Annotated in this window: 179 protein-coding genes, 1 pseudogene and 1 riboswitch (1 of these 181 running past the window's edge); of the genes and pseudogenes, 101 read left to right on the top strand and 79 right to left on the bottom strand. The window is 72.2% G+C overall.

The window, feature by feature from the left end:
* Positions 1 to 1653, top strand: the 3' portion of a protein-coding gene (gene uvrA / locus JK361_RS16815) for an excinuclease ABC subunit UvrA (protein WP_201818517.1). It extends 1374 nt beyond the left edge of the window; the window shows 1653 of its 3027 coding nt (coding positions 1375-3027); its start codon lies off the left edge, out of view; its stop codon occupies positions 1651 to 1653.
* Positions 1654 to 1990: 337 nt separating this feature from the next.
* Here the strand turns inward: uvrA and JK361_RS16820 are convergent, their stop codons facing one another.
* Positions 1991 to 2911, bottom strand: coding sequence for a carbohydrate kinase family protein (locus JK361_RS16820; RefSeq protein WP_201818519.1), 921 nt, complete (start codon positions 2909 to 2911; stop codon positions 1991 to 1993).
* On the bottom strand, positions 2908 to 4035 hold the full coding sequence (locus tag JK361_RS16825) for a LacI family DNA-binding transcriptional regulator (protein ID WP_201818521.1): 1128 nt from the start codon (positions 4033 to 4035) through the stop codon (positions 2908 to 2910). The genes JK361_RS16820 and JK361_RS16825 overlap by 4 nt, the downstream gene beginning before the upstream one ends.
* Before the next feature lie 491 nt (positions 4036 to 4526).
* Here JK361_RS16825 and JK361_RS16830 point away from each other — a divergent pair, with 491 nt between their 5' ends.
* Positions 4527 to 4949, top strand: coding sequence for a Rieske (2Fe-2S) protein (locus JK361_RS16830; RefSeq protein WP_201818523.1), 423 nt, complete (start codon positions 4527 to 4529; stop codon positions 4947 to 4949).
* A gap of 79 nt (positions 4950 to 5028) precedes the next feature.
* On the opposite strand, the gene JK361_RS16835 is transcribed toward JK361_RS16830, so the two are convergent.
* On the bottom strand, positions 5029 to 5976 hold the full coding sequence (locus tag JK361_RS16835; protein WP_201818525.1) for a hypothetical protein: 948 nt from the start codon (positions 5974 to 5976) through the stop codon (positions 5029 to 5031).
* Positions 5977 to 6541: 565 nt separating this feature from the next.
* On the opposite strand from JK361_RS16835, the gene uvrC reads away from it, so the two are divergent.
* The 13 genes from uvrC (at position 6542) to JK361_RS16900 (ending at position 23269) form a co-directional block, all read left to right on the top strand.
* Positions 6542 to 8743 carry an excinuclease ABC subunit UvrC gene (gene uvrC, locus JK361_RS16840; protein ID WP_201818527.1) on the top strand — a complete coding sequence of 734 codons (2202 nt, stop codon included), beginning with the start codon at positions 6542 to 6544 and terminating at the stop codon, positions 8741 to 8743.
* Positions 8740 to 9762 carry an RNase adapter RapZ gene (gene rapZ / locus JK361_RS16845; protein ID WP_201818529.1) on the top strand — a complete coding sequence of 341 codons (1023 nt, stop codon included), beginning with the start codon at positions 8740 to 8742 and terminating at the stop codon, positions 9760 to 9762. The genes uvrC and rapZ overlap by 4 nt, the downstream gene beginning before the upstream one ends.
* Positions 9759 to 10826, top strand: coding sequence for a gluconeogenesis factor YvcK family protein (locus JK361_RS16850; protein WP_201818538.1), 1068 nt, complete (start codon positions 9759 to 9761; stop codon positions 10824 to 10826). The genes rapZ and JK361_RS16850 overlap by 4 nt, the downstream gene beginning before the upstream one ends.
* Positions 10817 to 11806: a DNA-binding protein WhiA gene (whiA, locus tag JK361_RS16855; protein ID WP_201818545.1), complete on the top strand. Its 990-nt coding sequence runs from the start codon at positions 10817 to 10819 to the stop codon at positions 11804 to 11806. The genes JK361_RS16850 and whiA overlap by 10 nt, the downstream gene beginning before the upstream one ends.
* A 152-nt stretch (positions 11807 to 11958) precedes the next feature.
* Positions 11959 to 14913 (top strand): M14 family metallopeptidase, encoded by a 2955-nt coding sequence (locus JK361_RS16860; protein WP_201818553.1) that lies wholly within the window; start codon positions 11959 to 11961, stop codon positions 14911 to 14913.
* A 298-nt stretch (positions 14914 to 15211) separates the two neighbouring features.
* Complete coding sequence (gene gap / locus JK361_RS16865) at positions 15212 to 16219, top strand: type I glyceraldehyde-3-phosphate dehydrogenase (RefSeq protein ID WP_201818562.1); 1008 nt, start codon at positions 15212 to 15214, stop codon at positions 16217 to 16219.
* A gap of 135 nt (positions 16220 to 16354) precedes the next feature.
* Positions 16355 to 17566 carry a phosphoglycerate kinase gene (locus JK361_RS16870; protein ID WP_201818564.1) on the top strand — a complete coding sequence of 404 codons (1212 nt, stop codon included), beginning with the start codon at positions 16355 to 16357 and terminating at the stop codon, positions 17564 to 17566.
* A 41-nt stretch (positions 17567 to 17607) separates the two neighbouring features.
* On the top strand, positions 17608 to 18363 hold the full coding sequence (tpiA, locus tag JK361_RS16875) for a triose-phosphate isomerase (RefSeq protein ID WP_201818903.1): 756 nt from the start codon (positions 17608 to 17610) through the stop codon (positions 18361 to 18363).
* 108 nt (positions 18364 to 18471) lie between these two features.
* Entirely contained in the window at positions 18472 to 18708 is a 237-nt protein-coding gene (gene secG / locus JK361_RS16880; RefSeq protein ID WP_201818565.1) for a preprotein translocase subunit SecG, read from the top strand.
* A gap of 234 nt (positions 18709 to 18942) precedes the next feature.
* A complete protein-coding gene (locus JK361_RS16885; protein WP_003976875.1) occupies positions 18943 to 19278 on the top strand; it encodes an RNA polymerase-binding protein RbpA in 336 nt (111 codons plus the stop codon).
* Between the two features lie 122 nt (positions 19279 to 19400).
* A complete protein-coding gene (locus tag JK361_RS16890) occupies positions 19401 to 20669 on the top strand; it encodes an MFS transporter (RefSeq protein WP_201818567.1) in 1269 nt (422 codons plus the stop codon).
* A 56-nt stretch (positions 20670 to 20725) separates the two neighbouring features.
* Positions 20726 to 22378, top strand: coding sequence for a glucose-6-phosphate isomerase (pgi, locus tag JK361_RS16895; RefSeq protein ID WP_201818569.1), 1653 nt, complete (start codon positions 20726 to 20728; stop codon positions 22376 to 22378).
* Positions 22379 to 22468: 90 nt separating this feature from the next.
* Positions 22469 to 23269: a DsbA family protein gene (locus JK361_RS16900; protein ID WP_236053064.1), complete on the top strand. Its 801-nt coding sequence runs from the start codon at positions 22469 to 22471 to the stop codon at positions 23267 to 23269.
* 284 nt (positions 23270 to 23553) lie between these two features.
* On the opposite strand, the gene JK361_RS16905 is transcribed toward JK361_RS16900, so the two are convergent.
* The 3 genes from JK361_RS16905 to JK361_RS16915 are packed head-to-tail and all read right to left on the bottom strand — an operon-like array spanning position 23554 to position 27160.
* Entirely contained in the window at positions 23554 to 25839 is a 2286-nt protein-coding gene (locus JK361_RS16905) for an FtsX-like permease family protein (protein ID WP_201818907.1), read from the bottom strand.
* Between the two features lie 20 nt (positions 25840 to 25859).
* Positions 25860 to 26657, bottom strand: a complete 798-nt coding sequence (locus JK361_RS16910; protein WP_236053065.1) for an ABC transporter ATP-binding protein — start codon at positions 26655 to 26657, stop codon at positions 25860 to 25862.
* Positions 26654 to 27160 carry a PadR family transcriptional regulator gene (locus JK361_RS16915; RefSeq protein WP_201818570.1) on the bottom strand — a complete coding sequence of 169 codons (507 nt, stop codon included), beginning with the start codon at positions 27158 to 27160 and terminating at the stop codon, positions 26654 to 26656. The genes JK361_RS16910 and JK361_RS16915 overlap by 4 nt, the downstream gene beginning before the upstream one ends.
* Before the next feature lie 123 nt (positions 27161 to 27283).
* Here JK361_RS16915 and JK361_RS16920 point away from each other — a divergent pair, with 123 nt between their 5' ends.
* The 5 genes from JK361_RS16920 (at position 27284) to JK361_RS16940 (ending at position 33904) form a co-directional block, all read left to right on the top strand.
* Positions 27284 to 28555, top strand: coding sequence for an ABC transporter substrate-binding protein (locus tag JK361_RS16920; protein WP_201818572.1), 1272 nt, complete (start codon positions 27284 to 27286; stop codon positions 28553 to 28555).
* A 169-nt stretch (positions 28556 to 28724) separates the two neighbouring features.
* Positions 28725 to 30332: a glycoside hydrolase family 13 protein gene (locus JK361_RS16925; protein WP_201818574.1), complete on the top strand. Its 1608-nt coding sequence runs from the start codon at positions 28725 to 28727 to the stop codon at positions 30330 to 30332.
* A 32-nt stretch (positions 30333 to 30364) separates the two neighbouring features.
* Entirely contained in the window at positions 30365 to 31690 is a 1326-nt protein-coding gene (locus tag JK361_RS16930; RefSeq protein WP_201818575.1) for an ABC transporter substrate-binding protein, read from the top strand.
* 11 nt (positions 31691 to 31701) lie between these two features.
* Complete coding sequence (locus JK361_RS16935; protein ID WP_201818577.1) at positions 31702 to 33054, top strand: ABC transporter permease subunit; 1353 nt, start codon at positions 31702 to 31704, stop codon at positions 33052 to 33054.
* 10 nt (positions 33055 to 33064) lie between these two features.
* Positions 33065 to 33904 (top strand): carbohydrate ABC transporter permease, encoded by an 840-nt coding sequence (locus JK361_RS16940; RefSeq protein ID WP_201818579.1) that lies wholly within the window; start codon positions 33065 to 33067, stop codon positions 33902 to 33904.
* A 60-nt stretch (positions 33905 to 33964) separates the two neighbouring features.
* On the opposite strand, the gene JK361_RS16945 is transcribed toward JK361_RS16940, so the two are convergent.
* The 6 genes from JK361_RS16945 to tkt form a co-directional block, all read right to left on the bottom strand.
* Positions 33965 to 34468 carry a lamin tail domain-containing protein gene (locus JK361_RS16945; protein ID WP_201818581.1) on the bottom strand — a complete coding sequence of 168 codons (504 nt, stop codon included), beginning with the start codon at positions 34466 to 34468 and terminating at the stop codon, positions 33965 to 33967.
* 188 nt (positions 34469 to 34656) lie between these two features.
* Complete coding sequence (pgl, locus tag JK361_RS16950) at positions 34657 to 35439, bottom strand: 6-phosphogluconolactonase (RefSeq protein ID WP_201818583.1); 783 nt, start codon at positions 35437 to 35439, stop codon at positions 34657 to 34659.
* Positions 35436 to 36554 carry a glucose-6-phosphate dehydrogenase assembly protein OpcA gene (gene opcA, locus JK361_RS16955; RefSeq protein ID WP_201818585.1) on the bottom strand — a complete coding sequence of 373 codons (1119 nt, stop codon included), beginning with the start codon at positions 36552 to 36554 and terminating at the stop codon, positions 35436 to 35438. The genes pgl and opcA overlap by 4 nt, the downstream gene beginning before the upstream one ends.
* Positions 36551 to 38089, bottom strand: coding sequence for a glucose-6-phosphate dehydrogenase (gene zwf, locus JK361_RS16960; RefSeq protein ID WP_201818586.1), 1539 nt, complete (start codon positions 38087 to 38089; stop codon positions 36551 to 36553). The genes opcA and zwf overlap by 4 nt, the downstream gene beginning before the upstream one ends.
* 1 nt (position 38090) lies before the next feature.
* Positions 38091 to 39209 (bottom strand): transaldolase, encoded by a 1119-nt coding sequence (gene tal / locus JK361_RS16965; protein ID WP_201818588.1) that lies wholly within the window; start codon positions 39207 to 39209, stop codon positions 38091 to 38093.
* A gap of 32 nt (positions 39210 to 39241) precedes the next feature.
* Positions 39242 to 41329 (bottom strand): transketolase, encoded by a 2088-nt coding sequence (gene tkt / locus JK361_RS16970; RefSeq protein WP_201818590.1) that lies wholly within the window; start codon positions 41327 to 41329, stop codon positions 39242 to 39244.
* A 543-nt stretch (positions 41330 to 41872) separates the two neighbouring features.
* Between tkt and JK361_RS16975 the strand changes: the two genes are divergently transcribed.
* The 4 genes from JK361_RS16975 (at position 41873) to JK361_RS16990 (ending at position 45355) form a co-directional block, all read left to right on the top strand.
* Positions 41873 to 42859 (top strand): heme o synthase, encoded by a 987-nt coding sequence (locus tag JK361_RS16975; protein WP_372448720.1) that lies wholly within the window; start codon positions 41873 to 41875, stop codon positions 42857 to 42859.
* Between the two features lie 69 nt (positions 42860 to 42928).
* On the top strand, positions 42929 to 43249 hold the full coding sequence (locus JK361_RS16980; RefSeq protein WP_201818592.1) for a hypothetical protein: 321 nt from the start codon (positions 42929 to 42931) through the stop codon (positions 43247 to 43249).
* 237 nt (positions 43250 to 43486) lie between these two features.
* Positions 43487 to 44593, top strand: coding sequence for an amidohydrolase family protein (locus JK361_RS16985; protein WP_201818594.1), 1107 nt, complete (start codon positions 43487 to 43489; stop codon positions 44591 to 44593).
* An 18-nt stretch (positions 44594 to 44611) separates the two neighbouring features.
* The gene (locus tag JK361_RS16990) at positions 44612 to 45355 is read left to right on the top strand and encodes a nucleotidyltransferase domain-containing protein (RefSeq protein WP_201818595.1); all 744 of its coding nucleotides are present in this window, start codon (positions 44612 to 44614) and stop codon (positions 45353 to 45355) included.
* A 1-nt stretch (position 45356) separates the two neighbouring features.
* On the opposite strand, the gene JK361_RS16995 is transcribed toward JK361_RS16990, so the two are convergent.
* The 4 genes from JK361_RS16995 to JK361_RS17010 form a co-directional block, all read right to left on the bottom strand.
* The gene (locus tag JK361_RS16995; RefSeq protein WP_201818597.1) at positions 45357 to 46367 is read right to left on the bottom strand and encodes a COX15/CtaA family protein; all 1011 of its coding nucleotides are present in this window, start codon (positions 46365 to 46367) and stop codon (positions 45357 to 45359) included.
* A 266-nt stretch (positions 46368 to 46633) separates the two neighbouring features.
* Positions 46634 to 47350 carry an ABC transporter permease gene (locus JK361_RS17000; protein WP_236053151.1) on the bottom strand — a complete coding sequence of 239 codons (717 nt, stop codon included), beginning with the start codon at positions 47348 to 47350 and terminating at the stop codon, positions 46634 to 46636.
* A 142-nt stretch (positions 47351 to 47492) separates the two neighbouring features.
* Positions 47493 to 48470, bottom strand: a complete 978-nt coding sequence (locus tag JK361_RS17005) for an ABC transporter ATP-binding protein (RefSeq protein WP_236053067.1) — start codon at positions 48468 to 48470, stop codon at positions 47493 to 47495.
* 11 nt (positions 48471 to 48481) lie between these two features.
* Entirely contained in the window at positions 48482 to 49318 is an 837-nt protein-coding gene (locus JK361_RS17010; protein ID WP_201818601.1) for an AAC(3) family N-acetyltransferase, read from the bottom strand.
* Between the two features lie 184 nt (positions 49319 to 49502).
* Between JK361_RS17010 and JK361_RS17015 the strand changes: the two genes are divergently transcribed.
* The 11 genes from JK361_RS17015 to dapD all read left to right on the top strand — a co-directional run bounded on the left by JK361_RS17015 (position 49503) and on the right by dapD (position 58195).
* Positions 49503 to 50237 (top strand): helix-turn-helix transcriptional regulator, encoded by a 735-nt coding sequence (locus JK361_RS17015; protein WP_201818604.1) that lies wholly within the window; start codon positions 49503 to 49505, stop codon positions 50235 to 50237.
* Positions 50234 to 51655: a Fe-S cluster assembly protein SufB gene (sufB, locus tag JK361_RS17020; protein WP_201818606.1), complete on the top strand. Its 1422-nt coding sequence runs from the start codon at positions 50234 to 50236 to the stop codon at positions 51653 to 51655. The genes JK361_RS17015 and sufB overlap by 4 nt, the downstream gene beginning before the upstream one ends.
* Before the next feature lie 55 nt (positions 51656 to 51710).
* Positions 51711 to 52931: a Fe-S cluster assembly protein SufD gene (sufD, locus tag JK361_RS17025; protein WP_201818608.1), complete on the top strand. Its 1221-nt coding sequence runs from the start codon at positions 51711 to 51713 to the stop codon at positions 52929 to 52931.
* Positions 52928 to 53251, top strand: coding sequence for a non-heme iron oxygenase ferredoxin subunit (locus JK361_RS17030; RefSeq protein ID WP_201818610.1), 324 nt, complete (start codon positions 52928 to 52930; stop codon positions 53249 to 53251). Before sufD ends, JK361_RS17030 begins: the two co-directional genes overlap by 4 nt.
* A gap of 7 nt (positions 53252 to 53258) precedes the next feature.
* Positions 53259 to 54023, top strand: a complete 765-nt coding sequence (sufC, locus tag JK361_RS17035; protein WP_201818611.1) for a Fe-S cluster assembly ATPase SufC — start codon at positions 53259 to 53261, stop codon at positions 54021 to 54023.
* Positions 54020 to 55276, top strand: a complete 1257-nt coding sequence (locus JK361_RS17040) for a cysteine desulfurase (protein ID WP_201818613.1) — start codon at positions 54020 to 54022, stop codon at positions 55274 to 55276. Before sufC ends, JK361_RS17040 begins: the two co-directional genes overlap by 4 nt.
* Before the next feature lie 99 nt (positions 55277 to 55375).
* Positions 55376 to 55843, top strand: coding sequence for a Fe-S cluster assembly sulfur transfer protein SufU (gene sufU / locus JK361_RS17045; protein ID WP_201818615.1), 468 nt, complete (start codon positions 55376 to 55378; stop codon positions 55841 to 55843).
* Positions 55840 to 56172, top strand: a complete 333-nt coding sequence (locus JK361_RS17050) for a metal-sulfur cluster assembly factor (protein ID WP_201818617.1) — start codon at positions 55840 to 55842, stop codon at positions 56170 to 56172. The genes sufU and JK361_RS17050 overlap by 4 nt, the downstream gene beginning before the upstream one ends.
* A gap of 115 nt (positions 56173 to 56287) precedes the next feature.
* Entirely contained in the window at positions 56288 to 56611 is a 324-nt protein-coding gene (locus JK361_RS17055; RefSeq protein ID WP_201818619.1) for a DMT family transporter, read from the top strand.
* A complete protein-coding gene (locus tag JK361_RS17060; protein ID WP_201818621.1) occupies positions 56611 to 57144 on the top strand; it encodes a TetR/AcrR family transcriptional regulator in 534 nt (177 codons plus the stop codon). Before JK361_RS17055 ends, JK361_RS17060 begins: the two co-directional genes overlap by 1 nt.
* 64 nt (positions 57145 to 57208) lie before the next feature.
* Complete coding sequence (dapD, locus tag JK361_RS17065) at positions 57209 to 58195, top strand: 2,3,4,5-tetrahydropyridine-2,6-dicarboxylate N-succinyltransferase (RefSeq protein WP_201818623.1); 987 nt, start codon at positions 57209 to 57211, stop codon at positions 58193 to 58195.
* Between the two features lie 49 nt (positions 58196 to 58244).
* Here the strand turns inward: dapD and JK361_RS17070 are convergent, their stop codons facing one another.
* Together JK361_RS17070 and dapA are read right to left on the bottom strand one after the other, a co-directional pair.
* On the bottom strand, positions 58245 to 58748 hold the full coding sequence (locus tag JK361_RS17070; RefSeq protein WP_201818625.1) for an HAD domain-containing protein: 504 nt from the start codon (positions 58746 to 58748) through the stop codon (positions 58245 to 58247).
* Between the two features lie 228 nt (positions 58749 to 58976).
* Positions 58977 to 59876, bottom strand: coding sequence for a 4-hydroxy-tetrahydrodipicolinate synthase (dapA, locus tag JK361_RS17075; protein WP_201818627.1), 900 nt, complete (start codon positions 59874 to 59876; stop codon positions 58977 to 58979).
* Positions 59877 to 60044: 168 nt separating this feature from the next.
* On the opposite strand from dapA, the gene JK361_RS17080 reads away from it, so the two are divergent.
* From JK361_RS17080 to JK361_RS17095, 4 genes are read left to right on the top strand one after another with little or no spacing between them, the layout of a single operon-like run.
* Positions 60045 to 60185: a hypothetical protein gene (locus JK361_RS17080; RefSeq protein WP_201818629.1), complete on the top strand. Its 141-nt coding sequence runs from the start codon at positions 60045 to 60047 to the stop codon at positions 60183 to 60185.
* On the top strand, positions 60182 to 60868 hold the full coding sequence (locus JK361_RS17085; protein WP_201818631.1) for a hypothetical protein: 687 nt from the start codon (positions 60182 to 60184) through the stop codon (positions 60866 to 60868). Before JK361_RS17080 ends, JK361_RS17085 begins: the two co-directional genes overlap by 4 nt.
* A 59-nt stretch (positions 60869 to 60927) precedes the next feature.
* A complete protein-coding gene (locus JK361_RS17090; protein ID WP_201818915.1) occupies positions 60928 to 61371 on the top strand; it encodes a phage holin family protein in 444 nt (147 codons plus the stop codon).
* A complete protein-coding gene (locus tag JK361_RS17095) occupies positions 61368 to 61934 on the top strand; it encodes a DUF3618 domain-containing protein (RefSeq protein ID WP_201818632.1) in 567 nt (188 codons plus the stop codon). Before JK361_RS17090 ends, JK361_RS17095 begins: the two co-directional genes overlap by 4 nt.
* A gap of 146 nt (positions 61935 to 62080) precedes the next feature.
* Here JK361_RS17095 and JK361_RS17100 read toward each other — a convergent pair whose 3' ends face one another.
* Positions 62081 to 63907, bottom strand: a complete 1827-nt coding sequence (locus JK361_RS17100; RefSeq protein ID WP_201818640.1) for a DUF8508 domain-containing protein — start codon at positions 63905 to 63907, stop codon at positions 62081 to 62083.
* Positions 63908 to 64174: 267 nt separating this feature from the next.
* On the opposite strand from JK361_RS17100, the gene JK361_RS17105 reads away from it, so the two are divergent.
* The 3 genes from JK361_RS17105 to JK361_RS17115 all read left to right on the top strand — a co-directional run bounded on the left by JK361_RS17105 (position 64175) and on the right by JK361_RS17115 (position 69324).
* Positions 64175 to 65602: a hypothetical protein gene (locus JK361_RS17105; RefSeq protein ID WP_201818642.1), complete on the top strand. Its 1428-nt coding sequence runs from the start codon at positions 64175 to 64177 to the stop codon at positions 65600 to 65602.
* Positions 65603 to 65779: 177 nt separating this feature from the next.
* Entirely contained in the window at positions 65780 to 67231 is a 1452-nt protein-coding gene (locus JK361_RS17110; RefSeq protein ID WP_201818643.1) for an alkaline phosphatase PhoX, read from the top strand.
* Between the two features lie 497 nt (positions 67232 to 67728).
* Positions 67729 to 69324 (top strand): TROVE domain-containing protein, encoded by a 1596-nt coding sequence (locus JK361_RS17115; protein WP_201818645.1) that lies wholly within the window; start codon positions 67729 to 67731, stop codon positions 69322 to 69324.
* Between the two features lie 152 nt (positions 69325 to 69476).
* On the opposite strand, the gene JK361_RS17120 is transcribed toward JK361_RS17115, so the two are convergent.
* A complete protein-coding gene (locus JK361_RS17120; protein WP_201818917.1) occupies positions 69477 to 70967 on the bottom strand; it encodes an MFS transporter in 1491 nt (496 codons plus the stop codon).
* A gap of 111 nt (positions 70968 to 71078) precedes the next feature.
* Here JK361_RS17120 and JK361_RS17125 point away from each other — a divergent pair, with 111 nt between their 5' ends.
* The gene (locus JK361_RS17125; protein WP_201818647.1) at positions 71079 to 71648 is read left to right on the top strand and encodes a TetR/AcrR family transcriptional regulator; all 570 of its coding nucleotides are present in this window, start codon (positions 71079 to 71081) and stop codon (positions 71646 to 71648) included.
* A gap of 225 nt (positions 71649 to 71873) precedes the next feature.
* On the opposite strand, the gene JK361_RS17130 is transcribed toward JK361_RS17125, so the two are convergent.
* The 7 genes from JK361_RS17130 to JK361_RS17160 all read right to left on the bottom strand — a co-directional run bounded on the left by JK361_RS17130 (position 71874) and on the right by JK361_RS17160 (position 79416).
* Positions 71874 to 73040 carry a TerD family protein gene (locus JK361_RS17130; RefSeq protein ID WP_201818650.1) on the bottom strand — a complete coding sequence of 389 codons (1167 nt, stop codon included), beginning with the start codon at positions 73038 to 73040 and terminating at the stop codon, positions 71874 to 71876.
* A 252-nt stretch (positions 73041 to 73292) separates the two neighbouring features.
* The gene (locus JK361_RS17135) at positions 73293 to 74282 is read right to left on the bottom strand and encodes a zinc-dependent alcohol dehydrogenase family protein (protein WP_201818651.1); all 990 of its coding nucleotides are present in this window, start codon (positions 74280 to 74282) and stop codon (positions 73293 to 73295) included.
* Complete coding sequence (locus JK361_RS17140) at positions 74279 to 75124, bottom strand: carbohydrate ABC transporter permease (RefSeq protein ID WP_201818653.1); 846 nt, start codon at positions 75122 to 75124, stop codon at positions 74279 to 74281. The genes JK361_RS17135 and JK361_RS17140 overlap by 4 nt, the downstream gene beginning before the upstream one ends.
* Positions 75121 to 76056, bottom strand: a complete 936-nt coding sequence (locus JK361_RS17145; protein ID WP_201818655.1) for a carbohydrate ABC transporter permease — start codon at positions 76054 to 76056, stop codon at positions 75121 to 75123. The genes JK361_RS17140 and JK361_RS17145 overlap by 4 nt, the downstream gene beginning before the upstream one ends.
* Positions 76053 to 77423: an ABC transporter substrate-binding protein gene (locus JK361_RS17150; RefSeq protein ID WP_201818658.1), complete on the bottom strand. Its 1371-nt coding sequence runs from the start codon at positions 77421 to 77423 to the stop codon at positions 76053 to 76055. Before JK361_RS17150 ends, JK361_RS17145 begins: the two co-directional genes overlap by 4 nt.
* A gap of 107 nt (positions 77424 to 77530) precedes the next feature.
* Complete coding sequence (locus JK361_RS17155) at positions 77531 to 78301, bottom strand: DeoR/GlpR family DNA-binding transcription regulator (protein WP_201818659.1); 771 nt, start codon at positions 78299 to 78301, stop codon at positions 77531 to 77533.
* 305 nt (positions 78302 to 78606) lie between these two features.
* A complete protein-coding gene (locus tag JK361_RS17160) occupies positions 78607 to 79416 on the bottom strand; it encodes an NAD-dependent epimerase/dehydratase family protein (protein ID WP_201818662.1) in 810 nt (269 codons plus the stop codon).
* Positions 79417 to 79646: 230 nt separating this feature from the next.
* On the opposite strand from JK361_RS17160, the gene JK361_RS17165 reads away from it, so the two are divergent.
* Together JK361_RS17165 and JK361_RS17170 are read left to right on the top strand one after the other, a co-directional pair.
* Positions 79647 to 80588, top strand: a complete 942-nt coding sequence (locus tag JK361_RS17165) for a 5-dehydro-4-deoxyglucarate dehydratase (protein ID WP_201818664.1) — start codon at positions 79647 to 79649, stop codon at positions 80586 to 80588.
* Between the two features lie 60 nt (positions 80589 to 80648).
* Complete coding sequence (locus JK361_RS17170) at positions 80649 to 81812, top strand: hypothetical protein (RefSeq protein WP_201818666.1); 1164 nt, start codon at positions 80649 to 80651, stop codon at positions 81810 to 81812.
* Here JK361_RS17170 and JK361_RS17175 read toward each other — a convergent pair.
* On the bottom strand, positions 81749 to 82972 hold the full coding sequence (locus tag JK361_RS17175; protein WP_201818668.1) for an MFS transporter: 1224 nt from the start codon (positions 82970 to 82972) through the stop codon (positions 81749 to 81751). The two genes, JK361_RS17170 and JK361_RS17175, sit on opposite strands and share 64 nt — an antisense overlap.
* 654 nt (positions 82973 to 83626) lie before the next feature.
* On the opposite strand from JK361_RS17175, the gene JK361_RS17180 reads away from it, so the two are divergent.
* The 7 genes from JK361_RS17180 to JK361_RS17210 all read left to right on the top strand — a co-directional run bounded on the left by JK361_RS17180 (position 83627) and on the right by JK361_RS17210 (position 89593).
* A complete protein-coding gene (locus JK361_RS17180) occupies positions 83627 to 83932 on the top strand; it encodes a hypothetical protein (protein ID WP_201818670.1) in 306 nt (101 codons plus the stop codon).
* Complete coding sequence (locus tag JK361_RS17185; protein WP_307787264.1) at positions 83929 to 84189, top strand: hypothetical protein; 261 nt, start codon at positions 83929 to 83931, stop codon at positions 84187 to 84189. Before JK361_RS17180 ends, JK361_RS17185 begins: the two co-directional genes overlap by 4 nt.
* Positions 84190 to 84263: 74 nt before the next feature.
* On the top strand, positions 84264 to 85025 hold the full coding sequence (locus JK361_RS17190) for an MBL fold metallo-hydrolase (RefSeq protein WP_201818672.1): 762 nt from the start codon (positions 84264 to 84266) through the stop codon (positions 85023 to 85025).
* Positions 85026 to 85154: 129 nt separating this feature from the next.
* Positions 85155 to 85811 carry a GntR family transcriptional regulator gene (locus JK361_RS17195; RefSeq protein ID WP_201818674.1) on the top strand — a complete coding sequence of 219 codons (657 nt, stop codon included), beginning with the start codon at positions 85155 to 85157 and terminating at the stop codon, positions 85809 to 85811.
* Positions 85808 to 86719: a dihydrodipicolinate synthase family protein gene (locus tag JK361_RS17200; RefSeq protein WP_201818675.1), complete on the top strand. Its 912-nt coding sequence runs from the start codon at positions 85808 to 85810 to the stop codon at positions 86717 to 86719. Before JK361_RS17195 ends, JK361_RS17200 begins: the two co-directional genes overlap by 4 nt.
* A complete protein-coding gene (gene araD / locus JK361_RS17205) occupies positions 86707 to 88437 on the top strand; it encodes an L-arabinonate dehydratase (RefSeq protein WP_201818677.1) in 1731 nt (576 codons plus the stop codon). The genes JK361_RS17200 and araD overlap by 13 nt, the downstream gene beginning before the upstream one ends.
* Positions 88438 to 88795: 358 nt before the next feature.
* A complete protein-coding gene (locus tag JK361_RS17210) occupies positions 88796 to 89593 on the top strand; it encodes an HAD family acid phosphatase (protein ID WP_201818679.1) in 798 nt (265 codons plus the stop codon).
* A 228-nt stretch (positions 89594 to 89821) separates the two neighbouring features.
* Here JK361_RS17210 and JK361_RS17215 read toward each other — a convergent pair whose 3' ends face one another.
* The 5 genes from JK361_RS17215 to JK361_RS17235 all read right to left on the bottom strand — a co-directional run bounded on the left by JK361_RS17215 (position 89822) and on the right by JK361_RS17235 (position 94941).
* Positions 89822 to 91276: a peptidoglycan D,D-transpeptidase FtsI family protein gene (locus JK361_RS17215; RefSeq protein WP_201818681.1), complete on the bottom strand. Its 1455-nt coding sequence runs from the start codon at positions 91274 to 91276 to the stop codon at positions 89822 to 89824.
* Positions 91277 to 91329: 53 nt separating this feature from the next.
* Complete coding sequence (locus JK361_RS17220) at positions 91330 to 91989, bottom strand: response regulator transcription factor (RefSeq protein WP_201818683.1); 660 nt, start codon at positions 91987 to 91989, stop codon at positions 91330 to 91332.
* A gap of 197 nt (positions 91990 to 92186) precedes the next feature.
* Positions 92187 to 93431, bottom strand: a complete 1245-nt coding sequence (locus tag JK361_RS17225; RefSeq protein WP_201818685.1) for a sensor histidine kinase — start codon at positions 93429 to 93431, stop codon at positions 92187 to 92189.
* 209 nt (positions 93432 to 93640) lie between these two features.
* On the bottom strand, positions 93641 to 94141 hold the full coding sequence (locus JK361_RS17230) for a GNAT family N-acetyltransferase (RefSeq protein WP_201818687.1): 501 nt from the start codon (positions 94139 to 94141) through the stop codon (positions 93641 to 93643).
* A gap of 26 nt (positions 94142 to 94167) precedes the next feature.
* Complete coding sequence (locus tag JK361_RS17235) at positions 94168 to 94941, bottom strand: IclR family transcriptional regulator (protein WP_201818689.1); 774 nt, start codon at positions 94939 to 94941, stop codon at positions 94168 to 94170.
* A 150-nt stretch (positions 94942 to 95091) separates the two neighbouring features.
* On the opposite strand from JK361_RS17235, the gene JK361_RS17240 reads away from it, so the two are divergent.
* A complete protein-coding gene (locus JK361_RS17240; protein ID WP_201818691.1) occupies positions 95092 to 96621 on the top strand; it encodes an aldehyde dehydrogenase (NADP(+)) in 1530 nt (509 codons plus the stop codon).
* A 159-nt stretch (positions 96622 to 96780) separates the two neighbouring features.
* On the opposite strand, the gene JK361_RS17245 is transcribed toward JK361_RS17240, so the two are convergent.
* On the bottom strand, positions 96781 to 98157 hold the full coding sequence (locus tag JK361_RS17245) for an MFS transporter (RefSeq protein WP_201818693.1): 1377 nt from the start codon (positions 98155 to 98157) through the stop codon (positions 96781 to 96783).
* A 50-nt stretch (positions 98158 to 98207) separates the two neighbouring features.
* Between JK361_RS17245 and JK361_RS17250 the strand changes: the two genes are divergently transcribed.
* The 4 genes from JK361_RS17250 (at position 98208) to JK361_RS17265 (ending at position 101662) form a co-directional block, all read left to right on the top strand.
* Positions 98208 to 99206, top strand: coding sequence for a GlxA family transcriptional regulator (locus tag JK361_RS17250; protein ID WP_236053071.1), 999 nt, complete (start codon positions 98208 to 98210; stop codon positions 99204 to 99206).
* The gene (locus JK361_RS17255; RefSeq protein WP_201818695.1) at positions 99203 to 99712 is read left to right on the top strand and encodes a GNAT family N-acetyltransferase; all 510 of its coding nucleotides are present in this window, start codon (positions 99203 to 99205) and stop codon (positions 99710 to 99712) included. The genes JK361_RS17250 and JK361_RS17255 overlap by 4 nt, the downstream gene beginning before the upstream one ends.
* Positions 99713 to 99785: 73 nt before the next feature.
* Positions 99786 to 100505, top strand: coding sequence for a DsbA family oxidoreductase (locus tag JK361_RS17260; protein ID WP_201818697.1), 720 nt, complete (start codon positions 99786 to 99788; stop codon positions 100503 to 100505).
* Positions 100506 to 100600: 95 nt separating this feature from the next.
* Positions 100601 to 101662: an aminotransferase class V-fold PLP-dependent enzyme gene (locus JK361_RS17265; RefSeq protein WP_201818699.1), complete on the top strand. Its 1062-nt coding sequence runs from the start codon at positions 100601 to 100603 to the stop codon at positions 101660 to 101662.
* 98 nt (positions 101663 to 101760) lie between these two features.
* Here the strand turns inward: JK361_RS17265 and thpD are convergent, their stop codons facing one another.
* The 5 genes from thpD to JK361_RS17290 all read right to left on the bottom strand — a co-directional run bounded on the left by thpD (position 101761) and on the right by JK361_RS17290 (position 106362).
* The gene (thpD, locus tag JK361_RS17270) at positions 101761 to 102648 is read right to left on the bottom strand and encodes an ectoine hydroxylase (protein ID WP_201818701.1); all 888 of its coding nucleotides are present in this window, start codon (positions 102646 to 102648) and stop codon (positions 101761 to 101763) included.
* A 5-nt stretch (positions 102649 to 102653) separates the two neighbouring features.
* On the bottom strand, positions 102654 to 103058 hold the full coding sequence (locus JK361_RS17275) for an ectoine synthase (protein ID WP_201818703.1): 405 nt from the start codon (positions 103056 to 103058) through the stop codon (positions 102654 to 102656).
* A 32-nt stretch (positions 103059 to 103090) separates the two neighbouring features.
* Positions 103091 to 104362 (bottom strand): diaminobutyrate--2-oxoglutarate transaminase, encoded by a 1272-nt coding sequence (gene ectB, locus JK361_RS17280; protein ID WP_201818705.1) that lies wholly within the window; start codon positions 104360 to 104362, stop codon positions 103091 to 103093.
* A 13-nt stretch (positions 104363 to 104375) separates the two neighbouring features.
* Positions 104376 to 104894 (bottom strand): diaminobutyrate acetyltransferase, encoded by a 519-nt coding sequence (ectA, locus tag JK361_RS17285; protein WP_201818707.1) that lies wholly within the window; start codon positions 104892 to 104894, stop codon positions 104376 to 104378.
* Between the two features lie 346 nt (positions 104895 to 105240).
* Entirely contained in the window at positions 105241 to 106362 is a 1122-nt protein-coding gene (locus tag JK361_RS17290) for a pyridoxal-phosphate-dependent aminotransferase family protein (protein ID WP_201818708.1), read from the bottom strand.
* 138 nt (positions 106363 to 106500) lie between these two features.
* Here JK361_RS17290 and JK361_RS17295 point away from each other — a divergent pair, with 138 nt between their 5' ends.
* The 5 genes from JK361_RS17295 (at position 106501) to JK361_RS17315 (ending at position 111192) form a co-directional block, all read left to right on the top strand.
* Positions 106501 to 107349, top strand: coding sequence for a transporter substrate-binding domain-containing protein (locus JK361_RS17295; protein WP_201818710.1), 849 nt, complete (start codon positions 106501 to 106503; stop codon positions 107347 to 107349).
* Positions 107346 to 108179 carry an amino acid ABC transporter permease gene (locus JK361_RS17300; protein ID WP_201818712.1) on the top strand — a complete coding sequence of 278 codons (834 nt, stop codon included), beginning with the start codon at positions 107346 to 107348 and terminating at the stop codon, positions 108177 to 108179. The genes JK361_RS17295 and JK361_RS17300 overlap by 4 nt, the downstream gene beginning before the upstream one ends.
* Positions 108176 to 108970: an amino acid ABC transporter ATP-binding protein gene (locus JK361_RS17305; RefSeq protein ID WP_201818714.1), complete on the top strand. Its 795-nt coding sequence runs from the start codon at positions 108176 to 108178 to the stop codon at positions 108968 to 108970. The genes JK361_RS17300 and JK361_RS17305 overlap by 4 nt, the downstream gene beginning before the upstream one ends.
* Positions 108971 to 109057: 87 nt before the next feature.
* The gene (locus JK361_RS17310; RefSeq protein ID WP_201818721.1) at positions 109058 to 110149 is read left to right on the top strand and encodes an amidohydrolase family protein; all 1092 of its coding nucleotides are present in this window, start codon (positions 109058 to 109060) and stop codon (positions 110147 to 110149) included.
* Between the two features lie 134 nt (positions 110150 to 110283).
* Positions 110284 to 111192 carry an SCO1860 family LAETG-anchored protein gene (locus JK361_RS17315; RefSeq protein ID WP_201818723.1) on the top strand — a complete coding sequence of 303 codons (909 nt, stop codon included), beginning with the start codon at positions 110284 to 110286 and terminating at the stop codon, positions 111190 to 111192.
* Between the two features lie 354 nt (positions 111193 to 111546).
* Here the strand turns inward: JK361_RS17315 and cobC are convergent, their stop codons facing one another.
* The 6 genes from cobC to cobM are packed head-to-tail and all read right to left on the bottom strand — an operon-like array spanning position 111547 to position 117873.
* Positions 111547 to 112641: an Rv2231c family histidinol phosphate aminotransferase CobC gene (gene cobC / locus JK361_RS17320; protein WP_201818725.1), complete on the bottom strand. Its 1095-nt coding sequence runs from the start codon at positions 112639 to 112641 to the stop codon at positions 111547 to 111549.
* Complete coding sequence (locus JK361_RS17325; RefSeq protein WP_201818727.1) at positions 112631 to 113548, bottom strand: sirohydrochlorin chelatase; 918 nt, start codon at positions 113546 to 113548, stop codon at positions 112631 to 112633. The genes cobC and JK361_RS17325 overlap by 11 nt, the downstream gene beginning before the upstream one ends.
* The gene (locus JK361_RS17330; protein WP_201818729.1) at positions 113545 to 114141 is read right to left on the bottom strand and encodes a precorrin-8X methylmutase; all 597 of its coding nucleotides are present in this window, start codon (positions 114139 to 114141) and stop codon (positions 113545 to 113547) included. The genes JK361_RS17325 and JK361_RS17330 overlap by 4 nt, the downstream gene beginning before the upstream one ends.
* Positions 114138 to 115829, bottom strand: a complete 1692-nt coding sequence (gene cobJ / locus JK361_RS17335; RefSeq protein WP_201818731.1) for a precorrin-3B C(17)-methyltransferase — start codon at positions 115827 to 115829, stop codon at positions 114138 to 114140. Before cobJ ends, JK361_RS17330 begins: the two co-directional genes overlap by 4 nt.
* Positions 115826 to 117058, bottom strand: a complete 1233-nt coding sequence (gene cbiE / locus JK361_RS17340) for a precorrin-6y C5,15-methyltransferase (decarboxylating) subunit CbiE (RefSeq protein ID WP_201818733.1) — start codon at positions 117056 to 117058, stop codon at positions 115826 to 115828. Before cbiE ends, cobJ begins: the two co-directional genes overlap by 4 nt.
* Positions 117055 to 117873, bottom strand: coding sequence for a precorrin-4 C(11)-methyltransferase (gene cobM, locus JK361_RS17345; protein ID WP_201818736.1), 819 nt, complete (start codon positions 117871 to 117873; stop codon positions 117055 to 117057). Before cobM ends, cbiE begins: the two co-directional genes overlap by 4 nt.
* Positions 117874 to 117964: 91 nt before the next feature.
* Between cobM and JK361_RS17350 the strand changes: the two genes are divergently transcribed.
* Complete coding sequence (locus JK361_RS17350; RefSeq protein WP_201818743.1) at positions 117965 to 118696, top strand: ZIP family metal transporter; 732 nt, start codon at positions 117965 to 117967, stop codon at positions 118694 to 118696.
* 14 nt (positions 118697 to 118710) lie between these two features.
* Here JK361_RS17350 and cobI read toward each other — a convergent pair whose 3' ends face one another.
* The 10 genes from cobI to JK361_RS17400 form a co-directional block, all read right to left on the bottom strand.
* A complete protein-coding gene (gene cobI / locus JK361_RS17355; protein ID WP_201818745.1) occupies positions 118711 to 119460 on the bottom strand; it encodes a precorrin-2 C(20)-methyltransferase in 750 nt (249 codons plus the stop codon).
* The gene (locus tag JK361_RS17360) at positions 119457 to 120962 is read right to left on the bottom strand and encodes a cobyrinic acid a,c-diamide synthase CobB (RefSeq protein ID WP_201818747.1); all 1506 of its coding nucleotides are present in this window, start codon (positions 120960 to 120962) and stop codon (positions 119457 to 119459) included. The genes cobI and JK361_RS17360 overlap by 4 nt, the downstream gene beginning before the upstream one ends.
* Positions 120962 to 121561, bottom strand: a complete 600-nt coding sequence (cobO, locus tag JK361_RS17365; RefSeq protein WP_201818749.1) for a cob(I)yrinic acid a,c-diamide adenosyltransferase — start codon at positions 121559 to 121561, stop codon at positions 120962 to 120964. The genes JK361_RS17360 and cobO overlap by 1 nt, the downstream gene beginning before the upstream one ends.
* On the bottom strand, positions 121561 to 123558 hold the full coding sequence (locus tag JK361_RS17370; RefSeq protein ID WP_201818750.1) for a putative cobaltochelatase: 1998 nt from the start codon (positions 123556 to 123558) through the stop codon (positions 121561 to 121563). Before JK361_RS17370 ends, cobO begins: the two co-directional genes overlap by 1 nt.
* Complete coding sequence (cobN, locus tag JK361_RS17375) at positions 123555 to 127220, bottom strand: cobaltochelatase subunit CobN (protein ID WP_201818752.1); 3666 nt, start codon at positions 127218 to 127220, stop codon at positions 123555 to 123557. The genes JK361_RS17370 and cobN overlap by 4 nt, the downstream gene beginning before the upstream one ends.
* Positions 127217 to 128725 (bottom strand): cobyric acid synthase, encoded by a 1509-nt coding sequence (locus tag JK361_RS17380; RefSeq protein ID WP_201818754.1) that lies wholly within the window; start codon positions 128723 to 128725, stop codon positions 127217 to 127219. Before JK361_RS17380 ends, cobN begins: the two co-directional genes overlap by 4 nt.
* Positions 128722 to 129666, bottom strand: coding sequence for a cobalamin biosynthesis protein (locus JK361_RS17385; protein ID WP_201818756.1), 945 nt, complete (start codon positions 129664 to 129666; stop codon positions 128722 to 128724). The genes JK361_RS17380 and JK361_RS17385 overlap by 4 nt, the downstream gene beginning before the upstream one ends.
* 99 nt (positions 129667 to 129765) lie before the next feature.
* Positions 129766 to 129906, bottom strand: a riboswitch (cobalamin riboswitch).
* A 170-nt stretch (positions 129907 to 130076) separates the two neighbouring features.
* On the bottom strand, positions 130077 to 130304 hold the full coding sequence (locus JK361_RS17390) for a hypothetical protein (RefSeq protein WP_201818759.1): 228 nt from the start codon (positions 130302 to 130304) through the stop codon (positions 130077 to 130079).
* Positions 130305 to 130337: 33 nt separating this feature from the next.
* Positions 130338 to 131582 carry an inorganic phosphate transporter gene (locus JK361_RS17395; protein ID WP_201818761.1) on the bottom strand — a complete coding sequence of 415 codons (1245 nt, stop codon included), beginning with the start codon at positions 131580 to 131582 and terminating at the stop codon, positions 130338 to 130340.
* A 143-nt stretch (positions 131583 to 131725) separates the two neighbouring features.
* Positions 131726 to 132394, bottom strand: coding sequence for a lysozyme (locus tag JK361_RS17400; RefSeq protein ID WP_236053159.1), 669 nt, complete (start codon positions 132392 to 132394; stop codon positions 131726 to 131728).
* A gap of 546 nt (positions 132395 to 132940) precedes the next feature.
* On the opposite strand from JK361_RS17400, the gene JK361_RS17405 reads away from it, so the two are divergent.
* The 3 genes from JK361_RS17405 to JK361_RS17415 all read left to right on the top strand — a co-directional run bounded on the left by JK361_RS17405 (position 132941) and on the right by JK361_RS17415 (position 136605).
* Positions 132941 to 133630 carry a class II aldolase/adducin family protein gene (locus JK361_RS17405; RefSeq protein ID WP_201818763.1) on the top strand — a complete coding sequence of 230 codons (690 nt, stop codon included), beginning with the start codon at positions 132941 to 132943 and terminating at the stop codon, positions 133628 to 133630.
* Between the two features lie 259 nt (positions 133631 to 133889).
* Positions 133890 to 135017, top strand: a complete 1128-nt coding sequence (locus JK361_RS17410; RefSeq protein ID WP_201818765.1) for an alpha/beta hydrolase — start codon at positions 133890 to 133892, stop codon at positions 135015 to 135017.
* A gap of 172 nt (positions 135018 to 135189) precedes the next feature.
* Positions 135190 to 136605, top strand: a complete 1416-nt coding sequence (locus JK361_RS17415; RefSeq protein ID WP_201818766.1) for a hypothetical protein — start codon at positions 135190 to 135192, stop codon at positions 136603 to 136605.
* Positions 136606 to 136621: 16 nt separating this feature from the next.
* On the opposite strand, the gene JK361_RS17420 is transcribed toward JK361_RS17415, so the two are convergent.
* On the bottom strand, positions 136622 to 137038 hold the full coding sequence (locus JK361_RS17420; RefSeq protein WP_236053073.1) for a VOC family protein: 417 nt from the start codon (positions 137036 to 137038) through the stop codon (positions 136622 to 136624).
* A 419-nt stretch (positions 137039 to 137457) separates the two neighbouring features.
* Here JK361_RS17420 and JK361_RS17425 point away from each other — a divergent pair, with 419 nt between their 5' ends.
* The 4 genes from JK361_RS17425 (at position 137458) to JK361_RS17440 (ending at position 141480) form a co-directional block, all read left to right on the top strand.
* Positions 137458 to 138300 (top strand): hypothetical protein, encoded by an 843-nt coding sequence (locus JK361_RS17425; RefSeq protein WP_307787265.1) that lies wholly within the window; start codon positions 137458 to 137460, stop codon positions 138298 to 138300.
* A 92-nt stretch (positions 138301 to 138392) separates the two neighbouring features.
* Entirely contained in the window at positions 138393 to 139991 is a 1599-nt protein-coding gene (locus JK361_RS17430; RefSeq protein ID WP_201818770.1) for an ABC-F family ATP-binding cassette domain-containing protein, read from the top strand.
* A gap of 335 nt (positions 139992 to 140326) precedes the next feature.
* Complete coding sequence (locus JK361_RS17435) at positions 140327 to 140548, top strand: helix-turn-helix domain-containing protein (RefSeq protein ID WP_010355597.1); 222 nt, start codon at positions 140327 to 140329, stop codon at positions 140546 to 140548.
* 128 nt (positions 140549 to 140676) lie between these two features.
* Positions 140677 to 141480 carry an enoyl-CoA hydratase/isomerase family protein gene (locus JK361_RS17440; RefSeq protein WP_201818772.1) on the top strand — a complete coding sequence of 268 codons (804 nt, stop codon included), beginning with the start codon at positions 140677 to 140679 and terminating at the stop codon, positions 141478 to 141480.
* Positions 141481 to 141704: 224 nt separating this feature from the next.
* On the opposite strand, the gene JK361_RS17445 is transcribed toward JK361_RS17440, so the two are convergent.
* The gene (locus JK361_RS17445; RefSeq protein ID WP_201818773.1) at positions 141705 to 142430 is read right to left on the bottom strand and encodes a nucleopolyhedrovirus P10 family protein; all 726 of its coding nucleotides are present in this window, start codon (positions 142428 to 142430) and stop codon (positions 141705 to 141707) included.
* Positions 142431 to 142513: 83 nt separating this feature from the next.
* On the opposite strand from JK361_RS17445, the gene JK361_RS17450 reads away from it, so the two are divergent.
* From JK361_RS17450 to amaP, 5 genes are read left to right on the top strand one after another with little or no spacing between them, the layout of a single operon-like run.
* Positions 142514 to 142984: an Asp23/Gls24 family envelope stress response protein gene (locus tag JK361_RS17450; protein ID WP_201818775.1), complete on the top strand. Its 471-nt coding sequence runs from the start codon at positions 142514 to 142516 to the stop codon at positions 142982 to 142984.
* 50 nt (positions 142985 to 143034) lie between these two features.
* The gene (locus JK361_RS17455) at positions 143035 to 143229 is read left to right on the top strand and encodes a hypothetical protein (RefSeq protein ID WP_201818777.1); all 195 of its coding nucleotides are present in this window, start codon (positions 143035 to 143037) and stop codon (positions 143227 to 143229) included.
* Entirely contained in the window at positions 143226 to 143597 is a 372-nt protein-coding gene (locus JK361_RS17460) for an Asp23/Gls24 family envelope stress response protein (protein WP_201818779.1), read from the top strand. Before JK361_RS17455 ends, JK361_RS17460 begins: the two co-directional genes overlap by 4 nt.
* Positions 143594 to 144202 carry a DUF6286 domain-containing protein gene (locus JK361_RS17465; RefSeq protein ID WP_201818781.1) on the top strand — a complete coding sequence of 203 codons (609 nt, stop codon included), beginning with the start codon at positions 143594 to 143596 and terminating at the stop codon, positions 144200 to 144202. The genes JK361_RS17460 and JK361_RS17465 overlap by 4 nt, the downstream gene beginning before the upstream one ends.
* On the top strand, positions 144199 to 144786 hold the full coding sequence (gene amaP, locus JK361_RS17470) for an alkaline shock response membrane anchor protein AmaP (protein ID WP_201818783.1): 588 nt from the start codon (positions 144199 to 144201) through the stop codon (positions 144784 to 144786). Before JK361_RS17465 ends, amaP begins: the two co-directional genes overlap by 4 nt.
* 290 nt (positions 144787 to 145076) lie before the next feature.
* Here the strand turns inward: amaP and JK361_RS17475 are convergent, their stop codons facing one another.
* The 6 genes from JK361_RS17475 to JK361_RS17500 form a co-directional block, all read right to left on the bottom strand.
* Positions 145077 to 145832, bottom strand: a complete 756-nt coding sequence (locus JK361_RS17475; protein ID WP_201818785.1) for an SDR family oxidoreductase — start codon at positions 145830 to 145832, stop codon at positions 145077 to 145079.
* Between the two features lie 4 nt (positions 145833 to 145836).
* Positions 145837 to 147621, bottom strand: coding sequence for a glycoside hydrolase family 15 protein (locus tag JK361_RS17480; protein WP_201818787.1), 1785 nt, complete (start codon positions 147619 to 147621; stop codon positions 145837 to 145839).
* A gap of 80 nt (positions 147622 to 147701) precedes the next feature.
* Positions 147702 to 148499, bottom strand: a complete 798-nt coding sequence (locus JK361_RS17485; protein WP_201818789.1) for an SURF1 family cytochrome oxidase biogenesis protein — start codon at positions 148497 to 148499, stop codon at positions 147702 to 147704.
* 49 nt (positions 148500 to 148548) lie between these two features.
* Positions 148549 to 148782 (bottom strand): metallothionein, encoded by a 234-nt coding sequence (locus tag JK361_RS17490; protein ID WP_201818791.1) that lies wholly within the window; start codon positions 148780 to 148782, stop codon positions 148549 to 148551.
* Between the two features lie 169 nt (positions 148783 to 148951).
* The gene (locus tag JK361_RS17495) at positions 148952 to 149935 is read right to left on the bottom strand and encodes a DEDDh family exonuclease (RefSeq protein ID WP_201818793.1); all 984 of its coding nucleotides are present in this window, start codon (positions 149933 to 149935) and stop codon (positions 148952 to 148954) included.
* A 297-nt stretch (positions 149936 to 150232) separates the two neighbouring features.
* Positions 150233 to 150868, bottom strand: a complete 636-nt coding sequence (locus JK361_RS17500; RefSeq protein WP_201818794.1) for a TetR/AcrR family transcriptional regulator — start codon at positions 150866 to 150868, stop codon at positions 150233 to 150235.
* A gap of 101 nt (positions 150869 to 150969) precedes the next feature.
* On the opposite strand from JK361_RS17500, the gene JK361_RS17505 reads away from it, so the two are divergent.
* The 6 genes from JK361_RS17505 to JK361_RS17530 all read left to right on the top strand — a co-directional run bounded on the left by JK361_RS17505 (position 150970) and on the right by JK361_RS17530 (position 157408).
* The gene (locus JK361_RS17505; protein ID WP_201818797.1) at positions 150970 to 151773 is read left to right on the top strand and encodes an acetoacetate decarboxylase family protein; all 804 of its coding nucleotides are present in this window, start codon (positions 150970 to 150972) and stop codon (positions 151771 to 151773) included.
* 83 nt (positions 151774 to 151856) lie between these two features.
* Positions 151857 to 152741, top strand: coding sequence for an SDR family NAD(P)-dependent oxidoreductase (locus JK361_RS17510; RefSeq protein WP_201818799.1), 885 nt, complete (start codon positions 151857 to 151859; stop codon positions 152739 to 152741).
* Between the two features lie 25 nt (positions 152742 to 152766).
* Positions 152767 to 154080, top strand: a complete 1314-nt coding sequence (locus JK361_RS17515) for an amidohydrolase family protein (RefSeq protein WP_201818801.1) — start codon at positions 152767 to 152769, stop codon at positions 154078 to 154080.
* Positions 154077 to 155306: an amidohydrolase family protein gene (locus JK361_RS17520; protein WP_201818803.1), complete on the top strand. Its 1230-nt coding sequence runs from the start codon at positions 154077 to 154079 to the stop codon at positions 155304 to 155306. The genes JK361_RS17515 and JK361_RS17520 overlap by 4 nt, the downstream gene beginning before the upstream one ends.
* Before the next feature lie 90 nt (positions 155307 to 155396).
* Positions 155397 to 156107, top strand: a complete 711-nt coding sequence (locus JK361_RS17525; RefSeq protein ID WP_201818804.1) for a VIT1/CCC1 transporter family protein — start codon at positions 155397 to 155399, stop codon at positions 156105 to 156107.
* A gap of 254 nt (positions 156108 to 156361) precedes the next feature.
* Positions 156362 to 157408 (top strand): zinc-dependent alcohol dehydrogenase family protein, encoded by a 1047-nt coding sequence (locus JK361_RS17530; RefSeq protein WP_201818806.1) that lies wholly within the window; start codon positions 156362 to 156364, stop codon positions 157406 to 157408.
* A 6-nt stretch (positions 157409 to 157414) separates the two neighbouring features.
* On the opposite strand, the gene JK361_RS17535 is transcribed toward JK361_RS17530, so the two are convergent.
* Together JK361_RS17535 and JK361_RS17540 are read right to left on the bottom strand one after the other, a co-directional pair.
* The gene (locus JK361_RS17535) at positions 157415 to 158791 is read right to left on the bottom strand and encodes a CoA transferase (RefSeq protein WP_201818807.1); all 1377 of its coding nucleotides are present in this window, start codon (positions 158789 to 158791) and stop codon (positions 157415 to 157417) included.
* A 68-nt stretch (positions 158792 to 158859) separates the two neighbouring features.
* Entirely contained in the window at positions 158860 to 160386 is a 1527-nt protein-coding gene (locus JK361_RS17540; protein ID WP_201818809.1) for a S8 family serine peptidase, read from the bottom strand.
* Positions 160387 to 160671: 285 nt separating this feature from the next.
* On the opposite strand from JK361_RS17540, the gene JK361_RS17545 reads away from it, so the two are divergent.
* The 3 genes from JK361_RS17545 (at position 160672) to moaA (ending at position 163811) form a co-directional block, all read left to right on the top strand.
* Entirely contained in the window at positions 160672 to 161028 is a 357-nt protein-coding gene (locus JK361_RS17545) for a DUF485 domain-containing protein (protein WP_201818811.1), read from the top strand.
* On the top strand, positions 161025 to 162650 hold the full coding sequence (locus tag JK361_RS17550; RefSeq protein WP_201818813.1) for a monocarboxylic acid transporter: 1626 nt from the start codon (positions 161025 to 161027) through the stop codon (positions 162648 to 162650). The genes JK361_RS17545 and JK361_RS17550 overlap by 4 nt, the downstream gene beginning before the upstream one ends.
* 171 nt (positions 162651 to 162821) lie before the next feature.
* On the top strand, positions 162822 to 163811 hold the full coding sequence (gene moaA / locus JK361_RS17555) for a GTP 3',8-cyclase MoaA (protein WP_222997482.1): 990 nt from the start codon (positions 162822 to 162824) through the stop codon (positions 163809 to 163811).
* A 44-nt stretch (positions 163812 to 163855) separates the two neighbouring features.
* Here moaA and JK361_RS17560 read toward each other — a convergent pair whose 3' ends face one another.
* Both JK361_RS17560 and JK361_RS17565 read right to left on the bottom strand, forming a co-directional pair.
* On the bottom strand, positions 163856 to 164074 hold the full coding sequence (locus tag JK361_RS17560) for a hypothetical protein (RefSeq protein WP_201818817.1): 219 nt from the start codon (positions 164072 to 164074) through the stop codon (positions 163856 to 163858).
* Between the two features lie 225 nt (positions 164075 to 164299).
* Positions 164300 to 164704, bottom strand: coding sequence for a DUF3099 domain-containing protein (locus tag JK361_RS17565; RefSeq protein WP_201818819.1), 405 nt, complete (start codon positions 164702 to 164704; stop codon positions 164300 to 164302).
* Positions 164705 to 164946: 242 nt separating this feature from the next.
* Between JK361_RS17565 and JK361_RS17570 the strand changes: the two genes are divergently transcribed.
* Positions 164947 to 165228: a GlsB/YeaQ/YmgE family stress response membrane protein gene (locus JK361_RS17570; RefSeq protein WP_201818821.1), complete on the top strand. Its 282-nt coding sequence runs from the start codon at positions 164947 to 164949 to the stop codon at positions 165226 to 165228.
* Between the two features lie 150 nt (positions 165229 to 165378).
* On the opposite strand, the gene tyrS is transcribed toward JK361_RS17570, so the two are convergent.
* The 3 genes from tyrS to JK361_RS17585 are packed head-to-tail and all read right to left on the bottom strand — an operon-like array spanning position 165379 to position 169627.
* The gene (tyrS, locus tag JK361_RS17575; RefSeq protein ID WP_201818823.1) at positions 165379 to 166647 is read right to left on the bottom strand and encodes a tyrosine--tRNA ligase; all 1269 of its coding nucleotides are present in this window, start codon (positions 166645 to 166647) and stop codon (positions 165379 to 165381) included.
* Between the two features lie 56 nt (positions 166648 to 166703).
* Positions 166704 to 168107, bottom strand: a complete 1404-nt coding sequence (locus JK361_RS17580) for a TldD/PmbA family protein (protein ID WP_201818825.1) — start codon at positions 168105 to 168107, stop codon at positions 166704 to 166706.
* A complete protein-coding gene (locus JK361_RS17585; protein ID WP_201818827.1) occupies positions 168104 to 169627 on the bottom strand; it encodes a TldD/PmbA family protein in 1524 nt (507 codons plus the stop codon). The genes JK361_RS17580 and JK361_RS17585 overlap by 4 nt, the downstream gene beginning before the upstream one ends.
* Before the next feature lie 239 nt (positions 169628 to 169866).
* Here JK361_RS17585 and fabG point away from each other — a divergent pair, with 239 nt between their 5' ends.
* The 3 genes from fabG (at position 169867) to JK361_RS17600 (ending at position 171962) form a co-directional block, all read left to right on the top strand.
* Positions 169867 to 170571 (top strand): 3-oxoacyl-[acyl-carrier-protein] reductase, encoded by a 705-nt coding sequence (fabG, locus tag JK361_RS17590; RefSeq protein WP_201818829.1) that lies wholly within the window; start codon positions 169867 to 169869, stop codon positions 170569 to 170571.
* Positions 170572 to 170576: 5 nt separating this feature from the next.
* On the top strand, positions 170577 to 171344 hold the full coding sequence (gene fabI, locus JK361_RS17595) for an enoyl-ACP reductase FabI (RefSeq protein ID WP_201818831.1): 768 nt from the start codon (positions 170577 to 170579) through the stop codon (positions 171342 to 171344).
* Positions 171345 to 171611: 267 nt separating this feature from the next.
* Positions 171612 to 171962 (top strand): hypothetical protein, encoded by a 351-nt coding sequence (locus JK361_RS17600; protein WP_201818833.1) that lies wholly within the window; start codon positions 171612 to 171614, stop codon positions 171960 to 171962.
* Here the strand turns inward: JK361_RS17600 and JK361_RS17605 are convergent.
* A complete protein-coding gene (locus tag JK361_RS17605; protein WP_201818835.1) occupies positions 171940 to 172632 on the bottom strand; it encodes a FadR/GntR family transcriptional regulator in 693 nt (230 codons plus the stop codon). The genes JK361_RS17600 and JK361_RS17605 overlap by 23 nt on opposite strands.
* A 90-nt stretch (positions 172633 to 172722) precedes the next feature.
* On the opposite strand from JK361_RS17605, the gene JK361_RS17610 reads away from it, so the two are divergent.
* The 4 genes from JK361_RS17610 (at position 172723) to JK361_RS17620 (ending at position 175263) form a co-directional block, all read left to right on the top strand.
* Positions 172723 to 174051 (top strand): CynX/NimT family MFS transporter, encoded by a 1329-nt coding sequence (locus JK361_RS17610; RefSeq protein WP_201818837.1) that lies wholly within the window; start codon positions 172723 to 172725, stop codon positions 174049 to 174051.
* 57 nt (positions 174052 to 174108) lie between these two features.
* Positions 174109 to 174228, top strand: a complete 120-nt coding sequence (locus tag JK361_RS42060; protein WP_251092796.1) for an SGM_5486 family transporter-associated protein — start codon at positions 174109 to 174111, stop codon at positions 174226 to 174228.
* 231 nt (positions 174229 to 174459) lie between these two features.
* A complete protein-coding gene (locus tag JK361_RS17615; RefSeq protein ID WP_201818839.1) occupies positions 174460 to 174666 on the top strand; it encodes a hypothetical protein in 207 nt (68 codons plus the stop codon).
* A 78-nt stretch (positions 174667 to 174744) separates the two neighbouring features.
* Complete coding sequence (locus JK361_RS17620) at positions 174745 to 175263, top strand: SixA phosphatase family protein (protein ID WP_201818841.1); 519 nt, start codon at positions 174745 to 174747, stop codon at positions 175261 to 175263.
* Between the two features lie 126 nt (positions 175264 to 175389).
* On the opposite strand, the gene serB is transcribed toward JK361_RS17620, so the two are convergent.
* Both serB and JK361_RS17630 read right to left on the bottom strand, forming a co-directional pair.
* Positions 175390 to 176613, bottom strand: coding sequence for a phosphoserine phosphatase SerB (serB, locus tag JK361_RS17625; protein ID WP_201818843.1), 1224 nt, complete (start codon positions 176611 to 176613; stop codon positions 175390 to 175392).
* Positions 176614 to 177015: 402 nt separating this feature from the next.
* Positions 177016 to 178971: a streptophobe family protein gene (locus tag JK361_RS17630; protein WP_201818844.1), complete on the bottom strand. Its 1956-nt coding sequence runs from the start codon at positions 178969 to 178971 to the stop codon at positions 177016 to 177018.
* A gap of 241 nt (positions 178972 to 179212) precedes the next feature.
* Here JK361_RS17630 and JK361_RS17635 point away from each other — a divergent pair, with 241 nt between their 5' ends.
* The gene (locus JK361_RS17635; protein ID WP_201818851.1) at positions 179213 to 181777 is read left to right on the top strand and encodes an ABC transporter ATP-binding protein/permease; all 2565 of its coding nucleotides are present in this window, start codon (positions 179213 to 179215) and stop codon (positions 181775 to 181777) included.
* Between the two features lie 88 nt (positions 181778 to 181865).
* Here the strand turns inward: JK361_RS17635 and JK361_RS17640 are convergent, their stop codons facing one another.
* Positions 181866 to 182612 (bottom strand): transglycosylase SLT domain-containing protein, encoded by a 747-nt coding sequence (locus JK361_RS17640; RefSeq protein ID WP_201818858.1) that lies wholly within the window; start codon positions 182610 to 182612, stop codon positions 181866 to 181868.
* Positions 182613 to 182911: 299 nt separating this feature from the next.
* Positions 182912 to 183037: pseudogene (locus tag JK361_RS41275) on the bottom strand (S-adenosylmethionine:tRNA ribosyltransferase-isomerase); the annotation flags it as partial.
* A gap of 119 nt (positions 183038 to 183156) precedes the next feature.
* Here JK361_RS41275 and JK361_RS17645 point away from each other — a divergent pair.
* The 4 genes from JK361_RS17645 (at position 183157) to JK361_RS17660 (ending at position 185775) form a co-directional block, all read left to right on the top strand.
* On the top strand, positions 183157 to 184302 hold the full coding sequence (locus tag JK361_RS17645; RefSeq protein ID WP_201818860.1) for a GAF domain-containing sensor histidine kinase: 1146 nt from the start codon (positions 183157 to 183159) through the stop codon (positions 184300 to 184302).
* Positions 184295 to 184936 (top strand): response regulator, encoded by a 642-nt coding sequence (locus JK361_RS17650; RefSeq protein WP_201818862.1) that lies wholly within the window; start codon positions 184295 to 184297, stop codon positions 184934 to 184936. Before JK361_RS17645 ends, JK361_RS17650 begins: the two co-directional genes overlap by 8 nt.
* A 169-nt stretch (positions 184937 to 185105) precedes the next feature.
* On the top strand, positions 185106 to 185351 hold the full coding sequence (locus tag JK361_RS17655) for a chaplin (RefSeq protein WP_201818927.1): 246 nt from the start codon (positions 185106 to 185108) through the stop codon (positions 185349 to 185351).
* Between the two features lie 184 nt (positions 185352 to 185535).
* Positions 185536 to 185775 (top strand): chaplin, encoded by a 240-nt coding sequence (locus JK361_RS17660; RefSeq protein WP_201818864.1) that lies wholly within the window; start codon positions 185536 to 185538, stop codon positions 185773 to 185775.
* 87 nt (positions 185776 to 185862) lie between these two features.
* Here the strand turns inward: JK361_RS17660 and JK361_RS17665 are convergent, their stop codons facing one another.
* Positions 185863 to 186651, bottom strand: a complete 789-nt coding sequence (locus JK361_RS17665; protein WP_201818866.1) for an Rv1486c family protein — start codon at positions 186649 to 186651, stop codon at positions 185863 to 185865.
* Between the two features lie 151 nt (positions 186652 to 186802).
* Here JK361_RS17665 and JK361_RS17670 point away from each other — a divergent pair, with 151 nt between their 5' ends.
* The 3 genes from JK361_RS17670 to JK361_RS17680 all read left to right on the top strand — a co-directional run bounded on the left by JK361_RS17670 (position 186803) and on the right by JK361_RS17680 (position 189162).
* Positions 186803 to 187600, top strand: coding sequence for an ABC transporter ATP-binding protein (locus JK361_RS17670; protein WP_201818868.1), 798 nt, complete (start codon positions 186803 to 186805; stop codon positions 187598 to 187600).
* Positions 187601 to 187660: 60 nt separating this feature from the next.
* Positions 187661 to 188092 (top strand): NfeD family protein, encoded by a 432-nt coding sequence (locus tag JK361_RS17675; protein ID WP_201818870.1) that lies wholly within the window; start codon positions 187661 to 187663, stop codon positions 188090 to 188092.
* 122 nt (positions 188093 to 188214) lie between these two features.
* Positions 188215 to 189162 (top strand): SPFH domain-containing protein, encoded by a 948-nt coding sequence (locus JK361_RS17680; RefSeq protein ID WP_201818872.1) that lies wholly within the window; start codon positions 188215 to 188217, stop codon positions 189160 to 189162.
* A gap of 120 nt (positions 189163 to 189282) precedes the next feature.
* Here the strand turns inward: JK361_RS17680 and JK361_RS17685 are convergent, their stop codons facing one another.
* The 3 genes from JK361_RS17685 to JK361_RS17695 form a co-directional block, all read right to left on the bottom strand.
* Positions 189283 to 189789 (bottom strand): HNH endonuclease, encoded by a 507-nt coding sequence (locus tag JK361_RS17685; RefSeq protein WP_201818874.1) that lies wholly within the window; start codon positions 189787 to 189789, stop codon positions 189283 to 189285.
* A gap of 168 nt (positions 189790 to 189957) precedes the next feature.
* Complete coding sequence (locus JK361_RS17690; RefSeq protein ID WP_201818876.1) at positions 189958 to 190497, bottom strand: YbhB/YbcL family Raf kinase inhibitor-like protein; 540 nt, start codon at positions 190495 to 190497, stop codon at positions 189958 to 189960.
* Positions 190498 to 190540: 43 nt separating this feature from the next.
* Complete coding sequence (locus tag JK361_RS17695; protein ID WP_184972246.1) at positions 190541 to 191323, bottom strand: sporulation protein; 783 nt, start codon at positions 191321 to 191323, stop codon at positions 190541 to 190543.
* A gap of 100 nt (positions 191324 to 191423) precedes the next feature.
* Here JK361_RS17695 and JK361_RS17700 point away from each other — a divergent pair, with 100 nt between their 5' ends.
* The gene (locus tag JK361_RS17700) at positions 191424 to 192074 is read left to right on the top strand and encodes a DNA-3-methyladenine glycosylase (RefSeq protein WP_201818878.1); all 651 of its coding nucleotides are present in this window, start codon (positions 191424 to 191426) and stop codon (positions 192072 to 192074) included.
* Positions 192075 to 192398 lie beyond the last annotated feature (324 nt).

A 192398-nucleotide genomic window follows, 5' to 3' on the forward strand; every position in this document is an offset into this window, starting at 1 on the left:
AAGATCGCCGAGCGGGTCCTGAAGGAGGTCAACGAGCGGCTGCGCTTCCTGGTCGACGTCGGCCTGGACTACCTCTCGCTCAACCGCGCGGCCGGCACTCTCTCCGGCGGCGAGGCTCAGCGCATCCGTCTGGCCACCCAGATCGGCTCCGGTCTCGTCGGCGTCCTGTACGTCCTGGACGAGCCGTCCATCGGTCTGCACCAGCGGGACAACCACCGACTGATCGAGACCCTGGTGCGCCTGCGCGACATGGGCAACACGCTCATCGTCGTGGAGCACGACGAGGACACGATCAAGGTCGCCGACTGGATCGTGGACATCGGCCCCGGGGCCGGCGAGCACGGCGGCAAGGTCGTCCACAGCGGTTCCGTGAAGGAACTGCTCGACAACGCAGAGTCGCAGACCGGCGCGTACCTCTCGGGGCGCAAGTCGATCCCGCTCCCGGACATACGGCGTCCGCGCGACCTGTCCCGGCAGCTCACCGTGCACGGCGCCCGCGAGAACAACCTCCAGGACATCGACGTGTCCTTCCCGCTGGGTGTGTTCACGGCCGTCACCGGCGTCTCCGGGTCCGGTAAGTCGACCCTGGTCAACGACATCCTGTACACGCATCTCGCCCGTGAGCTGAACGGCGCGCGGAGCGTCCCCGGCCGGCACACGCGCGTCGACGGCGACGACCTGGTCGACAAGGTCGTGCACGTCGACCAGTCACCGATCGGCCGTACCCCGCGGTCCAACCCGGCGACGTACACCGGTGTCTTCGACCACATCCGCAAGCTGTTCGCCGAGACCACCGAGGCGAAGGTGCGGGGCTACCTGCCCGGCCGCTTCTCCTTCAACGTCAAGGGCGGCCGCTGCGAGAACTGCGCGGGCGACGGCACCATCAAGATCGAGATGAACTTCCTCCCGGACGTCTACGTCCCGTGCGAGGTCTGCCACGGCGCCCGGTACAACCGGGAGACCCTGGAGGTCCACTACAAGGGCAAGTCCATCGCCGAGGTGCTGAACATGCCGATCGAGGAGGCCATGCACTTCTTCGAGGCGGTCCCGGCGATCTCGCGGCACCTGAAGACGCTGAACGACGTCGGTCTCGGTTACGTCCGCCTCGGCCAGTCCGCCACCACCCTCTCCGGTGGTGAGGCGCAGCGCGTCAAGCTCGCCAGCGAGCTGCAGAAGCGGTCCACCGGACGCACGGTCTACGTCCTGGACGAGCCGACCACCGGTCTGCACTTCGAGGACATCAGCAAGCTGCTCAAGGTGCTCGGCGGGCTTGTCGACAAGGGCAACACGGTCATCGTCATCGAGCACAACCTCGATGTGATCAAGACCGCCGACTGGATCGTCGACATGGGCCCGGAAGGCGGCGCCGGCGGTGGCCTGGTGGTCGCCGAGGGCACGCCGGAGGAGGTCGCCGGGGTGCCGGCGAGCCACACCGGCAAGTTCCTGCGGGAGATCCTCGGCGCCGACCGCATCAGCGACGCCGAGCCGGTGAAGGCACCGCGCGGTGGCACGACCCGGAAGACGGCCGCGGCCAAGTCCCCGACGAAGAAGACGGTGACGGCCAAGGCCAACAACACCGCGACCAAGAAGGCCGCCACGGCCGCGAAGAAGGCGACGCCCGCGAAGAAGACCACGCGGACCCGCACGGCCTGAGCCGGTCGGCGCCCGGCCTGAGCCAGTTCGCGCACGGCCCGGGACGGCCGGCGCCCGGCCCGAGAGGGACGGAGCACGGCCTTCAGCCGGTCGGCGCGTGGCCCGAGGCTTGCGTGCGGCCGCTGCGCCGGTCGGCCCGGAGGGCGGTGAGAACGACCGCCGTCCTCCGCCGTCCGCCCTCCGCCTGACACCACATCAAGATTTCGGCGCCCCGCGGGAACTCCCCGCGGGGCGCCGCTCGTTCCACCATCAGCCGATCCGGTCCAGCGGTCCGACAGGTCCCCGCACACCGCAGGCCCGGCCGTACCTTGTCAACAGCACAGGGAAGCCAGACCGTTCACAGCCCCGCCGGCTCACCCAGCTCCGCCGCGTAGGGCGGCTCCGCCCCCGCCCGCGAACAGGTGACCGCCGCCGCCCGTGCCGCGAAGCGCAGCAGCCGTGTCCAGCCCTCCGTCCCGAGGGCGGCGAGTGCTTCCGGAGACAGCGCGTCCCCTGCGGCCAGCCCGTGCAGCAAGGCCGCGTTCACGGTGTCACCGGCGCCGATGGTGTCCACGACATCGACCTTCTCACCCGGCACGGAATGCTCCCCGCCGTCCCGGGTGAACACGGTCAGACCGTCGCCGCCCCGCGTGACCACCACGGCCGCCGGTCCCGCGGCCAGCCAGTCGCGGGGGGTGCCGCCGAGCCACGCGGCATCCTCCGCGGACAGCTTCAGCAGCGTCACCGAGGGCAGCCAGCTCCGGAACCGCTCCCGATAGGCGTCCGCGTCCGGGATAAGTCCCGCCCGGACATTGGGGTCGAGCGCGGTGAACAACCCCTGCCCGGCAGCGGTACGCATCAGCTCCTCATAGGCGCTCGCCCCCGGTTCCAGGACGAGCGAGCAGGTACCGAAGGACACCGCGCGCGTACCGGCGGGGAGCGCGGCGGGCGCGGTGAACAGGCGGTCGGCGGTGCCGTCGACATAGAAGGAGTAGGCGGCCGAGCCGGCGGCGTCGACCGTGGCCACGGCGAGAGTCGTCGGCTCCGGCCCCCGCTGCACGCCGGACACGTCGACCCCGGCCCGCCGCAGCCCGTCGAGCAGGGCCTCACCGAAGGCGTCGTCCGACGTCCGGGAGCAGAAGGCGGTGGGGGAGCCGAGCCTGCCGAGGGCCACGGCGGTGTTGTACGGGCCGCCGCCGAGCGCCGGCTTCAGGTCCGCCAGGGCACCCGGGCCCTGCGGTACCAGGTCGATCAGTGCCTCACCGGCGACGACGATCACGAGACGGTTCCCTTCTCGGACAGCGTGGATGATGCGGGGCTCCCGGCCCCTTCGGCGCGGCCCGGCTCCTCCGGGCAGCCGCAGGACGTCCGGTGGACGAACGTGCAGGGCAGCCGGACCGTCCGGGCGGGCCGGTCCGGCTCGGCCAGCCGGTCCAGGAGCAACCGGACGGCTTGAGCGCCCAGCTCCCGGCTGGGCTGGGCGATGGCGGTAAGCCGGGGCGAGAACAGGTCGGCCCAGGCGAAGTCGTCGAAGCAGCACAGGGCGAGGTCGTCCGGTACGGACCGGCCCTGCCGGCGCAGCGCGCGCAGGGCGCCGATGGTCATCGCGTTGTTGGCGGTGACGAATGCCGTGGGCGGATCGGGCAGGCCGAGCAGTGCGGCCGTGGCCCGCTCGGCGCCCTCCGACTCGGAGTTGCCGGAGACGAGCAGGCGGGCGTCGTACTCCAGACCGGCGGCGGCGAGGCCGTCACGGTATCCCCGGACACGTTCACCGGTGGTGCTGAGGCCGGGCAGGCCGGCGATCAGCCCGATCCGGCGGTGCCTCCGCCCGGCGAGGTGGGTGACGAGCCGGGCCGTCGGGGCGGCGCTCTCGGCACAGACCTGGTCGAAGCGCGGCGCGCCCGATACCGCGGCGGCCCCCGTGTCGGCTGGCGGGAGGTCCTCCGCCGTGCCCGTGTCGATGAGCCGGTCGAGGAAGACCGTCGGCACCCCATGGCGGCGCAGGTAGCCGACGAGGTCGTGCGGGTCCGCGGACGGGGCGATGATCATGCCGTCCACCCGGCGTTCGTGGAGGAGCTGCACCACCTTGCGCTCGTGCCGGGGATCGTCGTGCGGATCCGCGATGAGCAGGCTGTAGCCGGCTTCCAGGGCGGCGGTCTCGACGCCCTGGAGGATCTCCGTGAAGTACGGGTTGCTGATGGCCGAGACCGCGAGCCCGATGGAGCGGGTGCGTGAGGTCACCAGGGAGCGGGCCAGGGTGTTGGGGGTGTAGCCGAGGGCGTCGATGGCGTCGAGCACGGCCTGACGGGTGTGCGGGAGTACCGGGCGGGTGCCGTTGAGGACGTGGGAGACGGTCGCCACGGAGACTCCGGCACTACGGGCGACATCCGCCATGGTGGCCATCGTGTCCCCTTCCCTGGGCCGACGGGCGGGCCCCTCTGCTGACGGGCCGGTCCCTGGGTTGACGAGCCGGTCCCTGGGTTGACGAGCCGGCCCCCAAGCCGACGGGTCGACGCGGAGGAGACCCGCCGCGACCGCCGATCCGCCCGATTCGGCCAGGCGCTCGTTCCCGGGCGACCAGTCCTGGGCCACGGCTGCCTTCCGGCCGGACGCTATCCCATGACCCCGCCCCGCGTAAACGCTTGCGCAAGCGTTTACGTCGACCGGACCGCCACCTCGGGCCTCCCGTTCACCCCAGGGGTCCCGGAGCCGGCTTCGGCGCCACCCCAGGACGCCACGCGCCTCCGCCCGCGCGGCCCCCGCCGCCGCTCGGTCAGGACTCGTGCGGTACCCGGGGCTTTCGGTCGGCACCGCCCCGTCCCGCCCCGCCCCGAGACCGGTTCCTCTGTCCCGGTATCGTCGCTCCGCACACCCCTTGACCAGTGGAGTCCCAGATGCCCACCCGCCCCTGCGCGAGCCGCCGTACCGTCCTTCGAGGGGCCGCCGCGGCCCCGGTCGCCGGGCTCGGCCTGGCCGCATGCGCGGCCCCGGACGGGAGCGCCGCGGCCGCGCCGACCGCGCCCGTCGAACTCGGCGAGGAGACCGAGGTCGCGAAGGGCGGGGCGCAGCTCTACCGGGATCACAACGTGGTCGTCAGCCGTGACCAGGACGGCACGCTGAAGGCGTACAGCACGATCTGCACGCACGCCGGGTGCCCGATCAACAAGCTGGAGGGGACGACCCTGATCTGCCCCTGCCACGGCAGCCGGTTCGACGCGGTGACGGGCAAGGTGGTCCAGGAACCGGCCACCGAGCCCCTGACCGAGCTGTCGGTGAAGGCCGCGAACGGCAGGATCGTCGCCGGTCCGGCTGACTGACCGGGAGAACCACACGACCCGGCGGCCGCGCCGGACGCGCCCGTCGAACGCGCTCAGCGGGCCGGCAGCGGCATTCCGCTCACTCCCAGTCCCAGGCGATCCCCACGATGCCCGGCCGGATCCGCGGCTCGACCAGATGGGCACAGTGGTGGGGGCCGGTCACGGACAGATCCTGCCGGCCGCTGCGCGGGGCCGCCGTCGAGTGCTGCGCGAAACGGTGGCAGCGCACGGGCAGCGCGGCCGTGTCGAAACGCACCTGGAGCGCGTACTGGCCGCCGGGGAAGCCGAAGCGGCGGAGACACTCGCGGGACGTCCCCGCGGTGCCGTCCTCGATGCCGTACCGGAAGAGGAAGGTGTCGCCGGAACGCAGCCGGGTGCCGAAGAGCAGCTCGGCCACCAGGACGCCGGTGTCCTGGTCCCAGCGCAGGCGGCCGGTGCGGCAGTTCTCCAGGGCGTGCACGGTGATGCGGCGCGGGTCGCAGCCCGGGTCCCCGTGGTGGACGGCGACGAAGCGGTCGACGCCGTCGCGGTGGGCCCGCACGATGTGGTGGGCCTCGCGGCTCGACAGTTCGCGCCGGGCACCGATCCGGACGCATTCGTGGTGCCCCAGGGTGTGCATCCCGCCGTCCAGGGACCAGCCGAGATCGGTGGTGAGGCGGTCCAGAACGTCGGAGGCCTCGATCAGGGAGCGGTAGGAGCGGCCCGCCGGGCGGCCGGCCGTCGTCCGTCCGTCGGCCTCCGCGAGCAGCCGGATCAGCGACTCGTCCGGCAGCTGGAGGATCTCCTCCAGTGCCCGTACGGCGCGCAGCGACTCGGGGCGCTGCGGGCGGCGGGCGCCCTGCTGCCAGTAACTCAGGCTGGTGACACCCACCTTGACCCCATGGCGCGACAGATGGTGCTGCACGCGCTGGAGCGGCAGTCCGCGTGCGGCGATCGCGGCGCGCAGCGCCACGTGGAAGGGGCCGCCCCGCAGGGCCGTGTCCAGTTCCGCGGTGGGGACGTCCGCGTGCTCTGTGGCATGCCGCATGCCGGGAGGCCTTTCTGTGAGGTGTCGCTACGGCTGGTCAGACCGCCTGTGCGGGTATGCGAGACCACCCCCGTGGGCGCTGCGGACACCCGTGGCCGGGCACGCCGCGCCCGCACACATCGTGTGCACGGCCCCGAGTTCCCCCGCATTGAAGCGTGTTGACCAGAACCCGACAACACCTCGTGCCCGGTCGGTCCGGCCGACTGGCCGGACCCAGCCGTTCGACGGCCGGTGGACGGGGCCGGCGCGGGCCGCCGGGTGCCTCATCCTGGGCCGCGCGGCGAGACGGCGGCAGTCGGTGTGTCCCCGGCATGGCCGGAACCCTGCCGCCGGACGTGCCCGGGCGTCCCGGACAGCCGGGGCAGCGGACCGGGGGGAGGGCGGGCCGGTGGACCGGGAGGGGCGCACGGCCGGACCCGCGGGAAGCGCGCCGTCGGCCCCGGCGCGCCGTCGGCCCCGGTACGCGGTCGGCCCTGGTACGCCGTCGGCCCCGGCGCCGCCGTCCGGTGCGGGCGTTGTCCACAGGCCCGACGCGGTGTCGGTGCTCGCCAGTAGGGTGTGAGACATGGCCGACCCCTCCAGCTACCGCCCCAGGCCGGGTGAGATCCCGGACTCTCCGGGGGTGTACAGGTTCCGTGACGAGCACCGCCGGGTGATCTACGTCGGAAAGGCGAAGAGCCTGCGCCAGCGCCTGGCGAACTACTTCCAGGACCTGGCGAACCTGCACCCGCGCACCCGGACGATGGTGACCACAGCAGCGTCCGTGGAGTGGACGGTGGTGTCCACGGAGGTGGAGGCGCTTCAGCTGGAGTACTCCTGGATCAAGGAGTACGACCCCCGGTTCAACGTCAAGTACCGCGACGACAAGAGCTACCCCTACCTCGCGGTCACGATGAACGAGCAGTTCCCGCGGGTGCAGGTGATGCGCGGTCACAAGAAGAAGGGCGTCCGTTATTTCGGGCCCTACGGACACGCGTGGGCCATCCGGGACACCGTCGACCTGCTGCTGCGGGTGTTCCCGGTGCGCACCTGCTCGGCCGGCGTCTTCAAGAACGCCGCCCGCACCGGCCGCCCCTGCCTGCTCGGCTACATCGGCAAGTGCTCCGCGCCCTGTGTCGGCCGGATCACCCCCGAGGACCACGAGGAGCTGGCCGAGGAGTTCTGCGACTTCATGGCCGGCCGCACCGGCGCCTACCTCCGCCGTCTGGAGAAACAGATGATGGAGGCGGCCGAGGAGATGGAGTACGAGCGGGCCGCCCGCCTGCGCGACGACATCGGGGCCCTGAAGAAGGCCATGGAGAAGAGCGCGGTCGTCCTCGCCGACGCGACCGACGCCGACCTCATCGCCGTCGCCGAGGACGAGCTGGAGGCGGCCGTGCAGATCTTCCATGTGCGCGGCGGCCGGGTCCGCGGTCAGCGCGGCTGGGTGACCGACAAGGTCGAGGAGATCACCACCGGCGCCCTGGTCGAGCACGCCCTGCAGCAGCTGTACGGCGAGGAGAGCGGGGACGCGGTCCCCAAGGAGGTGCTGGTCCCGGCCCTCCCCGACCCGGTCGAGCCGGTCCAGGACTGGCTGACCGGCCGGCGCGGGGCGAACGTGTCGCTGCGCATCCCGCAGCGCGGCGACAAGAAGGCGCTCATGGAGACCGTGCAGCGCAACGCCCTCCAGGCCCTCGCGCTGCACAAGACCAAGCGCGCCTCCGACCTGACCACGCGCTCGCGCGCGCTGGAGGAGATCGCCGAGGCCCTCGACCTGGACAGCGCGCCGCTGCGGATCGAGTGCTACGACATCTCGCATCTCCAGGGCGACGACGTGGTGGCCTCCATGGTCGTCTTCGAGGACGGGCTGCAGCGCAAGAGCGAGTACCGCCGCTTCCAGATCAAGGGCTTCGCCGGCCAGGACGACGTCCGCTCGATGCACGAAGTGATCACCCGCCGCTTCAGGCGCTACCTCGCCGAGAAGGAGAGGACGGGTGAGTGGACCGACGGCTCGGACGCCGAAAGCGCTCTCGCCGACGGCCCCGGCGGCCCTGACGGCCTCGGCGGCCCCGGCGGTCCGGGTGCCCAGGGCGCTCTCGCCGGCGGCCCCGACGGCTCCGGCACCGAGCGGGCCCTCGCCGACGGCGACGGCGCGCTCACCGGCACGGACGTGATCACCGACTCCCTCAAGGACGACGACGGCCGCCCCAGGAAGTTCGCCTACCCGCCCCAGCTGGTGGTGGTCGACGGCGGCCGGCCGCAGGTCGCGGCAGCCCGGCGCGCCCTGGACGAGCTGGGCATCGACGACATCGCCGTCTGCGGCCTCGCCAAGCGCCTGGAGGAGGTCTGGGTGCCCGGCGAGGACGACCCGGTGGTCCTGCCCCGCACCAGCGAGGGCCTCTACCTGCTCCAGCGCGTCCGTGACGAGGCCCACCGCTTCGCGATCACCTACCAGCGCACCAAGCGTGCCAAGCGCTTCCGCGCGGGTCCGCTGGACGACGTCCCCGGCCTCGGCGAGACCCGCAAACAGGCGCTCATCAAGCATTTCGGCTCGGTGAAGAAGCTGCGGTCCGCCACAATCGAGCAGATCCAGGAAGTGCCCGGGATAGGCCGCAAGACGGCCGAGACCATCGCCGTGGCCCTCGCCCAGGCGGCCCCGGCCGCACCGGCCGTGAACACGGCCACCGGAGAGATCATTGAAGACGAGGGACCCGGTACGACGGGCGGTTCCTCGGGGGAGTCCGTGACCGCGGGCGCCCCGGACGAACGACGGGGGCAGGAGACATGACCGAGCACGACGAACACCCCACAGCACAGCGAGATCAGGCACACAGCGGCACGGGCGACGATGTCGTCCGGCAGGACACCGACGCCGGCCGGGACACCGGCCAGGACAACGGAGCACAGGTGAGTACGGGCAGCGAGACAGCCGGGGTCCCCGAGGCGGCCATCCCCGAGTTGGTGATCATCTCCGGCATGTCCGGAGCAGGCCGGTCCACGGCCGCGAAGTGTCTGGAGGACCTCGGCTGGTTCGTCGTGGACAACCTCCCGCCCGCCCTCATCCCCACCATGGTGGAGCTGGGCGCCCGCTCCCAGGGCAACGTGGCGCGGATCGCGGTCGTCGTGGACGTGCGCGGCCGGCGCTTCTTCGACAACCTGCGCGAGTCCCTCGCCGACCTGGACACCCGGGGCGTCACCCGGCGGATCGTCTTCCTGGAGTCCTCCGACGAGGCCCTGGTGCGCCGCTTCGAGTCGGTGCGCCGCCCGCACCCGCTCCAGGGGGACGGGCGCATCGTCGACGGCATCGCCGCCGAGCGGGAGCTGCTGCGCGAGCTGCGCGGCGACGCCGACCTGGTGATCGACACCTCCAGCCTCAACGTGCACGAGCTGCGCGCCAAGATGGACGCCCAGTTCGCCGGTGAGGAGGAGCCCGAGCTGCGGGCCACCGTGATGTCCTTCGGCTTCAAGTACGGCCTCCCGGTCGACGCCGACCTGGTCGCGGACATGCGGTTCCTGCCCAACCCGCACTGGGTCCCGGAGCTGCGCCCTTACACCGGCCTCAACGAGGAGGTCGCCGGCTACGTCTTCAACCAGCCCGGCGCGAAGGACTTCCTCGACCGGTACGCCGAACTCCTCCGGCTGATCGCGGCCGGCTATCGGCGCGAGGGCAAGCGGTATGTGACCATCGCCATCGGCTGTACCGGCGGCAAGCACCGCTCGGTCGCGATGTCGGAGAAGCTCGCCGCGCGCCTCGCGGCCGAGGGTGTGGAGACGGTGGTCGTGCACCGGGACATGGGACGGGAATGACGGAACGTACACCGCGGCTGAGCAGGCTGCGCCGGATGGTGCCGGACACGCGTGCCGGCCGCCCGGTCGAGGCTCGCGGGGCCCGGCCCCGCCGGCGCGGCGCCCAGCCCAAGGTGGTCGCGCTCGGCGGCGGCATGGGTCTGTCCGCGTCGCTCGCCGCGCTGCGCCGGATCACCGGCGATCTCACCGCCGTCGTCACCGTGGCCGACGACGGCGGCTCCAGCGGCCGGCTCCGGGACGAGCTGGGCGTGCTGCCGCCCGGCGACCTGCGCAAGGCGCTGGCCGCGCTGTGCGGCGACGACGACTGGGGCCAGACCTGGGCCCGCGTCATCCAGCACCGCTTCCAGTCCCAGGGCGATCTGCACGAGCACGCGGTCGGCAACCTGCTGATCGTCGCCCTGTGGGAGCAGCTCGGCGACCATGTGCAGGCCCTGGACCTGGTCGGCAAGCTGCTCGGCGCGCACGGCCGCGTGCTGCCCATGTCCGCCGTGCCGCTCGAGTTGCAGGCCCTGGTCAAGGGGCACGACCCGGAGCGTCCGGACGACGTGGACACGGTGCGCGGGCAGGCGACCGTCGCCCTGACGCCGGGTGAGGTGCAGTCGGTGCACCTCGTGCCCAACGACCCGCCCGCCGTGCCCGAAGCGGTGGCGGCGGTCCTGGACGCGGACTGGGTGGTGCTGGGCCCCGGCTCCTGGTTCTCCTCGGTCATTCCGCACCTGCTCGTCCCCGAGCTGCTGGACGCTCTCACGCAGACCAAGGCGCGCCGTGTGCTCTCCTTGAACCTGGCTCCGCAGCCGGGAGAAACCGAGGGGTTCTCCCCGCAGCGTCATTTGGAGGTTTTGGGGCGACACGCCCCTAAACTCGCCCTGGACGTGGTGCTGGCCGACGAGGCCGCCGTGCCCGACCGCGACTCGCTCACCGAGGCCGCCAAGCGGCTGGGAGCCGCGGTCGAGCTGGCGCCCGTGGCCCGGACCGACGGATCACCCCGGCACGATCCGGAACTGTTGGCCGCCGCGTACGACCGTATTTTTCGGATGCATGGAAGGATCGGCCCATGGCGATGACGGCAGCGGTGAAGGACGAGATCTCCCGGCTCCCCGTCACCCGGACCTGCTGCAGGAAGGCGGAGGTTTCCGCCATCCTGCGGTTCGCCGGCGGCCTCCACCTGGTGAGCGGGCGCATCGTGATCGAGGCGGAGCTGGACACCGCGATGGCGGCACGCCGGCTCAAGCGGGACATCCTGGAGATCTTCGGCCACAGCTCCGAGCTGATCGTGATGGCGCCGGGCGGACTGCGCCGCGGCTCGCGGTATGTCGTACGGGTCGTCGCGGGCGGCGACCAGCTGGCCCGGCAGACTGGCCTCGTGGACGGCCGGGGCCGTCCGATCCGCGGCCTGCCCCCGCAGGTGGTCTCCGGGGCCACCTGTGACGCGGAGGCCGCCTGGCGTGGCGCCTTCCTGGCGCACGGCTCGCTGACCGAGCCCGGCCGCTCCTCCTCCCTGGAGGTGACCTGCCCGGGCCCCGAGGCGGCGCTCGCGCTGGTCGGTGCCGCCCGCAGGCTGTCGATCGCCGCGAAGGCGCGCGAGGTGCGCGGCGTGGACCGGGTGGTCGTCCGGGACGGCGACGCGATCGGCGCCCTGCTCACCCGGCTGGGCGCGCACGAGTCCGTGCTGGCCTGGGAGGAGCGCCGGATGCGCCGCGAGGTGCGGGCCACGGCCAACCGGCTCGCCAACTTCGACGACGCCAACCTGCGCCGCTCGGCCCGCGCCGCCGTGGCCGCCGGCGCCCGCGTCCAGCGTGCCCTGGAGATCCTGGGCGACGAGGTTCCCGAGCACCTCGCCGCCGCCGGCCGGCTGCGCATGGAGCACAAGCAGGCGTCCCTGGAGGAGCTGGGTGCGCTCGCCGACCCGCCGCTGACGAAGGACGCGGTCGCGGGCCGGATCCGCCGCCTGCTGGCGATGGCCGACAAGCGAGCCGCCGATCTGGGCATCCCGGGTACGGAGGCGAACCTCGGCGAGGAGCTGGCGGACAACCTGGCGGGCTGACCCGACGCCCCGTCAACTCACCGGTGCCGGCCCCCGTTCGGGTGGTCGGCACCGGCATGTGCGTGTCCGTGCGGCGCTCTTGACTCGATCATCGTGTGACATGAGCCTGGCAGCCTGTTCGCCGCTGTGGCGGACCACCTCCAGGGGGGTTCATGAGACACAGAGCGAGATCGATCCTCGCTGTCGGCGCGCTCCTGCTCGGCGGAGCGAGCCTCGCACCCACAGCCCAGGCACAGAACGGAGACCGGGCGAAGTCCGACCCGGACGAGGTCAAGGTCTTCCGTGCCGATGTCACCCAGAAGCAGATTCCCCTGCTGCTCAAGGCCGGTCAGGACGGCCATGAACTCGGTGAGCGGCTGGCCGGGGGCGGCCGGGCCGCGGTCGAGGTCTACCTCACCGACAAGCAGGCGTCGCAGCTGCGCAAGCAGGGCGTCGGCCTCATCGAACACACCCTCTCGGCCAAGGCGCGGAACCGGGTCGCGGACGCCGCCCAGGGCGTGTTCCGCCCGTACAGCGGAAGCGGCGGGCTCAAGGAGGAGATCCTCCGCACCGCCCGGGCCAACCCGGGTCTCACCAAGGTCGAGTCCATCGGCAGAACCATCAAGGGCCAGGACATCCTCGCGCTCAAACTGACCAGGAACGCGAAGAAGTCGAAGGACGGGTCCAAGCCGTCCGTGCTCTACATGTCCAACCAGCACGCGCGGGAGTGGATCACGCCGGAGATGACCCGGCGTCTGATGCACTACTACCTGGACCACTACAAGACCGACAAGCGCGTCAAGAAGCTCGTCGACTCGACCGAGCTGTGGTTCGTCCTGTCGGCCAACCCCGACGGCTACGACTACACCTTCCAGGACCCCGGCAACCGCCTGTGGCGAAAGAACCTGCGGGACGTCAACGGCGACGGCGTCATCAGCACGGGCGACGGCGTCGACCTCAACCGCAACTTCGCCTACAAGTGGGGTTACGACGACGAGGGTTCGTCCCCCAACCCCACCAGCCAGACCTACCGCGGCGCGAGCCCCGCGTCCGAGCCCGAGACCCGGGCCGTGGACGGCTTCGAGAAGCGCATCGGGTTCAGGTACGCGATCAACTACCACTCCGCCGCCGAACTCCTCCTCTACGGCGTCGGCTGGCAGGTGGCCACCCCGACCCCGGACGACGTCCTCTACAAGGCACTCGCCGGCACCCCGGACAAGCCCGCCATCCCCGGCTACCACTCGCAGCTCTCCTCGGAGCTGTACACCACCAACGGCGAGGCGGACGGGCACGCGTCGAACGTCAACGGCCTGGCGATGTTCACCCCTGAGATGTCGACCTGCCGGACCGCTTCGAGCGTCGACCCGAACGACGCCTGGAAGCCCGAGGACTGCCAGTCGGAGTTCAACTTCCCCGACGACGAGAAGCTGATCCGGCAGGAGTTCGAGAAGAACATCCCGTTCGCGATCTCCGTCGCCGAGACCGCCGCGCATCCCGACAGGCCGGCCTCCGCGGTCGGGCTGGGCGCCGCCGACTTCACCCCGGCCGCGTTCTCCACGTCGTACTCCCGCGGCGCCGACCAGGAGGTCTCCGTCGTCGTCCGCAAGGCGGTCCGGGACAAGGAGCTGAAGTACCGCGTCAACGGCGGCCGTACGCTCGACCGGGCGCTGAGGCACTGGAAGGGCGGACAGACCTACGGCGGCGAGGACGACCTGTACTTCGACGAGTACCGCGCGAAGGTGCAGGACGGCCGGCCGGGCGACAAGGTCGAGGTGTGGTTCACCGGCGAGACCAGGGCCGGCAAGAAGGTCTCCAGCTCCCACTTCACCTACACCGTCGCGAAGCGGTCGAAGGCCGACACCCTCGTGGTCGCCGAGGAGGGCGCGGCCGCCACGCAGGCACGGACGTACGCGGACGCGCTGAAGGCGGCCGGCCACCGGGCGCTCGTGTGGGACGTGGCCACCCAGGGCGTGCCGGACGCGCTCGGTGTGCTCGGGCACTTCCGGACGGTCGTGCACTACTCGGGAACGAAGGGCCCGGCCAACCCCACCCAGCTGCAACTGCGCGCCTACCTCAACGAGGGCGGCCGGCTGATCGAGGCCGGTGAGCTGGCCGGCGGCAGCGTCGACCTCGGCGACGGCACCCCGTCGGACGACTTCAGCCAGTACTACCTGGGCGCCTACAGCCGTACCTCGACCAAGGGGGCCACCGGCTTCAGCGGCTCCGGCGCGCTCGACGGCGTCACCGGTGCCCTCGGGGACGCCCCCGGCAACCCGCTCGACAAGGCCGGCACCTACGGCGTCACCTCCGACGAGCTGCCGGCCGCCACCTATCCGCAGTTCAAGAGCGCGGGCGCGGGCGCGTTCGCCGGGACCGTCAATCCGTACGGGCCGTACGCCGGCGCCTCCATGGCCGCCGCCGTGCACACCGACGATGCCTACAAGCGCCTCACCCGCACCATCGACCTCACCGGTGTCACCGCGGCCGACAGACCGGCCCTGAGCACCCGGCTGCTGTGGGACACCGAGCCCGGCTACGACCACGCGGTGATCGAGGCGCACGTCGTGGGCGCGGACGACTGGACGACCCTGCCGGAGGCCGGAGGCGCCACGCGGGCGACCGTGCCGGCCGAGTGCGGGGCCGGGTTCCTGATCGGTGAGCACCCGTGGCTGAAGCACTACCTGACGCTCGCCGGCAACGCCTGCACCGCGACCGGCACCACCGGAGCCTGGAACAGCCTCACGGGCAGCTCCGGCGGCTGGCAGCAGGTGAGCTTCGACCTGAGCGCGTACGCCGGGAAGTCCGTCGAGGTCTCGATCGGTTATGTCACCGACCCCGGCAGCGGCGGGCACGGCGTCCTCGCCGACGACGCCTCGCTGCTCGTCGGCGGCGCGGCGAAGGAGACCGAGGGCTTCGAGTCGTCCCTGGGTCCCTGGAAGGCGGCCGGACCGCCCGAGGGCAGCCCGGCGGTCCTGAAGGACTGGACGCGCACCGGGACCCTGTTCCGTACTTATGGGGCGGTCGCCACGGACGACACCGTGCTGCTCGGTTTCGGTCTCGAACAGGTGCCGTCGGCGGCCGATCGGGCGGCTTTGTTGAGGAAGGCGTTCGACGCACTCGACAGGTGAGCGGAACCCCCTCTCAGGGGTGCACGAACGGGGTATTCCTCAAGTGAGCCGACCCGCTCACGAACGAGTGAAAAAGGTGCCAAGAGTGCCCGGCATTCCATGACAAGTACGGATGAATTCACTGCCGTTCCGAGGTGGTCCGTACCCCTACTGGCGGGTACGGACTGCCTGCCCGTGTATGCGGCATCTCGATGTCACTCAGGGGCCCTCGGAGAGGTAGGGTCGGTGGTGGTCGGGGACATCCCAAACAGAGCTCGCCGGCACCGCATGGCCGGCGTACCAACGAGGAGATCGGTTCGTGACGATCCGCGTAGGCATCAACGGCTTCGGCCGCATCGGTCGTAACTACTTCCGCGCGCTGCTGGAGCAGGGGGCGGACATCGAGGTTGTGGCTGTCAACGACCTGGGTGACACGGCGACCACCGCTCACCTGCTCAAGTACGACACGATCCTGGGCCGCCTCAAGCAGGAGGTCTCCCACACCGCCGACACCATCACCGTCGACGGTCACACCATCAAGGTGCTCTCCGAGCGCAACCCGGCCGACATCCCGTGGGGCGAGCTGGGTGTCGACATCGTCATCGAGTCCACCGGCATCTTCACGAAGAAGGAGGACGCCGCCAAGCACATCGCCGGCGGCGCCAAGAAGGTCCTCATCTCGGCTCCGGCCAAGGACGAGGACATCACCATCGTGATGGGCGTCAACCAGGACAAGTACGACCCGGCGAACCACCACGTCATCTCCAACGCCTCCTGCACCACCAACTGTGTGGCGCCGATGGCCAAGGTCCTCGACGAGAACTTCGGCATCGTCAAGGGCCTGATGACCACGGTGCACGCGTACACGAACGACCAGCGCATCCTGGACTTCCCGCACAAGGACCTGCGCCGCGCCCGTGCCGCCGCCGAGAACATCATCCCGACCACGACGGGTGCCGCGAAGGCCACCGCCCTGGTCCTGCCGCAGCTCAAGGGCAAGCTGGACGGCATCGCCATGCGCGTCCCGGTCCCGACCGGCTCGGTCACCGACCTCGTCGTCGAACTCGGCCGCGAGGTCACCAAGGAAGAGGTCAACGCCGCCTTCCAGAAGGCCGCCGAGGGCGAGCTGAAGGGGCTCCTCGACTACACCGAGGACCAGATCGTCTCCTCCGACATCGTCAACGCCCCGGCGTCCTGCACCTTCGACTCCTCCCTGACCATGGTCCAGGAGGGCAAGAACGTGAAGGTCATCGGCTGGTACGACAACGAGTGGGGCTACTCCAACCGCCTCGTGGACCTCACGGTCTTCGTCGGCGGTCAGCTCTGATCGCACACAGCGGGACCATGAAGTGAGAGCAGGGCCCGGGCAGCGCACGGCCGCGCTGTCCGGGCCCTGTCCCACGTACTGACCACGTCCTCTTACGATCAGGTGCACCACGAGCCCTCCTTTGGAGTCCACTCAATGAAGACGATCGACGAACTTCTCGCCGGCGGCGTGAGCGGCAAGCGGGTATTCGTCCGCGCCGACCTCAACGTTCCGCTGGACGACGGGACGATCACCGACGACGGCCGCATCCGCGCCGTCCTGCCCACCGTCAAGGCCCTCGCGGACGCGGGCGCCAAGGTGGTCGTCGCCTCGCACCTGGGCCGCCCCAAGGGCGCCCCGGACCCCGCCTTTTCCCTTGCTCCGGCAGCCTCCCGCCTGGGTGAACTCCTCGGCTCCGCCGTGGCCTTCGCGACCGACACCGTCGGGCAGTCCGCCCAGGACACGGTCGCCGGCCTCGCGGACGGACAGGTGGCCGTCCTGGAGAACCTGCGCTTCAACCCCGGCGAGACCGCCAAGGACGACGCCGAGCGCGGTGCCTTCGCCGACCGGCTGGCCGCCCTCGCCGACGTCTACGTCGGTGACGGCTTCGGCGCGGTCCACCGCAAGCACGCCTCCGTCTACGACCTCCCGGCCCGGCTGCCGCACTACGCCGGCCACCTCATCGCCACCGAGGTCGGCGTCCTGAAGAAGCTCACCGAGGACGTCAAGCGCCCCTACGTCGTCGCGCTCGGCGGCGCCAAGGTCTCCGACAAGCTCGCCGTCATCGACGAGCTGCTGGCCAAGGCCGACCGCCTCCTCATCGGCGGCGGCATGGCGTACACCTTCCTCAAGGCCAAGGGCCACGAGGTCGGCATCTCCCTCCTCCAGGAGGACCAGATCCCGGCCGTCACCGAGTACATGGAGCGCGCGGAGAAGAACGGCGTCGAGCTGGTCCTCCCCGTCGACGTCCTCGTCTCGCCGGAGTTCCCGGACCTGAAGACGAAGGCGCCGGCCAACCCCACGACGGTCGACTCGGACAAGATCCCCGCCGACCAGGAGGGCCTGGACATCGGCCCGAAGACCCGGGAGCTCTACGCCTCGAAGCTCGCCGACGCCGCGACCGTCTTCTGGAACGGTCCCATGGGCGTCTTCGAGCACCCCGACTACGCCGAGGGCACCAAGGCGGTCGCCCAGGCCCTCGTCGACTCGAACGGCTTCACCGTCGTCGGCGGCGGTGACTCCGCCGCGGCCGTGCGTACGCTCGGCTTCGACGAAAACGCATTCGGCCACATCTCGACCGGCGGCGGCGCCTCCCTCGAATACCTCGAGGGCAAGACGCTCCCCGGCCTCGCCGCACTGGAGGACTGACCTCAATGGCTTCTACTGATCTTTCCGGGCGCACGCCGCTGATGGCGGGCAACTGGAAGATGAACCTCAACCACCTCGAGGCCATCGCCCACGTCCAGAAGCTCGCCTTCGCCCTGGCCGACAAGGACTACGAGGCCGTCGAGGTCGCCGTCCTGCCGCCCTTCACCGACCTGCGTTCCGTGCAGACGCTGGTCGACGGCGACAAGCTCAAGATCAAGTACGGTGCCCAGGACATCTCGCAGCACGACTCCGGTGCCTACACCGGCGAGATCTCCGGCCCGATGCTGTCCAAGCTGAAGTGCACCTACGTGGTGATCGGCCACTCCGAGCGCCGGCAGTACCACGCCGAGACCGACGAGCTGGTCAATGCCAAGGTCAAGGCCGCCTACAAGCACGGCCTCACCCCGATCCTGTGCGTCGGCGAGGAACTGGACGTCCGCGAGGCGGGCAACCACGTCACCCACACCCTCGCCCAGGTCGAGGGCGGTCTGAAGGACCTCCCGGCCGAGCAGGCCGAGACCGTCGTGATCGCCTACGAGCCCGTCTGGGCCATCGGCACCGGCAAGGTCTGCGGTGCCGAGGACGCCCAGGAGGTCTGCGCCGCCATCCGCGCCAAGCTCGCCGAGCTGTACTCGCAGGACGTGGCCGACAAGATCCGCATCCAGTACGGCGGCTCCGTGAAGTCGGGCAACGTCGCCGAGATCATGGCCCAGGCCGACATCGACGGCGCCCTGGTCGGCGGTGCCTCGCTGGACGCCGACGAGTTCGTCAAGATCGTGCGTTTCCGCGATCAGTAGGACGAGCTGTGAGTAGGCGGTAGCGGCGATACGTCGTACCCTTGCGGGGGCGCAGCCGAGGTGCTGTGCCCCCGTCGTCCATCCGAATCCGAGGAAGTTGGTCCAGCCGTGGTTTTGGGGTTCTCGATCGCCCTGATCGTCTTCAGCCTGCTGCTGATGCTGCTGGTGCTGATGCACAAGGGGAAGGGCGGCGGCCTCTCCGACATGTTCGGTGGCGGCATGCAGTCCTCCGTCGGCGGCTCCTCGGTCGCCGAGCGCAACCTCGACCGGATCACGATCGTGGTCGGTCTGCTGTGGTTCGCGTCCATCATTGTCCTCGGCATCCTGATGAAGACGAACAACTGACGCACGTACGGTGCAAACGGGGCGTACGTCCCGCACAACCCGTATATTCCGCACGTAAAGCCCCGTGTTCGGTACGCGCTCCTGAGCGCGGCCTATCATGGGGCTTGCGTCTTGGTGTGGGGTCCGGTAACTCCAATCACTGGACGCGCGTTGGGCCTTACGTAGACTGAGGCGCTCGCGGCGAAGCGAAACGCCGACTCGCTTCGCGGCACCATCACGCAGGGAGTTACGACCGTGGCAAGTGGCAACGCGATCCGAGGAAGCCGGGTCGGGGCGGGGCCGATGGGCGAGGCCGAGCGCGGCGAGTCCGCGCCGCGTCTGCGCATCTCCTTCTGGTGCTCCAACGGGCACGAGACGCAGCCGAGCTTCGCCAGCGACGCGCAGGTCCCCGAAACCTGGGACTGCCCGCGCTGCGGCTTCCCGGCCGGCCAGGACCGGGACAACCCGCCGGACCCGCCGCGCACCGAGCCGTACAAGACGCACCTCGCGTATGTACGGGAGCGGCGCAGCGACGCGGACGGCGAGGCGATCCTCGCCGAGGCGCTCGCCAAACTGCGGGGCGAGATCTAGGAGTTTCACCGGCCGGGTGCCCGCGGGCGCCCGGCCGGAGCCGTATCCGCCACTCGGCGCCGACCGATTGTCAGTGGTGCCCTCTACGGTTCTCGTGAAGGCGTGAACCGCGAGGGGGAGTTGTGACGGCGGTCGAGGCGGCGGACGGGCATGCGCCCGCGTGGCGCGGGGGCTTCGGGCGGCTGTGGAGCGCCGCCGTGCTCTCCAGCTTCGGTGACGCACTGCGAGGGGCGGCGCTGCCGCTGCTCGCCGTCTCGCTGACGGACCGGCCCCTGCTCATCGCCGCCGTGACCGCCTGCGGCTATCTGCCCTGGATCGTCTTCGGGCTGCTCGGCGGAGCGGTCGCCGACCGTGTCGACCAGCGGCGCGCGATGTGGACGGTGGATGCGGTACGAGCGCTGCTCGTCGCCGCTTTCGCGGCCGCCGTGGCCCTCGGCCACGCCTCGATCACGCTGCTGGTTCTGCTGGCCTTCACGCTGACCGCGCTGGAGACCCTCTTCGACAACGCAGCCACGGCCCTGCTGCCCGCCCTGGTCGGCCCCGGGGCCCTCGGCAGTGCGAACGCCCGCCTCATGACGGGGCAGCGGGTGGCGGGCGGTCTGCTCGGCGCGCCGGTGGTGCCGCTGCTGCTCGCCGCCGGAACCGCCGCGCCGTTCGCGGCCGACGCGGCCACGTTCCTGCTGGCCTCCGCCCTGGTCGCCTCCCTGCGCGCCGGCGCACCCGAGCGTGAGCCGAGACCCGCGGGCAGCACCCTGCGCCGGGAGATCGCCGACGGATTGCGCACCCTGTGGCGCGACGGCGCCCTGCGCGGCCTGTGCGCCGCCACCGCCCTGTGCAACACCGGTGTCGGTGCCCTGGTCGCCACCCTGGTGGTCCTGATCACCGGCCCGCTGCACGGGGACACCGCGGGCTACGCGGCGGCGACCACCGCCTACGCCCTCGGCAGCCTGGCCGGAGCCGCGGTGAACCGCCGGCTCGCCGCCCGCCTGGGCCGGATGCGGGCCGTCCTGCTCGCCGGAACGGTGCAGATCGGCGCCCTCGTCGTCATGGGGACCGTGCGCAGTCTCGTCGCCCTGGTGGCCGCCATGGCCGTGTTCGGCGTCATGGGCATGGTGTGGAACGTCAACACCACGACCCTGATGCAGCAGCGCACCCCCGCCGGGATGGTGGGCCGGGTGGCCGCCGCGTTCCGCACCCTCGCGGTCGCCGGAGCACCCGTGGGCGCGTTGCTGGGCGGTGCCGCGGCCACGGCCTGGGGCGCCGGCAGCCCGCCCCTGCTGGCCGCCGTCTTCTTCGTCCTGTCCGTCACCGCGTTGATACCGGTGCGCAGGCCCGACGTACCAGTTGTCGCCCGTGAGGACAGCGCCTCCACCGCCCGTCCCGCGTGCTGATCAATTAGGTTGGGACCCGCAGCGGGACAGGTACCGAAAGAAGGCTGAATTCGGATATGAACGCAGACGGCCGTACCAGGCTCAACCAGACGCCCGAATGGACCGCGCTCGCCAAGCACCGCGAGGAACTGGCGGACGCGCGGCTGAGAGAGCTGTTCGCCGCCGACCCCGCGCGCGGCACCGGGTACACGCTCCGGGTCGGCGACCTGTACATCGACTACTCGAAGCACCTGGTCACCGACGAGACGCTGCGCCTGCTGCGCGAGCTGGCCGCCGCGACGGACGTCTTCGGCCTCAGGGACGCCATGTTCCGCGGCGAGAAGATCAACGTCACCGAGAACCGGGCCGTGCTGCACACCGCCCTGCGTGCCCCGCGGGACGCGGTGATCGAGGTCGACGGCGAGAACGTGGTCCCGGCCGTGCACGCCGTGCTCGACAAGATGAGCGACTTCGCCGGCCGTGTCCGCTCCGGCGCCTGGACCGGCCACACCGGCAGGCGCATCCGGAACGTCGTCAACATCGGCATCGGCGGCTCCGACCTGGGCCCCGCGATGGCCTACGAGGTGCTGCGCAGCTTCACCGACCGCGACCTCACGGTCCGCTTCGTCTCCAACGTGGACGGTGCCGACCTGCACGAGGCGACCCGGGACCTGGACCCGGCGGAGACGCTGTTCATCATCGCCTCCAAGACCTTCACCACCATCGAGACCATCACCAACGCAACCTCCGCGCGCAAGTGGCTGCTGGCCGCGCTCGCCGACGAGAAGGCGGTGGCCAGGCACTTCGTGGCGCTGTCGACGAACACCGAGAAGGTCTCCGAGTTCGGTATCGACCCGGACAACATGTTCGAGTTCTGGGACTGGGTCGGCGGCCGGTACTCGTACGACTCCGCGATCGGCCTGTCCCTGATGATCGCCATCGGCCCGGACCGCTTCCGCGAGATGCTCGACGGCTTCCGGCTGATCGACGACCACTTCCGCACCGCGCCCGCCGAGTCCAACGCTCCGCTGCTGCTGGGCCTGCTGGGCATCTGGTACGGCAACTTCCACGACGCCCAGTCGCACGCCGTACTGCCCTACAGCCACTACCTCTCCAGGTTCACCGCCTACCTCCAGCAGCTGGACATGGAGTCCAACGGCAAGTACGTCGCCCGCGACGGCAAGCGGGTCGACTGGCAGACCGGACCGGTGGTGTGGGGCACGCCCGGCACCAACGGCCAGCACGCCTACTACCAGTTGATCCACCAGGGCACCAAGCTGATCCCGGCGGACTTCATCGGCTTCGCCGAACCGGTGGCCGAGCTGAGCGGGGAACTCAAGGCCCAGCACGACCTGCTGATGGCCAACTTCTTCGCCCAGACCCAGGCGCTCGCCTTCGGCAAGACGGCGGATGAGGTCCGCGCGGAGGGCGTGCCCGAGGAACTGGTGCCGCACAAGACCTTCCAGGGCGACCGGCCGACCACGACGATCCTCGCCCGTGAGCTGACCCCGTCCGTGCTGGGCCAGCTGGTCGCCCTCTACGAGCACAAGGTGTTCGTGCAGGGCGCGGTGTGGAACATCGACTCCTTCGACCAGTGGGGCGTGGAACTGGGCAAGGTCCTCGCCAAGCGGGTGGAGCCCGCGCTCACCGAGGGCGCCGAGGTGCCCGGCCTGGACGCGTCGACCAAGGCGCTGGTCGCCGAGTACCGGAAGCTGCGCGGCCGCGGCTGAACCGGGGGCCGGGCCGCCGTGGCGATCTTTCCCGGTGCGCTTTTCGTGGCCGTCCCCTAGGGTTCCGGTGATCCAGGGGAGGAAGCACGCATGATGCGCAGGGGGTTCGCCGCGGCGGTCGCGGTGGCCGTGGTGGGGGTGTCGGGGACGGGCTGCGGCGGCAGGGACCACGCGCCGTACCCCGGACCCGGCGGCGGGCACGGCCGTCCCACGGCCACGGCGCGGGCCGTGAAGGAGTACGCCGGGACGTACGAGGTGCCGGAGCGGCTCGCGGCGGACGGGACGACCATCGTGGTCGGCGACTCCGAGGCTCCGGTGACCGTGCGCCTGTACGAGGATCCGCGGTGCCCGGTGTGCGAGGAGTTCGAGATCAGCGGAGGTGCACCCCAGCTGCGCCTGGCCTCGGTCCGTCGTGAGGTGAAGATCGAGTACACCCTCGCCTCCTTCCTGGACGGCCGGCTGGGCGGCTCCGGGTCCAGGAAGGCGGTCAACGCCCTGCGGGCCGCGTTGGACGCCGGCAGGTTCGCCGAGTACCACGACGTGCTCTACGCCCATCAGCCCGAGGAGAGCGTTGACGGATTCACCGACGCCCGGCTGCTCGAGCTGGCCGGGCGGGTCGAGGGGCTGCGCGGGCCGGCCTTCGACTCGGCCGTCAAGACCATGAAGTACCGCTCGTTCGTGAGCGCGGCCCAGAAGGTGTACGAGCGCGCGGGCGGGGCGAAGGAGCCGAACGGGCCGGGCACGCCGACGGCGGAGATCAACGAGGTACGCATTCCGGCCGAGTACAACGGCGTGCTGTTCGACGGAGACGTCTTCGGTCGCCTGCTGACCGAGATCCGGCAGGCCCCGGACACCTGGAACGACAAGGTCTTCGCCAGGCGCGGCGCCTGACCCCCGCCCGCGGCACGGTTACGCGGCACGGCGCCCCCGGCACCGGCGTTCGCGGCTCGGCGGCCGAGGCGGTGGCTTCCGTCGGGCACGGCCGTCCGCCGAGCCCGGCGGCACGCCTTCGCTCGCAGCCGGCCGCGTTCGCTCCCGGACGACCCCGCTCGCTCTCGGACGACCGCGCTCGCTCTCAGCCGACCGCGTTCGCTCCCGGACGACCCCGCTCGCTCCCGGACGACCCCGCTCGCTCTCGGACGACCGCGCTCGCTCGCAGCCGGCCGCGTTCGCTCTCAGGCCACCGCGCTCAGCGTGTCCGCGAGGCGGCGGCGGGCCGTCCGGGCCGCGGGCAGTGCGGCCAGTGCCGCCGCTCCCAGGACGGCGGCCGAGCCGAGCAGGAGCAGCAGGCCGGGGGAGGGGGACTGGGCGATCCCGGCACCGATGCCGCTGGAACCGCCCTGGGCGTCGATCAGCCGCCGGGCCAGCGGCAGTCCCAGTGCCGTGCCGGCGACGACGGCCGCCAGGGTCGTGCAACTCGTCGCCGTGACGGTGATCGCGGTGATCTGGCGTGGGGACATGCCGATCGCCCTGAGCGCCAGCACGTCCTGTTCGCCCTCCCGGACGCTGCCGCCGATGGCGGTGAGCAGCTCGACCAGCCCGATCAGGGCCAGGACGGCGATCAGCCCGGCCACGACACCGCGCAGCGGGGACAGCCCGTCGGCGGGGTTGGCCACGGGATGCACCTCCAGGTGCCCCTGGCCGGCCGAGGTGAGCGCGGCGGCCACCCGCTGCGGGTCGGTGCCGGGGCGCAGCCGCAGCTCGTAGAAGGCGGGGGACAGCTCCGGGTCGTTCTCGCGGAGGGTGTCCAGGGAGGTGGTCACGACCCGGCCGGCGTTGCGCGGTTCGAGGCCGCGGCCCACGATGTGCAGGATCTGCGGCCGGTCGCCCACCGTCATCCGGACCCAGTCGCCGACGCGCGCGTGCAGCAGGTCGAGCAGCCCCTGGCCGGCCACCGCCTCGTCCGGTCCGTGCGCGGCGCGGCCCTCGGCGAGGGCGTAGGGGTAGGGCTCGGTGCGGGTGCCGACGCCGCGCAGGGCGATGGTGCCGGTCTGGCCGGGGACCAGCGCGGCCACCTCGACCCCCGGATAGGCGGCGGTCACCCGGGAGTCGCGGCCGAGCACGGACCGTACGCCGGACGCGTCCAGGGCACCGTCCGAGCGGGCCGTCAGCGACGTCGGCAGCCCCACCCGCTCGGGACTGCTGTGGAAGCGGTCGATCGTGGTCCACGCGCTGAGCGCCACCACGATCAGCAGCAGCGGCAGCGTCAGCCGGGCCACGGTGGCCAGTGACCGGCCGCGCCCCGCGAACGCCTTGTGGCAGCCGAGGACCAGCGCGGCCGGCAGCCGCAGCCCGAGCGCCTGCCGGGCCGCTCCGGTCAGCCGCCCGCCGGCCGACCCGGACGTGCGGCGCGGCACCGGGACCGGTGGCACCCGTCCGGCACGCCAGGCCGCGAGCCCCGTGGTCAGGCCGATGAACAGCACCGCGCCCGCGGGCACCGCGACGACCGCCAGGGTGTGCCCGGGCAGCCCCTGCCACACCCCCACCGCGTCCCCGAGCCGCCCCGGGACCCGGCTGCCCAGCCCCTCCGTGAGGGCGGCCGCGGCGACGGCGCCGAGCAGGGCGTACGCCAGGTGCTGGAGCAGGAAGACCCGTACGACCTGGCCGGGCGTGAAGCCGATCGCCTTCAGTACGGACAGGTCCCGCAGATGCCCGCGGATCCGGGTGGCGATGGCCCCGTGCACGGCGAACCCCGCGGCGACCAGGGCCGCCAGCCCGAACAGCCCGAGGACCTGCCCCAGCAGCCGGTTGTCGCCCTGTGCCTCGGCGCGCGCCTGCTGCCAGGTGGAGACCTCGCCGACCGCGCCCGCGCCGAGCACGGTGACGGCGCGCTGCACCGCGTAGTCCGTGTCGGCCGGATCATCGAGCCGCAGCCCGATGACCTGGCCGGCCGGGGCGCGCACCGCGGACGGCAGCGCCCACACCAGCCCCGGCTGGTCGCCCGGGCGGTACGGGGGTTCGGCGCTGCCCGCGATGCCCTCGACGGTGAGGGTGCGGGCCGTGCCGGGCAGGGTCAGGGTGTCGCCGGGTTCGGCCAGCAGGGCCCGGGCCAGGCTGCCCTCCAGCACCACGCCGTCCGGCGCCGCCGGCTCCAGCCAGTGCCCCGCGGTGAGCAGGGGCCGGCCCACGGAAGGCAGGCTCGGGGTGGCGCGCAGCTCCACGGAGGCGCGGGTGCCGCGGACGGCGACGGTGGCGGACTCGGTCCGGTAGGGGCCGGCGACGGCGGAGACACCGTCCAGCCGGGCCAGTTCGCGGGCGTCGGCGGACGGCGCGGTGTGCAGCCAGACATGGGCGCCGCGCGCCTCGGCGAAGGTCCGCTGCCAGGGGTTGGTGGCGTACCCGAACAGGGCGGTGGCGAGCAGCAGGGAGGCGACGATGCCCGCGGTCGCCAGCACCAGGAACAGCGCCTCGCCGCGGTGGGCGCGCAGATCGGAGTGCGCCCAGCGCAGGGTGGCTCGCATGTCCCTGAGATCCAGCACGGTCAGTCCCTCAGCTCCAGCACGCCGGAGATCCCGCCGCGGCGGGACGGCGGTGTGCCGTCCAGGGCCGCGTCGTCGGCTATGCGGCCGTCGAAGAAGCTGATCACGCGGTCGGCGGCGCTGGCCAGCCGGGCGTCGTGCGTGACGAGCACGATGCTCTGCCCGCGCCGGTGGAAGCGGGACAGCAGCCGCATCACCTCGCGGGTTCCCTTGCTGTCCAGGCTGCCGGCGGGCTCGTCGGCGAGGAGCAGCGGCGGATGGTTGACCAGGGCCCGGGCGAGGGCGACCCGCTGCTGCTCGCCACCGGACAGCTCGCCCGGCATGCTGCGCTCCTTGCCCTCCAGGCCCAGCTCGGCGAGGAGCGCCTCGCGCTCGGCGCGCGCCTTCTTCGGCGGGACGCCGGCCAGCAGGGCGGGCAGCTCGACGTTGTCGGCGACCGACAGGTTCGACACCAGGTTGAAGAACTGGAAGACGATCCCGATGGCCTTGCGCCGCTCCACCGCCCAGCGGGCCTCGCTGAAGGAGTCCGTGCACCGGCCGGCGAGCCAGACACTGCCTTCGTCCGGCCGCTGGAGCCCGCCCAGCAGATGCAGCAGGGTCGACTTGCCGGCACCGGACGGCCCCGTGATCGCCACGAACTCGCCGCGGGCCACGCTCAGGTCGACCCCGCGGACCGCGTGGGCGGGCGCGCCCTCGCCGCGGTGGGTCTTCACCAGGCCCTCGGCCCGCAGCACCGGGGTGGTCTCGGTCCGCAGAACCGGAATGCTCTCGGCCCGCCGGGCCGGAGTGTCCTCGCTCATTCCAGTTCCTCCTGGCACCGCTCCAGCCAGTCGAGGTCGGCCTGCAGATGCAGCATGGCGCCCTCGATCAGCAGCTGGGCGATTCGGTTGTCCCGGTTCTCGGCCGCGGCCAGTTTCGACAGGTTGCGCATGGTGTTGAGGTACTGGCGGCGCTGCCGGTTGATGAGGGTGATCGGGTCGGCGAGGCCGCTTCGCGGGGCGAGGGCGAGCTTCATGAAGAACTCGTCCCGTACCCGCGGCTCGTCCTCGGTGTCCTCGAACCAGACGCTCAGCGCCTCACGCCCGGCTTCGGTGAGGTGGTAGACCTTCTTGTTGGGCCGGCTGGACTGCTCGACGTCCTCGCCCTCGATCAGCCCGGATTTCTCCAGGCGGCTCAGGGTGACGTAGATCTGGCCGACGTTGGGCTGAGGGTACGCGGCGCCCAGCAGTTGCTCAAGGTCCTGCTTCAGCTCGTAGCCGTGGGCCGGGCCGCGGGCGAGGAGTGCCAGGAGGGGCAGGCGCACTCGTGCTGTCCTCCTGTCTGCTCCATGTGCTCCAGGCCCTAGTATCGCGCATACCTAACGGGTATACATGGCCTCTGTCCCCGGGCGAGGGTGCCCGTGGTGCCGGTGTACAAGGAGGAACCTATGCGGTGGATGCACACCGCCGGTAGGGGCCTTCTCGTTCTCGTCGTGATCATGACCGGGTACGTCACCTCGGGCGCCCGCGCCGACGGGGGCCCGCCCGGCGGTCGCGGCCCGCTCACCCTGGCCACCGCAGGCGACCTCACCGGCTATCTCGGGCCGCTGCTGAAGGGCTGGAACCGCACGCACCCGGGTGAGAAGGTGACCCTGGTCGAGCTGCCGGACTCCGCCGACGAGACGCACGCGCAGATGACGACCGACCTGCGCGGCGGCGACCGGGGCCGGTTCGACGTGCTGAACATCGACGTCGACTGGACCTCCGAGTTCGCTGCGGCCGGCTGGATCCGCCCGCTGCCCCGCGACCGCTTCCCGCTGGACAGCTTCCTGCCGCCGGTCGTGGACACCGCGACGTACGACGGACGGCTGTACGCGGTCCCGTACGTCACGAACGCCGGACTTCTCCTGTACCGCAAGGACGTCCTCGCCAAGGAGGGCGTGCCCCCGCCGCGCACCTGGGCCGAGCTGGAGCGCGACGCGAAGACGATCGCGCCGAAGTACGGACTGGACGGCTACGCGGGCCAGTTCCTGCCCTACGAGGGGCTCACCGTGAACGCGGCCGAGGCCGTGTACTCGGCGGGCGGCACCGTCCTCGGGGGCGAGGGCAGACGGGTCACCGTCGACTCGGCCGCCGCCCGCGAGGGCATCGGTTTCCTCGCCCGCGGCCTCCGCGAGGGCTGGATCCCGAAGCGGGCGCTGACGTACAAGGAGGAGGAGTCCAAGCAGTCCTTCCAGGACGGCAGGCTGCTCTTCCTGCGGAACTGGCCCTACGCCTACGCCGTCGCCGCGGAGAAGGGCACGAAGGTCGCCGGGCGGATCGGCGCCGTACCGCTGCCCGGCCCCGACGGACCGGGGACGAGCGTCCTCGGCGGCTCCAACCTCGCCGTCAACTCCCACGCCCGGCATCCCGACTCCGCCGCGCGGCTCATCGCGTACCTCACCAGCGCGCCCGTCCAGCGGCAGGTGCTCATGCGGGGCGCGCTGCCGCCCGTGCGCGCCGCGCTCTACGAGGACCCCGCACTGGTGCGGCGGTTCCCGTATCTGCCGACCCTGCGCACCGCCGTCCTCACCGCCCGCCCGCGTCCCAAGAGCCCGCACTACGACCAGGTCAGCCTGGCCGTGCAGGCGGTCGTGCAGGACGCGCTCACCGGGCGGCAGACGCCGGGGCAGGCCGTGCGCCGGCTGGCGCGCGAACTCGACGCCATCGCTCGCGGCTAGTTACCTGTTAAGTAACGCCCCCATCACGACTGCGTTCGCCTTGCGGTGATTTGCCCAGGTTTGAGCCTCGGACTGGTCGGTAGCTTGCGTTCACTTCGTTGACACCTTGGCGCGCCGCCTACCTAACATGCATGCATAACAGCCCCCCTTCAGAGACAGGTCCACTGGGTTGAACAGGCATCATTGGTGGCGGGACGCGGTGATCTACCAGGTCTACGTCCGCAGCTTCCTCGACAGCACCGGCGACGGCATCGGCGACCTGGCCGGCGTCCGGGCCGGACTGCCGTACCTGAAGAAGCTCGGCGTCGACGGCATCTGGCTGAGCCCCTTCTACCCGTCGCCGCAGCACGACCACGGCTACGACGTGGCCGACTACCGCGACGTGGACCCGGTCTTCGGCGACCTCGCCGAGTTCGACCTGCTGATGTCGGCGGCCCGCCGGCTCGGCATCAAGGTGCTGCTCGACATCGTCCCCAACCACTGCTCCAGCGAGCACCCGTGGTTCCGCGAGGCCCTCGCCGCCGAGCCCGGCAGCCCGGCCCGCGCCCGCTTCCACTTCGCCGACGGCCGTGGCCCCGACGGCAGCGAGCCGCCCAACAACTGGCACGCCATGTTCGGCGGACCGGCCTGGACCCGGGTCGACGACGGCCAGTGGTACCTGCACATGTTCACGCCCGAGCAGCCCGACTGGAACTGGCGCGACCCCGAGATCCCCGACGAGTTCGACCGCGTCCTGCGGTTCTGGCTCGACCGGGGCGTGGACGGCTTCCGCATCGACGTCGCCGCCGGCCTGTACAAGCACCCCGAACTGCCCGACTCCGACGACCCGGAGGCCGACGCCCGCACCCGCGACTCGGTCAACCCGCTCGCCTGGAACCAGCCCGAGGTGCACGAGGTGTGGCGCCGCTGGCGCTCCACATGCGAGGAGTACCGCGCCCGCGACGGCCGCGAACGCCTGCTCGTCGGCGAGGTCTCCGTGCCCACCGCCCGCGAGCACGCCCTGTACGTCCGCCCCGACGAACTCCACCAGGCCTTCTTCTTCGACCTGCTCGGCGCCCCCTGGGACGCCGACGCCTTCCGCAAGGTCATCTCCGAGGCCATGCAGGACATCGCCGGCACCGGCTCCACGGTCACCTGGGTCCTCAACAACCACGACCAGGTCCGCACCGTCACCCGCTACGGCGAACCCGCCACCGAGGGCAGCGGACTCGGCGCCGCCCGCGCCCGCGCGGCCGCCCTGCTGATGCTGGCCCTGCCCGGCGCCGCCTACATCTACCAGGGCGAGGAACTGGGCCTGCCCGAGGTCGTCGACCTGCCCGACGACGTCCTCACCGACCCGATCTTCCACCGCACCGGCAGCCGCGCCCGCATCCGCGACGGCTGCCGGGTGCCCCTTCCGTGGTCCGGGCAGGCGTCGCCGTTCGGCTTCACCTCCGGCGCGGAGGGTGCCAAGCCCTGGCTGCCGCAGCCGGAGTACTTCGCCGAGTACGCCACCGACCGCGCCCTCGCCGACACCCGCTCCTTCTGGCACCTGTACCGCGACGGCCTGCAACTCCGGGCGTCCCTGCCCCAGCTGGGCGAGGGCACGCTCGAGTGGCTGGACGCCCCGCCCGGCGTCCTCGCCTTCACCCGCGGCGACGGCCTGGTCTGCGCCGTCAACTTCGGCACGGCCAACGCCCCCGCGCCGGTCTCCGGCACCCCCCTGCTCTCCAGCGGTCCCTGCCCGCCCGGCGTCCTGCCCGGCGCCACGGCGGCCTGGTGGCTCAACGAGATCTGATCATCCGTCCCCCAAGGAAAGGTCCGTCGACGATGATGCGACGACACACGACCCTGCTCACCGGCTGCACCGCTCTCGCGCTCGCCCTCGGCGCCACCGCCTGCGGCGGCGATCCGGTCTCCGCGGGCGGTGGCGACAAGGAACTCGGCGGCCAGACCGTCACCGTGGCCGGCGTCTGGTCCGGCAGCGAGCAGAAGAACTTCCAGAAGGTGCTGGACGCCTTCAGCGAGAAGACCGGAGCCAAGACCCAGTTCGTCTCCACCGGCGACAACGTCTCCACCGTCGTCGGCAGCAAGATCGAGGGCGGCAACGCGCCCGACGTCGTGATGGTCCCGCAGGTCGGCGTGCTCCAGCAGTTCGCGAAGAAGGGCTGGCTCAGGCCGCTGTCCCCGACCGCGCAGCAGACGATCACCGCCGGCTACGCACCGGTGTGGAAGAAGTACGGCAGCGTCGACGGCACCCTCTACGGCCTGTACTTCAAGGCCGCCCACAAGTCGACGGTCTGGTACAGCCCCGAGGCGCTCACCCAGGCCGGCGTCAAGCCGCCGAAGACGTACGACGAGCTGCTGAAGGCCGGGCACACCGTCTCCGACTCCGGTCTCGCCGCCTTCTCGGTCGGCGGACAGGACGGCTGGACCCTCACCGACTGGTTCGAGAACGTCTACCTCTCCCAGGCCGGCCCCGAGAAGTACGACGCCCTCGCCGCCCACAAGCTGAAGTGGACCGACCCGACCGTGGTCAAGGCGCTCACCACGCTCGGCAAGCTGTTCAAGGACAAGCAGCTCGTCGCGGGCGGCCAGAAGGAGGCCCTCAACACCGACTTCCCGGGCTCGGTGGAGAAGGTCTTCGGGCCCAAGCCGGAGGCGGGCATGGTCTACGAGGGCGACTTCGTCGCCGGCGTCGCCCACGACCAGTACGGCAAGTCCATCGGCAAGGACGCCGACTTCTTCCCCTTCCCCGCGGTCGAAGGCGGCAACGCCCCGGTCGTCAGCGGCGGTGACGCGGCCGTCGTCCTCAAGGACGGCAAGAACGCCAAGGCCGGCATGAAGCTCCTGGAGTACCTGGCCACCCCCGAGGCCGCGGCCGTGTGGGCGAAGGCGGGCGGCTTCCTGTCCCCGAACAAGAAGCTCGACCTCGCCTCGTACGGCGACGACGTCACCCGGGCCACCGCCGAGTCCCTGGTCGGCGCGGGCGACTCGGTCCGGTTCGACATGTCCGACCAGGCGCCGGCGGCCTTCGGCGGCACCAAGGGCGCCGGCGAGTGGAAGCTGCTCCAGGACTTCCTGCGCGACCCGTCGGACCCGAAGGGCACCGCGGCGAAGCTGGAGTCGGCGGCGGCCAAGGCCTACCAGGACTGAGCGACAGCACCATGACCGCCACCACACTCGAGAAACGGCAGGCGGGCCCGCGTGCCGCCGGCCCGGCGCCCGTGCGCCGCGGCCGGCGGCGCGGCCGGCTGATCGCCCTGCTCTTCGTCTTCCCCGCCCTGCTCCTGCTCGGCGCACTCGTCGTCTACCCGGTGCTGTTCTCCGTCGGCCGCAGCTTCTTCGACGCCTCCGGCACCCGGTTCGTCGGCGGCGACAACTACGCCGAGATGTTCCGCGACCCCGCCACGCTGAAGGCCATCCGCAACACCACCATCTGGGTGGTCGTCGCCCCCGCCCTGCTCACCGGCCTCGGCCTGATCCTCGCCGTCCTGGTGGAGAAGGTCCGCTGGGCGACGGCCTTCAAGCTGCTCCTCTTCATGCCGATGGCGGTGTCCTTCCTCGCCGCCGGCATCATCTTCCGGCTCGCCTACGACGAGGACCCGGACAAGGGCGTCCTGAACGCGGCCGTCGTCTCCGTCCACGACGCCTTCAAGGGCACGTCGACGTACCCCACCGCCCGCGGGCGCACCGGACTGCTCACGCAGGACCGGGACGGCTCGTACCGCACCACCGCCTCGGCGGGGGACTCGGTCACGCTCCCGATGGTCGGCGTCCTGCCGGGGGACCTGCCCCGCGACGCCTCGCCCGCCCGCACGGCGGCCGCACGCAAGGCCGGGCCCGGCGAACTGCGCGGTGTCGTCTACCTGGACTTCACCCCCGGCGGCGGAGGCGAGCAGGGCAAGGTCGACCCGAAGGAGAGCGGCCTGCCCGGGATGAAGGTCGAGGCGGAGCGCGACGGGAAGACCGTCGCGAGCGCGACCACCGCCGCCGACGGCTCCTTCCGCTTCGCCGGGCTGACGGCGGGCCCGTACACGGTGAAGCTCCCGGAGTCGAACTTCGCCCCGCCCTACCAGGGCGTCTCCTGGCTCGGCCCGGCCCTCGTCACCCCGGCGATCATCGGCGCGTACCTGTGGATCTGGACGGGCTTCGCGATGGTCCTGATCGGCGCGGGACTGTCGGCGCTGCCCCGCGACGCCCTGGAGGCGGCCCGGATGGACGGGGCGAACGAGTGGCAGATCTTCCGGCGGATCACCGTACCGCTGCTCGCGCCCGTACTCACCGTGGTCTTCGTGACCCTCGTGATCAACGTGATGAAGGTCTTCGACCTCGTCTACATCATCGCGCCCGGACCGGTACAGGAAGACGCGACCGTCCTCGCGACCCAGATGTGGCTCGTGTCCTTCGGCGGCGGCAACGACCAGGGACTCGGCAGCGCCCTCGGCGTCCTGCTCCTGCTCCTGGTGATCCCCGCGATGGTCTTCAACGTCCGCCGCTTCCGCAACAGCCAACGATGAGGAGTCAGCGATGAACGCCCTGCGGCGCTCTCTGGGCAACGGTCTCGTCCAGGCCGTCCTCGTGGTCATCGGCCTGGTCTGGCTCACCCCGCTGGCCGGACTGTTCCTGTCCTCCCTGCGCTCGTCCCAGGACAACGCGAAGGGCGGCTGGTGGACGGCGCTGTCCGGCCCCGGCCAGCTGTCCTTCGACAACTACTCGGCCCTGCTGAAGAACGCGGGCATGACCCAGGCCTTCTGGAACACCGTGCTGATCTCGGTGCCGGCGACCACGCTGGTCGTCGTCATCGCGGCCCTCGCCGGATACGCCTTCGCCTGGCTGGACTTCCCGCTGCGCGAGCCCCTCTTCCTGCTGGTGGTCGCCCTGCTGGTGGTGCCGGTCCAGATCGGCCTGCTGCCGGTGGCCAAACTCTTCGGCGCGCTGGGCCTGTTCGGCACGATCCCCGGCGTCGTCCTCTTCCACGTCGCCTACGGACTGCCCTTCGCCGTCTTCCTCCTGCGCAACTACTTCGCCGAGATGCCGAAGGAGATGCTGGAGGCGGCCCGGATGGACGGCGGCAGCGAGTGGCGCATCTTCACCCGGCTGGTCCTGCCGGTGGGCCGCCCGGCGATCGCCTCGCTCGCCATCTTCCAGTTCCTGTGGGTCTGGAACGACATGCTGGTCGCGCTGCTCTTCGCCGACAGCTCCTCGCAGCCGCTGACCGTGCAACTCCAGTCACAGATCCGCCAGTTCGGCAGCAACATCGACGTACTGGCGCCGGGCGCCTTCCTGTCCCTGATCGTGCCGGTGGTGGTCTTCTTCGCCTTCCAGCGGCACTTCGTCCAGGGCGTGATGGCGGGTTCGGTCAAGTGACCGCGCCCCGCCCGCGGCGGCCGACCCTGACCGGGCCGCCGCGGGCGGGGCGCCGTCGCGTCAGCCGTGGTAGTTGATGTAGCCGTTGCCGTCCCGGTCGTCGCGGGACTTGGTGTAGGCGTGGGTGTCCGCGTGGGCGCCGGACGGCTTGTACAGGTAGATGGTGTCCTTGTCGTTGTTCCAGATGAAGTTGCAGTTCTGGCGGTAGACGACGTTCTTGGCGTCCGAGTCGGTGCCGTGGCCCCCGCGCAGCGAGACGTAGTCGCCGGGCTGGAGGTAGTGGTTGGAGCGGAAGGTGAACTTGTTGGTGCTGGTGGTGTCCCTGACCACGTAACCCTTGAGGTTGATGGTCGCGGTCCGCGAGTAGTTCTTGATCGTCACGTACTCGCTCTTGCTGTTGCCCGTACGGCAGTTGTTGGAGTCCCGCCCCGGGGCGTCGTACTGGACGCCCTTGATCTTCAGGGACGAGGAGTACTCGGTGGCCTGGGCCGGGGCGGCGACGACCGCGAGCGTGGCGGCGGTGGCGGCGGTGACGGCGGCGGCCGAAGTGAAGCGTATGCGCATGAGGTGAGGTCCCCCCTCGGTGATGCGAACGGTGCGCCCAGGAGCTTACACAAAAGTTGAGTGTTGTATGAATGTTTCGTGTAAGTGGTGAAGGACTTGCCGAGGCGGCGTCAGCGCACACGACGAGGGCGGCAGGGGAGTCGTCCCCTGCCGCCCTCGTTCTGATCGTTCCTCAGAGGCTCACCGGTTCACGGCGAAGCCGGCGGATACAGCGACCGCGGCAGCTGTGAAGCCGCGGCGGAGTCCAGCAGCCACAGCGTGCGCGCACGGCCGTACGCGCCCGCCGCCGGAGCCTGGATCTCGCCCGCGCCCGACAGGGCGATGGCCGCGGCCTCCGCCTTGTCCTCGCCGGCCGCGAGGAGCCACACCTCGCGGGCCGCGCGGATCGCCGGCAGGGTGAGGGAGATCCGGGTCGGCGGCGGCTTGGGCGCGCCGTGCACACCGACCACCGTGCGCTCGGTCTCCCGTACGGCCGGCAACTCCGGGAAGAGCGAGGCCACATGGGTGTCCGGGCCGACGCCCAGCATCAGGACGTCGAAGGTCGGGACCGAGCCGTGGTTCTCCGGTCCGGCCGCCTTCGCCAGCTCCGCCGCGTACGCCTCGGCCGCCGCCTCGACGTCCGTGCCGTGGGGACCGTCGGAGGCGGGCATGGCGTGCACGCGCTCCGGGTCCAGCGGGACCGAGTCCAGCAGGGCCGCGCGGGCCTGCGTGACATTGCGCTCGGGGTCGCCCTCGGGCAGGTAGCGCTCGTCGCCCCACCACAGGTCGAGGCGGCTCCAGTCGATGGCGTCCCGGGCGGGCGCCGCCGCGAGCGCGGCCAGCAGTCCGTTGCCGTTGCGGCCGCCCGTCAGGACCACGGACGCGCTGCCCCGGGAGGCCTGCGAGTCCACGATCTTCGTGATCAGGCGGGCCGCGGCGGCCTGCGCCATCAGCTCCTTGTCGTGGTGGACGACCAGCTGCGGAGTGCTCACTTCGCCGCCGCCTTCCTCGCCGGTGCCTTCTTCGCGGTCTTGGCCGCCGCCTTCTTCGCCGGTGCCTTCGCGGCCGGCTCGGACTCCGCGGCCTGCTCGGACTCCGTGGTCGGCTCGGACTCCGCGGCCGGCTCGGCCGGTTCCTCCGCCGGCGGCTGACCCGCGGGCGCCTCGGCAGCCCGGCCGACAACCGTGTTCAGCCGCTCCACGCCGTAACGCAGCGCCGACGCGTAGGTGTCGTCCGGGTCCAGCCGGCGCAGTTCCTCCGCGATCAGCTCGGCGGTGTCCCGCCGGTTCAGCGCCACCGCGCGGGCCGGCTGGCCCTCGATGGACAGCGTCGCCAGCGAACCGTCCGCGCGGTCCAGTGCGATCGGGCCGCAGCTGGTGTCCATGCGGACGGCCGTGAGCCCCGGGCCCGGGGACGGGGAGCGCTTGACGGGCACGTCCAGCCGGTCCGCGAGCCACATCGCCAGCAGCTCACAGCTCGGGTTGAACTCCTCGCCCTCCACCTCGACGGCCTGCACCTCGCAGGTGACCTGGTCCAGGGCCGCCGCCAGCATCGAGCGCCACGGGGTGATCCGGGTCCAGGACAGGTCGGTGTCGCCGGGCGTGTAGGCCGTGGCACGGGCGGACAGCTCCCGCACCGGCTGCTCGGCGGTGTAGGTGTCGGTGACCCGGCGCTGGGCCAGCGCGCCCAGCGGGTCCTTCGCCGGGTCGAGCGGGGCGTTCACCGGCCACCACACGACCACCGGGGCGTCCGGCAGCAGCAGCGGCAGGACCACCGAGTCGGCGTGCTCGACGACCTCGCCGTAGAGACGCAGGACGGCCGTCTCGCCGGTGCCCGCCTCCGCGCCCACCCGCACCTCGGCGTCCAGCCGCGAGGACGTACGGTCGCGCAGGCTGCGGGAGACCCGCTTGATGACCACCAGGGTGCGCGAGGGATGCTCGCGCGAGGCGTCGTTGGCGGCCTTCAGGGAGTCGTAGGCGTTCTCCTCGTCCGTGACGATGACGAGGGTGAGGACCATGCCGACGGCAGGCGTGCCGATGGCGCGGCGGCCCTGTACGAGCGCCTTGTTGATCTCTCCGGCGGTGGTGTCGGTCAGGTCTATCTTCATGGCCGGCGCCAGCTCCGTCCGTCTCGTGCGAGCATCTCGTCCGCCTCCACGGGACCCCAGGTGCCCGACTTGTACTGCGCGGGCCTGCCGTGCTTGTCCCAGTACTGCTCGATCGGGTCGAGGATCTTCCAGGACAGCTCGACCTCCTCCGTGCGCGGGAAGAGGTTGGCGTCGCCCAGCAGCACGTCCAGGATGAGCCGCTCGTACGCCTCCGGGCTGGACTCCGTGAACGACTCGCCGTAGGCGAAGTCCATGGAGACGTCCCGGATCTCCATCGAGGTGCCCGGCACCTTGGAGCCGAAGCGGACCGTGACACCCTCGTCCGGCTGGACGCGGATGACGACCGCGTTCTGGCCCAGCTCCTCCGTCGCCGTCGTGTCGAACGGGGAGTGCGGGGCCCGCTGGAAGACGACCGCGATCTCCGTCACCCGACGGCCGAGGCGCTTGCCGGTGCGCAGGTAGAAGGGGACGCCCGCCCAGCGGCGGTTGTCGACCTCCAGCTTGATCGCGGCATAGGTGTCGGTCTTCGACTTCGCGTCGATGCCGTCCTCTTCGAGGTAGCCGATGACCTTCTCGCCACCCTGCCAGCCCGCCGCGTACTGCCCGCGGACGGTGCTGCTGCCCAGGTCCTTCGGCAGCCGGACCGCGCCGAGCACCTTCTCCTTCTCCGCGGCCAGCGCGTCCGCGCCGAAGGAGGCGGGCTCCTCCATCGCGGTGAGGGCCATGAGCTGGAGCAGGTGGTTCTGGATGACGTCACGGGCGGCGCCGATGCCGTCGTAGTAGCCGGCCCGGCCGCCGATGCCGATGTCCTCGGCCATCGTGATCTGCACGTGGTCGACGAAGGACCGGTTCCAGATCGGCTCGAACATCGTGTTGGCGAAGCGCAGCGCCAGGATGTTCTGGACGGTCTCCTTGCCGAGGTAGTGGTCGATGCGGAACACCTGGTCCGGCTCGAACACCTCGTGCACGACCTTGTTCAGCTCCTCGGCGGAGGCGAGGTCGTGCCCGAACGGCTTCTCGATGACCGCGCGGCGCCAGGAGCCGCCGGTCTGGTCGGCCAGGCCGTGCTTCTTCAGCTGCTGGATGACCACCGGGAAGGAGCGGGGCGGCACCGACAGGTAGAAGGCGAAGTTGCCGCCCGTGCCCTGTGCCTTGTCCAGCTCCTCGATGGTGGCGCGCAGCCGCTCGAATGCCTCGTCGTCGTCGAAGGTGCCCTGGACGAAGCGCATCCCCTGGATGAGCTGCTGCCAGACCTCCTCGCGGAACGGAGTACGCGCGTGCTCCTTGACCGCGTCGTGGACGACCTCGGCGAAGTCCTCGTGCTCCCAGTCGCGGCGGGCGAAGCCCACCAGCGAGAAGCCCGGCGGCAGCAGACCCCGGTTGGCGAGGTCGTACACCGCGGGCATCAGCTTCTTGCGCGACAGGTCGCCGGTGACGCCGAAGATGACCAGGCCCGACGGCCCCGCGATACGCGGGAGCCGTCGGTCGGCCGGGTCACGAAGCGGGTTCGCTCCGGAACCGGAAACGGGTGACAACTCAGCCCTCCGAGGGGGCCAGGCGCTCGAGCTCCGCCTGGGTCGACTTGAGCAGGTCGTTCCAGGACGCCTCGAACTTGTCGACGCCCTCGTCCTCCAGCACCTGCACGACGTCGTCGTACGAGACGCCGAGCTTCTCCAGCGCGTCCAGGTCGGCACGCGCCTGCTCGTAGGTGCCGGTCACGGTGTCACCGCTGATCTCGCCGTGGTCCTCGGTGGCCTCCAGCGTGGCCTCCGGCATGGTGTTGACCGTGTTCGGTGCGACCAGTTCGGTGACGTACAGGGTGTCCGGGTAGTCCGGGTCCTTCACACCGGTCGACGCCCACAGCGGACGCTGCTTGTTGGCGCCCGCGTTCTCCAGCGTGCTCCAGCGGTCGGAGGAGAAGACCTCCTCGTACGCCTGGTAGGCGAGGCGCGCGTTGGCGACGGCGGCCTTGCCGCGCAGCGCCTTGGCCTCGTCGGTGCCGATCCCGGCCAGGCGCTTGTCGATCTCGGTGTCCACGCGGGACACGAAGAAGGACGCCACCGAGTGGATCTTGGACAGGTCCAGGCCGTGCTCCTTGGCCTTCTCCAGACCCGTGAGGTAGGCGTCCATGACAGCGCGGTAGCGCTCCAGGGAGAAGATCAGCGTGACGTTGACGCTGATGCCGCGGCCGATCGTCTCGGCGATGGCCGGCAGACCCGCCTTGGTGGCCGGGATCTTGATCAGCGTGTTGGGGCGGTCCACGAGCCAGGCCAGCTGCTTGGCCTCGGCGACGGTCGCCTTGGTGTTGTGCGCCAGGCGCGGGTCGACCTCGATGGAGACCCGGCCGTCCTGGCCGTTCGTGGCGTCGAAGACCGGGCGCAGGATGTCGGCGGCGTCGCGGACGTCCGCCGTGGTGATCATGCGGATGGCCTCTTCGACGGTGACCTTGCGGGCGGCGAGGTCCGACAGCTGCTGGTCGTAGCCGTCGCCCTGGGAGATCGCCTTCTGGAAGATCGTCGGGTTGGTGGTGACGCCCACGACGTGCTGCTGGTCGATCAGTTCGGCGAGGTTGCCGGACGTGATCCGCTTGCGCGACAGGTCGTCCAGCCAGATCGCGACGCCTTCCTCGGAGAGGCGCTTGAGTGCGTCTGTCATGGAATTACATCTCCTACGTGTCGTAATGAGCGTCAGCGCTGGGCGGCGGTGAGGGATTCCCGGGCCTTGGCGGCCACGTTCTCGGCAGTGAAGCCGAACTCGCGGAAGAGCACCTTGCCGTCGGCGGACGCACCGAAGTGCTCCAGGGAAACGATGCGGCCGGCGTCCCCCACGTACTTGTGCCACGTCAGTCCGATGCCCGCCTCCACGGCGACTCGGGCCTTGACGGACGGCGGCAGCACGGAGTCCCGGTACCCCTGGTCCTGCTGCTCGAACCACTCCACGCACGGCATCGAGACGACCCGCGTGGGCACGCCGTCGGCCTGGAGCTGCTCACGCGCCTCGACGGCCACATGCACCTCGGAACCGGTGGCGATCAGGACCACCTGCGGCTCGCCGCCCTCGGCCTCGAACAGCACGTAGCCACCGCGGGCCGCGTTCTCGTCGGGCTCGTAGGTCGGCACGCCCTGGCGGGTGAGGGCGAGACCGTGCGGCTGGCCCTTGCCGAACTCCTTGGTCCAGCGGCGCAGGATCTCGCGCCAGGCGATCGCGGTCTCGTTGGCGTCCGCCGGGCGGACGACGTTCAGGCCCGGGATCGCGCGCAGCGAGGCCAGGTGCTCGACCGGCTGGTGGGTGGGGCCGTCCTCGCCGAGGCCGATGGAGTCGTGCGTCCACACGAACGTCACCGGCAGGTGCATCAGGGCCGACAGGCGCACGGCGTTGCGCATGTAGTCGGAGAAGACGAGGAAGGTGCCGCCGTAGATCCGGGTGTTGCCGTGCAGGGCGATGCCGTTCATCTCGGCGCCCATGGAGTGCTCACGGATGCCGTAGTGGATCGTGCGGCCGTAGGGGTTGGCCTCCGGCAGCGGGTTGCCCTCGGGCAGGAAGGAGCTGTCCTTGTCGATGGTCGTGTTGTTCGACCCGGCGAGGTCGGCGGAGCCGCCCCACAGCTCGGGGATCACCGCGCCGAGCGCCTGAAGCACCTTGCCGGACGCGGCGCGCGTCGCGACACCCTTGCCGGGCTCGAAGACCGGGAGCTTCTCCTCCCAGCCGGTGGGCAGCTCGCCCTTGCCGATCCGGTCGAACTCGGCGGCCCGCTCCGGGTTGCCGTCCCGCCACACCTGGAGGGACTTCTCCCACTCGGCCTTCGCCTGAGCGCCCCGCTCCAGCGCCTTGCGGGTGTGGGTGATGACCTCGTCCTCGACCTGGAAGCTCTGCTCGGGGTCGAAGCCGAGGACGCGCTTGGTGGCCGCGACCTCCTCGTCGCCCAGCGCCGAGCCGTGCGCGGCCTCGGTGTTCTGCGCGTTCGGGGCCGGCCAGGCGATGATCGAGCGCATCGCGATGAAGGACGGCCGGTCGGTGACGGCCTTGGCCTCCTGGATCGCGGCGAAGATCGCCGCCGGGTCCAGGTCGCCGTTGTCCTGGGCCTCCACGCGCTGCACGTGCCAGCCGTAGGCCTCGTACCGCTTGACGGTGTCCTCGGAGACGGCCGTCTCGGTGTCGCCCTCGATCGAGATGTGGTTGTCGTCCCACAGCAGGATCAGGTTGCCGAGCTTCTGGTGGCCGGCCAGCGAGGACGCCTCGGCGGAGATGCCCTCCTGGAGGCAGCCGTCACCGGCGATGCAGTAGACGAAGTGGTCGAAGGGGGACTCGCCGCGCGGCGCCTCCGGGTCGAACAGACCGCGCTCGTAGCGGGCGGCCATCGCCATGCCCACCGCGTTGGCGACACCCTGGCCCAGCGGGCCGGTGGTGGTCTCGACGCCCTTGGTGTGCCCGTACTCCGGGTGGCCCGGGGTCTTCGAACCCCACGTCCGGAACGCCTTCAGATCGTCCAGCTCCAGACCGAAACCGGCCAGGTAGAGCTGGGTGTAGAGGGTCAGGGACGAGTGGCCCGCGGACAGCACGAAGCGGTCGCGGCCGGTCCACTCCGGGTCGGCCGGGTCGTGCCGCATCACCTTCTGGAAGAGGGTGTAGGCGGCCGGGGCCAGGCTCATCGCCGTACCGGGATGGCCGTTGCCGACCTTCTGTACGGCATCGGCGGCCAGGACACGAGCGGTGTCCACGGCCCGCTGGTCCAGGTCGGTCCACTCAAGGTCTGTGGTGGTCGGCTTGGTGCTCACCCTGGGTCAGGGCTCCTCTCCACATGTCGGTCGCCGGTCGTCGGGGCATGCGCCCACCCGGCCGCCGACGGGCTTGTCGCCCACCGGCCGCTGTCGAGCCTACCCCCGTGAGGACGTGCATTTTTTCGAGTGTTTCCAGACTGCCGGGAGTGCGTACGATCCGCCTCTCGACTGGCCGGGACGGCATTTGGCACATGAATACGGAAGCGCTCATCTGACTGCTCAATCGAGCTTCCGCACGCACGTCGGACAGGCCCTTCGGACGCACGTCGGACAGGTCCTCCGCGCGCACTCGGACGGAGCCTGCGCACGCGTTCGGACCGAGCCGTCGCGCGCACTCGGACGGAGCCGTCGCACGGAGGCGGGCCGGGCCTTGGCCGCGGCCCCTGGGTCGAGCCTTTGTGCGCATGTCCGGGCGGCCCCGCCAACACGACCCCACCCCCGCGAAGGCCGGGGTATGGGCAACGTCTAAAGTGGCGTGGTACGCGCGAGCCTTTACCGGGACTTCACATGGGGAGGCTTGCTGGGATGTCTCTGTCAGGGGTGTGCGTGACGGCCGTCGAATCCCGTCCTGGGAGCACCTCCCAGGCCCTCGAGGCCCTGGGGGAGGGTGCGCTCGGTGCGAGCCAAAGCCCGGTCCACCGGCCGTTCGGGGCCCGTGTCAAGGCGTTCGTGGCGCTGACCAAGCCGCGGATCATCGAGCTGCTGCTCATCACCACCGTTCCGGTGATGTTCCTGGCGCAGCAGGGTGTGCCCGACCTCAGGCTGGTCCTGCTCACCTGCGTCGGCGGCTACCTGTCCGCGGGCGGCGCCAACGCGCTGAACATGTACATCGACCGGGACATCGACGCCCTGATGGACCGCACCTCGCAGCGCCCGCTGGTGACCGGCATGGTCAGCCCGCTCGAGTGCCTGGTCTTCGGCATCACGCTCGCGGTCGTCTCGACGCTGCTGTTCGGACTCACCGTCAACTGGCTGAGCGCCTGGCTGTCACTCGGAGCGCTCCTTTTCTACGTCGTCGTCTACACGATGATCCTCAAGCGGCGCACGTCGCAGAACATCGTGTGGGGCGGCATCGCGGGCTGCCTCCCCGTGCTGATCGGCTGGTCCTCCGTGACCAACTCGATGTCCTGGGCGCCGGTCATCCTCTTCCTCGTCATGTTCTTCTGGACGCCGCCGCACTACTGGCCGCTGTCCATGAAGGTCAAGGAGGACTACGCGCGCGTGGGCGTGCCGATGCTCCCGGTCATCGCCTCCAACAAGGTCGTCGCCCGCCAGATCGTCATCTACAGCTGGGTGATGGTCCTGGTCTCCCTGCTGCTCACCCCGCTCGGCTACACCGGCTGGTTCTACACGGCGGTGGCCCTCGCGGCCGGCGGCTTCTGGCTGTGGGAGGCGCACGGGCTCCAGAACCGGGCGAAGGCCGAGGCGACCGGCGCCAAGCTGAAGGAGATGCGTCTCTTCCACTGGTCGATCACCTACGTCTCGATCCTCTTCGTCGCGGTCGCCGTCGACCCGTTCCTGCGCTGACGCCCGCCGGGCGTATGTCACAGAGCCCTGCCCTCGCCAGTCGATCTACCGATGAGTAGCATCCTGGCCATGGCAGACACGCAGCAGGTTGACGCGAGGGCAGAGCGCAAGGTGTCCCGGCTCGCCCACCGGATCAGCGCCTTCGCGAAGGCGCATGGCGGTGCGGAGGGCCAGGTGGCCTACATCGGCGAGCGCGGCGCCCGCATCGTCCTCGTCGGCGAGGACGGCGGCTGGGGCGACCTGGTGGCGCCCTCCTACGCCATCGCCGAGCAGGCGGTGGCCAAGTCCGGCATCACGGTCCACGAGTCCTTCGACGGCGAGTTCGCGGCGAAGGTGACGACGGGCCCGTACGAGTGGAAGCGGATGGCCGGCATGCAGATCGGCGGCTAGGGTCTCTCGTCCGGATCGGGCCGAGCGCGGCATGATCCAGACGAAAGGGCCCCGGCCCCGCCGGTGCCCGTGGTTCGCCGGCCGCCGGTCCGTGGTGGCCGGCCGTGCCGCCGGGGCGGAGCCGCACACAGATGCAGCCCCGCGCCCCTTCGGGTCGGCCGCCGCCACCTCAGTCCGGTTCACCCGTTAGGACGTGTAGGGCAGCACAGCGCGCCCACGTCCCACGGGGAGCCCCGGATGATCGAAATGCCGTCCCTCGTGGACCAGTACTGCCACGGCGTGCTGCGGACGGAACTGGGCCTCGGCACCTTCGAGGCCCAACTGGCCCGCACCGCGGGACCGCCCGCGCCGGGCACCACCCTCTTCGACACCCAGACCGGCTTCGCCGTACGGCGCTGGTGCCCGCCGATACTCGGCCTGGAACCGCACTGCCCGCCCGCCCGCTATCTCGCGCGGCGCCGTGAACTCGGTGTGCTGGAAGCGGGCCGCAGGCTGCTGCGCGGCAGCGGCATCACGACGTACCTGGTCGACACGGGCCTGCCCGGCGACCTCACCGGTCCTACCGAACTTGCCTCCGCCGGAGCGGCCGAGGCCCGTGAGATCGTCCGCCTGGAGCTGCTCGCGGAGCAGGTCGCCGACACCTCCGGCACCGTCGAGTCCTTCCTCTCCAACCTCGCCGAGTCGGTGCACGGAGCCGCGTCGACCGCCGTCGCCTTCACCTCCGTCGCGGGCCTGAGGCACGGCCTGGCCCTGGCACCGGAGCCGCCGGGGCCCGGGGAGGTGCGGGGCGCGGCGGGCCGCTGGCTGGCCGGGCGGCGGGTCGGCGGAGCCCTCACCGACCCCGTGCTGCTGCGCCACCTGCTGTGGAACGCGGTCGCCTCGGGCCTGCCCCTCCAGCTGCACGCGGGACTCGGCGAGCCCGGTTCCCGCATCGACCGCACGGACCCGGTGCTGCTCACGGACTTCGTACGGGCCACCGCCGGGCTCGGCACCGACCTGGTCCTGCTGCACGGCTACCCGTACCACCGCCACGCGGCTCATCTGGCCGGAGTCTTCCCGCACGTCTACGCCGACTCGGGCGCCGCGCTCGTGCGCACCGGAGCCCGGGCCGCCACGGTCCTGGCCGAGATCCTGGAGCTGGCCCCCTTCGGCAAGATCCTCTTCTCCACCGGCGCCCAGGGCCTGCCCGAGCTGCACGTCGTCGGCGCCCGCCTCTTCCGGGAGGCCCTGGGACGGGTGCTGGGCACCTGGGTGGCCGAGGGGGCGTGGTCCCTGGAGGACGCCCAGCGGGTGGCCCGGCTGATCGCGGCGGACAACGCGCGCCGGGTGTACGGACTCGGATGAGCCGTCGAGACTGGGCGGATGACGACCGCATCCCTGCTCACCGGATTCCTGGACGCACTGAAGCCGCTGCGGCCCCGCGCCGTCTGGGCGCACGGCTCACTGGCCGGCGGCGACTACCAGGAGGGCCGCAGCGACCTGGACCTGATCGCCGTTCTGCCGGCCCCGGTGGACCTGGGGACCGCCCGCCGGCTGGTGGTGCTGCACCGGAGGCTGCGCAAGGAGCCCCTCGCGGCGAAGCTCCACTGCAGCTACCTCACCCCGGCCACCCTGGGCGACCCGGACCGCTCGCACCTCACCTGGGCGCACGGACGCGTGACGCGCCGGCCGGTCACCCCGGTCACCCGGCGCGAGCTGCACGACTTCGGCCGGGTGCTGCACGGTGAGCCACCGGCCGGGCTGCTCCCGCCGGTCCCCGACGGGCAGCTCGCCGGCTTCGTCGTACGCGACCAGCGGAGCTTCTGGCGGCCGGCCGTCGGCAAGGCCCGGCTGTGGCGGCAGGACGTCTGGGTGGATCTGGGCCTGCTGACCTTCGCCCGTGCCACGGTGACCCTGCGGGACGGGCGGCTGATCTCCAAACGGGAGGCGCTGGCCGAGCTGCCGGCGCTCGGCGCTCCGGCCGAGGTCGTCGAGGACATCGCCCGCCGGCGGTACGAAGCCCCCGCCCCCGCCCCGGTCACCGCCGACTGGCTCGCCCGCCGGGCCGGGCTGACCCGCGCCTATCTGGGCCCGGCGATCGACGCCCTGGTCACCACGTACGGGTGACTCAGGCGTGCGAGCCGACCGTCACCTCGGCCGAGGGGCCCGGCACGTCCAGCGCGGCCTCCGGGCGCTCGCGCAGCGACAGCAGGACGCGCAGGGTGGCGATCCAGATCAGGCACGAGCCGAGCATGTGGAGGCCGACCAGGACCTCGGGCAGGTGCGTGAAGTACTGCACGTAACCGATCACGCCCTGGGCCAGCAGGACCAGGAACAGCTCACGGGTCCGGGCCAGCGGGCCCTTCGGCGCGTCGACCGCCTTCAGCACGAACCACAGCGCGAACGTCAGCGTCACCACGATCCAGGCGAGCACCGCGTGCAGCTTGGCGACCATCTCCCAGTCGATGTGGATGCGCTCGACCTCGCTGGAGTCACCGGCGTGCGGCCCGGCCCCGGTCACCACCGTGCCGACCGCGATGAGCAGCACGGACGCGGCCACCAGGAACCACACCAGCTGCTGCACCGCCTTGCCGACCAGCGGCCGCGGCGCCGCGTCGCCCTCCCGCGTGCGCTGCCACGTCACCGTCGCGACGGCGATCAGTGCCGTGGAGAGCAGGAAGTGGGCGGCCACGGTGTACGGGTTGAGACCGACCAGCACCACGATGCCGCCGAGCACGGCGTTGCCCATCACCACCCAGAACTGGGCCCAGCCGAGCCGGGTCAGCCCGCGCCGCCAGGGCTTCTGGGAGCGCGCCGCGATGATGGCCCAGCCGACGGCGGCACACAGCACGTACGTCAGCATGCGGTTGCCGAACTCGATGACCCCGTGGAAGCCCATGGCCCGGGTGGTGGTCAGCGAGTCGTCGGTGCAGGTGGGCCAGGTCGGACAGCCCAGGCCCGAGCCGGTCAGGCGGACGGCGCCGCCGGTGACGACGATGACCACCGCCATCACCAGGGCAGCGAGGGCCGCCCGCCGGACGGTCCTGGGATCCGGGGTCCAGCGGTCGGCGATGAAGGCGAGCGGGTTGCGCAGGGCCGCTTCGGCATCGGCGCGGTTCAGCTTTGGCACGCGCACCATCGTAGGCCGCTGCTTGTGCATGCGTTCACGAGGGTCACTCCCACGCGCCGGGAGGGGTGGTGCGCACGCGTGCCCGAGGGGTCACTCACGCGCGTCACGACGGTCCATGCGCACGGGTGCGCGAGGGGCCGCTTCCGCGCGTCACGGCGGCCCACCTGCGCGGGCGCCCGAAGGTGCCGCCCCCACGCGGCACGGGGTCCACGCGGACGCGTGCCCGAAGGGGGCGCTCACCCTTGCTCCGCGCGGTCCGCCCCGTGTGGGCGAGGTCACTCCCAGCGGAAGAACTTCCCCGCGGCGGCCAGCCCGGCCACCGCCCACGCGGCGAGGATCCCCAGGTCGGCCCAGGGCATCCCGGCGCCGTGCTGGAGCACGTCCCGCAGGCCGTCCGACAGCGCGGAGATCGGCAGCAGCCCGAGCACCTGCTCGCCCGCCGACCCGAACTTCTCCAGCGGCACGATCACCCCGCCGCCCACGAGCAGCAGCAGGAAGACCAGGTTGGCGGCGGCCAGCGTCGCCTCCGCCTTGAGCGTGCCCGCCATCAGCAGGCCCAGCCCGGAGAACGCGGCGGTGCCGGCGACGAGCAGCAGCAGGACGGCGGCGGGGCTGCCGTGCGGGGACCAGCCCAGCGCGAAGGCGATGACGGTCAGCAGGACGACCTGGAGGATCTCCGTGACCAGCACGGACGCCGTCTTCGCGGTCATCAGGCCCCAGCGGGGCAGCGGTGAGGAGGCGAGCCGCTTCAGGACGCCGTAGCGGCGCTCGAAGCCCGTGGCGATGGCCTGGCCGGTGAACGCCGTCGACATCACGGCCAGGGCCAGGATGCCGGGGGCGAGGAAGTCGACGGCCTCGCCCTTGCCGGTGTCCACGATGTCGACCGAGCTGAAGAGCACCAGCAGCAGGGTCGGGATCACGACCGTCAGCAGCAGCTGCTCGCCGTTGCGCAGCAGCATCTTCGTCTCCAGCGCCGCCTGCGCCGCGATCATGCGGGGGAGCGGGGCGGCTCCGGGCTTCGGGGTGTACGTACCCGCGGTGGTCACGAGCGCAGCTCCTTGCCGGTCGGCTCCAGGCCGTATCTTTCCGTGGGACGACCCCCGGGCCCCCGGCCGGTCTGCGGGCGGGCCTGATTCACGAGCGCAGCTCCTTGCCGGTCAGCTCCAGGAAGACGTCTTCCAGGGTGTGCCGTTCCACCGAGATCCGGTCCGGCATCACCCCGTGCTGGGCGCACCAGGAGGTGACCGTGGCCAGCAGCTGGGGGTCGACCTTGCCGGCCACCCGGTAGGAGCCCGGGGTCAGCTCGGCGGCCGTGCAGTCGGCCGGGAGGGCCTTGAGCAGCGAGCCGACGTCGAGGCCGGGGCGGCCGGTGAAGCGCAGGGTGTTCTCGGCGCCGCCCCGGCACAGCTCCTCCGGGGAACCCTGGGCGATGACCCGGCCGCCGTCGATGATCGCCACGTCGTCGGCGAGCTGCTCGGCCTCGTCCATGTGGTGCGTGGTGAGGATCACCGAGACGCCGTCGGCGCGCAGGTCCCTCACCAGGTCCCAGGTGGCCCGGCGGGCCTGCGGGTCGAGGCCGGCCGTCGGCTCGTCCAGGAACACCAGCTCCGGGCGGCCCACGACGGCCATGGCGAGCGCGAGCCGCTGCTGCTGGCCGCCGGACAGCCGGCGGTAGCCGGTCCGGCCGCAGGAGCCGAGGCCGAGGCGCTCGACGAGGGCGTCGACGTCCAGCGGGTGCGCGTGCAGCTTCGCCACGTGCCGGAGCATCTCGTCCGCGCGGGCGCCCGAGTACACGCCCCCGGACTGGAGCATCACGCCGACGCGGGGCCGCAGCTCGGCGGACTGCCGCACCGGGTCGAGGCCCAGGACGCGCACCGTGCCGGAGTCCGGCTTCCGGTACCCCTCGCAGGTCTCGACCGTGGTCGTCTTGCCCGCTCCGTTGGGGCCGAGCACGGCGGTCACGCCCGCCCCGGCCACCAGGTCGAGGCCGTCCACCGCGGTCTTCGTGCCGTACCGCTTCACCAGGCCCCGGACCTCGATGAGCGGGTGTGGCGCGAAGCGTCTCCCGGACGGGGGGTGGTCGGAAGACGGGTGGACGGGCTCACTTCGCATGGGTCCAGAGTCTAGGGAGACCGCTTGCCCTCCAGGCGGCCGGGTGGGGGGTATTCCTCCTCACGTGGCCGGTGCAGCGGCAGCCATCGTTCGGCGTAGGCCACGGCGTCCGCCACCGGGAACAGCCGGACCTCCGCCGCGCCCACCCGCCCGCGCAGGACGGACCGGTCCCGTTCGTAGTCGTGCCCCAGCTCGTCGAACCGGTCGGAGGTGATCGAGACCTCGACCACCGTCTCCCAGCCGCCGCCGGGAGCGGGCCGCCCGACCTCCACGCGGGGCGCGGGTATCCGGTACTCGGCCAGGTGGAAGGCGGTGCAGGCGGCGTAGCCCGCGCCGAGGAGCAGCACCCGGGCGCCGAGCCGCTCCAGCCGGGCCAGCGGGCTGCGCTCGCCGAGCCGGCAGTCCGGGGCGTGCCCCTCGGTGATCTCCCGCGCGCGGGGGCCGAGCGCGGCGAACGAGGTCTGCGGGTGGGCGCTGCGCAGGGCGCCCGGCCAGGTCCGCACGGTCTCCGGTATCACGCCGACCCCGAGCGAGGGGGTGACCAGCGGGTCGTACGGGGGCATGGTGGCGCGGATCCGGTGCCACCACTCCGGGGGCACCGGCGGGTTCCCCCAGACGGCCGGATCGGACTGGTCGCCGGTCTGGGTGGGGACGACGAGCGTGCCGGACGGGCCGAGCGCGTCGAGGAGTGCCTGGACGACGGCGACCGCGCCGCCGTTCACCCACCCGAGTGAGCTGAGCGAGGAGTGCACGAGGAGGGTCTCGCCGGTCTCGACACCCACCAGTCGCAGGCCTGCCGCGAGGGTGTCGCGAGTGACAAGAGGGCCGGTCGGAGGGGGTGCGGGCATGGTCCGGGAGTCTTCCGGACGGGGCCTCGCGGCGCCACTGGATTACCCCCGGGAAAGCGCCGGAATGATCGATCAGAAGATCGTTTCCGCAGGTCGGATTAGGTATGCCTAAGTGACGCAGGGCACCGTTCGATGATCCGGACGTCGCTTGTCAGTCTCCGCGGAATTACGCAACAATGGCGTTGTGAAAAACGTCGGCGAGGCTCGGGAGACCCCCACGGGGACCCCCCAGGAGGAGCTAGCGACCGGTGAGCGCTCGACGCGCAACCGGGTCGCGCGGTCCATCCTGGACCACGGCCCGTCGACCGTCGCCGAACTCGCCGGCCGGCTGGGACTGACCCAGGCGGCCGTCCGGCGTCACCTGGACGCCCTGGTCGCCGACGACGTCGTGGCGGCGCGCGAGCAGCGGGTGTACGGCACGCGCACGCGTGGCCGGCCCGCCAAGGTCTTCGCGCTCACCGACTGCGGCCGGGACGCCTTCGACCAGTCGTACGACAAGCTCGCCGCGGACGCGCTCCGCTGGATCGCCGAGCAGGGGGGCGGCCCCGAGGCGGTCGCCGCCTTCGCCCGCGCCCGGATCGCCGCCCAGGCGAGCGCGTACCGCAAGGCGATCGAGGCCGTGACACCGGACAAACGGGCCGAAGCGCTGGCCAAGGCCTTGAGTGTCGACGGGTACGCTGCTACGGCGCGCAGCGCACCGGTCGGCGAGCAGCTCTGCCAGCACCACTGCCCGGTCGCCCACGTCGCGGAACAGTTCCCGCAGCTGTGCGAGGCGGAGACGGAGATCTTCGCCGAGCTGCTCGGAACCCACGTTCAGCGACTGGCGACCATCGCGCACGGCGACGGCGTATGCACGACGTTCATCCCCAAGACATCCACTGACGCACCTGCAAGCACGGCCGGGAGGAACCCCGCATGACTCTCCCCACGGAGACTGCCCACCCCGAACTCGAGGGCCTGGGCAAGTACGAATACGGCTGGGCCGACTCCGACGTGGCCGGTGCCTCCGCCAGGCGCGGCCTGAACGAGGACGTCGTCCGTGACATCTCGGGCAAGAAGTCCGAGCCGGAGTGGATGACGAAGCTGCGCCTGAAGGGCCTGAAGCTCTTCGAGAAGAAGCCCATGCCGAACTGGGGCTCGGACCTGTCGGGCATCGACTTCGACAACATCAAGTACTTCGTGCGCTCCACGGAGAAGCAGGCGGAGTCCTGGGAGGACCTGCCCGAGGACATCAAGAACACGTACGACAAGCTCGGCATCCCCGAGGCGGAGAAGCAGCGCCTCGTGGCCGGTGTCGCCGCCCAGTACGAGTCCGAGGTCGTCTACCACCAGATCCGCGAGGACCTGGAGGAGCAGGGCGTCATCTTCCTGGACACCGACACCGCGCTGAAGGAGCACCCGGAGCTCTTCAAGGAGTACTTCGGCACGGTCATCCCGGCCGGTGACAACAAGTTCGCCGCGCTGAACACCGCCGTGTGGTCCGGCGGCTCCTTCATCTACGTGCCGAAGGGCGTGCACGTCGAGATCCCGCTCCAGGCCTACTTCCGCATCAACACGGAGAACATGGGCCAGTTCGAGCGGACCCTGATCATCGTCGACGAGGGCGCCTACGTGCACTACGTCGAGGGCTGCACCGCGCCGATCTACAAGTCGGACTCGCTGCACTCCGCCGTGGTCGAGATCATCGTCAAGAAGAACGCCCGCTGCCGCTACACGACCATCCAGAACTGGTCGAACAACGTCTACAACCTGGTCACCAAGCGCGCCGTGGCCTACGAGGGCGCGACCATGGAGTGGATCGACGGCAACATCGGCTCCAAGGTGACGATGAAGTACCCGGCCGTCTACCTGATGGGCGAGCACGCCAAGGGCGAGACCCTGTCCATCGCCTTCGCCGGCGAGGGCCAGCACCAGGACGCCGGCGCCAAGATGGTCCACATGGCGCCGAACACGTCGTCGAACATCGTGTCGAAGTCGGTGGCGCGCGGCGGCGGCCGTACCTCCTACCGCGGTCTGATCGAGATCGGCGAGGGCGCCCCGGGCTCCAAGTCCAACGTGCTGTGCGACGCGCTGCTGGTCGACACCATCTCCCGGTCGGACACGTACCCGTACGTCGACGTCCGCGAGGACGACGTGTCCATGGGCCACGAGGCCACCGTCTCCAAGGTCTCCGAGGACCAGCTCTTCTACCTGATGAGCCGCGGCCTCTCCGAGGACGAGGCGATGGCGATGATCGTGCGCGGCTTCGTCGAGCCGATCGCCAAGGAACTGCCCATGGAGTACGCGCTGGAGCTCAACCGGCTGATCGAGCTGCAGATGGAAGGCTCGGTCGGCTAGGACCGCCCCATCGCCAGCAGACGTCTTACTCAGGAAAGAGAGCACTACGACAGCCATGGCTGAGGCCCAGAACTCCCCCACGCTCGGCTCCGCTCGCGCGGGGGGACCCCCACCGGTGGGTTCCACCACCGCCGGCTCGATCGCGGTCGCCGCGGAGTCGACCGTCGTCTCGCGCATGAGCGCGCCCCCGTCCTTCGACGTGGCGGACTTCCCGGTCCCGCACGGCCGTGAGGAGGAGTGGCGGTTCACCCCGCTGGAGCGCCTGCGCGGGCTGCACGACGGCACCGCCGTGGCGAACGGCGGGGGCGTGAAGGTCGACGTCCAGGCCCCCGAGGGCGTCATCGTCGAGACCGTCGGCCGCGACGACGCGCGGCTCGGCAAGGCGGGCACCCCCGTGGACCGGATCGCCGCCCAGGCGTACTCCGCCTTCGAGCAGGCCTCGGTCGTGACCGTCCCGAAGGAGACCGTCCTCACCGAGCCGATCCGCGTCGCGGTGCACGGCCAGGGCGGCACCGCCTACGGCCACCAGGTGATCGAGCTGGGCGCGTTCGCCGAGGCCGTCGTGGTCATCGACCACACCGGCGACGCGGTGCTCGCCGCCAACGTCGACTACGTCCTCGGCGACGGCGCCAAGCTGACCGTCGTCTCCGTCCAGGACTGGGACGACAAGGCCGTCCACGTCGCCCAGCACAACGCGCTGATCGGCCGGGACGCCTCCTTCAAGTCCGTGGTCGTGACCTTCGGCGGTGACGTGGTCCGCCTGCACCCGCGCGTGGAGTACGCCGGCCCCGGCGGCGAGGCCGAGCTGTTCGGCCTGTACTTCACCGACGCGGGCCAGCACCAGGAGCACCGCCTGCTGGTCACCCACAACACCCCGCACTGCAAGTCGAACGTCGTCTACAAGGGCGCGCTCCAGGGCGACGACGCGCACGCGGTCTGGATCGGCGACGTGCTCATCGAGGCCAAGGCCGAGGGCACGGACACCTACGAGATGAACCGCAACCTGGTCCTCACGGACGGCGCGCGCGTCGACTCGGTGCCGAACCTGGAGATCGAGACCGGCGAGATCGTCGGCGCCGGCCACGCCTCGGCCACCGGCCGCTTCGACGACGAGCAGCTCTTCTACCTGATGGCCCGCGGCATCCCGGAGCACGAGGCCCGCCGCCTGGTGGTCCGCGGCTTCTTCGCCGAGCTGGTCCAGCAGATCGGTGTCGCGGACATCGAGGAGCGCCTGCTCGGCAAGATCGAGGAGGAGCTGGAGGCGTCGGTCGCATGACCAGCACCTTCGTACGCGCCTGTGGGCTGAGCGAGCTGGCCGAGGACACCCCGAAGCGGGTGGAACTCGACGGCACGCCGGTCTCGGTCGTGAAGACCGAGGGCGAGGTGTTCGCGATCTACGACATCTGCTCGCACGCGAACGTCTCCCTCTCCGAGGGCGAGGTGGAGGACTGCCAGATCGAGTGCTGGCTGCACGGTTCCGCCTTCGACCTGCGCACCGGCAAGCCGTCCGGCCTCCCCGCGACGCGCCCCGTCCCCGTATACCCCGTAAAGATCGAAGGGGACGACGTGCTCGTCTCCCTCACCCAGGAGTCCTGAGGCACCCATGGCAACGCTTGAAATCCGAGACCTGCACGTCACCGTCGAGGCCGACAACGCCACGAAGGAGATCCTCAAGGGCGTCGACCTCACCGTGAAGCAGGGCGAGACGCACGCCATCATGGGCCCCAACGGCTCGGGCAAGTCGACCCTCGCCTACTCGCTCGCGGGTCACCCGAAGTACACGATCACCAGCGGCACCGTGCTGCTCGACGGCGAGGACGTCCTGGAGATGTCCGTCGACGAGCGCGCCCGCGCGGGCCTGTTCCTGGCGATGCAGTACCCGGTCGAGGTCCCCGGCGTCTCGGTCTCCAACTTCCTGCGCACCTCCGCCACCGCGATCCGCGGCGAGGCCCCGAAGCTGCGCACCTGGGTGAAGGAGGTCAAGGAGGCCATGCAGCGCCTCAACATGGACCCGGCCTTCGCCGAGCGCAACGTCAACGAGGGCTTCTCCGGCGGTGAGAAGAAGCGCCACGAGATCCTCCAGCTGGAGCTGCTCAAGCCGAAGATGGCGATCCTGGACGAGACCGACTCGGGCCTGGACGTCGACGCGCTTCGCATCGTCTCCGAGGGCGTGAACCGCGTCCGCGAGACCGGCGAGGTCGGCACCCTGCTGATCACGCACTACACGCGCATCCTGCGCTACATCAAGCCCGACCACGTCCACGTGTTCGCCGGCGGCCGCATCGTCGAGTCCGGCGGCCCCGAGCTCGCGGACAAGCTGGAGAACGAGGGCTACGAGGCATACGTGAAGGGTGGCGCATCCGCGTGACACAGCTGCCGGGCCTCCTCGACACCGAGGCGATCCGCAAGGACTTCCCCGTTCTGGACCGAGTCGTCCACGACGGCAAGAAGCTCGTGTACCTGGACAACGCGGCGACCAGCCAGAAGCCGCGCCAGGTACTGGACGCCTTGAGCGAGTACTACGAGCGCTACAACGCCAACGTCCACCGCGGTGTGCATGTGCTCGCCGAGGAGGCCACGGCGCTGTACGAGGGCGCTCGCGACAAGGTCGCCGCGTTCATCAACGCGCCGAGCCGCGACGAGGTGATCTTCACCAAGAACGCCTCCGAGTCGCTGAACCTCGTGGCGAACATGCTGGGCTGGGCCGACGAGCCCTACCGGGTGGATCACGAGACCGAGATCGTCATCACGGAGATGGAGCACCACTCCAACATCGTGCCGTGGCAGCTGCTGGCGCAGCGCACGGGCGCGAAGCTGAAGTGGTTCGGCCTGACGGACGACGGCCGCCTGGACCTGTCGAACATCGACGAGGTCATCACGGAGAAGACGAAGATCGTCTCCTTCGTGCTGGTGTCGAACATCCTGGGCACGGTCAACCCGGTCGAGACGATAATCCGCCGCGCCCAGGAGGTCGGCGCGCTCGTCTGCATCGACGCCTCCCAGGCCGCGCCGCACATGCCGATGGACGTACAGGCCCTCCAGGCCGACTTCGTGGCCTTCACCGGCCACAAGATGTGCGGCCCGACCGGCATCGGCGTCCTGTGGGGCCGCCAGGAGCTGCTGGAGGACCTGCCCCCGTTCCTGGGCGGCGGCGAGATGATCGAGACCGTCTCGATGCACTCCTCCACGTACGCCCCTGCGCCCCACAAGTTCGAGGCGGGCACGCCCCCGATCGCCCAGGCGGTCGGCCTCGGCGCGGCGATCGACTACCTCCAGTCGATCGGCATGGACAAGATCCTCGCCCATGAGCACGCGCTGACGGAGTACGCCGTCCAGCGGCTGGCGGAGGTCCCCGACCTGCGGATCATCGGCCCGACCACGGCCGAGGACCGGGGAGCGGCGATCTCCTTCACCCTGGGGGACATCCACCCGCACGACGTCGGCCAGGTTCTCGACGAGCAGGGCATCGCGGTCCGGGTCGGCCACCACTGCGCCCGTCCGGTCTGCCTGCGCTACGGAATTCCTGCGACCACGCGAGCGTCGTTCTATCTGTACTCCACGCCGTCCGAGATCGACGCACTGGTCGAGGGGCTGGAGCACGTACGGAACTTCTTCGGCTGAGAGGCGTGTCGACACCGTGCTGTGTTATCCCGGGGGACAATCCCCGGACCCCCGGCGGAAAGACCACGCCACGGACGATGGGATGCGAGGTTTGTCGTCGTGAAATTGGATTCGATGTACCAGGAAGTCATCCTGGACCACTACAAGAACCCGCACGGGCGTGGTCTGAGGGATGGTGACGCCGAGGTACACCACGTGAACCCGACGTGCGGCGACGAGATCACCCTCCGCGTGAAGTACGACGGCACGACGATCGCGGACGTCTCGTACGAGGGCCAGGGCTGTTCCATCAGCCAGGCCTCCGCCTCCGTGCTGAACGAGCTGCTGGTCGGCAAGGACGTCGCCGAGGCGCAGAAGATCCAGGAGACCTTCCTGGAGCTGATGCAGTCCAAGGGCCGGATCGAGCCGGACGACGCGATGGAGGACATCCTGGAGGACGCGGTCGCGTTCGCCGGTGTCTCCAAATACCCCGCGCGGGTCAAGTGCGCCCTCCTGAGCTGGATGGCGTGGAAGGACGCGACGGCCCAGGCACTGGGTGGCGCCGACGCCGAAAGGAAGACGGCATGAGCGAGACCGCTGAGATGAAGCCGGCCTCGGAGGAAGAGATCCGCGAGGCGCTGTACGACGTCGTCGACCCCGAACTGGGCATCGACGTCGTCAACCTCGGTCTGATCTACGGCATCCACATCGACGACGCGAACATCGCGACGATCGACATGACCCTGACCTCGGCGGCCTGCCCGCTGACGGACGTCATCGAGGACCAGGCCAAGTCCGCCACGGACGGCCTCGTCAACGAACTGCGCATCAACTGGGTCTGGATGCCGCCGTGGGGTCCGGACAAGATCACGGACGACGGTCGCGAGCAGCTGAGGGCGCTGGGGTTCAACGTCTGAGAACACCTCGTGCGTGAAGCGGCGGCACCCCCGGGTGCCGCCGCTTCCGTGTGCGGAGCTTTCCGGCCAGGGGGATGTGTACGCCCGTACGCAACCGTTGTGTACGCTCGTACACATGGGTTACCTGACACTCGCCGGCGCCATAGCCGCCGAGGTCGCCGCCACGACGGCGATGAAGTACAGCGAGGGCTTCAGCCGGCTCTGGCCCTCGCTCGTGACCGCGCTGGGATACGTCGTCTCGTTCGCGCTGCTCGCCCTGACGCTGAAGACCGTCCAGATCGGCACCGCGTACGCCATCTGGTCCGGCGTCGGCACCGCGGCCATCGCCGTCCTCGGCCTGCTGCTGTTCGGGGAGGGGCTGGGACCGGCCAAGGCCGCCGGGATCCTGCTGATCATCGGCGGAGTGGTGGTGCTGAATCTGGGCGGGGCGAGCCACTGATGCCCCGCCGCCACGACCCCGAGCGCCGGCAGCGGATCATCGATGCCGCGATCCGGGTGGCCGGCCGCGACGGTATCGCCGGGCTGAGCCACCGCACGGTCGCCGCCGAGGCCGACGTACCGCTCGGCTCCACCACCTACCACTTCGCCACCCTGGAAGAGCTGCTGGTGGCCGCGTTGCGGCAGGCGAACGAGGGCTTCGGCAAGGTTCTCGCCGAGCTGCTGCCGGACGGCGGCCGAGGCGACCTCGCCGCGGACCTCGCCCGGGCCCTGGGGGAGTGGCTGGGCGGCGACCGGACCGGCGTGGAACTGGAGTACGAGCTGTATCTGGCGGCGCTGCGCCGCCCGGCACTGCGCCCCGTCGCGGCCGAGTGGACCGACCAGGCGGCGGCGCTGCTGGCCCGGCGCACGGACCCGGTCACGGCGCGGGCCGTGCTCGCACTGATGGACGGCATCTGCCTCCAGGTGCTGCTGACGGGCGGTTCGTACGACGAGGAGTACGCGCGGACCCTGCTGACTCGGCTGATCCCCTGAACCGGCGCCCGGCACGTGAGACGCGGTTCGCCCTCACCACCCCGCCCACGTTAGGTTTTCCTCCATGACCGAGTCTGCAACCCGTACCACCGGCGCCGTCGCCGCCGGCCTCGCCACGATCGCCTCCGACGGCACCGTTCTCGACACCTGGTTCCCGGCCCCCGAGCTGGTCGAGGAGCCGGGCCCGGCCGGCACCGAGCGGCTGACCGCCGAGCGGGCGGCGGAGCTGCTGGGCGGCGGCGCGACCGCGGCGACCGGCCCCGACGCCCGCCGGGGTGTCGAGGTGGTCGCGGTCCGCACGGTCATCGCCTCGCTGGACGAGAAGCCGCTCGACGCGCACGACGTCTATCTGCGCCTGCACCTGCTCTCGCACCGTATGGTCAAGCCGCACGGCCAGAACCTGGACGGCATCTTCGGCCACCTGGCCAACGTCGCCTGGACCTCGCTGGGCCCGGTCGCCGTGGACGACCTCGAGAAGGTGCGCCTGAACGCCCGCGCCGAGGGCCTGCACCTCCAGGTGACCTCGGTCGACAAGTTCCCGCGCATGACGGACTACGTCGCCCCGAAGGGCGTGCGCATCGCCGATGCCGACCGGGTCCGCCTGGGCGCGCACCTCGCGGCGGGCACCACGGTCATGCACGAGGGCTTCGTCAACTTCAACGCCGGCACGCTCGGCACCTCCATGGTCGAGGGCCGGATCTCCGCGGGCGTCGTGATCGGGGACGGCTCGGACATCGGCGGCGGCGCGTCCACCATGGGCACCCTGTCCGGCGGCGGCAACGTGATCATCTCCATCGGCGAGCGCTGCCTGGTCGGCGCCGAGGCGGGCGTCGGCATCGCGCTCGGCGACGAGTGCGTGGTCGAGGCGGGCCTGTACATCACCGCGGGCACCCGGGTCACCATGCCCGACGGCCAGATCGTCAAGGCCCGCGAGCTGAACGGCGCGTCCAACATCCTGTTCCGCCGCAACTCGGTCACCGGCACGGTCGAGGCCCGCCCGAACAACGCGGTCTGGGGCGGCCTGAACGACATCCTGCACAGCCACAACTGACGTACCCCATCCGGCCGGGCGCCCCCACCCCGTGGTGAGGGGCGCCTCGTCATGTGGGCGGGGACTGGGCGAACTCCCGTAGCGTCGTGAAGTCGGGCTCGCGCAGGCCGGTTCTCGGGTTCACGTGGTGGAGCAGGGCGGGGCCGGGATGGCGGGACAGGACGTACAGCGTGTCCGCCGGGCTCTGCTCGTCGTCCACCCAGGCGAACGGGCGACCCCCGGCGTACGCCACGATCGCCTCCGTCTTCCAGTGCACCCCGTCGGGCCGCTCGGCGAACAGGCCGGTGCCGAAGTCGACGTACGGCAGCTCGGGCAGGCCGAGGACCGGGGCGATCCAGACGTTGGCCTCGGCCATCCAGCTCGTCGCCCAGCACAGGTCGTAGCCGAGCCGGAGCAGGGCCGGGCCGTGCGCCGGGTTCAGCCAGACCCGCAGCGGACGCCGCCCGTACAGGGGCACCCGGATCGTCGTGTAGCCCTCGGGCCGGCGTTCCGGCTGGGCCGCGTACGGGTTGAGGGGGCCGTCGACGTCCAGGAACAGCAGGGGGCGGCTCACGGGGACACCGTACGGCAGGAAGGGTGGCCGGCCCCTCGGAATTCTCCTCGGCCGGCCCGAGGGGAGCGGGTGGGATGGGGGCCGTGGCCGCTCGCCGCCGACCAACCCGCGGTGGACGCCTCGTGTGCGTGTCGGCAGGTGCGCGGTGCGGTGCGTGGTGGGAGCCTCGTGTGCCGTGTCGGCAGAAGCTCGGTGCGGTGCGTGGTGCGCTGCCGGCAGGGCCTCGGTTCAGCTCGCGGTGAGTGCCTCGTACAGGGCCTGCAGTTCGTCGGTCGTCTCCCGGTCGGCGGGGAGCAGTGGTGTGCGTGGTGGGCCCGCGGGGAGGCCGAGGCGGGACAGGAGGGCCTTCGCGGTGACGGTGCCGGGCAGGCCCGCGTTCATCATCGCCTCGATGAACGGCGTGACGGCCAGCTGGAGTTCGGCCGCCCGGGCGGTGTCGCCCGCGTCGAACGCGTCCAGGATCGCGGCGATGTGCGCCGGTACGGCGTTCGCGACCGTGCTCACACAGCCCGCCGCGCCGACCGCGTACAGCGCCAGCACATGCTCGTCGCAGCCCGCGTAGTACGCCAACTCCGTCCGCGCCAGCACCTTCTGGGTGCCGAGGAAATCGTAGGAGCAGTCCTTGACGGCCACGATCCGCGGGTGCTCCGCGAGGCGGATCATGGTGTCCGGCTCGATGCGGGTGCCCGTCCGGCCCGGGATGTCGTAGAGCATCACCGGCAGCGCGCTCGCGTCGGCGACCTCGAGGAAGTGGGCGGCGACCGCATCCTGCGGCGGCCTGCTGTAGTACGGCGTAACCACCAGGACCCCGTCGGCCCCCGCCTTCTGCGCCGCGAGCGCCAGCTCCACCGTGTGCCGGGTGTCGGCCGTGCCCACGCCCGTGACCAGGGTGGCCCGGTCGCCGACCGCCTCCCGTACGGCCGCGACCAGCTCGGCCTTCTCCTCGCCGGTGGTGGTGGGCGACTCGCCCGTGGTGCCGTTGAGGACCAGGCCGTCACAGCCCTCCGCGACCAGCCGGGCGGCCAGCCGCCGGGCGCCGGCCAGGTCGAGGGCGCCCGCCTCGGTGAAGGGCGTGATCATCGCGCAGAGGGTGCGGCCGAAGGGCGCGGGCTTGCGTGTGCTTGTCATGGGAGTAGTCTCGGCAGCACATCGGTGAAGCTCTACTTAATTCTTCTACGAGGTATCGCTAAGAGATGCTGATGAGTCGGTGAGGTGGGCCGAAGATCCTGTGTCCAACTCGGCCCCTCATGGGTCACTATGGCCGGAGGGTCACCGACTCACGTCATGGGAGGCGCCATGAAGCTCGGCAAGGCACTGGCCACCGGCATCGCCGAGGAGCGGCCGTTCGTCGACGAAGAGGAACCCCTGCTCCCCGAGGAGACCGCCCGCACCGAACCGGCCGAGCCGGCCCGCGAAGAGGCCCCGGCCGCCCGATGAGGCTGCGGCTCCCGGCGGAACGCCCTACGGAGCCGCCGACCGGATACAAGATCGCCCACCCGGTGCTGTCCCAGGACGGCGGCCGGGCCGGGTTCACCGGTGTGTCGCTCGGCGGGGCGCTGCCCTACGGCGTCCTCGACGACGCCTCCTGCGTCTACGGCCTGCGACACCGTCCGCCCGCCCGCCGCTGCGACTGCGGCTTCCACTGCGTGCACGACCGGGCGGTGGCCGAGGCCCTGCTGTGCACCGCCGAGCACCGGGCGGCCGCCCTGCTGGAGGTCTCCGTCCTGGGCGCCTACATCCGCTTCGAGCGCGGCTTCCGCTACGCCCGGCAGCGGGTGCGCACCGTCACGGCCGGACCCTGCGGCTGCGGCGCCGCCGCCGTCGCGCTGGCCGACGCCGGCTGGGGCCGGCCGGGCTGGCGGGTGCTGGCCCCCCGGTGCGGCGGCTGCGCGCGCGGCCGTACCGCCGTCTCGCTCGCCGGGTTCGCGAGGCTGGCCGGGCAGGGTCTACGGGTTCTCGCCGGGGCCGCGAGCCCCGGGCTCGCGGAGTTGTCGTCCGCCGACGGACTGGGCGTACCCGAACTGGTCGCGGAGGCCGCGCTGTTGCAGGCACGGCTCGACTGGTTCCAGTCCCAACTCGCACGCCTCGGTGAGCGCGGGACCGGCGGTGAGCACGGCTAAGGACCTTCGGCCCGGGTACCCGGAGGTTCCGCACAGGAAGGAGGCGGAACACCGTGACCGTGACCCCGCAGACGCGGACGCAGACGCAGACGCGGACGCAGACACGGCCCGCGGCCGACGGACACCCCTCCACGGGCGAACTCGTCGGCCGGGCCACCGAACAGCTCTCCCGGCTGCTGCGACAGGAGGTCGCCCTCGCCAAGGAGGAGCTGACCGAGAAGGGACGCCGGGCCGGACGCGGCGGCGGACTGCTGGGCGCGGCGGGCGCCGTCGGCTATGTCGGGCTGATCGTCCTGGCCGGAGCGGCCACCGCCGCCCTCGGTCTCGTGCTGCCGGTGTGGGCGGCGGCGCTCGTCGTGGCCGCGGTGTTCTTCGCCGTGGCCGGGCTGCTGGCCGCGACCGGCCGCGCCCAGCTGCGCCGCGCCGCGCCGCCCACGCCCGAGGAGACCCTCGGCAGCGTCAGGGCGGACGTCGACGTGATCAGGGAAAGGGCACACCGATGAGGCACAGCAATCCGCACGGCTCGGGCGCCAAGGGCCCCGACGAGCTGCGGCGGCAGATCGAGCACACCCGGAGCCAGCTCGGTGACACCGTCGCCCAGCTGGTGGGCCGGGCCGATGTGAAGGGCCGGGCCCGGGCGCGGGCCGCCGACCTGAAGGACAAGGCCGGCGCCATGACCGTCCAGCTGCGCTCCGGCGCCGCCCACGCCGGGCACGGCATGCAGGACCGGGCGGCCAGGGCGGGCCACCAGGTGCAGGACCGGGCGGCCAAGGCCGGGCACCTGATGCAGGACCGCGCCGTCCGGGCCGGCCACAACGCCCAGGAACGGATGGCGAAGGCCGGCCATCTGATGCAGGAGCGGGCCGGCCACGGCGGGCACGTCCTACAGGACCGGGCGGCCCACGCCGGTCACACCGTGCAGCACGACCTGCGCGTGCCGCGCCCGGTGCGGACGGCCATGGACGCCGCGATGCGCCATCCCAAGCCGGTGCTGATCGCGGGCGCGGCGGGGGCCGCCGTCGTCGGCGCGGCCGTCATCTGGCGCAGGATCGACCGCCGGCGGTGAGCACGGGGCGGCGGGACCGGCCGGGCACGGAGCCCGGCCGGTCCCGCCGCCGTGTCACGGACGGAAGCGCGGCCGTGTCGCGGACGGAAGCGCGGCCGTGTCACGGACGGAAGTGCGGCCGTGTCACGGACGGAAGTGCGGCCGTGTCACGGACGGAACCGCAGGACCTGCGGGTCGTGGTCGCTTATCTGGTCGTTGAACTCCGAGTTGACGTGCACGCTGTCGTACTCGAAGTCGCAGCCGCGCCGGATCGCCGGACTGACCAGGATCTGGTCGAGGACCTGCTGGTTGCCCTGGTAGTCGTAGGTGTAACGCTCGCTCTTCGGCAGCGACTTGATCGCCGACCACAGCTCGCCGTCGCCCTCGAGGATCTTCGCGGTCCCGGAGAACTCGAAGTCGTTCATGTCGCCGAGCGCGATGACGTTCGCGTTCTTCTGCACGGACAGGATGTCCTTGACGAACGCGTTCACCACGGTCGCCTGCGCGTGGCGCTGGATCTCCGAGCTGCGCACCGGCGGCTGGTACTGCGAGGTCAGACCCTGGTCGCCGCCCTTGGAGTTGAGGTGGTTGGCGATCACGAACACCGTCTTGCCGCGGAAGACGAACTCGCCGGCCAGCGGCTTGCGGCTGCTCTTCCAGGCCGCGTCGGCCGGCTCGATCCGGCCCGGCGATACGGTGAGCCCGGCCTTGCCGTGCACCTTGGTGACGCCGACCGCGGTGGTCGAGTCGCCGCCCGCGCGGTCCACGAAGGACACCCGCTCCGGGTTGAACAGGAACACCTGGCGGATGTTGCCGCCCGGCTCGCCGCCGTCCTGGTCGTTGACCGGGTCGATGGCGCGCCAGTCGTACTTCGGGCCGCCGGCCGCGACGATCGCGTCGATCAGCTTGTTCACGGTCACGCTCGCGCCGACCGTGCCGTCGTCCTTGGCGCCGTTGTCGTCCTGGATCTCCTCCAGGGACACGATGTCCGGCGACTGCAGGTTGTTCACGATCGAGGAGGCGTGCTTGTCGAAGGTGGCGTCCGACGGGTCGAGGTTCTCGACGTTGTACGTCGCCACGGCCAGCTCGCGGCTCGACTGCTTCTGCGTGGTCTCGCGCTCCAGGCCGCCGCTCTCCAGCGTGCCCAGCTTGCTCGCGACGAGGGTGTAACCGCCGAACTGGTTGAAGTCCAGCGGGCCGGTGGTGGTGCCGCCCAGGGTGTCGCCGACGTTCGCCTTGGGGAAGTCGGCGGTGGAGCCCAGCGACTGGATCTGGAGCCGGCCGGTGTTCTGCGACTCGTAGGAGCCGTACACCGTGCCGCCGCGGCGGTTGCGGTGCTCCCACGGCTTCACCGTGACCCACAGCTCGCTGTACGGGTCGGTGGCGGTGACCACACGGGCGTCGGCGACCTGGACGGTCATGCCCTCCAGGGACTCGTAGTAGTCCAGGGCGTACTTCGACGGGTCCAGGGTCAGGCCGTTGACGGAGCCGCTCGACGCGGTGTCGCCGGCCGGGGTGTAGTCGCCCGGGACCGAGTCCTCGTCGACGACGGCCGGCGCGGGCACCGCGTTGCCCGTGGAGACGGTGGTGACCGCCGGCTTGGTGATCTCCGTCAGCGACTGGTTGCCGGACGAGGCGCCGCCCGGGACGTACTCGGAGACCGTACCGGTCACCGTCACCGAGTCGCCGACCGCGACCTTCGGCGTGGAGCTGGTGAAGACGAACACGCCCTCGCTGGTGGCGGGGTTGTCGTCGGGCGTCGGATCCTGCATCCAGAAGCCCTTGGAGGAGCCGTAGGTGCGCGTGGCCGTGACGATGCCGGGCACGTCGGTCACCTTCTGCCCGGCGAACGGGGACATCCGGGTCGTGCCCTGGATGTCGTGGACGCGCACCGAGTCGGCGTGCGCGGGAGAGGTGAGGACGACGGCGGACGCCGCGCTGCAGACGGCGGCGACGGTGAGCGCGGCGAGGCGCGCGGAAGACCTGCTCGGCAAGGGATTCCCTCCGGGGACGTACGTGAGCGCCGGGACGAGGGTGGAACGGGAGCGTGCGGGGCTCGTAGCCCTCTGTGACACGCATAGAGCCGAGTGAACAGTTGTCCCCCCAACTTCTACGCGCGTCAATCTCCTGCCTGGCCCCGGGAGTTGTCAAGGTTTCGGCCATGTACGGCCGCTGACGGGGAGATGAACCGGGCGGCATGGGTGGAAATCCGTCTAGGCTGAGCGGCTGAGCCCGTTTCACGGTCCGAGGAGAACCAGCCGATGTCAGACAGCTCCCCCCTGCCGCCCGTGCGGCTGCACCCCGAAGCGGAGCTGGCGCGCGCCGCGCTGTCCACACCGTTGCTCTCCCGCGCCGCGCGCCTCGCCCGCTGGGCCGGCCCCGAGACCCGCGTGGACGCCGGCGGCGGACTGGCCGAGGAGCAGCTGCCGGCCGCCGCCGGCCTGCTCGGACTCACCGGGGACGACGCCGCCGCGTACGCCAGTGAGGCCTGGCGGGTCGCCGTGGACGCCGGCCTGGTCGAGATCGTGGACGAGGAGGCCGGCACCGTCCGCGCGGGCGAGGAGCTGGCGCTGCTCACCGGCGGCTCACCGCAGGACGTGCTCACCGTCTGGCTCGCCGCGCTGGAGACCGTCGTCGCCGACGCGGCCGTCCCCGACCTGGACGACCTGGTCGACGCGCTGGAAGAGGGCGGCGAGGTCGATTTCTCGTCACTCGACTGGGACCCGCGGGCCGAGGCGGAGTTCCTCGACGGCGTCCTCGGCAACCTCTACCTGCTGACCGTCGGTGAGGACGGGCCCGGCGAGGGCTCCGTCCCGCTGCCCGCCCTCGCCGCCTCCATGATCGTGCCCGACGGCATGAGCGAACCCACCAACGACGTCCTGGAGCAGGTCTCCGACGCGATGATGCGGCTGGACGACTGCTTCCGGGCGCTGGAACCGGTCGGACTGGTGGAGTACCAGCCGGTGGACGAGGCCCTGATGGCCGACGCCGACGAGGAGCCCGCGGCGCCCGTGGACGACATCGACGTCTCCCGCTACGGCATGGTCCGGCTCACCCCGCTCGGCGTGTACGGCCTGCGGGCACGGCTGCTGGAGGCCGGCTTCGAGGTGCCGACCGTCGGTGAGCTGACCGACAAGGGCGCGGACGTGCTGCTCGACGGCACCGCCCGGTTCGGCCGGTCCGCCGCCCGCGCCGAGACCGAGCAGTGGCTCGGCCGCCGCGAACCCCTCGCGGCGGCACGGGAACTGCTGGCGGCGGCCCGCGGTGCGGACGCGGGCGCCCCGCTGCGCCGGCTGCGCTGCCAGCAGGCGCTGTCACTGCTGGGCCCCGAGGCCGAACCCGCACTGCGGGAGGTGCTGGACGACCCCGAACTGGGCGGGCTCGCCCGGGTGTGGCTGAGCGAGCGCGGAGCCGCGGGCGTGCCCGCGCCGTCCCAGGACATGGTGTTCTGGCTGACCGTCGACACCTTGGCCGCACAGCTCCGGGCCGAGGGCAACTCCGACGAACTCCAGGCCCTGGTGGAGGGGCTGGCGGCACAGCACAGCGGGTTCTTCGCGGCCGCCTGGCGGGTGGAGCACCCCGCCACCGCGGAGGTCCTGGACGCGATGGGCCGGCTGCACCCGGACAAGAAGGTGGCCAAGGAGGCGCGGAAGGCGGCGTTCAAGGCGCGGTCCCAGCACGGCGGATGAGTGCCGGGGGGAAGGTGCCCTTGTCCCGGCCATGGTCCGGCGCATACGGATTCATGGAACAGGCACCCCGGTGGTAGCGCGGTGTTCAACTCCCGTTCAGCAGTGGGCGGGAGCGTGTGCGCCGAACCGAGGCCCCCCACCCTCCACGGCACTGCCACCGTCGTCACAGGAGACACCATGTCGCTCACCCGCAGGGACTTCGCCAGAAAATCCGCGATCACCGGTGCCGGGGTCGCCCTGGCGGGCAGCGTCGGCGCCCTCGCCACCGCGCCGAACGCCCTTGCAGCCACGGACAGCGAGAGCGCCGGGACCGAGTCCGCGCACGGGGGCCACCACCACGGCGTCGGCTACGGCCCGCTGCTCTCCGACCCGGAGGGCATCCTCGCCCTGCCGGCCGGGTTCAGCTACGAGATCATCACGTACTGCGGCAAGACCAAGCTGGAGTCCGGCGAGTTCACCCCGTCCAACCACGACGGCACCGCCACCTTCGACGGCCCCCGTGGCGCCACCCTGCTCGTCAACAACCACGAGCTGGCCGGCGCCCGCGCCGGCTGGCCGCACCCGGTGCCGCTGACCGAGGGTCTCGTCTACGACCCCGCGGCGGCCGGCGGCTGCACCGTCGTGGAGGTCCGCCGCGGCGGCCAGGTCGCCGAGTGGGTGGGCATCGCCGGCACCGCCACCAACTGCGCGGGCGGGCGCACTCCATGGGGCACCTGGCTGACCTGCGAGGAGACCGAGGACAAGGCCGGCAAGAACGGCTTCACCAAGGATCACGGCTACGTCTTCGAGGTCGACCCGGAGGACCGCCGCGCCAACCGCGACCCCAAGCCGATCAAGGCCCTCGGCCGCTACGCCCACGAGGCCGTCGTCGTCGACCCCAAGCGCGGCCACCTCTTCCTGACCGAGGACGCCGCCGGCCCCAACGGCCTCTTCTACCGCTGGACCCCGCCGCACGGCTTCCACCACGGCCGCGGCAGGCTGCGCACCCTCGCCGACGACGCGGGTGTGCTCCAGGCGTTCAAGTGCTTCGACTCCGGCGGCAAGTTCGTGGACGACCTGTCCCGCGCCACGAAGATCGGCACCGTCTACGGCGTCGACTGGGTGGACGTCCCGGACCGTGACGCCAAGACCGTCTCGGTGCGCAAGCAGTTCACCGACGGCCAGGTCACCCGCGCCCGCAAGCTGGAGGGCATGTGGTGGGGCGACGGCGGCGTCTACGTCGTCTCCTCCTTCGCCCGCCAGGAGAGCCCGGTCCAGCACGACGGCCAGGTCTGGTTCTACGACCCCAAGCGCCGCACGCTCACCCTGAAGGTGCTGTTCGGGGTGAACCCCGACCCGTCCAAGGACGGCGACTTCGACGGCCCCGACAACATCACCGTCTCCCCCTACGGCGGCCTCGTCATCGCCGAGGACGGCGAGGGCGTCCAGCACCTGTTCGGCGCCACCGAGAGCGGCCGGACCTACCCGATCGCCCGCAACGAGCTGAACATCGGCACCGCCGAGAAGCCCGAGTACAGCGAGTTCACCGGCGTCACCTTCTCGCCCGACGGCAAGACCCTGTTCGCCAACATCCAGACCCCCGGCATCATGCTCGCCATCACCGGTCCCTGGAAGCGGCACAAGCGGTAGACAAATTCGTTGGCCCGGCCCGCGGCCTTCCTCCTAAAGTGGTGCCCGTCCAGGTGCGACAGGCAGGACCTACTTCCACTGTTAATGGGGAGGCCGCGGGTTCGAATCCCGCCACCGGCTTCGACACGCCGGTGTAGCTCAGAGGCAGAGCACCACACGTCGGTTCCGCCGACCTCGATCTCTGGACACCGAAAACTTCACGCACCTCCCGGTGCGCAGGCTGCGGTTACTTCTTTCGCAAAGAATCCACGACCGCCGCCGAACTGATCTCGGGAGGCGCAGCACATGGTGGGTGTCCGGTGCGCAGGCAGCGGATACTTCAGGGATCTGGTCCTTGGGAACAGGGGTGCGGGTTCGAATCCCGTCATCGGCTCGCGGCCGGTGTGGCGGAAAGGAAGACGCGCCAGATGATAAGTCCCGTCGTCGACTCCTGATCTCGGGCACCTTCCATTTGCTGCGCCTCCCTCCGAAAAGCACATGAATTCGGGGGAATCACCATGGCGCGATTCAACACGCGTGCCGTCAGGGCGCAGCTCAAGTCGGCGGTGACGTCGACCGGCCGCGCCCTGCCGACCCACGAGGGCGGCCGGGGCCGGGAGCGTGATCCGCGCTCGGAGCTGTTCCTGCTCGCCGTCGCCAACTTCGTCTCCCAGCACACCTTCTACGAGAACGCCCAGGACCGTGACGACCGCTTCACCCGGCTCGTCCGCGACCTCGCCGTCGGCGACCCGGAGTGGACGGCCGGCCTGCTCGGCTGGCTGCGCGGCGAGGGCAACATGCGGACGGCCTCCATCGTGGGCGCCGCCGAGTACGTGCACGCACGGCTGGCGGCCGGGGCGACCGACGGCCCGTCGAACCGGCAGGTCGTGGCCTCCGTGCTGCAGCGCCCGGACGAGCCCGGTGAACTGCTGGCGTACTGGACGTCGAGGTACGGCCGCGCCGTGCCCAAGCCCGTCAAGCGCGGTGTCGCCGACGCGGTACGACGGCTCTTCCACGCCCGGTCGCTGCTCAAGTACGACACCCCGTCCAAGGGTTACCGCTTCGGTGACATCCTCAACCTGGTGCACGCGTCGCCGGACCCGGACAAGCCGTGGCAGGGCGATCTGTTCCGGTACGCGCTCGACCGGCGCCACCACCCGGACACCGCCGTGCCGCCCGCGTCGCTCCCGGCGCTCACCCTGCACCGCGAGCTGATGGCGCTGCCCGTCGAGGCCCGGCGGGCGGTCGTCACCTCGGCCGACGGCGCCGAGCGGCTGGCCGCGGCAGGCGTCACCTGGGAGGCGCTGGCCGGCTGGCTCCAGGGCCCGCTGGACAAGGCGGCCTGGGAGGCCGTGATCCCGTCCATGGGCGCGATGGCACTCGTCCGCAACCTGCGGAACTTCGACGAGGCCGGTGTCTCGGACGAGGTCGCAGCCCGGGTCGCGGCGAAGATCAGCGACCCGGAACAGGTGCGCCGCTCGCGGCAGTTCCCGTTCCGCTACCTTGCCGCGTACCAGCACGCGCCCTCGCTGCGCTGGTCCTACCCGCTGGAGCAGGCGCTCGGGCACTCGCTGTCCAACGTGCCCGCGCTGCCGGGCCGGACGCTGATCCTGGTCGACCGCTCGGGCTCGATGTTCTGGTCGCAGGTGTCCGAGCGTTCGCAGCTCAACCGGGCGGACGCGGCAGCCGTCTTCGGCACGGCCCTCGCGCTGCGGGCGGCGGACGCCGACCTGGTCCAGTTCGGCTCGACCAGTGACAGGATCGGGTTCCGCAAGGGCGAGTCGGTGCTGAGGATCCTGGAGCGCTTCGGCGACCTGGGCGGCACCGACACCACCGAGGCGGTGCGCCGGCACTACAAGCGGCACGACCGGGTGCTGATCGTCACCGACGAGCAGTACTCCCCGCACCGGCACGGCGACCCGACCGCCCAGATCCCGGACCACGTCCCGGTCTACACCTGGAACCTGGAGGGCTACCGGGCGGGCCACGGTCCGTCCGGGACGGGGAACCGGCACACCTTCGGCGGGCTCTCCGACGCCGCGTTCCGCATGGTCTCGCTGCTGGAGAGCGGCCGGGACGGCCAGTGGCCCTGGGCCGCCGGCCCGGCCACCTGACCAGCCGCCCGTCCGTGCGGCCGCCTGACCAGCCGCGGGGTGGCCGGCCCGGAGCCGGACCGGCCACCTGACCAGCAACCCGCGTGACCAGCCGCCCGCCCGGATGCCCGTGCGGCCGCCTGAGCAGCCGCCGGGTGGCCGGCCCGGGCGGCCTACAGCGCCGCCCGGCGGCCGGCCGCGCGCCTGCCGGTCAGCACCGTCGCCGTCACCAGCAGGCCGACCAGGGTGAGCAGGGCGCCGGCGGCGAAGGCGTGGGCGGCACCCCGGGTCAGGACGGTGTCCGGGGAGCCGGTCGCGTGCCGGGTCGCCGTGCCGTACACCGTCACCAGGACGGACAGGCCGACCGTGCCGCCCAGCCACTGAAGGGTCTGGAGCAGTCCGGAGGCCGCGCCCGCCTCCTCCGGGGTGACGGCGGACAGGATCGTCGCGTTGAGCGGCATGAAGCTCATGCCGAGACCGAGGCCCACCAGGACCAGGGGGCCGAGCAGCCCGGTGGCGTAGCCGTCGCCGGGCTGCAGCCGGGCCAGCCAGCCGGTGCCGGCGGCGGCCAGGGACAGGCCGGTCAGCAGCACCGGCTTGGTGCCGAACCGGGCCAGCAGCCGCGGCACCAGCCGTACGGTCGTGAACATCACCAGGGTCAGCGGCAGGAAGGCGAAGCCCGCGCGCAACGGGCTGTAGCGCAGCACCTGCTGGCCGAACAGGGTGAGGAAGTAGAAGGCGCCGAACATGCCCGCGGGCAGCAGCAGGATGGCCACGTACCCGCCGGCCCGGTTCCGGTCGGCGAACAGGCGCAGCGGCAGCACCGGCTGGTCCGCCCGGGACTCGACCAGGAGGAAGAAGGCGAGCAGCACGGCCGCCGCGGCGAAGCCGAGCAGCGCCTGGGAGTCGCTCCAGCCGCCCTCCGACACCCGGATGAACGCGTACACCAGCGAGGTCGTGCCGGCCGTGCCGGTCAGCGCGCCCGGCAGGTCGAACCGGCCTGTGTGGCGCGCGGTCTCGGCGACGAAGCGGGGCAGCGCGAGGGCCAGGGCCAGGCCGATGGGGACGTTGACGAGCAGGGCCCAGCGCCAGGACGCCCAGGAGGTGAGCATGCCGCCGAGGACCAGGCCGATGCTGCCGCCGATGCCGGCCATGGAGGAGTAGACGCTCAGCGCCCGGTGCCGGCGCGGGCCGTCGGGGAAGCTCGTGGTGATCAGGGCCAGGGTGCTCGGGGCGATCAGGGCACCGCCCACTCCCTGGAGCGCGCGGGCGGCGAGGAGCAGGCCGCCGTCGGCGGCGAGACCGCCGAGCAGGGAGGACAGCGCGAACAGCAGCACGCCGGCGGTCAAGGTGCGGCGGCGGCCGAGGAGGTCGCCGACGCGCCCGCCGAGCAGCAGCAGACCGCCGAAGGTGAGGGTGTAGGCGTTGAGGACCCAGGACAGGCCGGTGCGGCTGAAGCCGAGGCCGTGCTGGATGTCCGGCAGCGCTACGTTGACGACTGTGGAGTCGACGCCGACCATCAGGTAGGCCGTGACGATGACGAGGAGGGTGGTGCCGAGCCGGGCGGGCGGCGCGGGCACGGCGGGTGCGGATGGGCGGGTGAACGGTGCGGACTGGGTGGGCAAGGCGGTCTCCCGGTCTGGTCGTCCCCCGGCACGCGGCATCGCGGGCAGGGATGAGCTGCCCACGGAGCACTACGGCGTTAAGCGGGGACTGTCTCCGTTTAGTGCTCGATAAGATACGGAGACGGTCCCCGGTTTGCAAGGAGTGGGTGGATGACGCAGGGCAGGCCCATGCGCGCGGACGCTCGGCGGAACTACGAGCGGTTGCTGGAGGTGGCGGCGGAGGCCTTCGCCGAGCATGGGGAGAAGGCGTCACTCGACGACATCGCGAAGCGGGCGGGCGTCGGCTCGGGCACGCTCTACCGGCACTTCCCGAACCGGCAGGCGCTGCTGGAGGCGGCCTATCTGGACCGCATCGAGGCGCTGGGAGCGCGCGCCGACGAGCTGGCGAAGGAGCTGCCGCCGGGCGAGGCGCTCGGTGAGTGGCTGTACGAGCTGGCTGTCGGCACCCTTGAGGTGCGGGGCATGAAGGCCCTGCTCGGCTCGGCGGTGACGGAGAGCAGCGCGGCGGCGCTGACCGTGTGCGGGAACGTGGTGAAGGGCGCGGTGGCCCGGCTGGTCGAGGCCGCGCAGACGGCGGGCGCGCTGCGGGCGGATGTGGAGCCGATCGAGGTGCTGCGGCTGGCGCACGGAGTGGCCTCGGCCGCGGAGCTGGCGGGAACGGGGGAGCGCGAGATCCGACGCTACCTGGGACTGCTGCACGAGGGCCTGCGATCCGGCTGAGGCCGGGCGCCCGGAAGGGGCGCGGGGAACTGCGCGCCCGGCCACGACGAAGCCGCAGCCGGGCGGCGGCCGTCAGTGCGACGGCGAGTCCCCGGCCCGACTCCGGCCCGGCTCAACTCCGGTCCCGCCCGACTCCGGCCCGGCTCAACTCCGGTCCCGCCCGGCTCCGGCCCGGCTCGACTCCGGTCCCGCCCGGCTCCGGTCCGGCCCCGCTTTCTGTCGGCCCTACAGCGCCCTCGCCCCCGGCTCGACCATGTTCCGTACGGTCCGTGCCTTCACGAAGTCGCCCATCGCCGTCATGTCCCACTCGCCGGAGAACTGGCGGACGAGCTTGGCCATCATGACGCCCGTCTGGGGCTCCGCCGCGGTGAGGTCGAAGCGGACCAGCTCCTCACCCGTGGCCGCGTCGACCAGGCGGCAGTACGCCTTGGCGACCTCCGTGAACTTCTGGCCGGAGAAGGAGTTGACCGTGAAGACCAGACCGGTGACCTCCTGGGGGAGGCGGCCGAGGTCGACCGCGATCACCTCGTCGTCGCCGCCGCCCTCGCCGGTCAGGTTGTCGCCGGAGTGCCTGACCGCGCCGTTCAGGATCGTCAGCTTGCCGAAGTAGCAGCTGTCGATGTGGTTGCGCTGCGGTCCGTAGGCGATGACCGAGGCGTCCAGGTCGATGTCCTTGCCGCGGAACGCCGGCTCCCAGCCGAGGCCCATCTGCACCTGCGAGAGCAGCGGGCGGCCGCCCTTGACCAGGGACACCGTCTGGTTCTTCTGGAGGCTGACCCGGCCCTTGTCCAGGTTGATCTTCCCGGCGCCGGGTGCCGGGGCGGCCGGCTGCGGCGGGGCGGCGGGGGCGGCGGCCGGCTGCTGCGGCTGGGCCGCGGGCGCGGCCGGAGCCGCGGCCGGCTCCTCCACCGACACGCCGAAGTCGGTCGCGATGCCCGCGAGACCGTCGGCATACCCCTGGCCGACGGCCCGCGCCTTCCACTGGCCGCCCCTGCGGTAGACCTCCACGACCACCAGCGCGGTCTCGGTGCCGAGCTGCGGCGGGGTGAACGTGCCGAGCACGGCACCGCCGTCCGCGTCCCGGATCGTGGCCGTCGGCTCGATGCCCTGGAAGGTCTGGCCGGCGGCGTCCGGGCTGGCCGTGACGACGATCTTCTCGATCTCCGGCGGCACGGCGGCGGTGTCGACCGTGACCGCGTCCGGGGCCGTGCCGCCGCCGGAGCGGTACGTCACGCCCGGGCCCGTGGGCTGGTTGTAGAAGATGAAGTCGTCGTCGGAACGCACCTTGCCGTCGGCGGTGAGCAGCAGGCCCGACACGTCGAGCCGCACCGGAGCGGAGACGTCCACCGTCACGCGCGCGGCCGAGAGAGGGATGTTCGAGCCAGGGGTCATAGCTGTCATGCCGGGTGAACGAACGACACCGCTTTACCGTTCCCTTACCGGCCGAACGGCTGAACCGCCCCGACGGACGACCCCGCCGAACCGGCCCAACGACCGGCCGAACCGGCTCAACGACCGGTCCAACGACCGGCTGAACGAACCGGCTGAACCGGCCGAACGAACCGGCGGACCCGGCCGAACGACCCAGCCGGCCCGCCCGACGAACCGGCGGACGCGGCCGGACGGCCCGGCCGGCCGGGTCCCCTACGGCACCACCACGATCTTCCGGCCCACGCCGGACGCGAACTGCTCCAGCGCCTGCGGGTACCGCTCCAGCGGGATCCGGTCGCTGATGAACACGTCGGGGTCCAGGACGCCGCCCGCGAACAGTTCCGCGGCGCGCTCGAAGCTGTGCAGCACGGCCATGGAACCGGTGATCGTGATCTCCTGGTTGTAGATCCGGTACGGGTCGATCGTCACCCGGGTCGCGTAGTCGGCCACCCCGAACTGGAGGAACGTGCCCGCCTTCGCCACCCGGTCCAGGCCGTCCTGGATCGCCGCCGCGTTGCCGGTGGCGTCCACGACCACGTCCCAGCCCTGCGGCCGGTCCAGCTCGTCCGCGCTCGCCGCCGAGCCGGACACGCCGAGGCGCCGCGCCGTCTCCAGGCGGGCCGGGTTCAGGTCGACCATGTCCACGCTCGCCGCCCCGGTCCGCTTGGCCAGCTCCAGCATCATCAGGCCCATGGTTCCGGAGCCGTAGATCAGCACGTGCGCGCCGAGGCGGGACTGGAGGACGTCGTAGCCGCGCACCGCACAGGACAGGGGCTCCACCAGGGCCGCGTCCTCGGTGCGCACGTGCTCGGGCAGCTTCACGCAGTTCGCCACGGGGGCGAGCGCGTACCGCGCGGCCCCGCCCGCCGTCGTCACACCGATCGCGGCCCACCGCTCGCACAGGTTGTTGTGTCCGGTGCGGCAGTACCGGCACTCGTAGCAGTAGAGCGAGGGGTCCACGGCGACCCGGTCGCCGACCGCCACCTCGGTGACCTGGGCGCCGACCGCGACGATCTCGCCGGCGAACTCGTGTCCGGGGACGATCGGCAGCTTGGGCGCGAACTCGCCCTGGAGGATGTGCAGGTCCGTGCCGCACAGGCCGCAGGCGGCGACCTCGACGACGACCTCGCGGGGCCCTGGCGTCGGGTCGCGGACCTCGGTGACGACGGCGCGGCCCACGGACTCGATGACGGCGGCCTTCATTTGACGGCTCCCAACGACAGGCCCTGGACCAGCTTGTCCTGGGCGGCGAACCCCGCGGCGAGCACCGGCAGGGAGATGACGAGCGACGCGGCGCACACCTTGGCCAGGAACAGGCCCTGGCTGGTGATGAAGCCGGTCAGGAAGACGGGGGCGGTCTCGGCGACCACGCCCGTCAGGACCCGGGCGAAGAGCAGCTCGTTCCAGCTGAAGATGAAGCAGATCAGGGCGGTGGCGGCGATGCCGGGCAGGGCGATCGGGGCCACCACGCGCGCGAGGATCGTCGGCAGCCGGGCGCCGTCGATCTGCGCAGCCTCGATCACCGCCACCGGGACCTCGGCGAGGAAGGACTGCATCATCCACACCGCGATCGGCAGGTTCATGGAGGTGTAGAGGATGACCAGGAGCCAGATGTTGTCCAGCATCCCGGTGTTCTTCGCGAACAGGTAGATGGGCAGCAGGCCGGCCACGACCGGCAGCATCTTCGTGGACAGGAAGAAGAACAGGACGTCCGTCCACTTGCGCACGCGCCGGATCGACAGCGCGTAGGCCGCGGGCAGGGCGAGGAGCAGGACGCACAGCGTCGAGACCAGCGACGCCACCGTCGAGTTGATCAGTGCCGGCCAGGGGCTGGCCCCGCCGCCGCTGCCGAAGAACTCGCGGTAGCCGTCCAGGGTGAGGGAGGCGCCGAAGGAGGGCGGGTTGGTCGCCGCGTCCGCCTCGGAGTGGAAGGACGTCAGCGCCATCCAGGCGATGGGCAGGAAGAACACGATGCCGGCCAGCCAGGCCACCAGGCCGTAGCCCAGGCCCCGGTGCCTTCTGATCGTCACGCCGATGTCGCTCATGCGCGGGACGCCTCCTCGCGGAACAGGGACGACACCACGCGCAGGGCGAAGGTCGCGATGATGATCGAGCCGATGACCACCAGGACGCCGGCGGCCGAGGCGAGGCCGTTCTCGTGGGCCTGGTAGAAGCTTTGATAGACGGTGTAGGGCAGGTTGGCGGTGCCCAGGCCGCCGGAGGTGATCGTGAAGACCGCGTCGAAGTTCTGGACGATGTAGATCGAGCCCAGCAGTGCGCCGAGTTCGAGGTAGCGGCGCAGGTGCGGGAGCGTCAGATGGCGGAAGATCTGCCAGTCGCTCGCGCCGTCCACCCGCGCGGCCTCGATCTGCTCGGGGTCGCGGCTCTGCAGACCGGCGAGCAGGATCAGCATCATGAACGGCGTCCACTGCCACACCAGGGAGGCCTCGACCGCCAGCAGCGGCATACGGGAGATCCAGTCGGGCTGCGGCCCGCCGACGTAGTGCAACAGGCCGTTGAGCAGGCCGTACTCGGGGTTGTAGAGGACGTGCTTCCAGAGCAGGGCGGCGGCCACCGGGACCACCAGGAAGGGGGCGATCAGCAGGGTGCGGACGATGCCCCGGCCGCGGAACCTGTGGTTCAGCAGCAGCGCCAGCGCCAGGCCGAGGACCAGGCTGACGAGGACCACCGTCACCGTCAGGAGCACGGTCGTCCACACCGAGTGGCGCAGGTCCGCGTCGGTCATGACCTGGTGGTAGTTGTCGAGGCCGGTGAAGTGGCGGGCCTTCGGGTAGAGGGCGTTCCAGTCGAAGAAGGAGATCACCAGCGTGGCCACGAACGGCAGTTGGGTCACGGCGATCATGAAGACGAGGGCGGGCAGGAGGGGGGCCCGGGTGGCCCAGGCGCGCAGGCGGGCGGAGGGCTGCCGCGAGGCGCGTACGGGTGTCGCGGCGTAGGGGGCTGTCGTCGCGGTCATCGGCCCTCGTACTCCTTGGAGATGCGCTCGGCGAGCTGCTGGGACTTCTTCAGGGCCGAGTCCGTGGACTGCCGTCCGGCGATGGCGGAACTGATCTCCTGGGAGACCTTGGTGCCGAGATCGGTGAACTCGGGGATGCCGACGAACTGGATGCCGGGCGCGGGGCGCGGCTGTACGCCGGGGTCGTTCGGGCGGCTGTTCTCGATGGCCTCCTTGGTCATCTCCTGGAAGGCGGCGGCGGATGCCCGGTAGGCGGCGTTGGTGTAGGTCGACGCCCGCTTGCCCGCCGGCACGTCGGACCAGCCGCTGGTCTCACCGACGAGCTGCTCGTAGCCCTTGCTCGACGCCCAGGAGACGAACTTCCAGGCCTTGTCCGGATTGCGGGAGGCCTGCTGGATGCCCCAGGCCCAGGTGTACAGCCAGCCCGACGACTTGGTCCGTTCCACGGGCGCGGGGGCGTAGCCGAGCTTGCCCTTGACCGGTGAGCCGTCCGCCTCCAGCAGGCCGGCCGCGGAGGTCGCGTCGTACCACATGGCGACCTTGCCCTGGGTCATGTTGTTCAGGCACTCGGCGAAGCCCGACTGGGCGGCGCCGGACTCGCCGTGCTCGCGGACGAGGCCGACGTAGAACTTGGTCGCCTTCACGAAGGCGGGGGAGTCGAGACGGGCCGTCCAGTCCTTGTCGAACCAGGTGCCCCCGAAGGTGTTCACGACGGTGGTCAGCGGTGCCATCACCTCGCCCCAGCCGGGCAGTCCGCGCAGGCAGATGCCCCGCATGCCGGACCGGGCGCCGTCCGCCTTCGCCGCGAGGTCGGCCACCTGCTGCCAGGTGGGGTGGGCCGGCATCGTCAGGCCCTTCGCCGCGAACACGTCCTTGCGGTACATCAGGAAGGACGACTCGCCGTAGAAGGGCTGGCCGTAGAGCTTGCCGTCGTCGCCGGTCAGGGACTCGCGCATCGGCTGGAGGACGTCCTGCTCGTCGTACGAAGGGTCCTTCGCGACATACGAGTTCATCTCGTGCAGCCAGCCGTTGCGGGCGTAGATCGGTATCTCGTAGTTGGACAGCGTGGCCACGTCGTACTGGCCGGCCTGGTTGGCGAAGTCCTGGCTGATCTTGTCCCGGACGTCGTTCTCGGGCAGGACCGTGAAATTGACCTTGATGCCGGTTTCCCTGGTGAAGTGGGCGGCGGTCAGCTTCTGCAACTCGGTCATCTGGGGGTTGTTGACCATCAGGACGTTGATGGCGTCGCCGCCGGAACCGGTCCCGCCCGCACCGGCCCAGCAGCCGGAGAGCAGCGGGGCGAGCAGCGTGCCTGCGGCGGCCGCGGCGAGCGTGGCTCGCGGCCTCCGTCGGCTCGGGGTACGCATGGATCGCTCCTGGAGGTATGAAGGCATGAACGGCGGATATAGGGACATAACGGGCGCCTCTGGGTAGGGGGTGCCTCTGAGGGTGGGGACGGGCGGGGTCCGGCCGGTCAGACCCGGATGACCTGGGGGCCCAGCAGGGAGTAGCGGTGGGCCTCGGCGGCCGGCAGGAGGGTGCTGGTCACGATCGCCTCCAGCGCGCCGACCTCCGCGAACCGGCAGAAGCTGACCGCGCCGAACTTGGTGTGCACGCCGGCGAAGACCGTGCGGCGGGCGGCCCGCACGGCCTGCGCCTTCACCTCGCTCACCGCCGGGTCGGGCGTGGTCAGGCCGTACTCGCGGGAGATGCCGTTGGCCCCGATGAAGGCGAGGTCGATCACGAAACCGGCCAGCATCTTCGTCGTCCAGTGGTCGACGGCGGCGAGCGTGCCCGGGCGGACCCGGCCGCCGAGCAGCAGCACGGAGATCCGGTCGGACTCGGCGAGGGCGCCCGCGACCGGCAGGGACGCGGTGACAACGGTCAGCGGCCGGTCCTTCGGCAGTGCCTCGGCGATGAGCTGCGGGGTGAAGCCCTCGTCGACGAAGACCGTCTCTGCGTCGCCCAGCAGGTCGGCCGCCGCGGCGGCGATCCGGCGTTTCTCGGGCACATGGCTGGTGGCGCGGAAGGCGAGTGTCGTCTCGAAGCCGGCGCTCTCCACCGGATAGGCGCCGCCATGGGTGCGGCGGACCAGTCCGTGGTCCTCCAGCGCGCGCAGGTCGCGCCGGATGGTCTCCTTGGCCACGCCCAGTTCGGCGGCGAGCGCGGTGACGTCCACCGAGCCGGTGGCGCGCGCGGCCCGCACGATCTCGCGTCGGCGTTCCTCCGTGGTCCGCATGCTCATGTCGTCACCCACTTCCACCGCGGAACTGCCCGTTCGGGCCCATGGAGGAAGTTCTACCGTCGGTCCGCCGGGCTGACCAGGTCTGCTGGGTGCCCGATCGTGCCCGCTTGCGCCCGTTGTGCGGCGGCCGTGCCCGCGGCGGACCTGCGCGGCTGCGCGAAAGGGTGTGGGATCGGGCGCGGTCGATGCCCGGACGCGGCGGCGGGCGGGCCCGTTCGGTGCCCGCCCGCGCGCGTGGGGGGGATTCGGTTCCGGCCACCGAAGGCCGTGCGCCGGCGGAGGGCCGCCGGCGGCCGTCGGGCGGCTCAGTACGGCCAGATCGGCGGGTCGTTCACGAAGTGCCCGCCCAGGTGGCTGTGGGCGGGGTTCTCCGGGTCCAGTTCGCCGTGCTCGGCGACGAGCTTCCCGGCGTACGGCTCGGAGTCGTCCCGCGGCTCGTAGCCGAGCGCCCGCGCACTGGTCAGGTCCCACCACAGGCGCGTGTTGGCGGAGGAGCCGTAGACGACCGTGTGGCCGACCTCCTCGGCGGTCAGGGCCGCGTGGAAGAGGCGGGCGCCGTCGGCCGGGCTCATCCACACCGAGAGCATCCGCACGCTGGTGGGCTCCGGGAAGCAGGAGCCGATGCGCACGGAGACGGTCTCCAGGCCGTGCTTGTCCCAGTACAGCTGGGCCAGGTCCTCGCCGAAGGACTTCGACAGGCCGTAGAAGGTGTCCGGCCGGCGCGGGGTGTCGACCGGGATCGGCGGCTCGCCCGCGCGCGGGGCCGGCGTGAAACCGACGGCGTGGTTGGAGGAGGCGAAGACGATCCGCGGCACCCCCTCCCGGCGGGCGGCCTCGTACAGGTTGTAGGTGCCCTCGATGTTCGACCGCAGGATCTTCTCGAAGGGCGCTTCCAGGGAGATGCCCGCGAGGTGCAGGACCGCGTCCACGCCCCGCACCGCCTCGCGCAGCGCCTCCTCGTCGGCGAGGTCCGCGGTGATCGCGTCCGGTTCGCCCTCGACGGGACGGACGTCGAAGAAGCGCAGCGCGTAGCCGTACTCCGGCAGCAGGGACCGCATCAGGGTGCCGAGCCCGCCGGCGGCGCCGGTGAGCAGGACGGTGCGGGGAGCGGGCATCCTTCGATCTCCTTGCTGTCCTCGACCAAGGCCGCATGTGTGGACGTGGTTCACATTCATGGAAACGCTAGGGAGCGGTGGCGCACCCCGTCAAGTGTGCCCCGACAAGGGGAAATCCGCTGCTGTGTTGCCCGTTCGCCCGCTTGACCCGCTCCAAGAGCGGCCCGTAGCGTGAAGGCGTTCAGAAATATAGACACCGATCAGAAGCATGCATCGGACAGGGAGCGCCCGTGACGCCAGCCCCTCTCGCCGCCCGGCTCCGCGAGCCGAGCGGGCCGCTCTTCTTCCCCGTCACGGCCTACGGCCCGGGCGGCTCACTCGACCCGGACGTCTACCGCACCCACGTGCGCCAGGGCGTCGCGGCCGGTGCCGCCGCCGTCTTCGCCTGCTGCGGCACGGGGGAGTTCCACGCGCTGCTGCCCGAGGAGTTCGAGGCCTGCGTCCGGGTGGCCGTCGAGGCGGCCGAAGGCCGTGTCCCGGTCGTCGCGGGCACCGGGTACGGAACCGCCCTCGCCGTCCGCTACGCCCGTCTAGCCGCGGACGCGGGCGCCGACGGCCTCCTCGCCCTGCCGCCGTACCTCGTGCACGCCGGCCACGAGGGACTGCTGCGGCACTACCGCGAGGTCGCCGCGGCCACCGCGCTGCCGGTGATCGTCTACCAGCGCGACAACGCCGTCTTCGCCCCGCGGACGGTGGTCGAGCTGGCCCGCACCGAGGGGATCACCGGCCTCAAGGACGGCCTCGGCGACCTCGGCCTGATGCAGCGGATCGTCAGCGCCGTCCGCACCGGAGCCCCGGGCGACTTCCTGTACTTCAACGGCCTGCCCACCGCCGAGCAGACCCAGCTCGCGTACCACGCCCTCGGCGTCACCCTGTACTCCTCGGCCGTCTTCTGCTTCGCCCCCGAGATCGCCCTCGCCTACCACCGGGCCCTCACCGCGGGTGACACGGTGACCCTGCGGCGCCTCCTGGACGGCTTCTACCACCCGTTCGTGGAACTGCGCTCGCAGGGCAGCGGCTACGCCGTCTCCCTCGTCAAGGCGGGTGTACGGCTGCGCGGCCTGGACGTCGGCGAGGTCCGGCCCCCGCTCCAGGAGCCGGCGCAGGAGCACGTCGAACAACTGGCCCGGCTGATCGAGCGGGGGCACGCCCTGCTGGAGGAGGACGCGTGAGCGAGCACGGCCCGGCGCGGTACGGGGAGGACGCGTGAAGGCGCGGTACGGGGAGGCCGCGTGAAGGCATCGGCGTTCGTCTACCCCTGGGACGTCAACGGGGACCCCGGGGCCCCCGCGCGCATCGCCGGACTCGGCGTCGGACAGGTCACCCTTGCCGCCGCCTACCACTCCACCCGCGCGCTGACCCCGCGCCACCCCCGGCACCGCATCGTCACCGCCGAGTACGCGGCCGTCCTCTACCCCCCGGGCGACCGCTGGGCGGGCCGCGGCCTGCGCCCCTACCCGGCCGGCCGCTGGGCACCCGGCAACGCCTACGGAGAGGCGGCCGAGGCCCTCGCCGCGGCCGGCCTGGAGGTGCACACCTGGGTCGTCCTCGCCCACAACTCCCGGCTGGGCGCCGAACACCCCGACACCTCGGTCGTCAACGCCTACGGCGACCGCTACCCGTGGGCGCCCTGCATCGCCCAGCCCGCCACGCGCGCGTACCTGGTCGACCTGGCCGCCGAGGCCGCGGTACGCCCCGGCGCGCACGGCACCGAACTGGAGTCCCTCGGCTGGTACGGGCTCCAGCACCTGCACGCCCACGACAAGACCGCCGGCGTGGGCCTCGGGGACGCCGGCCAGTACCTGATGTCCTTGTGCTTCTGCCCGTCCTGCCGGGCCGGCTACTGCGGCCGGGGCCTGGACGCGGACGCCCTCGCGGCGGCCGTGCGGGGGGCGCTGGAGCCGCTGTGGCGGGGCACGGCCGGGGACGAGGGCTGGCCGACGGCCGTGAAACTGCTCGGCGAGGAGACGGCGGCCGCCACGCGCGCCTGGCGCGACACCATCGCCGGCACCCTCCAGGAGGAGGCCGTCGCCGCCGTACGCGCCGCCGCGCCCGCCGGCTTCCGCGTCCTGCTGCACGCCGACCCGGTCTCCTACCACTGCGGAGCCAACGTGGGCGTCGACCCCGCCCACATCCTGTCGGTGGCCGACGGCGTGGTGGTGCCCTGCACGGGCGGCACGGCCCTGCTGGCGCCCTTCGCGGAGCGGGCGCGGGAGGACACGGTGCTGGCCGCCAACCTCACCGTCGTTGCGGGCATGGGCGGCAGCCCCGCCACCCTCGCGGCGGACGCGGCACGCGCGCGTGCCGAAGGTGCGACGGAACTGCGGCTGTATCACGCCGGGTTGGCGTCGGACGGGGACCTGGCGGCGGTGCGCGCGGCGCTGTCCTCCCGCTGAGGCAGCAGGGCCGCCGTCCCGAGCAGCGCCAGGCCGTAGAGCGGCAGCAGCAGCCCGGGACCGGCCACCTCCACCAGGCCGGCGCCGATTGCCAGCCCGAGCACGTTGGGAGTGAACATCAGCGTGTTGGCGGTGGCCGTCGCCCGGCCGAGCAGCGGGCCGGGGGTCTCGCGCTGCACCGCGGTGAGCGCGGCGATCAGCACACAGGGCAGCCCCAGGCCGCCCGCCGCAGCGGACGCCAGTGCCGCCGGGTCCCACGGCACGGCCCGCGCCGCCACCGCGGCCCCCGTCAGCGCGATCCCGGCCGCCGCGAACCGCCGGCCGCCCAGCCGCCGCAGCGCCGGCCCGGCGAGCAGCCCGGCGGCCACCGAGCCGGCGCCCTGGGCGGCGTAGAGCACGCCCGTGTAGGCGGGGGAGTGGCCGAGGCGGTCGACCACGGCGTACACCGTCGTGGCGCTCAGCGCGGTCAGCAGCATCGTGGTGCCGCCCGCCCCGACCAGCGGCCGCAGTCCCGGGTGACCCCACAGGTGCCGGACGCCCTCGGCGGTCTCCCGCCACCAGCCCGCGCCGGACCGCACGGGCCGCTCCTCGCGTACCCGGAGCAGGGCGCACACCCCGGCCGCGAGCACGAAGCTGACCGCGTCCAGACAGGCGACGGCCCGGCCGCCGAAGGCCGTGTACAGGCCCGCCCCGGTGAGCGGGGCGACGAGTTTCATGCCCTCGGTGACCGTCATCCGCAGCCCGTTGAAGTCGCCGCGGAGGTCCGGGCCGACCGCGGCGGTCACGAGCGCCGACTCGGCGGCGTCGTGGACGACACCGGCGGCGCCGTACACCAGCAGGACGGCGAACAGCAGCCACAGGCGGCCGGGGGAGCCGACGGCGAACAGGGTGGGGAGCAGGGCCGCGAGACCCAGGTCCAGGGTGATGAGCAGGGGCTTGCGGGGGAACCGGTCGGCGAGCGTGCCGAGCGCCGGTCCGGCGAGGGTGGGCGCCCACATGGCGAGCATGCACAGGGCGGCCAGACCGTCGGAGCCGGTCAGGTCCTTCACCCACACGCCCGACGCCAGCCACAGCGAGGAGGTGCCGAAGCCGGACACCACCACCGCCGTCAGGTACAGCCCCGCGTTGCGGTCCCGCAGCACGGTCAGGGAAGTCGTCATGCCCGGTCATCGTGCGCCTAAGGCAGGGGCCCCGGGATCGGCAGAATGCCCGGGTTCCAGGATTGGGCACGCCGGTGGCGGGAGGGTGCCGTAGGGCGGTTCGGCGGTGGCGGAGGGGTGCCGTAGGGCGGTTCGGCGGTGGGGACACGGGGCCGTGGGGCGGTTCGGCGGTGGGGCATTGCCGTGGGGCGGTCCGGTGGCGGGGCGGGTGCCGTGGGGCGGTCCGGTGGCGGGGACGGTGCTTGTAGGTCCGCGGCGCGTATGGCGGCTCGGCACCGATGTGTTTCCGGGCGCCGGGCGGCCACCTGAAAGGAGGCCAGGGCGCAGGTGGCGCGGAGCCAGGGGGGTGCAGGCCGGGCGAGGGTCGGTCTGAACGGAAGCCAGGGGTGCAGGCCGGGCGAGGGGCCGTCTGAACGGAAGCCAGGGGGTGCGGGCCGGTCGGAGGGAGCCCGCCTGAACGTAACCCAGGGGTCCCCGGCCCGGCGGTGGCACGCCTGAACGGAGTCTCCGGGCGAGCGCCGCCGCCGGTGGGCGGGCACGATCGGAGGGACCCTCGTCGTCCCGGAGCAGGGCCACGACCGGCCCTCGATCCATGGCCCGCACCGGCATCGCCCGGCCCCGGAGCCGGGCCCCAGAGCTACGGAGGAAGCCGCAATGGACGAGCACTACGTGTGGGTGACGACGCGCCGCCTGCGGCCCGGCACGCTGGAGGACTTCGAGAACGCATGGCGTCCGGCCCCCGCGCCCCAGGGCATGCACCGCGCCTACGCGTACTGGTCGGAGGACGGACAGGAGGTCACCGGGGTGTCGTTCTGGGCCTCCCGGGAGGCCTGCGACTCCTGGCGGTCCTCCGAGCCGGAGGCCCAGCGCCGGGCGGCCATGGCGCCGTACGTCGTCGAGGAACGCGAAAGCTTCTACCGCGGCCGTGAACTCACCCTCCCGGGTACCGGTCGCGGGTGAACGCCGCCGACATGAGCGGGATCGTCGTCGTGTACGAACTCGACCAGCCGGCGGCCGACGCGCAGCGGCACCCCCGCCGGGTGCACGCGGCGCCCGCCGCCCCCGGCCGGTCCGACGCCGCGGGACCACGGACCCTGTGCGGCAAGGACACCTTCGCCATGGAGAAGGCCGGCCCGGCGCCCTCCGGGGAGCCGTGGTACCCCGCCGAGTACGCGTCCCTGGTCTGCCCCGACTGCGACGACGTGATGGAGACCTGAACCCGGCCCGCCGCCCGGGCCCACCTTGCCGAAACGAGCGGGAGCAGGGCGCGGGGCACCGTACGCTCCCTGCTATGCCGCTCACCCTCACCGTCCTCGGTACCGCCTCGCCGCACCCGGGCCCCGACCGGCCCTGCTCGGGATACCTGGTGTCCGGCGGCGGCGCCGAGGTGTGGGTGGACGCGGGACCCGGTACGTTCGCCGCGTTGCAGCGGTACACGGACCCCGCCCGGCTCACCGCGATCTGGATCTCCCATCTGCACGCCGACCACACCGCCGACCTGCTCGCCGCCGCCTACGCCTTCGCCTTCGGCGGCATGGCCCCGAACGCGCCGATCCCCGTCTACGCGCCCCAGGACTGCGCGCGCCGGCTGGCCGGTTTCTTCGGCCGCCCGGACGTGGACTTCCTGAAGGGCGTCTTCGACTTCCGGAGCCTGTACGACGGCCATGACGTCCGGCACTGGAACCTGCGCCTGACCGCCCGCGCCGTCGCCCACGACACCGAGGCGTACGGGCTGCGCGCCGAGAGCCAGGGCAGCGTGCTGGCCTACTCGGGAGACAGCGGACCCTGCCCCGCGCTCGTCGAACTCGCCTCCGGCGCGGACCTGTTCCTGTGCGAGGCGGACATCGACGAGCATCGCGACGGCGAACACCACCAGCAGGTCCATCTCACGCCCGAGGACGCCGGCCGCATCGCCCGGGACGCCCGCGTGCGCGAGCTGCTCGTCACCCATGTCGGCCCCACGCTGAGTCGCGAGGCGGCCGCAGGCCGCGCGTCGCTCATCGCCGGCCGGCCCGCCTACACCGCCGTCGAGGGTGACATCCGAACCGTCTGAACCACCCGCCGGCGGCACCGACTTCCTTTGTCGGAGGCATTGACGAACCATGCGCCCCCTCCTACCTTCAACGCGTCGTACTTCGTACGTCATATAGGAGACGCGATATGTGAGATCCGAGAGGGCCGTATGACCTCTGTGCCCACGCCGATCCCGTCCCGCACGCAGTATGTGCTGGACGCGATCAGACACCGCATTCTGACGGGGCGGCTGACGCCCGGTCAGGCCCTGGTCGAGACCGAGCTGGCCGCGCAGTTCGGGGTCTCCAAGACCCCGGTGCGCGAGGCGCTGAAGACCCTCGCCGGGACCGGCCTGGTCGTGATGAGCCAGTACAAGGGCGTCACGGTGCGCATGGTGGACGCGGACATGGCGCGCGAGGTCTACGACGTGCGGCTGCTGCTCGAACCCGAGGCCCTGCGCCGAGTGGTCCGGCGGGGCGCCTGTCTGGACGCCGCCCGCGACGCGCTGACTCGTGCCGACCAGGCCACCGACACCGCGGAACGCTCCCTGGCCAACCGGGAGTTCCACCGTGCCCTCTATCTGCCGTGCGGCAATCCGCTGCTCGGCCGGATGCTGGACGAGCTCCGCGACCAGGCCGCCCTCGTCTCCGCCGTCGCCTGGGCCGCCGCCCCCTCCTGGGAGCGGGAGGCCGCCGAGCACCGGGAGATCCTGCGGCTCGCGCTGGACGGCGACGCGGACGGCGCCGCCGGTGCCCTGCACGGCCACATCGCGTCCTTCGTGCACCGTGCGTTCCCCGAGTCCCACCCCGCGGAAGGCGAGCGATGAGCGGCGTGGCGTTCGAGACCCAGCGGGCGGCCCTGGCCGGCGTGGTGGCCATCCCGGTGACCCCCTTCGCCGCGGACGGCTCCGTCGACACCGGCGCCCACCGGGCCCTGCTGCGCCGCCTGCTCGACGGCGGGATCACCACCCTCACCCCGAACGGCAACACCGGCGAGTTCTACGCCCTCACCCCCGAAGAGCGCCGCCTGGTCGCCGAGACGACCGCGGACGAGGCCGGCGACCGCGCCGCGATCCTGGTCGGTGTGGGCCACGACCTGCCCACCGCGATCGCCTCGGCCCGGCACGCCCGCGACCTCGGCGCCGGGATGGTCATGGTCCACCAGCCGGTGCACCCGTACGTCTCGGCGGCCGGCTGGGCCGAATACCACCGCGCCGTCGCCGAGGCCGTACCCGAGCTGGGCGTAGTGCCGTACATCCGCGACGAGCGGCTGTCCGGCGCCCGGCTCGCCGAGTTGGCCGGCCACTGTCCGAACGTCATCGGCGTGAAGTACGCCGTCCCGGACGCCGCCCGGTTCGCCGCCTTCGCCCGGGACGCCGGCCTGGACCGCCTCGTGTGGGTGGCCGGACTCGCCGAACCGTACGCCCCCGCCTACTTCTCCGCGGGCGCCACGGGCTTCACCTCCGGACTCGTGAACGTCGCCCCGGCGGTGTCGCTGAACATGCTCGAAGCGCTTCGAACCGGCGACTACCCCGCCGCCATGAAGGTCTGGGAGCAGATCCGCCCCTTCGAGGAACTGCGCGCCGCGCACGGCAGCGCCGACAACGTCACCGTCGTCAAGGAAGCCCTCGCCGCGCTCGGCCTGTGCCGCCGGGACGTCCGCCCGCCGAGCGGGCCGCTGCCCGAGGGCGAGCGCGCCGAGGTCGCCGCCATCGCCGCCGGATGGTCCCTGTGAAGCGGCCGGAGCAGCTCCGGAGCCACCAGTGGTACGGCGCCGGCGGCCTGCGCTCCTTCAGCCACCGCGCCCGTACCCGCCAGCTCGGCTACCTGCCCGAGGAACACCTCGGCAAGCCGGTCATAGCCGTCCTCAACACCTGGTCCGACATCAATCCCTGCCACGTCCACCTGCGCGACCGGGCCCAGGCCGTCAAGCGCGGGGTGTGGCAGGCGGGCGGCTTCCCACTGGAGTTCCCGGTCTCCACCCTCAGCGAGACCTTCCAGAAGCCGACCCCCATGCTCTACCGCAACCTGCTCGCCATGGAGACCGAGGAGCTGCTGCGCTCGTACCCGGTGGACGGGGCCGTGCTCATGGGCGGCTGCGACAAGTCCACGCCGGCACTGCTGATGGGGGCCGCCTCCGTCGGCCTGCCCGCCGTCTTCGTGCCCGCGGGCCCCATGCTCCCCGGCCACTGGCGCGGCGAGGTCCTCGGCTCCGGCACCGACATGTGGAAGTACTGGGACGACAAGCGGGCCGGCCTCATCGGCGACTGCGAGATGACCGAGCTGGAGAGCGGCCTGGCCCGCTCGCCCGGCCACTGCATGACGATGGGCACGGCGTCCACCCTCACCGCCGCGGCCGAGGCCCTCGGGGTGACCGTGCCGGGCGCGTCCAGCATCCCGGCGGTGGACTCCGGGCACGACCGGATGGCCGCGAAGGCGGGCCTGACCGTCGTCGACCTGGTCCACCGGGACCGGAAGCTGTCCGGCATCCTCACCCGGGAGGCCTTCGAGGACGCCGTCACCACCGTGCTCGGCCTCGGCGGCTCCACCAACGCCGTGATCCATCTGATCGCCATGGCCGGCCGGGCGGGCGTACGGCTCACGCTGGACGACTTCGACCGGATCGCCCGCACGGTCCCGGTGCTGGCGAACGTCCGGCCCGGCGGACAGCGGTACCTGATGGAGGACTTCCACTTCGCGGGCGGCCTGCCCGGCTTCCTCTCCCGGATCACCGACCTGCTCCACCTGGACCGGCCGACGGTCTGCCACGGCACCCTGCGGGAACAGCTGGCGGGCGCCCGGGTCCACGACGACGACGTCATCCGCCCCCGGGACAACCCGGTCGCGGGCGAGGGCGGCGTCGCGGTGCTGCGCGGCAACCTCTGCCCGGACGGCGCGGTCATCAAGCACATCGCCGCCGAGCCCCGCCTGCTCGAACACACCGGCCCCGCCGTCGTCTTCGACGACTACCGGACCATGCAGCGCACCATCGACGACCCGGCGCTCGGCATCACCGCCGACAGCGTGCTGGTGCTGCGGGGCGCCGGCCCCAAGGGCGGCCCGGGCATGCCCGAGTACGGCATGCTGCCGATCCCGGACCATCTGCTGAAGCAGGGCGTGCGGGACATGGTCCGCATCTCCGACGCCCGGATGAGCGGCACGAGCTACGGCACCTGCGTGCTGCACGTGGCACCCGAGTCCCACGTCGGCGGTCCGCTGGCCCTCGTCCGCACCGGGGACCTCATCACGCTCGACGTCCGGGCGCGCAGCCTCCGGCTCCACGTGGACGACGACGAACTTGCCCGCCGCAGAGCGGAGTGGACCCCACCGCCCGTGCGGTACGAGCGCGGCTACGGCGCGCTCTACAGCGAGCAGATCACCCAGGCGGACACCGGCTGTGACTTCGGGTTCCTCGCCCGGACGGGCACGGTGCCTGACCCGTACGCGGGCTGACCGCCCCGCCACGGCCGGGCTCCGCGGCCGTCCGGGCCGGGCCGTACGGCGAGGTGCTCAGTGACCACAGGGGGCTCCTCGGTGGGCCGGGCCGGCAACAACCCGAACGGTTACCGGCCTTGGGGCCTTCCGTCTGGGGACCATGCCGGGCCGATCCGGACGAAAGACCCTGGGCGGACCGGGTCAAGCGGGCGTCACGCCGAGGTCATGGGGAGGTGATGTTCCGTTCACCGGTGGAGCCGCCGGCGGCAGAACATGCGTATCGATCGGGTAACAGGCCTCGCAGTGCCGGGTGTTATGCGCGTAGACAGTCTCTGACCTGGTACATCACACTCTCATCACCAGATCCGGAGAATCCATGCGGAAGTCCCTCAAGGCGGTCGCGGCCGGCGCCGCCTGTGTCGTCGCCGGTGCGGCGCTGTACGGCGCGGGCGCGGCCACCGCCGGTCAGTCGACGGCGAACTCCACCCACGAGCCGTACAACATCGGTCTCCTGGTGAAGGACATCGACACCTACTACGGCACCACCGCCGACAGCAACGGCGTCTACCAGGCGTCCCCGGACAGCCCGTACGCCAAGGACCTGGCGCGCATCGACGCCGACGCCAAGCGCTACATCGACAGGGCCGCCCGCAAGGCGCACCACCGGGGCGAGAAGCCGGCCGTCGTCTTCGACATCGACGACACGCTGCTGCTCAGCCTCGACTACGAGAAGCGCTACAACTACACGTACAACCCCACCACGTGGAACGACTACGTGAACAAGGCGGACCGCCCGGCCGTCTTCGGCAGCCCGGAGCTGGTGCGCTACGCCGAGTCCAAGGGTGTCGAGGTCTTCTACAACTCCGGCCTGAGCGAGGCGCAGCGCGCCGGCGCGGTCGAGAACCTGAAGAAGGTCGGCGCCGATGTGAACCTCGACGCCGACCACATGTTCCTCAAGGACAAGGCCAACCCGCCGGCCTACCTGAAGGACTGCGCCACCCCGGGCGCCTGGAACTGCACGACCGTGCAGTACAAGGGCGGGACGCGCGAGCACATCGAGCACGACCTCGGCTACGAGATCATCGCCAACTTCGGCGACCAGTACTCGGACCTGGACGGCGGTCACGCCGACCGCACGTACAAGCTGCCGAACCCGACGTACTTCGTCAGCTGAGCCCCTTCGGGCGGGCGGCGGCCGACCGCTCGCACCCGGCCCCCGTCACCGGCGGCACCATGCCGTGGCGGGGACCGGCGGGCGCGGTCCGCGGCCGGTGTCCACCGGCCCGGGACGTGCCTTCAGGGGCGGCCGGAGCCGCGCGGCAGGCCGCGTGTGCTGGTCGAGTGCCGCGGCCGGTGCTGCCGGAGTGCTCCGGCCGGTGCTGCCGGAGTGCTCCGGGCGGTGCTACTTGAGCGCCGCCTGCATCATCGCCTTGGCGACCGGCGCGGCCAGCCCGTTGCCGCTGACCTCCGAGCGGGCCGCGTCCGACTGCTCGACCATGACCGCCACGGCGACCTCCTTGCCGCTGGAGTCGGACTTGCCGTAGGACGTGAACCAGGCGTACGGCGTCTTGCTGTTGTTCTCACCGTGCTGCGCGGTACCGGTCTTGCCGCCGACGGTCACCCCGTCGATCAGCGCGTTCGTGCCGGTGCCGTCCTTCACCACCGTCTCCATCGCCGACTGGAGCTGCTCGGCGGTGGTGGCGCTGACGATCTCCTCGGTCTCGGCGCCGTCGTCGTAGTCCTTCAACACATCACCGCCACTGTCGGTGATCTGCGACACCATATGCGGCGAAACCAGCTTGCCGCCGTTGGCTATGGCCGCGGACACCATGGCCATCTGGAGCGGGGTGGCGGTGACGTCGAACTGGCCGATGCCGGACAGCGCGGTCTGGGCCTTGTCCATGTCGGAGGGATAGACGCTCGGGTACGCCCGCACCGGCACGTCCTGCTCCTGGTCGTTGAAGCCGAACTTCTCGGCCATCGCCTTCACCTTGTCCTGCCCGAGCTGGACGGCCATGTGACCGAAGACGTTGTTGCAGGAGTACCGCAGGCCGACCCGGATCGAGGCGTTCTTGCAGGGCGCCGACTTGCTCTCGTTCGGCAGAGCGCGCACCGTGCCCGGCATGATGTAGGGATCCGGGCTGTCGGTGTGCACGTCCACGTCCTTGTACAGCCCGTCCTCCAGCGCGGCCGCCGCCACGACCAGCTTGAACGTCGAGCCGGGCGGCAGCGGCTGCCGCAGCGCGCGGTTGGTCAGCGGCTTGTCCTTGTCCGCGTTGAGCGCCTTCCAGGCCGATCCGGCCTCGTTCGCGTCGGTGAGCGACGCGGGGTCGTACGAGGGGGTCGACACCGCCGCGAGGATCCTGCCGGTCTTGGGGTCCATCGCCACGGCCGCGCCCTTGTTGCCGCCGAGCGCCCGGTATCCCGCCTTCTGCACGGCCGGGTCGATCGTCGTCAGGACGTTGCCCGGATCGGCGCGCCGGGCCGTGACGGTGTCCATCACCGTCTTCAGCCGGGCGTCCGTGCCGTTGAGCAGGTCCGCGTAGATGCCCTCCAGCTGTGTGGGCGCGTAGGCCTGCGAGGCGTAGCCGGTCACCGCCGCGTACAGCTTGCCGTTCTTGTACGTGCGCTTGTACGCGAGGTCGCCGCCCTTCGTCCGGGCCGAGCCGGTGACGGCGTTCCCGGCCACGATGATGTTCCCCAGCGGTGCCGAGTACGTCTCGATCGCGTTCCGCCGGTTGTGGTTGTCTTCTGCGAGGGCCTTGCCGTCGTAGTACTGCACCCATGTCGCCCTGACCAACAGGGCGAGCACGAGCAGCAGCGCGAAGACGGACGCCCGCCTGATCGTCTTGTTCATCCCGCCCGGAAGACGATCGAGAGGGGGTAATCGTTCCCGTACGACCGGCTTTCTCATCCTGCGTTCAGGAAGCCGTCGCGGTACGCGGCGATCACCGCCTGGGTCCGGTCCCGGGTGCCGGTCTTCGCGAGGACGGCCGCCACGTGCGTCTTCACCGTGGCCGGTCCCACGTCCAGACACCGGGCGATCTCCGCGTTGGTCAGGCCGGTGGCCATGTGCCGCAGCACGTCGCCCTCGCGGCCCGTGAGCCTGCTCACCCAGGGCGCGGGCGGGGCGTCCGTCCGGGCGTGCTCGGCCGCGAGGGCCCGTACGGCCGACGGGAACAGCAGGCTGTCGCTGCGGGCGACCAGCCGTACCGCCTGTACGAGGGTGTCGGCGTCGGACCGCTTGAGCAGGAAGCCGGCGGCGCCGGCGCGCAGGGCGTCGTACACGTAGGAGTCGTTCTCGAAGGTCGTCACGACGACGACCCGCGGCGGCGCCTCCATCGTGCCGACGATCAGCTCGGTGGCCCGGATGCCGTCGGTCCCGGGCATGCGGACGTCCATGAGCACGACGTCGGGCCGCAGTTCCCGGACCAGGGACACGGCCTCGGCGCCGGTCGCCGCCTCACCGACCACCTCCAGGCCGGGCTCGGCGGAGAGGATGGCGTGCAGGGCGGTGCGGACCATGCGCTCGTCGTCGGCGAGGACGATCCGGATGACGGGCTCGGACATGGAGGTTCCTTCGGTCGGGGTGCGGCGGATCCGCCCGGGGCGGTGCGATAGGGTCGGGATGGTGCGATCGGGCCGGGGCGGTGCGATCGGGTCGGGATGGTGCGATCGGGCCGGGGCGGTGCGATCGGGTCGGGATGGTGCGATCGGGTCGGGATGGTGCGATCCGGCCGGGGCGGCGGGGTTCGAGGGCGGCGCGGTCACGTGGTCCGGAGGGGCAGGTGCACCCGCAGCCGCCAGAGTCCGCCGGCGGCCCCCGCCTGCGCGCTGCCGCCGAGCAGCCGCACCCGGTCGGCGATGCCGGACAGTCCGTGGCCGCCGCCGGGCCGCCGGGGGGCCGGGGCGGTACCGAGCGGGTTCTCCACGGTGATCTCCAGGCGGCCGTCGGCGGCGGCGATCCGTACGGTGACCGGTTCACCGGCGTGTTTGAGGGCGTTGGTGAGCCCCTCCTGCACGATCCGGTACGCCTCGCGGGAGACCAGCGGGGGCAGCGCGGCGGGGTCGGTGCCGACGGTGGCCGTCACGCGCTGCCCGGCGGCGCGGGTGCGGCGCAGCAGTCCGTCCAGGTCGGCGGCGAGGGTCGGGGCGGGAGCGGTGCCGGGCGCGTCGCCGTCCCGCAACAAGCCCAGCACGGTGTCGAGTTCGCCGACCGTGCGGCGGGTGGTGTCCTCGATGGCGGCGAGCGCCTCGCGGACGAACTCAGGGTCGGTGTCCAGGAGCCTGCGGGCGGCGCTCGCCTGGAGGGTGACCGCGCTCAGGGCGTGGCCGACGGAGTCGTGCAGTTCACGGGCGAGACGGTTGCGCACGGCGAGGTCGGCGGCGCGCGCCTCGGCGGCGGCCAGCCGGTCCCGCGCGGTGGGCCCGAGCAGCGCGGGCGCCCAGCGGGCGAGCAGCGCCCCGCAGCCGGCGGCGCAGGCGGCGAGCGCCAGCAGCATGGCCAGACCGGCGACCGGCGTCAGGGCCACCGCCCATCCCTCGCCCAGGGCCGCGGGCAGCCCGAGCCGGGTGCCGCGCAGCCCGGCGAACAGCGGCAGCGCGATCAGCACGGCCGCGAACGGCGGCACGGCCAGCGACATTCCGGAGACGATCCCGCCGAGCCCGAGGTGGAGCGTGAACCAGGCGGCGGTGCGGGCCCGTTCGCCCCGGGTCCGGGCCGGACCGTGGGCGAGGGCGTCCCCGTCGGTCCCGCTCAGGGCACGGACCGCACCGGACACCAGCGGCCGGGTCGGCGCGAACAGGGCGGTGACGGCCGCGATCGGCAACCCGATGGCGAACGAGCCCAGTTGGAGGGGCAAGGAGGAGAAGACGTCGTCGGAGCCGATGACCGGCCCAAGGATCACCGAGCCGACGAGAACGTACGGCATGGCGAGCGCACCGCCCAGGATCAGATGCACCCAGCGCCGTCGCGCCCGCCGGCCGAAGAGGAACACAGCCGAGGCGGTCATGGCAGAAGACTCCCGCACGGAACGGCGATCCGCGTCCTGCCCCGCGACGATCTCCCTCCCCCGCACGGAGGAGACCGGCCCGCCCCGCTTCACTCCCCGCCGGCTCGTCGCCTGCCGGTTCATTCTCTGCCGGTTCGTTCCGTGCCGGCTCGTCGCCTGCCGGTTCACTCCCTGCCGGTTCGTTCCGTGCCGGCCTATCGCCCGTCGGCTTATCGCCTGTCGGCAGACTCCCTGCCGGCTCGGTTCTCCAGGATCAGCACGACCTCCTCGATCTCCCGCCCGCGCGCGTTCGCGAACCCCTGCGCCCGGGCCGTCTCGCGGAACCCGCACTTCTCCAGCACGCGCAGCGAGGCGGCGTTGTCGGCCGCCGCCCGCGCGTACAGCGGCCGTTCGGGAACCTCGGCGAGCAGCGCCCGCAGGGCGGCCGTCGCCACGCCCCGGCCCCAGTACGCACGGTCGATCCAGTACGTCACCTCGCGCTCGCCGGCCACGCCGTAGACCGCCGCGTTGCCGGCCACCGTCCCGTCGGCCAGGACCGTGCGCAGCACGTGGGTGGTGTCCCGCAGACGTCCCCAGTAGGCCGCGAAGGCCCCCGGATCGCCCAGGTCCGCCGGAGCGAACGCGGCCATCCGGACGGCCTCCGGGTCGGTCATCTGCCGGCGGAACACCGGCAGGTCGTTGTCCTGTACGCCCCGCAGCGCGATCTCCATGGAGCCGAGCCTACGGTCCCGCGGGCTCAGAGCCTGCGCGTCGCCAGCGTCAGCCGGTCCCGCGCGTCGAACAGCGCGTCCTTGATCATCTGTTCGTGGGCGGGGGTCAGCCGGGCCACCGGGACCGAGCAGCTGATGGCGTCCCGGGCGGGCGTGCGGTACGGGATGGCCACGCCGAAGCAGCGCAGGCCCAGCGTGTTCTCCTCACGGTCGACCGCGAAGCCCTGCTCCCGGACCTGGTGCAGCTCCTCGATGAGCTTCTCCCGGTCGGTGATGGTGTGCTCGGTGAGCGCGGGCAGCGTCTCCGGCAGCAGCTTGCGCACCTGCTCGTCCGGGTAGCTGGCGAGGATCGCCTTGCCGAGGGAGGTGGAGTGGGCCGGCAGCCGGCGGCCGACCCGGGTGAAGGGCCGCAGATAGTGCTGGGACTGGCGGGTGGCCAGGTAGACCACGTTGGTGCCGTCGAGCCGGGCCAGGTGGATGGTCTCCGTGGTGTCGTCGGAGAGCCGGTCCAGCGTCGGGCGGGCCGCGGCCACCACCTCGTCGCCGTCGATGTACGACGTGCCCACCAGCAGCGCCCGGACCCCGATGCCGTACCGCGTGCCGGTGGCGTCCGTCTCCACCCAGCCCAGTTCCACCAGAGTGCGCAGCAGCATGTACAGGCTGGACTTGGGATAGCCCACGGCCTCCTGCACGGCCGCGAGGGAGTGCATACCGGGCCGGCCGGCGAAGTACTCGAGCAGTTCCACGGTCCGTACCGCGGACTTGACCTGCGCCCCGCCCCCTGCGTCGCCTGCCGTCATCGCCCTTGACCCCTTCGTTCGACGAGGACTGAGTTATATAGTCTCCGAGCAGCGTTCATCATCAGAGACGGTGTTCAGTATATCGAACGCGGCTGATGGGTGACCTGGATAGTTCTAGATGAAGCGGCCTTTTCATGGGAGGGACCCGCGGTGGCAGCAGCACCAGTCTGGAGTGTCGACCCGCGCACCGGGAAGCAGCGTGAACAGGTTGCGGTGGAGGCCACAGCCCAGGAGGTGGACGCGGCCGTCCGGGCGGCCCACGCCGCGCGCGGCGCCCTCGTGGACCGCGCGGTCCGCGCCGCCTTCCTGCGCTCGGCCGCCGCGGGCCTGGACGCGGCCCGGGACGGCCTGGTCGAGACCGCCGACGCCGAGACGGCGCTCGGCCCGACCCGGCTGACGGGCGAACTCGCCCGCACCACGTACCAGTTGAGGGCCTTCGCCGGCATCGTCGACGAGGGCGCCTTCCTCGACGTCGTCATCGACCACCCCGACGACACCGCGACCCCGCCCGTCCCGGACCTGCGCCGCTACAAGGTGCCGCTCGGCGTCGTCGCCGTCTACTCCGCCTCCAACTTTCCCTTCGCCTTCTCCGTCGCCGGCGGCGACACCGCGAGCGCGCTGGCCGCGGGCTGCCCGGTCGTCGTCAAGGCCCACCCCGACCACCCGGCCCTGTCCGAGCTGGTCGCCAAGGTGCTGCGCCGGGCCGCCGCCGAACACGGCATCCCCGAGGGCGTGGTCGGCCTGGTGCACGGCTTCGAGGCGGGCGTCGAGCTGATCCGGCACCCGCAGGTCGCCGCCGCCGGCTTCACCGGCTCGGTACGGGGCGGACGGGCGCTGTTCGACGCCGCCGCCGCGCGCCCCGCGCCGATCCCGTTCCACGGTGAGCTGGGCTCGCTGAACCCGGTCCTGGTGACCGAGGCCGCGGCGGCCGAGCGGGCCGAGGAGATCGGCGGCGGGCTGGCCGGGTCGATGACCCTCGGGGTCGGCCAGTTCTGCGTCAAGCCCGGCCTGGTGCTGGTGCCCTCCGGCGCGGCGGGCGACCAGGTGGTGAAGTCCCTGACCGACGCCGTCAGCGACACCGACGCCGGGGTGCTGCTCGACCACCGGATGCGGGACGCCTTCATCGCCGGTGTGGCCGAGCGCGCGCGGCTCGAGGACGTGGACTCGCCGGTCACCCCGGGCGCGGGCGGCGAGCACGCGGTCAGCGCGGGCTTCCTCACGGTGCCGGCGGAGCGGCTGGCCGCGGAGGGCGCCTACGACCTGCTGCTGGAGGAGTGCTTCGGGCCGGTGACCGTGGTGGCCCGCTACGCGGACGAGGACGAGGCCAGGACCGTCCTGTCGCGGCTGCCGGGCAACCTCACGGCGACGGTCCAGCTGTCCTCGGACGAGGCCGCCGGCAACGGCCGGGGCCCGGAACTCCTCGCCGAGCTGACCCCGCTGGCCGGGCGCGTGCTGGTGAACGGCTGGCCGACGGGGGTCGCCGTGGCCCCGGCCCAGCATCACGGGGGCCCCTACCCGGCGACCACCTCCACGTCGACGTCCGTGGGCGGTACGGCCATCGAGCGATGGCTGCGGCCGGTGGTCTACCAGAACGCGCCCGCGGCACTGCTGCCGGCGGAACTCCGCGACGACAACCCCCTGGGGCTTCCCCGCCGCTTCGACGGGGCTCTGGAGCGCTAGGCCCTCTCGTTCGGATCATGCCGGGCTCGCGCGACCTCGCGCCACGCCTGGGGACCACCACGCCTGGGGACCCCGCATCACCCCTGGGGACCCCGCGCCAAGGCTGCGGGCCACACTCACGGCGGCGGGGCCCGCACCACGGCTGCGGGCCCCGCACTCTCAACGGGCGGCCGGACCGCCCAGCGGGCGTCGGCACAGGACCAGCGTCAGGGCGAACAGGGCCGCCGAGCCGGCCAGGCTCGCCCGCAGCCCCGCCACGAAGCCGCCGTCCACCAGCGTCCCGAACACCGCGATGCCCAGCCCGCCGGCCACCTGCCGGGCCGCGTTGAGCACCCCGGCCGCCAGTCCGGCCCGCTCGGCCGGCACGGCGTCCATCATCACCGCCGTCAACGGCGGGATGGTCAGCGCGCAGCCGAGTGCCACCGGCACGAGGAGCACGGCCACCGCGGCGGCGGACGTGCCGGCGTCGACGGACAGCAGCCCCAGCAGTCCCACCAGCGCCAGCGCCTGCCCCACCAGCATCGGCAGGCGCGGACCGTACCGTCCCGCCAGCTTCCCGGACACCACGTTCGTCACCGGGATCAGCCCGGACATCGGCAGGAACACCAGCCCGGCGAACAGCGCCGAACGGCCCTGCACCTGCTGGAAGAAGAGGGCGAAGACGAACACCGTGCCGTAGAACGCCACGCTGCACGCGGCCCCCGTGGCGACCGCCACGCGCACCGCCCGGTCCCGGAACAGCCCGAGCGGAACGACCGGATGCGGCTGCCTGCCCTCGATCCGCACGAACACGGCCCCCGCCGCCACCGCCACGGCGAGGGCCACCGCCCCCGTCGCACCGCCCTCGATCACCGCGAACGTCACCGTGGTCAGGGCGACCACGGCCGTCAGCTGCCCGGGTACGTCCAGCGGAGCGGGCCGGCGTGCCGAACGCGGCGCCCGCAGCAGCAGGAGCAGGGCGAGGGCACCCAGCGGCAGATTGATGAAGAAGATCCCCCGCCAGTCCCACGCCGTGGTCAGCGCACCGCCCGCCACCGGGCCGAGCGCCACTGCGACCGAACCCCCGGCCGCCCACAGGGACACGGCCCTCGCCCGCCGCCCGGCATCGGGGTACGCCTGCCGTACCAGGGACAGCGAGGCAGGCAGCACGACGGCCGCCGCCGCACCCTGCACCACCCGCGCGCCGATCAGCGCCGGGAGGTTCGGCGCCAGACCGCAGGCGGCCGAGGCGAGAGTGAACACCGTGATCCCCAGGGCGTAGGCCCGGGTCGCCCCGGCCCGGTCCGCGAAGGCCCCGGTGGAGAGCATCAGGGCGGCGAAGACCAGCGTGTACGAGTCCACGACCCACTGGAGCCCGGCCAGGCCGCCTCCGAGCGCGGAGCCGATCGCCGGGAGGGCCACGGTCACCACGGAGGCGTCCAGGGTGATCAGCGCGAAGCCGAGGACGGCGGCGAGCAGGGTGACGGCACCACTCCCCGGCAACTCGCCTTCCCTCAAGGCAGGTTGTGGGGAACGGGTGGTCTGGTTCGTTGACATGCCCCCCATGCTGCTGATCCTTCCTTGCGTACAGTAGTGACCTGAATGCCATGCATCCGGAGGTTCTGGCCATGCTGCGTGTCGCGGTCGTCGCGTCCCCGCCCGTGTCGATGTTCAACCTCGCCATCCCCGAGCTGCTGTTCGACAAGGTGCGGGTCGACGGACACCCCGGTTACGAGGTGGTGATCTGCGCGCCCGACCCCGGGCCCGTGCCCACCACCGGCACGCTCCAGCTGCATGTGCCCCGCGGCCTGGAGGCCCTGCGGGAGGCGGACACCGTGATCGTCGCGGGCGCCGGTGAGCCCTTCGCGCCGGACCCACGGGTGCTCCGGGCCCTGCGCGAGGCCGCCGGGAGGGGCGTACGCATCGCCTCCATCTGCTCCGGCGCCTTCTCGCTCGCCGAGGCCGGCCTGCTCAAGGGCCGCAAGGCCACCACCTACTGGGCGTTCGCCGAGGAGATGCGCCGCCGCCACCCCGACATCGACGTCCAGGGCGATGTCCTCTACGCCCAGGACGGGCAGTTCCTGACCTCCTCCGGCTACGCCGCCGGCATCGACCTGTGCCTGCACATCATCCGCACCGACTACGGCGCCGCCATCGCCAACGAGGTCGCCCGGCTCGCCCTGGTCGCGCCGGTGCGTCCCGGCGGCCAGACCCAGTTCACCCAGACCCCGCTGCCGCCCGAGCGCGGCACCGCCTGCGCCGACACCCGCGGCTGGGCCATGCGCAACCTGGACAAGCCCCTCACCCTGACCGACCTGGCCCGGCACGCGGGCGTCTCCGTGCGCACCCTCACCCGTCGGTTCCACGCCGAGAGCGGGGTCAGCCCGCTCCAGTGGCTGCTGCACCAGCGCATCGAGCGCGCCAAGGAACTGCTGGAGACCACCCGGCTGCCCATGGACCAGGTGGCCGCCGCCAGCGGTCTCGGCACCGCCGACTCGCTCCGCGCCCACCTGGTCCGCCGCACCGGCCTCACCCCGAGCGCCTACCGCGCCCAGTTCAGCCGGCACGCAACCGGGGCCACCCCGGTCACGTCCTCCCTTTCATGATCAGTCAACGCGTGGACGACGACGCCCTCATGATCCGCACGGCCCTGCCCGCCGAAGCCGGGATCATCGCCGATCTGCACCTGAAGGCCCGGTCGACGTACTACCCGGACGGCGTACCGCAGTCCGACGTCGACTGGGTGGACGCCTGGCGCGGTTCCATCGAGCGCGCCGACGGCCGGGTGCTGTGCGCCGTCGAGTGCGGCCGGATCGTCGGCATCGCCTCCTTCCGCACCCCGGACGGCGCGCCCGCCGACAAGGTCAAGCTTTTCCAGTTCCACGTCGACCCCGACCACTGGCGAGCCGGTATCGGCACGATCCTGCACGCGGCCTGCGTGGAGGAGTGGCGGGCGGACCGCAGGCGCACGGCCGTGCTCGACGTGCACGTGGACAACCGGCGCGCCCAGGCCTTCTACGCCCGCCAGGGCTGGATCCCGGACCCGGAGAACCCGCCCGCCGAGGATGACCACCACCTCGACCTGCTCTTCTCCGTACCGCCGCGGGAATGAACCGGCCTGCTTGAACGTTCACGTACCGGCCGGGGAGAGCCCCCGACCCCGTACGAGCTGGAGATCCGAAGACATGCGCGTCGAAATCTGGAGCGACATCGCCTGCCCCTGGTGCTACGTGGGCAAGGCCCGCTTCGACAAGGCGCTCGCTGCCTTCCCGCACCGCGACGACGTCGAGGTGGTGCACCGCTCCTTCGAGCTGGACCCGGGCCGCGCCAAGGGCGACGTCCAGCCGGTGATCACCATGCTGACCCGGAAGTACGGTATGAGCGAGGCGCAGGCCCAGGCCGGCGAAGACAACCTGGGCGCGCAGGCCGCCGCCGAGGGCCTGGACTACCGCACCCGGGACCGCGACCACGGCAACACCTTCGACATGCACCGCCTGCTGCACCTCGCCAAGGAGCACGGCAGGCAGGACCGGCTCGTGCAGCTCTTCTACCGGGCCAACTTCGCCGAGGAGCGGTCCGTCTTCACCGAGGGCGACGAACGTCTGGTGGAACTGGCCGTCGAGGCCGGACTGGACGCGGACCGGGTCCGCGCGGTGCTCGCCGACCCGGACGCCTACGCCGACGCGGTCCGCGCCGACGAGCGCGAGGCCGCCCGGCTCGGCGCGAACGGCGTGCCCTTCTTCGTCCTCGACCGCACCTACGGCGTCTCCGGCGCCCAGCCGGCCGAGGTCTTCGCCCAGGCGCTCGACCAGGCCTGGGGCGAGCGCTCCCCGCTCGAGCCGGTCGGCCGGGGCGACGCCGAAGCCTGCGGTCCGGACGGGTGCGCGGTCCCGCAGCACGGCTGAAACCGCAGGTCGGCGGGTTCGTATAAGCGTTCCTAAGGGAAACCACGTAAAAATTCGCAATGGACGGGTAGTTCCCCGGGACGCAGAGTGGACCCATGGAGACCACGGAGACGTTCGACAGCCTCGTCCGCGCCGAGTTCCGTCCGAAGAGCATCTATCTCAACACCGCGAGCAACGGCCTGCTGCCGGCCCGCACCGTCGCCGCCCTCCAGGAGGCGGCGCTGCTGCGGGCCGAGGGCCGGCCGCTGACCCCGCTGTACGAGGACGTGGAGGCGAGCCGGGCCGTGTTCGCCCGGCTCGCCGGTGTCCCGGCCGGCCGGGTCGCCGCCGGCGCCTCGGTCGCCGCGCACACCGGCGTGATCGCGGCCTCGCTGCCCGCGGGCGCCGAAGTCCTCACCGCCGAGGACGACTTCACCTCCGTGCTCAACCCGTTCCACGTCCGCGGCGACCTCAAGGTCCGCACGGTCCCGCTGGAGCGGATCGCCGAGTCCGTCCGGCCGGGCACCGCGCTCGTCGCGGTCAGCGCCGCGCAGTCCGCCGACGGCCGGATCGCCGACCTCTCCGCCCTGCGCGAGGCCGCCCGCACCCACGGCGCCCGCACCTACGTCGACTTCTCCCAGGCCGCCGGCTGGCTGCCGATGGACGCCGGCGCCTACGACTTCACCGCGAGCGTCTCCTTCAAGTGGCTGCTGGGCCCGCACGGCGCGGCCTTCCTCACCGTCCCCGAGGACTTCGGCGGACTGTCCCCGGTGCTCGCGGGCTGGGTCGCGGCCGAGCGGCCGTGGGACAGCTGCTACGGCCCGGTGGCCGAACTCGCCCACTCCGCACGGCGGTTCGACCTCACTCACGCCCTGTTCACCTTCGCCGGTCTGCGCCGGTCCCTCGAACTCGTCGAGGAACTCGGCGTGCCGGCGATCCACGCCCACGACGTCGCCCTCGCCGACCGGTTCCGCGCCGGCCTCGCGGACCTCGGCCACGAACCGGTGCCCGCCCCCGGCTCGGCGATCGTCTCGGTCCCCGGACTCGGCACCCGGCAGCCCGGGTTGAGCGAGGCGGGCATCGAGGTCTCCGACCGCGCCGGCAATCTGCGCGCGGCCTTCCACGTCAACAACACGGCCGCGGACGTGGACCGTCTGCTGGAGGCGCTGTCCGGCTGACACGACCGGGCCGGGGCCTCCCGTCCCACACGAGGAGGCCCCGGCCCGGGGGTCGCGGGGCGCTTCACCGGGGTGAAGCGCCTGGCGGCGTCATCGGCTCACCGCACGGGAGTGAAGTCCGTCGCCCCGATGAACTCCGGCCGCCGCACCGGCGCCGCGAACGGCTCCACCGCGGTGTTCTCCACACTGTTGAACACGATGAAGACGTTGCTGCGGGGGAACGGCGTGATGTTGTCGCCGGAGCCGTGCATGCAGTTGCAGTCGAACCAGGTCGCCGAACCGGCCTTGCCGGTGAACAGCCGGATGCCGAACTCGCTCGCCAGCGCGGTCAGCGCCTCGTCCGACGGGGTGCCCGCGTCCTGCATCTGCAGCGACTTCTTGTAGTTGTCCTTCGGCGTGGCGCCGGCGCAGCCCAGGAACGTCCGGTGCGAGCCCGGCATGATCATCAGGCCGCCGTTGGTGTCGTGGTTCTCGGTCAGCGCGATCGAGACGGACACCGTGCGCATGTTCGGCAGGCCGTCCTCGGCGTGCCAGGTCTCGAAGTCCGAGTGCCAGTAGAACCCGCTGGCGCCGAAGCCCGGCTTGACGTTGATCCGGGACTGGTGGACGTAGACGTCCGAGCCGAGGATCTGCCGGGCGCGGCCGACCACACGCTCGTCGCGCACCAGGTTCGCGAACACCTCGCTGATCCGGTGCACCTCGAAGACCGAGCGGATCTCCTTCGACTTCGGCTCCACGATGGACCGCTCGTCGGCGCGGATCGCCGGGTCGGTCACCAGCCGGTCCAGCTCACGCCGGTACACCTCGACCTCGGCCGGGGTGATCAGCTGGTCGACGGTGAGGAAGCCGTCCCGCTCGTACGACTGGAGGTCGGCCGTCGCGATCGGCCCGGGCGTGTCCGGGGAACCCCAGACGACCGGGTCCTGGCGGGGGACGGTCACCTCGCCGGTGCCGCGGGTGGGGTACAGGTCGGTGACAGTGGTCATGGGTGTCACACCTCCTCGGGCTCGGTGAGCAGCGGGTAGACGCCGTTCTCGTCGTGGTCCTCCCGTCCGGTGACCGGCGGGTTGAACACGCAGAGGCAGTGGAAGTCCTCCTTGACGCGCAGCGTGTGCCGCTCGTGCCCGTCGAGGAGGTACATGGTGCCGGGCGTGATGGTGTGCGTCTCACCGGTCTCGTGGTCGGTGAGTTCGGCCTCGCCCTTGGTGCAGACGACGGCCTCGATGTGGTTGGCGTACCACATCGACGTCTCGGTCCCGGCGTACAGGATGGTCTCGTGCAGGGAGAAGCCGACCCGCTCCTTGGCGAGGACGATCCTCTTGCTCTCCCAGGTCCCGGACTTGGCCTTGACGTGCCGGTCGGTGCCTTCGATGTCCTTGAACGATCGGACGATCACGTGCTGTGTCTCCTCCTTGCGGTACGGGTGGTTCAGGCGGTTTCGCGGACGGCGCGGGAGACGATGCTGAGCCCCTCGTCCAGCTCCTCGGGGGTGATGGTCAGGGCGGGCAGCAGCTTGACGACCTCGCTCTCCGGTCCGGAGGTCTCGATGAGCAGGCCGAGTTCGAAGGCGCGGCGGGCGACTCGCGAGGCGCGGGCCTTGTCGTGGAACTCCAGGCCCCAGACCAGGCCGCGTCCGCGGTACTCCTTCACGTCGGCGAGGTTCTCCTCGGTGACGGATATGAGTGCCTGTTCGACCTGTTCGCCGCGGGTGCGGGTCTGTTTCTCCATGGCCGAGCCGTCGGTCCAGTAGGTCTCCAGGGCGGCGGTGGCGGTGACGAAGGCGGGGTTGTTGCCGCGGAAGGTGCCGTTGTGCTCGCCCGGCTCCCACACGTCCAGTTCGGGCTTGAACAGGCACAGCGACATGGGCAGCCCGTAGCCGCTGATCGACTTCGACACGGTGACGATGTCGGGGGTGATGCCCGCCTCCTCGAAGGAGAAGAAGGCACCGGTACGGCCGCAGCCCATCTGGATGTCGTCGACGATCAGCAGCATGTCCTGCCGCTCGCACAGCTCCTTGAGCGCGCGCAGCCACTCGGGCCGGGCGACGTTGATGCCGCCTTCGCCCTGCACGGTCTCCACGATCACCGCGGCGGGCTTGTTCAGGCCCGAGCCCTGGTCCTCCAGCAGCCGCTCGAACCACAGGAAGTCCGGGACCTGGCCGTCGAAGTAGTTGTCGAACGGCATCGGCGTGCCGTGCACCAGCGGGATGCCCGCACCGGCCCGCTTGAAGGCGTTCCCGGTCACCGCGAGCGAGCCCAGCGACATGCCGTGGAAGGCGTTGGTGAACGACACGATCGCCTCGCGGCCCTTCACCTTCCGCGCCAGCTTCAGCGCCGACTCCACCGCGTTGGTGCCCGTCGGACCCGGGAACATCACCTTGTACGGCAGGTCACGCGGGCGCAGCACCAGATCCTGGAAGGTCCGCAGGAAGGTCCGCTTGGCCGTCGTCGACATGTCCAGGCCGTGCGTGACTCCGTCCCGTTCCAGATAGTCGATCAACGCCCGTTTCAGCACCGGATTGTTGTGGCCGTAGTTGAGTGAGCCGGCACCGGCGAAGAAGTCGAGGTACGCATGGCCGTCCTCGTCGTACATCCGGCTGCCCTGCGCCCGGTCGAAGACGGCGGGCCAGCCGCGGCAGTAGCTGCGCACCTCGGACTCGAGGGTCTCGAACACGCTGAGGTCGGGCTGGGTGATGGTCACGGTGATTCGCTCCTCAGTGGGGGGTGGAGTCGGTCAGCGGGCCTATGCGGTACAGGACTTCGGGGTCGTGCGGGCCGTCCGGGAAAAGGTCGGCGCCGAACAGCACCTCGCGGCTGACCCGTGCGCCGTGCCGCTCGGCGAACGAGGTGAACAGACGCTCGGAGGCGGTGTTGCCGGGGGTGATGGTGGTCTCCAGTTCGGTGATGCCGCGCTCCGCGACCAGCCGTGCGGTCAGTCCGTCCAGCAGCGCGGCGGCGATGCCGAGGCCGCGGTGGGCCGAGTCGACGGCCACCTGCCAGACGAGCAGGGTGCGGGGACGCTCCGGCCGCAGGTATCCGGTGACGAAACCGACCGGCTCCCCGTCCGCCCCGCGCGCCACCACCGAGGTGTCGGCGAAGTCCCGGCACCACAGCAGATAGCTGTAGGAGGAGTTCAGGTCGAGGGTTTCCGAGTCCCTGGCGAGACGCCAGAGCGCGGCTCCGTCACTCGTTGCCGGACGTTCGATGAGCAGGTCTGCGGGTGCGGCAGTCATGCGGCACGAATTTAGCGAGGCGAATTGAAAAGTGCACGGGAGTCGGCGCGATGGATCCGCAATGCCTGGGCGAAATGCCCGTATCACCCTACGTCAAATCGGTACAAATCGCTTCTGTTGTGGAGTGTGTCACAACACGGAAAGCGCAGGAAACCTGCCGGAAAACTCCCCTGTTTAGCTCTGCAAAAAGCGGGCAGAAGAAGACGGGAAGCTATCATCGGGGGAATTGGGCGGGAATTGTGAAAGTAAATTTAATTCGGGGCTCGCCGATTCTGCGGGCGGAAGATTTCCCGGGGGCACGACCCCCGGGAAATACCACCGTCGGCCACGGAAAGGCGACCGAGAGCTACGAAAAGGCGACCGGGGTCTGACGCCAGGCGCTCTCCACGGCCCGGCGGGCGGCGACCGGATCCACCTGCGTTCCCTTCTCTGCGAGGGCCGCGCCCAGCGCCGCGAGGGAACCCAGCACCGCGCCCGGTGTCGCGTCCGGCCCGTAGTGGTTGACCCGGATCATCTCCTTGGCCAGGGCGCCGCCGCCGGCCGCCAGCGGCAGTGCCGGGTCGCTCTCCAGCGCCCGCGCCACCAGCTCCGAAGCCACCACGCCGGACGGCACCCGCAGCGTCGTGGCGACCGGTGCCGCGTCCCGCTCCTCGTGCACATACGGCGCGAGGCCCCCGCCCAGCGCCACCGCCCCGGCCCGCGAGGCCAGCGCGGCGCTCCGGTGCCGGGCCATCACCGTCGCCGGGCCGGCCGACTCGATCCGCTCCAGGCACGCCTCCAGCGCCAGCATCTCCAGCTGGGCCGGAGCGTGCGGCAGCGCCTTGCGCCCGGCGTCGATCCAGCGCTCCTTCCAGTCCAGCAGCGAGAGGTAGGACCGGCGCGGGGCCTTCGGGTTGGCGGCCATCCGGGCCCACGCCCGCTCGCTCACCGAGATCGCCGACACCCCCGCCGGGCCGCCCATCGCCTTCTGCGCCCCGATCACGCACAGGTCCACACCCCACGCATCCGGCAGTACCGGCTCCGCACCCACGGAGGCCACCGCGTCCAGGTAGAAGAGGGCACCCTGCTCCCGTACCGCCTCGCCGATCTCCGCGACCGGGTTGGTGTTGCCCGTCGCCGCCTCGGCGTGCACCAGCGACACGAAGTCGATCTCCGGGTGCGCGGCGAACGCCTCGCGGATCTGCTCGGCCGTCACCGCCGTGTGGAAGGGGACGGACACGTCGTGCACGGTGGCGCCGGCGTCGCGGAGCCAGTTGCCGAAGGTCTGGCCGTACGGGCCCGTGATCACGTTCAGGGCCACCGTGCCCGGGCCGGCCGCGGCGCGGATCGCGCCCTCCAGCGGCAGCAGCGCCTCGCCCTGGGTGACCAGGACGTCCTGCCGGGTGTCCAGCAGCCGGGCCACCGCGTCCTCGATGGCGGCGAAGCGCTCGGCACTCAGCGGGGGCAGGTCGAGGAAGGGGTGGGTCACGGCGGTGCTCTCTTCGCTCTCGGGGGGTCGACTCCACCGATCTTAGGTCGGGGGCCCTCGTAACCATGGGTTTGATTTGAGAGACTCAAACCCTTCCTTATAATCGGAAGCCACAGTTCCCCCACAGGAGATCTCCCCATGAAAACGCTCGCAGGGCGCCGGGCCCGCCTTCTGGCCGCCACCACCACGACCGCCGCACTCGCGCTCGTCGTGGCCGGCTGCTCCTCCAGCGACTCGGGGAGCGGCAAGACCACCGTCAAGGGCGTCCACCTCGCCAAGGGCGGCCGGCTGACCACCTGCACCCACCTGCCCTACCCGCCGTTCCAGTCGGACGTCGACGGCAAGGTGCAGGGCTTCGACGTGTCCCTGATCGACCTCGTCGCCAAGGACCTCGGCGTCAAGCAGCAGATCCTCGACACGCCCTTCGAGAACTTCAAGACCGGCGCCTTCCTGAACTCCGGGGAGTGCGACCTGGCCGCCGCCGGCATGACCATCACCGACGAGCGCAAGAAGAACGTCGACTTCTCCGACCCGTACTTCGAGGCCACCCAGGCCGTCCTCGTCGACAGGAGCAGCGGGATCAACTCGCTCGCCGACGTCAAGGCCAAGGGCAAGAAGCTCGGCGCCCAGGCGCAGACCACCGGTGAGGACTACGTGAAGGGCAAGGGCTACGACCCGGTCTCCTTCGAGTCCTCCGACGCCGTCCTCAACGGCCTGCGCACCGGCCAGGTCCAGGCCGTCGTCATCGACTACCCGGTCGTCCAGGGCTGGCTGAAGGACAAGGCCAACGCGGACAAGTTCAAGGTCGTCGACAACCTCAAGACCGGTGAGCAGTACGGCTTCACCGTGAAGAAGGGCAACAAGGCGCTGCTCGACGCCATCAACAAGGCGCTCAAGACCGCCAAGGCCGACGGCACCTACAAGAAGATCTACGAGCAGTGGATCGGCCCGTACAACGCCTCCGTCGCCCCTCCCGCCGCCTCATGACCGATACGGACGTAACACTCCAGCCGAAGAAAAAGGGACTGACCCGGCGTCAGAAGCGCCGCCTGTCGCGGGGCGTGCAGTACGTCGTCTTCGTCGCCGCCGTGATCGCCTTCGCGGTCACGGCGGACTGGGGCCGGCTCCAGAACCAGTTCGCCCAGGCCGACATCGCCAAGCAGATGTTCCCGGACGTCATCACGCTGGCGCTGAAGAACACCGTGCTCTACACGCTGTCCGGCTTCGTCGTCGGGCTCGTCCTCGGCATGGTCATCGCGCTGATGCGGCTGTCCTCCGTGGGCCCGTACCGCTGGCTGGCGGGCGTCTACATCGAGATCTTCCGCGGCCTGCCCGCACTGCTGATCTTCATCTTCGTCGGTGTGGCCGTCCCGCTGGCGTTCCCCGGGACGGAGATCCCGGGCGGCACGTACGGCAAGGTCGCCATCGCGCTCGGCCTGGTGTCGGCCGCCTACATGGCCGAGACCATCCGCGCCGGCATCCAGGCCGTGCCCAAGGGACAGATGGAGGCGGCCCGCTCGCTCGGCTTCTCGCCGGCGAAGGCGATGGTCTCGATCATCATCCCGCAGGCCTTCCGGATCATCCTGCCGCCGCTCACCAACGAACTCGTCCTGCTCTTCAAGGACTCCTCGCTGGTGCTGTTCCTCGGCGTCACCCTGGAGGAGCGGGAACTGTCCAAGTTCGGCCGCGACCTGGCCAGTACGACCGCCAACTCCACGCCGATCCTGGTCGCGGGCCTGTGCTACCTGCTGGTCACCATCCCGCTCAGCTTCGTCGTCCGCCGTATGGAGTCCAAGGCCCAGGAGGCGATCCGATGAGCCGCCCGGAGATCGAGGTACGCGGACTGCACAAGTCCTTCGGCGACAACGAGGTGCTGCGCGGCATCGACCTGGAGATCGGCCAGGGCGAGGTCGTCTGTGTCATCGGCCCCTCCGGCTCCGGCAAGTCGACGCTGCTGCGCTGCGTGAACCTGCTGGAGGAGCCCACCAAGGGCCAGGTCTTCGTCGGCGGCACCGAGGTGACCGACCCGGACGTCGACATCGACGCCGTGCGCCGCCGCATCGGCATGGTCTTCCAGCAGTTCAACCTCTTCCCGCACCTGAGCGTCACCGAGAACCTCGCGCTGCCGCAGCGCCGGGTCCTCGGGCGGGACAAGGCGACGGCCGCGCGGATCGCCGCCGAGAACCTGGCCCGGGTCGGCCTGTCCGAGAAGGCGGACGCCTACCCGGCCTCCCTCTCCGGCGGCCAGCAGCAGCGCGTCGCCATCGCCCGCGCGCTCGCCATGGGCCCCGAGGTGATGCTCTTCGACGAGCCGACCTCCGCCCTCGACCCGGAGCTGGTCGGCGATGTCCTCGCCGTCATGCGCATGCTCGCCCGGGAGGGCATGACGATGATGGTCGTCACCCATGAGATGACCTTCGCGCGCGAGGTCGCCGACCGGGTCGTCTTCATGGACGGCGGAGTGGTCGTCGAGGACGGCAGCCCCGAGCGGGTCATCGGCGACCCGCAGCACGAGCGCACCCGGCACTTCCTGTCCCGCCTGCTCGACCCGGCGATGGCCGAGGTCGAGGAGGAGATCTCCGACCAGGTGGGGAAGTCCGGGCCGTAGCTCACCGGGGTCTTCCGTCCGGTCCGGGCGGGCTCGCGGGTCCGCGGGCCCGGCATGATCCGAACGGCAGGCCCTAAGGTGCGGTACATGAGCGATCGCGCGGTGCTGCACGTGAAGGGCCGGGTCCTGGCGGGTCCGGACGACGTCCGGGACGAACTGTGGGTGGTCGGCGGCCGGATCTCCTACGAGCGCCCCGCCGGCGCCCGGGAGGTCCGGACCGTCGAGGGCTGGGCGCTGCCCGGCCTGGTCGACGCGCACTGCCATGTGGGCCTCGACGCGCACGGCCCGGTCGACGCGGAGACCGCCGAGAAGCAGGCCCGCACCGACCGGGAGGCGGGCACCCTGCTGATCCGGGACGCGGGCTCGCCCTCCGACACCCGCTGGATCGACGACCGGGACGATCTCCCGAAGATCATCCGGGCGGGCCGGCACATCGCCCGCACCCGCCGCTACATCCGCAACTACGCCTGGGAGATCGAACCGGACGACCTGGTGGCGTACGTCGCCCGGGAGGCCCGGCGCGGCGACGGCTGGGTCAAGCTGGTCGGCGACTGGATCGACCGCGACCTCGGCGACCTGTCGCCCTGCTGGCCCCGCGGGGCGGTCGAGGCGGCCATAGCCGAGGCCCACCGGCTCGGCGCCCGTGTCACCGCCCACTGCTTCGCCGAGAGTTCCCTGCGCGACCTGGTCGAGGCGGGCATCGACTGCATCGAGCACGCCACGGGCCTCACCGAGGACCTCGTCCCGCTGTTCGCCGAGCGGGGGGTCGCCATCGTCCCCACCCTCGTCAACATCGCCACCTTCCCCCGGCTCGCGGACGGCGGCGACCACAAGTTCCCGCGCTGGTCGGCCCATATGCGCCGGCTGCACGAGCGGCGCTACGACACCGTGCGCGGCGCCTACGACGCCGGCATCCCGGTCTACGTCGGCACGGACGCCGGCGGCTCGCTCGCCCACGGACTGGTCGCGGGGGAGGTCGCCGAACTCGTCAAGGCCGGCATCCCGCCCGTCGAGGCCCTCTCGGCGACGAGCTGGGGCGCCCGTGCCTGGCTCGGCCGGCCCGGCCTGGAGGAGGGCGCCCCGGCCGACCTGGTGGTGTACGAGGCCGATCCCCGGGCGGACGTGCGGGTGCTCGCGGCGCCGCGACGGGTGGTGCTCAACGGGCACGTCGTCGAGTAGATGTGCCCGTGATTCGAATCCACGTGCTAAATATCCACGTTTGAGTGAAGTGACCCTGGATAACTGACCGTTCACCCACAGTGCGTACAAGGTTGACGGGTCCCAAGCATGTCCCGTCTGGGGGTCCCACCGCCTTGAACAGCAAAAACTTCCGCATGCCCGCACGCCGCCTCGCCGCCCTCGTGACGGTCACCGCCCTCACCGCGGCGCCCGCGGTCCTGGGCGCGGGCGCGGCGCACGCGACCGGTGAGCACGGTCGCGCCTCCGCCGTCGTCCTGCGCACCGGGCTCGACGTGTCCCTGCTCAACAAGACCGTGAACGTCCCGCTCGCGGTCTCCCTCAACGAGGTCCAGGCACCGCGGAGCGCCGACAGGACCGCGCTCTCCGCCCGGCTCGACGGCGTGGACGGCGGCAAGCCGTTCACCGTGCTCGGCGCGGACGTCGCCGAGGCCGGGGCCACGGTCACGGCGCGGCGCGCCGAGGGCTCGGTCCGGGTCGCCCACGCCAAGCTGCACCTGCCGGGCCTGCCCCTGCTGTCCCTGATCGAGGCCGACACGATCACCGCCAAGGCCACCTGCGAGGCCGGCAAGGCACCGGCCGCCTCCGCGAACGTCCTCGGCACGGTCACCGTCCTCGGCAAGCGCGTCACGCTGACCGCCGGCGGCCCGACCGAGGTGAAGGTGCCCGGCGTCGGCGAGGTCCGCCTCGATCTCGCCCAGCGCACCACCACGACCCGTACCGCCGCCGCGACGGCCCTCGAACTCAAGGTCTCCGTCAACCCGCTGAAGCTCAACGTGGCCGACGTCGAGGGCACCGTGACCCTGGCCAAGGCCACCTGCGAGTCCCCGGCGGCGCCGCCCACCGGGAAGCCGGTGCCGAGCCACGACCCGGCCGCCGACGTCCGCCCGCAGGGCGCCCCGGCGCAGGCCGACCTCGCGGAGACCGGCGGCAGCTCCGCGACCCCCTACCTCGCGGGCGGTGCGCTGGCGCTGCTGCTGGTCGGCGGGGGAGCGGTGACGGTGGCCCGCCGCCGCAAGGGCTGACGCACCGCCCCGGCCGCTCCCTTCCGGCCGTCGGCCCGGATAGGGAGCGGCTCCCCGGCCCGCCGGGAGCGTGGCGGACCACCGGACCCCCGGACCACCGGACCAGCTGGTCCAGCGCGGCCTTGGCGTACCCCGGGGCCTCGGCGTCGAGGGGCTCGCCGTCCTGCCAGGCGGTGAAGCAGTCCGGGAAGGCCGGCCCGTCCAAGCCGAAGTGCCAAGCCGAAGCACCGGGCAAGAGGCCCCGGGCCGAAGCGCCGGGCCGGAGCCCCGGGCCTTTGGCCGACGGTTCGCCGGGGTGGGGTGGCCGGAGCAGGGCTCGGGCTCTCGGGCGGTGTGGGCCCGGAGGCCGGCCTCTCAGCCAGGCGAGACGGGTGGGGCGGTGGGCGGAGCCAGGGCGGCCGACAGGGCCTTCAGGAAGGCGTTCACCGTCGCTCGGTCCCGCACGGCGACCCGCACCCACTCCGCCCCGAGCCCCGGAAACGTGTCCCCACGCCGTACCGCGTAGCCCAGGTCGCGCAACCGCCGCCGTACCCCGGCCGCGTCCGGCACCCGCAGCAGCACGAACGGCCCCTCCGCAGGCTCCACCACCCGTACGCCACGGTCGGCGAAAGACGCCAGCCCGGCCACCAGGTACGCCCGGTCCCCGGCGACGCGATGCGCCGCGTGCCCGGCCTCGGCCAATGCCCGCGGCGCCATACACGCCCGAGCCGCGGCCAGCGCCGGCGTCGACACCGGCCACAGCGGCTGCGCCCGCTCCAGCTCGTCGATCACCTCGGGCGCGGCCAGCACATACCCGATGCGCAGCCCGGCCAGCCCCCACGTCTTGGTGAGGCTGCGCAGCACGACCAGACCCGGCACGTCGGTCCGCCCGGCCAGCGCCTCCCGCTCACCCGGCACGGCGTCCATGAACGCCTCGTCCACCACCAGGGTCCGCCCTGGCCGCGCGAGCCGTACGACCGTCTCCGCCGGATGCAGCACCGACGTCGGATTGGTCGGGTTGCCGATCACCACCAGGTCGGCTTCCTCCGGCACGGCCGCCGGGTCCAGCCGGAACCCGTCCTCCGCCCGCAGCAGCACCCGCTCCACCGTGTGCCCGGCGTCCCGCAGCGCGGCCTCCGGCTCCGTGAACTGCGGATGCACCACCACCGGCCGGCGGACCTTCGACGCGCGGGCGAGCAGCACGAACGCCTCCGCCGCCCCCGCCGTCAGCAGCACCCGCTCCACCGGCAGCCCGTGCCGCGCCGCCACCGCCGCCCGCGCGGCCCGCCCGTCCGGGTAGGCCGCGAGGGACGACAGGGAACCGGCGATCTCCTCCCGCAGCCAGGCCGGGGGCGTGTCCGCGCGGACGTTGACGGCGAGATCGACCAGCCCCGCCCCGTCGTCCCGTACCTCCGCGTCCCCGTGATGCCGCAGATCGGGCCCCACCCCGCCGGTGTCCTCAGTGCGCATGGCTGTGCGAGTGCCCACCGTGATGGTGATGCCCGTGCCCGTGGTGGTGACCGTCGTCGTCCGGGTGGAAGTGCGGCTGCTGCGGCAGCCCGACCTTGTCCTCGAAGCCCGGCAGCGCGATCCGGTACACGCACGAGTCGCAGTTCATCCGCAGATCGCCCTCGACGGCCTCCTCGTAACGCTCCATCACCAGGTCCAGCAGCTCCGGCTCGGGCCCGATGACGTCGGCCGACCGCACCTCGGTCTCCGGGTGCGCGGCGGCCCACTCCTCGGTCTGCCGCCGCACCCGGTCCGGCAGGATGCCGGTGAACAGGAAGTAGGGCAGGACGACGATCCGCCGCGCCCCCAGCCTCACGCACCGGTCCAGGCCGCTCGGCACGTCCGGCGCCGCCAGCGACACGAACGCCGTCTCCACACCGGCGTACCCACGGCCCTCCCACAGCAGCCGCGCCGCCTTGTGCACCTCGGCGTTGGCGTCGGGGTCCGTCGAGCCGCGCCCGACCAGCAGCACGGTCACCTCGGAGCGGTCCGCGCCGTCCAGCGCCTGGTCCAGGCGCCGCTCCAGCACGTTCAGCAGCGACGGGTGCGGACCCAGCGGACGTCCGTAGGTGTACGAGATCCCGGGGTGCCGCTCCTTCTCCCGGGCCAGCGCGGCCGGGATGTCGCCCTTGGCGTGCCCGGCGGACACCAGCATCAGCGGCACCGCGGCGAACCGGCGCACCCCCCGCTCGACCAGCTCGGTGACGGCCTCGCCCAGCGGCGGCGGGGACAGCTCGATGAAGCCGCCCGCGACGGGCAGCTCGGGGTGACGGCGGCCCAGCTCCCGGACGAAGTCGCGGAACGCCTCGGCTCCGGCGTCGTCACGGGTGCCGTGGCCGGCGATCAGCAGGGCGGGCGGGGTGGTCACGAGATCTCCTCAGACGAAACGGGGTGGTACAGCAGGGCGTTGAGCGCGGCGGAGGCGACCGCCGACCCGCCCTTCTCCGACACGTTGCTCACGGCGGGCAGCCCGCTCGCGCGCAGCGCCTCCTTGGACTCGACCGCGCCGACGAAGCCGACGGGCAGGCCGATGACGAGAGCGGGGGAGGCGTCCAGGGTCAGCAGCTCCTCCAGCGCGGTCGGGGCGTTGCCGATCACCCAGAGGGCGCCGGGCCCGACCTGTTCGTAGGCGAGCCGGATCCCGTGCGCCGAACGGGTCAGTCCGGGGCCGGCCGTGGCGTCCCTGAGCCGGCAGACGGTCTCCCTGCGCGTGATGCCGGCCCCCACCATCTCGACGTCCACGACGACCGGCGCCCCGGCGTGCAGCGCGGCGTGCGCCTTCACCAGGTCGTCCTCGTCCATGACCAGGTCGGTCGCGTACTCCAGGTCGGCGGCGGAGTGGATGACCCGCTCCACCACCGCCCGGGTCAGCGGCGGGAAGCGCGAGGTGTCCAGGCGGGCGCGCAGCCGCCGGTAGGACTCCTCCTCGATGGGATGGACCACACGGGCCGCACCGTTCACTTCGGCTCCTCCTGCCAGCGGTAGCCGCGCGGCGTCACCATGCGCCCCGCGATGTTCCGGGTCGCGGTGTTGCCCACGGTGACGACCGTCATCATGTCGACCGTCGCCGGGTCCAGTCCGGCGAGCGTGGTCAGCCGGCTCGACTCGTCCGGCCGGGACGCGTTGCGGACGACTCCGACGGGCGTCGCCGGCGCGCGGTGCTCGGCGAGGATGCCGAGCGCCTTCGGCAGCTGCCAGTCGCGGCCCCGGGAGCGCGGGTTGTAGAAGGTGACGACGATGTCCGCCTCGGCCGCCGCCCGCACCCGGCGCTCGATGACCTCCCACGGCGTGTGCAGGTCGGACAGGCTGATGGACACGTGGTCGTGGCCCAGCGGCGCGCCCAGGACCGCCCCGGCGGCCAGCGCGGCCGTCACCCCGGGCACCCCGACCACGTCGATGTCGTCCGAGGCCTCCGCGAGCGCCGGGGAGGCCATGGCGTACACGCCCGCGTCCCCGCTGCCGATCAGCGCCACCGCGTGCCCCTTGCGGGCCTCCGCGACCGCCGTACGGGCCCGCTCCTCCTCGGCGCCGAGCCCCGACTCCAGCACCCGGGTACCCGGCCGCAGCAGATCGCGGATCTGGTCCACGTACTGGTCGAGCCCGACCAGCACCGACGCCCGCCGCAGCTCGGCCGCGGCGCGCGGGGTGAGCAGGTCCCGGGCGCCCGGCCCGAGCCCGACCACCGCGAGCCGCCCGCGCCCGGGACGCCGTACCACGGCACAGGTCGCCATCGCCGGCTGCCCGTCCGCCCGCGCCGACTTCCGCTTGGGGACGACGAGTTCACCGCCGTGCACCAGCGCGGCGGCCTCCGCCACCGACGGCGTACCGACGGCCGCGAGCGGCGCGTCCGACGGGTTCGGCACCTCGACGCCGGCCAGCTCCTCGGCGGAGTACGTCACCAGCGGCACCCCGAGCCGCTCGGCGGCGGCCACGATGCCCGGCTCCTTGGCCTTGGCGTCCACGGTGGCGAGCAGGGCCACGGACTTCGGCGAGAGCCCCGCCTCCGCCAGCGCCTCCTCGACCAGCCCGAGCACCTCGGCCTCCGGCGCGCCCTTGGACGCACCGACCCCGACCACCAGCGACGGCGGCCTGAGCAGCACCTCGCGTTCACCGGGCGCGACGGCCCGGTCGGTGAGCCGGACGGTGTACCGCCCCTCGGGCGCGAGAGGCAGCGGCGGCAGCGGCCACGCCACCTCCGCCTCCAGCGCCACCGGCTCGCCGTCCAGCAGCGCCCGGGAGACCACGGCGACCGAGCCCTCGTACGGCAGCCCGAGCGTGTCCAGGCCGGGCAGTCCGGCCGCGTCCGTCGCCGTCGTCACCACCGGCTCCGCGCCCAGCAGGTCACCGACCTCGCGGGCCAGTTCGTTGGCGCCGCCGCCGTGCCCGCCGACCAGCGACACCGCGAACCGGCCGCCCTCGTCCACGCACACCACGCCCGGGTCGGCCGCCTTGTCGCCGAGCAGCGGAGCGAGCAGCCGTACCACCGCCCCCGTCGCCAGGAAGCACACCAGCTGCCCGCACTCGGCGAACGCGGCGCGCACGGCCTCCCCGACAGGACCCTCGTACACGCGCGTACGGTCCGGCCAGGCCGCGGCCAGCCGGTCCCGCGCCGCCGCTCCCGCCGCGGTGGCGGAAATGAGGCCGATCACTGGGCAACTCCTTCACTAGAGGCGGGGGTTCTGTCGCCCCACAGCAGAAACACAGGATTGGTCGCCGCCAGCCGGGTCACGTCCCCCGGCAGCGGCGCCAGGCGCGAGGACTGGAGCAGCACCCCGTCGCAGCCGAACCCGGCGGCCGTCAGCGCCTCGCGGGCCGCCGGCACCCGGTCCAGCGCGGCCACGGCGACCACGACCGTCCGCCGCGCCCGCCGCGCGCACGCGGTGACGACGGCGGGCAGCTCCCGGCCCCCGCCGCCGACGAACACCGAGTCCGGATCCGCCAGCCCCGCCAGGGCGGCCGGCGCCGAGCCGTGCACCACGTCCACGTCCACACCGTGGGCGTCCGCGTTGGCACGGATCCGCTCGACCCCGTCCGCGGCCTTCTCCACGGCGACGACGGCCGCGCCGAGCCGCGCGCACTCCACCGCGACCGAGCCCGACCCGGCGCCCACGTCCCACACCAGGTCGCCCAGCCGCGGCCCCAGCCGGGCCAGGGCCAGCGCCCGCACCTCGAACTTCGTGATCATCGAGTCCCGGTGCGTGAACTCGCCCTCGTCCAGCGCCCACCGGGCGGGCGCCTCCGGCACCGCGGCCACCGTGCGCACCGCACCGAGCGCCCGGGCCTCGTCCAGGCACAGCACCACGCTCACCGCCGTGCCCCAGTCCCGGGCAGCGGCCTCGGCGGCCGTCACCCGCTCCACGCGCTCCCGCTCCGGGTCGCCGAGGGCCCGCGCCACGACCAGGACCCGGTCACCGGGCAGCGCGGCGCCCAGCTCGGCGGGCCCGGCCCCCGGCCCGGTCAGCACGGCCACCTTCGGCCGCGCCCGGCACACGTTCACCGCCGTACGCAGATCCCGGCCGTGCGCGCTGACCACGACCGCGTCGTCCCAGGGCAGCCCGATCCGGGCGAAGGCGGCGGCCACGGAGGACACGCCCGGCCGCACGTCCAGCAGCCCGGCACCGAACCGCTCGGCCAGCGCCCGCACGATCCCGAGGAACCCCGGGTCGCCGGAGGCCAGCACGACGACCGGCAGCTCCTTGCCGACGTACTGCGCGACGGTGTCCAGGGCGGGCGCCAGCGGCCCGAGCACGACCCGTCCGGCGCCCTCCGGCACCCGTACGGCGTCCAGGTGCCGCCGCCCGCCGACGACCAGCGCGGCCCCGGCGAGGACGTCCTGCGGGACCGGCGCCCCGGTCCCCGTGCCGACGACCGTGATCAACTCTTCGCCCTCTGCTCACGCAGGGCCCGCCGCGCCTCCGGGTCCGCCTTCCGGTACCCGTGGAAGTGACCGGGGTGGTACAGGTGCGAGCGGGTGCCGTGCGCGTCCAGCGCCGGGCCGACCAGGAACAGCGTGTGCTTCCACAGCTTGTGCTCCTTGACCGTCTCCTCCAGCGTGCCGATCGTGCACCGCACGACCAGCTCCTCCGGCCACGTCGCCTGGTACGCGACCACCACCGGGGTGTCCGTGGGGTAGCCGCCCTCCAGCAGCTCCCGCACCAGCTGCCCGCTGCGCGCCGCCGACAGGAAGACCGCCATGGTGGTGCCGTGGCGGGCGAACTCGCGCACCTCCTCGCCGGGCGGCATGGGCGTCTTTCCCCCGCCCAGCCGGGTCAGCACCACGGACTGCGCCACCTCGGGGATCGTCAGCTCGCGCTGCGCGAGCGCGGCCACGGCGGAGAAGGCGGACACGCCCGGGACGACCTCGGTCGCGATGCCGATCTCCCGGCAGCGGTCCAGCTGCTCCTGGGTGCCGCCCCACAGGGCCGGGTCACCGGAGTGGATCCGGGCGACCTTCAGTCCCTCCTCGCGCGCACGCCGGTACACGGCGACGACGTCCTCCAGGGACATGGCCGCCGAGTCCAGGATCTCGGCGCCCTCGCGGGCGTGGTCGAGGACCTCCGCCTGGACCAGACTCGCGGCCCAGATCACCACGTCGGCCTCGGCGATGGCCCTGGCGGCCCGGAACGTCAGCAGATCGGCGGCGCCGGGGCCGGCACCGACGAAGGTCACCTTGCCGGTGGGGGCATCGGCCATGGGGATCGGTCCTCTCCTACAAGTGCTACGAGTACTGCGGCTGCTGCTATCGGATGTGCGTGGACGCCGGTCCATCGGATACCAAGGGCCTATGGCGGTCTTCGTCGCGCTGGGCGCGTTCGTGATGACGCTGGCCGGCGGCTGGACGGCACAGCGCGTGACCGACCGCCGCCACCTGGTCCTGGGACTGGCCGGCGGGCTGATGCTGGGCGTGGTCGGCCTGGACCTGCTGCCGGAGGCACTGCACGCGGCCGACCGCGAGGTCTTCGGCGTACCCGCCGCCCTGCTGCTCTTCGTGGCCGGCTTCCTGCTGGCCCACCTGGGCGAGCGCACCCTGGCCGCGCGCCAGGCCGCGCACGGCGGCGCCGAGGAACACCACCACCGGGCGCCCGAGGTGGGTCTCGCGGCGGCCGGCGCGATGGTAGGCCACAGTGCCATGGACGGCGTGGCGATCGGCGCGGCCTTCCAGGTGGGCGGCGGCATGGGCACGGCCGTGGCGCTCGCCGTGATCGCCCACGACTTCGCCGACGGCTTCAACACCTTCACCATCACCAGCCTGTACGGCAACGCGCGCCGCCGGGCCGTCGGGATGCTGGTCGCCGACGCCTGCGCACCCGTGCTGGGCGCGCTGTCCACGGCCTTCTTCCGCATCCCCGAACCGGTGCTCGGCGGCTATCTCGGTCTCTTCGGCGGCGTACTGCTCTACCTCGCCGCCGCCGAGATCCTGCCCGAGGCCCACCACGAGCACCCGGCCCGCTCCACCCTGCTGTGCACGGTGGCCGGCGTCGCGTTCGTCTGGCTGGTGGTCGGCGTCTCCGGCTGACCGCGCGGACGGCGTCACAGCTTCCCGCCCCGGCCGTCGTCCCGCCGCGGCGGCGCGATCAGCGTCGACAGGTACGGCAGCGGCGTCCCGTCCAGCTCGGCGGCCGGCCGCACCGACTCCTCCGGCAGTCCCAGCGCCGAGCCCCACACGGCGTCCCCGAGCCGCCCGGTCTCCGCGAGCGCCTCGGCGACCTCGGCGGCCTGCCGGCCGAACTTGTACGCCACGACCGTGCCCGGACCGGCCAGCGCCTCCTTCAGCACGGCGGACCCGGCGGTGACCGGGACGAGGGTGAGCGGCTCGGTGCCCTCGGTCAGCACGGCCCCGGAGCGCGCCGCGAGGTCCTGCATCGCGGTGATCCCGGGCACGGTCGCAACGGTGACACCGGGCACCAGCTCCGCGATGGTCTGCGCGAGGTACGTGAACGTGGAGTACACGTTCGGGTCGCCGATGGTGGCGAAGGCGACCGACGCGTGCGAGCGCAGCAGGCCGGCGACCTGCTCGCCCGCCGCGTCCCAGGCCGCCTCGCGCCTCGTCCGGTCGGTCCGCTCGTTCAGCGCGAACACCACCCGGACGACCTTCTCCGCGGGCACGTAGTGCAGCACGGTCGCCTCGGCGCGGCCCGGCTCCCCGCCGTCCGTTCCGTCGGGTGCGGCCATGACGGGTACGACTACGACATCGGCGGCCCGCAGGGCATTGACCCCCTTGACGGTCACCAGTTCCGGATCACCGGGGCCGACCCCGACTCCGACCAGCGTGCTGCTCATGACGTCCGGCACCTCTCCACGAACCGACGGGCGACACCGGGCTCGGACGCCCAGTGCGTGTGCAGATAACTCGCGTGCACGCCCTGCTGTACGAAACCTTCGACCCGCCGGACCGGGGCCCGCATGCCCCAGGCGGGAGAAGCACCGGCGCCCGGCTCGACGACGGTGCGGTGGAACTCGTGGCCGCGCATCCGCGTCCCGGCCACCGCCAGCACGCTGTCGCCGACGGCCACGGCGTCCCGGTAGCCGAGGGTCAGCCGCTCGCTCATCCGCGCGGTGGCGTCCAGCACGCCGCACATGGGGCGGCCGTCCAGCTCCCGGCACAGATAGAGCAGGCCGGCACACTCGGCCGCCACCGGCGCCCCGGAGAGCGCCAGTGCGGCCACGGCCTTGCGCAGCGGCTCGTTGGCGGACAGCTCGCCCGCGTACACCTCGGGGAATCCGCCGCCGATGACCAGCCCGGCGGTGCCCTCGGGGAGTTCCTCGTCGCGCAGCGGATCGAAGGTGACGACCTCGGCGCCGGCGGCGGTGAGCAGTTCGGTGTGCTCGGCGTAGGAGAAGGTGAAGGCGGCCCCGCCGGCGACGGCCACAACGGGCACACGCTCCCGGACAGCCCGAGCCGACTCCTCGCCCCACTTGCCGGCCGCCCGAGCCGACTCCTCGCCCCGCTCCCCGACAGCCCGAGCCGACTCCTCGTCCCGCTTTCCAACCGGCCGAGCCGGCTCTTCGTCCCGCTTTCCAGCCGGGCGAGTCGGGTGGGTGGGTGGGCAAGCGGGGGTCCAGGGGGCGGAGCCCCCGGGAAGCTCCCCGGCAGCACGGGCCAGCGCCTCGACGGTGTCCAGGTCACACCCGGCGACCACCTGCGCAGCCATCGCCGCGACGGCCTCGACCGCGGCCGACCGCCGCTCGGCGACCGGCACCAGCCCAAGATGCCGAGAAGGCGTGTCCACCTGCCGCACCCGCCGCAAGGCACCCAGCACCGGCACCCCGGCCGAATCCAGCGCCTCCCGCAGCAGCTCCTCGTGCCGGTCCGACGCCACCTTGTTCAGGATGACGCCCCCGACCCGCACCTCCGGATCCCAGGACGCGAACCCGTGCACCAGCGCCGCGACCGACCGCGACTGCGAGGACGCGTCCACGACGAGCACCACCGGCGCCCGCAGCAGCTTGGCGACATGGGCGGTGGAGGCCAGCTCGCCTTCCCCCGCCGCCCCGTCGTACAGGCCCATCACACCCTCGACGACGGCGATGTCGCACCCCCGCGCCCCGTGCAGGAACAGCGGAGCGACCAGCTCCGGCCCGCACAGGTACGCGTCCAGGTTGCGCCCCGTCCGCCCGGTCGCGAGCGCGTGATACCCGGGGTCGATGTAGTCCGGCCCGACCTTGTGCGGGGACACGGCGAGCCCCCGCGCGGCGAACGCGGCCATCAGCCCCGTGGCCACGGTGGTCTTGCCGCTGCCCGAGGAGGGCGCGGCGACGACCAGCCGGGGCACCGACGACATCACCACTCGATGCCCTTCTGGCCCTTCTGACCCACGTCCATGGGGTGCTTGACCTTGGACATGTCGGTGACGAGGTCGGCGAAGTCCACCAGCTTCTCCGGCGCGTTCCGCCCGGTGATCACCACGTGCTGGGTGCCGGGACGGTCGCGCAGCACCTCGATCACCTCGTCGGTGTCGACCCAGCCCCAGTGCATCGGATACGCGAACTCGTCCAGCACGTACAGCCGGTACGTCTCGGCGGCCAGGTCCCGCTTGACCTGCTCCCAGCCCTCCCGGGCCTTCTCCTCGTTGTCCATCTGGGCGTCCCGCTGGACCCACGACCAGCCCTCGCCCATCTTGTGCCAGTCGACGGTGCCGCCCTCACCGGAGGCGCCGAGCACCCGCAGCGCGTTCTCCTCGCCGACCTTCCACTTCGCCGACTTGACGAACTGGAACACCCCGATGGGCCAGCCCTGGTTCCAGGCGCGCAGCGCGAGCCCGAACGCGGCGGTGGACTTGCCCTTGCCGACGCCCGTGTGCACGACGACCAGCGGACGGTTCCGCCGCTGGCGGGTCGTCAGGCCGTCGTCCGGTACGACACTCGGCTGTCCCTGCGGCATTACGCGGCCCTCCTCGACGTCGTTCCCCGCACATCCCTGACCAGCCCGGCGATCGAGTCGGCCCGCAGCTCGTCCAGCGTCACCGCCGTACCGCCCAGCTCACCCGCGAGCTGCCCGGCGAGCCCCAGCCGCACCGGACCCGACTCGCAGTCCACGACCACCGAGGCGGTGCCCTCGGCCGCGAACAGCCGTGCCGCCCGCCCCGCCAGCGCGACCGGCTCCAGACCACCCGTGGCCCGCCCGTCCGTCACCACCACGACCAGCGCCCGCCGCGCCGGATCCCGCAGCCGCTCCACCCGCAGCACCTCGTGCGCCTTCAGCAGCCCGGCGGCCAGCGGCGTACGTCCGCCGGTCGGCAGTGACTCCAGCCGCGCGGCGGCGGCGTCCACGGACGACGTCGGCGGCAGCGCCACGTCCGCGCCGGAGCCCCGGAAGGTCACCAGACCGACCTTGTCCCGCCGCTGGTAGGCGTCGAGCAGCAGCGACAGGACGGCACCCTTCACGGCGCTCATCCGCTGCCGCGCCGCCATCGACCCCGAGGCGTCCACCACGAACAGCACGAGGTTGCCCTCGCGCCCCTCCCGGGCCGCCTGCCGCAGATCGTCCCGGCGGATCACCAGCCCCGGCCCGGACCGGCCGCGCGCCCGCTGATGCGGGGCCGCGGCCTGCACGGTCGCGGCCAGATGCAGCTTGGTCAGCGTGCCCCGGGGCCGCCGGGCCCCGGTAGTCCGGCCGTGCTCGGTCCGTGCCCGCGACCGCCGCCCGGCGGCACCCTCGCCGATGCCGGGCACGCTCAGCACCTTGGTCCGGAACGGCTCGGCGGCCCGTACGGCCGACTGCTCCTGCCCGCCGGACGGCTGCGGCTGCCCGCCCTCACCGGCCTCGGGCTGCGCGGCGGAGCCCCCGTCGCCCTGCGGACCGCCGTCCGGCGCCGGCTGCCCGCCGCCGCCCCCGGGACCGTCGGGATCGGGGTCGTCGTCGCCGTCGCCGGCGTACTCCTCCAGCGTCTCGTCCAGCTTGTCCTCGTCCAGACCCGGCGCGTCGAACGGGTTCCGGCGGCGCCGGTGCGGCAGCGCCAGCAGGGCCGCCTGCCGCACGTCCTCGGCGAGCACGTCGGTCCGTCCGGCCCACGCGGCCAGCGCGCCGGCGGTGCGCGCCATCACGATGTCGGCGCGCATGCCGTCCACCTCGAACGCCGCGCAGGTCGCCGCGATCTGCCGCAGCGCACCGTCACCCAGCCGCACCCGCGGCAGCAGCTCCCGGGCCGCCACGATGCGCTGCCGTACGGCGGCCTCCTCCTCCGCCCAGCGTGCGGCGAAGCCGGCGGGGTCGTCGTCGTAGGCCAGCCGGCGCCGGACGACCTCCACCCGCTGGTCGGGTTCGCGGGAGGCCGCGACCTCCACGGTGAGGCCGAACCGGTCCAGCAACTGCGGGCGCAGCTCGCCCTCTTCGGGGTTCATGGTCCCCACGAGCAGGAAGCGGGCCGCGTGCCGCACGGACACACCCTCGCGCTCCACGTAGGAGGCGCCCATCGCCGCCGCGTCCAGCAGCAGGTCCACCAGGTGGTCGTGGAGGAGGTTGACCTCGTCGACGTACAGGATGCCGCGGTGCGCGTCGGCCAGCAGACCCGGCTCGAACGCCTTCACGCCCTCGGCGAGCGCCCGCTCGATGTCGAGGGCGCCGACCAGCCGGTCCTCGGAGGCGCCGACGGGCAGCTCGACCATCCGCGCGGGACGCCCGGTGCCGCCGCCGGCCTCGTGCGGCCCGTCCGGGCACGCGGGATCCGGGGAGGCCGGGTCGCAGGAGAACCGGCAGCCGGGCACGACGGCCACGTGCGGCAGCAGCGCCGACAGCGCCCGTACCGCCGTGGACTTCGCGGTGCCCTTCTCGCCGCGCACCAGCACACCGCCGACCGCCGGCGACACGGCGTTCAGCAGCAGCGCGAGCCGCAGATCGTCCTGCCCGACGACGGCCGTAAAGGGGAACGGGGTGGTCACTGGTCGCCCTCCAAGTCGCCTTCCAGCTCCAGGTACGTGGCGCGCAGCCGCTCCAGCGTGTCCGCGTCCGGCTCCGCCCACAGCCCGCGGTCCGCCGCCTCGAGGAGCCGCTCGGTGACACCCCGCAGGGCCCACGGGTTGGACTTCTTCATGAAGTCCCGGTTCTCCGGGTCGAAGACGTACTCCGCGCTGAGCTTCTCGTACATCCAGTCGTCGACCACGCCGGCCGTCGCGTCGTACCCGAAGAGGTAGTCCACGGTCGCCGCCATCTCGAAGGCGCCCTTGTAGCCGTGCCGGCGCATGGCCGCCATCCAGCGCGGGTTGACCACCCGGGCCCGGAAGACGCGGTGCGTCTCCTCGCCCAGCGTGCGGGTCTTCACCTGGTCCGGTACGGCGCTGTCGCCCACGTACGCCTCGGGGTTGGCGCCCGTCAGATGGCGGACCATGGCGACCATGCCGCCGTGGTACTGGAAGTAGTCGTCGGCGTCGACCAGGTCGTGCTCACGGGTGTCCACGTTCTTCGCGGCGACCGCGATCCGCTTGAACGCCGTCTCCATGTCCCCGCGCGCCGCCCGCCCGTCGAGGCCGCGCCCGTAGGCGTAGCCGCCCCACACCGCGTACACCTCGGCCAGGTCGGCGTCGGAGCGCCAGTTGCGGGCGTCGATCAGCGGCAGCAGACCGGCACCGTAGGCCCCCGGCTTGGAGCCGAAGACACGGGCCGTGGCCCGGCGCCGGTCGCCGTGCCCGGCGGTGTCCTCGTCCACGTGCGCCCGCACGTAGTTGGCCTCGGCCGGCTCGTCCAGCTCGGCCACCGCCCGCACCGCGTCGTCGATCAGCCCGACCACGTGCGGGAACGCGTCCCGGAAGAAGCCGGAGATCCGGACGGTCACGTCGATGCGCGGCCGGCCCAGCTCCGCCGGGGGGATCACCTCGAAGCCGGTCACGCGGCGCGAGGCGTCGTCCCACACCGGGCGGCAGCCCAGCAGCGCCAGGATCTCGGCGATGTCGTCGCCCTGGGTGCGCATCGCGGACGTGCCCCACACGGTGAGGCCGACGGACTTCGGGTACTCGCCGGTGTCCTGGAGGTAGCGGGCGACCAGGGAGTCCGCGAGCGACTGGCCGACCTCCCAGCTCAGCCGGGACGGAATGGCCTTGGGGTCGACCGAGTAGAAGTTGCGGCCCGTCGGCAGCACGTTCACCAGACCGCGGGTCGGCGAGCCCGAGGGACCGGCCGGGACGTAACCGCCGTTCAGCGCCCGCAGGATGTGCCCGATCTCGTCGGTGGTCCTCGCCAGACGCGGGACGACTTCGTCGCACGCGAACTCCAGCACGGCGACCGCCTGCGGGAGTTCGGTGCCGAGCACGCCCCGCAGGACCGCGGGCACGACCGCACGGTCCCACGCCCGCGCCTCCATGCCCTCGGCGATCCGCCGGCACAGCTGCTCCAGCAGGTCGATCGTGTCGGCGGCGGTCCGGGACGGGCCGTCGGCCAGGTCGGTCAGCTCGACCGGCACCTTCACCGGAGCGCCGGGCTCGGCCAGCAGCTCCTTCTCGTCCAGACCGTAGTGGGCCGCCAGCGAGGCCCGTAGGCCCGGGAGCGCGTTCGCCTGCCCGCCCCACACCTGGGAGGCGCGCAGCACGGCCAGGACGAGGTTCACGCGCGGCTCGCCGACCGGCCCGCCGCCGAGGATGTGCAGGCCGTCGCGGATCTGCACGTCCTTGATCTCGCACAGATAGCCGTCGATGTGCATGACGAACTCGTCGAACTCGTCGTCGTCCGGCTGCTCGTTCACGTGCAGGTCGTGGTGCAGCTCGGCCGCCTTGACCAGGGTCCAGATCTGGGCGCGGACGGCCGGGGCCTTCGTCGGGTCCAGGTCGGAGACGAGCGCGTACTCGTCCAGCAGCTGTTCCAGCTTGGCCAGGTCGCCGTAGGTGTCCGCCCGGGCCATCGGCGGCACCAGGTGGTCGACCACCGTGGCGTGCCCGCGCCGCTTGGCCTGCGTGCCCTCGCCCGGGTCGTTGACGATGAACGGGTAGATGAGGGGCAGTTCGCCGAGCACGGCGTCCGGGGCGCAGCCGGCACTCAGGCCCAGGCCCTTGCCCGGCAGCCACTCCATCGTGCCGTGCTTGCCCATGTGCACGATCGCGTCGGCGCCGAAGCCCCCCTCCGATGTCGCGGCCTCCAGCCAGCGGTAGGCCGCCATGTAGTGGTGGGAGGGCGGCATGTCCGGGTCGTGGTAGATCGCGATCGGGTTCTCACCGAAGCCGCGCGGCGGCTGGATCATCACGACGACGTTCCCGAACTGCAAGGAGGCCAGCACGACGTCGTCGCCGTCCACGTACAGGCTGCCCGGCGGCTCGCCCCACGCCTCGGTCATCGCGTCCCGCAGCTCCGGGTCCAGCTTCTCGAACCAGGCCCGGTAGTCGGCCAGCGGCACCCGCGCGGGCGCGGCGGCCAGCTGCTCCTCGGTCAGCCACTCCACGTCGTGGCCGCCGGCCTCGATCAGCCGGTGGATCAGCTCGTCACCGTTGTCCGGGTACTCGGTGAGCCCGTACCCGGCGTCCCGCAGCGCGTCCAGCACCCGTACCGCCGACGCCGGCGTGTCCAGGCCGACCGCGTTGCCGACCCGTGAGTGCTTGGTCGGGTACGCGGTGAAGACGAGCGCGATCCTCTTCTCGGCGTTCGGCTTGTGCTTCAGCCGTGCGTGGCGCAGGGCGATTCCGGCCACCCGCGCGGCCCGCTCCGGGTCGGCGACGTACACCGGCACGTCGTCGGGGCCCTGCTCCTTGAAGGAGAACGGGACGGTGATCAGCCGGCCGTCGAACTCCGGGATCGCGACCTGCATCGCCGCGTCCATGGGGGACAGCGCCGCGTCGGACTCGTCCCACGCGGCCCGCGAGGAGGTGAGGCACAGGCCCTGGAGCACGGGCACGTCGAGGTCGGCGAGCGCGCCGATGTCCCAGGACTCCTCGTCGCCGCCCGCCGACGCCTGCGAGGCGTGGGTGCCGCCGGCCGCGAGCACGGTGGCCACCAGCGCGTCGGCCCGGCCCAGCAGTTCGTACAGCCCGGCGTCCGCGCCGCGCAGCGAACCGCAGTACACGGGGAGGGCGTTGGCGCCCCGCGCCTCGATCGCCTCGCACAGGGTGTCCACGAAGGCGGTGTTGCCGCTCAGTTCGTGCGCCCGGTAGAAGAGCACGCCCACGGTCGGGCGGCCCTCGCGGACCTCGTACGCGCCGTGCACGCCGAACTCCGGCATCCGGCGCGGCTCCTCGAAGCCCTCACCGGTCAGCAGCACGGTGTCCGACAGGAACCGGGACAGCTCCAGCAGGTTCTCCGGGCCGCCCTCGACCAGGTACTTCAGCGCCTCGGCGACCACACCGGCCGGCACGGACGACTCGGCCATCAGCTCCGCGTCCGGCACGGCCTCGCCGCCCAGCAGCACGGTCGGGATGCCGGACGCCCGCAGCGCGGCCAGCCCGTCCTCCCACGCCCGCTTGCCGCCCAGCAGGCGTACGACGGCGAGGTCCGCGCCCTCGATCAGGCCCGGCAGTTCCCCGGCGACGTCGACCCGGGTGGGGTTGCCGATGCGGTAACCGGCGCCGGAGGCCCGGGCCGCCAGCAGATCCGTGTCGGCGGTCGACAACAACAACACTGTGCTCATGCGGGCGCTCCCGGTGGAATGAAAGGCAGTCCTTGCGGCGCGCCCGACTCGATGAGCCGCATGAGCGCGTCCGTGTCCGCGTGCTGTTCGATCAGGTCGCCGAGCCGGTCGAGCTGCTCCTCGCGCAGCGCGGCGAAGGAGGTGTCGGGGGCCGGCACGAAGCGGCGGCCCGCGGCGGCGGCCACCTCGCGCAGGAAGGCCCGCCGGAAGCCGTCCGACTCCAGCGAACCGTGCCAGTGGGTGCCCCAGGTCTGCCCGACCCGGCAGCCGTCCAGGAAGGGTTCACCGCCGTCGACCGTGGCCACCCCGTGGTGGATCTCGTAGCCGTCGACGCGCTCGCCGAGGGCTTCCCCGCTCGGCCGGGTCAGGGTCTTCTCGCGGGCGAACCGCACGCGGACGGGCAGGATGCCGAGCCCCTCGACGTGCCCGGCGCGCGACTCGACCTCGTCCTCGATGTACTCGCCCAGCGCCTGGAAGCCGCCGCAGATGCCGAGGACGGGCCGCTGCTCGGCGGCCCTGCGCACAAGGGCGTCGGCGAGGCCCCGCTCCCGCAGCCACTGAAGTGCCCGGACGGTGCCGCGCGTTCCCGGGACGACCACGAGGTCCGCGTCGGCCAGTTCCTCCGGGCGGTCCACGAACCGCACCACGACACCCGGTTCGGCGGCGAGCGCGTCCACGTCCGTGAAGTTGGACATCAGCGGGATCGCGCACACGGCGACCCGCAGCACGTCCTCGCCGACGGGCGGGGCGACGGCCGACTCGCGGACGGTGCCCCGCAGGGACACCCTGAGGCCGTCCTCCTCGTCGATGCCGAGCCCGTGCCGGAACGGCAGCACGCCGTAGGAACGCCGCCCGGTGAGGCCGTGGAGCATGTCCAGCCCCGGCTCCAGCAGCGACACATCGCCCCGGAACTTGTTCACCAGGAACCCGGCGACCAGTTCCTGGTCCTCGGGCGACAGCAGCGCGACGGTCCCGAAGAAGGACGCGAAGACGCCCCCGCGGTCGATGTCGCCGACCACGAGCACGGGCAGCCGCGCACCCCGCGCGATGCCCATGTTGACGATGTCGGTCCGCCGCAGGTTGATCTCGGCCGGACTTCCCGCCCCCTCGCAGATCACCGCGTCATACGTGCCCCGCAACTCGGCCAGGCAGTCCAGCACCGTGCCGAGCAGCTTCTGCTGGCGCCCGCCGTGGTAGCCGCGCGCGCTCAGCTCGCCCACCGGCTTGCCCAGCAGCACCACTTGGCTGCTCTGCTCGCCACCGGGCTTGAGCAGCACCGGGTTCATCAGCGCGGTCGGCTCGATCCGGCACGCCTGGGCCTGCATGGCCTGCGCCCGGCCGATCTCGGCGCCCTCGCGGGTGACGAAGGAGTTGAGGGACATGTTCTGCGCCTTGAACGGCGCGACCTTCACGCCCTGGCGCACCAGCCAGCGGCAGATGCCGGCCGTCACGACGCTCTTGCCGGCGTCGGAGGTGGTGCCGGCGACGAGGAGACCACCGTTCACTTGCCACGTCCCTTCAGGAGTGCGCGCGCGGCGACCGTGGTGCCGAGGGCGAGCAGCCCGACGCGGCGGGAGAGCCGTACGGCCCGGGCGATGTCGGTGACGCGGACCGGCCGTCCGGTGGCGCCGTTGAGCACGGGGCGGTGTTCGACCCGGCCGCCGTAGGAGAGCGTCCCGCCCAGCCGGACGCCGAGGGCACCGGCGAAGGAGGCCTCCACGGGCCCGGCGTTGGGGCTCGGGTGCCTGCGGGCGTCGGCCTTCCAGGCGCGCAGGGCGCCGCGCGGATCGGGTCCGGCCGCCGCGGCGAGCATGGCGGTCAGCCGGGCGCCCGGCCAGCCGGCGACGTCGTCGAGGCGGGCTGAGGCCCAGCCGTAGCGCCGGTGGCGGGGCGACTTGTGGCCCACCATGGCGTCCAGGGTGTTGACCGCCCGGAACCCGAGGAGCCCGGGGATCCCGGCCACGGAGCCCCAGACGAGGGCGCCGACCACGGCGTCGGAGGTGTTCTCGGCGACCGACTCGACCACGGCCCGGGCGACACCGTCGGCGTCCAGCGCCTGCGGGTCCCGGCCGCACAGATGGGGCAGCCGGGCCCGGGCGGCCTCGACGTCCCCGGCCTCCAGGGCGCGTCCGACGGCGCGGGCCTCCCGGGCCAGCGAGGTGCCGCCGACGACGGCCCAGGTGGCAGCGGCGGTCAGCGCGACGGAAGCGGAACGGGAGGGGCGTACGGCGCGTGCGGCCAGCGCGCCGAGGGCGACGGCACCGCCGGCGCACACGGTGGTGTGCAGGGCGCCCCAGCCGCGGTGGTCGCGCCACAAGGCGCCTTCCACGGCTGCGGCCGCCCGGCCGAAGGCGGCGACCGGATGCCCGCGGCGCGGATCGCCGAGGAGCAGGTCACCGAGGACGCCGGCGGCGGCGCCGTACGCGTACGTGCGATCGGCACCCATCGGCTCAGCCGGCCGTGGGCACAGGAGCGGTCCTGGTACTGGTCCTTCGGCAGCCGGGCATGGCGATCTGTGTCCTCACTCAGGGTGTCCGCGCCCTGGTTCGACTGAATCGGCGGTGAGAGTTCCTGGCTCCCGGGGGTTCTTCCCCGGTGACAGTGGCGGGACCGCGCCGGATTCGCACCGGCTTCCTCTCTTGCCGCCGTACATGGCGTGGGCAGTCCACCACGCTCCCGGAACGGCCGTCAACTTGCCGTTGACCTGCATGGGGAGAGTGTGCCGATCCCCACACCAAGGGGCGTGCGGGTACGCCTGAGGCTCCCCTCCGGAACGACCGGAGGGGAGCCTCGGGGATGGCCGGCCGCAGAGCGGCCGAGGGCGCGGGCCGCACCCGCGCCATGATCAGGGGCCGGTCAGGGCTTGGCCACGATCAGGTAGATGCCGTACGCCACCGCCGCCGCGCAGGCCGCGAAGCAGACGTAGGCGCCGGTGACGGCGAGGCCGGCGGAGCCGCCCTGGGCCGCGGCCTTCTCGCGCCGCGCCAGACCGTTGATGCCGAGGGTGAACAGGGCCACCAGGCCCACCGTGAACACGAGGCTGACGCCGAAGACGGAGCCGATGGCCGCCCAGTCGATCTTCATGGGGATGCTTCCTTCAGTAACCGGTGCGCGGGGTCAGACCGTGGCGGCCGGCGGGGTGGCGGGAGCCGGCTCGGCGGCCGGGGCGGGGATCGTGGCCGTGAGGCTCTCGGCGACCGTGCCCGCGGGCGGCGGGGTCACGGCGGCGATGGCGGTGGTGACCACACCGGCCGGCTCCGTGGTCTCGGCGACGACGTTGGTGTGGTCGACGACCTCGCGGCGGGAGATCTTCCAGATCGCGGCGCTGGAGGCGATCAGGAAGACGGCGACGACGGCGGTGCCCCAGTCACCCAGGTCGGTGACGGACTCGGCGCCCGCGCCGACCAGCGCGGCGGCCGGGAGGGTGAGCAGCCAGGCGACGAGCATGCGGGTCGCGGTGGACCAGCGGACCACACCGCCCTTGCGGCCGAGGCCCGCGCCCATCACCGAGCCGGAGACGACATGGGTGGTGGAGAGGGAGAAGCCGAGGTGGGAGGAGGCCAGGATCGCGGTCGCGGCGCTGGTCTGGGCGGCGAAGCCCTGGCGCGGCTCCAGGTCGGTCAGTCCCTTGCCCATGGTGCGGATGATGCGCCAGCCGCCGATGTAGGTGCCGAGCGCGATGGCCAGGCCGGCGGAGAGGATCACCCAGGTGGGAGGGTTCGAGCCGGGGGCGATCGAGCCGCCCGCGATCAGCGCGAGGGTGATGATGCCCATCGTCTTCTGGGCGTCGTTGGTGCCGTGCGCGAGGGAGACCAGGCCGGCGGAGGCGATCTGGCCGGCCCGGTAGCCCTTGCGGGTGGCCTCGCCCTCGGCCTTGCCGCCTATGCCGTAGGAGAAGCGGGTGGCCAGCATCGAGGCGATGCCTGCCACGAGCGGCGCGGCGACCGCCGGGAGCAGCACCTTGGTGACCAGGACGTCACCGTGGACGGCACCGAAGCCGGCCGAGGCGACGGTGGCGCCGACCAGGCCGCCCATCAGGGCGTGCGAGGAGCTGGAGGGGAGGCCGACCAGCCAGGTCAGCAGGTTCCAGAGGATCGCGCCGACCAGGGCGGCGAAGATGACCTCGGGGCGGATGCCGGTCTCGTCGACGAGACCCTTGGAGATCGTGTTCGCGACCTCCACGGAGAGGAAGGCGCCCACAAGATTGAGGACGGCGGACATGGCCACCGCGATCTTGGGCTTCAGGGCGCCTGTGGAGATGGTGGTCGCCATCGCGTTCGCGGTGTCGTGGAAACCGTTCGTGAAATCGAACGCGAGTGCGGTTACCACCACAATCGCGAGGATCAGCGAGAAGCTTTCCATTTACCCAGGCAATCGTTCGAGGTCATTGGTTGGATGAACGTAGGCAACCTGGGTGAACGGAAGGTGAACTGAGCCGGGCGTGGGGGTGTCCGTAACGCGGGTTTGTGGTTCCGCTTTGCTCCCTCGGCCCAGACGTCCCTTGGCTACCGGCCCTGCGCGAAGATCCGCAGCCGGCTCAACGGCCCGTTGAAGAGATTCTGGTCACCCGGCAGCGCGCCCCTGGTGCCGTACTGCCAGAACGTCCAGTACCGCCAGCCGCCCGGCAGCGCCCCCGGCCGCGAGGTGCCGTGACGGGCGATCCACAGGGCGTGGCTCCCCGAGAACGCGCGGCTGTCGCCGGTGCACAGCTTCCACCACTGGGTCGTCGTGTAGATCACCGGGCGGCGGCCGGTCTCCCGCTCGATCTCGTCGCTGAACGACCGGATCCAGCGGACCATCCGCGCCTTGCCCAGTCCGTAGCACTGGTGCGCGCTGCTGTACGGGTTGTACTCGATGTCGAGCGCGGGCGGCAGCGTCCAGCCGTCGGCCCGCCAGTCGCCGCCGTGCCGCACGAAGTACCTGGCCTGTGCCGCGCCGGAGGACCGGTCCGGCCGGGCGAAGTGGTAAGCGCCCCGGAGCAGGCCCGCCTTGCGGGCGCCGGTGTACTGCCCGGAGAAATAGGGACTGTGGTAGTTCGTGGACTCGGTCGCTTTGATGTATACGAACCGTGCGCCCCCGGCCCGGGCCTCCGGCCAGTCCACGCGCTTCTGGTGGGACGACACGTCGTGGCCCTTCGGCTTCTTGGAGCGGCCCACGGCCGACACCGGCGGCATGACCGGCACCAGCAGCCCGGCCGGCTCCGTCAGGCCGGGCCGCGCCAGGGGTGCGGCGGGGTACATCGGGCCGGCCGGTGTCAGGGGTGCGGCGGGATCCCGGAGGGCGGCGGGGTACATCGGGCCGGCCGGTGCCAGGAGTGCGGCGGGATCCAGCGGGCCGGTCTGCCGCAGTGGCCGTGACCCCACGGACACCGGCGGTTCGCCCGGCACGCCCGTCACCGGTGGCTCGGCCCACGCGGTCGCGGTGCCCGAGAGTGCCAGGGCGGCCGCCGTGGCCGTCGCGAGGACACCGGCGCGGCGACGGGCAGGGGTGTGTTCACGAGCCATGCGTCTCCCCGGGATGGCGGACGACGTGCACCACCGCACTGGCGGGCGGCAGCGGTCGTCCCGTGGGCAAGAGGGATCATTGAAGGCCCGCCGATCACGGAATCCGCACCGAATTCAGGCGTTTCGCCCTGAAATCCGCCCGATCGGCCGTACGAATTCCGGACCGAAACGACCCGCCCGCCCGCTCCCCGCCGGCCCGGCTGGCAGGATCACCGCATGGCTGAACCGCGGCGGAACACGGCAGACGGGCGACAGGACGCGGAGCAGGACGCGGCACGCCTGTGGGACGACCTGGTCGGCACGGCGCGCCGGAGCGTCACCGACGGGCTGGTGGTCGGCACCTCCGGCAACGTCTCCGCCCGCATCGGGGACCTCGTGCTGGTCACCCCCTCGGGCGTCCCCTACGACCGGCTCACCCCGGGCGACATCACCGGCGTCGACCTCACCGGACGCCAGGTGCTCGGCACGCTCGTACCGACCAGCGAGCTGCCCATGCACCTCGCGGTCTACCGCACCACCGACGCCCGCGCCGTCGTCCACACCCACGCCGTGCACGCGACGGCCGTCTCCACGCTCGTGCCCGAGCTGCCGCTCGTCCACTACATGGCAGCCGTTCTGGGCGGCCCCGTACGGGTCGCCCCCTACGCCACCTACGGCACCGCCGAACTCGCCGAGCACATGCTCCGCGCCCTCACCGGCCGCTCCGGCTGCCTGCTCCAGAACCACGGCACGATCACCCACGGCGCCACGCTCGGCCAGGCGTACGACCGCACCGCCCAGCTGGAGTGGATGTGCCGGCTGTGGCTGACGGCGTCCTCGGTGCCCGGTCTGACACCGTCCCTGCTGACCGAGGCACAACTGGCGGAGGTCGGGGAACGCTTGAAGGGGTACGGCCAACGGAGGTGACCCCTTGCCGAGCAGCAACCCGTTCCGCTCCCTGCCGACGCCGCTCGCCCTGCTCCGCCGCACCCTCGCGCGGCGCGCCGGTTCCGGTCGGCACCACCTGATCCGCCACACCGGCGCCCGGCGACGGCGTACCCGGCCGGCGCCGCCGAACCCGCCCGTGGCCCGGTGGCCCTCACTCCGCCCACCCGTGCCCCCCGGGCCCTCACTCCGCCCGGCCGCTCCGCTGGCCGGGGGCGCGAACCCCCACGACACTGGAGCCGTGCGCACCGTCAAGGCGACCGCCACCGCGCTCACCGCCGTCCTGGCCGCCGGCACGGCCTCCGTGGCCGCCGGCCGGCTCGCCAGCGACGCCGCGCTGAAGGCGCCCGCGGGCCGGCCCCTGCCCACCGAGCCCCGTCTCACCGTGCACGGCACGGCCGGCGGGCAGATCACGCTCACCCGTGACCTGGCCGCCCTGCGCCCCGGCACCTACGGCCTCGCCGGGGACGGCTCCCACGCCGTCGTCGGCCCCGTCCTGGAGGCCGCCGCGCACACCGCCGACACCGTCGTACGGCGCCTGGAGCGCGTCACCCACGGCACCTTCACGGCCGGCGACGGGGTGTGGCTCACCCCCAACCTGTACGTCGGCAACCCCCGCACCGCCCTCGGCCTGGACCACGCCGACGTCGACGTGCCCGGCGAACTGGGGGCCCTGCCCGCCTGGTTCGTGCCCGGTCACCGGGACACCTGGGTGATCGCCGTGCACGGTCTCGGCACCACCCGGGAACAGGCCCTGAACGTCATGGGCTTCCTGCACGCCCGCCGGCTGCCGGTCCTCGCCCTCGCCTACCGCGGCGACCTCGGCGCCCCACGCCCGCCGGACGGGCTGAACCACCTCGGCGAGACCGAGTGGCGGGACGTCGAGGCGGCGATCCGCTACGCGGTCCGCTACGGCGCCCGCCGCGTCGTCCTCCTCGGCTGGTCCACCGGCGCCACCATGGCCCTGCGCGCCGCCGAGCACTCCGCGATGCGCGACCGCATCGCCGGACTCGTCCTCGACTCGCCGGTGCTCAGCTGGGAGGCCACGCTGCGCGCCCTCGCCCGCGCCCGCCACACCCCGCAACCGCTGCTGCCGCTCGCCGTGCGGGCCGCGCAGGGCCGCGCCGGACTGCACGCCGACCGGGTCGCCGCGAGCACCGACCCCGAACTGCTCCAGGTCCCCACCCTGATCGTCCACGGCCCGGACGACCAGGTCGCCCCCTGGGACCTCTCCCGCCGGCTCGCCCGGCACCGCGCCGGCCTGGTCGCCCTGCACACCGTCCCGCACGCCCCGCACGCCGCGATGTGGAACGCCGACCCCGAGGAGTACGAGGAGCGGCTGCGCCGGTTCCTGACCCCGCTGATGTGACCACCCCGCGCCGGCGCGGCCCGGCACCGCCCCGAAGCATTCCGTTTAAGGCCGTACGGCTGGCCGGATCACGACCGTGCAGCCCTCGCCGTGCCTCGTGCATTGGCCAGCCCCGTCGCCCGCCGTGACATTCCGTTTGGGTTTTCGGACCGTCAACCGGAAGACTGCACCCGTGACGTCCCGTATCCCGCGCGACTCCAGGCTCCGACTCGTCCGACCGCGACCCCTGGCCGCCGCCCCCAGAGCTGTGAACCAGCGGCGCCCAAGCCGCCCCGCACCCCGGCCGCCGGAGGGCACGCCCGCCCCCGCCGAACTGGCCGGAATGGCCCGCACCGGTCTGGCCGGCGCGGCTCGCGTCGCCCGGTGGGCCGACGCCGCCCTCGGTCCCGGCCGCGACGGTGCCACCGCCGACGGCAAGGCCACCCTCTCCGACGCCACCGCCGAACGCGCCGCAGCCGACCTCGGCCTGAGCACCGCTCAGCTCCGCGCCGACTGGGACACCGCCCGCCTCGCCGGACTCGTCGAGGTGCACGGCGACAGCGCGCGCCCCGGCTGGCGCCTGCGCGCCTGGGACCGCGACGACAGCGCCGTACTGCGCGGCTGGGTCGCCCTCTTCGACGCCTGGTCGCTCGCCTGCCCCGAACCGGACGGGCACGAGCCGGCCGCCGTGGCCGAGGTCGTCTCGGCCATGCCCCAGGTGCTCTCCTTCCTCCAGCTGTCCGCCGGCCCCGTTCCGGTCGAGCAGCTGCTCGACCTGCTCCAGCAGCGGGTCACCGAACTGCGCACCGAACGCTGCGAGGTCTCCTACGAGTCCGGCACCGGACAGCCGGCCGGAGCCCCGGCACCGGCGGACCCGCCCGCCGGCGACGCCCCGCTGGCTCCCCTGCTCGACTGGGCGCTGCGGGCCCTCGCCACCGTCGGCGCCCTCACCTACGGAGACGGCCAGGCCACGCTCACCCCGCTGGGCAGCTGGGCGGTCTGGGTCAAGCTGGAGCAGATCTGCGTGGCCGCGCAGAGCCCCGCCGGCAACATCGAGCAGTCCGCCGAGGACATGCTCCGCGGGTGCGCCCAGCTCCGCCCCAACGCGGCCCGCGCCGAGTACCGCGCCTGGCTCGCCGCCCGCCCCGTCGGCAGCGCCGTCACCGAACTGGTCGACGCGGCCCGCGGCGACGACGCCCTGCTGCGCGGCCTGGCCTTCGAGGCGCTGCGGGTCGTCGGCGCTCCCGCCGAGCCCGACGTGCGGGCCGTGGTGGAGGAGCCGGCCCTCCGGCCCTACGCCCTGCTGTGGCTCGCCGAGCACGACGGCGTGGACCCGGAGGACGCCCACGAGGTGCTCACCCGGGAGGAGGCCACCTGGCTGTGGGTGGACACCGCCGCCGCCGTCGCCGACCACGGTGAGGCGCCGATGCTGGTCCGGCATCTGGAGTCGGCGGTGCAACCCACCGTGCCCCGGCTGCTCGACGAGGTCCGCGCCGTCGGCCACCCGCGCACCGTGCAGGTCCTGGTCGCGCTCGCCGCCGCGCACCCCGACCCGGCCCTCGCCAAGGCCGTGCGCCGGGCCGCGTTCCAGGTGCACACCGGGGGCTGAACGGAGAAGGGGCGGCTCAGGCCCCGATCTCCGGGGCGTACGTCCCGAAGCTCCAGATGTTGCCCTCGACGTCCCGGGCCATGTAGTCCCGCGAGCCGTAGTCCTGGTCCGTCGGGGGCATCAGGATCTCCACGCCGTGCTCCACGGCCCGCTGGTGGTGCGCGTCCACGTCGTCCACCACGACATACACCCCGGCGGGTCCGGCGTCCTTCAACGCCGTGTCGAAGAGGCCGCCGCGGCCCTTGGAGCCGACCATCACCGCGCCGCTGCCCTGGACCAGCTCGGCGTGCATCACCTTGCCGTCCGCCGTCTCGTACAGCGACAGCTCGGTGAAGCCGAGGGCCTCGGTCAGCTGCCTGATCGCCGTCCTCGCGTCCGCGTACAGCAGCGTGGGGTAGACGCTCGGCCGTGCGCCGCCGCCCGTTCCTGCCATGCCGATCACTCCTTCGTGCATCGGTACCGCCGTGCCCTCCGAGTCTCGCAGGCGCCACCGACAACCCTCAGCCGAACGCCCTGGACGACCGCTGTCCCCACGACCCGGCCAAGGCCAGGCGGCACACGTACGCCCGGGCGAAGGAACCGCCCGCGGCGCCCCACCGTTCCCGCGCCTCGGTCGAACGCGTACGCCTGGGGGAGGGGACCGCCGGCGGCGCCCTGCCGTTTCCGCGCCTCGGTCGAACGCGTACGCCTGGGGGAGGGGACCGCCGGCGGCGCCCTGCCGTTCCCGCGCCGCGGGTCAAACCGCCGAACGGGGGACATCCCGCCGCCGCCCGCCCGGCCACCCGGCCGACCCCCCGGGCGGTGACTACGCTCGGCGCCTATTCCGGGACGGTGGAGACCGAAGGGGGCAAGGTGGCACTTCCACCCCACGCCCCCGACCCCCACCGCCCCACCCCGCCCCGGGAACCCGCCCCGCCCCCGGCGATCACGTACCTGGCGCCCGTCGTCCCCGCTCCCGTAGGTGCCCCCTGCGAGTCCGCTCCCGCCGTGCCGGCCCCGGCTTCCCGTGTCCTCGTCGCGGCCGTCCGTCGTCTCGCCGTCGGTCTGCTGCTCACCGCCGCGGCCGCGGGGCTTCTCGGTGTGGTTCATCACCATCGGCCCGCGCCCTACGGCGACCGGCTCCTGCCCGGCGGGCACGGGGAGTGGGCGGTGCGGGCGCAGGGCGCTGCCGTGGTCGGCTACGACCGCCGTACCGGGGTCCCGCGCTGGCGCTACGCGCGCGTGGGGCACCGTCCCTACGCCGTGCTGCCCGCGCGCGGGGCGGCGATCACACTCTGGGACGACGGGCTGATCACCGACACCGACGGCCGTTCCGTGCGCTGGCACCGGGCCCTGCCCGACGCGGCCGAGTGGCTCCCGGCCCAGGGCGGCACCGGCGTCCTGCGCCCCCTCGGCCGCGGCATCCTCGGCGTCGTCGCCCCGAGCCGCGTCACCGCGTACCGCACCGCCGACGGCGACCTGCGCTGGGTGCTGCCCGCCCGGGCGGGCTGCGCGTTCCGGCCCGAGGGCGCCGTACGGCGGGGCGCCGCCCTGCTCCTCGCCCAGCCGTGCGCGGACGCCGCCTGGACCGGCCAGCTCGTGGCCCTGGACGACCTGGGCCGGATCGCGCCCGACCGCACCCCGCTGGGCAACGATCTCCCCGCCCGGAACCCGGGACACCTGGACGCAGAAAAAGCGCTTGCCCGGCCCCGTTAGACTTGTCCCATGGCCATTCTCCTCGCGCATTAGACGGCGGGAACGTCCTCAGCCGCCCACCCGCCAACCCCTGTCTGCCCTGGAGTCTGTCCGTGATCTCCGCCTCCGGTATCGAGCTGCGCGCCGGCGCGCGCGTCCTCATCGAGAACGCCAGCTTCCGTATCGCCAAGGGCGACCGCATCGGCCTCGTCGGCCGTAACGGCGCCGGCAAGACCACCCTGACGAAGTGCCTGGCCGGTGAGGGCATCCCCGCCGGCGGCACGATCACCCGCTCCGGCGAGGTCGGCTACCTCCCGCAGGACCCCCGCACCGGCGACCTGGACGTCCTCGCCCGCGACCGCATCCTCTCCGCCCGCGGCCTCGACGTGCTGATCCGCAAGATGCGCGAGAACGAGGAGCGCATCGCGAACGGCAAGGGCGCCACCCGCGACAAGGCCATGAAGCAGTACGAGCGCCAGGAGACGGAGTTCCTCACCAAGGGCGGGTACGCCGCCGAGGCCGAGGCCGCCACCATCGCCGCCGCCCTGAACCTGCCCGACCGGGTGCTCGGCCAGCCCCTGCACACGCTCTCCGGCGGTCAGCGCCGCCGCATCGAGCTGGCCCGGATCCTGTTCTCGGACGCCGACACCCTGCTGCTGGACGAGCCCACCAACCACCTCGACGCGGACTCGATCGTCTGGCTGCGGGATTACCTGAAGACCTACCGCGGCGGCTTCATCGTGATCTCCCACGACGTCGACCTGGTGGACACCGTCGTCAACAAGGTGTTCTACCTGGACGCGAACCGGTCCGCGATCGACATCTACAACATGGGCTGGAAGCTGTACCAGCAGCAGCGCGAGGCCGACGAGAAGCGCCGCAAGCGCGAGCGCGCCAACGCCGAGAAGAAGGCCGCCGCCCTGCACTCGCAGGCCGACAAGATGCGCGCCAAGGCCACCAAGACGGTCGCCGCGCAGAACATGGCCCGCCGTGCCGACAAGCTGCTCTCCGGACTGGAGGCGGTCCGCCAGTCCGACAAGGTCGCCAAGCTCCGCTTCCCGGAGCCCTCGCCCTGCGGCAAGACCCCGCTGATGGCCGAGGGCCTGTCGAAGTCGTACGGCTCGCTGGAGATCTTCACCGACGTCGACCTCGCCATCGACAAGGGCTCAAGGGTCGTCATCCTGGGCCTCAACGGCGCCGGCAAGACCACCTTGCTGCGGCTGCTGGGCGGTGTGGAGCAGCCGGACACCGGCGAGGTCGTCCCCGGCCACGGCCTCAAGCTCGGCTACTACGCCCAGGAGCACGAGACCCTCGACCCGGACCGCACGGTCCTGGAGAACATGCGCTCGGCCGCCCCCGACATGGACCTGGTCGAGGTCCGCAAGGTGCTCGGCTCGTTCCTGTTCTCCGGCGACGACGTCGACAAGCCGGCCGGTGTCCTCTCCGGCGGCGAGAAGACCCGGCTCGCCCTCGCCACCCTCGTCGTCTCCTCGGCGAACGTGCTGCTCCTGGACGAGCCGACGAACAACCTGGACCCGGCCAGCCGCGAGGAGATCCTCGGTGCCCTGCGCACCTACAAGGGCGCGGTCGTCCTCGTCACCCACGACGAGGGCGCGGTCGAGGCGCTCCAGCCCGAGCGGATCATCCTGCTGCCCGACGGCGTCGAGGACCTGTGGGGCTCCGACTACGCGGATCTCGTCGCCCTGGCCTGATCGAAAGCCTGATCCACTGCGTATGGATCATTCGGCCGATCCGTGATCCGTCATCTGTGTGAGATCTCCTCGTATCGGGGTGTGTCGTACACGGATTTTCCGGCCGATCCCCCGGCCCCCAAGGGGTCGGCCGCTTTGCGTGCCTGACCTGGTACTTCGTGAATCCACCCGGACGGACCCATGGTCCCCGCCCGCTGGAATCCCTTATTCCGCTTGTGGGGACCGGCTCCTGTCGTCACAACGATGTCTCACCGACCTTGCCGAATGGGTGGCCATCGCGCCCGGGAGGGGTGATCATGAGGAGACCAGAGCGCACTTCCCATGAGGAGGCACGGGTGGCCGAGACTCTGAAGAAGGGCAGCCGGGTGACCGGCGCCGCGCGCGACAAGCTCGCGGCAGACCTGAAGAAGAAGTACGACTCCGGTGCGAGCATCCGGGCGCTGGCCGAGGAGACCGGCCGCTCGTATGGCTTCGTACACCGGATGCTCAGCGAGTCGGGCGTCACGCTGCGTGGGCGTGGCGGAGCGACCCGGGGCAAGAAGGCCGCTACGTCCTGACTCCGGGCGGCCCATCGGCTTCGATGGTGGCCACCCGGTCGGCGGCCTGATCGACCGGGTGGTTACTGTGCAGTCACTTAGCATGCCGTAAGGCACTGCGTGATGACCGCACCCATCGGAGGCGCCCCATGGCTTCGCCCGACCAGGACCTCGCTCCTGTACTCGACAAGGACGGCGTACGGCTCACCGTCGACGACGCGCTCGCCACGGTGACGCTGACCAACCCGGCCAAGCGCAACGCGCAGAGCCCCGCCCTGTGGCGGGCGCTCGCCGAGGCCGGGCGGCTGCTGCCGGGCTCCGTCCGCGTCGTCGTACTGCGCGGCGAGGGCAAGTCCTTCTCCGCCGGGCTGGACCGTCAGATGTTCACCCCGGAGGGGATCCCGGGCGAGCCGACCTTCATCGAACTCGCGCGTCGTGACGACGCCGGGCTCGACGCGACCATCGCCGAGTACCAGGAGGCGTTCACCTGGTGGCGGCGGACCGACATCGTGTCCATCGCCGCCGTCCAGGGGCATGCCATCGGGGCCGGCTTCCAGCTCGCGCTCGGTTGCGACCTGCGGGTCGTCGCCGACGACGTGCAGTTCGCCATGCGTGAGACCAGCCTCGGTATCGTCCCCGACCTGACCGGCACCCATCCGCTGGTCGGCCTCGTCGGGTACGCCCGCGCGCTGGAGATCTGCGTGACCGGGCGGTTCGTCGGGGCCGAGGAGGCGGTGTCGAGCGGACTGGCCAGCCTCGCAGTGCCCGCGTCGGAACTCGACGCGGCGGCGCGGGACTTGGCAGCCGCGGTGCTGGCCGCGCCGCGGGACGCCGTGGTGGAGACCAAGGGGTTGCTCCAGGGTGCCGTCGGCCGCTCCTACGAGGAGCAGCGTGCCGCGGAGCGGGCTGCCCAGGCCCGACGGCTGCGGGACCTGGCCGGACTCGGCGAATAAGCACGACCGGGCCGGGCACCGGCCTGACCCGGACGAACTCCGGCACCGGCCTGACCCGGACGAACTCCGGCACCGGCCTGACCCGGACGAACTCCGGCACCGGCCTGAGCGGGAGGAACTCCGGCACCGGCCTTGTCGGCATAGTGCCGGTACCGGCTTCGCCGGAAGACCTCCGGTACCGGTCCGAGCCGGTACCGGATCCGGCCTGAGCCAAACGAAAGACCCTAACCGACCGCGGTGACCAGTACGGCCACCGTCGGCCGGTCCCGCAGCGCGTCCCGGACCGCCGCGCGGACCTGCCGGGCCACGTCCACCGCCCGGCGGTCCGTGCCGGTCGCGATCTCGACGCGCACGTGGCGGTGGGGAAGAGCGGTGTCCCCTCCGCGTTCCTCGATGTGCACCGCCCGGCCCAGACCGCCCAGCGACCCGGTCAGGCGCAGCACCCCCGGAACGGCGAGGGCCGCCCGCGCCACCGCGGCCTCCTCCTGGTCCGCGGGCTCCCGGGCGGGCGGTGGCTCCGGTGGCCGAACCGCCGCCGCGGCCTGCCCCGGAGCCTCCAGCAGATCCGTCACCCGCAGGTCGACCTCCGTGACCACGAGGCCCAGCCGTTCCGTCGCGGCCGCCGCCAGAGCCAGCCGCAGCCGGGACGCCGCCGACGGCAGCGGCTCGGCCGCCGTCGCCGCGAAATCCGCCGTCACCCGCAGCGCGCCCGGCCACAGCGCACTCGGCGGGGCCGGCACGACGGGCTCGTCCGCGGCCTCCGGGCCGGCCGGCCCGATCCGCAGCGCACCCAGGCGCACCCCCGGCACCCCGTCCGCGGCGGCGCGCCCCAGCACCGCACCGGCGGCCACCTCCGCGATCCACGCGCCGTCTTGCGGGCCGCCGAGCGGAAGCAGCCTGCCCAGACCCACCTGAAGCCGTACCACCTGCGCCCACCGGTCCGCTGTCATTCCTCCAGCCTGCCGTATCACGGGCGCGCGACGGCGCAACCGTGCTTACCGTGGTCGGAGGACGACCGGAAGGACGTACGGCCATGACCGACATGACGACCACCCCCGAAGGCGACCACGAACATCAGATCTCCACCCGCAAGACCCCCCGGCGCGGCGGCGGCGACCCGGCGACCCGGGGCCGGACGACCATCGCCGACGGCGTCGTGGAGAAGATCGCCGGGCTCGCCGCCCGGGACGTGGTCGGGGTCCACACCATGGGCAGCGGCCTGGCGCGCACCTTCGGTGCCGTACGCGACCGGGTGCCCGGCGGCAGCAAATCGGTGAGCCGCGGCGTCAAGGCCGAGGTCGGCGAGGTGCAGACCGCGCTCGACCTGGAGATCGTCGTGGACTACGGCGTCTCGATCGCCGATGTCGCCCACGCCGTGCGGGAGAACGTGATCGCCGCCGTGGAGCGCATGACCGGCCTCGAGGTGGTCGAGGTCAACATCGCGGTCAGCGACGTCAAGCTGCCCGAGGAGGAGGAAGAGGAACCGGAGCCCCGGCTCCAGTGAGACCGGACCCGGCACGGACACCGCACGCCTGACGGACCGAGGAGCGCTGCATGAGTATGGCCGTGGTCGGCATGATCGCCGGAATGGTGCTGGGATTCGCCGGGTACTTCGGCGGCTTCGGTGCCTTTCTGCTGGTGGCCGCGCTGGGGGCCGTCGGTTTCATCGCCGGCCGGTTCGCGGACGGCGACCTGGAACTCGGTGACTTCTTCCGCACCCGCGGCGACCGGCGCGACCGGCGGCGGTGACCCGGGTGAGCGCCGACACCGGCACGCTGCGCCCCTCGCCGGCCCGGGTGCCCCCGGCCGAGCGCGGCGCCACCCGGATCGCCGACCGGGTCGTGGCCAAGATCGCCGCACAGGCGGCCCGCGAGGTTCTCGCCCCGCTGCCCGGGCCGGCCGCGCCCCCGCACGCCACGGTGGCCGTGCTGCACGACGCGGCCCGCATCCGCGTGCACATCGAACTCGCCTACCCGTGCGCCATCGGCGCCCGCTGCGCCGCCGTACGCCGCCAAGTCACCGAGCGGGTGGGCACGTTGGCCGGCATGGAGGTGCGGGAGGTCGCCGTGGACGTCGAACGCCTGCACCCGGCCGCGGGCCCGGGGAGGACGGCATGAGCGAGACGCGGAGCGCCCCGACCGTCGCCGGACCGCCCGGCAGCACCCCGTCCACCGGCGAGAGCAGCGGCAGGTTCTGGTCGCCGCGCCGTGTTCCCGCCGCCCTCGTCGCGGTACTGCTCCTGGCGTGCGCGGGCCTGCTGCTCTACGACATCGCCGCCGTACGCGCCCACCACCCGGCGATGCGCTGGCGCCGCGAGCTGGCCCGGAACCTGGCCGAACGGCCCCTGGACGACACCTGGGTCCTCGCCGGCGCGGCGCTCGCCGTCGCCCTCGGTCTGTGGCTGATCGCCCTCGCGGTCACCCCCGGCCTGCGCGACCTGCTGCCGATGCGGCGCCCGCACCCGGATGTGCGCGCCGCGCTCCGGCGCGACGCGGCACGGCTGGTCCTGCGCGACCGGGCCATGGACGTGGCCGGCGTACGGGCGGCCCGGGTGCGGGTGCGCCGCCGGAAGGCCGACGTCCGCGCGGTCTCGCACTTCCGAGACCCGGACGACGTACGCGCCGACCTGGACACCGTGCTCACCGACGCGATCGGGGACCTCGCACTGGCCCGCCCGCCCAGGCTGTCCGTGCACGTGACACGGCCCGGCCGGAAGGGATGAACGCGATGCGCACCGGCGTCAACCGCGTCCTGCTGGCCCTCGCCGGCCTGCTCCTGCTCGCGCTCGGCGGCGCCGTCCTGGCCGTCGGCCTGGGTGCGCCGCCGCCTTCCTGGTGGCTGCACACCGGCCCGCACGACGTCCTGCTCACCCGGGCCGAACGCACCCGCTGGCGGCACACCGCCTGGTGGTGGCCGGCGGTCATCGCCGCCCTGGCCCTCCTCGTCCTCCTCGCCCTGTGGTGGCTGGCGGCGGCCGTGCGCCGCCGCCGGCTGACCGACCTGCCGGTCGACACCGGCGACGGCGCGGGCGCACGGCTGCGGGGCAGGGCCCTGGAGAGCGCACTGGCCGCCGAAGCCGCCGGCCTGCCCGGCGTGGCCCGGGCCCACGTCGACCTGCGGGGCCGGCGTACGAGCCCGCAGGTACGGGCCGGGCTGCGGCTGGAGCCGCACGCCGTTCCGGGCGAGACCCTGACCGCCTTCACCACCGAAGCGCTGGCCCACGCGCGCGAGTCGGCGGGACTGGCGTCCCTCCCGGCCGAGGTCCGGCTGACGGAGGCCGGCCACCGCGCGGAACGGGTCGTCTGACGACCGAGGCGGACCGGCCCAGGGTGCACGGCAACCGCGCGACCGCCGAACGGCCACAGACGGCCAACGGCCGCCAGAGCCCCCGTCCTGCCCTCCGTTCACGGCCCCACCGGCCGTCGGAACCCGTGCCGTGCGCCCCGTCTTCCGGCCCCACCGGCCGTCGGAACCCGTGGCGTGCGCCCCGTCTTCCGGCCCCACCGGCCGTCGGAACCCGTGGCGTGCGCCCCGCCCTGCGGCCCACCGGCCGTCGGAACCCGTGCCGTGCGCCCCGCCCTGCGGCCCACCGGCCGTCAGAAGCCGTGGCGGGTGCCCCCGTCCACCGGCACCATGACCCCCGTCACGTAGGACGCCGCCGGAGACAGTACGAACGCCGCGACCCGTCCGAACTCCTCGGGCAGCCCGTACCGGCGCAGCGGGATCCGCGACTCGTTGGCGGCCCGGGTGGCCTCGGGGTCGGCCGAGAGCGCGTCCAGCTCCCGCATGCGGTCCGTGGCGATCCGCCCCGGCAGCAGGCCCACCACCCGGATGCCGCGCGGCCCCAGCTCGTCGGCGATCGACTTGGCGAACCCGGCCAGCCCCGGCCGCAGCCCGTTGGACACCGTCAGTCCCGGAATCGGCTCGTACACCGACCCGGACAGCACGAAGCCGATGACACCGCCCTCCTCCAGCTCCGCCGCCGCGGCGCGAGCGACCCGCACCGCGCCGAGGAAGACGGACTCGAAGGAGGCCCGCCACTGCTCGTCGGTGTTGTCCGCGACGAACCCGGGCGGCGGCCCGCCCACGCTCACCAGCACCCCGTGGAAACCGCCGAAGTGCTCACGGGCGGCCGCGATCAGCCGCTCGGCAGCCTCGGCGTCGGCGTTGTCCACGGCCACGCCCACCGCGTTCGGGCCCAGTTCGGCGGCGGCGTCGGCGACCCGCTTCGCGTCCCGCCCGGTGATGACCACCTTCGCCCCGTCCGCGACGAGTTCCCGCGCGGTGGCGTTGCCCAAGCCCCGGGTGGCCCCCGTGACGACGTACACCCGGTCCTTCAGTCCAAGATCCATGGCCCTATCCTGCCTCGTCGTCCCCGTACAGCGTGAGGGCGGTGTTCACCAGGCCGACGTGGCTGAACGCCTGCGGGAAGTTGCCCAGGTGGCGGCCGTCGCGGGGGTCGTACTCCTCGGCCAGCAGACCCACGTCGTTGCACAGGCCCACCAGCCGGTCGAACAGCTCGCGGGCCTCCTTCTTCCGGCCGGTCAGATGCAGTGCGTCGGCCAGCCAGAAGGAGCAGGCCAGGAAGGCGCCCTCGCCGCTCGGCAGCCCGTCGATCACCGAGTCCTCAGTGTCGTAGCGGCGCAGGAAGCCGCCGTGTCCGAGGTCGTCGCGGATCGCGTCGACCGTGCCGACCACCCGTGGGTCGTCCGGCGGCAGGAACCCGACGCGCGGGATGAGCAGCAGCGCCGCGTCCAGTTCGCGGGAGCCGTAGTACTGCGTGAAGGTGTTGCGCTCGGCGTCGAAGCCCTTCTCGCACACCTCCTGGTGGACCTCGTCGCGCAGCCTGCGCCAGCCCTCCAGATCGCCGTCCAGCTCCTTGTGCTGTTCCAGCGTCCGCACGGCCCGGTCGGCGGCCACCCACACCATCACCTTGGAGTACACGAACTGGCGCCGGCCGCCCCGCACCTCCCACAGGCCCTCGTCCGGCTGCCGCCACGCCGTCTCCAGGAACGTCATCAGCGCGCGCTGCATGGCCCACATGTGCGGCCGGGCCGGCAGACCCGAGGAGCGGGCCAGCGACAGCGAGTCCATCACCTCGCCGTACACGTCCAGCTGGAGCTGGTCGACGGCGCCGTTGCCGATGCGCACGGGGGCGGAGCCGGCGAAGCCGGGCAGCCACGGCAGTTCCGTCTCCGGCAGCCGCCGTTCGCCCGCGACGCCGTACATGATCTGCAGGTCGGCCGGGTCGCCGGCGACCGCGCGCAGCAGCCAGTTCCGCCAGGCCTCCGCCTCGTCGTGGTAGCCCGCGGTGAGCAGTGCGCCGAGAGTGAGGGTGGAGTCGCGCAGCCAGCAGTACCGGTAGTCCCAGTTGCGCACGCCGCCCGGCTTCTCGGGCAGCGAGGTGGTCGCCGCGGCGACGATCCCGCCGGTCGGGGAGTAGGTGAGGGCCTTGAGGGTGATGAGGGAGCGGACCACCGCGTCCCGGTAGGGGCCGTCGTACCGGCACTGGAGGACCCAGCGCCGCCAGTCGGTCACGCTGCTCTCCAGCGCCTCGTACGGGTCGATGAGCGGCGGGCGTTTCTCGTGCGAGGGGTGCCAGGTCAGCACGAAAGCGACCCGCTCGCCCTCGGCGAGCGTGAACTCCGAGTGGGTGCCGTAGTCCTCGCCCCAGGTGTGCACGGCCGGTTCGGCACGCAGCCAGGCGGAGTCCGGGCCCGCGACGGCCACCCGGTGGCCGTCCGAGCGGCGCACCCAGGGCATGACCGAGCCGTAGTCGAAGCGGAGGCGCAGGGTGCTGCGGACGGTGACCCGGCCGCTGACGCCCTCCACGATCCGTACGACGTCGGGGGCGTGTCCGCGCTGTGGCATCAGATCGGTGACGCGCACCGCGCCGTCGGCCGTCTCCCACTCGGTGTCGAGGACGAGGGTGTCGGAGCGGTAGGCGCGGCGCGTGCAGACCTCCGCTCCGCGGGGAGCGATCCGCCAGTGGCCGTGGTCCTCGTCGCCCAGCATCCGGGCGAAACAGGCACCGGAGTCGAAGCGCGGCAGGCACAGCCAGTCGATCGAGCCGTCCCTGCCGACCAGCGCAGCCGTCTGCTCGTCCCCGATGAGGGCGTAGTCCTCGATGCTCGCGTTCACGGGATGCGGTTTCCCGGCGGGCCGGGGGGCCAATCAGGTGGGCCACCGGGGGAGTGATCCCCGTGCGGACGGCGGCGCGTTCAGACCGCGGCCGGTTCGCTCTCCTCCGGACGCGGCTCCGCCGCGGCCTCCTCCCGGTCCCGGATCTCCCGCCGGAGCAAAAACCACCAGCCGACCGGAACGGCCGCCGCGAACAGCCACCACTGGATCATGTACGCGTAGTTCAGCGGGGCGTCCTCGCTGCCCGGGTCGGAGATCTGCTCCGGGGAGCCGTTCCCGGGCTCGGGAGCGGTCTGCTGGATGTAGCCGCCGAGTACCGCCGCGCCCAGCCGCCGCGCCTCCTCCGCGCTGTTGATCAGCATGATCTGCCGGTCGGGGAGGCCCTTGACGTTCTTGATGCCGCTCGCCGCGGTCGTCTCGTCGGCCATCAGACGCCCGGTGACGGTGGTGCGGCCGGCGGGCGGTGCGGGGATCTTCGGGAAGGCGGTCTGCACGCCGTTCGCGGGAATCCAGCCGCGGTTGACCAGCAGCACCTTGCCGTCGGTGAGGACGAAGGGAGCGAGGACGTGGAAGCCGACCTCGCCGTCCGAGCTGGTGCGGCGGCGGACCACGACTTCCTTCGCGGTGTCGAAGGTGCCGGTCGCGGTGACCGTGCGGTACTTCTCGGTGCGGGTCACCGTGTGACCGGGGGAGGTCAGCCGCTCGACCGGGACCGGCTTCGCGTGCAGCGCGGCGGAGACCAGGTCGTTGCGGGCCGTGCGCTCCTCGTACCGGTGCTGCTGCCAGAAACCCAGCCTGATCATCGTCGGGATCAGCGCGATCGCGACGAGAGTGAGGATCACCCATTGGCGGGACAACAGGAAGCGGTAGCGGTGCACCCCACGACGTTACCTCCGAGCCATGGGGTGCATTCAGGCGGGTACCGGGTCACACCCGGTCGACGATGCCCGTCCTCCCCTCGGCGCGGGCGCAGTGAGCGCCGCAGTACCAGTGGCCCTCCACCTCCACGCCCTGGCCGATGATCTGCACCCGGCAGTGCTCGCAGATCGGGGCCATACGGTGGATCGCACAGGAGAAGCAGTCGAAGACGTGCACCTGGCCCTGCGCGTGGACCTCGAAGGTCATTCCGTAGTCATTGCCGCAAACTTCGCATGTCGCCATGCGCCACAGGGTGGGCCGTCGCCGATTCCCGGGCGAGCGGCGGCCGGGTGAGTCGTGTGGCAATCACCCGTTCGTACGATCGCCCGGCGGTGGAGCGCCTGCCCGACGGTCGAGCCTCTGCCCGGCGGTCGAGCGCCTGCCCGCCGGTGCGGCGCCGTCGGTGGGGCGACTACTCGTCGGCGGGCTCGACATCCCTGAGCAGTTGCCCGAACGCGGCCTCGTCCATGACCGGTGTGCCGAACTGCCGGGCCTTGACCGTCTTCGACGTGCCCGAGTCGGGGTCGTTGGTCACCAGCAGACTGGTCAGCCGGGAGATGCTGGTGGCCACGTGCAGCCCGGCCTCGACGGCGCGGTCCTCCAGCAGCTCGCGCTCGGTCGACGTGTCACCGGAGAAGGCCACCCGCATGCCCTGTTTGAGTCTTTTGCCGTCCTCGTAACGACCCGGATTGGGATAGGGGCATACGGGCCTTTTGCGGGAAGGGCGCCAACCGCCGCCCCGGTAGCCGCCGTAGCCGCCCGTCGACTGCCGGGGCACGGGCCGGTCCGACCACTCCGTGAGCGGGCGGCACTCCAGCAGCGGCAGCCGGACGCCGCCCTCCGCCGCGGCGCGCAGGCTGGGCCGGAACGCCTCCGCCAGCACGCGCGCGTCGTCCAGCGCGTGGTGCGCCCGCTGCTGTACGACCCCGAAGTGTGCCGCCAGCGACTCCAGCTTGAAGTTGGGCAGCGGCAGGCCCAGCTCCTTCGACAGCGCGATGGTGCACAGGCGCTGCCGCACCGGCGCCTCGCTCCGCGCGCGTGCGTACTCCCGCGCGATCATCTGCCAGTCGAAGACCGCGTTGTGCGCGACGAGCACCCGGCCGTCCAGGCGGGCGGCGAACTCCTCGGCGATGTCCCCGAACAGCGGCGCGCCGTCGAGCACCTCGCTCGTCAGACCGTGTATCCACACGGGCCCCGGGTCGCGTTCCGGATTGACCAGCGTGTACCAGTGGTCCTCCACCTCGCCGTGCGCGTCCAGCCGGTAGACGGCCGCGGAGATGATCCGGTCGTCCCGGGCCAGGCCGGTGGTCTCCACGTCAACGACCGCGTATCCCTTCGGATACGCGGCCGGCCACTGGGTGGGGGAGGACACTGCGGTCGCACGGTCTTCGAGCATGGTCAATGAGGATACGGGCCGCGACCGACAGGGCGGTCCCTCAGGTCCCGGCCGGGCGCCCCGGACTCGCCCGCCCGCTCGATCGCCGCGCAGGTGTGCGGGCCGACGAAAAGCGCGCTCTCCGCATCGCGCGTGTCCGTGGCGGCTCGGTCCCCCACGCGCGCGTGCTCGCGGCAGCCGGGTCTCCACTTCGCCCTCCGCACGCGCGCGTGCTTGTGAGGGCTCTCTCCCACACGCGTGCGTGCCGCCGCGAGCCGCCCCCGTCGGCCGGGGCGGTGGGCGGCGGTTGGGTGACGGTCATGTCCCGTGCGGGGCCAGCAGGGACCGCACCAGCGCCCGTACGGCCGTCACGAACAGCCGTTCCGTGTCCACCGGGCGGGCCAGCGCCCGGGCCAGTGCGGGATCGCTCCCGGCACCGTCCGCGCGCCACAGCTCCTGCTCGCCCGGGTGCTGCGCCGGAGCCCGCTCGCGGTTGCGCTCCACCAGCACATGTCCGACGACCTGGAACTGCACGGCCCGGACGAACTCCGCGGCCCGGGCTCCGCGCAGCCCCGCCGCGTGCGCCTCCCGCACCAGGACCTGCTGTGCGGGCAGGAACATCCGCTCGGTCAGACCGCGTTCGTGCACGAGGGCCACCAGATGCGGATGGTCGCGCAGCTGGCGCCGCAGGGCGCGGGCGACGGACAGCACGCGCTGCTCCGGGGTGCGCCCGGCCGGGCGGATCTCGCCGAGGCCGGCCACGGTCCGCTCCACGAGCGCGTCGAGCAGCGCCTCGCGGCCCCCGACGTGCCAGTAGATCGACGTCACCGCCGTGCCCAGTTCGGCGGCGAGCCTGCGCATGGTCAGCGCGTCCGGGCCGTGCCGGCGCACCAGCCCGGCGGCCGCCTCCAGCACCGCTTCCCGGGACAGCGCGCTCCTCGCCCCGATCGCCATGATCCCCCCAACTCCCGTCGGCGCACGTGTATTTACCCCGCACCCGGTCTGCTGTAACTGTGTTACAGGTGACGGTCCGTCAGGAGAAGGGCGGTACGGCTATGGCACGCGTACGGTACGGCGCGCGGACCGAGCGGGAGATCGCGGCCACGCGCACCGCGAGCGCACGGCTCCCCGACGTCTGGTCCACCGGTGTGGTGGCCGTCTGGGAGACCGACCCGGACGCGGTCGCGGCGGTGCTGCCGCCCCCGCTGAAGCCCACCGCACGGCCCCTGGTGCGGGTGACCGTCAGCAGGGTCGACCTGTCCGGCCATCCGCTCGGCGCGGGCTCCTTCGCGGTCGCCGCCGCACACGGCGGGGTCGACGGCTGGTATCCGCTGGTGATGCCGATGACCCGAGAGCGTGCCCTCACCGGCGGCCGGGAGGTCTTCGGTGAGCCCAAGAAGCTCGGCGAGGTCACCGTCGAGCGCGACGGCCTCGTCGTACAGGCGTCGATGGCGCGGCACGGCATCGCCTTCGTGGAGGTGCGCGGGGCGGTGAGCGGCCCACAGCCCCTGCCCGGGCCCGCCCGCAGGACCGACTTCTACTTCAAGTTCCTGCCCGCCGTGGACGGCGACGGCTTCGACGGCGACCCCGTCCTCGTGCACTGCGTACGCCACGAGAAGGTGCGCCGGCTGGAACGGATCACCGGGGACGTCGTCCTGCGGGAGTCGATGTACGACCCCGTCGCCGACCTTCCCGTCCGGGACCTGGTGGAGATCACCATCGGCGAGAAGACCAGCGACCAGAGCGGCCGGGTCGTCGAACGCGTCGACCCCCAGGCCCTGTTGCCCTACCTCCACCAGCGCTACGACGACCCGCTACAGGTCCTCGACGCGCCACCCCCCGCCGAAGGGGACCGCTGATGCCGTGCCGTCCCGGGGGATGCACCCCGGACCCCGGGCCGGAACACGGGCCGGGCGAAGTCAGGGAGAGGAGCTGAACGGCTGTGGACGTACGAGCGGGACAGGTCGCCGTCGTCACCGGAGCGGCGAGCGGGATCGGGCTCGCGATGGCCCGCCGGTTCGCGGCCGACGGCCTGAAGGTCGTCCTCGCGGACGTCGAGCAGGCCGCCCTGGACGAGGCCGCGGCCGGCCTGCGCGCCGAGGGCGCCGACGTCCACGCGCGCGTGGTCGACGTCGGCGAACGCGACCAGGTCATGGCACTGGCCGAGGCGGCGTACGACACCTACGGCGCCGTGCACGTCCTGTGCAACAACGCCGGCGTCGGCTCCGGCGCCGAGGGCCGCATGTGGGAACACGACCCGAACGACTGGAGGTGGGCCTTCGCCGTCAACGTGTGGGGCGTGTTCCACGGCGTCCAGGCGTTCCTGCCCAGGATGATCAAGTCCGGTGAACCCGGTCATGTGGTCAATACATCCTCCGCCGACGGCGGGGTCGCCCCCCTCCCGACCGCCTCCGTGTACGCGGTCACCAAGGCGGCCGTCGTCACCCTGACCGAGTCCCTCTACGCCCACCTCAAGGCGGAACACGCGCGCGTGGGCGCCTCCGTCCTCTTCCCGGGCCCGCACATGCTGCGCACCGGGCTGTGGGAGTCGCACCGCAACCGCCCCGCCCGCTACGCCAAGCGACGCCCGCGCAGGACCCCCTACCGCAGCCTCGGCCAGTGGGAGGCGGCGATGCGCGCGGCCGGCCGGGAGGTCCGCTTCACACCCGTCGAGGAGGTCGCCGGCCTCGTCGTGGACGGCATCCGGGAGGACCGCTTCTGGCTGCTGCCGGCGAGCGAGCACAGCGACGCCCAGATCCGCGCGCGGTCGCGGTCGATGCTGGACCGCGCGAACCCGTCGTACCTCGAAAGCTTCGTCCTGGACTGAACCGAGAGACCGAGAGGAGGCCCTGGTGAGCACAGACGACGACCCGTACCTGATCATCTCCTCCGACTGTCACGCCGGGCTGCCCACCGAGCGGTACCGGCCCTACCTGGAGTCCCGTTTCCACCGGGACTTCGACGAGTTCCTCGCGGGCCGCGACCGGCGGCGCGAGGAGATGACCCGCCTCGGCATCCGCAACGAGGCGTTCGCCGACCGGTGGTTCCGCGAGAACGGGGAGGGCCTGCGCGGCGGCTGGGACACCGCGCAGCGCCTGAAGGAGCTGGACGGCGACGGCGTGGCCGCCGAGGTCGTCTTCCCGGACGCCGACGCCGTGGACAGCCAGACCGCCGCGCCCTTCGGCGTGGGCCTCGGCCTCTCCGGCGACCAGGACCCCGAGCTGGGGATGGCGGGCGCACAGGCGCACAACCGCTGGCTGGCGGAGTTCGTCTCCGAGCATCCCGAACGGCACTGCGGAGTCGCCCTGCTGCCGGTCACGGCGCCCGTCGACCGGGTCGTCGCCGAGATCCACCGGGCGAAGGAGTCCGGCCTCGGCGCCCTGATGATCCCCGCGATGTGGGCCGGGCAGGAGCCGTACCACGACCGTCGCTACGACCCCGTGTGGGCGGCGGCGGCCGAACGCGGCATGCCGGTGCTCACCCACTCCGGCGCCGCCCCGCGCCACGAGTACGGCGACCACCTCGGCATCTACGTCTCCGAGGTCACCTGGTGGCCGGCCCGCCCGCTGTGGTTCCTGCTCTGGTCCGGCGTCTTCGAACGCCACCCCGGGCTGCGCTTCGGCATCGCCGAGTCGGGCTGCTGGTGGCTGCCGAACCTGCTGTGGTTCATGGACCGCCTCTACCTCGGCGCCCACGGCGGCAAGAAGCTCTCCCCGTTCCAGGAACTCGAGCGCCCGCCGCACGAGTACCTGGACCGGCAGGTCTTCGTCTGCGCCACCAACACCAAACGGCGCGAACTGGCCCAGCGCTACGAGATCGGCGTCGACAACATCCTCTGGGGCAGCGACTTCCCGCACCCCGAGGGCACCTGGCCCGACACGCGCGCGTGGCTGCGCCGCACCTTCCACGACATACCGGTCGCCGAGACCCGCCGCATACTGGGCCTCGCCGCGGCCGAGGCCTTCGGCTTCGACACCGGGAAGCTGACGCCCCTGGCCCGCCGCATCGGCCCCACACCCGCCGACCTCGGCCAGCCCACCGACCAGGCGGCCGTGGAGGCGTCCTGGGCCCGCTCGCGCGAGAGCGGCCGGCACTGGCTGACGGACGGCGACTTCCCGCTCCTGGGACCCGACCGCGACTTCCCCCTCCCGGAGGCGACCCGATGAGCGAGGACCGCTACACGGTGATCTCGGCCGACTGCCACGCCGGCGCCGATCTGCTCGACTACAAGCCGTACCTGGAGAAACGCCACCACGACGACTTCGACGTCTGGGCGGCCACCTACGTCAACCCCTACGAGGACCTGCTCGCCGACTCCGCCGACCGGAACTGGAACTCCGAGCGCCGCCTCGCGGAGATGGAGGCGGACGGCATCGTCGCGGAGGTGCTCTTCCCGAACACCATCCCGCCGTTCTTCCCGTCCGGCTCGCTCATGGCCCCGCCCCCGGACGCCGGGGACTTCGAGCGGCGCTGGGCGGGCCTGCGCGCCCACAACCGGTGGCTCGCGGACTTCTGCGCGGCGGCTCCGGGCCGCCGGGCCGGCGTCTTCCAGATCCTCCTCGGGGACGTGGAGGAGGCCGTCAAGGAGATCCGGTGGGCCGCCTCGGCGGGCCTGCGGGGCGGCCTGATGCTGCCCGGCACCCCGCCCGGCTCCGGCCTGCCCGAGCTGTACTCGCGCGCGTACGACCCGATCTGGGCCGCCTGCGCCGAACTCGGGCTCCCCGTCAACCACCACGCCGGCTCGGCGTCCCCGCCGCTCGGCGAGGAACCGGCCGCGCGGGCGGTCTTCATGGTGGAGACCACCTGGTTCTCCCACCGCGCCCTGTGGCACCTGGTCTTCGGCGGCGCCTTCCGCCGCCACCCCGGCCTGCGGCTGGTCCTGACCGAACAGGGCTCCGGCTGGATCCCCGGGGTCCTGGACATGCTGGACTACTACCACGGCCGCCTGGTCGCCACGGCCGCGCGCGGCGACACCGCGGAGGCGAAGTTCGGCGCCGGCCTGGGCGCGGGCATGGGCGAGGCACCCTCCCGCGTCTGGCGGGACCACTGCTACGTCGGCGCCAGCTTCATGCGCCCCCACGAGGTGCCGCTGCGGGACCGCATCGGCGTCGACAAGATCATGTGGGGGAGCGACTACCCGCACGACGAGGGCACCCACCCGTACACCCGCGAGGCCCTGCGGTACTCCTACGCGGGCGTCCCGCGCGCGGAGGTGGCGGCCATGGTCGGCGGCAACGCGGCCCGGGTCTACGGCTTCGATCTCGCCCTCCTGGACCCGGTCGCGGCGAAGGTGGGCCCGACGGTGGCCGAGGTCGCCGAGCCCCTGGCGGAACCGCCGGCCGACGCGACCAGCCCGGTGTTCGCCCGGGGAGCCTCGGTCCGGGTGTGGTGAGAGCCGGGGGGACGGCCCGGCGCCGTGGGGCCAACGGAGCGCCGATGTCGGTACGGCGGCCGTGACGGCCGGGGTGGGATCCTCCCTGCTGTGACGGAACCCATCCACGACGAGACCCACGGCGGCGCGCTCGGCTCCCGGCTCAACTGGCTCCGGGCGGCCGTGCTGGGCGCCAACGACGGCATCGTCTCCACCGCGGGGCTGGTCGTCGGCGTGGCCGGCGTGACCGGGAGCCGGTCCGCCCTGCTGACCGCGGGGCTGGCCGGCCTGCTCGCCGGGTCGATGTCCATGGCGGCCGGCGAGTACGTCTCCGTCTCCACCCAGCGCGACTCCGAGATGGCGGCCCTGGCCGTGGAGAGCCGGGAACTGCGCGAGCAGCCGGAGGCCGAACTGCGGGAGCTGACCGAGCTGCTGGCGCAGCGCGGCCTGTCCCGCGAGGTGGCCCGCGAGGCCGCCGAACAGCTCACCGCGCGGGACGCGCTGAAGGCCCATGCGCGCGTGGAGCTGGGTATCGACCCGGACGAGCTGACCAACCCCTGGCACGCGGCGTGGGCGAGCTTCCTGGCCTTCACCGTGGGCGCGCTCCTCCCGCTGCTGGCCGTCGTCCTGCCCCCGCCCGGCCCGCGCCTGCCCGTCACCGTCGTCTCGGTGCTGGCCGCCCTCGTCGTCACCGGCTGGACGTCCGCCCGCCTCGGCGCGGCGGATCCGGGGCGGGCGGTACTGCGCAACGTGGCGGGCGGGGCCCTGGCGATGGCGGTGACCTACGCGGCGGGCAGCCTGCTGGGCGCGGTGGGCGTCTGACCGCGGACGGCGCACATCCGCCCGTCGGCCGGGCGGGTGTGCGACCCCGGCGGGGGCACGTCCGGCCGGCGGGCCGGGCGGGGGTCCGACTCGGGTCGCGCACGTCCGGCCGCGCGGACCGGCCGGGGGGTCCGACCGGGGAGGGACACTCCTGCCCGCGCGGGCCCCGGAGGGCCCGGCGTACCGTGAAGTGCGCTCGGCACCCCTGAGCGCGTCGGACGATCTCGCACACCCCGCACGAGAAGGACCCCGCCATGCGCGCCACCACCATTCACGCCCCGTACGACATGCGCGTGGAGGACGTGCCCGAGCCCGTCGTGCAGCTGCCCACCGACGCCGTCGTGCGCGTGCTGCGAGCCTGTATCTGCGGCAGCGACCTGTGGGCCTACCGCGGCGAGGCGGCCCGGCAGCCGGGGCAGCGGATCGGGCACGAGTTCCTCGGCGTCGTGGAGGAGACCGGCTCCGAGGTGAGTACCGTCCGGCGCGGTGACCTGGTGGTCGCCCCGTTCATGTGGTCCGACGGCGTCTGCGACTACTGCCGCGAGGGCCTGACCACGTCCTGCGAGCACGGCGGCTTCTGGGGCACCGTCGGCCACGACGGCGGCCAGGGCGAGGCCGTCCGCGTGCCCTTCGCCGACGGCACCCTGGTACAGCTGCCCAAGGACGCCGCCTCGGACGAGCGCCTGCTGTCCGCCCTGCTGACCCTGTCCGACGTCCTCGGCACCGGTCACCACGCCGCCCTCGGCGCGGGCGCCCGGCCCGGCGCCACGGTCGCGGTCGTCGGCGACGGCGCGGTCGGCCTGTGCGCCGTCCTGGCCGCCAAGCGGCTCGGCGCCGAGCGGATCATCGCACTGGGCCGGCACGAGGTGCGTACCGACATCGCGCGCCGGTTCGGCGCCACCGATGTCGTCGCCGAGCGTGGGGACGCGGCCGTCGAGGCCGTGCGCGAGCTGACCCGCGGGCAGGGCGCGCACGCCGTCGTGGAGGCGGTCGGCACCGAGCAGTCCATGCGGACGGCCGTCGGCATCACCCGCGACGGCGGCGCCGTCGGCTTCGTGGGCGTCCCCCACGGCAGCGGCACCGGCCTGGACATCGGAGTGATGTTCGACCGCAACATCGCACTGCGCGGCGGTGTCGCCCCCGTCCGCGCCTACATCCCCGACCTGCTGCCCGACGTCCTCGACGGCTCGATCGACCCCTCCCCGGTGTTCGACATGACCGTCGACATCGCGGGCGTCCCGGCCGGCTACAAGGCCATGGACGAGCGCACGGCGCTCAAGGTGCTGGTGACCAACGGCTGACGGCCGTCACAGCCACTTCGCCGGGTCCGAGCCCCACGGCACCGGAGGCCGCTCCCAGCCGGCGGGGCCTTCGGCGAAGGACACGGGCGTGCGGGCGTGCCGCAGCCGGCCGAGGGGACCGTCCGTCTCGGCCAGCCAGGCCTCCGGACCCGGGCAGGGCGCCCCCGTGGCCGGGACCGGCCCGATGCCGGCCGTGAGCCAGTGGGCGGTCCGGGCCAGCGCCAGCCGGACCAGCCGGCTCCCGCCCTCGTACGACTGCTCGGTCAGCGCCCGCAGGACGGCCGCCGCCAGCAGGTAGCCGGTGCCGTGGTCCAGCGCCTGCGCGGGCAGCGCGCCCGGCTTCCCGGCCGTGCCCTCGGTCACCGCGATGCCGGTGGCGACCTGCACCAGGCTGTCGAAGCCGCGCCGCCCACTCCACGGCCCGTACGCGCCCCACGCCGACACCTGCGCCACGACCAGGCCGGGGCGCCGTGCGATCAGCGCCTCCGGGGAGAGCCCCAGCCGGTCGAGGGCGCCCGGCCGGTAGCCGGTCACCACGACGTCGGCCGTGCTCAGGAGTTCCTCGAAGGCATCCCGGGCGGCGGGCAGGCCGAGGGTGGCGGACCGCTTGCCGAAGCCCGTGTCGGCGTGCAGGTCCGGCAGTTCCGGCAGCCACGGGGCGTCCACGCGCAGCACGTCCGCGCCCAGCAGGGCGAGGGTCCGGGTGGCGACCGGGCCGGCCAGCACCCGGGTCAGGTCCAGGACGCGCAGCCCGGCGGCGGGCAGCAGGACGGGGGCGCCCGCATCGAGCGGAGGGAGCACGCGCGTGCGTGCGCCGTCCAGCCGCTCCCGCTCGACCAGCGGTCGCACCGCCACCTCGGCGGCCTGCTCGTGCGCCCGCCACTGCTCGGGCGTGCGCAGGGCCACGGCGAGGCCGCCGGCGCCGTAGACGGTCTCCTCCGTCTCCAGCGCGGAGCACTCGGCGAGCCGGCCGGCGACCTGCTTTGCCGAGGCGTCCCGCGTCAGTCCCAGCGCGCCCAGCAGCCTGGCCCGGTGGTGCGGATAGTTGGCGTGGGTGCGCACCCAGCCGTCGGCCGTGCGCCAGAACCGCGACAGCGGCGCGAAGACGTCCGGTGCCCGGCCGTCGACGGTCAAAAGCCGCTCGCTGTGGAAGGCCGCGGCCACCGCGCCGTCGTCCACGGTGACCGCGGGCACCTCGGCGAGCCCGGCCCGCCGGGCCCCCAGTTCGGCGGCGGCCAGCGCGCACGCTCCCACGCACGCGCGTGCCAGTTCCCGTACCGGCAGCCGCGAGTCGAGGCTGTCCCGGTGCACGACGGCCGAGACACGCGGCAGGAGACCGGGCTCCCCGCCCAGGGCCTTCCAGGCATCATTGATTGCAGTCATGACTTCACTATGCACTATTGATTCAATCAATATATCGCGCTCAATAGTGCATAGTGAAGCGCCTCCTGCTACTTGACCGCCCGCAGTGCGTTGACGACCCCGAAGCCGTAGAAGCCGTTGACCCGCTTGCCGCCGACGCAGGTCGCGTCCACGACCCCGTCGCCGTCACCGTCGTACGGCTCGGCCGGGCAGCCCGGGTTGTCCGCCTCCGCCTTCAGCAGTGCCTGAAGCTGGGCCGGAGTGGCGTGCGGGTGGGACGACTTGAGCAGCGCGGCCACCGCGGCGACGTGCGGGGAGGCCATCGAGGTGCCCTGGAGGAAGCCGTACTGGCCGTTCGGCAGCGTGGACAGGATGCGGCCGTTCTTCGACGGCGTGTCCGGGATCTGGTACCGGTCGCCGCCGGGCCCCGCCACGTCGACCACGCCCCGGCCGTAGCTGGAGTAGTACGCCTTGGCGCCCTTCACGCCCACCGCGCTCACGGTGACCACACCGGGCAGCTGGGTCGGCACGTCGAAGCACTTGTGCGGGTCGACCGTGCGGGTCTGCGGCGTCGCGTCGTCGGGGCTGGAGTCGTCCGTGAGCGCGTCGGAGTCCAGGTCGTCGTTGGAGTTGCCCGCCGAGGCGACATTGAGCGTGCCCTTGCGCTGGGCGTACAGCTGCGCCCTGTTGACCGCGTCAACGATGGCGCGTTGATCGGGGTCGTCCATGCAGTTGTACAGCCACGGGTCGACGTAGTAGCTGTTGTTGGTGATCTCGATGCCGTGGTCCGCGGCGAACACGAAGGCGCAGACCACGCTCTCCGGGTAGAACAGCGAGGTCGCGTCCGGCTGGGCCACGGTGATGCTCGCGACCTTCACGCCCGGCGCCACACCCGCCACGCCTATGCCGTTGCGGGCCGCGGCTATCTCACCCGCCACATGGGTGCCGTGGTAGTGGTCGGCGTCCGCCGGCCGCCACGCGCCGTACGTCGTGTCCGCCTTGCCGCTCACGCAGCTCGCGGACTGCGAGGCGGAGAAGTTCGGGGCGATGTCCGGATGGGTGTCGTCGACACCCGTGTCGATGACGCCGACCGTGACATGGCGGCTGCCAGGATTGATCGTCGCGGCCTTGTCGGCGCCGATCGCCCGCAGATCCCACTGGTCGGCCTCCAGCGGCTCCTCGCCCGGCGCCGCGGCCCGGGAAGTCTTCGCGGCCTCCGCCTTCGACAGGACCTGCACCGCGCCCTCGTCCGTCGTGCCCGCCGCCGTCAGCGGAGCGGTACGCGTGGCGCCCGCCGACTGCACGCCCCGTACGGCACGCATCCGCGCGCCGAAGTCGGGGTTCGGGGAGTGGACGACGATGACCCCGATCCGGTCGTAACTCGCCACGACCGTCCCGCCGTTGCGGGTGATCGCCTCCTGCACCGACTCGATCGTGCGGTGGTCCGTCCGGGTGTTGACCACGTACGCGAGGCCGGGGCCGTCCGCCGCTCGTGCCGCCGTGGCCGCCGAGGTCGCCGCCGAGGCCGCCGAGGGAAGGAAACCGAGTGAGGCGGTCAGCGACAGCACGACCGGTACGGCGAGCGCGAGCCGACGTCTGGAGCGCAGATGAGCCATGGGATCTCCACATCATCCGGATACGGAACCGCCCGAGACACAGGTGGTGCTCGGGCAGGTACATGACGGGTGGTGCAGGGCGAAGCTATCTCCCGAGCCTGATCTCCGAAAGAGTCAGGCGGATTTGAACCGCCCCGCGTGAGGCGCCGTGACCGTGAACGGGGACCCATCGGGACCGTGGCCCCCGCCGGAAATCACAACAGGGAGTCGCCAGGTGACTCCCTGTAATGTGATCCCCGATCCTGTGAGACCAGCAAGCGCATGTCCGTGACGCGAGGAGACTCCGTGGCTACCGAGACACCGCCGCCCGCGAAACCCCAAGCCCACCTTCCCTCCACCGAGGAGTTCACCGAGGTGCAGCAGAGCGCGGAGTTCGGTGAACTGCGCCGCGCCCACCGCTCCTTCGCCTTCCCGCTGACGATCGCCTTCGCCGCCTGGTACCTGCTGTACGTCCTGCTGTCCAACTACGCGGGCGACTTCATGGGCACCAAGGTGGCCGGCAACATCAACGTCGCCCTCGTCCTGGGCCTCGCCCAGTTCCTCACCACGTTCCTCATCGCGTGGTGGTACGCGCGGCACGCCGCCGCCAAGCTCGACCCGAAGGCCGAAGCCATCAAGTCCCGGATGGAGGGCGGAGCATGAGTCCCGCGCAGCACACCCTGCTGGCCGCCGGCGAGGCGAGCGAGCACCGGACGCTGATCATCACCCTGTTCGCGGTGTTCGTCGCCGCGACCCTCGTCATCACCGTCTGGGCGGGCCGGCAGACCAAGGACGCCGCCGACTTCTACGCCGGCGGACGGCAGTTCACCGGTTTCCAGAACGGCCTCGCCGTCTCCGGCGACTACATGTCCGCCGCGTCCTTCCTCGGCATCGCCGGCGCCATCGCCCTCTTCGGCTACGACGGCTTCCTGTACTCCATCGGCTTCCTCGTCGCCTGGCTCGTCGCCCTGCTCCTGGTCGCCGAGCCGCTCCGCAACTCCGGCCGCTACACCATGGGCGACGTGCTGGCCTACCGGATGCGCCAGCGCCCCGTCCGCACCGCCGCCGGCACCTCCACCATCGTCGTCTCGATCTTCTACCTGCTGGCCCAGATGGCGGGCGCCGGCGTCCTCGTCTCCCTGCTCCTCGGCATCACCAGCGACGGCGGCAAGATCGGCATCGTCGCCCTGGTCGGCGTGCTGATGATCGTGTACGTCACCATCGGCGGCATGAAGGGCACCACCTGGGTCCAGATGGTCAAGGCGGTGCTGCTGATCCTCGGTGCCCTGCTGCTGACCTTCCTGGTCCTGCTGAAGTTCGACTTCAACGTCTCCGACCTGCTCGGCAGCGCCGCCGACAACAGCGGCAAGGGCAGCGCGTTCCTCGAGCCCGGCCTGAAGTACGGCGCCACCGGCACGACCAAACTGGACTTCATCTCGCTCGGCATCGCCCTGGTCCTGGGCACCGCCGGCCTGCCGCACATCCTGATCCGGTTCTACACGGTGCCCACCGCCAAGGCCGCCCGCAAATCCGTGATCTGGGCGATCGGTCTGATCGGCGCCTTCTACCTGATGACCCTCGCCCTCGGCTTCGGCGCCGCCGCGCTGATCAAACCCGAAGAGATCATCGCCTCCAACAAGGCGGGCAACACGGCCGCGCCGCTGCTGGCCCTGCATCTGGGCGGCGTCGACTCCGACTGGGGAGCCGTCCTGCTCGCCACCATCTCCGCGGTCGCCTTCGCCACGATCCTCGCGGTGGTCGCCGGCCTCACCCTGGCCTCGTCGTCCTCCTTCGCGCACGACATCTACGCGAACGTCATCAAGAAGGGCCGGGCCTCCGAGAAGCAGGAACTGGGCGCGGCCCGCTGGGCGACCGTCGGCATCGGCGCCGTCTCGATCGTGCTCGGCGCCCTGGCCCGCGACCTGAACGTGGCCGGCCTGGTCGCCCTCGCCTTCGCGGTGGCCGCCTCCGCCAACCTGCCGACCATCCTCTACTCCCTGTTCTGGAAGCGGTTCACCACCACGGGCGCCCTGTGGTCGATCTACGGGGGCCTGGTCACCGCGGTCGGCCTGGTGCTGTTCTCGCCCGTGGTCTCCGGCAAGCCGACCTCGATGTTCCCCGACGTGGACTTCCACTGGTTCCCGCTGGAGAACCCCGGCATCATCTCCATCCCCGTGGGATTCCTGCTCGGCGTGGTGGGCACCCTGCTGTCGAAGGAGGTCCCGGACGCGGGCAAGTACGCGGAACTGGAGGTGCGGTCCCTGACCGGCACCGGAGCACACTGAGGTTCGTACGGACGGCCGCGTCGGCCCGGACTGTACGGTCCTACGACGCGGCCGTCGCGCACCTCGTGGGATCGGGCCGCTGTCGTTGTCGGCGCGGTCACGTAGGCTCGCAGGTGACGAAGGAAGCACACCTGACCGAACATGAGTGATCGGGAGAGGGAGGGGGCCCACGTGCTCATCGACACCTACGGCCGAGTGGCCACCGACCTGAGGGTCTCGCTCACCGACCGGTGCAACCTGCGCTGCACCTACTGCATGCCCGAGGAGGGCCTGCAGTGGCTGGCCAAGCCCGACCTCCTGACCGACGACGAGATCGTCCGCCTGATCGACATCGCGGTCCGGACGCTCGGCATCGAGGAGGTCCGCTTCACCGGCGGTGAGCCCCTGCTCCGCCCGGGCCTGGCCGGCATCGTCGAGCGGGTCGCGGCCCTCGCCCCGCGCCCCCAGATGTCCCTCACCACCAACGGGATCGGCCTCAAGCGCACCGCGCCGGCCCTGAAGGCGGCGGGACTGGACCGGGTCAACGTCTCCCTGGACACCCTCCGCCCGGACGTCTTCAAGACCCTCACCCGCCGCGACCGCCACAAGGACGTGCTGGAGGGCCTGACGGCCGCCCGCGAGGCCGGTCTGACCCCCGTCAAGGTCAACTCCGTCCTGATGCCGGGCCTGAACGAAGAGGAGGCACCCGACCTGCTGGCCTGGGCGATCGAGCACGACTACGAGCTGCGCTTCATCGAGCAGATGCCCCTGGACGCCCAGCACGGCTGGAAGCGCGAGGGCATGGTCACCGCCGGCGACATCCTCGCCTCGCTGCGCACCCGTTTCGAGCTCACCGCCGAGGGCGCCGACGAGCGCGGCTCGGCGCCGGCGGAGCGCTGGCTGGTCGACGGCGGCCCGCACCGGGTCGGGGTGATCGCCTCGGTCACCCGTCCGTTCTGCGCGGCCTGCGACCGCACCCGCCTCACCGCCGACGGCCAGATACGCACCTGTCTGTTCGCCACCGAGGAGACCGACCTCCGCGCGGCCCTGCGCTCCGGAGCCCCGGACGAGGAGATCGCCCGGATCTGGCGGCTGGCGATGTGGGGCAAGAAGGCGGGCGCGGGCCTGGACGACCCGTCGTTCGTGCAGCCGGACCGCCCCATGTCGGCGATCGGCGGCTAGGACCTCTCGTCCGGATCACACCGGGCTGATCCGAACGAAAGGCCCTAGTCCTCTTCGGTCGCCCGCCAGTCCTCGAACTTCACGACGTCCTTGAGGAACCCGCGCACGCCGAGGAACTGCGACAGATGCTCGCGGTGCTCGTCACAGGCGAGCCAGGTCTTGCGCCGCTCCGGCGTATGGATCTTCGGGTTGTTCCATGCCAGCACCCACACGGCGTCGGCACGGCAGCCCTTCGCGGAGCAGATCGGGGTCTCGTCACTCACGGCTTCGTCTCGGGTTCGTCTCACGGAGGGGCTGAATCGGGCGGAAAACAAGGCGACGCCGGGCAGCCACGGGGGGAGCTGCCCGGCGTCGGTCCGTCGCTCCGACGGGGGATGCGGAGCGCGTACGCAGTATGTCACGGGTACCCCACCGCCCGGCACCGGAACAGCAGGATTGATCTGAGGTTTTCTTGAGCTTTCCGCGAGGCTGCGTTCCGCTTACGACGTTCAGACCGGGTCGCTGTGCTCGCCGCGCGCTCCCGCCGCCTCGCTCGCCGACTCGCCCTCCGGCGTGGACCTACGCGCCGAATCCGCCTGCTCGTCGGCCCGCGGCGGCGTGATCATCGGACGCGTCGGCGCGGTGACGAACGTCGAGGGCAGCGAAGGCGGCCGCTCCCGTCCCGCATTGGCGATCACCACGGCGACATAGGGGAGCACCGCTCCGAACACGAGAGCGACGATGGCGACGTACCGCTCGACGTTCCACAGCGAGGCCGCGAGGATCACCGACACGGTACGGATCGACATCGAGATCACATACCGTCGTTGCCGCCCCCGGACATCCTCGGCGAGACCGGTCCGGGCACCGGTGATCCGGAACACCTGGCCGCTGCCGCCGTGCTGTTTCCGCATCACATTCCACCATCCGCCCGCATGGGACTCCCCGGCCCGCATCCTCGTCCGCACCCGGCGGGGAACCGGCGAGGACACCTCCACGTTACGCCGCGCACCCGCCGCCTTCGAGACCGGGTCGCGCTCCGCCCGCGGCGTCGCCTCGGGCCACGCCGCGTACGGGGGAACCCGACATGCGCCGTACGACGGACGGAACCACACTGGCCGTAATGCTCACGTCGAGCCGTACGAGGAGGCGAGCCATGGGATGGTTGTGGGCGATCATCGTGGGATTCGTGCTGGGCCTGATCGCCAAGGCGGTCATTCCGGGCAAGCAGCACAGTCCGCTGTGGCTGACCACCATCTGCGGCATGCTCGGCGCCATCGTGGGCAACGCGGTCGCCCGAGCGGTCGGTGTGGAGGAGACCCGCGGCATCGACTGGAGCCGCCACATCTTCCAGCTGGTGGCCGCGATCATCATCGTCGCGGCCGTGGACGCCCTGTACATGGCGACGCTGGGCAAGAAGAAGCAGCAGCGGGCCTGAGCTTTACCGCCGCCCTCGGGGCAGCGCCCACCCTCGGGGCAGCGCCTCGGAAAGGGGCGCGGGGAACCGTACGACCGGTTACGACGAAGCCGCAGCCGCCAGGCTCACCCACGCCCCCACGCCGCTCAGGCGCCGGTACCGCTACGCCGCTCAGGCGCCCATGACCTCCACGGCGGCCAGGTTCTTCTTCCCGCGCCGCAGCACCAGCCACCGCCCGTGCAGCAGATCCTCCCGAGCGGGCACCGCGTCCTCCGCGGTGACCTTCACGTTGTTCACGTAGGCGCCGCCCTCCTTCACCGTGCGCCGGGCGGCGGACTTGCTGGCCACCAGGCCGACCTCGGCGAACAGGTCGACCACCGCGGCCGGCTCGGCGACCTGGATGTGCGGCACCTCGGACAGCGCCGCCGCCAGCGTCCGGTCGTCCAGCTCCGCCAGCTCGCCCTGACCGAACAGCGCCTTGGACGCGGCGATCACCGCCGCCGTCTGGCCGGCGCCGTGCACCAGCGTCGTCAGCTCCTCGGCGAGCGCCCGCTGCGCCGCACGGGCCTGCGGACGCTCCTCCGTCTGCCGCTCCAGCTCCTCGATCTCCTCACGGGACCTGAAGCTGAAGATGCGCAGGAACTTGGAGACGTCCCGGTCGTCCGCGTTGACCCAGAACTGGTAGAACGCGTACGGCGTGGTCATCTCCGGGTCGAGCCACACCGTGCCGGACTCGGTCTTGCCGAACTTGGTGCCGTCCGCCTTGGTGATCAGCGGGGTGCCCAGCGCGTGCACCACGGCGTCCGGCTCGGTGCGGTGGATCAGGTCCGTGCCCGAGGTGAGGTTGCCCCACTGGTCGCTGCCACCGGTCTGCAGGGTGCAGCCGTGGCGCCGGTACAGCTCCAGGAAGTCCATGCCCTGGAGGATCTGGTAGCTGAACTCGGTGTAGCTGATGCCCGCGTCGGAGTTCAGCCGCCGGGAGACGGCCTCCTTCGCGATCATCTTGTTGACCCGGAAGTGCTTGCCGATGTCCCGCAGGAACTCGATGGCCGACAGGCCCTGGGTCCAGTCCAGGTTGTTGACCATCACCGCGGCGTTCGGCCCGTCGAAGTGGAGCAGCGGCGTGATCTGGGCGCGCAGCCGCTCCACCCAGCCGGCCACGACCTCCGGCGCGTTCAGCGTGCGCTCGGCCGTGGGCTTCGGGTCGCCGATCAGACCCGTGGCACCGCCGACCAGCGCCAGCGGACGGTTGCCCGCCTCCTGGATGCGGCGCATCGTCAGGATCTGCACGAGGTTGCCGAGGTGCAGACTGGGCGCGGTCGGGTCGAAGCCGCAATAGAACGTGACGGGGCCGTCCGCGAACGCCTTGCGCAGTGCGTCCTCGTCCGTGGAGAGGGCGATGAGCCCCCGCCACTTCAGCTCGTCGACGATGTCCGTCACGGTTCTCGTGTCTCCTTGATGATCTTCGGGCGGTCGGATGACAGCCGACTACGAGGTTATACGCCCTGACTGACAGAGCTCATATTGAAATCCGGGATACGCAGCGCCGGCATCGCGGCCCGGGTGAACCAGTCGCTCCACTCGCGCGGCAGCGTCTTCTCCGTGCGCCCGGCCTCCGTGGCCCGGCCGAGCAGGTCCACCGGCGACTCGTTGAACCGGAAGTTGTTCACCTGTCCGGTCACCTCGCCGTTCTCGACGAGGTAGACGCCGTCCCGGGTCAGGCCCGTCAGCAGCAGCGTCGCCGGGTCGACCTCGCGGATGTACCACAGGCAGGTCAGCAGCAGCCCCCGCTCGGTGTCCGCGACCATCTCCTCCAGGGAGCGGTCGTCGCCGCCGTCCAGGATGAGGTTCCCGAGCGCGGGGGCGACCGGCAGGCCGGTCAGGGCCGCGCTGTGCCGGGTGGTGGTCAGGTGCTTCAGCACACCCTCGCGGATCCACTCGGTGGCGGGCGCCGGCAGCCCGTTGTCGAACACGGACTGGTCGCCGCCGGAGGAGTGGGCGACCACGAACGGCGGGCACTCGAGACCCGGCTCGTCCGGGTCGCTGCGCAGGGTCAGCGGCAGCTCGGAGAGCTTGTCGCCGACGCGGGTGCCACCGCCCGGCCTGGAGAACACGGTCCGTCCCTCGACCGCGTCCCGGCCCGACCCCGACCACAGCTGGTAGATCAGCAGGTCCGCCACGGCGGTGGGCGGCAGCAGCGTCTCGTACCTGCCCGCGGGCAGCTCCACGCGCCGCTCCGCCCAGCCGAGCCGGACGGCCAGCTCGGCGTCCAGCGCGCCAGGGTCGACGTCCTTGAAGTCCCGGGTGGACCGGCCGGCCCACGCCGAGCGCGTACGGTCGGGCGACTTGGCGTTCAGCTCCAGCGTGCCGGTCGGCTGGTCGTGCCGCAGGCGCAGCCCGGTGGACGTCCCCACGTACGTCGACACCATCTCGTGGTTGGCGAACCCGTACAGTTCCCGGCCGCCGGCACGCGCGCGTGCGAAGGCCTCGCCGAGCGCCGGGGCGAAGTCGGCGAACACGGCGGAGGAGGTCTCGGCGGGCGCGTCCGTGAAGTCCGGGGCCTGCGGCACCCCCTCGACCAGCGGCTGCGCGTCCTCGGCGGGCCCGGCACCGCGCGCGGCGGCCTCGGCGGCCCGCACCAGCGGCTCGAGTTCGTCCGCGGTGACCGCGGACCGCGACACGACGCCGGAGGCGGTGCCCTCCTTGCCGTCCACGGTCGCGATCACGGTGAGGGTCCGGCCCCGGGTCACACCGTTGGTGGTGAGCGCGTTGCCCGCCCAGCGCAGGTTGGCGGTGGAGTGCTCGTCGGCGATGACGACGCAGCCGTCGGCGCGGGACAGCGCCAGGGCCCGCTCGACGATCTCGTGCGGCTTGTTCGCCTTGTCGGTGGGCGCGCTCATCGGCCGGCCTCCTGCGTGGTGTTCAGAATGTTGACGCCCTTGAAGAGGGCGGAGGGGCACCCGTGCGACACCGCGGCCACCTGGCCGGGCTGGGCCTTGCCGCAGTTGAAGGCGCCGCCGAGGACATAGGTCCCCGGACCGCCGACGGCGGCCATGGAGCCCCAGAAGTCGGTGGTCGTGGCCTGGTAGGCGACGTCCTTGAGCTGGCCGGTGATCCGCCCGTTCTCGATCTTGAAGAAGCGCTGACCGGTGAACTGGAAGTTGTACCGCTGCATGTCGATCGACCAGGACCGGTCGCCGACGACGTAGATGCCCCGGTCGACCCCGCCGATCAGGTCCTCGGTGGACAGCCCGGCCGGATCCGGCCGGAGGGACACGTTGGCCATGCGCTGCACCGGCACATGGGCGGGGGAGTCGGCGTACGCGCAGCCGTTGGACCGGTCGAACCCGGTCAGCCGCGCGATGCGCCGGTCCAGCTGGTAGCCGACCAGCGTGCCGTCCTTCACCAGGTCCCAGGACTGCGCCTCGACGCCCTCGTCGTCGTAGCCGATGGTCGCGAGCCCGTGCTCGGCGGTGCGGTCACCGGTGACGTTCATCAGCTCGGAGCCGTACTTCAGCTTGCCGAGCTGGTCGAAGGTGGCGAAGGAGGTGCCGGCGTAGGCGGCCTCGTAGCCGAGTGCGCGGTCCAGCTCGGTGGCGTGGCCGATGGACTCGTGGATGGTCAGCCACAGGTTGGACGGGTCGACCACCAGGTCGTACAGGCCCGGTTCCACGCTCGGTGCGCGCATCTTCTCGGCGAGCAGCTCCGGGATCCGCTCCAGCTCGGTGTCCCAGTCCCAGCCGGTGCCCGTCAGGTACTCCCAGCCGCGTCCCGCCGGCGGCGCGATGGTGCGCATGGAGTCGAACTCGCCGCTCGACTCGTCGACCGCCACGGCCGTCAGCTGCGGATGCAGCCGCACCCGCTGCTGGGTGGTCACGGTCCCGGCGGTGTCCGCGTAGAACTTGTTCTCGTGCACGGTGAGCAGCGAGGCGTCGACGTGGCTGACGCCGTTCGCGGCCAGCAGCCGCGCGCTCCACTCCGTGAGCAGCGCGGCCTTCTCGTCGTCGGGCACCGAGAACGGGTCGATCTCGTACGAGGAGATCCACGTTCTGTCGGCGTGCACCGGCTCGTCGGCCAGCTCCACCCTCTCGTCCGACCCGGCCGCCCGGATCACCTGCGCGGACAGCTTGGCCATGGCCACCGCCTGCGAGGCGACGCGGGCCGCGGCGTCCATGGTCAGGTCCACTCCCGAGGCGAAGCCCCACGTACCGCCGTGCACGACCCGGACCGCGTACCCGAGGTCGGTGGTGTCCGAGGATCCGGCGGGCCTGGCGTCCCGGAGACGCCAGGACGCGCTGCGCACCCGCTCGAACCGGAAGTCCGCGTGCTCGGCCCCCAGCGCACGCGCGCGAGCGAGCGCGGCGTCGGCGAGGGCCCGTAGCGGAAGCGCAGTGAAGGCTTCGTCGATGGAATGAGGCACGGAGGTCTCCCTGCTGTCGTGTCCTGTCGGGTCCGATCATGTCGCGGGAGCGGGCCGGCGGACCACAGGTTTGGGTACCGGACGGACTCATTCTGTAGGGATCCGACAGTGACACCCCCGCGCCACTGTCGGTGCCCGCTTGTCCGTGGGCATGGCGCTACCGATAGGTTTTCGATGAAGCCGCCTGTCATCCAGGTGTTCGGGCGGATGTGTCAGACCGCTATCGAAAGGGTGATCCGTTGAGCCGCTCGGTTCTCGTCACCGGAGGCAACCGGGGCATCGGCCTCGCCATCGCCCGCGCTTTCGCCGACGCCGGCGACAAGGTCGCGATCACGTACCGCTCGGGTGAGCCGCCGGCCGGCTTCCTGGCCGTCAAGTGCGACATCACCGACCCGGAGCAGGTGGAGCAGGCCTACAAGGAGATCGAGGACCAGCACGGTCCGGTCGAGGTCCTGATCGCCAACGCCGGCGTCACCAAGGACCAGCTCCTGATGCGCATGTCCGAGGACGACTTCACCTCGGTCATCGACACCAACCTCACGGGCACCTTCCGTGTCGTCAAGCGTGCCAACCGCGGCATGCTGCGCGCCAAGAAGGGCCGCGTCATCCTGATCTCGTCCGTGGTCGGCCTGCTCGGCTCGGCGGGACAGGCGAACTACGCCGCCTCGAAGGCCGCCCTGGTCGGCTTCGCGCGTTCCCTCGCCCGCGAGCTGGGTTCGCGCAACCTCACCTTCAACGTCGTCGCGCCCGGCTTCGTCGACACCGACATGACCAAGGCGCTCACCGACGAGCAGCGCGAGAACATCGTGTCTCAGGTGCCGCTCGGCCGTTACGCGCAGCCGGAGGAGATCGCCGCGACGGTGCGGTTCCTCGCCTCGGACGACGCCTCGTACATCACTGGAGCCGTCATCCCTGTTGACGGCGGACTGGGAATGGGTCACTGATCACCATGAGCGGAATTCTCGAGGGCAAGCGCATCCTGGTCACCGGTGTGCTGATGGAGTCCTCCATCGCCTTCCACGTCGCCAAGCTCGCCCAGGAGCAGGGCGCCGAGATCATCCTGACCGCGTTCCCGCGGCCCACGCTGACCGAGCGCATCGCCAAGAAGCTGCCGAAGCCGACCAAGGTCATCGAGCTGGACGTGACCAACGAGGAGCACCTCGGTCGCCTGGCCGACGTGGTCGGCGAGGAGCTGGGCGGGCTCGACGGCATCGTCCACTCCATCGGCTTCGCGCCGCAGGACGCGCTCGGCGGCAACTTCCTGAACACGCCGTTCGAGTCGGTGGCGACGGCCATGCACGTCTCGGCGTTCTCCCTGAAGTCGCTGACCATGGCCTGCCTGCCGCTGATGCAGAACGGCGGCTCCGTCGTCGGCCTCACCTTCGACGCCCAGTACGCCTGGCCGCAGTACGACTGGATGGGCCCGGCCAAGGCCGCCCTGGAGGCCACCAACCGCTACATGGCGCGCGACCTGGGCAAGCAGAACATCCGCTGCAACCTCATCTCCGCGGGCCCGATCGGCTCCATGGCCGCCAAGTCCATCCCGGGCTTCGGCGAGCTGGCCTCCGTGTGGGACACCCGCTCCCCGCTGGAGTGGGACCTGAAGGACCCGGAGCCGGCGGGCAAGGGTGTCGTCGCCCTGCTGAGCGACTGGTTCCCGAAGACCACGGGCGAGATCATCCACGTCGACGGCGGTCTGCACGCCATCGGCGCCTGATCCCCGCGAGGCCCACCGACGCCCCGTTCCCCGCCGCGAGCGGGGAGCGGGGCGTCGCCCTTTCGTCGCCCTTTCGTCGGCCTTGCACCGGCCCCTTGCACCGGACCTCCGGGTCGAATCCCGAAGGCACCGGGGCGTCGGGGCGACGGCCGGCGGGCCATGTCACCCGTTCGGCTCACCGGCCGGGCCGCCGCCGCGGCGACGGCGCACCCTGGATTACGCCTTCCCCCGCACGTCCCTCCCCAGCCCGGCCGAGGAGGTCCCCTTGTGCGCCTGCCCCGCAGCCTGGCCCCGGTGACCGTGGCCCTGACCCTCGTCCTGTCGCTGCCGTACGACGCGCTGCCCCACACGCGCGTGAGCGACGGCAAGCAGCCCCCGCCGAGCCGGTTCGGCGCCTCGTGCCGTACGAGCGTCCGCGGCTCCCACGTGGAGACCTACTGCCACAACCCCTATGTCGACATCGACCGCGTGCGGCTGCACATCGAGTGCGCTCGCTGGTGGGACATCGACACCGACGGCGCCCCGGTGGACGTCGGGCCCGCCATGACCGTCCGGCTCACCGGCCGGTGCTGGAAGGAGATCCGCTCGGTCTGGATCAGCCACCAGAAGGCGCGCTGAACCGCCCCCGGTCGCACAGGAAGGGGTAGCTCGCGGCCTCCTCCGCCGCCGCGTCCGCGTCCCCCGCGCGGATCGCCTCCAGCAGGCGCGTGTGGTCCATGTGCGTCTCCGGCCTCAGCTCCGCCCCGACGTCCGCGCGCAGCCAGTCCCGCAGCACCTCGCCCAGGTCGGCGTACATCGCCGTCATCACGTCGTTGTGGGAGGCGGCCACCACGGCCAGGTGGAAGGTGGCGTCGGCCGTCACGAAGGGCTCCGCCTCACCCTTCTCCCACGCCTCCTCGCGCCGCGCGAGCAGCGCGTCCAGCTGCTTCAGGTCCTTCTCGGTGCGCCGCTGTGCGGCCAGCTTCGCCGCGGCCGACTCCAGCGTGGAACGCAGCTCGGCGATGTGCCGCGGGTCGGCGTCGGCGAAGCGGCGGTGCATCACGCCGGCCAGCTCGCTCGTGGCCACGACGTACGTGCCCGAGCCCTGGCGGATGTCCAGCAGACCGTTGTGCGCGAGGGCGCGGACGGCCTCACGGACGGTGTTGCGGGCGACACCGAGCTGCTCGACCAGTTCCGGCTCGGTCGGGATGCGGGAGCCGACCGGCCACTCGCCGGACGTGATCTGGTTGCGCAGTTCGGCGATGACCTGCTCGGACAGCGCCGAACGGCGCGGGTGGCTCAAGGGCATGGCACACCTTCGCACGGGAGACCCGGACCAGTGGACACCGGGCACGGGCCATGAACGCCGGGAGTGGACACGCAATCATCCCATGATTCTATGATGGGTCTCATGGCTAGTGAGGAAACCCGGATCGTGGAGACCCGTACGGCGATGTCACCGACCGAACGCGGCAGGGCCGCCGAGACCAGCGCATCCGGGACGACCCCGGGTGCGGGCCGCACGCGCGCGTGGGCGACCCGGCTGGTCGTCGCCGGCATCGTGCTGTCCGCGGTGAACCTCCGCCCGGCCATCACGAGCCTCGGCGCCCTCCTGGAGGAGGTCCGCGACGGGCTCGGCATGAGCGGCAGCGTGGCCGGAGTGCTCACCTCCGTGCCCCCGCTCTGCTTCGCCGTCTTCGGGGTCACCGCGCCCCGCCTGGCACGCCGCTTCGGACCGGCCGCCGTGGTGTGCGCCGGCATGGCCGCCATCACCGCCGGCCTGCTCATACGCCCGTACGTCGGCAACACGGCCGGATTCCTGGCCGCCAGCGCCCTCGCCCTGATGGGCATCGCCGTCAGCAACGTCCTGATGCCCGTCATCGTCAAGCGCTGGTTCCCGGACCGGGTCGGCTCCATGACCGGCCTGTACTCGATGGCTCTCGCCCTCGGGACCTCGCTCGCCGCCGCGGTGACCGTCCCCGTGACCGACGCCCTCGGCGGCAGCTGGCAGTCCGGCCTCGCCGTGTGGGCGGCCGTCGCCGCCGTCGCCGTCCTGCCCTGGCTGCCACTGGTCCGGGACCGCGGTACCCGCGCCGCCCGGCCGCAGGAGCCCGTGCGCGGTGCTGCGGAACAGCAGGCTCCGCTGCGCATGACCCGCAGCCGCACCGCCTGGGCGCTCGCCGTGTTCTTCGGCCTCCAGGCCACGGCCGCCTACATCACGATGGGCTGGATGCCGCAGATCTTCCGCGACGCCGGCGTACCGGCCGGCACCGCGGGCGTGCTGCTCGCCGTGACCATGGTGATGGGCGTGCCGCTCGCCTTCGTCATCCCGCGGGTCGCCACGCGGCTGCCCCACCAGGGCCCGATCGTGCTGGCCCTGGGCGCCTGCGGCCTCGCCGGATACGCCGGGCTGTACTTCGCCCCGGCCGGCGGCGCCTGGGCGTGGGCCCTGCTGCTCGGCGTCTCCAACTGCGCCTTCCCGCTCGCCCTGACGATGGTCGGTATGCGGGCCCGCAGCGGTCCCGGCGTGGCCCAGCTGTCCGCGTTCGCCCAGAGCACCGGCTATCTGCTCTCCATCCCCGGCCCGCTGCTGGTCGGCGTGCTCTACCAGCAGAGCGGCGGCTGGGGGCTGCCGATCGCCCTCATGGCGGCCCTGATGGTGCCGCAGATGGCGGTGGGCTTCCTGGCGGGCCGCGACCGCACGGTCGAGGACGAGGCGACGCGCTGAACCGGCGCCGGGAGCCCCTGGCGCCGCCGGAGCCGGGCGGAGTGCGAGACTGGGCGCATGCAGCCTGTGCTCGACCCGAACCCCAAGAACGGCCAGAAGAAGATGCTGCTCATCTTCGGCTCGTTCCTCGCCATCTTCGTGATCATCGCCATCGTGGCGACCATCGCCTCCCCCTGACGGCGGCCCCTCCCGGCTCCCCGGCTCCCCGGCCCTCCCGTGCCACCCGTTCGCCCGGTCTGTCCGGTTCGCCCGGTGGATGGTGGGGCTGACCCCACCATCCCCTAGGGGGTCAGGGTCAGGGTCAACTGGGTGGAACTCCGGATGGGTTGGCGGCCCCGGATTCCGTAGCTTCGAGATGTGACCGCACCAGGCGGTCACGGACCCGCTCGAAGACCCACGGAGGCGACCATGCCGGCCCGCACCCACTACCGGCCCCACCCGGCGACCACGGGCGGCGTCGACATCCGGCTGCCCTGGTGGGCGCTCGCCCTGCCCGCCCTCGCGTTCATGGTGCTGCTCGCGCTGATAATGAACCCGTCGGACGCCCACGCGGCGAGCGGCGACCCGGCGATCGCCCGCCTCCTCGAGCGCGCCCAGCAGCTCCTCGCGCGCTGACGGCGAGCCCCCTCGCGCGGTGAATCCGCATGTCAACTCCCTGCGCCGGGTGGCCTGTTTCATGCGAAGCTGGGTCCCATGAGCGTCGCAGAACCCCGCAGGATCGTCCTCTTCCGGCATGCGAAAGCCGACTGGCCCCAGGTCTCCGACCACGAGCGCCCGCTCGCCGAGCGGGGCCGTACGGACGCCGCAGTCGCCGGACGCAAGCTGGCCGACACCGGCATCACCTTCGACCTGGCCCTGTGCTCCACGGCGACCCGCACCCGCGAGACCTGGAAGCTCGCCGTCCACGAGCTGGCACACCGGCCGAAAACCGTCTACGAGGAGCGGGTCTACGAGGCCTCGCCCGGCGAGCTGATCGCCGTGCTCGACGAGCTCCCCGACGACGTCCGGAGCGTGATCCTGATCGGCCACAACCCGGGCGTGCACGGACTCGCCGACATCCTGGCCGGCTCGGCAGAGGGCGATGCCCGCGAACGGATGAACCGGCGCGGCTTCCCCGCCGCCGGCTTCGCCCTGCTGTCGTTCGACGGCCCCTGGAAGGGCGTCGAGCCCGGCGTGGCCACACTCATGGACTACTGGGCCCCCTCCGAGTGATCCGGCGCCGACCGGGTCACTGAACGGCGCGAGGGCCCGGCATCCCCATAGGCTGCCGGGCCCTCGCGGCGGCCGGCAGGGGCCTGGCCGGTCCGAGCCTCGTCGTGCGCGGCGGACCGTTCCCGCTCAGCCCTCGTCGTGCGTGTCGGCGGCCTCGACCTCTTCCCGGGTGACGCCGAGGAGGTACAGGACGGTGTCGAGGAAGGGGAAGTTCACCGCCGTGTGCGCCGCCTCCCGGACCACCGGCTTGGCGTTGAAGGCCACGCCCAGGCCCGCCGCGTTCAGCATGTCCAGGTCGTTGGCGCCGTCGCCGATCGCCACCGTCTGGGCCAGCGGCACCCCGGCCTCCGCGGCGAACCGGCGCAGCAGGCGCGCCTTGCCCGCCCGGTCCACGATCTCGCCGGTGACCCGGCCGGTCAGCTTGCCGTCGACGATCTCCAGCGTGTTGGCCTGCGCGAAGTCCAGGCCCAGCCGCTCCTGAAGGTCGTCGGTGACCTGGGTGAACCCACCAGAGACCACACCCACTTGGTAGCCGAGCCGCTTCAGGGTGCGGATCAGGGTACGCGCGCCCGGCGTCAGCCGGACCTGCTCCCGCACCTTCTCCACCACCGACGCGTCCAGCCCCTTCAGCAGCGCCACACGCGCGTGCAGCGACTGCTCGAAGTCCAGCTCCCCGCGCATCGCCGCCGCCGTCACCCCGGCGACCTGGTCCTCGCAGCCGGCGTGCGCGGCGAACAGCTCGATGACCTCGTCCTGGATCAGGGTCGAGTCCACGTCCATGACCACCAGCCGCTGGGCCCGCCGGTGCAGTCCCGCCGAGACCACGGCGATGTCGACACCCAGTGCCGCGGCGTCGGAGACCAGGGCCGTGCGCAGCGGTTCGGTCTCCACGCCGGACACCGCGAACTCCACTGCCGTCACGGGGTACTTGGCGAGCCTGAAGATACGGTCGATGTTGCCGCCGGCCTTCGCGATCCGGCCGGCGATCGCGGCCGTCGACTCGGCGGTGAGCGGATGGCCGAGGACGGTCACCAGAGAGCGACCGAGTCCGCGCGGACGGTTGTCGCCGTGTCCCGAGATGATCTCCGCCTGCATCTTCATCGACTCGGCCCAGCTGTGCACGGTGGCCCGCAGATCACCCTCCAGGCCGGCCGGCGGCTGCGTCACCAGCACGCACAGCACCAGGCGGCCCCGGGTGACGACCTGCTCGATGTCGACCACGTCGACGAGGAAGGCCGCGAGGGTGTCGAAGAGGCCCGCCGTGATGCCCGGCTGGTCCTTGCCGAAGATCTTGACAAGGAGGGTGGGGACCTCGGAGGTCTGCGAAACGGAGGTCTGCGAAGCGCTCATGGTGTCACCACCGTATCCGGCACCCAGTGCCGTCCGCCGCCGAGGTCCGCCTGACGGACACGGAACAATGGGTGGCGGGCCGGTGTCAGGAACCTTTCCGCCGGGAATCGGCGCGGCACGCCTCGCGGCGGACACCGTCCCGCCTTCACCACGAGCGTGCCACGGCGGGCCGACGACGGCGATCCCCGGGGACCAGAGCGCGTACGGATCCCGTCGGCCGCGCCCAGCTGGTCATGCGGCCCGACGCGCGTGCCGAGCCCTGGCCGTCCCGGCCTGGCGGGCGTGCCGATCCCTGGTCGTCGCGGCCTGGCGTGCGTACCGGTCCCTGGCCGTCCCGGCCTCGCGTGCGTGCCGATCCCTGGGTACGGGTGCCGGCGTGCGTGCCGATCCCTGGCCGTCCGCTCAACCGCGCCGGCCGGGCTCTCCGGGCGGGGGCGGGGGAGGCGGGGGTCCGTCGTCCGACGTCCGGGGCTCGCGTTCACCCGGGCGCGGCGACGGCCGCCTCCGGGGTGGTGGGGGAGGACCGAGGGAACCGGCGATGGTCGGCGCGCCGTACACGTCCTGTCCCGCCGCGGGCGGCCAGATGTCCCGCGGTTCCTCCGGCGTCCGCAGATACGGATTGGTGTCGGGGTTGGGCGGCCGGTACGGGCTGCCGGGCACGTACGGCCCGGCCCCCGCCCCGCGCCCGACGAGCCCGGCGGCACCCCCACCGCCCTGCCCGGCGATGCCCCCGCCGCCCTGCCCGGCGGCACCGCCACCGCCTGGCCCGGCGATGCCCCCGCCGCCCCGCCCGGCGGAGTGGCCGTACTCGTCGTACCCGAAACCCCCGGCTTCCGCCCGTGACACCCATGCCTCACTCGCGGCGTCACCTCGTCCCACTCCCCGGACCCCGGCCGGCCCGGCGCCTCCCGGCCCGGCGGCCACCGCAGCCGCGGCCACCGCAGCCGCGGCCACCGCAGCCGCGGCCACCACGGCCGCGCGCGCCGCCCGTGTTCCCGCCGCCCCGCTCGTCCACGCCAGCAGTGCTCCCACCGCTCCGGCGCCCGCACCCCAGGCGGCGCCCAGGAGCAGCGCCATGCCGAGCCGGCCGTGCAGCTCGATCCCCGCGCCGAAGGCGTCGAAACCGAGGACGGACAGGCCGGCGTCCACGGACACGTCCGTCAGCCAGGCGAGCAGAGGCAGGGCGAGCGCGGTCGCGACACCCAGCCGCAGCGCGCACCGGCCGGTGAAGCCGAGGACGGTGTCGGCGTACCGGAGGACCGGGGTACGGGCCGCCGTCAGCACCCCGGCCAGCAGGATCATCAGCACCGCGGCCACCGCCAGCAGCCACACCCGCCCGTCCAGACCGGCCAGCCGGCCCACCGTCACCGGCTGGTCGGACCGCCCGGCGAGGAGCTGGTCCAGCGGGTGCGGGAGCACGGTGCCGAGGAGGCCGGTCGCCCTGCCGTCCCAGGGGACGAACAGACCGAGGGGCACGCCGAGCCAGACCCCGTTCGGCGCGCCGAGGAGCGCCGCGCCGGCGATCCGCCGCGGGTGGTCGTCGCCGATCGCCGCGTACGCCCCCGCCGCGAGCCCCGCCGCCACGGCGACCAGCAGGACGGTGACGAGCGCCGAGACCGCGGGGCGGACCACCCGGTGCACGACCGCCCAGCCCGGCGGCAGGGGAGCGCGGCGGGCGGCGAGCAGCGCGATCAGCAGGACGCCGGCGCACCAGCCGAGGCCGCCGAGGAGCGTGGCCGAGGTGTCCACGGTGAACCCGACGGCAGCCTTGGCGTCGATCAGGTCTCCGATCCGGTCCGGCAGCAGCCCGCTCACGTCGCCGAGACCGGGGAGACTCAGTCCGCCCCCCGTGTCACCGCCGCCCGGCAGCTTGTCCAGGCCCAGTGAGCCGCCGTCGATGGTGACGACGTCGTGGCCGGCCCACGCGAGACCGCCGAGCACCGCCGTGAAGAGCACGGCCACCGAGCCCGCGCGCGCCAGGAGTTCGGCCGGAGCTATCACAACTCCGGCCGCGCGCAGGGACCGTAGGAAGAACCACGACAGGAGCAGGGCCCCGACCAGGCTCACACCGAGTGGCGTGATCTCGACGGCTGTGTGAGCCTCGGCTCCTTTCAGGCCGAAAGCGGACACATCACCCGCCGGGGAGACCGAACCACCCGCCCCGAGCGCCACAACGGCCGCCGTCATCGGGCCGAGTGACCCCGCGGAGTCCGCCTGGAGCAGATGCAGACCGAGCGCGGCCGTGGCCGCCATACCGGTCAACGCCCAGCTCACGGCGGCGATCGCGGACAACAGGATGTGTCCCCAGGGCAGCGGCGCACGGTGCCGCGCGGTCCCGACGTCCGTGCCAGCACTCATGGCAGACCCCCCGATCCACGCCGCGGCGCCGATGGCCGCGCTTGTCCCCCTCGCGGTGATTACCACTTTCCGGCCCGGTTTCAACCCCGTCAACAGGGCGAGTTGGAGCGCGTGCCGGCGTCCTTGGCAAGGCCCGGGTTTCGGTCAGGGGGCGGAGCCTGAAATAGTTCCCCACGATGTTCGACATCCCTAGACTCCCTGTGATGGGGGCAACTCGGGGGACAACTCAGTGGGGCATGGAGTGCCGGAACTCGTACTCGAAACAAACGGACGTACCTGGACACTTGATCCGTCCAGGGCATATATCCTCGGACGCGATCCGCAGGGGGACATCGTCTTCGACGACGCCAGGGTGTCCTGGCGGCACGCCACGGTCAGCTTCAACGGCCGCAGTTGGGCGATCGAGGACCATGGCAGCACCAACGGCACGTTCGTGCAGGGCCAGCGGATCCAGCACATGGAGATCGTCCCCGGCTCGGCGCTGCACCTCGGCAACGCGACCGACGGACCGCGGCTGAGCCTGTCGGCGGCTGCGGCCCCGGTCGGCGGCCCGGACCAGCAGCAGTCGGCGCCGTACGCGGCCCAGGGCGCCGGTGCGCCCGGCTGGGCCCAGCAGGCGGCTCCGCAGCAGGCCGTGCCGCACCAGGCGCCGGCGCATCAGCAGGCCGTCCAGGCGGGCTGGCAGCAGCCGCCCGCGTTCCCGCAGCAGCAGGCCGGTCCCGCCGACCAGTACGTGCAGAAGACGCCCGGTGGCGGCGCGGGGGCCCCGCCGGTCTACGGCGACCGCAGCCCGACCACGTTCCACCAGTTCGCGCTCGGCCGCGTGATGCGCATCGGCCGTGCCCTGGAGAACGACCTGGTCGTCTCGGACCTCCAGGTCTCCCGGAACCACGCAGAGTTCCACGCCACGCCCGACGGCCGGTTCGAGATCCGCGACCTCGGCTCGCACAACGGCACGTACGTCAACGGCCAGCCGATCGCGAAGGGCGGCTCGGCGCTGCTCGGCCCGAGCGACATCGTCGGCGTCGGCCACTCCACGTTCCGGATCGTCGGCGACCGCCTCGAGGAGTTCGTCGACACCGGTGAGGTCTCCTTCTCGGCCCGCCATCTGACCGTCACGGTCGACGGCGGCAAGCAGATCCTCAAGGACGTCTCCTTCGGCGTCCCCGAGAAGTCGCTGATCGCCGTGATCGGCCCGTCCGGCTCCGGCAAGTCGACCCTGCTCAAGGCGCTCACCGGCTATCGGCCCGCCAACCAGGGCGAGGTGCTCTACGACAACCGGAACCTGTACAAGCAGTTCGCCGAGCTGCGGCAGCGCATCGGTCTGGTCCCGCAGGACGACATCCTGCACAAGGAGCTGAGCGTAAAGAAGGCCCTGAAGTACGCGGCCAAGCTGCGCTTCCCGGCCGACACCACGGCCCAGGAGCGCGACGCCCGCATCGACGAGGTGCTGCGCGAGCTGAAGCTCGACATCCACAAGGACAAGAAGGTCACGTCCCTGTCCGGCGGTCAGCGCAAGCGTGTCTCGGTGGCCCTGGAGCTGCTCACCAAGCCGTCGCTGATCTTCCTGGACGAGCCGACCTCCGGTCTCGACCCGGGCATGGACCGTGACGTCATGCAGTTGCTGCGCGGCCTCGCCGACGACGGCCGTACGGTCCTCGTCGTGACCCACTCGGTGGCCGAGCTGGCGCTGTGCGACAAGCTGCTGGTGATGGCGCCGGGCGGTGCGGTCGCCTACTTCGGCCCGCCGGAGGAGGCGCTGAACTTCTTCGGCTACGACAGCTGGGCCGACGTCTTCTCCGCCTTCGAGAACTACCGCGACTACGACTGGGCGGGCCGCTGGAAGGGCTCGCAGCACTACCAGATGTACGCCGCGGAGATCGACGCGATCGCCCCGCAGTCCGTACCCATGCCTCCGCCGCAGGCGATGAAGCCGCCCAAGCCGCAGGGCTGGGGCTCGCAGCTGATGACCCTCATCCGGCGCTACGTGTCGGTGATCGCCTCCGACAAGGGCTTCCTGGCACTTACGGTGATCCTGCCCGCCGTGCTCGGCGCGGTCAGCCTGCTGATCGACTCGGACAAGGGCCTGCTGGTCAACCCGGTCAACCCGCGCACCCATGTGCCGATCCCGAACGGCACGGCGACCACCGTGCTGCTGATCCTCGCGGTCGGCGCCTGTTTCGCGGGCGCCGCGAACTCCGTGCGTGAGCTGATCAAGGAACGGGTCATCTACGAGCGGGAGCGGGCGACCGGCCTGTCCCGGTCGGCGTACCTGATGTCCAAGGTGGTCGTGCTGGGCGCGGTCACCGTGCTGCAGGGCCTGATGGTCGGCCTGATCGGCTTCTCCAGCCGGGAGATCCCGAAGGAGGGGCTCGTCCTCGGCGGCTCCACGCTGTTCGAGCTGTGCCTGCCGATCATGGCGCTCGGCTTCACCTCGATGATGTTCGGCCTGGTGATCTCCTCGCTGGTGAAGACCGCCGAGAAGACCATGCCGCTGCTCGTGATGTTCGCGATCATCCAGGTCGTCTTCACCGGCTGCCTCTTCACCCTGCACGGCACCGTCGGCGTCAACGAGTTCTCGTACCTCATGCCGTCGCGCTGGGCGGTCGCCGCGGCCGGTGCCACGCTGGACTTCAACAACATCGCCCCGAACACCGACGACCCGGGCAGCACCGACCCGCTGTGGGACCACGCTGCCTCGGCCTGGGGCATCGACATGGTCGCGCTGATCGTGCTCGGTGTGGTCTGCGGCTTCCTCGTGTCCCGCTTCCTGCGCCGGCACGAGCCGGAGGTCATGCGGAAGTAACCGCGTCACCGCGTCCGGACGACGTGAAGGGCGGCATCCCCCCGAGGGGTGCCGCCCTTCCGCGCCACGTCAGAGGTCCGCGCCGACCTCAGTACGCGCTGTTCACGTTGTCGATCGAACCGTACTTGTCGGCCGCGTAGTTGGCGGCGGCGGTGATGTTGGCGACCGGGTCGTAGATGTTCCAGGACGTGCCGGGGACGTGGTACGCGCTGAAGGTCGGCGGGATGACCTGGAGCAGGCCCTTCGACGGGATGCCGTTGATCGCGTTGATGTCCCAGTTGTTGATCGCCATGGGGTTGCCGGACGACTCCCGCATGATGTTCTTGTGCAGGCCGTGGTAGCTGCCCGGGATGCCCTTGGCCTTCATGATGTCCAGCGCCTGCCGGATCCAGCCGTCGAGGTTGTTGGCGTACGTCTTCGCGGCGACCGGCTGGATCTGAAGACGCTGCGTGGAGCGGGCGGCGGCCTGCTGGACGGCGTGCTGCTGCGCGGCCTTCTTCACGGCGGCGGCCGCGGCGGCCTTCTTCGCGGCGGCGTCGGCGGCCTTCTTGGCGACTGCGGCGTCGGCGGCCTTCTTCTGCGCCGCGATGGTGTCGAGCTTGACGTTCTCGGCGGCGAGCCGGCCGGTGACCGTGCCCTTGACGTTCTTCAGGACCGTGCCCGTGACGACCTGCGGAGCCGTGGCCGGGGCACCGGTGGTGACGGTGTCGGCGTTGCTGGGGGCGGCCGAGAAGGCGAGCGCCGCGGTGCCGAGGGCGGCGACACCGGCGACGGCGATCTTGCGCTGCTTGGTCAGCGTACGACTATGAGCACGGCTGAGGATGTTCTTGGGCATGGCTGATGGACCTCTTCGAGTAGCGCGGAGGTCGCTCCTGCGTCCGCCGGGGGAATCGGCTCCTCCCACACGAACGCCGCGGCTCGAAACCCGCGGCGCTGAGCGACGGAAGCCATTCTTAGCGGGCGCAAAATGCCCAGGCAAAGGTGTGACGTACTATCCTCGATAGTGGATCAGGGAAGGGCAAAATAGGACAGACGGGACCATCATTCCCGTTCATGTGGGAGGGTTTATCTCCTATGCCCTTTCGTACGTGATGTGGGCCCTATGCGCGGGGTCACATAGAACCTGACACCCTCTCACCGCCCGTTGCCATCGCAATGCTCTGCGTGAGCACCCTCCTCCGGGAGGATGAGAGAGACCTCGCCGAACTCGTGCCACAGGTACAGCTCGCGCAGAGCCTCCTCGTACGCACGGTCGACCGCCGGCGGCGACACCGCCGTCCCGGACCGGGGACTACGCCGCCAGACCTACGGCGAGCGGACCGGTCCCCGCCGTCACGGGCCCGATCCGCGCCGTCACACCCCGCCGGTACCGTGAGGACATGAGTCAAGGCCCCCGGTCCGGCCTCGCCGCGGTGAGTTCCGCGCTGCTGGCCATGAGCAGGCACCTGGAGGTGCGTGACGTCCTCAAGACGATCGTTGCCTCCGCCCGCGAGCTGCTCGACGCGCAGTACGCCGCCCTCGGCGTCCCCGACGACCACGGCGGCTTCGCGCAGTTCGTCGTGGACGGCGTCAGCGACGACCAGTGGCGTGCCATCGGCCCGCTCCCGCGCCAGCACGGCATCCTCGCCGCGATGCTGCACGAGGCGAAGGCCGAGCGCCTCGCCGACGTGCGCAGGGACCCCCGCTTCGAGGGCTGGCCGGACGCCCACCCCGACCTGGTCGACTTCCTGGGGCTGCCGATCAAGGACGGCGAGGAGGTCCTCGGCGCACTTTTCCTCGCGAACAAACGCTGTCCCAAGCCGGAGGGCAGCTGCGGCTTCACGCAGGAGGACGAGGGACTGCTCGCCATCCTCGCCCAGCACGCCGCCATCGCCCTCACCAACGCCCGCCTCTACGAGCGCAGCCGCGAACTGACCATCGCCGAGGAACGCTCCCGCCTCGCCCAGGAACTGCACGACGCCGTCAGCCAGAAGCTGTTCTCCCTGCGCCTGACCGCCCAGGCGGCGGCCGCGCTCGTCGACCGCGACCCGGCCCGCGCCAAGGGCGAACTGCACCAGGTGGCCTCCCTCGCCGCCGAGGCCGCCGACGAGCTGCGCGCCGCCGTGGTGGAGCTGCGGCCCGCCGCGCTGGACGAGGACGGTCTGATCGCCACCCTGCGCACCCAGACACAGGTGCTCGACCGCGCCCACACCGCCCGCGTGACCTTCACCAGCAACGGCTTCCGCGCCCTGCCCGCCTCCCAGGAGGAGGCCCTGCTCAGGGTCGCCCAGGAGGCCCTGCACAACGCACTGCGGCACTCCGGGGCCGCCCACGTCGACGTGAGCGTGGAGCGGCGCGGCGGCGGCGCCGTCCTGCGGGTCACCGACGACGGCGACGGCTTCGACCCCACGGCGGTCCGCCGCGCCGGACGCCACCTCGGACTGGTCTCGATGCGGGACCGGGCCGGCGGCGTCGGAGGCGCGCTGACCGTGGAATCGGCGCCCGGCAAGGGCACCACGATCGAGATGGAGGTCCCCGGTGGCTGAACCGATCAAGGTCCTGCTGGTCGACGACCACCAGGTCGTCCGCCGGGGCCTGCGCACCTTCCTGGAGGTGCAGGACGACATAGAGGTCGTCGGCGAGGCCGCCGACGGCGCCGAAGGAGTCGAACGCGCCGAGGAACTGCGGCCCGACATCGTCCTCATGGACGTCAAGATGCCGGGCATGGACGGCATCGACGCGCTGCGCCGGCTGCGCCAGCTCGGCAACCCGGCGCGCGTGCTCATCGTCACGAGCTTCACCGAGCAGCGCACGGTCGTCCCGGCCCTGCGCGCGGGCGCCGCGGGCTACGTCTACAAGGACGTGGACCCCGACGCCCTCGCCGGCGCCATCCGGTCCGTGCACGCCGGGCACATCCTGCTCCAGCCGGAGGTCGCCGACGCCCTGCTCTCCCAGGAGGAGGCCAACGGAACCCACGGCCGGGGGAGCGCGCTCACCGAGCGGGAGCGCGAGGTGCTCGGCCTGATCGCGGACGGCCGCTCCAACCGCGAGATAGCCCGCGCCCTCGTCCTGTCCGAGAAGACCGTCAAGACGCACGTCTCCAACATCCTGATGAAACTCGACCTCGCCGACCGCACCCAGGCCGCGCTGTGGGCCGTACGCCACGGCGTGACCGGTTGAGACGCCCTGCCCAACGCCTCACGCACGACAACACGGAGGGTCACGGCCCAGGCCGAGATTCATACCGTCGTGGGAATGTCACCCGGATGGCGCACCCTCCGGTGATCTCCGCCGTTCTCCAGTGCGTGTCGCGGCGATCGCCGCGGTGAACGTCCAGGAGGGGCAGACAGTGAAGAACCTGAAGAAGGCAGCGGCCGTGACGATGGTGGCCGGTGGCCTGGTGGCCGCCGGTGCGGGCATGGCCTCCGCCCACGGGGGAGCCCACGCCGACGGCGTGGCCCACGGCTCGCCGGGCGTCGGCTCCGGCAACGTCGTCCAGGTCCCGGTGCACGTCCCGGTGAACGCCGTCGGCAACAGCGTGAGCGTCATCGGCGTCCTGAACCCGGCCTTCGGCAACCTGGGCCTCAACCACTGAGGTCCGGCCGACGACGACACCAGGCCCTCCGGACACCCGGCCGGGGGGCCTGTCAGGTTGTCGTCCGACTGGCCCGAACGGGCGCTGGACCCCGGGGTGTCCGTACCCCCGCGGGGGCTCCCGCGTTGATCAGCACACGACCCACGGTCGGGTCGGACACGCACACGCAGGAGGAATCCGTCCCATGAACATCGCCAAGAAGGCCGCGCTCGTCATGACCGCCGCGGGCATCGCCGCCGGCGCCTCCGCCGGTGCCGCCGTCGCCGACGCGGGAGCCCAGGGCGCGGCCGTGAACTCCCCCGGCGTCGCCTCGGGCAACGTCGTCCAGATCCCGGTGCACGTCCCGATCAACGCCGAGGGCTTGTCCGTCAACGTGATCGGCCTGCTGAACCCCGCGTTCGGCAACACCGGCGTCAACGGCTGACGGCCGGCCGGCACAGGGGCCCGGGACCGGCGCCCCCGGGGAGACCACCCCGGGCGACGCGAACACGCCGGACCGGGCCCCGACGGCCTACCGCCCCCCGCGCTCCCGCTCCTCCACGAACGAGTTGTACGCCGCCACCTGCGCCCGCCGGGCCGTCCGCTCCACCGGCCGCAGCGCCTCCCCCCGCGCCGCCATCTCCGAGGCGCTCACCGCACCCCCGTGCCCGCGGTCGTACGCCAGCGACACCAGCAGCCCCACCCGCTGCGCCAGCTCCAACACCCGCACCGCACGCGGCGGATATCCCGGCGCCAGCACCTCCCGGCCCCGCTCGGCCCGCGCCCGGTACGCGTCGATCGCCGCCTCCGCCACCGGCCCGGACCCGGCGACGTCCAGCTTCGCCAGCACCACGGTCGCCTCGCGCAGCGCCTCCGCCAGCTCCCGCTCGGCCTCGCCCAGCGAGGGGACGTCGGCCGGCGGAGCCTCCCGCACCGGCAGCACGTGCCAGACCACCTCGGCATGCACATCACCCTCGGGCCCGGCCTCGTACAGCCGGGGCACCAGCCCGAACGCGGCGCCGTGACAGACCGCCGCCTCCTCGGCCTCCAGCGCCCGCGCATTGAACTCCGGCGGACCGCTCAGCCCCAGCGGATGCCCCGGGGCGGGCAGCGCCACCCGCAGACCGGTCACGCCCAGCGTGCGCAGCCGCCCCAGGGCGAGCGACAGCCCGACCGGCGCGGACTCACCGGGCAGCCCCTCCACCCGGTGCACCGCGTCCTCGCCCACGATGGCGAGTACGGCGTCATCCGGAGAGGCAAATCCGGCCAAAAGGGCGTTTCCCCAAGCGGCGAGGCGTCCTGAACGCGGTTCCGTGAGCATGCCCCCACCCTAAGGACCGGACCGATGGAATGGAGCGGGGCACTCGTGGCGTAGATTTCATGAGGGCTGCGCCCACCGGCGCGGCGGACCCGAGCCACAGGCGTACGCGACAGCCGAGACCGGCCACACTGCAAGGGGAGACAACGCGCTCATGAGCGATGTTCTGGAGCTTCAGGACGTATCCGTGGTCCGTGAGGGCCGGGCTCTGGTGGACCAGGTCTCCTGGTCGGTGAAGGAGGGCGAGCGCTGGGTCATCCTCGGCCCCAACGGCGCCGGCAAGACCACCCTCCTGAACGTCGCCTCCAGCTACCTCTACCCCAGCAAGGGCGACGCCACCATCCTCGGCGAGACCCTCGGCAAGCCTGGCACCGACGTCTTCGAGCTGCGCCCGCGCATCGGCGTGGCCGGCATCGCCATGGCCGAGAAGCTCCCCAAGCGCCAGACCGTCCTCCAGACCGTCCTCACCGCCGCCTACGGCATGACCGCCGGCTGGCAGGAGGAGTACGAGGCCGTCGACGAGCAGCGCGCCCGCGCCTTCCTCGACCGCCTCGGCATGACCGAATACCTGGACCGGAAGTTCGGCACCCTCTCCGAGGGCGAGCGCAAGCGCACCCTGATCGCCCGCGCCCTGATGACCGACCCCGAGCTGCTCCTGCTGGACGAGCCCGCCGCCGGCCTCGACCTCGGCGGCCGTGAGGACCTGGTCCGCCGCCTCGGCCGGCTCGCCCGCGACCCCATCGCCCCCTCGATGATCATGGTCACGCACCACGTCGAGGAGATCGCCCCCGGCTTCACCCACGTCCTCATGATCCGTCAGGGCAAGGTCCTCGCCGCCGGCCCCGTCGAGCTCGAACTGACCTCCCGTAACCTCTCCCGCTGCTTCGGCCTCCCGCTCGTCGTGGAGCAGGTCGGCGACCGCTGGACCGCGCAGGGGCTGCCCCTCTCCTGACCCCGGCGCCCTCCCGGTCGCGCCCTGTCCGCCGCCCGACCGCGGCCCTACCATGACCGTGTGAACGACATCGACGCATGGGTGTGGTGGCTCGTCGGCGCGGCGGCACTCGGAATCCCGCTCGTGGTCACCGCGATGCCGGAGTTCGGCATGCTCGCGGTGGGGGCCGTCGCCGCGGCGGTCGTCTCCGCCCTCGGCTTCGACACGGTCATCCAGGTCCTCACCTTCGTCATCGTCTCCGTCGCCCTCATCGCCGTCGTCCGGCCCATCGCGGCCCGACACGGCAGACAGCGCCCCCAACTCGCCACCGGCGTGGAGGCGTTGAAGGGCAGACAGGCTGTCGTACTGGAACGCGTCGACGCGTCCGGTGGCCGTATCAAGCTCGCCGGAGAGGTCTGGTCGGCCCGTGCCCTCGACACCGGCCGGGCCTACGAAGTCGGCCAGGAGGTGGACGTCGTGGACATCGAAGGGGCCACCGCCATCGTCCTCTGAGACAACTCACCGCGAACGACTCACGAGTTGCGCGACGGTCTGTCAGACTCGACCAGCAAGATCTTCAACAGTCATGAGATCTGCCGAAGGCGCCGAAGCGGAGAAGGGTACGGGGAACGACGATGGAACCGGTCATCATCGTCTTGATCATCCTGGTGGTGTTGGTCTTCATCGCCCTGATCAAGACCATCCAAGTCATTCCACAGGCCAGCGCGGCCATCGTGGAGCGCTTCGGCCGCTACACGCGGACACTGAACGCGGGCCTCAACATCGTGGTCCCGTTCATAGACACCATCCGCAACCGCATCGACCTGCGCGAACAGGTCGTACCGTTCCCGCCGCAGCCGGTGATCACCCAGGACAACCTGGTCGTGAACATCGACACGGTCATCTACTACCAGGTCACCGACGCCCGGGCCGCCACCTACGAGGTCGCCAGCTACATCCAGGCGATCGAGCAGCTGACGGTCACCACCCTGCGCAACATCATCGGCGGCATGGATCTCGAACGGACGCTGACCTCACGCGAGGAGATCAACGCGGCCCTGCGCGGGGTCCTGGACGAGGCCACCGGCAAGTGGGGCATCCGCGTCAACCGCGTCGAGCTGAAGGCCATCGAGCCGCCCACCTCCATCCAGGACTCGATGGAGAAGCAGATGCGCGCCGACCGCGACAAGCGCGCCGCGATCCTCCAGGCCGAGGGTGTCCGGCAGTCCGAGATCCTGCGGGCAGAGGGCGAGAAGCAGTCCCAGATCCTGCGCGCCGAGGGTGAGGCCAAGGCGGCCGCCCTGCGCGCCGAGGGCGAGGCCCAGGCCGTCCGTACGGTCTTCGAGGCCATCCACGCCGGCGACCCGGACCAGAAGCTGCTCTCCTACCAGTACCTCCAGATGCTCCCCAAGATCGCCGAAGGCGATGCGAACAAGCTCTGGATCGTTCCCAGCGAAATCGGCGACGCCCTCAAGGGCCTCTCCGGCGCGGTGGGAAACTTCGGTCCTCTGGGCGGCGGTTCGGGCAGCAACGGCTCGTCGGGCGGCGGCGCGGAGCGTCGCGAGAAGCCGGACATCGACTAGCCGGACCAGAGGGCACGAACGGAGCGCCGGGCTCTCCCGCGCCCCTCAGGGGCGCGGGGTGCGCGATCGACCACGAACAACCCGCGACGGACGCACCGCCCGCAGCCCTGCGGCGAACGGTCAGGCGGCGTCCCGGGCCAGCCAGTCGGGAAGGGCCGCGAAGTCCTCGGCCCCCAGCGCGAGCAGCATCGCATCGGCCGGCGTCGGTTCGAACGGCTCCCTCAGCAGAGTCATCCCCGCCTCCTCCGGAGTCCGGTCGGCCTTCCGGTGGTTGTCCTCCGCGCACGCGGCCACCGTGTTCAGCCACGTGTCCTGCCCACCGTGCGACCGTGGCAGGACGTGGTCCACGGTCGTCGCCCGGTGACCGCAGTACGCGCACCGGTGCCGGTCCCGGACCAGCACACCCCTCCGCGACCACGGGGCTTGTCTTCGGAACGGCACCCGTACGTACCGGCACAGCCTGATCACCCGGGGCGCGGGTATGTCCACATCGGCACCGCGCATGCGCAGTTCGGGATGGGCCTGTTCGACCACGGCCTTGTCCTGGAGCACCAGGACCACGGCTCGGTTCAGAGTCACCGTCGACAGCGGCTCGAAGCTCGCGTTCAGGACCAACGTGTCACGCATCCAGCCCACCTCCCGTGTGCACCTGCCCACCCCCCGGCGGGCTGGGGTCAACTCTGGACGGGCGCGCCGAGATGGACAACGCAATAAAAAATGCCCGCCTCCGATCACTTCCAAGACCGGAGGCGGGCAAACGTTCCATGAACGCTCGGCTGAATCGTGGCGGTGCGGTCAGCCCTTCGCGGGGTTCTCGTACTCACCGATCAGCTGGGCGCGCGCGATGGTGTGGAACCGGAGATTGAAGCCGACGACGGCCGGAGAGACGTCCGCGTCCGGGCCCAGCTTCTCCTGGTCCACGGCGTACACCGTGAAGACGTACCGGTGCGGTCCGTCCCCGGGCGGCGGAGCGGCACCGCCGAAGTCCTTCGTCCCGTAGTCGTTCCGCACGTGCACGGCGCCCGCGGGCAGCCCTTCGAACTTGCCGCCGCCCGCACCCGCCGGCAGCTCGGTCACCGAGGCCGGGATGTCGAACAGGACCCAGTGCCAGAACCCGCTGCCGGTCGGCGCGTCGGGGTCGTAGCAGGTCACGGCGAAGCTCTTGGTCCCGGCCGGGAAGCCCTCCCAGCGCAGCTGCGGCGAGGTGTTGCCCTCCGCATGGACCTGGGCGCTCTTGAGCGTGGCACCCTCCTCGACGTCCTCGCTCGTCACCGTGAACGACGGCACGGGCGGATGGAAGTCGTGGGGGAGCGGCCGCCGCTTGAGCTCGGTCACCTCGGTACCTCCTGATCGGTTACGGAATCAGCAGTTCCCGAGCCTAGAACCAGTTGCGCTTGCTGCCGACCTCGGACAGCCACTGGTTGAGGTATGCCGCCCAGTCGGTCCCCTGCCAGTCGTTCAGACCCACCTGGAAGGAGCGGTAGGTGTCCGAGCCCTCGCTGAACAGACCCGGCTTCTTGTCCATCTCCAGGACGACGTCCATCGCGTGCTCGTCGGCCACGAAGCTCAGCTCGACCTGGTTCAGGCCCCGGTACTGCGACGGCGGGAAGAACTCGATCTCCTGGTAGAACGGCAGCTTCTGCCGCGTACCGCGGATGTGGCCGCGCTCCATGTCCGCGTTCTTGAAGCGGAAGCCGAGCTGGATGAAGGCGTCCAGGATCGCCTTCTGCGCCGGCAGCGGGTGCACGTTGATCGGGTCCAGGTCACCGGAGTCCACGGCCCGCGCGATGGCCAGCTCGGTGGTCACACCGATGTGCATGCCCCGCAGCGACTGGCCGTCGATCATGGTGACCGGCGTCTCCCAGGGGATCTCCAGCCCGAACGGCACCGCGTGCACGGCGCCCGCCTGAAGCTCGAAGGCACCGCCGAGCCGCACCTTGGTGAACTCGATGTCCTGCTTGTACTCCTGGTCGCCGCTCTCCACCTCGACCTTGGCCTGAAGGCCGACGGAGAGTCCCTCGATGGCCTGGTTCACGGACCCGCCCTGGATCCGCACCTCACCCTGGACGACACCACCCGGCACGACGTTGACCTCTGTCAGGACCGTCTCGACGGACGCCCCGCCGGCACCCAGGCTCGCGAGCAGCTTCTTGAACGCCATGGCACTCCCTTTACGAATGAACCCTCGACCCGTACAAACGCGATCCGCCCGCAACCGGTTCCGCCGGCGCGGTGCCTCGTCTGGACTACCCTCGGAGGGCATGATCGCGCCCCCGGACCGTACGCCACTGCCCCGCGCCTTCTTCGACCGCCCGGTCCTGGAGGTGGCCCCGGACCTTCTCGGCCGCATCCTGGTCCGGACGACCCCCGACGGCCCGATCGCCCTCCGCCTCACGGAGGTGGAGGCCTACGACGGCCCGAACGACCCCGGTTCGCACGCCTACCGCGGCCGCACCGCCCGCAACGCCGTGATGTTCGGTCCGCCCGGACACGTGTACGTCTACTTCACCTACGGCATGTGGCACTGCATGAACCTGGTCTGCGGACCCGAGGGCCGGGCGAGCGCCGTCCTGCTCCGTGCGGGCCAGGTGGTGGAGGGTGCCGAGCTGGCCCGGAAGCGACGTGTTTCGGCCCGTAACGACAAGGAACTGGCCAAGGGGCCGGCCCGGCTGGCCACGGCGCTGGAGGTCGACCGGGTGCTGGACGGCACGGACGCGTGCGACTCCGGCGAGACGCCCCTGAGAATGCTGACGGGCACACCGGTCCCCTCCTACCAGGTGCGCAGCGGTCCCCGGACCGGTGTCGCCGGCGAAGGCGGGGACGGTGACCTGCACCCGTGGCGCTACTGGGTGGACGGCGACCCGACCGTCAGCCCCTATCGGGCGCACGTACCCCGGCGCCGCCGAAGTTGACTCGGCCTCCCGAGGTGCGTAATGTATCCCGAGCCGCTGAACCGGGTACGGCGATCGCCTGCAGCCGGAGCGGCCAACCCACTACTTAGTTACAACCCCTCAGCGGGGTCGCTTCTGGCGCGTCCGTGTGCCCGAATTCGAACTCGCGGGACTCGATTATGAGTCGCCGAGGGAATCAGCTAACGTAGTGAATGTCGAAAGGCCGGAGGCGAAAGCCGAAAAGCCCGTAGACAAAACCCGCCGACCGGGAATCGGACGCCGAAAGGATCTGATAGAGTCGGAACCGCCGGAAAGGGAAACGCGAGAGCGGGAACCTGGAAAGCG

Origin of the sequence: Streptomyces musisoli (genome assembly GCF_016741855.1) — a bacterium.
Classification (GTDB): domain Bacteria; phylum Actinomycetota; class Actinomycetes; order Streptomycetales; family Streptomycetaceae; genus Streptomyces; species Streptomyces musisoli.

What these genes read in the sequence shown, in the direction of transcription:
- JK361_RS17175 (WP_201818668.1), bottom strand. Translation starts at nt 82,972, where the DNA reads ATGACGACTTCCCTGACCGTGCTGCGGGACCGCAACGCGGGGCTGTAC.
- JK361_RS17180 (WP_201818670.1), top strand. Translation starts at nt 83,627, where the DNA reads ATGGACGAGCACTACGTGTGGGTGACGACGCGCCGCCTGCGGCCCGGC.
- JK361_RS17420 (WP_236053073.1), bottom strand. Translation starts at nt 137,038, where the DNA reads ATGGCAGGAACGGGCGGCGGCGCACGGCCGAGCGTCTACCCCACGCTG.
- JK361_RS17520 (WP_201818803.1), top strand. Translation starts at nt 154,077, where the DNA reads ATGAGCGAGGACCGCTACACGGTGATCTCGGCCGACTGCCACGCCGGC.
- JK361_RS17350 (WP_201818743.1), top strand. Translation starts at nt 117,965, where the DNA reads ATGGCGGTCTTCGTCGCGCTGGGCGCGTTCGTGATGACGCTGGCCGGC.
- JK361_RS17135 (WP_201818651.1), bottom strand. Translation starts at nt 74,282, where the DNA reads ATGAAGGCCGCCGTCATCGAGTCCGTGGGCCGCGCCGTCGTCACCGAG.
- cobC (WP_201818725.1), bottom strand. Translation starts at nt 112,641, where the DNA reads ATGCGCACTGAGGACACCGGCGGGGTGGGGCCCGATCTGCGGCATCAC.
- JK361_RS17055 (WP_201818619.1), top strand. Translation starts at nt 56,288, where the DNA reads ATGGGTTACCTGACACTCGCCGGCGCCATAGCCGCCGAGGTCGCCGCC.
- JK361_RS17255 (WP_201818695.1), top strand. Translation starts at nt 99,203, where the DNA reads ATGATCAGTCAACGCGTGGACGACGACGCCCTCATGATCCGCACGGCC.
- JK361_RS17060 (WP_201818621.1), top strand. Translation starts at nt 56,611, where the DNA reads ATGCCCCGCCGCCACGACCCCGAGCGCCGGCAGCGGATCATCGATGCC.
- JK361_RS17310 (WP_201818721.1), top strand. Translation starts at nt 109,058, where the DNA reads ATGAGCGATCGCGCGGTGCTGCACGTGAAGGGCCGGGTCCTGGCGGGT.
- JK361_RS17150 (WP_201818658.1), bottom strand. Translation starts at nt 77,423, where the DNA reads ATGCGTACCCCGAGCCGACGGAGGCCGCGAGCCACGCTCGCCGCGGCC.
- JK361_RS17605 (WP_201818835.1), bottom strand. Translation starts at nt 172,632, where the DNA reads ATGCCCTTGAGCCACCCGCGCCGTTCGGCGCTGTCCGAGCAGGTCATC.
- JK361_RS17540 (WP_201818809.1), bottom strand. Translation starts at nt 160,386, where the DNA reads ATGGCTCATCTGCGCTCCAGACGTCGGCTCGCGCTCGCCGTACCGGTC.
- JK361_RS17615 (WP_201818839.1), top strand. Translation starts at nt 174,460, where the DNA reads ATGCCGGCCCGCACCCACTACCGGCCCCACCCGGCGACCACGGGCGGC.
- JK361_RS17495 (WP_201818793.1), bottom strand. Translation starts at nt 149,935, where the DNA reads ATGCTCGAAGACCGTGCGACCGCAGTGTCCTCCCCCACCCAGTGGCCG.
- JK361_RS17130 (WP_201818650.1), bottom strand. Translation starts at nt 73,040, where the DNA reads ATGACCCCTGGCTCGAACATCCCTCTCTCGGCCGCGCGCGTGACGGTG.
- JK361_RS17000 (WP_236053151.1), bottom strand. Translation starts at nt 47,350, where the DNA reads ATGATCGCGGCGCAGGCGGCGCTGGAGACGAAGATGCTGCTGCGCAAC.
- JK361_RS16940 (WP_201818579.1), top strand. Translation starts at nt 33,065, where the DNA reads ATGAACGCCCTGCGGCGCTCTCTGGGCAACGGTCTCGTCCAGGCCGTC.
- whiA (WP_201818545.1), top strand. Translation starts at nt 10,817, where the DNA reads ATGGCGATGACGGCAGCGGTGAAGGACGAGATCTCCCGGCTCCCCGTC.
- JK361_RS17395 (WP_201818761.1), bottom strand. Translation starts at nt 131,582, where the DNA reads ATGGAAAGCTTCTCGCTGATCCTCGCGATTGTGGTGGTAACCGCACTC.
- JK361_RS17125 (WP_201818647.1), top strand. Translation starts at nt 71,079, where the DNA reads ATGACGCAGGGCAGGCCCATGCGCGCGGACGCTCGGCGGAACTACGAG.
- JK361_RS17405 (WP_201818763.1), top strand. Translation starts at nt 132,941, where the DNA reads ATGGCTGAACCGCGGCGGAACACGGCAGACGGGCGACAGGACGCGGAG.
- serB (WP_201818843.1), bottom strand. Translation starts at nt 176,613, where the DNA reads ATGAGCGCTTCGCAGACCTCCGTTTCGCAGACCTCCGAGGTCCCCACC.
- JK361_RS17685 (WP_201818874.1), bottom strand. Translation starts at nt 189,789, where the DNA reads ATGCGTGACACGTTGGTCCTGAACGCGAGCTTCGAGCCGCTGTCGACG.
- sufD (WP_201818608.1), top strand. Translation starts at nt 51,711, where the DNA reads ATGGCTGAGGCCCAGAACTCCCCCACGCTCGGCTCCGCTCGCGCGGGG.
- cobN (WP_201818752.1), bottom strand. Translation starts at nt 127,220, where the DNA reads ATGAGCACAGTGTTGTTGTTGTCGACCGCCGACACGGATCTGCTGGCG.
- JK361_RS42060 (WP_251092796.1), top strand. Translation starts at nt 174,109, where the DNA reads ATGCAGCCTGTGCTCGACCCGAACCCCAAGAACGGCCAGAAGAAGATG.
- JK361_RS16860 (WP_201818553.1), top strand. Translation starts at nt 11,959, where the DNA reads ATGAGACACAGAGCGAGATCGATCCTCGCTGTCGGCGCGCTCCTGCTC.
- dapA (WP_201818627.1), bottom strand. Translation starts at nt 59,876, where the DNA reads ATGACAAGCACACGCAAGCCCGCGCCCTTCGGCCGCACCCTCTGCGCG.
- JK361_RS17155 (WP_201818659.1), bottom strand. Translation starts at nt 78,301, where the DNA reads ATGAGCATGCGGACCACGGAGGAACGCCGACGCGAGATCGTGCGGGCC.
- JK361_RS17085 (WP_201818631.1), top strand. Translation starts at nt 60,182, where the DNA reads ATGAGGCTGCGGCTCCCGGCGGAACGCCCTACGGAGCCGCCGACCGGA.
- JK361_RS16905 (WP_201818907.1), bottom strand. Translation starts at nt 25,839, where the DNA reads ATGCGAGCCACCCTGCGCTGGGCGCACTCCGATCTGCGCGCCCACCGC.
- JK361_RS16995 (WP_201818597.1), bottom strand. Translation starts at nt 46,367, where the DNA reads ATGGTGCGCGTGCCAAAGCTGAACCGCGCCGATGCCGAAGCGGCCCTG.
- tal (WP_201818588.1), bottom strand. Translation starts at nt 39,209, where the DNA reads ATGACAGACGCACTCAAGCGCCTCTCCGAGGAAGGCGTCGCGATCTGG.
- JK361_RS17660 (WP_201818864.1), top strand. Translation starts at nt 185,536, where the DNA reads ATGAACATCGCCAAGAAGGCCGCGCTCGTCATGACCGCCGCGGGCATC.
- JK361_RS17570 (WP_201818821.1), top strand. Translation starts at nt 164,947, where the DNA reads ATGGGATGGTTGTGGGCGATCATCGTGGGATTCGTGCTGGGCCTGATC.
- JK361_RS17245 (WP_201818693.1), bottom strand. Translation starts at nt 98,157, where the DNA reads ATGTCAACGAACCAGACCACCCGTTCCCCACAACCTGCCTTGAGGGAA.
- JK361_RS17095 (WP_201818632.1), top strand. Translation starts at nt 61,368, where the DNA reads ATGAGGCACAGCAATCCGCACGGCTCGGGCGCCAAGGGCCCCGACGAG.
- JK361_RS17220 (WP_201818683.1), bottom strand. Translation starts at nt 91,989, where the DNA reads ATGTCCGAGCCCGTCATCCGGATCGTCCTCGCCGACGACGAGCGCATG.
- JK361_RS16835 (WP_201818525.1), bottom strand. Translation starts at nt 5,976, where the DNA reads ATGCGGCATGCCACAGAGCACGCGGACGTCCCCACCGCGGAACTGGAC.
- JK361_RS17105 (WP_201818642.1), top strand. Translation starts at nt 64,175, where the DNA reads ATGTCAGACAGCTCCCCCCTGCCGCCCGTGCGGCTGCACCCCGAAGCG.
- JK361_RS17665 (WP_201818866.1), bottom strand. Translation starts at nt 186,651, where the DNA reads ATGCTCACGGAACCGCGTTCAGGACGCCTCGCCGCTTGGGGAAACGCC.
- JK361_RS17620 (WP_201818841.1), top strand. Translation starts at nt 174,745, where the DNA reads ATGAGCGTCGCAGAACCCCGCAGGATCGTCCTCTTCCGGCATGCGAAA.
- JK361_RS17200 (WP_201818675.1), top strand. Translation starts at nt 85,808, where the DNA reads ATGAGCGGCGTGGCGTTCGAGACCCAGCGGGCGGCCCTGGCCGGCGTG.
- JK361_RS17005 (WP_236053067.1), bottom strand. Translation starts at nt 48,470, where the DNA reads ATGCGAAGTGAGCCCGTCCACCCGTCTTCCGACCACCCCCCGTCCGGG.
- JK361_RS17230 (WP_201818687.1), bottom strand. Translation starts at nt 94,141, where the DNA reads ATGGAGATCGCGCTGCGGGGCGTACAGGACAACGACCTGCCGGTGTTC.
- JK361_RS16920 (WP_201818572.1), top strand. Translation starts at nt 27,284, where the DNA reads ATGCGGTGGATGCACACCGCCGGTAGGGGCCTTCTCGTTCTCGTCGTG.
- pgi (WP_201818569.1), top strand. Translation starts at nt 20,726, where the DNA reads ATGAACGCAGACGGCCGTACCAGGCTCAACCAGACGCCCGAATGGACC.
- JK361_RS16935 (WP_201818577.1), top strand. Translation starts at nt 31,702, where the DNA reads ATGACCGCCACCACACTCGAGAAACGGCAGGCGGGCCCGCGTGCCGCC.
- JK361_RS17450 (WP_201818775.1), top strand. Translation starts at nt 142,514, where the DNA reads ATGACCGACATGACGACCACCCCCGAAGGCGACCACGAACATCAGATC.
- JK361_RS17190 (WP_201818672.1), top strand. Translation starts at nt 84,264, where the DNA reads ATGCCGCTCACCCTCACCGTCCTCGGTACCGCCTCGCCGCACCCGGGC.
- tpiA (WP_201818903.1), top strand. Translation starts at nt 17,608, where the DNA reads ATGGCGGGCAACTGGAAGATGAACCTCAACCACCTCGAGGCCATCGCC.
- JK361_RS16990 (WP_201818595.1), top strand. Translation starts at nt 44,612, where the DNA reads ATGACGACCGCATCCCTGCTCACCGGATTCCTGGACGCACTGAAGCCG.
- JK361_RS17300 (WP_201818712.1), top strand. Translation starts at nt 107,346, where the DNA reads ATGACCGATACGGACGTAACACTCCAGCCGAAGAAAAAGGGACTGACC.
- uvrC (WP_201818527.1), top strand. Translation starts at nt 6,542, where the DNA reads ATGGCCGACCCCTCCAGCTACCGCCCCAGGCCGGGTGAGATCCCGGAC.
- JK361_RS16985 (WP_201818594.1), top strand. Translation starts at nt 43,487, where the DNA reads ATGATCGAAATGCCGTCCCTCGTGGACCAGTACTGCCACGGCGTGCTG.
- JK361_RS17445 (WP_201818773.1), bottom strand. Translation starts at nt 142,430, where the DNA reads ATGACAGCGGACCGGTGGGCGCAGGTGGTACGGCTTCAGGTGGGTCTG.
- JK361_RS17235 (WP_201818689.1), bottom strand. Translation starts at nt 94,941, where the DNA reads ATGACGGCAGGCGACGCAGGGGGCGGGGCGCAGGTCAAGTCCGCGGTA.
- JK361_RS17400 (WP_236053159.1), bottom strand. Translation starts at nt 132,394, where the DNA reads ATGCCGCCGGTGTCGGCCGTGGGCCGCTCCAAGAAGCCGAAGGGCCAC.
- JK361_RS17360 (WP_201818747.1), bottom strand. Translation starts at nt 120,962, where the DNA reads ATGTCGTCGGTGCCCCGGCTGGTCGTCGCCGCGCCCTCCTCGGGCAGC.
- JK361_RS17385 (WP_201818756.1), bottom strand. Translation starts at nt 129,666, where the DNA reads ATGGGTGCCGATCGCACGTACGCGTACGGCGCCGCCGCCGGCGTCCTC.
- JK361_RS16910 (WP_236053065.1), bottom strand. Translation starts at nt 26,657, where the DNA reads ATGAGCGAGGACACTCCGGCCCGGCGGGCCGAGAGCATTCCGGTTCTG.
- JK361_RS16830 (WP_201818523.1), top strand. Translation starts at nt 4,527, where the DNA reads ATGCCCACCCGCCCCTGCGCGAGCCGCCGTACCGTCCTTCGAGGGGCC.
- JK361_RS17465 (WP_201818781.1), top strand. Translation starts at nt 143,594, where the DNA reads ATGAGCGAGACGCGGAGCGCCCCGACCGTCGCCGGACCGCCCGGCAGC.
- araD (WP_201818677.1), top strand. Translation starts at nt 86,707, where the DNA reads ATGGTCCCTGTGAAGCGGCCGGAGCAGCTCCGGAGCCACCAGTGGTAC.
- JK361_RS17030 (WP_201818610.1), top strand. Translation starts at nt 52,928, where the DNA reads ATGACCAGCACCTTCGTACGCGCCTGTGGGCTGAGCGAGCTGGCCGAG.
- JK361_RS17610 (WP_201818837.1), top strand. Translation starts at nt 172,723, where the DNA reads ATGATGGGTCTCATGGCTAGTGAGGAAACCCGGATCGTGGAGACCCGT.
- JK361_RS17505 (WP_201818797.1), top strand. Translation starts at nt 150,970, where the DNA reads ATGGCACGCGTACGGTACGGCGCGCGGACCGAGCGGGAGATCGCGGCC.
- JK361_RS17195 (WP_201818674.1), top strand. Translation starts at nt 85,155, where the DNA reads ATGACCTCTGTGCCCACGCCGATCCCGTCCCGCACGCAGTATGTGCTG.
- JK361_RS17140 (WP_201818653.1), bottom strand. Translation starts at nt 75,124, where the DNA reads ATGAGCGACATCGGCGTGACGATCAGAAGGCACCGGGGCCTGGGCTAC.
- JK361_RS17535 (WP_201818807.1), bottom strand. Translation starts at nt 158,791, where the DNA reads ATGACTGCAATCAATGATGCCTGGAAGGCCCTGGGCGGGGAGCCCGGT.
- JK361_RS17630 (WP_201818844.1), bottom strand. Translation starts at nt 178,971, where the DNA reads ATGAGTGCTGGCACGGACGTCGGGACCGCGCGGCACCGTGCGCCGCTG.
- JK361_RS17530 (WP_201818806.1), top strand. Translation starts at nt 156,362, where the DNA reads ATGCGCGCCACCACCATTCACGCCCCGTACGACATGCGCGTGGAGGAC.
- JK361_RS17640 (WP_201818858.1), bottom strand. Translation starts at nt 182,612, where the DNA reads ATGCCCAAGAACATCCTCAGCCGTGCTCATAGTCGTACGCTGACCAAG.
- JK361_RS17305 (WP_201818714.1), top strand. Translation starts at nt 108,176, where the DNA reads ATGAGCCGCCCGGAGATCGAGGTACGCGGACTGCACAAGTCCTTCGGC.
- JK361_RS17120 (WP_201818917.1), bottom strand. Translation starts at nt 70,967, where the DNA reads ATGCCGCGTGCCGGGGGACGACCAGACCGGGAGACCGCCTTGCCCACC.
- JK361_RS17550 (WP_201818813.1), top strand. Translation starts at nt 161,025, where the DNA reads ATGAGTCCCGCGCAGCACACCCTGCTGGCCGCCGGCGAGGCGAGCGAG.
- dapD (WP_201818623.1), top strand. Translation starts at nt 57,209, where the DNA reads ATGACCGAGTCTGCAACCCGTACCACCGGCGCCGTCGCCGCCGGCCTC.
- JK361_RS17490 (WP_201818791.1), bottom strand. Translation starts at nt 148,782, where the DNA reads ATGGCGACATGCGAAGTTTGCGGCAATGACTACGGAATGACCTTCGAG.
- JK361_RS17440 (WP_201818772.1), top strand. Translation starts at nt 140,677, where the DNA reads ATGGCTTCGCCCGACCAGGACCTCGCTCCTGTACTCGACAAGGACGGC.
- JK361_RS17455 (WP_201818777.1), top strand. Translation starts at nt 143,035, where the DNA reads ATGAGTATGGCCGTGGTCGGCATGATCGCCGGAATGGTGCTGGGATTC.
- cobI (WP_201818745.1), bottom strand. Translation starts at nt 119,460, where the DNA reads ATGAGCAGCACGCTGGTCGGAGTCGGGGTCGGCCCCGGTGATCCGGAA.
- JK361_RS17265 (WP_201818699.1), top strand. Translation starts at nt 100,601, where the DNA reads ATGGAGACCACGGAGACGTTCGACAGCCTCGTCCGCGCCGAGTTCCGT.
- JK361_RS17215 (WP_201818681.1), bottom strand. Translation starts at nt 91,276, where the DNA reads ATGAACAAGACGATCAGGCGGGCGTCCGTCTTCGCGCTGCTGCTCGTG.
- JK361_RS17670 (WP_201818868.1), top strand. Translation starts at nt 186,803, where the DNA reads ATGAGCGATGTTCTGGAGCTTCAGGACGTATCCGTGGTCCGTGAGGGC.
- JK361_RS17500 (WP_201818794.1), bottom strand. Translation starts at nt 150,868, where the DNA reads ATGGCGATCGGGGCGAGGAGCGCGCTGTCCCGGGAAGCGGTGCTGGAG.
- JK361_RS17080 (WP_201818629.1), top strand. Translation starts at nt 60,045, where the DNA reads ATGAAGCTCGGCAAGGCACTGGCCACCGGCATCGCCGAGGAGCGGCCG.
- JK361_RS17580 (WP_201818825.1), bottom strand. Translation starts at nt 168,107, where the DNA reads ATGAGCGCGCCCACCGACAAGGCGAACAAGCCGCACGAGATCGTCGAG.
- JK361_RS17210 (WP_201818679.1), top strand. Translation starts at nt 88,796, where the DNA reads ATGCGGAAGTCCCTCAAGGCGGTCGCGGCCGGCGCCGCCTGTGTCGTC.
- JK361_RS17260 (WP_201818697.1), top strand. Translation starts at nt 99,786, where the DNA reads ATGCGCGTCGAAATCTGGAGCGACATCGCCTGCCCCTGGTGCTACGTG.
- JK361_RS17390 (WP_201818759.1), bottom strand. Translation starts at nt 130,304, where the DNA reads ATGAAGATCGACTGGGCGGCCATCGGCTCCGTCTTCGGCGTCAGCCTC.
- cobO (WP_201818749.1), bottom strand. Translation starts at nt 121,561, where the DNA reads ATGCCGCAGGGACAGCCGAGTGTCGTACCGGACGACGGCCTGACGACC.
- JK361_RS17295 (WP_201818710.1), top strand. Translation starts at nt 106,501, where the DNA reads ATGAAAACGCTCGCAGGGCGCCGGGCCCGCCTTCTGGCCGCCACCACC.
- JK361_RS16850 (WP_201818538.1), top strand. Translation starts at nt 9,759, where the DNA reads ATGACGGAACGTACACCGCGGCTGAGCAGGCTGCGCCGGATGGTGCCG.
- JK361_RS17225 (WP_201818685.1), bottom strand. Translation starts at nt 93,431, where the DNA reads ATGACCGCCTCGGCTGTGTTCCTCTTCGGCCGGCGGGCGCGACGGCGC.
- JK361_RS16825 (WP_201818521.1), bottom strand. Translation starts at nt 4,035, where the DNA reads ATGGCCACCATGGCGGATGTCGCCCGTAGTGCCGGAGTCTCCGTGGCG.
- JK361_RS17695 (WP_184972246.1), bottom strand. Translation starts at nt 191,323, where the DNA reads ATGGCGTTCAAGAAGCTGCTCGCGAGCCTGGGTGCCGGCGGGGCGTCC.
- sufB (WP_201818606.1), top strand. Translation starts at nt 50,234, where the DNA reads ATGACTCTCCCCACGGAGACTGCCCACCCCGAACTCGAGGGCCTGGGC.
- opcA (WP_201818585.1), bottom strand. Translation starts at nt 36,554, where the DNA reads ATGAAGATAGACCTGACCGACACCACCGCCGGAGAGATCAACAAGGCG.
- ectA (WP_201818707.1), bottom strand. Translation starts at nt 104,894, where the DNA reads ATGACTGCCGCACCCGCAGACCTGCTCATCGAACGTCCGGCAACGAGT.
- JK361_RS17250 (WP_236053071.1), top strand. Translation starts at nt 98,208, where the DNA reads ATGCATCCGGAGGTTCTGGCCATGCTGCGTGTCGCGGTCGTCGCGTCC.
- JK361_RS17110 (WP_201818643.1), top strand. Translation starts at nt 65,780, where the DNA reads ATGTCGCTCACCCGCAGGGACTTCGCCAGAAAATCCGCGATCACCGGT.
- JK361_RS17010 (WP_201818601.1), bottom strand. Translation starts at nt 49,318, where the DNA reads ATGCCCGCACCCCCTCCGACCGGCCCTCTTGTCACTCGCGACACCCTC.
- JK361_RS17475 (WP_201818785.1), bottom strand. Translation starts at nt 145,832, where the DNA reads ATGGATCTTGGACTGAAGGACCGGGTGTACGTCGTCACGGGGGCCACC.
- amaP (WP_201818783.1), top strand. Translation starts at nt 144,199, where the DNA reads ATGAACGCGATGCGCACCGGCGTCAACCGCGTCCTGCTGGCCCTCGCC.
- JK361_RS16980 (WP_201818592.1), top strand. Translation starts at nt 42,929, where the DNA reads ATGGCAGACACGCAGCAGGTTGACGCGAGGGCAGAGCGCAAGGTGTCC.
- JK361_RS17160 (WP_201818662.1), bottom strand. Translation starts at nt 79,416, where the DNA reads ATGCCCGCTCCCCGCACCGTCCTGCTCACCGGCGCCGCCGGCGGGCTC.
- thpD (WP_201818701.1), bottom strand. Translation starts at nt 102,648, where the DNA reads ATGACCACTGTCACCGACCTGTACCCCACCCGCGGCACCGGCGAGGTG.
- JK361_RS16945 (WP_201818581.1), bottom strand. Translation starts at nt 34,468, where the DNA reads ATGCGCATACGCTTCACTTCGGCCGCCGCCGTCACCGCCGCCACCGCC.
- JK361_RS17700 (WP_201818878.1), top strand. Translation starts at nt 191,424, where the DNA reads ATGATCGCGCCCCCGGACCGTACGCCACTGCCCCGCGCCTTCTTCGAC.
- fabI (WP_201818831.1), top strand. Translation starts at nt 170,577, where the DNA reads ATGAGCGGAATTCTCGAGGGCAAGCGCATCCTGGTCACCGGTGTGCTG.
- JK361_RS17145 (WP_201818655.1), bottom strand. Translation starts at nt 76,056, where the DNA reads ATGACCGCGACGACAGCCCCCTACGCCGCGACACCCGTACGCGCCTCG.
- JK361_RS17680 (WP_201818872.1), top strand. Translation starts at nt 188,215, where the DNA reads ATGGAACCGGTCATCATCGTCTTGATCATCCTGGTGGTGTTGGTCTTC.
- rapZ (WP_201818529.1), top strand. Translation starts at nt 8,740, where the DNA reads ATGACCGAGCACGACGAACACCCCACAGCACAGCGAGATCAGGCACAC.
- JK361_RS17115 (WP_201818645.1), top strand. Translation starts at nt 67,729, where the DNA reads ATGGCGCGATTCAACACGCGTGCCGTCAGGGCGCAGCTCAAGTCGGCG.
- JK361_RS16870 (WP_201818564.1), top strand. Translation starts at nt 16,355, where the DNA reads ATGAAGACGATCGACGAACTTCTCGCCGGCGGCGTGAGCGGCAAGCGG.
- JK361_RS16900 (WP_236053064.1), top strand. Translation starts at nt 22,469, where the DNA reads ATGATGCGCAGGGGGTTCGCCGCGGCGGTCGCGGTGGCCGTGGTGGGG.
- sufC (WP_201818611.1), top strand. Translation starts at nt 53,259, where the DNA reads ATGGCAACGCTTGAAATCCGAGACCTGCACGTCACCGTCGAGGCCGAC.
- JK361_RS16930 (WP_201818575.1), top strand. Translation starts at nt 30,365, where the DNA reads ATGATGCGACGACACACGACCCTGCTCACCGGCTGCACCGCTCTCGCG.
- JK361_RS17050 (WP_201818617.1), top strand. Translation starts at nt 55,840, where the DNA reads ATGAGCGAGACCGCTGAGATGAAGCCGGCCTCGGAGGAAGAGATCCGC.
- cobM (WP_201818736.1), bottom strand. Translation starts at nt 117,873, where the DNA reads ATGGCCGATGCCCCCACCGGCAAGGTGACCTTCGTCGGTGCCGGCCCC.
- JK361_RS17565 (WP_201818819.1), bottom strand. Translation starts at nt 164,704, where the DNA reads ATGCGGAAACAGCACGGCGGCAGCGGCCAGGTGTTCCGGATCACCGGT.
- JK361_RS17645 (WP_201818860.1), top strand. Translation starts at nt 183,157, where the DNA reads ATGAGTCAAGGCCCCCGGTCCGGCCTCGCCGCGGTGAGTTCCGCGCTG.